Origin of the sequence: Paratractidigestivibacter sp. (genome assembly GCF_963660155.1) — a bacterium.
Classification (GTDB): domain Bacteria; phylum Actinomycetota; class Coriobacteriia; order Coriobacteriales; family Atopobiaceae; genus Paratractidigestivibacter.
Map to the genome: position 1 here is coordinate 115,344 of NZ_CAVKWG010000017.1, position 206,474 is coordinate 321,817.

Here is a 206,474-nt window from a genome sequence, read left to right on the forward strand (position 1 = left end):
TCGTCCGCTCGGTCCTCGTTTATCCCGCTGAGAAGCCGTTCTGGCAGGGGACGCGCAAGCGTATCCCTGACGTCGAGCACCTGTCGCTCGAGGAGTGGACCGCTCTCGTTAAGGAGCGACCCGATTACGGGCACATCATCTGCCGCTGCCGCAGGGTCACCGAGGGCCAGATCGTCGACGCAGTCCGCTCGCCGCTCAAGCCCCGAAGCCTCGACGCCGTCAAGCGACGGGTCGAGGCGGGGATGGGCCGCTGCCAAGGCGGGTTCTGCTCGCCGAAGGTCATGGAGATCATCGCGCGGGAAGCGCCGGATATGGTCATGGGGGACGTGACCAAGATGGGCCCGGGTTCCGAACTGGTCTTCGGCCATACACGCCCGCAGACGGGGGGTGAGGCGCGATGAGCGAACAGAACCTGAATGCGCCGCAGGTAGACTATGACGTCGTCGTTATCGGCGGAGGCCCGGCCGGGCTCTCGGCGGCCGCGTCGGCCAAGGAGTCGGGCGCCGCGCGCGTGCTCGTGGTCGAGCGCGACGACGAGCTCGGCGGCATCCTCAACCAGTGCATCCACAACGGTTTCGGCCTCATCACCTACAACGAGGAGCTTACGGGTCCCGAGTACGCCGCGCGAGCCGAGGAGCACGCGCGGGCCGCGGGCGCCGAGTTTCGCCTCGGCGCGATGGTCGTCGACGTCTCCCAGGACCGCGTAGTCACCTTCGTGAGCGAGGAGCACGGCCTCGAGCAGGTGCGCGCCGGCGCCGTCGTCCTTGCCATGGGTTGCCGCGAGCGCCCGGCGGGAGCCCTCGCCACCCCGGGTTTCCGGCCCGCCGGCGTCTACACCGCTGGCACGGCCCAGCGCCTCGTGAACATCGAGGGCCTCATGCCGGGCCGCGAGGTCGTCATCCTCGGCTCCGGCGACATCGGCCTTATCATGGCGCGCCGCATGACGCTCGAGGGCGCGCACGTGGCCTGCGTGGCCGAGCTCATGCCGTACTCCGGCGGCCTCAAGCGAAACATCGTGCAGTGCCTCGAAGACTTCGGCATTCCGCTGCTGCTCAGCCACACCGTGACGCGCATCGAGGGCGAGAAGCGCGTGGAGGCGGTCACCCTCGCCGAGGTGGGGGAGGACGGCCGCCCGATTCCCGGCACCGAGGTGACCTATCCCTGCGACACGCTGCTGCTCTCGGTGGGCCTTCTCCCCGAGAACGAGCTCTCGCGCGCCGCAGGCGTCGACCTCTCGCCCGTGACCCGCGGCGCCGTCGTGGACGACGCGCTGCAGACGAGTGTGCCCGGGGTTTTCGCATGCGGAAACGTCCTGCACGTCCACGACCTCGTCGACTACGTGAGCCAAGAAGCAGAGCTCGCGGGCCTAAACGCCGCAAGCTTTGCACAAGGGTTGCAGCAAGTACGTTCCGCAACGATCGCTGTGCGGGCCAAGGGCGGCGTGCGCTACACCGTCCCGCAGTTCATCTCGCCGACCTATATGGCCGAGAGCATCACGCTCCGCTTCCGCGTGGCCGGCGTCTTCGAGGACCGCTACATCAACGTATGGGCGAACGACAAGCTCCTTGTCCATAAACGCCACCCGATCCTCGTGCCCGGCGAGATGGAGTCGGTCGTCATAAAGAAGGAGATGCTCGAGGGGCTCGATGACCTCGAGGAAATCGTCGTCTGCCTCGAGGAGGTGCGTTGATGGAGAATAAACAGCAGGTACTTACCTGCATCCGCTGCCCCCGCGGTTGCCAGGTCACCGTGTCACTCGCACTCGGCGCTGATGGAGCCGTCGTTTCAGTCGTGGGCAACTCCTGCAAGCGGGGAGAGGCCTATGCGCGCGCCGAGGTGACGAACCCCGTGAGGACCGTTACCACGACCGTGCCCGTATCCGGCGGCGCGACCGAGAAGATGGTCTCGGTCAAGACCTCGCGCGAGGTTCCCAAGGACAAGGTCTTCGACGTTATGGCCGCCGTCATGGGCCTCTCGGCAGTGTCCCCGGTCCGAATCGGCGACGTCATTTGCGAGAACATCGCGGGCACGGGCGCCGACCTTATCGCTACCAAGGACGCGTAGGCGAGCGATCAGTCAGAACATCTTTACGCATAAAACAAGGCCCCGGACCTTCTATCCGGGGCCTTGTTGCATGCGATGGTTAAATAACCTTTAGAGCAGCTTCTTGAACGCGTCGGTGACGTTCTGGACCTTCGAGGTGCCGAGAATGACGTGCAGGCCGTTCTTCTCGTCCTCGGGCTTGACCACGCCGAGCGCGCCTGCGTTCATGCAGGCGGCGTAGTCGACCTTCGCCGGGTCCTTGAGCTTGAGGCGCAGGCGCGTGGCGCAGTTCGTCGCGGCCTTGACGTTGTCGGCGCCGCCGACGGCGTTGAGGATGTTGACGGCTGAAGCGGACGCGAGGACCGCCTCCTTGACCGTGTCGTCGTCGTTGGACTTGAACGCGTCGCTGATGCGCTCGAAAATGCTTGCCATAGCCAACCTCCATTGACGTGGTCGCAAATATTGAAAGCATCATATGCGCTTATGGACCTAAACGTTTGCAAAACATTGACGAGCGGCTAGGAAGCCAGATCAAAAGAACTTGGAATTCACGCTTGCAATCCAAATCGGATGCTGGTAGATTACTTTCTTGCGCGAAGGCGCGATGCATAACGGGTGGTGGCGCAGTTTGGTAGCGCACTTGACTGGGGGTCAAGGGGTCGCTGGTTCGAATCCAGTCCACCCGACCAGAATTTTAGAATCCTCGGGTTCAGGCCCGGGGATTTTTTCTTTAATCGGAGGCGACGATGGCGAGCGATTCGTTCTTTGCCCGCGCACACGACATGGTGCGCCAGATCCCTGAGGGGCGCGTGGCGACCTATGGGCAGATCGCCCGCATGATGGGGGAGCCGAGAAAGGCGCGTTTCGTGGGGTATGTCATGCACGCAAGCCCGGGCATCGCGGGAGGCGTGCCGTGCCATCGCGTCGTCTTCAAGGACGGCAGCCTCGCCCCCGGTTTCGCCTTCGGCGGGCCGGACGCGCAGCGCGAGCTGCTGGAGGCGGAGGGCGTCGGTTTTCTTCCCGACGGCCGCGTCGACATGTGCCGCTTCTCCTGGGAAGCCTGAGATAAGACAGGGGACAGCGGACAGAGGGGCCGCGGACAGAGGGGACAGTCCCTTTGTCCGCGGCCCCCTCTGTCCGCGGTCCCGGCGCCCCGGCCTTATCAGTAGGAGACCTGGCAGGGGATGCCGAGGGCGCGCACGCGGGCGGCGATGGCGTCGAGCGCCTCGGCGGGCGCCTTCTGGAGGCCGGATGCCGGCGTCTCGCGGGCGATGGTGTAGATGGTCGCGGCCTGCGGCTTGATCCGCTCGAGCGCGGCCAGCCACGGCCCCACGTACTGCTCGCCCGTGTTGTCGCAGCTTGTGCCCTCGTACTCGCCGCAAAGGAAGATGGTCTGCACGATGACGTGGCCCTCGAACGCCGCGAACGCCTCGATCTGGCGCTCGACGTCGTAGGGGCCGACCGGGCGGTCCAGCAGCTGGATGAACCCCGCGTCGACCGTGTCCAGCTTCAGGATGTTGTCGTCCACGAGCATGAGGGCGTCGTGAACCTCAGGCCGCGCCGCGTAGGTGCCGTTGGAGAGAACCGCGATCTTGGCCTTAGGGGCCAGCTCGTCGCGCAGGGCGACCGCGCGGCGAATCGCCTCGGGGAACCCCGGCGCCGCCGTCGGCTCGCCATTGCCCGCGAAGGTAATCACGTCGGGAAGCTCGCCCGACGCGCCCATCTCGCGCAGCTTGGCCTCGAGCTCCGCGGCCACGAGCTCGGCGGAGTTGTGCTTCTTTCCGCAGACGCGCTCGGCGTTGAAGCCGTTTTCGCAGTACAGACAGTCGAACGAGCAGATCTTGCCCTCGGCGGGCATCATGTTCACGCCGAGCGACACGCCCAGGCGGCGGCTGCGGACCGGTCCGAAGATGGGGCTTGCGTTAAGGAAGGTCGACACGATTTCTCTCCTCTCGGTTTCAAGAAACCATAACGCATAAGCCGCACGTGTAAGATGTTTTGCTAATACCGAAACCAAACGCAAGGAGCAAGCATGTCCCGCGTCTACAACTTCTCCGCCGGCCCCGCCGTCCTTCCCGAGGAGGTGCTCCGCCAGGCAGCCGACTCGATGCTCGACTACAACGGCTGCGGCATGTCCGTCATGGAGATGAGCCACCGCTCGCCCGTCTTCCAGGGCATCATCGACGAGGCTGAGGCCGACCTCCGCGAGCTCATGGGCATCCCCGACGACTACGCCGTTCTCTTCCTCCAGGGCGGCGACTCCCTGCTTTTCTCCAGCGTCTTCATGAACCTCGCCCAAAACGGCAAGGCCGACTACGTCGTCTCCGGCAACTGGTCCAAGAAGGCTTTCGCCGAGGCCGAGATCCTGGGCGACGCCAAGCTCCTCGCCACCTCGGCCGATAAGAACTTCTCCTACGTGCCGGACGTCTCCGACCTGCCCATCCGCGACGACGCGAGCTTCGTCTACATCTGCCAGAACGAGACCATCACGGGCACCCGCTACCCCGAGCTGCCCGACACCAAGGGGCACATCCTGGTGGCCGACCAGTCCTCGATGTTCCTCTCCGAGCCCGTCGACGTGGCCCGCTACGGACTTATCCACGCGGGCGTCCAGAAGAACGTCGGCCCCGCCGGCGTGCAGGTCGTCATCGTGCGCCGCGACCTCATCGCGGGCGACCTCGCCGACGTCCCCACGATGCTTCGCTTCAAGACGCATGCCGACGCCGGCTCCCTCTACGACACGCCGAACTGCTGGGGCATCTACGTCTGCGGCCTCGTCTTCAAGTGGCTGAAGAACCTGGGCGGGCTCAAGGCCATGGCGGAGCGCAACCGCGCCAAGGCCGCGGTGCTCTACGACTTCCTCGACGCCTCCGAGCTCTTCTCGTCGACCGTGGCGCCGCGCGACCGCTCCCTCATGAACGTGCCCTTCGTCACCGGCGATGTCGAGCTCGACCGGAAGTTCGTGGCCGAGGCGGCCGCGGCGGGCCTCGTCAACCTCAAGGGTCATCGCTTGGTCGGCGGCATGCGCGCCTCGATCTACAACGCGATGCCCCCTGAGGGCGTCTCCGCGCTCGTCGACTTCATGGCGCGCTTCGAGAAGGAGAACCGCTAGGCGAAAGACGCGCCGAAATCTCGCTTCTTACCCTTAGAAAACGGGCCGCATCCGATAAATGGATGCGGCTCGTTTTGCGCGACCACGTTCGCTGACGGTAGGAAAACCTATTCGATGCCCTCGATGAGCTCCTCGAACTTCTTGGCGACGGCGTCCCACGTGTCGTCGTCCTCGATGTCGCCCATCGAGAAGGAGCCGTCCTCGTTCTCCTCGTACACATAGAAATAAACGCCCTCGTCGTCGGTCTCGGGGGCCAGCGCGATGTACTCGCCGCCCTCGTAGTCGAAGACGCCGAGGATCTCGCAGCGCTCCGAGCCGCCGTCGGTGAAGTCCACGGTGATGAACTCGGGCGCCTCCTCACCATCGGCCATCCGGGCCTCGTCGTTGGTCATATTCGCCTCGGACATGGATTCCTCCTTGTGTCGTGTTTGTAGCGCGCCCGCCCAAAACGTGGCGCGATCCGTTGCGTCAAGTCTACCCTTAAGCCCTGCAAAGAAACCCGCGCTCCCAAAGAGCCGATGCCGAACGGAGTAACAATGGCCGAGAAGCTCGACGTCTACCGGCACTATTCCTGCGAGGACGACTACGCGGACCTCGATATGGGCGCCGCCTGCGAGCGGCTCGCCCACGCGCTTGCCTGCAAGACGGTCTACACGACGCCCAAGGATACGGACTTCTCCGAGTTCGAGCGCTTGCAGGCCCACCTCAAGCAGAGCTTTCCCCGCATCATGGCGGCCGGCACCTTCGAGCTCGTGGGGCACTCGGTCCTCATTACCGTCCCCGGCACCGAACCCGCGCTCGACGCCGTGCAGCTCATCGCGCACCAGGACGTTGTGCCGGTCGTCCCCGGCACCGAGGACCAGTGGGAGCACGACGCCTTCGCCGGCCACATAGACGACGAGTGGGTCTGGGGAAGGGGCGCCCTCGACATCAAGGACATGCTGATGGCCGAGCTCGAGGCGACCGAGTACCTGCTGGCTCGCGGCGAGAAGCCCCGCCGAACCATCTACCTTGCCTTCGGCGAGGACGAGGAGGTCACGAGCAAGGGCGCGACAGCCCTTGCGGCCGAGATGGCCCGGCGCGGCATGCGCTCGGCGTTTCTCGTCGACGAGGGCACGACCACGATGTTCGACGGCGCGGCCTACGGGGCCCCGGGCGCCGTGGTCTCCGATATCTGCCTTTCGCAGAAAGGCTATCTCAACCTCAGGCTCACCGCGCGCGGCCAGGGCGGCCACTCGTCGAACCCCTTCGGCGGCACATCGCTCGAGCGCCTTTGCCGCGCCGTGGCGCTTCTTGCCGAAAACAAGCCTGCGCCGACCCTTACCCCGCTCGTGGCGGGCACGTTCAAGGAGCTCGCGCCCCAGATCAGCGAAGAGCCGTTCGCCTCCCTCGTCGCGGATGTCGACGCCAACGCGCAGGAAATCGCGGATGCGGCGGCGCAGGTCCGCGAGCTTTACCCGTTCGTCTGCACGACCGTGGCCGTCGACCAGGTCATCGGCTCGAGCGCCGCGGCAAACGTCATGCCCGGTGACGTGAGCGCCGTCGTCAACTTCCGCCTACTCCCGGGCGTACATGCGATGGATGTGCAGCATGAGGTAGCGGATCTTCTCGCCGGCCTGGGCATCGAGGTCACCATCGACCACAGCACGCCCGCGGGCCGCATGGACACTGTGGAGGGTGCCGGCTACGCGGAGCTCAAGGAGGCCCTGGAGCATTTTCACCCGGGCGTCACCTGGGTCCCGTCCTTCGTCTGCGGCGGCACCGATTCGGTGCGCTATGAGGACGTCTGCGGCTCGATCATGCGCGTCTGCCCCTTTCGCCCGGCACCCGAGGAGGAAGCCCGCGGCGTCCACGGTGTCAACGAGCGGATTTCCCGCCGCACTTATGCGCAGGGCATCCGCGTCCTTATCCGTCTGCTCGAGCGAACCGCCTTCTCCGAATTATTTTGATGTGGGCCTCGGGGGGAAGCGTAAACACGGCGATTGTCGGGGTATTCTAAATAGGTTTGTAGAGAACAAAAAACGAGAGGTCTTCCGTGACTGAGAGACTCGACCAGCTCAAGGCCTTCATCAAGAAGGTCGCCGACTCCGACGCCGCTGAGCACCAGGCGAAGGGTATCGCGACCGACCCTGTGGGTACTTCGGGAAATCCTTCCCAGCAGATCCTCACCCCCGCCAACGTCATTACATTCTGCAGGCTCCTGCTCACCATCGCTTTTCTCGTCATCTTCTGCAGCGGAGGCAACCGCTACGTCGCGTTGGCGTGCTATGCCGTCGCGGCCTGCACTGACTTTCTCGACGGCCAGGTCGCGCGGCGCACGCGGACCGTGAGCTGGCTCGGCAAGATCATGGACCCCGTCATGGACCGCGTGCTGCTCTTCACCGGCGTCCTCGGCCTGCTCGTCGCGGGCGAGCTGCCGCTCTGGGTGCCCATCTTCGTCATCGGCCGCGACGTCTACCTCGCCATCGGCGCGAGCATCCTGCAGAAGTACCGTACCCGGCCCGTCGATGTCGTGTTCATCGGCAAGGTCACGACGGCGCTGCTCATGTTCGGTTTCTGCCTCTGCCTGCTCGGTGTGCCGGACGTGGCTGGCGCGGGCATCGTAGGCGTCTCTTGGTTGCCGGGCCTGAACAACCAGAGCGGCTGCCTCGGCATTTTCTTCGTCTACGCGGGCGTCGTCTGCTCGGCGATAACCGCCGCTATCTACACCGCGCAGGGCATCAAGGTGCGCGGCGAGGCCGTCAAGAGGGAGGGCAGGTAAGGTGTCCGAGTCCCAAATCGCCCGCATGGGCACCCTTTACCACGAGCACGTCCTTCTCGGGGCTACCTTCTCGCCCTCAAGCGAGGGCGACGTCATGCGCGCCGAGTCCTACCCTGGTGAGACCGGCGCCCACGAGAATGGCCGCGCCTACCTTGCCGACCTCACCGGCTCTACGTACAAGCTCTTGAGCGGCGACAGCGCCCAGGCGCTCATGGAGGCGGCGTTCTGCGGCAAAAAGCTCAAGGTGGGGGAATGCGCCTGGGAGTGCGCCCTCACCGCCGAGGGCGCCGCCACCTCGGTGGCGCTCGTTGCTCGCACGGGCGACAACGAGTACGTGCTCGCCGACCCCACGCAGCGAGGCGATGTCGTGAGCGCCTGGCTCGGCTTCTTGTCTTCCATCGAGCAGAACGGCTACGCGCCCTACGTCGGCACCTCCATCGAGGACGCCGACGGCATGCTGACCCCGTTGCTGCTCGCCGGGGACGCCGCCCGCGCGGTGCTCTCCGATTACGTGGGCCACGTGCGAGACCTGCCCGCTCCCGGAGAAGTCAGGGGGCTTCACTTGGACAAGATCTCGGCAGTCGTGGCCGGCGTGCCCGTGCCCGGCCAATCGTTGCCGGTATTCTTGATTCTCGTTCCTCCCGCGCGCGCCGTCACGCTGTGGCGCAGCTTCCTGTCGTTTACCGAGACGGCGCCCATGGGGTCGGCCGCCCTCGTCGATGCCATGCGCTCGCTTCTTCCTTGGGGAGAGGAACTCTCCGTCATGGACCAGGTCAAGCCTGGCGGCCAAAAACTCGCATACTGGGGACTTTTGCGCGAAAAGACCGATTTCGTCGGGGCCCGTGGTCTCTAGGCGTTCGCGCAGCCAAATATCGACCATTCCATGCTTTTAATTTCCATCAATCGTTAAGAACGGATCCGCACATGCAATACGACTTCACAGCCCGCGTCAACCGCCGAGGCGTCGGCGCCTTCAAGTGGGACGAGATGCTTTCCGAGAACCCTTCGGTTCCCGAGGGCGTCGTGCCCCTGTCCGTCGCCGATATGGAGCTCGAGAACCCGCCCGAGGTACGCCGGGCCCTCCATGACCTCATCGACGCCGGCCCGCTCGGCTACACCGGCGCCACCGACCGCTTTACCTCGGCCTGCATCGACTGGCAGGTGCGCCGTCACGGCTGGCGCCCCGAGGCCGACTGGATTGTGACCACGCCGGGCGTCGTGCCCGCAGTCTTCTGCGCCGTCTCCCAGCTCACCGAGCCCGGCGACGCCGTGATCATCCAGCCGCCCGTGTACTACCCGTTCAAGCGCGCCGTCGAGTCCGCCGGCCGGGGGCTTATCGAGAACCCGCTCAAGGAGGTCGGCGGCCGCTACGAGATGGACTTCGACGACCTCGCCGAGAAGGCGGCGAGGCCCGAGGCCAAGATGCTCATTCTCTGCAGCCCCCACAACCCCGTGGGCCGCGTCTGGGAGATCTCCGAGCTCCGACGCCTCATCGAGATCTGCGTCGCCAACGGTGTGACGATCGTCTCCGACGAGATCCATAACGACCTCATCATGCCCGGCAACGCGCACACGACCATCGCGAGCGTCATGTCTCCCGAGGAGATGAAGAGCCTCGTCGTCTGCACCGCTCCCTCCAAGACCTTCAACCTCGCCGGCATCCAGGCCTCGGTCATCTACGTTCCCGACGCCGAGTTTCGCGCACGCTTCAAAGCCGGCTTCGAGAAGCTCTCGCTCGGCGGCCTCAACGCCTTCGCCTACACGGCGACGACAGCCGCCTATGAGCAATGCGAGGGCTGGCTTTCCCAGCTCATCGACCTTGTTTGGACGAACTTCTCCAGGCTCGTCGACTGGGTGGCGCAGTCCCACCCCGAGCTTGACGTGGCGGAGCTCCAGGGCACTTACCTCGCGTGGGTCGATTTCCGCTCCTGGGACCTCAGGGACGAGGAGCTCAAGGCATTCATGCGCGAGGAGGCGCTGCTCTGGCTCGACGAGGGCGACCTGTTCGGCGAGGAAGGGTCCGGCTTCGAGCGCTTCAACCTCGCTTGCCCGACGGACGTGCTCGAAGCCGCCCTCGCCCGTCTGGATGAGGCCGCCCCGCGCCGCGGCTTCGGCAAAAACTGCTAGGGGAGAGCCGTGAAGTACTCAGTCAACGCCAAGTCCTGCCCCGACGCGCTCGGCGCCGCATCCAAGGGTACGACCGCCGGGCGGCTCGTGTTCGTCTCTGCACAGCTGCCGGTAGACGAGAACGGCGCGCTGGTCGCGGGCGGTATCTGCGAGCAAGCAGCGCTCGTGCTCGACCACGTCGAGGCGATTCTTTCCGAGGTCGGGCTCGACCTTTCGGATGTGGCCAAGACAACTGTCTACCTTGCCGACCTCAATGATCTCGAGGCCTTCGACGACGTCTACGGCGGCAGGATCGAGCTGCCGAGGCCCGCCCGCACCGTCGTGGGAGACCGCGACCTGCCGCTCGGCGCCCTCGTTCAAATGGATGCCGTCGCTTGCAGATAAAACGGTATAAAATAATCTGGCTTATGTGAGCAAGCTTGGTCAGAAGGCCCAAGGAGAGAACCTATGGATAACGAGAACACGCCCGTGAGCAGCGGCGCGACCGAGATTTTCCGCATGCCGTCCGCCGATGCGACCGTGCCCGACATCATAGCCGTCTCCAAGCCCGTCCAGCCGACCCTCACTATCGTCAAGGGCCCCCAGGTCGGCGAGACCTTCGAACTCAACGCCGCGATCATCACCGTCGGCCGCGGCCCGAACAACTCCGTCTTCCTCAACGACATGACGGTCTCTCGCCACCATGCGAACCTCGATCTCACCAATGTCGCCGCGGGCTACGCCACGGTCAAGGACCTCGGTAGCCTCAACGGCACCTGGGTCGACGGCGCCATCGTCAACGAGGCGACGCTCAAAGATGGCTCCACCATCCAGATCGGCACTTTCCGCATGGTGTTCCACACCAACGGCCGTAAGGCCCGCATCGCCACCGAGCTCTAAGCCCGTCATGCCCGACGCCGGTTATCTCACCATCGGTAAGGTCGTGAAGCGCCTCCAGGCGCAATATCCCGACCTCACCATATCCAAGGTGCGCTACCTCGAGAACGAGGGGCTCGTCAGCCCCTCTCGCACCCCGAGCGGCTACCGGCTTTATTCCCAGCGCGACATCACCAGGCTCGAGAAGGTCCTCTATCTGCAGAAGAACCGCTTCATGCCCTTGAGCGTCATCAAAGGCGCGCTCGACGGCGAGGAGGGCAACCGCGCCGCCGAGAACGCGGCGCCCATGACGGTCGTTCCGCAGCGCGATGACGAAGAAACCGCCGGCAAGCTCCACCCCATCGACCGCATGCCGAAGCTCTGCGGCACCCAGGTCTCGTTTGTGCGCCAGCTCTCGGAAGCTGGGATTGTCGAGCTCAAGAGATCCCCGCACGGCCGCGACCTCGTCGATGGGCGCGATTTGCCGCTCATTCGCCTGTGCGACGAGCTCAGGCGCTTCGGTTTCGGGGCCAAGAACCTCCGCCAGTACGTCATCGCGGCGAACCGCGAGTCTGCCACCTTCGAGCAAGCGCTCATGGTCTATGCCAAGAAGGGCGGCGGCGTCGAGCCGGAGCGCACCGACGAGTCAAGGAGGCAGTTCGACGAGGCTTTCTCGCGCATGCTCGGGCTCACCAATGCAGTGCGAACCGAGCTCGTCACTCGGCGCGTCAAAGAAGCGTTCAAGGATATGGACACGTAGCGGCACATCCACAGAAAGGTCAGATCATGTCCGATTTTGATTTCGAGAGCAGAATCGTCAGCATCCCCGATTACCCCGAACCGGGCGTGATTTTCAAGGACATCACGCCGCTGATCTCCGACCCCGAGGGTTACCGTGCCGTCGTCGACAGCATCGCCGGCCACTTCCGCGGCCTCGGCATTACCAAGGTCGTGGGTACCGAGGCGCGCGGCTTCTTCGTGGGCGGGCCCGTTGCCATCGAGCTCGGTGTCGGCTTCGTCCCCGTGCGCAAGCCCGGTAAGCTTCCCCGCGCCGTCTACAAGCAGGAATACGAGCTCGAGTACGGCGCCAACACTCTCGAGATGCATAAGGACGCCTTGAGTTCCGACGACCGTGTCCTCGTCGTCGATGACCTTATCGCCACCGGCGGTTCCGCCGTCGCGACCGCCCTGCTCTGCGAGAAATGCGGCGCCAAGGTCGCCGGCTTCGGCTTCATCATGGAGCTTGCGTTCCTTAACCCCCGCGAGGTTATGGATAAGGACTACCCCGGCATCGACGTTCTGTCGCTGGTTAAGGTCAACTAGAGCCCATATACCAAGGCTTAGTTGGGATATTGCGGCGGCCGCTCATAGCCGCCGTTTTTTCATTTAATATGTATGTAAACCTTTGACTGTCTCAAACTTTTAATTTCCATCTCTTGGAGATGTTGATGAAGTACCGCAACCGCATCACCGTCGCCGGCATCGCCGTGGCGCTCGCCGGCGCAACCTTTCTCGGTGCCGCAACCCCGGCTTATGCCGTCAACCAGTCCGACGTCGATGCCGCCGCCTCCAAGCTCTCCGAGCTCGGCACGCAGCTTTCGCAGATTCAGTCCGAGCTCGATGACGCATCTGAGGATCTTGCCCAGACCTCGATCGACCTCGCAGAAAAGCAGGATCAAGTCGCCGCTACGCAAGAGGAGCTCTCCGCCAAGCGCAAAGAGCTCAGCGGTCTTATGCGCTCCAACTACAAGCTCGGCACCAATTCTCTGCTCGATTTCATCCTCGGCTCCACGAGCATCGACGACCTTGTGAGCCGTGTCTTCTACATGGACAAGATTTCCGAGCGGCGTGTCCAGGTCATCGTGTTCGTCAAGACCATGGAGGAGAAGCTCAAGACCGAGAAGGCCGAGCTAGAGAGCAAGCAGGCCGAGCAGACCGAGAAGGTCGCCAGCCTCCAGAGCCAGGCGAACGACTACGGTGCCCGCGTGGGCGAGGCGAGCTCTTACTACAACTCCCTTGATGCTGAGCTCCAGGCCCAGCTGGCCGCCGCGGCCACGACAGAGCAGAGCGCAGCCGCCACTGCGGTTGCCGCGGTTCAGCAGGCCGCTGAGCAGCAGCAAGCTGCCCAGACCGCGGCTGCCAGCGTGTCTGAGGAGACCGAGCAGAAGCTCAAGAAGCAGGAGGAGTCCGAGGTCCCCACCACTACGACGACGACCTCGACTGCCGCCGAGTCCAAGATCGATGCCAAAGACGATTCTGCGAGCAACGACGCTTCCAGCAGCTTGAACTCCAGCAGCTACGGCGGGGGCGGCGTCTCCACGGCCCTCGCGCAGCAGGGCAAGCCCTACGTCTACGGCGCGGCCGGCCCGGGCGGCTTTGATTGTTCTGGCCTGGTCTGCTACAGCTATGGCTACTCCCGCGGCCGCACGACCTATGACATGATCTCCTCCCTGCAGGCCTCTGGCAGCTGGAAGACCGATATCTCGCAGCTCAGCTACGGCGACCTTGTCTTTACGAGTGAGGGGCACGTCGGCATCTACCTTGGCAGCAACACCATGGTCCATGCCCCGAAGCCCGGCTCGTCCGTTTGCACGACCACCCTTTGGAGCTTCTACGGCGGCGGTTCTTACTAAGGACTTTGCACCAAGAAAGACGAAACATTGAGCAGCTCTGACCCCCAAAACGCCTCGGCCGCTGTATCGAGGCGTTTTTCTCGCAGATTTCAGATAGACCTCGTGATCGAGGGCGCCCTCGTCGGCTTATTCGGCGGGGGAGTGGTGACGCTCTATAGACTCTCGCTCTCGGGAGCCGAGGAGCTCCTTCGCCAAGTCACCGGAAGCATCGCGGGGAACTTGCTGTATATGGCGCTCTGGTTCTTATTCCTCGCCGTGCTGCTCCTGCTCGTCGGAAAGCTGATGACCTGGGAGCCGGCGACCGCGGGTTCCGGCATCCCGCAGGTGGATGCAGAGGTGATCGGGCATATGGACGCTCCGTGGCACCGCGTCATCCTAGCCAAGTTCATCGAAGGGTCGGCCGTTGCCCTGGCGGGCCTGTCGATGGGACGCGAGGGCCCCAGCGTCCAGCTCGGCGGCATGTCCGGCAAAGCGGTTTCCCGCCTCTTCGGCCGCAAGAGGGGAGAGGAGCGCCTTCTCGTCACGTGCGGGGCCGCTGCCGGCATGTCCGCGGCATTTCACGCCCCTCTGACAGGCGTTTTGTTCGCCATCGAGGAGATTCATCGCGAGTTCACGGCTTCGCTCATCATCTCTGTCATGGCATCGTCGCTCACCGCAGACTACCTTGTCTCAGGCGTGCTCGGGGTGGCCCCGGTCATGAGCCTCGACTTCCTACGCGACCTCCCGCACGCCGACTACCCGTACGTCGTCGCGCTCGGTATCGTGTGCGGAATCTTGGGCGCGCTGCATAATCGCGGCATGTTCGCCTGTCAATCTGCATATAAACATATATCAAAAGGAACGCCCTACATGCGCTTAGTTATACCTTTTGCGTTAGCAGGAGTCGCTGCGTTCGCATGGCCCGAACTAATGTGCGGGGGTGACGCGGTCTTCGAGGCGATCACCAGCCCGACCATGATGGGGCTGGCGCCGCTCATAGTGCTGCTTCTTGGGAAATACGCTTTTACCACGGTCTCGTTCGGTTCTGGAGCCCCTGGCGGCACTCTGTTTCCGCTGGTAGTTATGGGTGCGCTCGTCGGCTGCTGCTTCAGCAGGGCAGCAGGCATCGTGTCGGGTTTCGACCTTGCTTATTACCCGAACTTCATGGCTTTGGGAATCGCGGGGCTCTTTGCCGCTGTGGTGAGGGCGCCTGTGACGGGCTGTGTGCTCGTGTTCGAGCTCACAGGCTCGCTCGATGCGATGTTGTCGGTATCCTTGGTGTCGATTCTCGCGTACATCGTCGCCAATCTGACCAAGACCGATCCGTTCTACGAGCATCTTCTTGCGGCGCAGCTGGACGTGAGCGAGGACAGCGTGGAGGTGACGGGGTTAACCGGCGAGAAGGTCCTGAAGACATTCCACGTGGGTGCCGGATGCCGCATCGAGGGCATGACGGTAGCGGAAGTCCCGTGGCCCGACGCTACGCGCGTGATCCTGATTAACCGCGCATCAGCGGAGCTGATTCCCATCGGCACGACTCGAATCGAAGCGCTTGACGACCTTCTCATGATCATGGACACCGATGCCGAAGAGGACGTCACCATGAAACTCGAAGTGATGACGAGGCCCGCGGTCAAGAGGTGAGGGCCGCGGGAGATCACGACAAATGCAAGCAGGCTTCTACTTTACATAAGATATATTATCGCGTTTTTACCATTTGAGCCATCGACTGTCATTTGGAGACAGGCGTCTTTTCGCATACGAACCATCGTGTCGACAAATTAGGCCAAAGATTCGACAACCGGATCGAAGCCGCAATGCGTGTGCGAATAGGTGCCTGTCCCTATATAGCAGTCAAATCCCCGATATTTTACGAGAGGGCCTCAGAGCCGTTCTAAGCCCCGTCTCTCTCTTTTGCGAATACGTACTAGAGCCGATGGCTTAAATCGGCTGAGAAAGGCTCTCAGAGATTCGACTTTCCAAAATCTCCGAGAGCCTTTTGAATTTACTTGAATCTAGACGGTTTAGACGCCGCTTGAGCCGAAACCGCCTTCTCCGCGGTCCGTCTCGTCGAGCTCGTCGACCTCAACGAGTGTGACCACAGGAACCCTCTGGATAACCAGCTGGGCTATGCGCTCGCCGCGCGTGATGTGGATAGGGTTCGTGGGGTCAAGGTTGACGGCGCAAATTTTGAGTTCGCCGCGGTAATGCGCGTCGATGAGCCCGGGAGTGTTCGCCATGCTGAGCCCCTCGCGTAGAGCAAGCCCGCTGCGAGGCTGGACGAAGCCTGCGTAGCCGTCGGGAATCGCGATGGCAAGGCCCGTGGAAATCAGGCGCCGCTCGAAAGGCTCGAGCACCACGTCTTCGCTGGATCGAAGGTCCAGGCCGGCATCCCCGGCATACGCATAGGACGGAAGCTCGACCTCGGGATCAAGCCTTTTAATTGGAAGGCTGATCTTCTCATCACTCATTGGCCAAGCTCCTCAGTTCCTCGCTGAACTCGTCCACATCCTTGAACTCGCGGTAAACGGATGCGAAGCGAATGTAGGCGACCTTGTCGATCTTGACGAGCTTACGGAGCACCATGCTACCGAGGTCGATCGAAGAGATCTCGGTAATACCGCCGTCACGGAGCTCGCTTTCGATATCGTCGATAAGTCCGGTCAACGTTTCCGCAGGTACATTACGTTTTACCGTTGCGGCGAATAGGCCGCGCATGAGCTTTTGGCGCTCGAAGGTCTCTTTGCGCCCGTCGCGCTTGATAACGATGAGCGGCATTTCCTCGCACCGCTCATAGGTGGTGTACCTGAAACCGCAGGCGGTGCACTCGCGCCTCCTGCGAATAGCGTCGTTGTTCTCCGACGAACGGGAGTCGACGACCTTGGACTCGTCTGTGCCGCATTTGGGACAGCGCATGTGACCTCCTCATAGAAGACCTACGCGCTCTACCGTATCACAGGTTGGGGTCACAGGTTGGCAGAAGTCGGCACAATAAGCTCTTGACCTGCGAAGATATTTGACGATTCAAGCTGATTGCGGTCGCGGATCCAGTCGACGATGGACTGCGTCGAGCACCCATCGACACCGTGCTGAGAGGCGATGGACCACAGAGAATCGCCGCTCATGACGCGAACGTTGGTGGTGGCCGCCTCGTTCAGAGTCAGCGACTCGGAAGCGGCTATGGAGGACTCGACGCCGAACGCGAGCGTTGCGAGCACAACGGCAAAAACGACGGCCATGGCGCAGGCGAACAGCGAGTTCGTTCGGTTCGAGATAGCCTTCTTCGCGTCGTCGCCATTCGTCGCGGCGCCCTTGCCGCCTTCAATAAGGACGAGAATCGGGTGCTCCTCGGGGGCCAGGGCGCTCGAGCCGTCGGTGGCTAGCATGAGGGTGTTGCGGCAGGTGGTCATTGGTATTCCTCTCCTTCTCGGTCTTGTCGTTTCTATTTATACCGAGAGGACCGGACAACAATTAGATTGCGAACAGCTGTACCTAAATACGTTTGTTCGAATTATGCAAAGAACTACTGTCCTTGTCAACCTCCGTCGAACGGCTGTTTGTGCAAAACAAATGTTTTGGTATACTTCGATGCAAAGGATAAAAGGAGGAGCCATGGCCAAGGGAAAGATCGGCAAGCGTCAGCAAGCCATCTACGAGTACATTCTCAACTACACAAGGGAACACAGCTACCCCCCGTCGGTCCGCGAGATCGGCGCCGCGGTGGGCCTGGCCTCTCCTTCTACCGTTCACATGCACCTCAAGGCGCTCGAGAACAACGGCTACATCAAGCGCGACCCGAAGAAGCCTAGGACCATCGAGGTCACCCCTGAGCCCAGCTCCGACGACGGCACGAAGCTCGCCGAGGTCAAGCAGGATTTCGAGCGCAACGCCATTTCTCTGCCGCTCGTGGGTCGCGTCGCCGCCGGCACGCCCATTCTCGCCGAGCAGAACGTCGAGGAGAGCCTGGTGCTTCCCATGAGCATAGTCGGGGACGCGAGCTCCTTCGTCCTTCGCGTCCGCGGCGAGTCGATGATCAACGCCGGCATCTTCGATGGCGACTACATCGTCGTAAAAGAACAGCAGACTGCCCATAACGGCGAGATCGTCGTCGCGCTCATCGACGACTCGGCCACGGTGAAGACCTTCTACAAGGAGAAGGACCGTGTGCGTCTCCAGCCTGAGAACGACACCATGGAGCCGATTTATGCTGATAACCCCACGATTCTCGGCAAAGTCACCGCTCTTATCCGCTCCATTTAGAGTACGTCGCTTTGAGTAATCAGGACGCAACCGTCAGTAACGCACAGCCCGGAAACGGATCGAGGATTCGTGTCTTCGATGCCCTTCGCGGGCTGTGCGTGCTTTCGATGATCGCTTTTCACTTCTGCTACGACCTCGTCTACCTGCGCGGCGTTGAGGTTACCTGGTTCTACCCGCCTTTCGTGGATATCTGGCGGGCGAGCATCTCGTGGGTATTCCTCGCCCTTGCCGGCGTCATGTGCTCGTTCTCGAGGAACAACCTCAAGCGTGCGGCGAAGTACGGCCTCGTCGCGTTCGCGGTCTGGGCGGCGACGACCATAGCCGCGGTCGACGACTCCATATCGTTCGGGATCATATTCTGTATGGCGGCGTCCACGCTCGTCTATGCGCTGCTGCAAAAATTGAATGCCGCCCCCAAAGGCTTTTTCGCGGCCTTTGTCCTGTTCGCTGCTTTTCTTTTGACTATGGGGCTTCCGAACGGGCACCTCTCGCTGCCGGGGTACACCCTCGAGATTCCGAAAACGCTGTATTCCACAGAATGGCTGAGCTGGCTCGGTTTCCCTGGCCCTAAATTCGTCTCGGGGGACTACTATCCCCTACTCCCCTACGGCCTCATGTACCTCGTAGGCGCCTCATTGGGCCCATGGCTTAAGCAAAACCTGCCGAGTCGGGTGAGGTCTCTTGGATTCGCGCCGCTCGAGTTCATCGGCCGCCATGCGCTCGAGGTCTACATCGCGCACCAGCCGCTGCTCCTGCTCGTGTTAGGCCTCGTCTGAGCTTTCGGCCGCTCCCTCATCCTCCACGCGATACGGATCGAGGGTAGAGCGCATGCGCTCGGAAGCCTTCACCGTGGCAAGAAGCCCGCCGTCGACGTGGCGCTCTCGCATCACCTGGCAACGCTCGTGGACCATCTTGAGGAGCAGCCCCTTCTCGTAAGGCACGAGGACGGTCAGGCTCTCGTCGCCCTCGGACGCCTCCTTGCCGATGCGGTAGAGCAGCGTGTCGATGCCTCTGCCCTCCTGCGCCGAGATCACGACGGCCTCGGGGTTCTCGAGCGCAAGAGCCCTGCGGTCCTCGGCCGTGAGACGGTCGGACTTGTTGATGACGAGCACGCGTCGGATAGAATCCGCCTCGATGTCCTTCAGGATGGCCACCACGGCGTCCATCTCGTCTCGCCAACGGGCGTCGGACGCGTCGACGATGAGGAGCACCAGATCGGCCGCGCGGACCTCGGCGAGCGTCGATTTGAACGCCTCGATGAGGGTCGTGGGAAGTTTCTGGATGAAGCCTACCGTGTCCGTCAGGGTTATCTTGCGCCCCTCCTCGAGCACGAGCGAACGGGTCGTGGGGTCGAGCGTGGCGAACAGCTCATCTTTGGCATAGACGTCGGAGCCGGTGAGGCGGTTCAGGAGCGTCGACTTCCCGGCGTTGGTGTAGCCGACGAGCGCCACGCGATAAACGCCGGAGTCCCAACGCGCCTTGCTCTGCACGCCCCGGCGCTTCTCGAGCGTCTGGAGCTCCCGCCTCAGGGTGGAGATGCGATCGCGGATGAGGCGCCGGTCGACCTCGAGCTGGCTCTCGCCCTGGCCGAATCGCCCGCCGATGCCGCCGCGCGTCTGCTCGCCTACGAGGTGGCTCCACATGCCGCGCAGACGCGGGAGAACGTACTGGAGTTGGGCCAGCTGGACCTGCAGCCGCCCTTCGCGAGTCTTGGCGTGCTCGCCGAAGATATCGAGGATAAGGGCCGTGCGGTCGATGATCTTGACCGGCTCGCCGACGGCGCGCTCAAGGTTCGCTTGCTGAGACGGCGTGAGCTCATCGTCGAAGATGACGACGTCGACATCGAGGTTTCGCACATAGCTCACGAGCTCCTCGACCTTACCTTTGCCGATGAAGGTCTTCGGGATGGGTCTATCAAGCCGCTGCGTCATGGTGAGAAGAACCTCGGCGCCGTCGGTCTTGGCCAGGCGAGCGAGCTCGGCGAGCGAGTCCTCGCAGTTCCATGTGCCTGACCCACGATCGACACCGACGAGAATGGCGCGCTCGGGCACAGGAGCCGTTGAGAACGGCTTGAAACGCCCCATCAAGCCTCACCGCCCGTGCGCCCAGCGAGGTCAGCGAGCACGATATCGCGGGCCTCCTCGACGCTCATCTTATCGAGGTCGAGCCACCTGACGCGCCCGTCGTTTTTGAACCAGGAAATCTGACGCTTGGCGTAACGGCGCGTCCGCGTCTTTATGGCCGAGACCGCCTCGTCGAGGGTGCAGTCGCCGTCCAAGTAGTCGAGAATTTCTTTGTATCCGATGGCTTGACCTGCGGTTGATTCGCGGTTAAGACCGGCGTCCATAAGGCTGCGGACCTCGTCGAGCAAACCCTCGGCCATCATCTGGTCGACACGCTGTTCGATGCGCGCATACAGGCGCGCGCGGTCCATGTTAAGGCCCCAGATGCGAGCTTCGTAATGCGGAGCGCGTTTCCTCAAGCCCTTATTGTGCTCGGCATAGCTCTTGCCCTCATCGAGCATCTCGAGTGCGCGGACAACTCGGCGCACGTTGTTCGGGTGGATAAGCGCAGCGCTCGCGGGGTCACGCTCCTCAAGGAGCGCATGGAGCCCATCGGCTCCGAGACCCTCGGCCATCGCCTCATAGGCAGAGCGCTGTTTATCGCCCTTCTCGCCGGAAGGAAAAACCATTTCGTCTATGACTGCGTTGAGATAGAGGCCTGTGCCCCCGCATAGGACCGGTGTGAGGCCGCGGTCGAGCTCCTCGTCAACGATACCTCTGCATTCTTGTTGATAGAGCTGAACCGAGTAGTCCATATCCACATCGCAAACATCGATCATGCGAAGCGCGACCTTGCGCTCCTCGGCCGGCGTCTTCGCGGTTCCGATGTCCATGCCACGGTACACCTGCATAGCGTCCACGGAGACGACATCGCCGTCGAGCTCGAGGGCCACAAGGTCGGCCAAGGTGCTCTTACCCGAGGCGGTCGGCCCAACGATGGCGATAGCCGGTCCGGGCAGCGTCATCGAGGGTCGCCAACGACGGTGCCGCGAAGATACCAGGTGCGGGCCTCGTCAACCTTGACGTCACAGATCTTGCCGACGACGTCATCGGCCGTGAGACCCTCGGGAAGCCCGAAGTGAACCGTGCGCATCTTCTCGGAGTGTCCGACCATAACGGCGTCGTCGCGCTTGGACGACCCCTCCACGAGGACCGAGACGGTTTTGCCGAGGTCGGCCTGGTTGGCGTCATGCGCTTGCTCCGCAACCAAAGCGGCCAAGCGGTCGAAGCGATCCTGTATGACCTCGCGCGGTGTGTCGTCGACCATCTTGGCGGCCGGGGTGCCGGGGCGCGGCGAGTAGATGAACGTATAGGCGCTCGAGAACGCGGCCTCCTTGACCATGGAGAGGGTGTCCTCGAAGTCTCTTTGCGTCTCGCCGGGGAAGCCGACGATGATGTCCGTGGAGAGAGCGAGGCCCGGCATGGCGGAGCGCAGGCGCCCGACGAGGTCGAGGTACTGCTCGCGCGTGTACTTGCGGTTCATGGCCTTGAGCACGCGCGAAGAGCCGCTCTGGACCGCAAGATGGAGATGCGGCATGACGCACGGCGTCTCGGCCATGGCCTGGATCGTCTCGTTGACGAGGTCGTGCGGATTCGAAGAGGTGAAGCGGACGCGCTCGATGCCCGTCTTGCCGACCTCGCGCAGGAGCTGGGCGAAGCGAGGCTCGCCGTAGATGTTGCGCCCGTAGGAGTTGACGTTTTGGCCGAGCAGCGTGATCTCGCGAACGCCGTCGGAGACAAGCTTCTCACACTCGGCGACGACCGCCTCGATAGTGCGGCTCTTCTCGCGACCTCGGACGTACGGCACAATGCAGTAGGTGCAGAAGTTGTTGCATCCGGTCATGATGGGCACCCAGGCGTGGAAGCTTTGGGCGCGGCGGCTCGGAAGCTCGCAGGAGAAGCCGCGGCCCTCTTCGACCGTATCGACCTCGACCTTCTTGCCGTCGTCGTCGAAAGCCTCGAGAAGGAGCTCGGGCAAGCTCGCCAGCGCGCTCGTGCCGAAGACGACGTCGGCGACTGGGATGTGCTCACGAATTTTCTCGCCGTCGCGCTGCGCGATGCAACCTCCGATGGCGACTACGCGCTTGCCGCAGGGAGGTTTGGGAGCGCTGACCATTGCCGATGCCTGGCCATAAAGGCGCTGGTCGGCGTTGTCGCGCACGCAGCAGGTCATAAAGACGACGATGTCGGCTTCTTCAGGCTCGGCAACATTGATGCAACCGTTCTGCTCAAGAAGACCCTCCACGCGCTCAGCATCGTGGAGGTTCATCTGGCAACCGAACGTCTTGACGAAGTAGGTCTTACCTACAAGTGAGCTCATTGAACCAACTTTCGTTTAGCAAGCGATCTCGTCGGAAAGAGAGGGCGGGGAGGGGGGCTGGATGCGGTGCACGTAAATAGCTAGGCGAATCGCCGTGCGACTCTCGCCGCCGATGGAGATGTCGGAGAATGCGGGCGAGCAGGAGATATCGAGCCCCGCAGGAATCAGGAAGCCGCGCGCGATGGCGACGGCTTTGATGGCCTGATTGACGGCGCCGGCACCGACGCACTGGATGTTGACCGGCTTGCCGTCCTTGACGAGGCCGGCGATGGCGCCCGCGACCGACGCGGGAGATGACTTGCTGGAGACCTTTAAGTAGTCCATGTGGATCGCTCCTGGGGCGTTTGTGCTTGGAAGTGATACGTGTTCAGGGCGTTTAACTGCGGGAATTCTACCAATTTGACCCAATTTTGAAAAGACCTGAAGGCAACTATTCGGCCTGTTCAATCTGGAAGGTGACCGTAATCTTCCCCTTCCCTATCCGGATCTTCGGCTCGTCGGTCAAAGTGAGGTAGTAACGGTCGGCGAGCATCTGGAAACAACGCTCCATCTCACGGGAGAAATCGCGGGAATCCTCGTGAGAGAGCTTGAGGCCGCGATGGTCACGGGACAGATCGACCTCGGGTTTCGAGGCCTTGCCTCTGCTTCGGCGGGTGAGGCTCGCGACGATGCTGCGCTGGGGCTTGATTTGCCCGCTCACGATGCGGTGGGCCGTCCTTTCGCTCATGTCGAGTCCAAGGGATGTGGCGACGCGATGCAGCTCGGAGGCATCGGAGGCAGCGCGCAGGCGCTCAAGGATTGGAAGCTCCGATATGTCGTCGATGAACATCAGCTCTGACGCCTCGACGGTCCTAGGAGCCCTTGCGCGCGCGGTCGCGGCGATCTCGGAGGGCGAGCCGAAATAAACCTCGCAGGTCGCGCGCTCCTCGATGGCGAACTCGCAGCAGGTGCGCACGATGTTGTGAGGGCCCCTCTCGCAGATAAGACCCCCGCTCTCGTCGATGCCCGTCGTGGGCCACGTGGATTGGTCCGCGCGCTCGGGGAGCCTTGAGGCGTCGGTGACCACGCGTATAGAGGAGCCTCTCCCAGGGGCGCTCGAAACCACCTCAGCGGACTCGGCATTCTCCTTGACAGAGTAAAGCGCCATGCCTCGCCCGTGCACTCCCCAACGGTCCATATGAACGCTCTCGAGCTTAGAGGTCACGCGCGCCTCGAAAACGCGGTCTTGCATATCGGCGGGAATGCCCGAGCCGTCGTCGAGGATCGTGATAGTCCTCAGGTCGCCTTCGCGAGCGGTAGCCACATAGATGTGCTTGGCCCCAGCGTCGCGCGAGTTGCGCAGCATCTCGATGACGATGTCCTCGGCACAACGAATGTCGTGCTTGGCCTGGCGACGCTCGGCCTCGGCTACACGAAGGCGAACGTAGCCCTCGCCGAGGTTCTCCTCGACGCGAAGGTTACGCTCGCCCCCCATTGAGGCGACGAAGCCAAGAAGGCCACTGCCGCTTATTGTCATATGCGCTTACTTGGCGACGTCGACGGCACGGGACTCGCGGATGACGACGACGCGGACCTGTCCGGGGTACTCCATCTCGTCCTCGATCTGCTTGGCGATGTCGTGGGCGAGGACAGTGGCCTCGGCGTCGGAGATCTTCTCGGGCTCGACCATGACATGGAGCTCGCGGCCGGCCTGCATGGCATAGGTGCGCTCCACGCCGTCGTGAGCGTTGGAGATCTCCTCGAGCTTCTCGAGGCGCTTGATGTAGTTCTCGGCAGACTCCCGGCGCGCGCCCGGGCGGGCGGCGGAGATGGCGTCGGCGGCCTGAACAAGAACATCGAGGACGGTATCGGGGTCGACGTCCGCGTGGTGGGCCTCGATGGCGTGGACGATCTCGGGGCGCTCGCCGTAGCGGCGGGCAAGATCGGCGCCGATAACGGCGTGAGGACCCTCGACCTCGTGGTCGATGGCCTTGCCGAGGTCGTGGAGAAGGCCCGCGCGCTTGGCGGGAGTCTCATCGATGCCGAGCTCCGAGGCCATGATGCCGCAGAGCGCAGAGACCTGGATGGAATGCGTGAGCACGTTCTGGCCGAACGAGGTGCGGTAGCGGAGGGCGCCCAAGGTCTTCACAAGCTCGGGGTGCAGGTCGTGGATGCCGGCGTCAAAGGCGGCCTGCTCGCCGGCCTCACGGACGCGCTCGTTGACGAGGGTTTCGGCCTTCTTGTAAAGCTCCTCGATACGCGCCGGGTGGATGCGGCCGTCAGCGATGAGGTTCTCGAGCGCGACGCGGGCGGTTTCGCGGCGTACGGGGTCGAAGCTCGAGAGGATGACCGTCTCGGGCGTGTCGTCGATGACAAGGGAAACGCCGGACACCTGCTCGAAGGTGCGGATGTTGCGGCCCTCACGGCCGATGATGCGGCCCTTGAGGTCGTCGGAGGGGATGTGGACGGACGTTACCGTGATCTCGCCGGCCTGATCGGCGGCACAGCGCTGAATAGCGGTCGAGATGATCTCGCGGGCGGTCTTGTCAGCCTGGGCGCGGACGTTCTGCTCGGACTCACGCAGGATCTGGGCCTCCTCGCGCACGGACTCGGCGCGAACGCGCTCGAGCAGCTCGGTGTGGGCCTCATCGCTGGAGAGTCCGGCGATGCGCTCGAGCTCGGAGGTGTGCCTGGCCTCGAGGTCGTCAAGGTCGTTCTTGCGCTTGTCGAGCTGTCCCTGGAGGCTTGAGAGTTGGTGGTCACGGCGATCGAGCGCATCGTTGCGGCGGTCGAGGGATTCCTCGCGCTGCAAGATGCGGCTCTCCATCGACTGGAGCTCGGCCTTGCGCTTCTTCTCCTCGGCCTGTTGGGCCTGCTTGAGGGCGAGTGCCTCCTCCTTGGCCTCGAGGACGGCCTCCTTCTTGGAGTTCTCGGCCTGGCGGGCGGCCTCCGTGGTGATGCGGTTTGCCTCGGCTTGCGCGGACTGGACCTGCGCCTCTGCGGCCTTTACCTTGGAGTTCGCTTGGCCGGCTAAAACAAAATAGACGACCAAGGCGCCTATTGCTAAACCGACTACAGCGGCAATAACAAGTTCCATTTGTGCTCCTCTAATGACAAAAAATCACGAAATCAGGTTAGGAAACTGGATTTAAAACCAACGTTTCCGCCATCAGAGGCGCAATCATCGAGTCCTGGTCTGATTATGTCCCTTAAACAGCAAACGACAGTTACAGAATATGGAAACGGGGATAACCCCGGCGAGAAGAATGCCCCTTGACGGTCTGTCTATCGTAGGCCGTCAAGGGGCAAATTGTCAAACCGACCAACCCCCGTCGGAAGCGGAATCCAGCGCCGTCTTCGCCGCGTCATAGGCAATGCTCATAGAGTAGCCCTTGCTGAGGAGATGGCGGACGATCTTCTGGAAATCGTTCTTGCCGGTAAGCCTTCGGCGCCGCGCCAGCTCCAGGGCCCTCTCGGCCTCGTCGCTCTCGGAGATATAGTGCTCGGGCCAACCAGGGAGTTGGTTGCAGTCGATGCCCTTGCGCGCGAGCTCGCGCTCGATCTTGCGACGCCCCCAGCCTGCGAAACTCTTCGAGCGGATATAGACCTCTGCGAACCGATCGTCGTTGACGAGACCGTTGTTCTCCGCCCTGGAAACGAGCTCCTCGGACACCTCTTGAGAATACCCGTCTTGTAAGAGCTTCTCGAGCAGCTCCTTCGAAGAATAATCGCGCTTATTGACGAGCCACTCGACCTTCGAGGTACCGCTCAGAAGCGACACCTCCTTGACCTTCTGGGCGAGCTCCGAGCGCGTCATCGGATCGATGCCGGAGGTTTTTCTCAACTTCTCGAGCCGTCGCCCGACAGGCTTGGGTATGTCCCAGGTCTCCCTGGTTCCCCCGGACTCCAAATGGACGCGCGCCTTGTTCCTGAACGCGGCGTAGGGATTGGTTGTGGCATCCGGAAGCTCGACGGACCAGCTAAATGATTCGCAGTTCATAGATATAGGAGTGAGACGCTAGGCCTCGTCGGAGCCGTCTTCGCCGTCGACCTCGTCATTGAGGTTTTCGAGGTCCTCGTCGAGGACCTCGTCGTCGAAGTCGACGGGCTCGCCGACCCGCTCGTCTCCAAGCTCGAGCCCACACTTGATGCGGACGCGGTGGCACAGCTCTTCGCAAAGCTCGGGGTGGCTCGCGAGGAACTTCTTGGCGGCCTCCTTGCCCTGACCCAGGCGCTCCTCGCCGTAGGAGTACCATGCGCCGGCCTTTTTCACGATCTTGAGGTCGGAGGCCATGTCGAGGATGCAGCCCTCCTTGGAGATGCCCTCACCGTACATGATGTCGAAGAAGGCCTCCTTGAAGGGAGGGGCCACCTTGTTCTTGACCACCTTGACGCGAACTCGGTTGCCGATGATATCCTTGTCGTCCTTGATGGCCTCGATGCGGCGGATGTCCATGCGCACGGTGGAGAAGAACTTGAGGGCGCGGCCGCCTGGGGTCGTCTCGGGGTTGCCGAACATGACGCCGATCTTCTCGCGCAGCTGGTTGATGAAGATACAGGTGGTATTGGACTTGGAGAGCGAGCCTGCGAGCTTGCGGAGGGCCTGGCTCATTAGTCGCGCCTGGAGGCCGACGGTAGAGTCGCCGATCTCGCCCTCGATCTCGGCGCGCGGGGTGAGTGCAGCGACCGAGTCGATGACCACGACGTCGATGGCGCCGGAACGGACCAGCATGTCGCAGATCTCGAGCGCCTGCTCGCCGGTGTCCGGCTGGGAGATGAGAACCTCGTCGATATCGACGCCGATGCGGGCGGCGTAGCCGGGGTCGAGCGCGTGCTCGGCGTCGATGAAGGCGACGACGCCGCCGAGCGCCTGGGCCTCGGCCAGGATCTGAAGCGAGAGGGTCGTCTTGCCGGAAGACTCGGGGCCGTAGATCTCGATGATGCGGCCGCGCGGGACGCCGCCGATGCCGAGCGCGCAGTCGAGCGAGAGCGCGCCGGTGGGAATAGCCTCGACCTCGAAATCAGGGCCGTCGTCCCCGAACTTCATAATGGCACCCTGGCCGAACTTCTCGACGATCTCCTTGGTGGTCTCTTCAATGACCTTGGTCCTCTCCTCACCTTCGGTGCGGGGGCGGATTTCCTTGGTCAGCGGGCCTTTTGCCTTTGCCATGTTCGTTCTCCCTCTTTCGACAGGAATTTATAATACCCGAACAGCCGTTCTTGGTCAACGGCCTTGGGAGAAATCTAGCAGGCGTTTCTTACCGCAGTCTTACCGCAATCTTCCCGAATTCTTATCGGATACTTACGGTCGCGAGGGTAGTTTTCAACAATCCCCTGCCCTCGGGGCGGCGGTAAGAATCCGATCGTCGGCGGTAAGAAACCAAAAGCGGCCCTATTTGGCCGAAGGCTCCATCAATGCTTCACGCAAAAGGCCCAGGGCGACGTGGCAGGCCTGCCTGCGGACGTCGGCGCGATCGCCTTCGAGCAAATGCATCACGGTACGCGAGGAGGGCGCCGTATCGATGCCGAACCAAACGGTGCCGACGGGCTTGCCGGGCTCCTCGCCGCCAGGGCCCGCGATCCCCGTGACGGAGACGCAGGCGTCGCAACTGAGGACTTTGCGGGCGCCCATCGCCATAGCAGCCGCGCACTCGGATGAAACCGCACCAAGCTGAGGTACGTCGAGTAATCCGTCGTAGGGGACGCCGAGCACGTCGTGCTTGACGGGGATCGCGTAGCTCACCACGCCCCCGCGCACCGCGGCGGAGGATCCGGGAGCCGAGGTGAGGCACGCGCTCACGAGGCCGCCCGTGCACGACTCGGCGCAGCCCACCGTGAGGCCCGCGGCGCTCGCCAGGCGAACGACCTCGGCCGCCTCGTCATAAAGGGCGTCGTCCTGCTCGAGAATCGCCTTGTCAGCGGCCACGGCTAATCCTCCTCGGCCAGGTACTGCCAACCCTTAAGGAAGTAATCGATGCCCGACCAGGCCGTGAGGACGACGGCAGCGGCCATGAGCACGTCGCAGATCGTCTTGAGCCAGCCAACGGAACCCGCCGGCATGGCGGCCACGAACAAAAGGCCGCAGATGGCCACCATCGTCGTTGCAGTCTTCCACTTTCCCAGGTTGCTCGCCGCAACGACGACGCCCTTGGACGCGACCACCATGCGCAAGCCGGACACGAGAAACTCTCGCGCGACGACGACGAGCAGAACCCAGGTGGAGCACATGCTGTGCTCGAGCAGGAAGCACAGCGCGACGATGACGATGAGCTTATCGGCGATTGGGTCGAGGAACTTGCCGAAGGTGGTCACCTCTCCCCTGCTGCGGGCGAGGTAGCCGTCAAGCTTGTCGGTCAGCGAGAGCACGACGTAAAAGGCGAACACGGCGATGCCTCCCCACGAGACCTCGGTGCCGCGCGTGCCCCCGACCGCCTCGGCAAAGGCGAGCCACAGCGGCATCAGCACGACGCGCGAGCAGGTCACGATATTCGCGGGGGTCCAGATACCCTTAGCCTTGGCCATCTGCTACTCCTCGTCTTCCGAGACGATCTTGCCGACCATCTCGTAGCAGAACGAATCGACGAGGTCGACCGTTACGACGTCGCCCACGGCCGCCTCGCCGCTCTGGATGTGTACGGCGCCGTCGCAGTCGGGCGCCTGGAACCACGCGTGCCCGATGAGCTCGACGCCGCCCTCGCCCTCCTCGACGCCGTCGATGATGACGCGCGTGCGCTCGCCGACGTGCTTGGCCGTGGCCGAGAAGCCGAGCTCCTCGACGAGGTCGATCAGGCGCTGCGTGCGCTCGAGCTTGGTGTCCTCGTCGACCTGCCCCTCCATCTCGGCGGCGGCGGTGCCGTCCTCCTGGGAGTACGCGAAGACGGAGGTGTAGTCGAACTCCTCGGCTTCGATGAAGTCGTAGAGCTCATCGGCCTCCTCGTCCGTCTCGCCGGGAAAACCTGCCATGCCGGTCGTGCGCAGGACCATGCCGGGGATCTCCTCGCGCAAGCGGCGGAAAAGGTCATGGAGCTGCTGCGGGTCGCCGGAGCGGTTCATGGCAGAGAGGACGCGCTCGGAGCAGTGCTGGATGGGGATGTCGATGTAGGGCAGTACCTCGGGGGTGTCGCGGATCGCGGCGATAAGCTCGTCGGTCATGCCCTCGGGCTGAAGGTAGAGCACGCGGACCCAGCCGTCATAGGGCCTTACGACCTCGGCCACGCGGGTGAGCAGCTTGGCCAGCGTCTCATCGCCCTTAAGGTCGCTGCCCCAGATGCCCGTGTCCTGGCCGATGAGCACTATTTCGCGGACGCCGCCGGCAAGAAGCGCCTCGACCTCGGAGCAGATCTCCTCCGCGCTCCGGCTGTAGTAGCGGCCGCGGATGTAGGGGATGGCGCAGAAGGTGCAGAAACGGTCGCAGCCCTCGGAGATCTTGACGAAGGCCGACGCCCCCTCCACTGTGCGCAGGGCCGAACCGCCCCCCTGAGCGCTAGCCTCTACGCCCAGTACTACAGATACGACGCTTACGATGTCGTCCTCGTCCTCGGCCTTGACGAAGGCCGCCACCTCGGGAAGCTGCTCGGGCAGCTCGTCGCCGTAGCGGGAAGGCACGCAGCCGCACATGACGATGGGCAGCTCGCGCACGCCCTCGGCGCGGCCTTCCGCGAGCTCGAGGGTAGCCTCGAGCGACTCCTCGGTGGCGGACGCCAAGAAGGAGCAAGTGTTCACGATGGCTATGTCGGCGTCGTCGACGTCGAGCGTCTCGCCGAACCCGGCGGCGTTGAGCAGCGCGCGCATGCGGTCGGTGTCGACCTCGTTCTTCGCACAGCCGAGGGTGACGTAGAGGACCTTGCGGCCCGAAGCGTTCTGAGGCATCTGAAAAGGTCCTATCGATAGTTCGTGTACTGTAGCGGCTGGCCGTAGTCGGACTGCTTAAGCTGGGCGATGACCTGTTGCAGGACGTCGCGGGAAGCCGATGAGACGCGCAGCTTGTCCCCCTCGACGGTCGGCTTGCACTTGAGCTTGAGGTCGCGGATGTCCTTGGCGATCTTCTTGGCGGTGTCCTGGTCGATGCCCTGGATGATGCGGCCCGACTGGCGTACGGTCATGCCGCTCGCGGCCTCTACCTTATCCCAGCGGACGGCGGAGAGGTCGATGCCGCGCTTGGCGAGCTTGGAGCCGAGGACATCGCGGACCTGGCCCGCGACGAACTCGGAGGGGGCCTCCAGCTTAAAGGAGCCGTCCTTCTTGGAGAGCTCCAGCGTTGCGCCCGTGCCCTTGAGGTCGTAGCGCTGCGTGAGCTCGCGGGCGGCTTGCTGGTAAGCGTTGTCGACTTCCTGCATCTCGACGGTGGAAACGACGTCGAAGCTGCATTCCTTGGCCATGGTGATACCCTCTCTCTGCGGCCGCGCCCCAAGCGCCGGCCTTACCCTTCGATTAATGGATGGCTTAGTAGCCCTCGGAATATGACTCGTCTGCGGATTGATCGTCGCCGGAGTCGGACTTGGAACCGTCGGCTGAGCCGTTCTCGCTCTGCTCGGTCGTCGTCTTAGGGGGCTTGGTCCCCTTGATGGAGAGCGAGCCCAAACCGGAGGCTTTCGAGGTGAACGAGACGGAGGCGCCGTTGTTCGTGACGCTCACCGAGGACGGGTCGCCGGCCTGGACGGTGATGCTGTCGGAAACCGTGTACTCGCGCTCCCACGGGCCCGTGATGGACTCGGCGATGTCGCTCACTCCGTCGCTTGTGATCTCGAGCCAGGTGTACGCGCCGGAGGCGACGCTCACCTTGACGACCGTCGGCGTGTAGGTCGAGGCGGAGGTGCCGGACGCCGAGGTGTCCGAGGAGGTCGTGGAGCTTGCGGAACCCGAAGACGACGTGCTCTTCGAAGTGTCCGAGGAGCCGGGCCCGTTCGAAGACGTGGGCACCGAGCTCGAGGTCGTCGTCGTCGAACCGCTGTTGGCGTCTGTCACCGAGACGGACTTTGCCACCGGGCTGTTGTTCGCGCGGGAGCTCACCGCGAACACAAGGATCGGGGTGATGACCACGGCGAGGATGAGGACGATGCCGAAGACAGCCCGCCGGGGATCAGAGAAGAAGCCTGCGCCCCGCCTGCGGCGAGAATCGCTCTGCCTGCCCTGCTGCCGGCCGCCGCGCGATGCGCTGCGGCCGGAGGAGCCGTTGCGGCGCGCGCTGGGCCGCTCCATGTTCGCGATGTTTCGGGACGACCTGCGCTCCGAGATGGTGCTCGAGCGCCCATAGAGGTTTGTCGTCTCGTCTAAGCGCATATCGTCGGTGTACTCTCGCGAAACGATGTTGCGGGCGCTCACGTCGTCGTGGCGGTACGTGCCGCGCCTCTCTTTGAACGTGCGGTCGGCGGCGCTCCCGTCCCGGCCGCGGCGCTGCTGCATATCGCGCCTGCGCCGGCGATCGGGCCGCGAGTCGCGGGAACCCTGATCGCGGCCGCGCCCCGCAGAGTCGCCGTTATAAGGGCGGCGCTGACGCATGCCGGAACGCGAGGCCGAGCCAAACGTCTTGTTTTCGTAGGCGCCGGCCGCCGACGGGCCGCTACCCGCGAGCGGCATGGAGTGCCTAGGGCGCGCGCTCGTGGTCGTGGCGAACGCGCCCATGTCTCCGGCCGGGCCGCCTGAGTCGGGGAGGAGCGCGTGGTACTCGCCATAGGCCTTCGGCTTGGAGCCCGGCTCGTTTGCCGCCTCATAGCCGCTCGCGACGCGGCCTGACTGCGCGTCGCGAGTACGGCGGCGCAGCTCATGCGAGCCGGAGCCGTTCACGTGCTCGTGGAGCTCTTCCTGGAAAAGGTCGGTGACCTGCCGCGGGTTGAGACCGAGGTAGCGCGCATAGGAGGAGAGCATGCCCTGGGCGTAGCCGCTCTGAGGCATCTTCTCGAAGTCGCCCTTCTCAAAGGCGATGAGGACGTCCTCGCGAAGCCTCAGGATTCTCGATGCTTGGGACGTCGTGAGGCCGAGCTGTTGCCTCCGGGTAAAGAGCATCTCGCTGAAACGCGGTCGCCTCATCTTCGCTAGACCTCCCTGTACTGCGCGTCTGCCAACTTAAGGTCCTCGAGGCCTTCCTTGTCGAGGAGCACCTCGCGGGGCTTGGAGCCGTTCGCGGGGCCCACGACGCCCTTGGCCTCGAGCATATCCATGATCCTGCCTGCTCTGGCATACCCAACGGAAAGGGCGCGCTGAAGGCTCGAGGTGCTTCCGAGCTGAGAATCCACGATGATTTTCGCCGCCTCCCAAACGAGCGGGTCGTCGTCCTTGGGCGCCTCGACGGCTCCGGCGGCACCGGGGGCGTTGGGCACGACTGCCGTGAGGATGTCCTCGTGGTAATCGGCCGTGACCTGCTCTTTGATGAACTTGACGGTCTCTTCGATCTCGGCGTCCGAGACCCAGCAGCCCTGGGCTCGGTTCGGCTTCTTGCCGCGGAGCTTGACGAGCATGTCGCCCTTGCCGAGCAGCTGCTCGGCGCCCTTCTGGTCGAGGATGATGCGGGAGTTCAGCGAGTTGTCGACCGAGAGCGCCACGCGGTTATCGATGTTCGCCCGGATGAGGCCCGTGACGACGTCGGCCGACGGGCGCTGCGTTGCCACGATGAGGTGGATGCCGGCGGCGCGTCCCAGCTGGGCGATACGTACGATGGAGCTCTCGACGTCCTTGCCCGCGACCATCATGAGGTCGGCCAACTCGTCGATGACGATAACGAAGTAGGGCATGTGCTTGGGCGGGTTCTCCATGCTGACGTACTTGTCGCCGTCCACGTTGCCGTTGTAGGTCTTGATGTCGCGCACTTTGTAGTGTTCGAAGACCTTGAGGCGGCGCTCCATCTCGGTCACACCCCACTGCAGGGCGCTCGCGGCCTGGCGCGGCTCGGTGACGACGGGAACGTAGAGGTGCGGCAGGCCTGCGTAGCCGGTGAACTCGACGCGCTTCGGGTCGACCATGATCAGTCGCACCTGCTCGGGCGTGGCACGCATGAGCATGCTCATGACGATGGCGTTTAGCAGCACGGACTTGCCCGAGCCTGTGGTGCCAGCGACCAGCAGGTGTGGCAGGCCCGCGAGGTCGACGACGATGGGCTTGCCCTCGGAGTCGCGGCCAAAGGCACACTCGAGCGGCCCGCCCGTGGCGTAGGGCAGGACGTCGGAGAGATAAACCGCCTGGGGCTTGTCGTTGGGGATCTCGATGCCGACGAGCGAGGTGCCGGGGATCGGCGCGAAGATGCGGACCGACTTAGCTGCGAGCGAAAGGGCGATGTCGTCTTCGAGGTTCACAATCTTGCTGACGCGCTCGCCCTCCCCCATCGAGATCTTGAAGGTAGTGACGGAGGGGCCGGCGATCCAGCCCTCGACGCGCGAGCTTAGGCCGAACTCCCTGAGCGTGCCCTGGAGCTTCTGGGCGGTGCCAGCGAGGTCGGAGTCGTCGGCATAGCTGACCGAGAAGGATGTGTTCTCTTTGAGAATAGAGAGGGGCGGCAGCTCATAGGACTCGTTGCCGTCGCCGGGCCGGCTGATCTCGGCCGGGGGCACCGGAATGGACGCCGCAGGCTGGCTAGCCTTGGCGGGGGCCTTCGAGCCGCCAGCGCCGGCCGCGGACGCGGACGCGAGGAAGTCGTGGAAGGCGCTGGCGGTCTTGTCGCCATCCCCCGCGGCCTGCACGACCTTCGACTTCTGGTTGCGGCGGGTCACCTTGCGGGTACGGGACTCGAGCAGAGTCTCGGCGGCGTGCTCCACATCGGAGAGGTCGTCGGCCTGCGCGAAATCGTCGGCGATACTGTTCGTCGAGGATTTGCGGGCAGAGACCCCGCGCTTGAGCACAGTGGTCTTGCGGTCGCCGAGAAACGCGGTCTTGCCCTCCCCTGTTTCGTCGAAGAGCGAGGGCTGAGCGGACTGCAAGGCCTTGGCCGCGGCCTTGGATGCGCGCTCGCTGGCGCGCTGCGTGGCGGCGAGCTGACGGCTCTTGGCTCGCTCGGCCAAGCGCTCCTGGCGGCGGGCCGCCACATCCTCGCGGGCGTCGTTCACGCGCTCGCCGACGCGCGAGACGGCGTCGGAGATCGAGAAACCGCAGATGACGACTCCCGCGGCGATGAGGCCGACAAGAAGCACGTTGCCGACGATGACGCCCACGAGCTTGGCCATCCAAAGGGCAACGAAACCGCCCACATAGCCTCCGGCATCCTCGACGATATAAGCCGAGAGCGCAAGCTCAGGGGCATCGCCGATGCCCGGTTGGTTGAGCGAGAGCATGGCGAGCACGGCCAGCACGATGAGCGCGAGACCAGCGGCGACGTGCCCCGAGAACGGCCCGTCCTTGCCCACGAAGAAGGTCGTGGAGAAGAGAAAAAGCGCCACGGGCACGAGGATAGCGCCTGCACCGAAGGAGACCTTGAGGGCATGGCCGACCGCGCTCGTCACGACGGCGCCCGAGGGCACGACGACCGAGATGAACATGGCGACGGCGATTACCGCCAAGACCACGCCGGCGATGTCGCGCTCGACGTCGGTGAGGGCCAACGCGGGTTGCTTGGACTGCGCCTGCTTGGACAAACGTCCCTTGCTGGGCTTTTTAGCTGCGTTTTTGCTGCGATTGGAGGGCATTCGCTAAACCTCCAGCACGACCGGGATGACCATCGGACGGGAATGGGTCTTGTTCCAGAGAAGGTTCGAGATCTGGTTGCGGACGTTTCTGCGGACGGCGTCGATGTTCACGCCCTCGGCGTGGGTGAGCTTCTCGACCTGCTGGCGGACGAGCGCCTGAGCCTCCTCGACGATAGCCGGGTCGCTCGCGAACGAGACGCCGCGGGCGTTGATCTCGATGGCCTTGACGGTGCCCTTACGGCCGGTTAGGGCAATCGTGCAGGTAACGACGCCCTCGTCGGCGAGCTTCTTTCGGTCTCGGATGACGACGGGGTCGGCCTCGGTCACGGTGCCGCCGTCGACGTAGACGACGCCGGATTCGACGGCGCGGCCGCGGCGGACGCGGTGGTCCACCATCTCGAGCGAGTCGCCGTTGTCGAGGATGAAGACGTTCTCCTCGTTCATGCCGAGGTCAAGGGCGAGCTTGGCATGGGCGCGCAGATGCTGGGCCTCGCCGTGGACAGGCATGAAGTAGCGCGGCTTGGCCATGGAGAGCATGAGCTTGAGCTCCTCCTGCGATCCGTGGCCCGAGACGTGGACGAGCGTCTGGCTCTTGTCGTAGATGGCGCACCCGATCTTGGAGAGCGAGTTGATGATTGCCTGGACGCTCTTCTCGTTGCCGGGAACGGGCGTGGCGGAGATGATCACGGTGTCCGAGGCGTTGATGGAGAGCGACTTGTGCTCGCCGTTGGCCATGCGGGCGAGCGCCGAGAGCGGCTCGCCCTGGGAGCCCGTGCACAGGACGACGACCTGGTCGGTGTCGAGCTTGTTGATGTCGAAGGCGTCGAGGATGTCGTCCTCGGCGATTTTGAGATAGCCGAGCTCGCGGGCGACCTTCGTGTTCGTCACCATGGAGCGGCCGGTCACGACGACCTTGCGGCCCACGGCCACGGCGGCGTCGCAGACCTGCTGCAGTCGGTGGATGTGGGAGGAGAAGCTCGCCACGAAAACGCGCCCGGGGGCGTTCTTGATGATGTGGCGCAGGTTCGGGCCGACAGCGGCCTCAGAGGGCGTGTAGCCAGGGCGGGTGGCGTTGGTGGAGTCGGAGAGCAGAAGGTCGATGCCGCTGCCGCCGAACTTGTTGATCGCCTGGTAGTTGGGATGGACGCCGTCGATAGGCGTGTTGTCGAGCTTGAAGTCGCCCGTGTGCATGACGGTGCCCGCGGGGGTCTGCATATAGACGCCCAGCGCGCCCGGGATGGAGTGCGTCATCGAGAAGAATGTGAGGTTGATGAGGCCGAGGTTGACGTTGGAGCCGTCGGTGACTTCGCGAAACTTCGGGCTCTTGATCTTGTGCTCGGCGAGCTTGCCCTCGATGAAGCCCAAGGTGAGCTTGCTCGAGTAGATGGGCACCTTCTTGGCGAGGTCCATGAGGAGATACGGCAGGGCGCCGGTGTGGTCCTCGTGGCCGTGGGTGACCACGATGCCGCGGAGTTTGTGCTCGTTTTCGAGAACGTAGGTGTAGTCCGGCAGGATGAGGTCGATACCGGGCATGTTGTCGTCGGGGAACATGAGGCCGGCGTCGATCAAGACCATGTCGTCGCCGTACTCGAAGGCGGTCATGTTCTTGCCGATGCCGTCCAGACCACCCAGCGGGATGATCTTGAGGGCAGTGTCCTTTTTGGCCATGTGCGGAAACAAATCCTTTCGTTTGGGTCTTTGTGCGGACGTGCAGTTCTATTTATGAGACGGCTGCGGGCTACCGCCAGCCGAACAATCCTAACCGTGCGCCGAAAACGCAGATTTCAATTGTAACCAGAATGTGGGCGGACTGCCAGAACAGCTCCGACATACATAAAAAGAGACCCCGCTTTCGCAGGGCCTCTCACATGGCGTTTATTCGCTTGTGCGACTAGGCATCGTGATGACGGCGCGGCTGGCGCTTCTCACCGCCGTTGTCGCCGGGGCGACGGCGGCGGCCGCGGCGCTCGCCGTCCGCGTGCCGACGACCTTCGTCCTCTCCGGAGAGCTTGCCGGAGCCGGCGGGAGCCTCGGGTTTGTCGATGCGGTCAAGGCTGATCTTGCCCTTCTCGTCGACCTCGAGGACGCGGACCTTGACCTCGTCGCCGATGTTCAGGACGTCCTCGACCTTGTCGACGCGGCCCTGGGCAACGCGGGAGATGTGAAGCAGGCCGTCCTTGCCGGGTAGGAGCTCGACGAAGGCGCCGAAGGGCTGGATGCCGACGACGCGGCCGGTGTACTCCTCGCCCACCTCGGGAACCTTGACGATGGCCTTGATGCGCTCGGCCGCGGCGTCGCCCGCACCGTTCACGCCGGCGATGAAGACGGTGCCGTCCTCCTGGATGTCGATGGTGGCGCCGGTGTCCTCCTGGATGCCACGGATGACCTTGCCGCCAGAGCCGATGACCTCGCGGATCTTGTCCGTGGGGATCTGCAGGCTGATGATCTGGGGCGCGCAGTCCTTGGGAGACTCGCGCGGGGCGCTGATCTGCTCGAGCATGGCGTCGAGGATGAACATGCGACCCTCGTGGGCCTGCATGAGGGCGGAGCGCAGGATCTCGGGCGTGAGGCCGGTGGCCTTATTGTCCATCTGCATGGCGGTGATGCCCTTGGTGGTGCCGGTCACCTTGAAGTCCATGTCGCCGAGGAAGTCCTCGAGGCCCTGGATGTCGGTGAGCACGACGGTCTTGCCATTCTCCTGGATGAGGCCCATGGCCACGCCGGAGACCGGGCGCTTAAGGGGCACGCCGGCATCCATAAGGGCCAGCGTGGAGCCGCAGGTGGAGCCCATGGAGGAGGAGCCGTTGGACTCCATGACCTCGGAGACCACGCGGACGGTGTAGGGGAAGTCCTCCTCGGAGGGGATCACCGGGAGAAGGGCACGCTCGGCGAGGTTGCCGTGGCCGATCTCACGACGCTTCGGGGAGCCCATGCGGCCGGTCTCGCCGGTGCAGAAGGGCGGGAAGTTGTAGTGGTGGATGTAGCGCTTGCCATCGACGGGCTCGATGGTGTCAAGGCGCTGCCACTCGTTGAGCATGCCCAGGGTGCAGATGGACAGCACCTGGGTCTGGCCGCGCTGGAACAGGCCGGAGCCGTGAACGCGGGGCAGGTAGTCGGGCTTGATCATCAGCGGGCGGACCTCGTTGGCGGCACGGCCGTCAACGCGCTCGCCGGTCTCGACGACCATGAGGCGCATGGCGTGCTTCTCGAGGGCCTTGAGCTCGACGGGGATCTCGCGGCCGTACTTGGCCTGCTCCTCCTCGGTGAACTCGTCCTTGATGGAGGCCTTGAGGGCCTCGACCTTGGCGATGCGGGAGAGCTTATCGGCGTCCTTGAGGGCGGAGTCCATCTCGTCGAAGTGGGCGAAGACGCGCTCGTGGACCTCGGGCGTGGGCTCGTCGAGAACGTACTCGCGCTGCTGGATGGGGCCGTTGACCTCCTCGACCTTGGCGAAGAACTTCTTCTGCTCCTCGCAGAAGGCGGCGATGGCTTCCTGGCCGAAGGCCATGGCGGCGAGCATGTCCTCCTCGGAGATCTCCTCGGCGCCGGCCTCGAGCATGGAGATGAAGCCCTCGGCGCCACCGAGCTCGAGGTCGAGGTCGGAGTTGTCGCGCTCCTCGTAGGTGGGGTTGACGATGAACTCGTGGGTGTTGCGGTCACGGCCGATTCGCACGCAGGCCAGCGGGCCCTCGAAGGGCACGCCGCCGACGGTCAGGGCGCTGGAGGCGGCCATGATGCAAATCGTGTCGACGGGGTTGATCTGGTCGGCCACAAGCGTGGTGGCGACGACCTGGACCTCGTTGCGGAAACCGGCCGGGAAGGACGGGCGCAGCGGGCGGTCGATCATGCGGGCGGTGAGGGTCGCCTTCTCGGAAGGACGGGCCTCACGCTTGAGGTAGCCGCCGGGGATGCGGCCCACGGCGTACATCTTCTCGATGAAGTCGACCGTCAGCGGGAAGAAGTCGTAGTCCTTGCGCTCCTTGGAGACCACGGCGGTCAGAAGCACCGTGGACTCGCCGCACTTGACGAGGCAGGCGCCGGTGGCCTGCTTGGCCAGCTCGCCGGTCTCGAGGATGTAGTGCTTGCCGTAGAGGTCGAACTCGTGAGTAACCTTTGCCATTTCTATTTCCCTTATCTCCGCCTGCCCCATTGCAGGCGGGCCATCTTGCGGGGCCAACCCCCGCGGTGTTTGCCGGGCCTGTCCCGGAAAACACAACAAGGGGCGCCCGTGGGCGCCCCCGTTTTTGCGTGTGTGTGACTTACTGGATGTTGTCGCGGATGCCGAGGCTCTTGATGAGGCTACGGTAGTTCTCGATGTCGTTCTTCTTGATGTAGGAAAGAAGACGACGACGCTTGCCGACGAGCATCAGCAGGCCACGACGGGTGTGGAAGTCCTTCTTGTGGGACTTCATGTGCTCGGTGAGCTCCTTGATGCGGGCGGTGAGAATGGCGACCTGAACCTCGGCGGAACCGGTGTCTGCCTCGTTCTTGCCGTACTTCTTGACGAGCTCGGCCTTCTGCTCCCTGGTGATCATACTTGATCCACCTTTCTGTGAATTCGCCCCGGACTGGGTTCGTCGCCGGTGGGTGGCGTGCGTCCAAGTGAGGGGTACCAACAAACCTTCGCTAGATTACCACATGTTGTTCACGGTTCACGGGAGGGACATAAACTCAACCGTTTGTAACCGAGCTGTTCGTGCCCCTCGCCTTATCTGCTCAGCGCTCGCTCCGCTCGCTCGCTTACGCGAAATCGCCGATAAGGCGAGGGACGCGAACAGCTCGGTTACAACGTTGGGGTAAAGCTGCTCGACCTGAATCGTGGCGACGGAGCCTGGGGTTGGGGCGGAGCCTTTCTCGACGGGCGATTTCGCGCAGCGAGCGAGCGAAGCGAGCGCTTGGCCCGTGAGGAAGGCGCAGCCCCAAACCCGGGATTTTGTTGCTGTGTTCCTCTCCCCTACTTTTACGAGAACGGTTTTGTGACGGAAAGGAGGTTTTGAGGGTAATGAAGAGCAAATAAGAAGAACTCTTGCTCAGCTTGCGGGTTTCGGGAGCCTGTGTCGGGGCCGGACCTGAGGTGGAGACGGAAATGTTTCCTCAAATCGAGGGTTTTGCGACGGTCGGTTTGGGGACGGAGCGCAAAACCCTCGAAAGCAGGAGGAAATCAGCCTGGTTTCGAGGGTTTTGCGTTCTGGGACTCGAGTAGAGGGCGCATAACCCTCAGTTTGAGGAGAATGACTGGTAGATGTGCTTAGGCACCGGAGCCGAGCTGCTGCTTGCAGGCGGCGAGGTCGGCCTTCTGGTCGTAGGGCATCTCGGGATTGTGCGGGTCGATTTTCTCGAGGACGGAGACGATGGCCTCGTAGGCCAGTTAGCGGGCAAACCACTTCTGGTCGGCGGGGATCACGTACCAGGGGGCGTGCTTTGACGTGGTGCCGCCGATGGCCTTCTCATAGGCCTTCTGGTAGTCGTCCCAAAGCTCGCGCTCTTTCATGTCGGAGGCGTAGAACTTCCAGTTCTTGGACTCGTCGATGCCGACCAGGAAGCGCTTGGCCTGCTCGTAGCGCTTCTTGAAGAAGTAGTCGGAATCCATGTCGATGCGGCGGGAGGGCATGTCGTAGCCCTTTTCTGCAGGTCGTGGACGCGCACGACGAGGACATCCTCGTAGTAGGAGCGGTTGAAGACGCCGAGGTGGCCGCGATTCGGCATGTGCATCATGACGCGCCACATGAAGCTGTGGCAGAGCTCCTCGTGGGAGGGTTGCTTGAAGCTGTGGACCATGCAGCCCTGCGGATTCACGCCGTTCGTGACGTGCTTAATCGTGGAGTCCTTGCCGACCTTGGCAGGCGTCGGGTAATCCGCGATTTTGAACTTTTCGTCGCCCGAGTACACGCAATCCTTAAGCTTCGTCTCTTTCTCTTTACCTTTGGAGTCAAAAAGCGGCTAGACCTCATCAACGCCCTATCCTTCCCGCCTGAAGCAAGCCACCGGTTCTGGCTCCGCCAAATCGAGAGTAAAGTTTGTGGGGCCGACGAAAGGACCACTCCGATCTGTTCATCCGTGATTTCGCGTAAGCGAGCTCTGAGCGAACGAGCGGGTCGGAGGGGTCCTTTCGTGGCGATGAGGCCGCCGCTAGTTAAATTTGACGACCTTTTGGGCGATTTTGTAGCCGCCGATGGTGATCTTTTCGCCGAGCTTACCAGGGAGGTTCGTGGCAAGGCCGATGACGCCGTGCTTGGCGCGACGGTACATGCGCGCGTCGTAGGCCTTGAGCTCGTCCCAGAGCTTCTGCAGCTCGTCCATGCCGTCCTCGCGGTCGCTCATCTTGGAGAAGACCGAGCAGATGGCCATGATGATGGTGAAGTAGTTCATCATGTAGCCGCGGAGCTGGACGCAGTCGATGTCGTCATAGACGTGATAAGCCTGCATCATGATCCGGGCGACGCGCCAGTAGTGGTCGACGCGGCTGGTCAGGACCTTCTCGTTGACGGACTGGTCCTCGCGGCCGATGTAGTAGCGATAGAGGTCGACGTCCAGGTAATACAGACTGTGGCACTTGGGGAACGGCACGTAGGCATAGATGTTGTCCACGTAGAAGGTGTGGGGCGGCATCTGGAGGTTGGCCGAGCGCAGGGTTTCGGTGCGATAGGTCAGGGCATGCATGAGCAGGTACTGGCTCACCTTGAAGTGACCCATCTCGGCCCACGCGAAGACGCGGCCAACCGGGAGCACCTTGCGGTAGTCCACAATGTTTCGGGTGTTGTCCTCGACGTGCTCGTACACGTAGTTAGTGAGGACCAGGTCGACCTTCTCGTCAATCTCGATGAAACGGCGCAGCTGAGCGAGAAGTGCCTTGAGCGCGTCGGCATCGGCCCAGTCGTCGGAGTCGATGTTCTTAAAGTAAACGCCGTCGGCGTTGGCCACGGCCTTCATGACGGCGACGCCGTGGCCGCCGTTCTCCTGGTGGACGGCCTTGATGTTGTTGGGGTAGCGCGCCTGCCATTCATCGGCCTTGGCCGGGGTCTCGTCCTTGGTGCTGCCGTCGTCTACGATGACGATCTGCACGTCATCTGCATAATCGGAACCCTCGAGGATGGACAGGATGCACTTGTCCATGTACTCGGCGGAGTTGTAGCACGGGATGCCGAACGAGATGGTTTTCTTTGCGCTGCTCACGTGTTTTCACGTCCTTATCGAGAAAAAGGGCGGGCCGCGACTCACGGCCCGCCCACTAGCGTGCGATTTTAATTAGTTGCGCTGGGCGATAAGCTCGTCGGAGAGGTCGAGGGCACTCGCCACGACGCCGTCCATGTCGTAGTAGCGGTACTCGGCGAGACGGCCGACGCAGTGGAAGTTGAGGGCGCCGGCGACGCGCTCGCGGTACTTCTTGTAGAGCTCGAGGTTCTGGTCCTCGAGAATGGCATAGTAAGGGGTCTCGCCGGAGCCGGGGGTGTAGGCCTTGGAGAACTCCTTCATGATGGTCGTCTTGCCGGGCACGACCTGGCCGGTCATGTTCTTGAACTCGGTGATACGGGTGAAGTCCTCGCTCGTGGTGTAGTTGACGGTGCCCACGGGCTGGAACTGATCCTCATCGAGGGTCTCGAAGACCATATCGAGCGTGCGGTACGGCAGCGCGCCCAGGTCGAGGCCAAAGAGCTCGTCGAGCGGGCCGGTGTAGATGACTTCACCGGCGTAGGGCTTGTTGCCCACCATGACGGCGCCGGAGGCCACCTTGAGGACGTCGCGCGCGTCGACCTCGGTGAAGACAGAGATCAGGTCGTGGTCGAGCATGTGCTCGAAGAGCTTGGTGTAGCCCTCGGCCGGCATGCCCTGGAACGGGGCGCCCGGGAAGTAGCGCTCGTCGTCGCCCACGAAGACCGGCACGCGGCCCGTGATGGAGGGGTCGATTTGGTCAGGCGTCTGGCCCCACTGCTTCATCGTGTAGTAAAGGAAGACGTTCTCGAAGACGTAATCGGCCACCTCGACGAGCTCGGGGTCGTTCTTCTCGCGAAGCTCCATAATGGGGACCTTCTTGTTCTCGCCGAAGGTCGCCACGAGCTTCTGGTAGAGGCGCTCGCCCTTCTCGTCGCCGAAGGCGAGCTTCAGGGACTTGTGGTTGAAGGGGACGGGCATGAGGGTGCCGTGGATGTTGGCGAGCACCTTGTGCTGGTAATCGGTCCAGTCGGTGAAGCGAGAGAGGAAGGAGTTCACCCGCTCGTTCACGGTGTGGTAGATGTGCGGGCCATACTTGTGGATAAGGATGCCGGCCTCGTCCTCATAGTCGTAAGCGTTGCCAGCGATGTGGTCGCGGCGCTCGAGGATGGCGACCTTGCAGCCGCACGACTCGGCGAGACGACGGGCGCAGACGCAGCCGGCATAGCCGCAGCCGACGACGAGGACATCGTAGGATTCGGGGTTGAAGCTCGCTCCCAGACCGCTCTGGATGTTCATGTGGTTCCTCTCAGGATGGTTGCAAAAGAGGCCGAAAGGCCGACGGCAAGAATACACTCACCTCTTGACATAATGTCCGGAAGATTTTAGCACCACAAATCTATAATGGGTGCCGCTTGGGCCTCGCTACCCGTTAACGAGCACAAATTGCGGGGTCAAGCGACGTAATGTAGAGCAGATTTTATGGAGGTAGAATCATGAGCGATTTTCTCGCCCGCATGAAGAAAGCCGCTAAGGCCGACAAGAAGACCATCGTCCTGCCCGAGGGCGAGGACCCGCGCACTATCGAGGCGGCGAAGAAGATCATCGAAGAGGACCTCGCGAACCTTGTCATCCTCGGCGACCCTGCCCAGATCGACGTTGCCGGCGCCACCGTCATCGATCCTGCCACCTCCGACAAGAAGGCAGCCTACGCAGAGAAGTTCGCCGAGCTTCGTGCCAAGAAAGGCGTGACCCTCGAGCAGGCCACCGAGCAGATGAACGATGCCACTTACTTTGGCACCATGATGGTCAAGATGGGCGACGCTGACGGCCTTGTCTCCGGCGCCTGCCACTCCACCGCAAACACCCTGCGCCCGGCCCTGCAGATCCTGAAGACCGCCCCGGGCACCAAGCTCGTCTCCGCGTTCTTCATCATGTGCACCAAGACCCCCGAGTTCGGCGAGGACGGCACGCTGATCTTTGCCGACAGCGGCCTGAACATCGATCCCACCGCCGAGGAGATGGCTGAGATCGCCATTTCCAGCGCCGCTTCCTTCAAGAACCTCGTTGGCGGCGAGCCGCGCGTGGCCATGCTGTCCTACTCTACCAAGGGCTCTGCCGGCGGCGACTCCGCCGCAAAGTCAAAGCAGGCCGCCGAGCTGGCCAAGCAGAGGGACCCCGAGATGGCCGTCGACGGCGAGCTTCAGCTTGACGCCGCCATCGTGCCTGAGGTCGCGGCCTCCAAGGCACCCGGCTCCGACGTTGCCGGCAAGGCCAACATCCTGATGTTCCCCGACCTCGCTGCCGGCAACATCGGCTATAAGCTGGTTCAGCGCTTTGGCGGCGCCGAGGCCTACGGCCCGCTGCTGCAAGGCATTGCCAAGCCCGTCAACGATCTCTCTCGCGGCTGCTCCGCCGACGACATCGTGGGCGTGGTTGCCATCACCGCCGCTCAGTGCCAGATCGCCGAGTAATAGGTGACATAGCGCCAGCTAGCAAAATCGCAGAGCAGGACAGAAAAGGGAGGCGCCCCGCAAGGGGGCGCCTCCCTTCTTGTGAATCTTGGCAAGAGACCTACGTGGTGGTGATGGTGCACACCGTGAAACCAAGTGTGCGTCGCAGGTAGTCAAGAATGCTCGTCAGGGCCGTCCGAACATTGGAGATACGGCCGGTGATGATGAGCGTGCCGCTAAAGCGGTCGATGAAACCCATGTCAACCTTGGCGGCCTTGTCCGCAACGTCGGCAGCGATGACAGCAATCTCTGAGGGGGTCATGGAGAGGATGCCGATGGCTGCTTGCTCGTAGTCGACGGTGGGGTCAAGGCCAAGCTTGGTGAAGATCACCTCGCTGGGGCTTGCCAGGATGTGGGCAAGCGTCACCTGCTTGCCGGGGACGTACTCCTGGATGACGCGAAGCTTGCCATCCTGCATGACGCCAATCTGATCGAGGTTTAGGTCCATGTCGCTGTGCTCCTATCCGAGCTAGACGAGCTTCTTCAGAATCTCGACGACCTGCTCCTCGGAAATCGGGCGCGGGTTCGTGGAGGTGGTGGGGTCGACAACGGCCTTAGCGGCAAGCTCGGGGATGCTTACACGGGCCTCGGCGGAATCGACGCCACACTGACGAAGTGTAGCAGGCTCGCCAACGGTGCGACAGAGCCGATCGACCTCGCGGATCATGTTAGAGGCGCCGATGCGAATGCTCGCGGAGCTGAATCCAAGGACCTTGGCCAGGTGGGCGTACTTCTGGGCGGCAACGGAGTACTCGCCGTTGCGGACGTTGCCGAGATCGGCGTTGAAGGCCATGACCGGCGCAAGTAACAGCTGGCAGGCGCGGCCGTGAGGCAGGTGGAAACGCGCGCCGACGGCGTGGGCGATGCCGTGGTTGACGCCCAGACCAGCGATGTTGAATGCAAGGCCGGCAAGCGTGGCGGCGTTGCTCATCTTCTCGCGGGCCTTGACGGCCTCGGGGGTGTCGCCGCCCCTGAAGGCGCTCGGCAGGTACTCGAAGATGAGCTGCACGGCCTTCTCGCACCAGGCGTCGGTGAAGTCACCGGCACCGGTGGAGACGTAGGCCTCGATGGCGTGGGTGAGGGCGTCCAGGCCCGTGTCGGCAGTGATCGCAGGCGGGACGGAAAGCGTCAGCTCGGGGTCGAGGATGGCCTCGGAGGCAAGCAGGTGGTCGCCGGAGAGTGGGTACTTGGCGCCCTTCTCCGGATTGGAGATGACGGCGTAGTTGGTGACCTCGGAGCCGGTGCCGGAGGTGGTGGGAATGGCCACCAGCGGGATGTCAGAGGCTTTGCTGCCCACGCTCTCCTGCGCAATGGTACGGATGGCCTTGGCGGAGTCGATCGAGGAGCCGCCACCAAGGGCAACGATGAACTCGGTGCCAAACTCGTGCAGGCACTTGACACCCTCGGAGACAACGTTGATCGGCGGGTCGGGAACGACCTTGTCGAAGATCTTCACCTCGCAATTGGTGAGGTGAGAGGCAACTTTGTCTGCGGTGCCGGAAGTTGTCATGAAGCTGTCCGTGACGACAAGGACGCGCTTGTTGGAAATGCTTGCAAGACGGTCCAGAGCGCCCTGGCCATAGTAAACGTCTGTCTTTACGCTCCAGCTCTGCATCGGATCACTCCTTGACGATTGAAGCAAGCGTACACATCTTGCTGGTATTTTCGTCTTATCCCCCAAGGGGTTGTGAGCACTACCTTGTTTGCTCAATGCACTTTTTGGGCAACCGATGACCCAAAAACAGCTAGAGGGCACGCGCGTCGAGAAGGACGACGGATCCGTCCTCAAGACGAGCCTCGCATGCATAGCCGAAGCAGGGGGCGACGTGCCAGGAGTAATAGTCACGCGAGGGACGTGCGAAGGCGCCCATCAAAGACATGATGGTCCCCCCGTGGGCAACTATGACCACCTGCCTCTCCCCCGCCTCCCGGGCGTCTCTAAGAACGTCTTCGAATGCCTCGCAGGTACGAATGGAAAACTGAGCCTTGGACTCCCCGTTAGGACAGGCGGGCTCGCACTGGGCGTCGACCCAGGCGCGGTAGGCAACATCACGCTCCATGTCGGCCGCGCTTCTGTTCTCAAAGTCGCCGAAGTCCATCTCGCGCAGGCCCTCGACATCCACAAGACGAGCATTGCCAAAGAGAAGCCCCGCGGTCTGGCGCGCGCGGATCATGGGGCTGGTGTAGACAACCTCTGGCATCGAGAGGCCCGCCGATTCCATGCGCACCTCAAGCGCGCCCGCGCGAGCCCGCGCCTCGGCAATCCCCTGGGCGCAAAGAGGCTGGTCCGTCCTTCCGCCAACGTAGGCATGACGAAGGTTTCCCTCACAAAAGGAGTGTCTGAGCAGCGCGACTTTCATCTCAACGGCCACGGCAGGGCTCGCCTTTGAGCCAGGTGGGGATGCCACACACCATGCGAACAACGGCGTCCGCGCTGGCGGCAAGCTCGCAGCACATCCGGCCGCACGTCTCTCGCCACACGCGCTCGCAGGGGTCGATCGGAACAACGCCGGAGCCCATCTCGACGAAGGTCACAACGTCCTTCTCGGCAAGTTGGCAGACGAGCTTACTCAGGGACTGCGGGTCGTTTGCGCCGCGGACAAGCTCCTGGGCATCGGCTACGACGGGCCTTTGGTCAACGAAGGCGTCGGTAATGTCAGAGTCGGCATAGCCCAACGAGCGCACGAAGGTCCGCTTTCCGCTGGCCAGCCCACCAATCACCAAGATCACCAGAGCGTCACCCCCATCTGCGACAGGTGCGCTGAAAGCACGAGGCAACCAAGCATGAGAAGCTCTGCCACCTGCAAAAACCAGCCGGCAAGGTCGCCGCTCATGCCACCGAACTGCTCAAATGACAGTCGCCACAGGGCCATGAAGGTCAAAAGAGCCGAGAAGGCCATGAAGACTCCTGCCAGGGCGTTGAACCACAGCAGAAGGGCAATCGACACAAGCAGCACGACGACAAGGACGCCGATGGCGCGCCCCTTGCTGTCCGAGGAGCCCTCCATCGAGAGCATGCCCTTCGAGGAGCTTTTGGGAAAGGACAAGGTAGACAGGCCCGAAAGGCAGCGAGAGATCACCGGCACCAGGACGATGGGCACCGCCATTGAAACCGTAAGGCCACTCGTTAGCCCCACCTGCGCAAGGTCGCACGCAAGGCCAAAGTAGACCAGCAGATAGGTGACCACGCCGATGACGGCGAAGGCGCCCACATGGGGGTCCTTGAGAATCTCGCGCTTGCGCTCGGCCTCGGCGTGGCTGGAGAGCGCGTCATGGACGTCACAGTAGCCGTCAAGGTGGATGCCGCCCGTCACGATCACCGGCAGGGCCAGAAGACCCGCCGCCACAAGGGGCGCCGTCAGCCCAAGGGCGTGCGCCATCTGGGCCCACAGACACAGAAGCGCGCCCTCAACCGCACCTACCAGAGGGAAGAAGCACATGAGGTAGCGCATGCTGTTCTCCTCCCATCTAACCTGCGGCATCGGAATCTTGGAAAACAGAGAGAAAGACATGACCATGGAGCGAAGCACGCTCATTAAAGCTCCCATGCGAAGGTCCCTTCCGGCCTCTTGAGGGCCACCGGGCATCCGACCACAACCTCATAGACCACGTCAAAGCAGGCGGCAAGACGGCAGTTGACGGCGCCAAGCGCACGCATGTAGACGTTCGTCTCGCAGGGATAGGATATGCCGTCGGAGCCTATCTCGTTTGCCACGACCACGGCATTTGCGCATTGCAGCGAGAGCGCCTCGATGCCCGAGAAGACGGCATCGGCAAGCTCGCCAACGGTTTCGGGGAGCGTCTCGCCCTTCTCGCCGGAGCCAAACTGGACGTTTGCCACGACGTTTCCCACGCACTCGACGAGCAGCGTGCCGTCAGAGACAGAAACGCCCGCTGCAGCCGCGAGGTCAAGCGCTTCGTAGCCCCCGTAGCACTCCACGGTGAGAAAGTCGCGCTCGCGGCGAAGCTCGCGATGGCGCGCAATGCGTCTCTCGCCGTCCTCGCCAAAGGGTTGCATCGTTGCAAAGTAGATATGCGGCTTTGAGAGTGAACATGCGACCTTCTCGGCAAACGCGGACTTTCCGCTGGAAGATCCCCCTGTGACAAGAATTTTCACACGAGTTCCTCGTCGTAGGCGTCCATGCCAGTCGCGTCAAAGGTGGTGCCCCGGTAGAGCATGAGCGTCATGTCAAGAAGCGGCAGCAGACAGACGGCGCCCGTTCCCTCACCTAGCCTCATTCCGGCATAGATCACAGGATCCAAGCCAAGCTCGTCCATGGCCATGCGAGACGCGGGCTCGGCAGAAAGGTGGCTTGCCAACATAAACTGATGACTGGCGGGGCACAGCCTTGTGGCGACAAGTGCCGCTACCTGGCTCACAAAGCCGTCGACGACAACGGGTACACCCTCGAGGGCGCCCCCGATGAATGTGCCGGCCATGCCGGCGATGTCGAGCCCGCCGACCTTTGACAAAACGTCTAGCACGTCAGACGCATCAGGTCGGTTGACCTGGATGGCCTGGCGAATTGCCTTGACCTTGCGTGAGAGGCCCTCGTCCGAAAGTCCTGCTCCCTTGCCGGTTACGACCTGTGGATCTACACCCATGAGCACGGAGGCGATGGCCGATGAGGACGTCGTGTTGCCGATGCCCATCTCGCCGGTGAGGATGATTTTGTAGCCCTGGCCAACAAGGTCATGAACGACGTCGATTCCAGCTTGGATGGCGGCTCGCGCCTGATCGAGCGACATCGCGGGCCCCTTGGTCATGTCATTGGTGCCTCGCATGACATTCTTATCGAGAATACCCTTCACAGGAGAGGCGATGCCAACATCAACCGGCACGACGTCGGCGCGAGCGGGCTTTGCCATCTGGCAGACGCTTGAGCGGTTGCGCACCATGTTGGCCGCGACAAACCCCGTGACCTCCTGGCCCGTTTGGGTTACGCCCTGGGCGACAACGCCGTTGTCGGCGCACATCGCGACGACGGCTCTGCGAGAGATGTCGATGTCCTCAGAGCCGGTGATGCCGGCGATCCTCACGACATCGTCCTCAAGGACGCCGAGGCTGCCGATGGGCTTGGCAATGGAGTTCCACTGGGCCACGGCACGTTGCGCCGCAGCCTCGTCGTAGGGCTTGATTCGTTGGTTGAGATCGCAGAAGTCCATGCCCTTCTCCCCTAGTAAGCGCTTCCCGAAAACTCTACTCATCCTAAACCACCCAATGTGGCCTTGGGTATAAATCCTTGTCGCGTGCGGTCACATGGGGCCCAACGAATAGCGGCCCTCCCACCCGGAAGGGCCGTCCCATACGAGCGCTAAGTCGCGAGAAGATCCTAGAGGGTCTTGCCGCTGGCGATGGCCACGACGTCGTTGACGATCATGAGCTCCTCGTTGGTGGGGATGACCATGACCTGGACGCGGGAGCCGGGCTTGGAGATGACGGTATCCTTGCCGCGGGCACCGGCGTTGACCTCGGAGTCAAAGTCCACACCGAGAAACTCGAGGCCCTTGCAGGCCGCCTCGCGAACACGACCGTCGTTCTCGCCGACGCCGGCGGTGAAGACGATGGCGTCGACGCCACCCATGGCAGCGGCGTAAGCACCGATGAGCTTCTTGACGCCATATGCGAACATGTCCAGGGCAAGCTGACAGTCGGCGTTGCCCCTGTCGGCCTCGGCCTCGATGTCGCGGAAGTCGCTGGAGACGCCGGAGACGGCAAGCACGCCGGACTTCTTGTTGAGGATGGAGTTGGCGTCGGAGGCGGACAGGTTGTGCTTGTTCATCAGGTGGGTGACGATGAACGGATCGATGTCGCCGCAGCGGGTGCCCATGGGAAGGCCAGCGCCGGGGGTGAAACCCATGGAGGTGTCCACGGACTTGCCGCCGTCGACGGCGGTGACGGAGGAGCCGTTGCCAAGGTGGCAGGTGACGATCTTGAGATCGGAGAGCGGTTTGCCCATCATCTCGGCGGCACGGGCGGCCACGAAGCGGTGAGAGGTGCCGTGGAAGCCGTAACGACGGATGCGGTCGTTCTTGACGTACTCGGCGGGCACGGCGTAGGAGTAGGCCTCGGCCGGCATGGTCTGGTGGAAAGAGGTGTCAAATGCGGCGACCTGCGGCTTGTCGGCACCCATGAGCTCCTGACAGATCTTGATGCAGGTGACCTCGGGGCCGTTGTGCAGCGGGGCAAGCTCGATGAGGCTCTCTATCTCGGCCATGGTCTCGTCGGTCACGAGGACAGAGGACTTGAAGGAGCCGCCGTGGGCCACACGGTGACCACAGGCATCGATTCTGGCGAGGCTGGAGACGACACCCTCTTCAGGAGAGGTGAGGCTGGCGAAGGCGGCCTCGATGGCTTCCTTGTGGGTAGGCATGGGTGCCTCGTGGTAATAGGTGTCGCCGCCACGCTTGGCAATGAGGTGACCGTCGATTCCGATGCGCTCGCACAGGCCCTTGGCAAGAACCTCAGTGGTATCGGAGTCGATGAGCTGGTACTTAAGCGAAGAGCTGCCTGCGTTAACGGCAAGAACCTTCATTGGCGTCTCTTTCTAAACTTTAGACAATACTTGTGAACTATCAAAAGGCGACGCTAGTCCCCATTGAACTCACGCGCCGCCTTATCAGCATGATACTTAGCCCAGCTGTATCTGTTGGCCTCGGCGCCCACCTTGTTGACCTCACCATATTTATCGGACTTCACGAGCCTGGGAGCCTCGGCGGCCTCCTCGGTCTCCCAAGGAAGGACGTCGCCTGGCTCCTTGAGGTACTCGAGGAGCTGCCACAAGCCCTCGCCGGTGTAGGAGCTAACGGGAAAGATCCTGTATACGCCGGCCACCTTGAGCCATTCGGTCGCACGGACGACGTTTGCATCTGGCGAGTCAGTCTTTGTGACGATGCCGATGACCGGTCGGTTGCACATGGTGGCCACGCCAGGACGGAAGCGATAGGTCTGCTCGGTGGCGCTCATGACCAGGCCGACGACCTCAGCCTCGTAGGTGTAAAGCGACATGGCCTTCGAAAGGGCCCTCTCGCTCCACTCCCCCGGCGTGTCAATGACAACGTCCTCGTGATAGGCATACTGGGTCTTCCTGTAATCGATGACCCCACCACGAAGGGCCTGGATGAGGGTGGTCTTTCCAGACTCGCTACGCCCCATGAGCGCGATCTTCTTCACGAGTTGCATCTCCAAGCAAAACGAAGGTTCACATGACAAGAGCGCACAACGTCCGCGCCCCCTCAAAATAGCCGGCTATACGCTGACCTAGGCCTTCTCGTCAGATTCTTCATCTGAGCCAGCGCCGGCCTCGGCATCCTTGCGCGCGTGTTCTTCGGTCCAGCTGTACCTGCGCGCACCAGCGCCCACTTTACCGATCTCTCCGTACTTGTCCGAGAGGACAAGGCGCGGTCTGTTGGCCTCCTCCTCGTTCTTAAAGGGAAGCACGTCGCCGGGTTCCTTCAGATAGTTGAGAACTTGCCAGATGCCCTGACCAGAGTAGGCGCTCACCGGGAAAATCTCCTTGCAGCCAGCGAGCTCCAGCCAGTGGGTGCAGCGAGGCACGTTGGCATCAGGAGAGTCAATCTTTGTGATAATGCCAATGACCGGGCGGTTGCAGGCGCTGGTGACAGCCGGCGGATACAACGAGAAAGGCTCGGTTGCATTGATCAGAAGGCCAACACAGTCGGCCTCGTACGTGTAAAGAGCAAGGGCGCGGGCAAGCGTGCTGGTCTCCGCGTATTCGCCAGGAGAATCGATGACGACGTTTCCGTAGCCCATGTACTGGGTCTTCTTGTAGTCAAGGACGCCACCATTAAGAGCCTGGGTGAGCGTTGTCTTGCCTGCTTCGCTACGCCCAACAAGCAAAATCTTCTTCATCTACACCGCGACCCGTCTATTTAGGTACGGGTGATCTCGCACACCGTGAAGCCAAGGCGCGTCTGGAGGTAGATGAGGATGCTCTTGATGGCGGACTGGACGTTGGAGATGCGACCAGTGATGATGAGCGTGCCGCTGAAGCGGTCGATAAAACCCATCTCGATCTTGGAGGACTTGTTGGCAACGTCTGCGGCGATGACGGCAATCTCGGAAGGCGTCATGGAAAGGATGCCGATGGCGGCCTGGTCGTAGTCCACCGTGGGGTCAAGGCCCAGCTTGTTGAAGATAATCTCATCGGGACTGGCGATGACATGGGCAAGGGTAACCTGCTTGCCCGGGACGGACTCCTGGATGATGCGGAGCTTGCCGTCCTGCATCACGCCAATGTCGTTGAGGTTGAGGCCCTCAGACATAAAAACCCTCCTTAACTAGCGGCTAAATTAAACGATAGGTTCAAAGGACTGCAAAAATTTATCGTATATGTGCCACTAAATCGGGATGCGGAGTCGCGATAGCACACGTGCTCATGATCAGCTTGGGGTCATCGCACTTGGCAATGCAAGCGGCGATGGCGGTGTTGACGGCGGCAATCTCACCCGTGAAGTTCACGTAGCCCTTGCCGCCGATCCCCTGTGCAATTCGGATGCTCATGAGGTCGATGCGGCCGGCTTTGACGAGATGGTCCGCGATGAGAATCGCACCAAGGCCAGTGCGGGTCTCGACGCAGCCAAGAGACTTAACCTTGACGTCACGAGAAGCCTGCTTGAGTGCGTCGGCGACGGAGTCAGCGAGGTGGTTGATGGCACGGCACAAAATGGCCTTCTTGGAGGCGGTGCGCTCGGCAGCGGCGCAGGCGGTTGCCACCGATCCGACGTTACCTGCGATAACAACAAGATACTTGCCGGGACATGAGGGCGCTGCGCGGAGAAGTTCAACGTTGGCGGCCTTGAGCATGGCATCGACGGTCTCGTAACCGACGGGGATGCTGGTGAGCTCGATCAGGCCAATTGAAACGCTCATGGTAGATGCCCTTCATTGGAAATGGACGACCGGTGGGCAAGCCCATCGGTCGCCCATAAGCGCTTGCTGGTAAGGACTAGCCGACGATGATACCGCCGAGAGGGGCGCCAAGGGCGGCACCGATGAGGTGCACGATGCAGGCGAGAATCCAGATGGTGGTCGCAGGCGGGTCGATGTGAGAGTCGACCTTGGTGTTGAGGGTGCAAGCGGCAAAGTCGCCAACGAGGGCGGCAATGACGGCGAACAGGGTGCCGAAGCAGATGCCGCCGACGGTGCCGAAAGCGGTCACGCCGATGACAGAGGCGTAGGCGCCGATGAGCGTCATGTGGTGCGTGGAGGGCACGGCGAAGCCGGTCTGGGTGAAGACCAGGGTCACGGCAGAGAAGCCGAAGCAGATGAACGGCCACATGCTCAGAGCGGTGATGTTACCAGCCTCGTAGAAGATGGCGGCAAAGGCGGAGACGGCGATGCCGACGCCAAGGCCAAGCATGAGGTTGGTTGTGAAGGCGCCACCCTGGGAGACGTAGTTGTGCTTCTCGCCCTCGAAGGCGCCGGTCAGGCCGGACTTGCCAAAGACGAGACGGCAGAACACGCCGATGATAAAGACGCAGGTGCCAGGCCCATCGGTGATGGTGCCGAAGACGGGAATCATGCCGATGATCTGGAGAAGCAGAGCGCCCACGAGGCCGAAGATGCCGCCGACGAGGATGACGTCGGCGGAGCCGAGGCCAAACAGGGCGGCGCAGATGTCAGCGCCGGAGTCGAGTTTCTTCTTGCTGCCTGCGTAAGCAGCAGCGGCGACGCCACCAGCGAAGGCGGTGTGCGGACCGATAAAGGAAGCAAAAGCGATCTGGAGCAGGGAGACATCAGCGCTGACGCCAGCAGCCTGCAGTATGCCACCGATCAGGGCGAAGAGGCCCGTCATGATGAAGGCAGGCAGAGCGCCCATGTAGGCACCCAGCACGCCGCCACCGAAGCCGGCGATGATAGGAAGAATTTCCATTTCTTTCTCCGTATCTTAGTTGAACAAATACAACAGTGCTTTTAGCGGACGTCCAGGCCGCCTACGAGTACGCACTTACGCTTACGGCAGAAGGACTTAGCGGAAGTAAGGCCCTCGCCGGTGGGGCCAGCGATGGTAAAGGTGGCAATACCCATGCCACCGGCGCCTAGGCCAGCATAGGAAGGACCGTTCTTGACGAAGATGGTCGTCTGGATGAGCTTGGCCATCTTTGAGAGTTTGTCGACGTTCTTGGAGTGCATCATAGCGGAGTGGCGGTTACCGTGCTCGACGCGTACGGCCATGTCAATGGCCTCGTCGACGTTGGCCACGCGCACGACGGGCAGGATCGGCATCATGAGCTCAATCTGGACGAACGGGTGGTCCTCGGTGGTCTCAATGAGAATGCAGCGGACGTCGTCATCAATCTGAACGCCGATCTTCTCGAAGATGTACTTGGCGGATTTGCCGACGAACTCGGTGACGGGCTTGCCGTTCTTGGTAACGAGGTTGACCAGGTTCTCGATGGTCTGCTGGTTCTTGACCAGGTAGGCACCGTTCTTCTTCATGTTGTGAATCAGCATGTCGGCAACAGAGTCAACGACGATGACCTCCTTCTCGGCGATGCAGGGAAGGTTATTGTCGAATGTGTGGCCGTTGATGATGTCGCGGGCGGCCTGCTCGAGGTCGGCGGTCTCGTCGACGACGGCGGGCGGGTTGCCGGGGCCAGCGCCGATGGCCTTCTTGCCGCTGGACAGAACGGCGTTGACGATGCCGGGGCCACCGGTGGCCACGAGCATGCGCACCTTCGGGTGGCTCATCATGGCGTTGGTAGCCTCGATGGAGGGCTCGCGCACCATGGAGACGAGGTTAGCGGGGGCTCCGAGGTTGACGAGGGTTCGGTTGATCAGCTGCACCATCTCGACGGAGAGCTTCTTGGCACGAGGGTGCGGGGAGAAGACCACGGTGTCGCCTGCAGCGAGCATGCCAATGGAGTTGCAGATGATGGTCTCTGAGGGGTTGGTGGTCGGGGTGATGGCACCGATGACACCAAACGGCGAGTACTCGATGAGGGTCAGGCCGTCATCGCCGGAGAGAGCCTCGGTGGTGAGGTCCTCGACGCCCGGGGACTTGAGGGCGGCAAGACGGTTCTTGGTGATCTTGTCCTCAATCTTGCCCATGCCGGACTGACGCACGGCCTCGACGGAGAGGTGCTCGAGCATCTCGGGATCGGTGAAGATCTCGCGGATGGCGGTGACGTATTTGTCGCGGTCAGCCATGGAATGGCTGAGGTACTCGTGCCAAGCCCTGTCGGAGGCCTCGATGGCAGCGTCCATGGTCTCGAAGACGCCCCAGTCACCGCAGTCGGCGGCAGCGGGTGCGGGAGCGACATCGGCGGCGTTAATCTGGCTCAGTACCCGCCCCACGATCTGCTCGATGGTCTTGGAATCAACGTGCATCCAAATTCCCCTTTCTTACATCCCCTACGCCATGGCGTAGCGTGCAATCTCCATATCCTGCTCGGCGGTGCCACCGGAAACACCGATACCACCGACGACCTTGCCATCGACAACGAACGGGAAGCCGCCACCAAACAAGACGAACTTGCCGGGTTTGCTGTTCTCAAGCCCATAGAACGGCTGACCAGGCTGGCAAAGCTTGCCGACCTCGTCAGTGGGCATCTTCATGGACATGGCAGTGAAGGCCTTACCCTGGGCCACGTCCATGCTGATGAGAAGCGAGCCCTCCATGCGCTGAAAGAGCACCAGGTTGCCTCCGTCGTCGACGGCAGCAAAAACGCAAGGCACGCCAAGCTCGCGGGCCTTCTCCTGCGCCCTCAGGGCCATGCCCTGGAGAGTCTCGAGGTTGAACTGCTTGTTGGAATCACTCATGCCAAGGGTCTCCTTAACGGCCGCGATAACTCGTTCGCAAAGCTCTTCGCGAGCAGGCATCTCCTCCTCATAGCGAGCAAGCGCAAAGACGAGGTCGGAGAGCCTGTTGAGGTACTTCTGTACGACGGGTCGGACCTCCTCGGTGGAGGAAAGCTCCACCACCCTGCGCTCGGCCTTGCGCACGATGGTGCGTGCGACATGAAGAGCGCCGCTGGAGGCGTTGACGCCGGGAACGACAAACTCGTGTTGCTTGCCGACGAGGGAGGTGATCTTGTCGACGACGCCCTCGAGGTAGGCGATGTCTTTCTCGGTGACGGGTACGAAGGAGAGCTCATCCTCAGAGCCGGTGGGCTTGAGACCCATGAGCTTCTTAAGGCCCTTCTCGTCTGCAGCAAGCTCGGCGCCCACGGCAAACAGGCGGGTCTCGACCTTGTGGATCATCTCACCGACAAACTCGGAGCTGGTCTGGGTGCGGGCAAAGCCAAGGGCGCTGATGGCCTCGTCAACCGTGCCGTAGCACTCTACCTTGAGATCGGACTTGGCAACGCGCGATCCGCCAACCAGGGCGGTCGTCCCCTTGTCGCCAGTCTTTGTATAGAGATTGGCCATCTCTACCCCACCTCGACGGAGTCCACGATTCCGATGATTGCGGCGTCAATCGGGGTCGAGTCGGGCTTCTCGGGTTGGAAGAGGTGACGTGCGGAGGAGCCGTCTACGACAAAGACGATCTCGCCGTTGCCGGCGCCTACGGCGTCGACGGCGATCTCGGCCTGCCCGTTGCGCTGCAGGTGCTCGTCGAGGGGCTCAACGATAAGAAGTTTGAAGCCGATAAGCTGCTCGCATTTGCTCGTGGAGACGATGTTTCCGATGACTCTACCAAGATGCATGTCAGTCGGCCTGCCTTCCCAATGAAATAAGAGTGATGTTGTTGGTGCGAGCAAGGTCGCGTGCAAGCGGCGAGACGAGCGTACCCTCGGGAACGCTCACCACGGTGCCCGCCGCAAGAGTTCGAACGAATGTGGCGCTAAGAACGTTTCCACCCTCATAGACGACCGAGCCAGAAGGCGCGGTCGCCGCCGACGCCGCCTTGGCGCAGGCCGAAGCGGAAGAAGGCGCCGCGGAGGCTTCGGCCAGGCCAAGGGCGGCCCTAAGGGCCTGCTCCTGAACGGAGAGCACTTTGTCCGCAAGCTTTGAGGCCGGGGTGAAGGCAGCGCCATAGTCGCGCACGGCGTCACGGTTGTCGCGCATGCGCTGGGCCATGGCCTCGGTGAACTTGAAGCCTTCCTCGGCGCGAAGCGGGTTGTCCGGGCAGCAGCCATCGACGGCACAGATCACGGACTTTCCAAGCATCAGGCTCTCGGTTATGCAGGCCTGGGCAGGGGTGTCGGTGAGGATGTTGGCCACGTGCGAGCAAGAGCTTGCAGAGAGCGTTGGGACGACGATCGTGTCAGCCTCACGGGCAAGCTGCTCGGCGTGGACTGGGGGCTGTCCCACCCAGATATTCTGAGGTAGAAGCGCCTGGTCGATGGACTCGATGTCAAGGATGGAGGCAGCCTTCTCACTCATCAGCACATTGAATGCATAGCCCTTGTCCCTAAGGGTCGAAAGAGAAGCAACAGCATCGGCGCAACCAAGCTTGGCGCCAGTGAAGACAACAAGCACATTGAGCTGACGAGCGCGAATAGCCTCGATATAGCTACGAATGACGGTGCGCACCGCGTTCTCAATTGTCTCGTTGAGATTCTCGTGCATGTGCTCTATTACCTCCCTCGATGCCGATCAGAAGAACGGGCGATAAAACAAGTGTTTAGTTACCACAGCCAAAGGCAATGCCGAGAGGCGTCACGAGAAGCGGGGCATGGGGCTTGACAACCGGAATGTCGATGAACTTCTCAAAGGTAGCCTCGAAGTCGTCAAAGCTGCAGGCTCCGCCAACAACGTAGATGATGTCGACAGGTTTCTGGTCAACGTACTTCTTGACGATTGCGGCCATCTTCTCGACCGTGGGCTTGACCACAGCAAAGACCTCGCGCTGCTGTGCAGGGTCGCGTTTCATGATTTCGGCCTCGTCGGAATCGATGCCTAGGGCCCCGGAAAGAACCAGGGTCATATGGCCGCCACCAGTGGGCTCATCGGCAGTAAAGGTGACTTTACCGTCATGAAGCACACTGATGCCGGTCGTACCACCACCGACATCGACGACGGCTCCGTTGTCGATGCCAAGAACGAGTGCCGCAGCAGACGGTTCGTCCAGAATGCCGGCCAGTTTGAAGCCGGCACCCTCCACAACGTTGCCGAGGGCCTTAGTGCTGCCCTCGGCAACGCCTGGGGGAATAGCACAGGCGCCGGTTTCAAGCTCGACACCCAGTGCTTGCTCAAGCTGAGCCTTGAGGCGGGTAACAACGCGAACTGCGCCGACGTAGTCAATAACAACGCCGTCACGCACAACCTTGGACGGACAGGACGCGCCAGCGATCGGTGTGTTGTTCTCGTCCACGACGGCAAGAACGATGTTTGCGGTGCCAAGGTCGACGCCACAGCGGAGCCGGCCAGAGTACTCGCGGGTCTCCCCCGTCTCTACCAGATGCTCGAACTCCTTGAGGATTTTGTTGGCCTGAGCCAGCTCGTCACCCATCTTGCCTATGCCTCACAATTCGAATCAAGAACCTCGACGTAGTCGCCAGTGGCGATGCCAAGGCCGTTAGCCTCGTCCACGTCAATGTGCATCTCAAGTGCGTACTTGGGGCTGACGCGAATCACGACGTTGTCAAGAACTCCGCCACGGTCTCCGCCCACCTTCACCTTAACAATCTGTCCGTTCTTGACGCCAAAGCGCTTGGCATCGTCCGTGTGCATGTGAATGTGACGAAGCGCGACGATGACGCCCTCCTCGAGGACGACTGAACCCTTGGGTCCGATGACCTCGATGCCGGGAGTGCCCTCAAGCTGGCCGGATTCACGGACGGGGGGCTTGACGCCAACGGCAAAGCCGTCGGTAACGCAAATCTCGACCTGAGTCTGGGCACGAAGGGGACCGAGGACGCGAACGCGCTTGAGCTCGCCACGGGAACCCCTCAGAGTGACAGTCTCCTCAGCTGCAAACTGGCCAGGCTGGCCCAGCTTCTTTTTGGGGCGCAGCTCACTGTCCTTGCCAAACAGCACGTCCATCGCGGTACGGTCTAAGTGGATGTGGCGGTTTGAAACGCCAACCTTGACCTTGCGCGAAGGCTGCTCGTACTTGGCAAGCTCGTCCATGACAAGCTTGGTCACGTACGCAGCCAGCGTGCTGTTATCGGATGTAGTCAGGTCCATCGGAAATACCCCTTAGTGCTTAGACGGTCTTGGGGACGATCTTCTCAATGTCCGTGTGGGGACGCGGGATGACGTGTTCGGAGACGACCTGGCCGACCTGGGATGCGCCGGCAGCGCCGGCGTCGACGGCGGCCTTGACAGCACCCACGTCGCCGCGGACCATGACGGTCACGAGGCCGGAGCCGATCTTCTCGTATCCGGCAAGCTGCACGTTGGCAGACTTGGTCATGGCATCGGCGGCCTCGTCGGCGCCATCGAGGCCCTTGGTCTCAATCATGCCGAGAGCTTCGTTCATGTCTTACCTCGTTTCTCAGAGATAGGAAGGACGTTACTTCTTGCTAGGACCACCCTCGGAGCCGTCGCCCTTGGGCCCCGGCTTCTCAGGACCCGAGGCATGCTTGGGGGCCGGCTTTATCTCTGCCTTAGGCGCAGACTCGGCCTTGGGCTCAGGCTTTGGGGCAGGCTTGGGCTCCGCCTTGGGCTCCGCCTTGGGCTCCGCCTTGGGCGCAGGCTCGGGCTTGGGCTTGGCGACAGGCTTCGCCTCAGCCATGGGCGCGGGGGGGACGTAGGAAGCGGAGAGCGGAGAGTTGCCCTTGACGTCAGCACGAGCGCCAGGCATGGATCCGAGGGTGCGCTTGTTGAAGACAAGACCGGCGAGGTTCTCGGCGGGGCGGGGGATGACATGTGCACTGGCGACCTGACCAACCTTGCTGGCGGCAGCCTTCGCGGAGTCGACCGCGGCCTTAACTGCACCCACGTCGCCCGAGATCTTGATGGTCGTCATGCCGTCGCCCATGGCCAGCTCATAGCCGATTAAGGTAACGTTGGCAGACTTCACGGCGGCATCAGCCGCCTCGATTCCGGCGCAAAGGCCGTAGGTCTCAATAAGTCCCAGACTCTGTTTCATCTCAAATCACCTCCACGAATAATTTCATCTTTGAGAAGAGATCACATCTTGAAAGGCATGCGCTTGACAAGTCTTGCGGCATTTGCTCCTAGGTCCCGAACCTTCTCGTTACCAGCAGAAACAGGAACAACAAACAGCGGTTTATCAGCTTTTAGCTTAGCGAAGCCCAAAACGACATTCTTGTCGTCGACCCCTACTCCAACGTCCAATCTGGACTCCTCAGAGGCCTCCCAGGCAAGCGCCATAGCATCTATTTGTGCTTCCTCAGCTAGGTGGAAGGGAATCCCCTCCTCCTCCATGCCAAGAAGAATCGTGCGGAGCACGTCTGCGGAATGATTGGGAGAGCACTTGACGCAGATGTCAGGCTTAACGGGGTTGAGGACAGGCATGTCTTAAACACCTCCGCCTGCGGTCATGGAAAGGACCAGACCGGTAGCGACGGCATTGCGCGGGCCCTCGGTGCCCCTGATGTTGCCTCGACCAGCGACGATCTTGTAGTGGGAAAGAGCGTCGGTGATCATGGTGGGAACCTCGAAGTCAAGAGAAGAGCCGCCGACCATGACGACAAAGCCGATGTCGCGGACCTCACCGGTGGGACTAACTCGCTTGAGGGCGCGTAGAGCATCGGTGACGAACACCTTGCGCTTTGCATCCTGGCGGATGATGCGGACCCGCTCCATCGTGAGGTTGGTGTCGATGGGCACAAGATCTCCGTCCTTAAGGACGACGACCTTAGCGAAGACGGAGGGGTCAAGCGGCTCGGTGAAGAACTCGACCGTGCCGTTCTCGTGGCGAATGTGGAAGAGGCTTTCCACCTTTGCCAGAGGATACTTCTTGACATCCTCGGCAACATCGAAGCTGTCAAGGCCCATCTCGGACTGGATGAGCATGGTGACCATGTTACCGGCGCCAGCAAGGTGAATGAAGTGAATCTCACCCTGATTGTTGACGATGGAGGCGTCGGTGGAGCCGGCTCCCATATCCAGAATTGCGATGGGCTTGGTGGTGCCGGGCGTCGTGAGGGCGCCACGGATTGCCATGTCTGCCTCTACGCCGCCAACGCGCACGGGAATCTCGACCTGGCGGGCGAAGTCGTCGGCGATGGACTGCATGGCGAGCCTGTCGGCCTGGACCATGGCGGCAACGCCTACTGCGTTCTCCTGGGAGAACTCGTTTGCAAGGCCACCCTTGACCTCCTGCGGCGTGAACGTGTCCACGGCGAGAAGATCTTGGATCTTGATGTCTTTGGGGTGCTTGTTGGTGAGCTTGGACATGACGAGGCGAACGTTCTCGAGCATACCGCCGGCGTTGGTGCCGGGCTCGCCTCGAACGTCGACGATCTCGCCACACTTGCCCTCTGAGGCCATGATCTTTTCGGCGCCGGCGTCGACATCGATACGCTCGATGTGGCCGTTAGAGCTCTCGAACTCGATCTTGCCAGCCGGAATCCTACGCTCCTTGACATCTCCCTCGGGAGTCTTGATGACTACCGCGGAACGGTTGCCGATAAGGGCACGGGAGATGGGCACGACCTGCTTCACCTCTTCAGAGTCAAGGCCGAAGACCGTGGCGATGCCGAAGGGGTTGGACAGCGTCTGAACAACGTCGCCAACACCTGCGACTTCAACGGCACAACGCATGCCCAGAGGGACCTTCTCAATGAGCCTGACCTCGTCCACGATGGGAATCTTGTGGTTGAGACGGTTGTTGATGAGGACGCCGTCGTCCTTCTTGACGATGGCAGCGGTGACGCTCTTGCCTGCAGCATCGGCCTCATTGATGAGGCGAGCCGCCTTCTCGAAGTCAACGCTCGGGGCAATGACCGCGATGTAGTCCTTTCCTGCAGGAGCGGCAATGAGCTCCTCGATGTCTATCGTCTCGCCCACGCCGACACCCTGGCCGCCAGGTGTGGCGGGGTTGTGGCCGATCATGGTCGACTCAGTGATGATGGTCTCTGTGACCGTCTCCATGGCGACGTCACCAATGACGGGGGCCGCTTCGTTCAGCAGGATCTCCTGGACGTCAGAGACTTCCAGACCGGCCTTCTGGGTGGCAATCGTAAGGGAGTGGAAGATGCCATTGATGTTTTGAAGGGTGCCCTTGATGCCCGTGGTGGGCACAGTGGCACTAGACAAAAACTGGGCCTCGCCCGCATCAGAGATGCGGGCGAGGGCAGTCTCTGTCGTGGCATTTCCGATGTCAATACCAGCAATAAGTTTCATCGGTCTTCCCTTGACAGAAAGAATTGAATTACTTCTTGAGACGGTCGCGCTTCTCGTAGATGTCGGCGGCGTCACGAACAAGCTTGCCGCAGACCTTGGCGTCGTACTTGGTCTCGAGCTCGGTGGCGATGTCGAGAAGCTCCTGCTTGGTGGAGCGGTACGGACGCAGAGCGTTGTACATCTCGAGGAGGCGCTCATCGGGGATGGGGATGAGCTCGCCGGCGCGACGCATGTTGCCCGCGAACGGGTCACGACGCACGGACTCGGCGACCTGGGCCTGAAGCTCAAGGGTCTCGCGGGTGATGCCGAAGTCCTTGAAGTTGAGCTTACCGCTGATGACATCCTCGTACTTGATGTCGGTCAGAGGAATAGCGGTCGGGGTCTTGATCTGCTCGGGGATGTGCTCGCCAAGCGGGTACTGAGCAGAGGTGACCTTGGTGCCAGAGGTCTGGCAAGAGGTGGTGGTGGAGGAGGTGGTGTTGCCCATGGCCTGAAGCACCTGAGCGACGACCTCCTTCATGAGGGTATCCTGATCCATTATTTTCCTCCTCCCCTACGCGAAATTGACGTCGACGGACTGCGGCTTGCGATTGCGGTCGGTGTGCTCGGTCTCCTTGATGTGGAGAAGAGCGGACACGGCCTGGAAGGCAGGACGGGCCATCTGGTCGTTCTTCATCGGAACGGGCGTGGGGCTCTCTCCCTTGGCGTACATAGCGGCGTTCTTGCCGATCTGACGGTAGGTCTCAAGATCGATAAGCGGGCACTGCGGAAAAAGCTCAAGGTTGTTCAGGGGCGGCAGGTCCTTCTGGTGAATGACCGTGGTGCCCTTGGATTGGATGCCGATGCCGATGCCGGAGCCGGACCACTCGGCGGCGTCGTGGGCGACGAAGGAGACGTCGGAGGTGCGATAGACGCGCACAACGCGCCACTTGCAGCCCTCCTCCTCGATGCCGGCGAGAACCTCACGAAGGATCTGGGTGTGAGGTACGTGCACGATGTTCTCGTGCTGATACTTGCCGAAAGCGGCGGCGATGCCGACGACGACCTCGTTGGCATCGGTACCCTTGGGAGCCTCACCAGTCTCGGTGAGGGTCATCCCCTCCTGGGTGCCGGTGGTGGCGGTGGCGGTACCGGGAACCTGGGCGAAACCGCCCTCCTTGCTCTTGGTCACCTCGCCAGCAGGAGCAGCTTGTTCACCGGCGACGACGTCGGCGACGACCTTTTCGACGATGGCGCGCAGCGTTGCCTCATCAATGTTCACTGTGAGTACCCCCTCTCTTAGATGGTCTTGGGATCGACGGCCCAAGGAATGGCCTTGATCTCGTTCCAGCGCTCCTCAGACATCTGATAGCCGGTCTGCGGGCCCTGATAGGTGTTGGGCTTGTTGACGGCGGACTCGACCTTCCAATCCTTGGTGACAAGGGAGGAAGTGTGGAGATAGTCACCGGAGATGCGCTGCTTCATCATGCCGAAAATGGCCTCGGCGACGGGCTGGTAGCCAGCCTTGTCAAGAGCGCGGATGAGGTCGACGGCGTTGGTGCCGCGGTTCATCATATCCTCGACGGCCTTGAGGTCCTCGTTGATGTTGCGCTGCGGCATGTCGTTTGAGCCATCGGCGTAGGTTGCGGCCTCGACCTCCTCGTCGGTGATCGGCGGGAGACCAAGCTCACGGAACAGGCCCTGGAGGGCTCGGGCAGCGTAGTTACGAGCTTTGACGACCTCCTCCTCCTTGGCCGGGCGCAAGCCAGCGTCGACCTTCATGTCGCGCTGAATGACGCACCAGTCGTCGAAGTCGTGAGCATCCCAGTTGGAGCCGGCGAACATGTTGTCGTAGTTCGGCTCGTTGGCGTAACCGGAGCAGATGAAGTCGGTGCCCGGGAGGAACTGGGGCATGGAGCGGACCGAACGACGCAGATCAGAGTGGGTGAAGGTCTGGTCGTTGGAGGTGGTGGACTCGAGGTCGAGCATCATGGACAGCAGGTTCTCGGCCGCAACGGTGCGAAGGCCGCCGGGGACGGCAGCAGGGACGCCGATGCAGGAGACGGAGCCGTTCTGGGTGCCTTGAACGCCCGCGCCCTTGGTGATGGCGAGGCAGCGAGCCTCGAGATAGAGCATAGACTTGCCTTCGGCGAAGCCCATCTGGACCTCAGAACCGGTGCCGGATGTAAAGCGCATCTTCATGCCGCGGGAAGCGTAGCAGGAGGCGAGGAAGGCTTTGGAGTAAGGCGTGTCGTCGCCGTCCATGAAGACGTTCTCAGTGCCGTAGACGGAGATGGTCTCGGCGTAAGCGGTGAAGCCACGCATGCCCATCTGAAGCTCGGTGGCCTCCTCGAGGGAGCACTGAGTCAGGATGCCCGGGCGAGCGGACTGGGTGCCAACGAGAATGGCGATGGCGTTGAACGGGGCGTAGCGGGTAACCGCGACGGTGGTCTCCTGCTCGTCAAAGCCGCGAAGGGCGCCCTCAGCCGCGTCGGCGGCAAGAAGGACGGGGTTGTCGCGGACGTTGGTGGTGTGGCACTGGTTGGAAGGATACGCACGGCAGCGCATCTTCTGGATGGCCATCATGATCTCAACGATGTTGAGCTGGTTGGTGATCTCGGTCAGCTTGGCCGGGGTGCAGGACAGGGTGTAGTCCAGGACCTGGTCGCGAGAGACGTTGATATCAACCATCATGCGGGCGATGTCGAGAGACGGGGTAGCCATGGCCTTTTCGGCGTTGTCCAGACGGATGGCGGTGTCGGCGATAAAGACGTCGATCATGTCGAACTGATCGCGGGTCTTGCCGTCCATCTCGACGACGATACCGTTCTGGACCTTGATGGAGGGAACGGGGTCGTTGGGGCTCTCGGTGGCAACGAAGCCGACCTCAGGCCACTCGGTAACGAAGCCGTCCTTGTGGATCGGGCGCTCGTTGAGGACCTCAAAGCGCTTGGACTTAGGCATTGTCTACGACTCCTTCCTAGATGATGTACGGAGTCGTGGTGGACTTGAGCTCCTCGGAGGGCTCCATGGATCCGAGGACCTGCATACCAACCTCGCGCGCGGCGATGATGGCCTGCTTGACAGCGCCAGAGTCGCCGGTGAAGGTGGTGATGACCTCGTTGGAGAAGCTGGTGCCATTGGCGGGGCTGGAGACGTCGATGACGTCGACGGTGGCAGCCTTGACGGCGGTATCGCCGAGCAGGACGCCGATGGCGGCGGGGCCGCCGACGGTCAGGCCGAAGGCCTTGCCCACGGGAGCGCCCCAGGCCTTGTTGCAGGCGTAGGAAGCGCGGGCGGTATACTGGAACTCAAGGTGACCGGCGGAGTTGCCGTAGACGTCGCCGAAGTGGGTCTCGGTTTCGGCGAGGGTGACCTCGACAGCACGACGGGCGTCGGAGACGTCCTCGGCGCCGAAGACGATTAGACAGCCGTGACCAGCGCCGCCCTCGGTGTCACGAGGGGTCTCGATCTTGAGGATCTCGGTGTTGGTAGCCTTGACGGCTTCGTCGGCGGCGAAGATCTGGGGGCCGGCGCCGGTACGGTCGCCGACGATGCCGATGGAGCGATACTTCTCGTCCAGGCCGAACTTCTCGCGCATCTGACGGTCCACGTTGGCGATGACCAGGCCGATGGTGTGGCCGATGGCGGTACCGACGTACTCGGTGAGGTTGCAGCCGGTGTTGGGGGTGACGTGGGTCGCGGCAACGGTGGAGCTGCTAGCGGTGTTGACGCCAAGGGTCTTGGCGACCTCTGCCATTACCTTGTTGACCAGTTCATCATTCATGATGAATCCCTTCTTTACTACTTAAACGAACGCGGACAGCGTTTTCGTCAGTCGAGGCCGTGGGGGATGATCTTCTCCACGTCGGTGTGAGGACGCGGGATGACGTGAACTGAGACGACCTGGCCGACCTTCTCTGCGGAAGCGGCGCCGGCGTCAACAGACGCCTTGACGGCGCCCACGTCGCCACGGACCATGACGGTCACGAGGCCGGAGCCAATCTTCTCGTAGCCGACCAGCGAGACGTTGGCGGACTTGACCATAGCGTCAGCCGCCTCGATGGCACCGACGAGACCCTTGGTCTCAACCATGCCCAAAGCTTCGCTCTGCATGTGCTTACCTCCTTGTTGTATGGCACACACCAAAACGGTTCCCAGGCGCCACCTTGGCGCATGGGTCTTTCACGAAAAAGTATGAGATTGTGCAATCGGGGTTTTTTGATTTGCAGGTGCTAGATTTCGTCCCCGTGAACCATTTCTTGTCACCGACACATTCCTGGGCGCCGAACCGCGCTCGTAAAAGCTATTCGACCGTCCGCAAAAGTTCTGCTTGACCTCACAGGTTCGAGTGACTTATTAAAAAAGATTAATTCTAGCATCTAAAAGGGCAAATCGACTGCAAACAAAACCCAACCGCCTTGCTATTTTGACAAAACAAGGCGGGTGGGTAAAAAATGACGGCGGTTTTCTACCCCTCGTTGCTGACGGCCGCAACGGCCGCGCCGCTTTGCTCCCTGTACTCCGTTGGCGTAAGGCCCATGCGCTTCTTGAAGGTCTTGCTGAAGTAGTTGGCTCCGTTGTATGCAAGCTCGTTGGCGATCTGGATGATTGACATGTCGCTTTCAAGCAGCATGAGGCAGGCGTACTCCATCTTGCTGTCCGTGACGTAGCTGACGAAGTTGTGGCCGGTCTCGCGTTTGAAGTACTTGGAGAAGTAGCTAGGCGACATGCTGGCGAACTTGGCCATGTCCTGAAGCGTGAGCTCCTGGCGGACGTTTCTGTCGATGTGCGTGACGATGCGCTGAATGGCGCTGACGTCTTGCACGCCCTCGCGGTCCCTGAGGTCAAACAGGCGACTCACGAGCTTCTCGTAGAGCATGTAGGCGTCAAAGCGGGTGCTGGAGCGCTCGAGCTTGACGCGAAGCTGACCCAGGAAGTTCTCAGCATTGCTACGGCCCGAGGAGCCATAGCCGCCGGAGAAGGAAACCGCAGACTCAGCAAAGGTAACCAGCGCCCGCCCGATCTCAGTGGAGCTCTCGAGCGAGTCATACAGCGAGTCCACGTACTCGCGCGTGACCTGCACGCATTCTTTGAACTTGTACTGCTGCAGATACTCTCCGAGCCTTTTTAAGTAGCTCTTCCGACGCCAGTCGAGCTTTAGCGACTGGGCCTCGTCAGAGGAGCTCAGAAGGACATGCACGGCAGACACGAGCCAGTTGGGCCTGAAGGGCTTGAGCAGGTAGTCCGTCACTCCCAGGCGCCACACGTTGCTGGAGACCTCAGCGTTGGAGGCCGTGGAGACCACAAGGATCGGCGAGCCGCCCATGTTGGCATGTGCGCGCGAGAGAAACGAGGTGTAGGCGTAGGAGAAGCGAGGAACGTTTGCGATGAGAAGGTCGCAGGCTCCGGGCTTTACGAGGTCCAGGGCGTCCTTGAAGTTCGAGACCGCGACGACCTCGTGGTCGGCGAAGTTCTCGCGCAGAAGTGCGCAGGCGGACTCGCGCTCGCGCTCGGTCTGTTCAAGCAAGATGATCTGGCTCATGTTATCCCCTAGCCGAACGCGTCCGGCTTGTGTCGTTCAAGGGCAAGACGAAGCGCGCGAGGCAGCCTGCCTTGCCGTCGGAGCGAGGCTCGACCAGGATGCCGGGGTTGCCCTCCTCCATGGCGCCAAGGTGGCGGCTGGCGTCGCGGATCGTAAATGACGAACCGTCACCATGCTCCGTGGCGGCCTCTCTCATCTGACCGAGGGAAAGGCAGGTCTGAGAGACGATGACGTCAAGGTGGCCTGGGGACTCCTCAACGCAGATGTTGAGCTCGCAGCCTCCCTCGGGGGCTTCTCCCCAGGGGTCCTGAAGCGATGCGAGAATAATCGGACGAAGCGTCATGAACGGGCAGGCGGTGCTGTAGAGTCGCTCGGGCACCTTGACCGTAGACTTGATGGCATCGGGGTAGCGCGCGGAAAGTACCCGTAGTAAGGCGTAGGCATGCGAGACCTCCTCGCCAAGCGAGACGATGCGACAGTCGGTCTCCATGATGTAGCGGGAGACGTCGACGAAGTCGAGGACGAGGTTGTCGGTCTGGTCGGCCTTCTCGGAGCTTGCCAGCGAGTGGAGCTCGTTCATGACTGGGAAGAAGCAGCGGAAGACCTCCTCGAGGCGACGGGCCTGCTGCCTTGCCTTGTGCTGCTCGCGCTGCTGCTCATCAAGGGCGGCCTGCATGACCACAAGCTCGGAATCGCGGTCCTTGATGGCCTGCGTAAGGCGTTCGGGGTCGCCGACGGAACCTCCGACGATGTTGCCCATGAGCTGGCGCACCGTCTCGGCAGCAGCTTTGAGCCTGTCGTAGCTGATCGGGGCGATGCTGTCGCGGGCCGTGAGCATCTCAGGCGAGGAGACGATGGAGGTGCCCTTAGGCACGACGTCTTCGAGAGCGGGCGCACCCTCCTTGAGCTTGACCTGGCCGCCGAGAACGGCTCCCAGGTAGTTGCCGTCGACGACAAGAGGAACCGCAAAGTCGACGAGCCCCGCATGGCAGCGGTAGATGCACGGCTCGCCACTTGTGGCGGCGCGAATGCCTCCGAAGGCATCGCAACGCTCGCACATGAGGGCGAGGTCCTTGTTCTCTCGAGAGAGGGTGCAGTGGCGTGTGAAACCACTCATCTTGGTTATGGGCACGCCCCTGTAGTCGGCGATGATGAGGGCAACTCCCAAGGCCCTAGAGGCGACGTCTTGAATTTCCTGGAGCCTGTCGATATCAATGTAATCGGCGATGCCCTTGGTGCCACCAGTTGCCTGCTTGTCATCCCCCATGCCTTAGCTTATTCCCCTATGCGCAACGCCCCGTAAAGCCACGAGGCGCATCCAATATGTATGTCATAGCCGGCGACAAAGGGTAAAGTTTTGCTCTGCTGCCTGTTAAGTCACCTTCTGGACATAATTTTACCCTTGGGTTGGGTCCTAAGGCCGAGAAGTTGCCGCGTATCGGTCGAACGGTAGCTTGGCTTGATTTCCAAGGGCCATTTGAATCGTGATGCCACTCTCTGACGCAAAATCGAGCAGCTTTGCGTTTGCGCTGTTAAGAGTTGCAAAATCGCTTACGCAGCAGACCAGGGTGTCGCATTGGGCAAGAAGCTCGCGCGCTTGGGCAAGCGATGCCTCTGAAATTGGCTCAAAGGCACGCTCGACGACGCAGCATGCGGCAAGATCGGCCGCAAGGACGGCGTCGACGTCACCTTGGTGCAAAACGCCGGTAAAGAATGGAACGCCCTCGCGAGCCAATCGGCGAAAGATCGTTGCACCCGTGCCGCCACCGGCGATGACAAAGGTATGGGGCTGTCCCTCGGGACGGCCGAGCTCGACGTTTCCGAACGTGGCGTTGAAAGAGCCGTCCTCAAGACCATAAAGTGACGAAACGTTGCTTGTGGTAAGGACCTCTTCGGGGGCACCGTGCAAAAAGACGTCGCCGTCCTTGATGCACATGACGGAGTCGGCCGCCTTGAGGGCAAGCTCCACCTCGTGAAGAGATGCCACTATGGCCACTCCCCTGCTCTTGGCAAGCCTGCGCAAGATCTTGAGAAGGTCGAGCTGGTACTTCATGTCAAGGTATGCCGTGGGCTCATCGAGCACCAGGAGCTTGGGCTCCTGTGCGATGGCGCGGGCGAGAAGGACGCGTTGGCGTTGGCCGTCACTGATGTGCATGAAGTCGTTCTCGGCAAGCTCGCTGACATGAGCGATGGCCATGGCCTCGTCAACTTGGGCATGGTCGTCCTCGGACAAGATCCCCAAGCGCCCCGTAAAGGGCAGACGGCCGGTCTCCACGATATCTCTGCAGGTCAGAAGCTCGGTCGCAGGCCTTGCGGTAAGCATAACGGCGAGGTAGCGGGCAAGCTCTGGTCTTGACCATTGCCTGAGGGCGCGCCCGCTGATTTGGATGGTGCCACCAAGGGGTGCGAGTTCACCGCAGATTGTCTTGAGCAAGGTCGACTTGCCGGAGCCGTTTGAGCCCACGAGCGCGAGGAGCTCCCCGGCGTGCACGTCAAGGCTGATATCGCCCGCGACCACACGCTCGCCGTAGCCGATGGTTAGGTCCTTGATCGAAAGCGGGATGACCTTGGAGTCGGCCAGCACCTTGTTCTGGGTATTGATCTTCTCCATCTACCTTGCCCGTTTTCTCAGCATGAGTGCGATGACCACGGGGGCGCCAAAGAATGCGGTGACCGAGCTCAACGTGAGCTCGGTTGGGGCAAACGCCATGCGTGCGATGAGGTCGCACCCCACGCAGAAGACGGCGCCGCCCACAAAGCACGCCGGAATCACGCGCAACGGCTTCGACGACTTTATCGCCGAGCGTATGAGGTGCGGCACGGCGATTCCCACAAAGGATATTGGGCCAGCAAAGGCGGCGACGCTTGCCGAAAGCAAGCTGGCGAGAAACACAAGCACCACACGAAAACGCTGGACGTTGACGCCTACGCTCTGGGCGTAGGCCTCGCCGAGCTGGAAGGCGGAAAGCGGCTTTGAGATGGCGAAGGTAGCAATGGCCGCGGACAGCACGACCGCAGCGGTGATGTCCACGTCGTCCCAGTTGGAGCCAGAGAAGCTACCCTGGGACCAGTTGTGCAGGTTGACGATGGACTGGTCATCGGCAAAGGCGATTATGAAGTTCGTGGCCGCAGAGCAGATGTATCCCACCATGACGCCGGCCACGATGAGCATGGACATCGAGCCTACCCGGCGCGCGATGACGAGCACGAAGCCGATGGTCAGAAGCGAGCCGGCAAAGGCGGCCACGACCATCATGGAAGACGACATCGTCTGGCTGGCACCGAGAAGCACGACCATCACCAGGGCAAGCACGAACTTGGCGCCCGACGAGACGCCCAAGATGAAGGGGTCTGCGATGGGGTTGTTGAAGAAGGTCTGCAGCAGATAGCCGGAAAGCGCGAGCGCGCCGCCGAGAAGGGCGGCCTCAAGGAGCCTGGGCAGGCGGATCGACCAGATAATCTCGGCGCTGGTCGAGCTTGTGCCTCCCGTGCCCGAAAGGGCCCCCAAGATGTCTCCCGCAGGGATGCTGACGCTGCCGAGGCAAAGGCTCGCGACGCACAGCGCGAGGAGGGCCACAAGCAGGGCGGCCGTCACGACGACCGCACGCGAGGCACGGCCCGTCTCGCCGTATGTCATGGAGAGGCGGCTGCGCATGGGCACTTCTCCCCCTTTGCTAGTTGAGCTTGGTAAGCTGCGTGAAGCCCTGCCCGTCGCTGCCTTCGATGGCCTGGGAGAGCTCGGAGATGACCTCGGCGCTGGAGGTCATCTGCTGGTAGATGTTGGTTCCCGTGGACCAGACGTTTCCGGACTGCACGGCCTTGAACTGTGACAGCAGGTTGTTCTTTGCAACAAGGTCGTCAATTGAGTGCACGGAGTCGTCGATTGAGGAGCTGTAGATGATGACGTCAGCGTCACGCGCCAGCAAGAAGAACTGCTCCATCTCGAGGGCGACAGAAGACGTGGAGCCCGAGCCCTCCTGGGTGTCGTCGAGCGCGTAGGTGCCGCCGGCGAGGCGCACCATCTGGGCCACGTAGTCTCCCGATCGGCGAGTGACCGCAGCGCCGTTGGAGTTGATGTAGAAGTACGCCACCTTGATCGAGGAGTCCTTTGAGGCGTTCTTCTGGGCCACCGCCTCGATGGAGGCACGCTGAGCCTCGAAGACCTGCTCGGCCTTGTCCTCGGAGCCGAACAGCACACCGTAGAGTTTGACCCACTCCAGTCGTCCGAGGACCGTGCCCTCGAGGCTCGACTGCTCGGTCAGGACGGTGAGCCCCAGGCTGATGAGCTTCTCCTTGACGTCGGGATTGTGGTTGATCATGTTGTTCTCGATGGCAAGGGTGATGCCCTCGGAGGCGATTCGCTCGTAGTCGGGGGCGCTGTACTTGCCGCCGTAGACCATGGCGCCGGACTGAAGGGCCTGGGCAAAGCCCGCCACGGAGCAGTCCTCGGCCTTGGTGGCGCTCATCTTGATGTTGTCTATGGCGCCGATGGCGTCGATAAGGCACATAGTGCTTGACGAGACAAGATAGGTCCTGTTTGCCGGGAGGCAGATGGCGGAGATGTCGGAGCTCAGGCCGTCGGGCACCTCTCCGCCCTCGGGAACCATGAGGAAGCGCTCGCCGTTGGACACACAGATGAGCTTGTAGCCGCCCTCGAAGGCGTCGATGGTGAAATGAGTAGCGTAGGCGAGCTCCACCGTGCCCGTGGGCTGCCACCCGCAGCCGATGTCCGTGTTGTGGAAGTCGCCGACTTGCGTAGAGGCCGCCTGGGACTTGGCGGCATCCGAGTCGGGGGAAGAGTTTCCGGCATCGGATGCCGCCACGAGCGTCGTGGAGTCGAAGCGAAGCACGTACTCGATGGTGTGGGCCTCGCTCATGGCTGTGGTCTCGGCCTGAATTGCCATGTCGCAGTCAAGCTTGATGGGAATCTCGAAGGTGGAGCCGGGGTCTGTCGTGGTGGGCACGTAGTCCTTGCCGTCAATCGTCATCTTGTCATAGCTTGAGCTCGACCAGACGAGCGTTGCGACATAGGAGTCGCCGTCCTTGACGACCGTGCACGGGGAGCTGACGCTTGCGCGCCCCGACCCGCCAGAGAGTTGAACATCAACGACGTAGTTCTCCTGCGCGGACGCGGCAGAGGTCACAGACGTGCCGCCACAGCCGGCGAGCACAATGGCCACGCAGGCAAGAAGCGTGCAGAGAAGGGTGGCCGTATGGCCCTTTGCGCGCGTCCGCAGGAAGCTCATGCTACTTCAGCGCTCCGGAAGGCAGGCTGGAGGACTCGAAGACGAGCACGCGGTCGTACCACTGCTCCTTCTTGATGCTCCAGGCGGCGCAGTCAGTGTCGGCGTCGAGGGCCTCCACGGGAAAGGTGTAGGTGTACTTGCCCTCGGCGTCCTCGACGAAGGGGATATAGTCGGCCTCGGTGGCGGCGGCGGCCTGCTCGCCGGTGCCCATGAAGAGCTTGCCGTAGCCGGTACCGGAAAGCGTGAGGACGCAGCTCATGGAGCCGTCGGCAACGGTGAGCTCGGCCTTGACGACCTTGAACATCTTGGAGCTGGAGGTGACGTCGATGTCGTAGGTGCCATCGTTGAGCTTGTCGGCCGAGATGGGACTAGAGGCCTTCTCGGTGTCGGCGGAGTCGGAGCCGGAGCTCTGCTCCTGCGTGGATGCGGAGCTGTCCTGGGCAGAGCCGGACTGCTGGGAGCCGGAGCAGCCGGCAAAGGTCGTCAACGCAAGCGCGCAGGTGACGGCCACGGCAAGGATGTTCTTCTTCACTGGAACCTCTCCAATCAAAAAAATGGAGCACGCGAGCGGTCGCCCACGTGCACCATCTAGAGTGTTACTAAAAACTAGGCAAGCTGAGAGATGCAGTCGGCGACGTGCTGGACGTAAATGTCGTCGATGGTGTCGTACTGACCAAGGCCAGCCAGGACGCACTTGACCTCGAAGCCGGCAGCGGTGAACTGGGAGGCCCAGGACTCGGGGTCCTCGAGATCAGCCATGTCGTTGTTGGCGTGGTCGCCGGCGACGACCATGAACGGGGCCAGGACGGCCTTGGTGTAGCCAGCGGCCTGGGCGGCGGCGATGACATCGGCGCAGGTGGGGCTGGCCTCGACGGTACCAACGAAGTAGTTGGTCATGCCCTTGGCGGTGAACTTTTCCTGCATGGTGGTGTAGTCCTGGTTGGAGTCGGCCTCGGTGCCGTGGCCCATGAGGCAGATGGCGGAGCCCTCGTAGTCGGCCATGGCGGCGCCGATGGCGTCGGCAACCTTGTCGTAGTCGCCGTCCGAGCTCAGCAGGGGCTCACCGAGGACGACCTTGTCGAACTTGTCGGCGTACTTCTCGAGCTCGTCCTTGACGTCGGCGTACTCGAGGCCGGCCATGAGGTGGGTCGGCTGGACGAGGACCTTCTTGACGCCGTCGGCGACGCAGCGGTCGAGGGCCTCGGTGACGTTGTCGATGGTGATGCCGTCACGGCTCTTGAGCTTGTCGATGATGATCTGGGCGGTGAAGGCGCGGCGGACGTCGTAGTCCTGGCCGTACTTCTCGCGGATAGCATCCTCGATGGCACCGATGGTGATGTGACGAGAGTCGTTGTAGCTGGTGCCGAAGCTGGTGACGAGAATGACCGGTTTGACCTCGGCGGCACCGGTCTCGGTGGTGGTGCTGGAGGAGCTGTTGGAGGCGGAGCAGCCGGCCAGAGCGGTGGCGGCGACGGCGGCGGCGCCGGCGATGAAGTTCCTGCGGCTAACCTTGTTGTCCATTATTGGTTTCCTTCCCTTGTTACGTAGGCACCCAGCCTCTGTGATGCCATTTTTCGCAATAGCACCTGCGCAATTAGGTCCAAAATGCGCAGGTACTATTTCGCCCTAAGTCCAAGGCGCTAATTAACAATATAGTGCTGAAATTGTTCTGTAATAGACATTATTTTGCCGTTGGGCTTCAGAATATGGACAATTTTATGCCCCCACGGGTATGCTGACACCCCGGCATGCCTCAAAGGCCTTCTCAAGTGAGACCCCGCGCTCGGACTTGTCCGGGCGCGAGATCAAAATGACGCCGCAAGCGGCCTCGCGGGCGGCCTCCAGCTTCTGGGGAAGGCCTCCGGCAGAGCCCGTGTCCTTGGTGAGAAGCCAAGACGCACCAACCTGCTTGAGCATGGCGACGTTGAGCTCCCTGGAAAACGGCCCCTGCATGCAAACGACGTTCTTGGCAGCAAAGCCAAGCTCGAGCGCATGCGACAAAGACTCCAGAGACGGCAGGACCCGCACCACAAGCCTTTCAGCAAAGCCGTCAAGGCTGGTGTAGGTGGCAAGGTCCTTGCTGCCCGTGGTCACGAGCACGCGTCCCTCAAGCCTGGCGAGAAGCTCGCAAGCGGCCTCGGCGGTGTCGACGACCTCGACGCGAGCGGCGTCTGCGCCCGAGCCCAGATTCGCATCTGGACCATTTGCACCCAAGTCGCTAGGCCTAAGAAGCCTCAGGTAGCGCACGCCCAGCTCGTCGGTGGCGGCCCTCAAGTTGGCGCTGACCTCCACGGCGTAGGGATGCGTGGCGTCCACGACAAGGCTGACGCCTGCGAGCTCGGCTGCCATGGCAGGGGCGTCGAGCCTTCCTCGCCTTATCTCGATGCCGCTCAGCCCCTCGACGAGGCGCTCCCCGTATTCGGTTGCCACATAGCAGGTGGCGGCGATGCCGGCCCTGGCCAGGCGACAGCAGAGCTCATGGCCCTCTTGCGTGCCCGCGAAGACCGCAATCTGTGCCGTCAAGCCCTTGCCCCCGAGCCCTCGGAGGTACGCGTGATGCCATAGAGCAGGGCGTTCATGATAGCCGCGGCCACGGTGGAGCCGCCCTTGCGCCCACGGGCGACAATAGCGGGGATGCTCGTCTCGAGCAGCGCTTCCTTGGCCTCGACGACGTTCACGAAGCCCACCGGAACACCCACAACCAAAAGCGGGTCAAAGCGCCCCTGTTCCACGAGCTCCTTGATACGGAAGAGCGCGGTGGGGGCGTTGCCGATGGCAAACATGATGGGGCCCTCGATGGAGCAGGCCTTGTCGATGCAGGCGACGGCTCGCGTGGTGCCGTTGGCGCGGGCTGCGGCGGCCACGTCCTCGTCTGCCATGTAGCACGCGCACGAGCAGCCAAGCTTGGCCAAGGCGGGGCGAGAGATGCCGGAGCGCGCCATGTTGGTATCGGTCACGATGGTGACCCCACCTGCGGCAAGCGCCTGCTTGGCCTGGTCGCAGATCTCGGGGCCGGGCGCGAAGGTAAGGGTGTCCGCAAACGAGAAGTCGGCGGTCGTGTGGATGACGCGCTTGACGACGGAAAGCGTCTTAGGGTCGATCCGGTCGATCTTCTCGCCAAGCTCGGCCGTGATGGTTGCCATGGACTTGGTCTCGATGTCGCCGGGCTTGCCCGCGACGGTGCTTCTGAGGTCTGCTGTGCTGTTGGTATCGCTCATGTTCTCCTCGATCGTCTAGAACTCGATGCCGCGACGGGCCGGGACCCCTTGCTGGAACGGGTGGCGCTCGCAGCGCATCTGGGTGATGTAGTCTGCCGCCGCGACAACGAACTCGGGCGGGTTGCGGCCCGTGAGCACGAGCTCGTTGCCCTCGCGCACGCCGGCTGCAAGCCCAAGCGCCTCGCGCATGAGATCGGCGTCGAGCATGCCCGTGTTGAGCGACGAGATTGCCTCATCGAGAATCACGAGCTGGGCTGAGCCGTTGCGCAGGGCCGCAATGCACCGGCGGAGGTGCTCGTCATGCTCGGTGCGGGCGCAGGCACGCTCGTCTTCGTTCATGCGGAAGCTGAACTTGACGGGGGGCGTGTCGTGCAGGACCGTGACGTTGTCGTAGGCGGCAAGCATGCGCACCTCGCCGCTGGATCCGTCCTTCAGAAACTGGCAGACGATGATGCCCAGGCCATCCGCCGCCGCACGAAGGGCCAGCCCCATCGCAGCCGTGGTCTTGCCCTTGCCGTCCCCGTGATAGAGATGAATCATGCTCCTGCCTCCAAGATCTCGTAGACCTTCTGTATGTCGAGGGCCTGGCGCAGCCCCTCGGCGAGAAGGTCGTATTGCCTCTGGCGATAGGCCTCACGCGGCTCTGCCTGAACGGGCGCATAGGCAAGGCCGCGCCTTTCCATGAGCAGCCGCACGAAGGCCTCCACGATGCCCGGTGCGTCAAAGAAGCCATGCAGGTAGGTGCCCAGCACATTGCCGCTCACGTGGCCCACGACGCGACCGTCGGAGGTGGTAACACGGCCCTGGTCGGTTGCACCCGCACAGAGCTCCGTCGCGCCCATGTGGATCTCGTAGCCTATGAGGTCAAGGCCATCGATGGAGCAGCAGTCGCCCCCGGCATCAATACTCAGTCGGCCGGAGCCGGCAACCAGGGACTTCTCGTCGGCAAACGTCGTTGTGGTGGGAAGAAGGCCGAGGCCTGCCGCCTCTCCCCCGCCCTCGACGCCCGCCGGGTCGTAAAGGCGCTCGCCGAGCATCTGGTAGCCGCCGCAGACGCCCATGACGAGGGTGCCCTGCTCGGCCAGGCGACGGATGCAGACGTCAAGGCCCTGCTGCCTGAGAAACGAAAGATCGGCCATGGTGGACTTGGTGCCGGGAATAATCACGAGGTCAGGTCGGCCGAGCTCGGCGGCCTCGCGCACGTAGCGCACGCCCACGAGCGGGTGACGGTCGAGCTCGTTGAAGTCGGTGAAGTTGGAGAGGCGCGGAAGGCGGATGACAGCGACGTCGAGGGTGCCCGCGCCCTGGCCGCGCGCGGCCAGGCGGCTTGACAGCGAGTCCTCGTCGTCGAGGTCCATGTGCATCATGGGCACGACGCCCAGGACCGGCATGCCGCAGAGCCTCTCCAGCTGCGTGATGCCGGGCATCAGGATGTTCACGTCGCCGCGGAACTTGTTGACAATCATGGCCTTGACCATGGAGCGGTCGGCCTTATCGAAGAGCTGCAGGGTGCCGTAGAGCTGCGCAAAGACGCCACCGGGGTCAACGTCGCCGGCAAGAATCACCGGCGCCCCAACCATGTGGGCCATGCCCATGTTGACAAAGTCGTCATGGCGCAAGTTGATCTCGGCGGGGCTTCCCGCACCCTCGATGACGATGATGTCGGACTCGGCCGCAAGCTCGTCGTAGCAGGCACGCACCTCGTCCACGAGCTCGTGCTTGAAGGCAAAGTAGTCGGTTGCCTGCATCGTGGCGCGGGGAAGGCCGCGCACGATGACCTGGCTCCCTCGGTCGGTCTCGGGCTTGAGCAGCACGGGGTTCATGCGCACGTCAGCGGCAACACCGGCGGCCTCGGCCTGCATTGCCTGGGCGCGTCCGAGCTCGCGTCCGTCAGCGGTCACGGCGCTGTTGAGTGCCATGTTCTGGCTCTTGAAGGGCCTCACGCGGTAGCCATCCTGCGCAAAGATGCGGCACAGGCCCGCGCACAGGATGCTCTTTCCGACGTTTGACATGGTGCCCTGCACCATGATGGGGCGCGCTGTCATAGCTCTCCTCCCTTGTCGGCGGCGTCTGACAGCACGTCGCCGATCGTCTCGATGAGAAGGTCGTTTTCCTGGTGGCGACGGACGGCCACACGGACGAATCCGGGGCCAAGGCCATGGTAGTTGGAACAGTCCCTCACAAGGACGCCGCGCTCGGCGAGAAGCTCGTAGAGGTTCTCGACGCGGCTTCTGAGCAACAGGTAGTTTGCCTGGCCGCACCAGACCTCGAGGCCCAGACACTCAAGCGCGGACATCAGCCTCTCGCGCTCTAAGCCTACGACGCAGCGGGTTCGCTCGACAAAGTCGGCGTCGGCAAGGGCCGCCACGCCCGCGGCCTGAGCGACGCACGAGACGGGCCAGGACTGCCCCACGGCCGCGACCCTGTGCGTGAGCTCGGCGTCCGAGCACATGAGATAGCCCAGGCGAAGGCCGGCCATGCCGTAGAGCTTGGTGAACGCCGCAAGGATCACAAGGTGCGGGTTTGAAGCCGCAAGGCTTCGGACCGAGGATCCCTTGGGATCGGGCAGAAACCCGTTGAAGCACTCGTCCACCACAAGTCGTGCGCCAACCTGGCGGCACCGCTCGAGGAGGCGGACAAGAAGCGGGCGGCCCATGCAAAGGCCCGTGGGGTTGTTGGGCTCGCAGACAAAGACGACGTCAATGCCGGGCACAACGTCATCAAGCAGCCGGTCGGTGGGAACCAGGTCCTCCTGCAACAACAGCTCGTGGCGCACGACCTCACAGCCCGCCTGACAAAGCGCGTCCTCGTACTCGGAGAACGTGGGCGCAAGGACGAGGGCACGCCTTGGTGCCATGGCCGCGGCAAGACGGCAGATGAGGTCTGCCGCCCCGTTGCCAACGACCACGCACGACTCGGGAACGCCGTCGTGGGCCGCAATGGCGCCCACCAGACGGCGGCTGTTGGGGTCGGGATAGAAGACGGCCTGGTCCACGGCGGCGATGGCTGCCTGACGTGCGGCAGGAGACATCCCAAGCGGGTTGACGTTTGCCGAGAAGTCCTGCGGCAGGCACCCGAAGCGCTCGAGGTAGTCCTCGCGCGCACCTCCATGGCGCGTCTTGGGCATCCGGGCGTCGCCCATCAGATCACCCCCGAGCCCGCGCAAATGGCCGCTCGAAGGGCACAGCCGAGGACAAGCATGGCCACGCTCGCGGCAACCATCAGGCGGTTGGCGCGGCGAATGTCCTCGGTCTCGATCTGGCGGGTGTCGTCCCCCATGGCCGGCTTGTGGACGAGCTTGCCGAAGTAGTAGGCATCGCCCAGAAGGCGAAGCCCGAGGGCGCCCGCGCAGGCCGCCTCGGTCTGGCCGGAGTTTGGGCTCGTGCTGAGGGACCAGTCGCGGCGCCAGATGCGCCAAGCGCCCGCCGCGTCAAAGCCCAAAGCCGGGCAGACGGCAACCATGAGCAGGGCCGCCAGGCGAGAGGGCACCCAGTTGCAGACGTCGTCGAGGCGGGCGGCCACGCGTCCGAAGTCAAGGTAACGCTCGTTTTTGTAGCCGATCATGGAGTCCATGGTGTTCACGGCCTTGTAGGCAAGCGCAAGCGGGCCCCCGCCCAGCGCCATGAAGAACAGCGGGGCGATCACGCCGTCGGAGGCGTTTTCTGCCACGGTTTCCACGGCGGCACGGGTAACGCCGGCGGCATCAAGCGACGCCGTGTCACGTCCGACGACCATCGAGACGGCCTTGCGGGCGTCGGAAAGGTCGCCCTCGTCCAGACGCCTCCCGACCACGACGGTCTGTCGCCAGAGCTCGCGGGTGGCAAGCGCCTGGTAGCACATGATCGTCTCGAGCGCCGTCTGCAGGGGCAGCCAGGCAAGGCCAGCCAGCCACAGCACGACATCTGCCAGCACAAGCGTTGAGACGGGAAGCGCGAAGGCAAGGACGGCGCCAGCGCGGCGACGTCCCTCGGCGGTGTCTGGAAAGCTCGCCCTCAGGCGCTTCTCGGCAGCGGAGATGGTGCGGCCCATGCCGACGACCGGGTGCGGCAGCCAGCGCGGGTCGCCCAGGAGAAGGTCGAGCAGAAAGCCCAGGAGCATGGCAAGCATGTGCGTCACTCGGCCTCACCCACCTTGGCCGCCCATGCGGCGGCGGCGCGAATGAAGCGCTCGGCAGGCGTGGCGTCGCCCGGCCAGTACAGGTGCGGGTAGCCGGCGTAGAGCGTGGGCGTGTGGAAGGCGGCCTTCCAGCTTGCCCTGCGGCCAGGCTTGGTGACGTCAAAGGCCTCGCCCTCGTCCTGCGAGTGCCAATAGTGGAACTCATGAGCGCGCAGCTCGTGGTAGGCGCTGGCGAGAAGCCCGTCGCTTTGCGAGCACAGCTCAACGTAACCGAAATGGCGAAGCTTTCCCTCGTTGGCAGCGCTGCCCGGAAGGACGCCCGCCATGGGGAACGCGTGGCCCGACTCGTCTTCGATGGAGCTCTGCAGGTACATGAAGCCGCCGCACTCGGCCACGCACGGAAGGCCGGACTTAACGGCCTTGCGCACGCAGCAAAGCATGCCCGAGTTGGCCGAGAGCTCGGCCGCATGGACCTCGGGGTAGCCGCCGCCCAGATACAGGCCGCACGTGGCCTTAGGCAAGGCGCGATCCGCAAGCGGGCTGAACTCCACGAGCTCGGCCCCTAGCTGCTCCAGAAGCCGGAGGTTCTCGGTGTAGTAGAACGAGAAGGCCCTGTCGTGGGCCACGGCGATGCGCGGGCGCAGCTCGGTTACGGGCTCCACGTGCAGGGGCGTGGCGTCAAGCGGGTCGGCGTCGTACGCAAGCGCGAGCAGGCCCTCGACGTCAAGCGACTCGGCAAGGCAGGAGGAGATTTTCTCGAGACGAGCGTCGAGGTCCGTGACCTCGTTTGCGTCCACGAGGCCCAAGTGGCGGCTCTCGAGGGTATAGGCGGGGTCAGCGGGAACGTAGCCATAGCCACGAAGGTCGCACTCGCGCTCGATCTGCGGGGCGAGCATCTGGTAGAGCCCCTTGGAGCACCTGTTCAGGATAAAGCCCCTGACCTGCGAGTCGCGACGGAAGTTGGCAAAGCCCGCAATCTGCGCGGCAAGTGAGAGTGAGGCTCCCCGTGCGTTTATCACAAGTACCGCGGGCGTGGCCGTTGCGCGCGCGACGTCATAGCTTGACGCGCGAGTGCCCTGGCCCAGGATGCCGTCGTAGTAGCCCATGACGCCTTCCAGGATGCTGACGTCACACCCCTGGGCCCCGCCCACCAGAAGCGACCTCACGCGGTCCTCGTCGCAGAAGAACAGGTCGAGGTTGCCCGTGCTGGCGCCCGTCATTCGACGGTGGAAGGTGGGGTCGAGGTAGTCGGGCCCAACCTTGAAGGCACCACAGGTTAGCCCGCGCTTTCCAAGCAGGCGAAGAAGTCCGCAGACGATCGTGGTCTTTCCGCTTCCGGACGAGGCGGCGGCAAGCATGAACCTGGGCACGCGAGCCATTAGGCACGCCCCCTCGCGCTGACGAGAAACACGGGATTTTGCGCGCGCATCAGGTGGTAGCCTGCAACGACGTCCGCACGAGACGCCTGCACCTGCGAGACCTCCAGGCCCTCCCATCCGTCCTGCGCGAGAAGCTGCGTTGCGCTCGTGAGCGTCTCGACCGTGATGGCGCTCACGCAGACGCGCACGGCGGGGTTTGCCGCCCGCACGACCTCGAGCACCTGGGCCAGCGTGCCGGCAGATCCGCCAACGAAGACGGCGTCAGGCGCCGGCAGGCCATGAAGCGCGTCAGGCGCCAGGCCCTCCACGACCTCGACGTTGGAAAGTCCGAAGCGCCGGGCGTTCTCGCGCACGAGCTTGACGGCCTCGGCCTTGCGCTCGATGGCAAAGACCCTGCCCAGCTTGGCGAGAAGGGCGCACTCGATGGAGACCGAGCCCGTGCCCGCGCCCACGTCCCAGACTACGTCTGTGGTGGCAACGCGAAGCTTGGCGAGCGAGGCCGCGCGGACCTCCTGCTTGGTCATGGGAACGCGAGAGCGCATAAAGAGCTCGTCGGGTATGCCGGGGGTGGCCCAGGGCCACGCGACCTCGGGCTTCTCGCCGTCGGCGCCTGCGCCTTGGAATGCCTCGACGAGCATGACGCTCAGCTGCTCGAACTGCTGGCCCGCAAGGTCTTCGGCCGTGCCCGCGACCACGCGCTGCTCGGGGTAGCCCAGGCGCTCGCCGACGCTCACGCGGGCCTGGCCGAGTCCGGCCTCCACGAGCCTCTCGCACAGCACGGGCACGGTGTTCTGCCCGCCGGTGACAAGAAACAGCTCGTCGTGGGCGCGCGCCTCGGCGACAAGGTCGCAGTCCACGCCATGCGCGGAGATGAAGCGCCAGTCCTGCCAGGGCCGCTCGAGGGCCGCGGCCAGGCACTGCATGGAGCTGATACCGGGCACGGTTGCGACCTCGACGTCGCCCAGCTGCGCCCGCACGCGCGCGGCAAGGCCGCGGGCCCCGCTGAACATTCCGACGTCGCCGGACAGGGCCACGACGGCACGGTCCCACTCGCCGTTATCGAGGGCGGCAAGGACGTCCTTGCCGGCGACGGCCGCCACCTTTGTGGCCCCGCAGTCAGGCAGCGAGTCAAGCAGGCGGCGGGCTCCCACCACGAGCTGGGCCTGGGACAGGGCCTGGATTGCCGCATGCGTTATGAGAGCCGAGTCTCCCGGCCCCATGCCCACGATGCTGACCTTGCGTGCCATGTGAACGCTCCCCTACTGCTCAATCTGACGGTAGCCGCGCGGCGTGACCACCTTGCCGCGGACCACGCGCGTGCGCTCGTTTCCGATGTAGATGGTGGTGAACATGTCCGCCTCGAAGGTCTTGAGGCCCTCAAGGGTGGTAAGGCCGCTTTCCTGGCCCTCGCGACCGATGTTTCTAACCCAGCCGCAGACGGTCTGTGGGGGCTTACCGGCCTCGATCATGATCTGGGCGGCCTTGGCAAGGTGGTCGGCGCGGCGCTTGCTGCGCGGGTTGTAGAGGGCCACGCAGAAGTCTGCCGAGGCCACGGCCGCAAGGCGGCGCTCGATGAGCTCCCAGGGGGTGAGCAGGTCGGAGAGGCTCACGCAGGCAAAGTCATGGCTGAGGGCGGCTCCCAGCACGGCGCTTCCGCTCTGCGCCGCGGTGACGCCTGCCACAACCTCCACCTCGACCTCGGGGAAGTTCTCGGCAAGCTCCAGGATGGGGCTCGCCATGCCATAGACGCCCGCGTCTCCCGAGCACACCATCACGACGTCGGAGCCCGCGTCGGCGCGCTCGAGGGCCTGCTGGCAGCGCTCCACCTCGCGCATCATGGGCGTGGCCAGGGTCTCGGTGTCCGGAAACATCGGGCCGATGAGCTCGATGTAGGCGGTGTAGCCCACGATGAGGTCGGCTCGCTCGCACGCTGCATGCGCCTCAAGGGTCATGTTCTCCTTGCCACCGGGGCCCATTCCAACCACGGTCAGTCGCTTCATCTTGTCCTCCCATCCGGGCGCTTGCCCGCAAAACAACACCTGATCATACCTATTGCTGATCGGTCTTGAACGAGATCGGCTCGGCTCGCACGACCACGCTGACGGTGACGCCGTCGTAGGCGTGCTTGGGCCAAACCACGGTGCCGCCGCCCAGAAGGGCCGCGCGCTCGCAGACGTTGTCCACGCCCGTCACCCGCTCCACGAGCTCGGACGGCTCCGAGACGCAACCCTCCACCTGCGCCAACTCCTGCATCGAGAAGGTCTCGAGCTCCCAGCCATGGTTGCGACAGAAGGCGAGAAGCCCCAGCTCGTTGGCCTTGAGGTCGATGGAGCGCACCGTGGCCACGGCCCGCTCGTCAACCCCGCGGCCCGTGCGCGAGAGGCTTGCGCAAGTCTTCTTCCAAGCGGTCTGGATGGCGCCCTCGCCCTTTCCGCGGCGACATCCCAGCCCAACGCTGAGGCAGCGGGGGATCAGCCACAGCGCGTCGGGCGAGGCCGCGCGCAGCCTCCAGGGCGAGAGCACCACGTCGGCCGAGGCCACGTCATCGGTGAGCTCGAGGCCCTCTGGAGGCTCGTCTGCCAGCGGCACGTCCGAGTAGAGCCTGACGGTGCGTCCGGCCAGCATCTTTCCGCTGACCAGGCGCACAGCGCTGGCGTCGTCGATGAGAAGGCCGTGGTCGCAGGCCCAGGTGTCAACAGACCACATGCCACGGCTGTCCGTGGCCGTGGTGAGCACGCACTGGGCACCGATGATCTGCGAGACCCTGCGGGCCAGGCGGTTTGCTCCCCCAATGTGGCCGGAGAGCAGGGGGATGCACCAGTGTCCGCCCTCGTCCACCACGATGACGGCGGGGTCGGAGGTCTTTGACGTGACGTGGGGCGCGATGGCGCGCACGGCGATGCCGCAAGAGCCCACGACGATAAGGGCGTCATCGCCGGCAAAGTGCTCGGCGGCCCAGGGGGCAAGCATCATGCGCCAGGGGCCGAAGCCCTGGGCCACGTCGCACACCCACTCGGGGAAGCCCATGTCCGTAAGCGACAGCTCGTCAGCTATGCGCCGGGCAAGCGTAAGGCCATTTTCGGTGAAGGCGATGCAGCCGAGCCTCTTGGGCGTGGGCACGTCCTTCTTGCCGGCGTTTTGTCCGAGGGCGGACGTCATGCGCGCACCACCAGGGTGGTGAAGTAGCCGCCCTGCTCCGGGGCGTCGTCAAGGTTGACGGCCACGACCTCGGTGGGCATGCCGCAGTCCTGGACGAGCGAGGTCTTCTCGTAGACGCCGGCCTCGCGAAGCTCCTCGCGAAGACGTGGCAGCGACTTTCCGGCCTTCATGATGACCTTGGTGCCGGGGAGCGCAAGGGCCTCGCCAAGCTCGCCATAGCCGGAGGGGACGACGGTGAAAGGCGAGGTCATGGAAGGCGTGAGCGTGGTCTTGAGGCGCGCTGCGATGGCGCAGAAGCTCGGGATGCCCGGGATCATCTGAACGTCGTAGCCGTCCTTCTCGAGGATCTCCATCATGTACTTGAACGTGGAGAAGATGCTGACGTCTCCCAGGTTGGGCATGGCGACGTCGTGGCCGGCGTCGAGCTCGGCGGCAAGGGTGGCCGCGGCCTCGCGGTGCGTGCGCTCCAGCTCGTCGGGGTCCTTGGTCATGACGAACTTGAGCTTGAGCACCTTCTTGTCGGAGACGTCCACGCGCTCCGCGGCGATGTCGAGGGCCGTGGTAGCGCCGCCGTTGTTGACAGGCACGGCCCAAACGGCGCTCCTCTCGAGGACCTGAACGGCCTTGAGGGTCATGAGGTCGGGGTCGCCGGGACCCACGCCAACGCCGTAGAGGGTGCCTTTGGTGCTGTCGCTTGCGTTTTCCATGGTCTACCTATCGCTGGAGGAAGTAACGGGTTCGAGCCCGCAGGCACGGCGCATGCGGGCGATGAGGTCGCACGCATGCCCGGTGCGACCAAGCTCGCCGTGCTGCTTGCTGAACATGATGGCCTCGACCTCAAAGGCGCCGGCGGCCCTTCTCGACAGGTGCTCTGCGATGGCGCCTATGAGCGAGGTGCACACCGCGCCCAGAAGGCCCTCGCGGCTAAGGACGTCAAGGCAGGCGTCCGTGGTCGAGCAGGACATGAGCTCGCGGCAGACAGCCGTGTTGGCGCCGGCGCAGGCCGCGTGAGCGCAGATGATTTCGCAGCGGCAGTCGGCCGTGCGGGAGTGGGTGTCCATGATTCCGCCGGCCACCTTGGCGAGCTTGCCGGAATGCCCCACCACGAGCACGCGCTCGAAGCCTTCGGCGGCGGCCGCGTCCAGGGCCTCGCCAAGGTAGTTGGCGTACTCGACGTGCGGCAGGCCGACGAGCTCGGGGGTCGTGTCAAAGAAGGCCTTGCCGTAGTTTCCGGGCATCAGCACGAGGCCTCGGTGGCCAAGGGCAGCGTTCTGGCGAATCTCAAGCTTGATTGAGTCGATCAGCGCCGCCACGGAGCGCGGCCAGACGATCCCCGTGGTGCCCAGGATGGAGATGCCGCCCTCGATGCCCATATGCGGGTTGAAGGTTCTGGCGCCGATGCGTTCGCCCTCGGGGGCAAAGACGGTGACAGAAAGGGCGCACCTCTCGCCCGCGGCGTTGCGTGCGCAGGTCACCTGCTCGGCGATCATCGAGCGCGGCGTCGAGTTGATGGCAGCGTTGCCGACCGGCTGGTCGAGGCCGGGCTTTGTCACCCTGCCGACTCCCGGGCCGCCATCGACCAGAACCGTGGCGTCAGGGGCGTCTGCGCGACGGACCTCGGCAAAGACGAGCATGCCGTCGGTAGCGTCCACGTCGTCGCCGCCGTCCTTGCGAATGGCGGCCACGGCGCGGGCGCCCCCATCGAGAAGCTCCGCCTGCAAGACGTCGGCCTCCACGCAGATGCCGGCCGGCGTCTTGATGCGGGCGCGGTCGGGAAACTCGCCGGTAAGAAGGGCGGTCGTGGCGGCCCCCGCGGCCATGGCAGCGCAGCTGCCCGTGGTGTATCCGCAGCGCAAGCGCTTGGTTCCCGTCATGACATAGTGCTCAAACGCCACAGCTACTCCCCCTGCGGCCGAGCGTCGCGGGAGTGTGCGGCATACAGCTGGCGCACAGCGGCAAGCTCGCCAAGTCCGCGCAGGCAGACGTCAACGTCGTAGCCCGCCGCGATAAGGCGACTGGCCCAGCTGTCCGGGTCGGGACCAATCATGTCGTTCTTGGCGTGGTCGCCGGCCGCGAGCCTCAGCGGGCTCAGGCGCACGCGGCGATGGCCGCCCTTGGCGAGAAGCGCCATCACCTCGTCGAAGGTGGGATCGCCTACGCGAACCCTTTCGAAAAGCGAGGCGCAGCTACGGATTTCGCAAAGCGGCTTATCGTTATCGCCACCGGCATCCGACACAAGCTGGTCGCAGACGGTGTCAAGGCACGAGGTCTGGGTGTCTGCGTGGCTCCCGCCGTTGCTCGAAAAGAGGATTCCCTGCATGATCTGCCTCTTTCGCTAGGAGCGGGAGGCCTGACGGAACAGGGTCACGTACGTGGGGTCGTAGAGCTTCGAGCGGTCGTAGGGGCCTGCGAGCACGCTGCCCACAACGACGAGCGCCGTAAGGTGGATGTCGTTCTCCTCGCCGGTCTGGGCAAGCGTGCCCACGGTGCAGCGCATGACGCGCTCGTCAGGCCAGGTGGCCTTGTAGACGATGGCAGCAGGCGTGTCCTCGGTGTAGGCGCCGCCCGCGAGAAGCTCCCTCTGGAGGTCTGCCAGCATGCCGGCGGACAGGAACACGACCATCGTGGCACCGTGTGCGGCAAGGTCTCTGGTGGCCTCGCCGGCGGGCTTGGGGGTACGGCCCTCGAGGCGCGTGAGGATGACCGACTGGCTGACGGCGGGAAGGGTGAGCTCGGCGCGAAGGGCCGCAGCGGCACCGCAGAAGCTGGAGACGCCCGGGCACACCTCGTAGCCGATGCCGCGCTCGTCAAGGGCGTCCATCTGCTCGCGGATGGCGCCGTAGATGGAGGGGTCACCGGTGTGCAGGCGCACGACCTCAAGGCCCTGGGACTCGGCGTCCACCATAACGTCGATGACCTCCTCGAGGGTCATCTTGGCGGAGTCGTGGATCTGGCAGCCAGGTTTGCAATTGTCGAGAAGGGCGGGGTTCACGAGGCTGCCCGCCCAGATGACCACGTCTGCCTGCGAAAGCAGGCGCTGGCCACGAACGGTGATGAGGTCCTCGGCGCCAGAGCCGGCTCCGACGAAGTTGACCATCTTGGTCCTCCAGATCAGACTATTCAATCAAATTTTGCAGGCTCCAAGAGCCGTAATTTGCACTTCTAAGGCCATTCTAACAACTTGCTTGTTTGCTTCGTTCACGGGGTCTTGCCCCAGATAGGTACTTTTTTGACCCTTGGCGCGTCGCGAGGGTAAGGCCACGAGTCGCGAAGGACCACCTAAGCTATGCCATAATTTCCGGCGTCAAGTCTCGGCCCGGGAAACGGGTCCGACGCGAGAGGGGACACGCTATGCAGCTCGAGCCGTTTTGCGCCATCTGTCCCGCAGACGCCGCCGCGGCAGGACGGCTGGCAAAGCTCGACTGGCCTGGCTCCAGCAAAGCAGACGACCTGCGTCAAAGGCTGCGAGACCTCAGCTCGCAGGGAGCCCTTCGAACGTCCGATGGCCCCGCGCTTCTTGCCTACCGGGTGCGTCGTGTTGGCCACAGGGATGCCTGGGGGCTGATTGGCAGCGTCGCTGCCTGCGAGTACGCCGATGGAATGCTTGCCCATGAGCAGACCCTTGAGAAGACCGTGCGCATCCGGACGGAGTATCTTGCGGACACCGGCCTGCAAACCGGCCCCGTCCTTCTCGCCGGCGCGGATGAGGCTACGCACGATGCCATCCAGCTAGCAAAAGGTGCCGTAGGTGACGTATCGCCACTTATCGAGCTTCAAGATGCCGAGCGCTCCGACACCCTATGGGTGCTCGACGGAGCCGCGGCAACGAGCGTGCAGGCCCTCCTAGCGAAAGCCGAGGAGCCCCTGATAGCCGACGGCCACCACAGGGCCAAGGCCACCGCATCGTGCTGCAAGAGCATGCTTGTGGCGCTGTTTGCCGACAAGGACTTCTCCGTGGGCGCCTGCGAGCGAGTGGTGTCACTAGTGGTCGACCGAGACGGCCTTGCCGAGAGGATCGCCGAGGGCGGTCTTGTCACGCGAGCCTCCGACGGCGTTGCAGGCCCTCGCCTGGCACAACTGTGGGACGCAAGCCAGTGGCACTCGATTTTGCTGGGCGACGCCGACAATCTGACAAGCGACGCGCGCCTTCTTCAGGACCGCGTGCTGGAGCCGTTTCTCGACATTTCAGACCCCGCAAGAGACGAACGACTCTTCTGTCTTCCCGCCTGTAAAACGACCGCAGATGCCGCAGGTCTTGCAGGTCCGCGCGACGTCGTGTTTCGCATTGCGCCTACGGGCATCGGGCCTGTTCGCGACATGGCGTCACACGGTATCCTCATGCCACCCAAGACCACCTGGTTTGAGCCCAAACCGCTGCCCGGCATTGTCGTCAGGGACTTCAGGAGCTAAGCAGATATGAAGCCGAGCGTCCTTCATCGGGTCTGCCGTGCCCGACGGGAGTTTCTCTCGGGGCAAGTCGCACAGCGAACGAAGTGAGCGCCGAGCCCAGGGAGAGACTCCCGTCGGACTCGACGCTCGCAAGCCTTACGTTGTGACCTGAAGCCTACCCCAGCGGGTGCGGGCCGGCGGCGCGGACCTCGTCGGACATGGACTGAAGGCGCTTATCGGCGTTCTCGACGAACATGCGAGCGAGCTTCTCGGCGGTCTCGTCGTAGGCGTCCTTGTCGGCCCAGGTGCTCCTGGGGTCGAGAAGCTCGGCGGGCACATCCGGGCAGCCCGTGGGCACCTCGAGGTTGAAGCGCTCGTCGTGGACGAACTCGCAGTCGTCGATGATGCCGGACTGGGCGGCCTCGACCATCTTGCGGGTGTACTTGAGCTTGATGCGCTCGCCGGTGCCGTAGGAGCCGCCGGTCCAGCCGGTGTTGATCAGGTAGACGCGGGTGCCGCCGTGCTCGATCTTTTCGCCGAGCATCTGGCCGTAGACCATGGGGTCGAGCGGCATGAAAGGCTCGCCGAAGAGGCTCGAGAAGGTGGGCTGGGGCTCCTTGATGCCGCGCTCGGTACCGGCGACCTTAGAGGTGAAGCCGGTCATGAAGTGGTACATGGCGGCGTTCTTGTCGAGCTTGGAGATCGGGGGCAGCACGCCGAACGCGTCGGCCGTGAGGAAGATGACGACGTCGGGCGTGCGCTTGGCCTTGCCGGCGAGCACGGCGTTGTCGATGAACTCGACCGGGTAGGCCACGCGGCCGTTCTCGGTGAGCGAGGTGTCGAAGTAGTCGGCCTTGCGGCTCCACTTGTCGATGACGACGTTCTCGCAGATGGAGCCGAACTTGATGGCGTGCCAGATCTGCGGCTCGGTCTCCTCGGTGATGTTGATGGTCTTGGCGTAGCAGCCGCCCTCGATGTTGAAAACGGAGTTCTCGGCCCAGCCGTGCTCGTCGTCACCGATGAGCTTTCGGTTCTCGGCGGCCGAGAGGGTCGTCTTGCCGGTACCGGAAAGGCCGAAGAAGACCGTCGTGCCGTGCGAGGTCGGGTTCATGTTGCAGGAGCAGTGCATGGGAAGCACGTGGTCCTCGACAGGAAGAAGGTAGTTCATCGTCGAGAAGATGGCCTTCTTGATCTCGCCGGAGTACTGGGTGCCGACGACCAGGATGACCTTCTCGGTGAAGTTAAGGATGACGGCGGCCTCGGAGTGGGTGTGGTGGACCTCGGGGTCGAGCTTCAGCTTAGGCGCGGCCATGACGACGAAGTCGGCGAGGCCGTAGTTGGCGAGCTCCTCGTCGGTGGGACGCACGAGCATCTGGTGCGCGAAGAGCGCCTGGCTGGCGAGCTCGGTGATGACGCAGAACTTGCGCGAATAGCGGCGATCGGCGCCGGCGATGCCGTGTACCACAAAGAGGCGGCGCTCGGAGAAGTGAGCGATGACCTCGGCCTTGATGCGGGCGTAATCCTCCTTGGAGATGGGCACGTTGACCTCGCCCCAGGCGATCGTGTCGTGGACCTCAGGGGTGTCGACGACGAAGCGGTCCTTGGGCGAGCGGCCGGTGTACTGGCCGGTTTCGACGCACAGGGCGCCATTGGAAGCCAAGGTGCCCTCGCCGCGGTCGACGGCCTTCTCGATAAGGACCGCGGGCGAGCAGTCGATCCAGGTCATGTCGTCGGTGTGGGCAATACCGTAGTGGGCGAGCTCTTCGATGATCATAGGGACAAAGCCTCCTTTAAAACGGCCTTATGGGCCGGCTAATAAACCGTTATGCCGCTCGCCGCCCAAAGGGTACGAATCGGCACTCACAAACGCCATTTTGCCCCGAATGCGTGTTGCCTAAAGGTAAAGTTCTACAGGTGGTAACTATTTTTTCGAGAAGGGAATCTCGGATGACTTGCACGACGATTTGCGCTAAGGGCCTATCGGCCACGATCGACTCCATGGGCGCCCAGCTCATGAGCCTAAAGGTCGGCGACGCCGAGTATCTGTGGCAGGGCGACCCCGAGTTTTGGGCGCGCCGTGCCCCCGTCCTCTTCCCCATCGTCGGCTGCCTGCGCGGCGACGAGTCTGTGAGCGAGCGGGGCCCCGTGCACCTCAAGCGCCACGGCATCGCGCGCCTCTATGACCACAGGCTCGTCGACTCCGGCGAGAGCAGTGTGACCTACGAGCTCACCTCAAACAACGAGACCCGCGCCGCCTTCCCCTTCGATTTCAAGCTGAACATGACCTACTCCGTCGACGGAACGTCGCTCGCCCAGGCCTTCAAGGTGACGAACACCGGCGACGTCGACCTGCCTTTCACGCTTGGCGGCCACCCTGCTTTCAACGTGCCCGTGCCCGGCGCCGAGGGCGAGACCTTCGACGACTACAAGCTCGTCTTCCCCGAAGCCTGGACCGCCCGCATCCCCGCCATCGACGAGGCCGGCATCCATGACTTCGGCAACATGACGACGCTCTTCGAGGACCAGCGCGAGTTCGACCTCAGCCATGAGCTCATCGCTGAGCACCTGACGATCGTGCTCTGCGACGTGCCGGGCAACCGCGTGAGCCTCGTCGGCAAGAAGAGCGGCCACGGCGTCGAGCTCGAGTTCCCGGGCTTCGACTACTTCGGCGTGTGGTCGGCCAGCGAGACGGCGCCCTTCGTCGCCCTTGAACCCTGGCACGGCTGTGCCTCGGCCTACGATGAGCCCGAGGCCTTCGAGGCCAAGCGATCTACCATGGTGCTCGCCCCCGGCGAATCGACCGAGCTCGCGTTCACAGTAACGCCGTTCTAGAAAACCGCTCCTAACGCACGGATGGCCCCGGGCCTTCTCTCCCCTTAACGCTCAGCGCTCGCTATGCTCGCTCTCTGCGCGAAATCGCTTTTAAGGGAAGAGAAGGCCCGGGGCCATCCTTCGTTCTCGCCACAGAAAGAAGCCGAGAGACGCGCCCGTCCCTCAGAGCCATTTCGCGCCAGCCAGCGAGCGAAGCGAGCGCTGAGCAATGAGGGAAGGGCGCGCCTCTCGGCACCTCACGTGTGGATAAGCGCGGTTAGTTTGTGCGCGCGGCCTCGCGCCGCAAAGAAAGCGCGGCCGCTTGGTGCACGCGGGGTGATTTTGCAGAGAAAACGCGTCGAGTTGGTCCAGTTGTGGCCAAGTGAAGGCGTTTTCTTTGCAAACATACCAACTCGGGCCGTTTTCTTTGCAAGCGGGCCTCAACAGACCAACCCGGGCCGTTTTCTTCGCGTGCCGCGCAGCCGGCGACGAGGACCCGCCGCCGAAGCTACCTGCAGGCGTCTACGAACGCTTTCCATAGCGCGAAGTCGGCGTCGCAGCTATACCACGTGTACTCAGGGTGCCATTGGACTCCGAGGACGAAACGCTTGTTTGGCATCTCGATGCCCTCGGGGACACCGTCGTCGGAGCGGGCGTTCGAGATAAGCCCTCGCCCCAAGCGCTCCACGCAGCAGTGATGGGCGGAGTTCACGGCGTAGCGCTCCTCTCCCCCGCACGCCCGCTGAAGAATCGTCCCCTCCTCGATGAGGACATCGTGCGTGGCCGTCTTGATCAGGTTCGCGTGCACGTGCGGGGTGGAGCCCGGCTTCCTCGGCAGGCTGGGGACGTCCATGCATAAGGTCCCGCCGAAGGCGACGTTCAGCATCTGCGTGCCGCGGCAAATGGTGAAGAGCGGCTTGTCAGCCGCGACGCAGGCGCGAATCAAAGGCAGCTCAAAGGCATCGCGCTCGGGGCAAAACGTGCAGCCGGGGTGCTCGGACGCATCCCCCCAAAGGCGCGGCGAGACGTCCGGGCCGCCGGGCAGGCAGATGCCGTCGGCGCGGCGCACGTACTCCTCGATGAGCGTGTCGTCCTCGGGGATGTTCATCATGACAGGCAGGCCGCCTGCTTCGAAGATGGCGTCGACGTAGCACTTGGTCGTGGCCTCGTTGGGAGAGAGCTGCTCGTCGCCGTACATGCGGCCGGGCTCGAAGCGCGGCGAGACGAAGATGAGCGGACGAGTCGACGGGGACCCGCCGCGCACGGGGCAGGCGGGGTTGCAGGTATCGCAAGAAACGCAGGTCGCCATTTGGATTAGTGCCCCTTGATGGAGTTGAGGAAGTCGCGGGCGCGCTCGGTCTTGGGGTTGTCGAAGAACTCATCGGGCGTGCCCGTCTCCACGATTGCGCCGTCGGCCATGAAGATGACGCGGTCGGCGACGCGCCGTGCGAAGTTCATCTCGTGGGTGACGACGATCATCGTCATGCCGCCGCGCGCGAGGTTGACCATGACGTCGAGGACCTCGTTGATCATCTCGGGGTCAAGGGCGCTCGTGGGCTCGTCGAAGAGCATCGCCTTCGGGTTCATGGCGAGCGAGCGGGCGATGGCGACGCGCTGCTGCTGGCCACCCGAGAGCTGGGCCGGCACCTTGTTCGCCTGCTCGGCCACGCCGACGCGCGCGAGCAGGTCCATGGCGGCCTTCTCGGCCTCCTCCTTCTTCATGCCGAGGACCTGGATGGGGCCCAAGGTCACGTTCTGGAGAATGGTGAGATGCGCGAAGAGGTTGAAGCTCTGGAAAACCATGCCCAGCTCAGCACGCATGTTCGTGAGCTCTCGGCCCTCTTGGGGCATCGGTTTGCCCTCGATGAGAATCTCGCCGGAGTCGATCGTCTCGAGGCGGTTAATGGTGCGGCACATGGTCGACTTGCCGGAACCGGAGGGGCCGATGACGACCACGACCTCACCTCGGCCGATCGAGAGGTTGATGTCCTTGAGGACATGCAGGTCGCCGTAGTGCTTGTCGACGTGGCGGAGCTCGATGATGGGGGCCGCGCCCTGGGTTTCTTGGCTCATGTCTCTCCTTCGTTCTTCGAGCCCGTTAGCGGATGATCTTCGCGCCGGTGCGGCGCGAGACGTAGACGGCGGCTTTGTTGATGAGGTAGTTGATGAGGATGTAGATGACGGCCACGACGAGGAACGTGGACACCATGGCGTCGTAGTTCGTGCGCAGGACCTGGGCATTCTGCATGAGGTCGGGGTAGCTCACCACATAAGCGAGCGCCGTGTCCTTGACGACGACCACGAGCTGGCTGATGAGCGAGGGGATGACGAAGCGGATCGCCTGCGGGAGCACGATCTTGGTCTTGACCTTCCACGGCGAGAGGCCGATGGAGAGACCGGCCTCGGTCTGGCCGCGCGGCACGGCGTTGACGCCTGCTCGGAAGACCTCGGCGAGGACGCCCGAGGCGGCCAGGCTCACGGGCAGGCAGAGCATCCAGAACGCCGGCATCTTGAGCCCGAAGGACGGCACGATAAAGAAGAAGCCGTAGATGAAGAGCAGGCTCGGGACGCCGCGCAGGAAGTTGACGACGACGGCGCAGACGCCGCGGAGCACCTTGCTCGAGCTGATGCGCCCGAGCATGAGCAGCAAGCCGAGGACGATGGAGATCGCCGCAGCACAAAGCGCGACCTCGAAGGTACCCAGAAGGCCGATGCTGAGGTAGCGCCACGTCGAGTGCCAGCTGAAGAGCTCCCAATAGCGCATCGAGAGTTGGCCCGTGACCCAGAAACGGTAGACGACCCAGGCCGCGAGCGCCGCCACGGCAATAAGCGACACGACGGTGCCGACGAGCATCTTCTTGCGGGTCTTGGGGCCGGGCGCCTCGTAGAGGGCGTCGCGCATGGAAGTCTGTGCGTTCATCGGATCACCCGCACCTTCTCGTCGAGCTTATTGCCGGCGAGGCCAACGACGAGAGCCGTGGCGATGTAGCCGCAGGCCGAGAGGGCGAAGGTGACGATGCCCGCGGACTCGCGCGTGTTGATGTAGCTCACGATGCCGGTGAGCTCCTGGGGGCTCATGGGGACCTGCGAGCCCAAGGCCGTGGTCAGCATAACGGCGATGAGCAGGTTCGTCATGGGCAGGACCGTGGAGCGAAGGGCCTGCGGGATCACGATGTGGCGCAGGATTTGCGTGAACGAGAGGCCGATCGAGCGCGCGGCCTCGATCTGGCCGACGCCGATGGTGTTGATGCCCGTCATGAAGTTCTCGGAACCGAAGGCGGTGCCCAGAAGGACCGTGCAGACGACGACCGCCGGCTCGTAGTCGAGGACGACCTTAAGGTACGGCAGCGCATATACTATGATGAGGATGAGGACCGCGCCCGGGATGTTCCGGAAGATCTGGACATAGAGGTCGCCCAGGACCCGCAGCGGCTTGAACGGGCACACGCGAAGGACCGTGACCATCACCGAGAAAACCATGACCAGCACAAACGAGAACGCCGTGATGCGCCAAGTGGTGAGAAGGGCCGTGAGGTACTCCGGCCCGTATGCGGATAGAAGCTCCGCGAACCCCATGTCTACCCCCTAATCTTGGGAAAAGGGGCCTCCGGCCCGTTGCGGCGGGAGGCCCCTGCGTGACGTGCGTATTAGGCGTGCGCCTGATTACGCGCCGATTGCGGGCGGCTCGGGAGTGGTGGAGAGGCCGCAGCGGTCGGCGATGGCAATCTTGTAGAGCTTGGCCCAGGTGCCGTCCTCCTCGAACCTCTTGAGGAAGGCATTGACGAACTCGACGCCGTCGGAGCCCTTCTTGATGCCGATGCCGTAATTGTCCTCGGGACCGAAAGCGTCGCCGGCGAGGCGGTACTTGCCAGGGTTCTTCACGATGTTGCCCATGTGGAGGGTCTGGTCGACCACATAGGCGTCGACGCGGCCCTGCTCAAGGGCAGTGCGGCACTCGTCGTCCTTGGTGAACTCCTGGGCCACGGCCTCAGGCGCGTACTCAGCGAGGACGGTCGGGCCGGTGGAGCCGGACTGGACGGCGACCTTCTTGCCGGCGAGGTCGGCGAGCGAGTTGATGTCGGTGTTGCTCGCGGCGACGAGGATGCCCTGTTGCGTGGAGAAGTACGGGCCGGCGAAGTCGATGACCTCCTTGCGCTTGTCCGTGATGGAGTAGGTGGCGAAGACGGCGTCCACGGTGTCGTTCTGCAGGACCGACTCACGGGTATCGGAGGTCACCTGCGTGTACTCGTAGGCGGTCTCGGAACCGAGGATGTAGCGGATGAGCGACAGATAGATGCCCGCGTCAAAGCCGCGCGTGACGTTGTCCTGCTCGTTGAGCTGAGAGAAGAGCACGGAGGTGCGGGTGGCGCCGAGGTTGAAGGAGCCGCGCTCTTTGATGGCCTTGGCCCATGCATTGGCCTCGATGGTGGCGTCGTCGGCCTGCGCAACGGAGGCGATGAGCTTGTCGAAAGCGTCCTTGTCGATCTCGACGACGCTGGACTCCTCGGTCGTCGAGGAGCTGGAAGAGCTGCTGGAGCTGGTAGAACCGGAATCGGACGGGCCCTCGGAGCAAGCGGCGAGGCCGAGCGCTGCGAAGGCGAAGGCGCCGAGGCCGAGGGCCTGGCGACGATCGAACATGAGCTTCTTCATTGGATTTCCTCCCCTATCTCGGTGTCCCCTGAACAAATCTCTGGTCGGGACGTAACGAGCACTATACCCGACTAAAGAGTCCTTAAATCCTACCCCCTAGGTATACTTTCGGCACGTAACCGCGATGTAACAAACAAGCGGCGCCTGTCGCGGCACGGCTGCAGTTTGGGGACAGGCACCTTTTCGCACGATTGTCGCGGTTGTGAGTAGGTCGCCGAATCCTCGGGTCAATTCGCTGATACCGAGGTTCGTGTGCGAAAAGGTGTCTGCCCCCAAACCGCTGCCGGACCCCCACGAAAAAGCGCCCCGGCCGAAGAGGCCGGGGTGCGAAATTAAGGGCTTTTGAGCAGGAATTACTTGCTCAGCAGCTCGGCCACGTCGAGAGCGATCATGTACTCCTCGTTGGTGGGGACCACGAGCACCTTGATCGCGGAGTCGTCCGTGGAGATGACGCGGGGCTCGTCGGAGCGCACGGCGTTCTTGGCGGGGTCGATCTTGATGCCGAGCCAGGCAAGGCGATCCATGACGCCCTGGCGCATCACGTCGGAGTTCTCGCCGATGCCGGCGGTGAAGACCATAGTGTCGACGCCCTCCATGGAGCAGACCATCTCGGCGGTGAGCTGGGCGGTGCGGTAATAGAACATGTCGAGGGCCATCTGGCACTTCTCGTCGCCTTCAGCGGCGCCATCCTCGATGTCGCGGGAGTCGTTGGACTTGGCGGAGACGGCGAGCAGGCCGGACTGCTTGTTCATCATGGTGTCGATCTCATCGATGGAGTAGCCGCCCTCGCGCGAGAGGAAGAAGACGGTGGCCGGGTCGACGGTGCCGCAGCGGGTGCCCATGATCAGGCCGTCAAGCGGGGTGAGGCCCATGGTGGTGTCCTTGCACCGGCCGTCCTCGATGGCGCACAGGGAGGCGCCGGAGCCGAGGTGGAGGCTCACGAGCTTGTGGACGTCGTCGCCCAGGAACTGTTTGGTCGCGCGCCAGATGTAGCGGTGAGAGGTGCCGTGGGCGCCGTACTTGCGGATGTGGAGCTTATCGCAGACGTCGCGCGGCAGAGCGTAGCGCCAGGCGTACTCGGGCATGTTGTAGTGGAACGCGGTGTCCGGGACGATGACGTTGCCGAGCTCGGGGAACTTGTTGCGGCAGATCTCGACGACGTCGGCCTCGGCGTAGTTGTGCAGCGGGGCGAGCGGGGCGACCTCGCGGACCTTGGCGAGAACGTCCTCGTCGACGATGGCGGACTCGGGGAAGTACCAGCCGCCCTGGACGACGCGGTGACCGATGCCGTCGACCTTCTGGGGAACGTTCTCGAGGATCTCGAAGACGTGGTCGATGGCGGTCTTGTGGTCGGGAAGCGCGACCTCGAGCTTCTGCTTGCCGGAGCCGTTCTCCTCGTGGCCGATGAAGGAGCCCTCGATGCCGATGCGCTCGCAGTTGCCCTTGGCATAGACCTCGCGGGTGTCGACGTCTAGCAGCTGGTACTTAAGCGAAGAGCTGCCGGCATTGATGACCAGGACGTTCATGAATCTCCTCTCGCGCGGGTGCGGCCCCGCTACCTAAATTTCCGCATAGCATCGAAATAATAAACCCTTGGATTGTGTTCGCGCACAGCAAGATGTTTTCAAAACAGAATCTGCCCATCGCGAGATGTTCGCAACGGGCAGACGTGCGGGATGCGCAAAGGGCGACCCTACTCGGAGAACACGACCTCCTCGAGGATGCGGGCAGCGTTCTCGATGCACTTCGGGCAGCTGCACAGGACCTCGCCCGTGTCGATGCCCTTGAGGTCGCGGCAGCGCGTGGCGCCGCAGGCCTCCGCAAAGCGCGAGACGAGCTCTCGGGACACCTTGTACGTGGCGCCCTTGGTGGTCGGGTTCTCGAGGTCCGCGCCGGACTTAGCGAGGCCGCAGATGATGCAGGCGCCGTTGAGAGCGCCGCAGGTGCCCTCCATGCCGCCCATGCCGAGGCCGAGCCCCTCGGTCGCGGCGAAAAGCGTCTGCTTGTCGGCGCCCACGAGATCGGCGTACGCGCAGGCGATAGCTTGTGCGCAGTTGTAACCCTTGGCGTGAAGGGCGGCGCAATCGGAGATGCGGGATTCCATGTTCCTCTAAGCCTCCTTAGGCAGCAGGCCCTCGCCCAGCTTAACGCCGCCGAGGACGTGCATGTGCAGGTGCATGACGGTCTGGCCGGCATCGGCGCCGGTGTTCATGATGCTGCGGAAGCCGGTCTTGTCGACGCCGGTCTGCTCGGCGACCGCCTTGGCGGCCGCGGCCATGGAAGCGAGCGTATCGGCGGGAACGCCGTCGATGATGTTGTCGTGGTGAGCCTTCGGGACAACGAGCACGTGGACGGGGGCCTGCGGATTCAGGTCCTTGAAGGCGACGACGTTCTCGTCCTCATACAGAAAGTCGCTCGGGATCTCGCCGTTGGCGATCTTGCAAAAAATGCAGTCGGACATGGTGTTTCCTCTCCTTTGGCGGGCGGGCGCCCGAGTCATTGCTTACTCGTCGATATAAGCGGTGGCCGGGGCCGACTGGGTATCGGTCACGGGTGCGGCGTCGGTGGCATCGAGAAGGACGCGCACCTTCTGCTCGGCGTCGTTCAGGCGGGCGCGGAGGCTCTTCAGCAGCTCTACCCCCCTTCCGTAGCGCTCGAGCGACTCCTCGAGCTCGAGGTCCCCGGCCTCGAGCGAGCGAACGATCTTCTCGAGCTCGATGGAAGCCTCCTTGAAGGTCATCTCCTCGATGTTCTTATCGGCCATTTCGGCCTCCTTTCACGGGCGCGGCGAATAAACCGCGCACAGATTGTATTACCCCTCAACCCCGACGACCTGGGCACGCAGGGACCCTTTGCCCAACTGGACGCCGATGACGTCGCCCACGCCCGTGTCCGAGGCGGACTTGAGCACATGGCCCTCATCGTCGCGGGCGATGGCGTAGCCGCGGCCGAGGACCTTGAGCGGGCTCAGCGCGTCGAGCGTGGCCGCGAGCCTGGCGACGTCGGACTCGGGCTTGCGAAGAACCCTCGGGGCCGCATCGACGAGCCGCTCGGCCTCGCGCTCGCAGCCCTCGCGCAGACGCGCGAGATTTCGCGGCACGGCGGCGTGCAGGCGCTCTGCCGTCTGCTCGATCTCGCTTGCGCTCGAGCGCAGGCCAGCGGCCGGATCCGTCAGGCAAGGCCTTGTGGCATAGGCCTCGACCGCCGCGCGCTTGGACGAGAGGATGGAGGCCATCGCGTTTCCGGCAAGCCGGTCGAGCGCATCGACCGAGTCGACGGAACGCTCCAGAAGCGAGGTCATGGCATGACCGAGCCTCGCGCGCCGCTGGACCATCTGCCGCTCGACCTCGTCGATGGCAGGCGCCACGGACTCTGCGGCCGCGGTCGGCGTGGAGCAGCGGCGATCGGCCACCATGTCGGCAATAGAGGTGTCCGGCTCGTGCCCGATGCCGGTGACAACGGGCACGGGGCATGCCGCGACGGCCCGCGCGACCTGCTCGTCGTTGAAGCACATGAGGTCCTCGAAGGAGCCTCCGCCCCGCACCAGCAGCACGGCGTCGGGTGCGGTCGCGCCCGCGACCTCGAGCGCCCGCACGATGGTGGCGGGGGCTGTCGCGCCCTGCACGCTGCACCCCACGACGTCGATGGCCACGAGCGGGTTGCGGCGTTTGAGCGTGCGCTTGACGTCCTCGATGACGGAACCGGAGAGCGACGTGCACACGCAGATGCGCGAGCAGAACGCGGGGATGCGGCGCTTGCGGTCGGCGTCCATGAGGCCCTCGCGCTCGAGCTTGCGCGCGAGCTCGGCCACCTGCTGGCGAAGGACGCCCTCGCCGGCCACCTCAAGCCTGCTCGCCACGAAGGAGAACTTACCCGAGGCCTGGTAGATGTCGAATTTGCCGGTGAGCTGCACCTGCAGCCCGTCGCGCAGCTCGAAGCCCGCCTTGGCGTAGGTGCCGCGCCACACGATGACGCTCATGGCGGCGCCGTCGTCCTTGACCTCGAAGTAGCAGTGGCCGCTTCGGGCGTTGGGGCCCCGGAACCCGGAGACCTCGCCCGTGACGGTAAGCGCGGGCCAAGCGGCGACGTTGCCCTTGGCGAGCCCCACCGCCTCGGATACGCTGAGCGGCTCTTCCTTGCTCGCGGCCACGATTAGTCCCTGTTCCTTCCGCCATAGCGGCTGAGGTAATAGAGCAGCTGCAAGATGGAGATGAGGGCGGAGGCAACGTAGGTGAGCGCCGCCGCGGTGAGCACCTGCTTGGCGCCCTTCTCGTCGACGCCGGCCCCGTAGGTGCGCAGATACGCGACGGCGCGGCGGGAGGCGTCGATCTCGACGGGCAGCGTGACGAGCGAGAACACGACCGTCGCGGCAAAAAGCCAGATGGCGGCGGTGACGAGCCCGGCCACGTTCATAAAGATGCCGAGCATGAGCACAAGCCACCAGAAGTTGGAGGCCAGGCTCACCACCGGGACGAGCGACGTGCGCAGCCGATACATCGAGAAGCCCTTCGCGGCCTGAACGGCGTGGCCCGCCTCATGGCACGCCACGGCGACCGAGGCCACCGACGCCCCCGAGAAGTTCTCCTCAGAGAGGTGCAGGCAGGCGTCCTGCGGGTTGAAGTTGTCGGTCAGCTCGCCGCCGATGCGGTCGATGGCGATGTTTCCCGCGCCGCCCTCGTTGAGCATGCGCCGCGCCACCTCGGCCCCCGTGCCGGGAATAGATGCCGGGACAGCCGACCACTTCGCATAGGCATGCTTGATGTAGGCCTGCGTGGCGAGGCCGAGGACGAGCGACGCGACGACGAGGACGATGTAGAACGGGTCCATACCGTAGAACCCGTACCCGTAATATCCAATACCCACCATGAACCTCCCTGATAAACGAATCTGAGCGGCTTATACCCGTGTCCGGGCGAATCACCGAAAAGATATCCCGCGCACGGGACAACAATTAAACCGCTCACATGCAGAGCAGCTACAGGATCTCGATCCTGCCGTCCTTGATGGTGAGGCCGAGCTCACCTGCGAGCAGGCGCTCGAGCGTGCGGCCCGCGACCTCGTGGCGCCATCCGAGGAGCAGTCTCGAGCCCTCAGAACCCGCGAGAAGGTCGGCGAGGTCATCTTTGCTGGCGATGACCTGCGGCGCAAGCCCAGCGCGATCGGCCACGACGCGCAGCACGGCGTACATGAGGTCGAGCGCGCCGTCTTTGTCTGGAGACACCGAGCGGGCACGCTGCTTGATGGCCGCGGGGAAATCCCCGGGGGCGCACTTGAGGCCGCGCTCGATGGCGGCGATGACCTGGCGGCAATCACCCTCGGGCGACTTCTCGAGCCCGCGGATGCGGCGAAGGCGCGGCAGCGACGTCGGCGTGCGACGGCAGAGCTCGACGATGACCTCGTCGGAGAGCAGCCATTTGCGAGGCACATCGCGAGTGGCTGCCGTCTCCTCTCGCCACCGGCAGACTTCTCGGGCAACCGCGAGCTGGCGGCGCGTCAGTGAGGCGGCGCGCTTTAGGCGCAGGTAGGCATCGGCGGGGTCCTTCTGGTAGCGGGCGGGATCGCTCACCTCGGCCATCTCGGGAAGCACCCACGCCAAGCGGTCGCGCTCGATAAGCTCGGAAACCATGGATTCATAGATGTCCGGCAGGTAGCGGACGTCGTCCTCGGCGTAAACCAGTTGCTCGGGGTCGAGCGGCCGGCGCGACCAGTCGGTCAGCGCCTCGGCCTTGGCAAGGCTCACGCCGGTGTACGCCTCGACGAGCGCGCCGTAGCCGATCTGCTGCCTGTGCCCCAAAAAAGCGGCCGCGACCTGCGTGTCGAAGACGTTATTGCAGGTACAGCCCATGCCGTCGAAGATGACCTCGAGGTCCTGCGAGCAGGCGTGGAAGACCTTGACGACGTCTGCGTCCTCGAAGATCGACGCGAGGGGAGTGAGGTCCTCGATGAGGATGGGGTCGATGGCGGCGATGGCACCGCCGGCGTTGACCTGGATGAGGCACAAGCGCGGGAAATAGGTCTTCTCGCGCAGGAACTCGGTATCGACGGCTATGACGCGGCAGGCGCGCGCCTGCTCGCAATAAGCGTCGAGCTCGTCTTGGGTGGATATGTACAAGAGCGCTCGATTCTCGGCGGGTACGGGTAAGATTCTGGATTGGCGGCACGCGATGCCGCTTGAACCATCATACGTAAGATGTGCCGGCGCGAAAGGTGGAAGCCGTGCGTACCCTCATAGTCCATAACCCGAGGTCGGGATTCGGCTCCGATGCCATCTTCCAGTTCCAGCGAGCGCTGGTCAAGGCGGGCGACGAATGCGTATTCCGCATGCTCGCCCACGATTTCGACCCCAAAGACGCCGTCCGCGACGCCGACGGCTTCGACGTAGTCGTGGTCTCCGGAGGAGACGGCACCGTGGCGAGCGTGCTCCACGCGCTGGCGCACACGGGCGTCCCCGTATGCGCCTTCCCGTCCGGGACGGCCAACCTGTACTGCGCGAACCTCGGTAACACGATGGAGCCGCAGGCCCTCGCGCGCGCCTGCCGCGTCGGCGCGACGGCAAACCTCGACCTTGGAAGAATATCTTGGGTCGATGGCGAGGGCGCTACTGAGAAGCGCGGCTTCGCCCTCATGTCCGGCATGGGCTACGACGCCCAGCTCATGGCGGCAGCGTTGCCGAACAAGAAGGCGCTCGGAGAGGCGGCCTATTACGCGGCCGCCCTCGAGAACCCGCACCCAAAGATCTGCGACTTCAAGATAACCGTCGACGGCGATGTCCACGAGCGCCGCGGCATCATGTGCCTCGTCGCGAACAACGCCATGATCCAAAACGACATCAGCATAGTCGCGGGCTGCCGTATGGATGACGGCAAGCTGGATGTCATCGTCGTCGAGATCGAGAACGCGGCGCAGCTCGTGAGGCCTATCCTCCACGGCATTTTTGACCGCGAGGGCGCTAAGACGGGGCGCCCCCACATCGAGAGCTTCTCGGGGGCGAGCATCCGCGTCGAGGCAAGCGAGCCCATGCCCGTCGAGGTCGACGGTGAGGTCTGCGAAGGCCTCACCACCTGCTTCGAAGCGAAGGCCGACCCCGGCGCGGCCCGCTTAATCGTCGACCCGATGAGCGGCTACGGCAAGCAAGAGGCGCCTGAGCCCAAGTTCGGGGAGGTCGAGGATACCGCGTTTCCCAAATAAAGCGCAGCTCGCCGCCTACTCGAGGTCGGCCGGGAAAACGACGCCCATCTGACGGCGCGCCTCGTCCATGACGGCGAGGGTGGCCAAGGTTATGTCGCGGAAGCGCTTCTCGGCGCCAGAGCCGCCGATGGCCGCCACAAAGTCCTCGATCTCGCAGACCATGTCGTTCTCGGGCGTCGAGGACGGGACCTCGCGGCACTCGCCGGATACGGCCCTATACACCATGCCTTTGTCGATGTGGTCGTAAATCCGCAGGTTAGACGGGCAAGAGACCTCGTCGAAAACGAGGGTCGCCTGCTCACCTTGCACCTGGCACGCGATGTGGTCGTCCGAGAGCTTGCCATAGGTGAGGCTCACGCTCTTGTCGGCATAGCCGAGCGCGATGACGCCGGAGAGGTCGATCTTCGCGCAAGGGTCGCCTTCCTCCGAGTCGGGGACCTCGCCTGTGCACCCCACAGCCGCCACGCGCTCGGGCGCGCCGAAGAGGGCCACTGCCGGCGCCACGCAGTAGATGCCGATATCCATGAGGGCGCCCGCGGCCATCCTCGGGTCGAAGATGTTCACGCGCTCGCCCGCGCGGAACTTGGCGATGCGCGAGGTCACCTTTGAGAAGCAGAAATCGGCGAGACGAACCTGGCCGAGCTCCGTCATCGCCCGCTCCACCGCGCAGAACCCCGGTGTGTGCAGATTGCGCATGGCCTCCATGGCGACGACGCAGCGCTTCTCAGCTGCGCCGAACACGCCTCTGGCCTCGGCCTCATTCGATGCGAAGGCCTTCTCGACGAGCACATGCTTGCTGCCTTCGACCATGGCCATTGCCTGCACGGCATGAAGCGAGTTCGGCGAGGCGATGTAGACCGCGTCCACCGCGTCGCTCGCGGCGAGCTCATTGAGGTCATCGAAGAAGACCTCGGCCCCGCGAGGCTCCCCGAACGCCTTTGCTTTCTCGGCGCTGCGCGAATAACAACCCACGAGCTCCGCACCCTCGACCTGCACCAATGCGTCGCAGAATCGCTCACAGATGCCGCTCGTGCCGATGGTCGCGAACCTGACCTTCCCCATGGCCCCTCCTAATCAGTTGATTTGCGAGTGCCGGCGTATCCCCGTCGCAGCCCCGCCGTCTTTCCCTGATAATACAAGAGACAACACACTAGGAGGCCCCATGTACTCATTCGAGAGCCGCGTCCGCTACAGCGAATGCGACGAGAACGGACGGCTCGGCGTCGTTCCCATGATCAACTACCTTCAGGACTGCTCGACGTTTCACTGTGAGGACCGCGGCGAGGGCATCCGCGAGCTCGGCCGCAAGGGCTTCGGCTGGATCCTCGCCGCCTGGCAGATCGAGGTGAGGCGCCTGCCCGAATACGGCGAGAACATCGCCATCTCGACCTGGTGCTACGAGATGAAGCGCCTGCACGCCTTGCGCAATTTTAAGATAACCGATGAAAACGGCGAGGCGCTCGTCCGCGCTGACTCGCAGTGGTTCATCTACGAACTGAATGAGAACAAGGTCGCCCGCATCCCCGAGACGCAGGATTTTTATCTCGAGGACACCCCGCGCCTCGATATGCCCAAGCTCGCCCGCAAGCTCAAGTGCGGGGGCAAGGGCACAGCGTGCTCCCCCACCCTCGTGAGCGCCCAGCACCTCGATACGAACCAGCACGTGAACAACGCCCAGTACGTCCTCATGGCTATCGACGCTCTCTCCGAGCTCGGGATCGAGGCACCCCTTGCCCGCCTGAGCGTGCAATACCGAAGCATGGCGCGCCTCGGCGACACCGTAGCCCCCGTCGTATACGCCTGCGAGGGCGGCCACGACGTCTCGCTCAACGACCCCGACGGCAACGCCTACGCCGTCGTCCGACTCCAGGAAAGGTAGACGAATGAACACCATCCGTGTGGCTTGCGCCATCATCCAAAACAATAACAAGGAGGTACTCGCCGCCAAGCGCGCCGACGTGAGCGACGGTCCCGCGTGGGAGTTCCCCGGCGGCAAGGTCGAGGACGGCGAGTCTGCCGAGGACGCCCTTCGCCGAGAGATCGACGAGGAGCTGGGCTGCAAGCTGCAGCTCGTCCTCCCCTTCGACGCGGTCGAGCACGACTATCCCGACTTCCACCTCTCGATGGAGGCCTTCGTCTGCACGCTGGCGCCAAGCGTCACACCCGAGCCGCGCGAGCACTCAGAGCTCAAATGGGTCAATAAAGACCAGCTCACGTGCGTGGATTGGTTGCCCGCCGACCATGAGCTCGCGCTTAAGCTCGGCATGTTCTGGGACATGTTCTTTGCAGAGGAGCACCTCTAATGAGCAAAGCCGACCAGATCTTCTGCGCCATGTGCGAGGACATCATCCAGAACGGCACCACGACCGAAGGCCAGAAGGTCCGCCCCAAATGGGAGGACGGGACCCCCGCCTACACCATCAAGCAGTTCGGCGTCTGCAACCGCTACGACCTTCGCGAGGAGTTCCCCGCGCTCACGCTGCGCCGCACCGCCCTCAAGAGCTGCATGGACGAGGTCCTGTGGATCTACCAGAAGAAGTCTAACAACATCCATGACCTCAAGAGCCACATCTGGGACGAGTGGGCAGACGAGTCCGGTTCCATCGGCAAGGCCTATGGCTACCAGATCGGCGTGAAGTCTCATTACCCCCAGGGTGACTTCGACCAGATGGACAAGGTGCTCTACGACCTGCGCGAGACGCCCTATTCCCGCCGCATCATGACGAACACCTACGTGTTCAGCGACCTCAGCGAGATGAACCTCTACCCGTGCGCCTACTCGGTGACCTACAACGTGACCCGGCGCGCAGGCGACGACAGGCCCACGCTCAACATGCTGCTCAACCAGCGCAGCCAGGACATCCTCGCCGCCAACAACTGGAACGTCTGCCAGTACGCGATACTGCTCATGATGATCGCGCAGTCCGTGGGCATGATTGCCGGCGAGCTCGTGCACATGATCGCTGACGCCCACATCTACGACCGCCATGTCGATGTGATCCGCGAGCTTATCGGCCGCCCGCAGTACGACGCGCCGAAGGTCAGCCTCAACCCCAAGGTCGATGACTTCTACGCCTTCACGACCGAAGACTTGATCGTAGAGGGTTATACCTTCGGTCAGCAGGTCAAGAACATCCCTATTGCCGTTTAACGCCACAGACGCAAAGGAGGCTCCATGAGCGCAAATAAACCGCAGGTAACTCCCCTGCCCAACCTCAAGGCCATCGTCGCCGTTTGCGATAACTGGGGCATCGGGCTCAAGGGCGACATGCTGGTGAAGAATCCCGTCGACATGAAGTCGTTCGTCGCCCATACCACAGGTCACACCGTGCTCATGGGCCGAAAGACCCTCGAGAGCTTCCCTGGCTCCAAGCCCCTTAAGGACCGCCGCAACGTTGTCGTCTCGCACGACGAGTCGTACAACCCCGAGGGCGTCGAGATGGCGCGCAGCATCGAGGAGGCGCTCGAGCTCGTGAAAGGCGACGACGAGGTCTGGGTCATCGGCGGCGGGCAGGTCTATGAGGCGCTGGTCCCGCTTTGCAGCGAAGCTTATGTGACCAAGAACCACTGCAAGCGCAAGGCCGACACGTTCTTCCCCGACTTGGACGAGGACGACTCGTGGTTCACGCGCCAGTGTGAGCATGGCGGACAAACAGAGAACGGCATCAACTTCGATTTCATTACGTACGCGCGGCTGCTTTAGCGCATCTACGTGAGGGTGGAGAGAATCCCCCCAACTGGCCTGCTCGGCTCAACGCTCGCTTCGTTCGCTCGCTGCGCGAAATCGCCGAGAAGGCCAGTTGGGGGATTCTCTCTGTCGCGTCGAAGGTTCAAGCTGTGAGAAATCGAAGTTGCTGCACTGGGCAGGGATATTCAAATAGAGTGCCCTCGGGTAGTGGCCACTACCCGAGGGCCCATCGTACAAACAGTTGACTAGCTCAAGGCGGAGGCGAGGCCTTCGAGGACGTTGGAGCCGCCGTAGAGGGCGTTGTAGAAGGCGACATTGCCGGTTTTGTCGAAGGTCCAGTCACCGTTATCGTTCTTAGAGAGGGTGAGTGTCACCTCAGTCGTCACGGTGTCGTCGGACTGGAGGTGGGCATAGAGCAGATCGAAGAGGTGCGCGAGGAGGGCCTTGTGGCCGTTCTCGGCATAGGCGCTTGCGGCCTCGTCTGAGTTGGCGTATGAGGCGTAATCGGAGGAGGCGTTCTTGGCTGCAGAGGCCAGACTCACGTTGGTAATCTTAGCCGGGACCGTGGCGGACATGCCGTCGTCGGAGACCGACGCGTCACCGAGTTCGTAACTGAAGCGGGCGAAGCAGAGCTCGTGGAGCTTGTTCATGTCCACTCCATAGGCGGTAAGGACCGAGGCGGTCTCGGAGTCGCCGTAGTCTGGGTCGGTGACCTCGCCCTTCTTGTCGTCTTCAGTCGCATGCGCGTACGACTCGAGTGCCGGGCGTAGGGCTTCTTTCACCTTGTCGGACTCGGACTTACAGCCGGCTAGGCTGAATACCAACACAAACGCAGCGAGGATGCAGCAGAGTGTATATAGGTGGCGCTTCATACTCAATACTCCAAACATACGAAAGGAGGGCCGGACAGTTGTTGCCCGGCCCTCCCTATAGTAAAGCTAAATGAAGCTCTTACTCGTAGTCGTTCGTCGCCTCGACGAAGCTCTTGAGCATCTCCTCGGAGTCCTTGCGGCCACGGGCCAGCTCGGCAGCGGCGACGACGGGCACCCAGTACATAATCTTTTGCTTGGGCATGTCGGCCTTCTCGGAGTAAAGGTCGAGATAAGCCTCAGCCAGCTCGGCATGGTACATCTTGAAGAGGATGTAGGTCATCGCAGCGTCGGCCTCAGGCAGGCCGCGGGTAACGTGCGCCCAGTCGCACACGTAGGCACAACCGTCCTCACCGAGGATGACGTTGGACGGGTTGAAGTCGCCGTGGCAGATGTACTTGTGGCCACGCATGCGCTCGGCGCGCATCTCGAGCTCGTAACGGGAGCTGGGGTCGATGTCCTTGACCTTGGCAATCATGGTCTTGAACTTAGCGCGCTGACTGGTGAGAAGTGCGGGTGCCTGAGTGTTCTGGACCTGGACCTGCAGGTCGACGAACTTGGCCAGAATCTCGGCCTTCTTGTCTCCCTCGGCCTCGTCCATGAGCTTGCGGACGGTGGTGCCGGGGACGAACTCGGTGGCGAGAGCCCAGCCGCCGTCGGCAGTTGGGGAAACCTCGAGGACCTTCGGGGCGGCGACGCCGGCCTCGGCGATGCGGGCGAGGTTCAGAGCCTCGTTGAGAACGTCGGAAGCGGGCTTGGCGGCCTTGAAGGACTTGACGACGCGGTCGCCGTCCTGGTAAACGACCTTCTCGGCGCGCTCGACGAGAATGGTCTTGTTGTCGGAGATAACCATGTGGAACTGCCTCCTTATATGGGCAACGTTTGGAACCGATTTTAGGAATGCAGCGCGAGGAAGCCAGGACGAAGGCGGCAATCGGCCGCCTTCGTCCATTGAGCGGTCTTAATCCTCGTAGGTGGAAGCCTCGCGGCCGTAGTATGCGTCGAGATAGAGCTCGCGGATCTCGGAAATCAGCGGGTAGCGCGGGTTGGCGCCGGTGCACTGGTCGTTGAAGGCGTTCTCGGACATTTCATCGAGGGTCTCGAGGAAGTAGTTCTCGTCGACACCGAACTCGGCGATGGTCTTCTTGACGCCCACGCCCTCCTTGAGCTCCTCGATCTTCTGGCAGAACTTGTCGAAGACCTCCTGGTCGGTCTTGCCAGTGACGCCGCAGAAGCGGGCTGCCTCGGCGTAACGGGCCAGCGTCTTGGGGTGGTCGTACTGCGGGAAGGTGCCCATCTTGGCCGGGCGCTCAGCGGAGTTGTAGCGCATGACGCGGGTAAGGATGACGGCGTTGGCCCAGCCGTGCGGGATGTGGTGGTAAGCGCCGAGCTTGTGGGCCATGGAGTGGTTGACGCCCAGGAACGCGTTGGCGAAGGCGATGCCGGCCATGCAGGAGGCGTTGGCCATGTGGTCGCGGGCCTCGACGTCGTTGGGGTTGTCGTAGGCGCGCTGGAGGTAGGTGAAGACGAGCTTCATAGCGCGAAGGGCGAGGCCGTCGGTGTAGTCGGAGGCCATGACTGAGACGTAAGCCTCGAGGGCGTGGGTGAGCACGTCGATACCGGAGGCAGAGGTCAGGCCCTTGGGCTGGGTCATCATGTTGTCGGTGTCGACGATGGCCATGTTGGGCATGAGCTCGTAGTCGGCCAGCGGCCACTTGGTGCCGGTCTCCGCATCGGTGATGATGGAGAACGGGGTGACCTCGGAGCCGGTACCAGAGGAGGTCGGGATGGCGACGAAGAAGCACTTCTCGCCGCTCTTGGGGTACTTGTAGACGCGCTTGCGGATGTCCATGAAGTTCATGGCCATGTCCTCGAACTTCTCCTCCGGGTGCTCGAACATGGTCCACATGATCTTGCCGGCATCCATAGCAGAGCCGCCGCCGATGGCGATGATGCAGTCGGGGTCGAAGGCGCGAACCTGCTCGAGGCCCTTCAGGCAGTCCTGCAGCTTCGGGTCGGGCGAGATGCTCCAGAACGAGGTGTAAGTGATGCCCTGTTCGTCAAGGGAGGCCTCGATCTTCTTGGTGAAGCCGGAGGTGTAGAGGAAGGAGTCGGTAACGATGAACGCGCGCTTCTTGCCGTAGACCTCGGAGAGCTCCTGCAGGGCCACGGGCATGCAGCCCTTCTTGAAGAAGATCTTCTCGGGGGTACGGAACCAAAGCATGTTCTCACGCCTCTCCGCGACGGACTTGTAGTTGAGGAGGTGCTGCGGGCCGACGTTGCCCGAGACGGAGTTGCCGCCCCAGGAGCCGCAGCCAAGGGTGAGGGACGGCGCCATCTTGAAGTTGTAGAGGTCGCCGATGCCGCCCTGCGAGGACGGGGTGTTGATGAGCACGCGGCAGGTCTTCATGGCCTCGTAGTGCTTCTGGATCTTCTCGGTCTCGTTGACATTGACGTAGAGCGAGGAGGTGTGGCCGTAGCCGCCGTCGGCGACCAGGCGCTCGGCTTTGGAGATGGCCTCGTCGAAGGTCTTGGCCTTGTACATGCCGAGGACCGGGGAGAGCTTCTCGTGGGCCATGGCCTCGGAGGGCTCGACGGAGGTGGCCTCGCCGATCAGGACCTTGGTGGACTTGGGGACCTCGACGCCGGCAATCTGGGCGATCTTGTAGGCGCTCTGGCCGACGATCTTGGCGTTGACGGAGCCGTTGATGATGACGGTCTCGCGGACCTTATCGAGCTCGGCGCCCTTGAGGAAGTAGCATCCGCGGGCCATAAACTCGGCCTTGACCTCGTCGTAGATGTCGGCGAGGACGGTCACGGACTGCTCGGAGGCGCAGATCATGCCGTTGTCGAAGGTCTTGGAGTGGATGATCGAGTTGACGGCGAGCTTGACGTCGGCCGTGGAGTCGATGATGACCGGGGTGTTGCCGGGGCCGACGCCCAGGGCAGGGGTGCCGGATGAGTACGCGGCGTTGACCATACCCGGGCCACCGGTGGCCAGGATGATGTCGGCGTCGTGCATAAGGGTGGCGGTCATGTCGAGGGTCGGCACGGCGATCCAGTCGATGAGGCCCTTGGGGGCGCCGGCGGCCTCGGCGGCGTCGCGCACGATGCGGGCGGCCTCGGCGGTGCAGGCCTTGGCGCGGGGGTGCGGCGAGATGAGGATGGCGTTGCGGGTCTTTAGGGCCAGCAGGCACTTGAAGATGGCGGTGGAGGTGGGGTTGGTGGTCGGGATGACGGCGGCCACGATGCCCATGGGCTCGGCGACCTTCTTGTAGCCGAAGGCCTTGTCGTCCTCGATGACGCCGCAGGTCTTCATGTCCTTGTACTTGTTGTAGATGTACTCGGACGCGTAGTGGTTCTTGATGACCTTGTCCTCGACGATGCCCATGCCCGTCTCCTCGACGGCCATCTTGGCCAGCGGGATACGCTGCTTGTTGGCGGCCATAGCGGCCTCGTAGAAGATCTTGTCCACCTGCTCCTGGGTGAACTTGGCGTACTCGGCCTGCGCTTCGCGCATAGACTTCATGCGCTCCTGCAGCGCCTCGACGCTGTCGATGACGGTTACGGTCTTCTTTGCCATGCTTCCTCCAATTCCTCAGGCCGGCGCCGGTCGGCGTCGGTCCAACAGAAGACGAGCGAACAGTGCGACTGGCTCCTTTTGCCCGATACACACCAAATCAAGTATATCTAGGTACCGTTCGCGGGCGATTAGGAACCCTTCGCCAATTACAAGTTTGAGACAGTTGCACAAAACAGTCCAGTGAAATGCGGTTCTTTTGGAGTGAAACCAATTGCTCTAAGGCCCTGATAAGGGGCTGAAAACAATTGAAGCGCTTCGATTGCCGCGAGGAATAGGACAGAGGGACAGTTCTTTCCCTATATGCGGACAGAGGGGGCAGTCCAGTCTGTCCGCAAAGGGACTGCCCCTTCGTCTTATTCCGGCGGGGCGCAGGACGGTTCAGGGCCCCGCCGGCGTTATGTTACGAAAGGACGCTCAGGACCCAGTCGATGTCGTCGGTGGTCTTCATCTTCTGAAGGACCTCCTCGTCCTCCAGGATGCGGCAGATGTTGGCCAGGACCTCGAGGTGCTCCTCGCCCTTGCCGGCGATGCCGAAGACGAGCTGGGCGCTCTCGCCGTCGTAGTCGACGCCCGCGGGGTACTGCTGCAGGACGACGCCCGTGCGCATGACGCTCTCCTTGGCGTCGTTCGTGCCGTGCGGGATGGCGATGCCCATGCCGATGTAAACGCTGGTGAGGCGGTCGCGCTCGACCATGGCGTCGACGTAGGGGGCCTCGACGTAGCCGCGCGAGACGAGCAGGGCGCCGGAGTCGCGGATAGACTTCTCGCGGTCGACGCTGCCGCAGCCGAGCTGGATGTCGTCGCGGGAGATGGAGAGCGAGGGCTTGTCCTCGGCGGGCGCGACGGACGCGGCCGTGACAGCCGGTTCCTTGAGCTCGGAGGCTCGGGAAAGCCTGGTCAGCGAGTCGTAGAGAGAGTCGAGCGCGGGGTCGTCCAGGAAGTTGTCGATGGTCACGATCTGAGCGTTGGGAGCGCTCCTGCGAGCACGCTCGGAAAGGACGCGCTGGCAGACGACGATGGCGGCCTCTGCAGGCACGGTGTCGACGCTCGAGTGCTTGACGGTGAGATCGGGGCGCTCGGCCTTGATGCGGTTGCGGAAACGGGTGGCGCCCATGGCGGAGGAGCCCATGCCGGCATCGCAGGCGAAGACGATGAGGCCACCCTTCGTGTCGGAGACGACGGCCGCCTCGGCAGAGCCCTTCATCTGGCGCATCTTCTCGCTCGCGGAGTCGAGATCGGCGGCCTGGGCGGAGCGAACGATCGGCGTCGCGATGATGAACGAGACCGCGCAGGCGAGCACGACGCCGATGATGACCTGGACCATGCAGTCGGCCGGCGCCATGGAGAGCACGGCGATGATCGAGCCGGGGGAAGCCGCGGAGGTGAGGCCGGCACCCGTGAACGAGAACCAGGCGATGGCGGCCATGTTGCCCACGATGGGAGCAATGATGACCTTGGGGTTCATGAGCACGTACGGGAAGTAGATCTCGTGGATGCCGCCGAGGAAGTGGATGATCACGGCGCCGGGGGCGGACTGGCGGGTTTTGGCGTCCTTGCAAAAGAAGCAGTAGGCAAGAAGCACACCGAGGCCGGGGCCGGGGTTGGCCTCGAGCAGGTACATGATGGAGCGTCCGGTCTCCTGGGCCTGCGTGATGCCGATCGGGGTAAAGATGCCGTGGTTAATGGCGTTGTTGAGGAAAAGCACCTTGGCGGGCTCGATAAAAATGGCAAGCAGCGGCATCAGGCTGTACTGGACCAGGACATCCACGCCGGCCATGAGGACGGCAAGGATGGCGTTCATCACGGGGCCGATGATCAGGTAGCCGAGCATGGCGAGCAGCATGCCTAGGATGCCGACGGAGAAGTTGTCGATGAGCATCTCGAAGCCCGCGGGCGTGCGGCCGTCCATGAGCTCATCGAACTTCTTGATGAGCCAGCCGGCCGCGGGGCCCATTACCATGGCGCCCATGAGCATGGTAGTGTCGGGGGCGCCGGCGATGCAGCCGATAACCGCGATGGCGCCGACGATGCGGCCGCGGTCGCCGCCGACGAGGTAGCCGCCCTGAGCGGCGATGAGCACGGGGATCAGGTAGGTGAGCATGGGGCTCGCGACGCTGGCGAAGCCCTCGTTGGGGATCCAGCCGGTCGAAATGAAGAGCGCGGTGAGGAAACCCCAGGCGATGAAGGCGCCGATGTTGGGCATCACCATGCCGCTCAGGAACTTACCGAACCGAGAGAGACCGTCTCGAACAGATGACATGGCCTTTCCCTTCCTAACTATGGTCGCCGACGTGCGGCGATCCTCTCCTTTACTAGTATGCGCCGGGGCGCGTGACTTTCGCTTCGCTGACAACAAACAATAACGACTTTCGTTTCAACAGTCTTCTAAATAGATTGAAATAGCTGCGGACGGTGGCTGTTAAGCGGTAAACGGTCGAAATTGACCATCATTTCAAAAGTTCAGACACTTTCTTGACAACAGTTTTGTATGCGTTAATATCTGTTTTGACTTTCGCCGCAACAACTATTCGATGTCGTCACGAAAGGAGAGGCAATGCTGCACACCGTCACGCTCAACCCCGCGCTTGATAAAACGGCAACCGTGGGCGGCTTCGCGATCGACGCGGTGAACCGTATCACCGAGCTCCGCGAGGACGCGGGCGGCAAGGGCATCAACGTGAGCAAAGTCTGCGCGAAGCTGGGGACCGCCTCACTCGCCCATATGCTTCTCGCGGGCCAGACCGGCAAGAAGATCGAGCAGGCGATCCAGGCCATGGGTATCGAGGCCCGCGCCTTCGAGGTGGCCGGTGAGACTCGCACGAACCTCAAGATCGTCGACCCGCGAAACCACACGAACACGGACGTGAACGAGCCGGGTCCACAGGTCTCGGCGACTGAGCTCGCGGCCTTCGCGAAACACCTCACCGATGGGGTCTCGCAAGGCGACGTTGTCGTCCTTGCGGGCAGCCTTCCCAAGGGGGCGAGCGAGGACACCTATGCTCTGCTGGTCCAGAGCCTGCGCTCGCTCGGCGCGAAGGTCTTCCTCGACGCCGACGGCGAGCCGCTGCGCCGCGCCCTGAAGGCCCGCCCCTACCTCATCAAACCGAACGACCACGAGCTCGCAGGGCTCGTAGGGCATGAGCTGAAGAACGTGGGCGAGATCGTCGACGCGGCCAAGGAGCTCGTTGGGTCCGGCATCGAGCGGGTCGTCGTCTCCATGGGCGGCGAGGGCGCCCTCTTCGTTACGGCCGCGCGTGTCCTCTTTGCCCACGCGCCGAAGGTCAAGGTCGGCTCCACGGTCGGCGCGGGCGACTCCGTCGTCGCAGCGCTTGCCCATGCAGAAGGCCTCGGCATGCCCCTTGAGGAGGCGGCGCGCCTCGCCGTGGCGACGGGGTCGGCCAACGTCATGTGCTCCGGCACGCAGGCGGCCGAGCTCGAGGCCGTCCAAGGCCTCATCGACCAGGTAACCATCGAGGAGCTCGCCTAACAAAAAAACAACCGTGGCCACTCCCCCACCAATCCGAAAGGTTTCATCATGAAAGCCAAAGCAGTACGCCTTCACGGCGCGAACGACCTGCGCATGGATGACTTCGAGCTCCCGCAGATAGCCGACGACGAGGTCCTCGTCAAGGTCGTGAGCGACTCCATCTGCATGTCCACTTACAAGTGCGCGACCCTCGGCACCGACCACAAGCGCGTCCACGAGGACGTGGCCGATCACCCCGCCATCATGGGCCACGAGTTCGCGGGCGACATCGTCGAGGTCGGCGCCAAGTGGGCCGACCGCTTCAAGCCCGGCCAGAAGTTCACCATCCAGCCTGCCCTCAACTACAAGGGCACCATGTGGAGCCCCGGCTACTCCTATGAGTTCTGCGGCGGAGACGCGACCTACTGCATCCTGCCCGCCGAGGTCATGGAGTGCGACTGCCTGCTCGCCTACACCGGCGAGGCCTACTACCAGGCATCGCTCGCCGAGCCGATGAGTTGCTCGATCGGAGCCTTCCACGCGGCCTACCACACCCAGATGGGCGTCTACACCCACGAGATGGGCATTCGTGAGGGCGGCAAGCTCGCCATCGTCGCGGGCGCGGGCCCCATGGGCCTGGGCGCGCTCACCTATGCGCTGCATTGCGACCGCAAGCCCGGCCTCGTCGTCGTGGCCGACATCAACCAGGAGCGCCTGGACCGCGCGGCGTCCCTCTTCCCGCCCGAGAAGATCAAGGAGGAGTGCGGCATCGACCTCGTCTTTGCCAATAACGGCCAGATGGAGGACCCTGTGGCCGGCCTGCGCGAGATCTCTGGCGGCACCGGCTTCGACGACGTGCTCTGCTACGCGCCCGTGGCGCCCGTGGTCACGCTCTCGGCCGACCTCCTCGGCCGCGACGGCTGCCTGAACTTCTTCGCCGGCCCCACCGACAAGAAGTTCTCGGCCCCGATGAACTTCTATGAGGTCCACTACGGCTCCACGCACGTCATGGGCACGACGGGCGGCAACACCGCCGACGAGATCGAGTCGCTCGAGCTCACGGCCGCTGGCCGCATCGACCCCGCCGTCATGGTCACGCATGTGGGCGGCCTCGACGCCGCGGCCGAGACGACGCTCAACCTGCCCAAGATCCCGGGCGGCAAGAAGCTCATCTACACGCATGTCTCGATGCCGCTGACCGCCCTCACCGACCTTCGCGAGAAGGCCGCCGACGACGAGCGCTACGCCGGTCTCGCCGACATCGTCGAGGGCAACAACGGCCTGTGGTGCCCCGAGGCGGAGCGCTATCTGCTCGCCAATTTCGACGCCATCGACTAATCGCGGAAACGCCAGCTTTCGAAATAAAACCGCAAGGGGCCCCGAGGCGACGATGCTTCGGGGCCTTGCTAGAATGGGCGAAGCAGATTACTGAGCCCGAAAGATGGGCAAGACCGAATCGAGGCATACGTGTCACAGAACATGAACGAGCGCCGCGACGCTATCGTCGAGCTGGTCAATTCGCTCGGCACGGTTACATTTGCGCAGGTAAAAGCAAACTTCTCGGAAGTGTCCGATATGACGCTGCGCACGGATCTAAAGACGCTCGACGCCGAGCGGCGCATCGTACGCACCCACGGCGGCGCCCGCTCGGTCGAGTACGTCGTAGGCACCGACGACCTGCTGCTCAACAGGCAGGCAAGAAACACCGAGGCAAAGGCCGTTATCGCAAAAAAAGCCGCGGGCCTCGTTCGCCCGAACACGACCTTCTTCCTCGACTCGGGCACGACCACCACAGAGCTCGCCCGCTCGATCGAGGACACGCGGGCCATCGCCTTCACCAACAGCCTGAGCTGCACCGCCGAGCTCGCGCGCCTGGGAGAGCTCAAGACCATCGTCGTCGGCGGAACGCTCAACCGCTACTCCATGAGCCTGAACGGCGGCAAGGCAATCGAGGGGATCTCGGGCCTCTCGTTCGACGTGCTCTTCCTTGGCGTGACGTCCTATGCATCGGCGACGGGCTTCGCCTGCGGGTCCGACGACGAGGCGGCCCTCAAGCGCGCGCTCATCGCCCGCGCCGAGAAGACCGTCGTCCTCATGGACTCGACGAAGCTCGGCCAGAAGAGCACCTTCAGGATCTGCCGTCTCGAGGACGTCGACGTGGTCGTGTCCGACGGGAAGCTCTCGGAGCACTTTCTCAAGAGCTGCGAGGAAGCCGACGTCGAGATACTCTGATAAGACAGGGGGACAGCCCCTTTGTTGACAAGTGGGACAGCCCGTTGTTGACAAAGGAACTATCCCTTCGTCTTATTTGCTGAGGATGCGCTCGAGGTCGAGGACTTGGTCCTTGACGTCCTCAGCGGTCGCGTCAAGGACGAACCACTGCGATCCGAGTCGCAGCCATACATAAGGCCCGAAGCCTCCGCGCAGGGTGCACGACGCCTCGTGATAGCTCGCGTCGCTAGTGAGACCCGGGTAGCGGACCTCGGCCACCTTAGGGTGGCAGCGCAGGTAGTTGGCGATGACCTGGGCCGCGTCGGAGCGCATACGCCACTCCCCCGCCCCCATCTGCTCCTGCATGCAAAGAAGGACCCCGAGATCGGGGCCCTTCTCGTCTGTCTTCTTGAGTTCCACGGCCCTGAAGCCTAGCGGCGCTCGGCGATCTCGGCCTTGAGCTGCTCGACGAAGGCGTCGACGTCCATGGGGACGGTCTCATTCGTGCGGTCGCGCACGGAGATGTTTCCGGCCTCGACCTCCTTCTCGCCGAGGATGAGCATGTAGGGCACGCGGTCGATGGAGCGCGCCTCGCGGATCTTGTAGCCGATCTTCTCGTCGCGCTCGTCGAGCTTCACGCGGATGCCGGCGGCGTCGAGCTTCTCGGCCACGCCGCGCGCATACTCGCGGCTCTTCTCGGAGACGGGCAGGACGTCGACCTGCACGGGCGCGAGCCACGTGGGGAACTTGCCGGCGAAGTGCTCGATCAGGATGCCGATGAAGCGCTCGATGGAGCCGAAGCACACGCGGTGGAGCATGATGGGGCGTTTCTTCTCGCCGTCGGCATCCACGTAATCAAGGTCGAAGTTGATTGGCATCTGGAAGTCGAGCTGCACGGTGCCGCACTGCCAGGTGCGGCCGAGCGAGTCCTCAAGGTGGAAGTCGATCTTGGGGCCGTAGAAGGCGCCGTCGCCCTCGTTGAGCTCATAGTCCATGCCCAGCTGCTCAAGGGCAGTCTTGAGGCCCTGCTCGGCGCGCTCCCAGTCCTCGTCGGAGCCCATGGAGTCCTCGGGGCGGGTGGAGAGCTCGACGTGGTACTTGAAGCCGAACTTCTGGTAGACGGAATCGATCAGGTTGACGACGCCCACAATCTCGTCGGTAAGCTGGTCGGGGCGCACGAACAGGTGCGCATCGTCCTGGTTGAAGCAGCGCACGCGGAAGAGGCCGTGCAGGGCGCCTCGCATCTCGTGGCGGTGCACAAGGCCAATCTCACCGGCACGGATGGGCAGCTCACGGTAGGAGTGGGGCTTGGCCGCATAGACCAGAACGCCGCCCGGGCAGTTCATGGGCTTAACGCAGTACTCCTCGTCGTCGATGATCGTGGAGTACATGTTGTCCTTGTAGTGGTCCCAGTGACCGGAGGTCTTCCACAGCTGCTTGTTCATGATCATCGGAGTGGAAATCTCGACGTAGCCGGCATCGTGGTGAATCTCGCGCCAGTAGTCGAGAAGGGTGTTCTTGAGGACCATGCCGTTGGGCAGGAAGAACGGGAAACCGGGGGCCTCGTCGCGCATCATGAAGAGGTCCATCTCGCGGCCGATCTTGCGGTGGTCGCGCTTCTTGGCCTCCTCGATGAGGCGCAGGTGCTCGTCGAGCTCGTCTTTGGTGGCGAAGGCGGTGCCGTTGATGCGGGTGAGCATCTTGTTGCTCTTATCGCCCTTCCAGTAAGCGCCGGAAACGCCCGTGAGCTTAAAGGCCTTGAGCGCCTTGGTGTAGCAGATGTGGGGGCCGACGCACATGTCGATGTAGGCGCCCTGCTGGTAGAAGGTGATGCGGGCATCGTCGGCGAGGTCGCCGATGTGCTCGACCTTGTACTTCTCGCCGCGCTCCTTCATGAGCTTGACGGCCTCGTCGCGGGTCAGCTCGAAGGTCGTGAACTTAAGGTTCTCCTTCACGATCTTCTTCATCTCGGCCTCGATGGCAGCAAAATCATCCTCGCTCACCTTGACGCCCTCGGGCAGGTCGACGTCATAATAGAAGCCATTGTCAGTCGCGGGGCCGTAGGCGAAGTCGGCGCCGGGGTACAGGCGCGCGATGGCCTGGGCCATGATGTGTGCAGCGGAGTGACGGACGACGTGAGTGACCTCGTCCTCGGGGCACTCGATGACCTGACCGTCGTTTTGCAGGATCTTCATTTGAAAAACTCTCCCTCGAATACGTGACGCGGGTGCTCAGCACGAAAAACGCCCGTCGGCGCCTTGCGGCATCGGGGGCGATATGTGGCGCCTGCCACACGGCTTCGCTGGCCGCGGGTGTGGGGCAGGTGCCTAGATAGTGTTAGTTCGCGCGACGAGCGCGGGAATGTTCAACATGCTGCAGGACCTTTCGTTGCTCAACATGTATAGGTTTACCACAAATAATCGCTGCTAGAAACCCACGCAACAAAAGAACCCCTGCCGAAGCAGGGGCTTGTTCGTCACGTTGGGCTACTGGATCCGAGTGCGGCAGTAGGGACAAACCTTCCAGTCGGCGTTGAGCGGACGGTGGCAGGTCGGGCAGACGTTGCGCACCTGCGTGTTGCAGATCGGGCAGACGACGAAGTCGCGGTCGATGGGCGCCGCGCACTTGGGGCAGATGCCGTAGTGCGAGAGCTGGTGCTCGCGAAGCGCGATGTCGAGGTCCTGCTCCTCGCGGTCGATGATGTAGGAGCTTGGGCGCAGGATGACGTAGGCGAGCAGGCCGACGATGGGGATGGCCGAGATGATGGCCCACATCCACCAAGGCTCGGCGCCGCGGCGCTGGGCGTCGCGCACGACGTAGACGATGGACAGGATGTAAAGCATGACGACGCAAACAACCATCAGGTAGAGGACCATGCGGACCTCAGGCGTAAGGATTTGGTCGATCAGTTCCGACATAAGTGGGACCCCTTCGTTATCTATATCAACGCACGTTGCCGGGACACCTGGCAAGCACAAACGACTGTATTGTAGCAGAGCTTATGCGAACTCGGCGGCGACCTCTCCCGCAAGAGTTATGGAACCGCATACAATGAGCGGTTCTTCACAGAGTGCGGACAAAGCGGAGGGCACGTCGGCGTACTCCCCCACGATCTCGGAGCCAGCGTCGCGGAAGAGTTCGGCCAGCTCGCGGACGGCGAGCGCGCGCGGCGAGGAGGTCTGGGTGCAGGCAACCTTTGGGAAGCGCGGGCTAAGTTGCTCAACGATGCCTTTAACGTCCTTGTCGGCGAGAACGGCACACAGAAGGAGAGGCTCAGAGCCGTCGACGAAGGTGATCTCGGAAAGGCTCGCGAGGAATGCCTGGACGCTCTGGGGGTTGTGGCAGGCGTCGATGAGCAGCGGCGGCTCGGGGCGCAGCAGCTGGAAGCGGCCGGGGGTCGGGCAGGCGATGACGCTCTGGTAGAGCTTCTCGGCATCGAGTGCGCGGCCGAGGTGGTCCTCGCAGAGCGCGACGGCGCAGGCGATGTTGGCGGCCTGATAGCTGGGCTTCAGCGCCGCGAGCTCGTGATAGTCGGCGCGCGAGGTCGTGACGTCGAGCTCGAGCGGGGCACCGAGGCGGGAGGGGCGCTTGGTCACGCGGAAGGCCGCGCGAGGGAGGGCCGCGTCGGCCGGGGCCTGGGCGTCGTCGGCCGGGGTCTGGGCGTCGTCGGCCGGGGTCTCGAGCACCAGCGTCGGAGTCACGCCGGCGCTGGCGCACTGCTCAAGGAAAACGGCCTCGACCGAGGGGGCCTCGGCGCAGCCGCTGCCCAACACGCAGGTGCGCCCCGGCTTGATGATGGCGGCCTTCTCGCCGGCGATGGCCTCGAGCGTGTCGCCGAGGACGCGAATGTGGTCGAGCCCGATGCCGGTCACGGCCACCGACCTGATGGACTTGGCGGCGGAGGTCGCATCCCAGCGGCCGCCCATGCCGCACTCGAGCACGCAGACGTCGACGCCCGCGCGCGCGAAGACGACCATGGCGGCCACAGTCAGGGTATCGAACTCGGTGATGTCATAGGGGCGCTCGCCGGCTGCGGCCCGGCGCGCGTTGACGCGGCGGCCCGCCTCGGCGGCCGCCGAGATGCCGTAGGCGAAATCGGCCTCGGACACCGGGGTGCCCGCGACCTCCATCCGCTCGGTGTAGCTCACGAGCTCGGGCGAGGTGTAGAGCGCGCACCTCTTGCCCTCGCCGGCGAGGATGGCCGCCGTGTAGCGCGAGGTCGAGGTCTTGCCGTTCGTCCCGGCAATCTGCACGCAATCGAAGGCGAGGTCGGGGTCGGCGAGCTCGGCGAGCATGTCCTCGACCGTCTCGAGCATGGGGCAGATGCCGAAGCGCAGGGCCGAGTGCAGCTCTGCGAGCGACCCCTCGTAGTCGAGGGCCTCGAACTCGAACGGAACCTGGTACATAGAATCTCCTCGGGGGGCGTCAGCGGCCTTGAATGAGGCGCATGGCCTCCTGCCTGGTCTTTATTTCACGCAAACAGCCGCGCACGGCGGAGGTCGCGGTGACGGCGCCGGCCGAGCGAATGCCCCGCATGGTCATGCAGGTGTGCTCGGCCTCAAGAACGACGAGGACGCCGAGCGGGTTCAGCTCGCGGACGACGGCGTCGGCGATCTGGCCCGTAAGGCGCTCCTGCAGCTGCGGGCGATGCGCATAGCCGCTCACGCACCGGCCGATCTTGGAGAGGCCGGTCACGTGGCCGTCGCGCGGGATGTAGCAGACGTGCGCCTTGCCGACGAAGGGCAGCAGGTGGTGCTCGCACATAGAGGAGAAGGGGATGTCGCGCACGACGACCATCTCCTCGTTACCGGGCTCATGGAACTGCTTTCGCAGGTAGGCGCCTGGGTCCTCCTGCAGGCCGCCGAAGACCTCCTCGCAGGCGCGCGCAACGCGGTCAGGCGTGCCGAGAAGCCCCTCGCGGTCGGGGTCCTCGCCGATGCCGATGAGGAACTCGCGGACCGCGGCCTCGATGCGGGGCTTGTCGATGGGGCGGGAGTGACCAAGCTTGACCTGCACGGTCGCACTGGTGTGGCCTTCAGCGTTGAGCTGCTCGGACATGCGCCTACTCCTTTCCCCTCTTGCGTCCGTAGACAAACCAGTAGGCGGCACCGAGCGCAGCGCCGCCGGCGGCGTTGCCGAGGATGGCGGCCGAGAGGTTCATTGCGCATCCGCCGAGCGTGACCGCGCCGGCCACGCCTGTGGCCTGCAGCATCAGTGCGTACGGCAAGAAGAACATGTTGGCCACGCAGTGCTCGAAGCCCGCGCCCATGAAGGCCATGACGGGCAGCAGCGCGGCGAAGAACTTATCCGCGACGTTCGTGGAGGCGTGGCCGCACCAGACGGCCAGGCAAACGAGCACGTTGCAGAGGATCGCGCGGAAAAACACCGTGAGCCAGGGCAGCGACGTCTTGGCCGTGGCGACCGAGATGGCCGCCTGCGCGAAGGCGCCACCGTTGGCAGAAGCCGCGTCGGCCCCGATGAGCAGGGCCGCGGCGAGCACGGAACCCACGAGGTTGCCGACGATGACGACGAGCCAGCTCTTGAGCAGGCCGCCCCAGCCGAAGCGGCCTGAGAGCGGCCCCATGACCATGAGGCAGTTGCCCGTGAAGAGCTCGGCTCCCGCGGCCAGGATCAGGAAGAGACCGAGGGTAAAGGAGAAGCCGCCGAGGAGCTGCGTGGCGGCGAAGGGCAGCGTGCCGTCGCACTTGACGACGAGCATGAAGGTGGCGCCCATGGCGACGAAGAGGCCCGCAAGGATGGCGAGCGCGAAGGCAGGCGCGGGCTCGGTGGCGGCCTTTGTGGCGGCGACGCGCTCGGCCTTGAGCTCGATCGACGCGGGCGTCATCGCGCCGCTGTAGGACGAGGAGGGTTTCTCGCTCAGTTTCATGAGAGGGTCCTTTCTGCTGCTTCCACCAGGTGTTTGGCAAGAACCGCCGTGGTCACGGAGCCGACGCCGCGCGGCACCGGGGTAATGGCACGGACATTGGGCTCGGCCGCGTCGAAGTCGACGTCGCCCACAAGCTTACCTGTGGCCTCGTCCCAGTTGATCCCCACGTCCACGACGACCTGGCCCTCGCGGACGGCATCGGCGCCCACGGTGCGGGCATGGCCGGCGGCCGCCACCACGACGTCGGAGGCGGCGCAGGCTGCAGCGAGATCGAGGGTGTGCGTGTGGCACATGGTCACGGTGGCGTTTCTTGCCTGCAGCATCATCGATACGGGCTTGCCGATGACGAGCGAGCGCCCGATGACGGTCACGTTCGCGCCGTCGAGCTCCACACCGTAGAAATCCAGGAGCTCTACCACTGCCTCGGCCGTGCAGGGCGCGAAGCCCGCGCCGCGGCCCGAGAGCGTGGTGAGAAGCGACGTCGGGGTCATGCAGTCGAGGTCCTTTTCCGGCGCGAGCGCGGCGCAGACAGCGGCCTCGTCGATCGACTTCGGCAGCGGGCGGAACATGAGGACGCCATGGACGTCGCCGCGGGCGTTCAGGTCCTCAAGCGCAGAGACCATCGACTCGGTCGTGGCTTCGTCGGCACAAACCTCGATGACCTCCGCCTCGATGCCCAGCGCGGCGCAGCGCTTAAGGGCGCCGCGCTCGTAGGAGAGGTCGTCCTCTCGCGCGCCGACGCGAACAATGGCCAGCTTAGGTATGGTACCGACGGCCTTCAAGGCCTCGATGCGCGGGGCCAGGCGCTCGTTGATCGCCTTGGCGACGGGCAGGCCGAGCATGAGTTCAGCCACGTTAGTCCTCCTTAACAAAGCTCGCGGCCACAGCCGCGCCGAGGGCGTCTGCGTGGTCGGCCGCCTCGAGCAGGGAAGCGACCTCGGAATCGACCTCGGCGGCATAGGCGCGGTCGGCGAGCGAACGGGTGTTCACGGAGACGTTCATCGCGGCGCAGCGCAGGGCGGCCGCGGCGAGATAAGCGCCGCAGCCAACGTCGGAGCGCAGCATCTTTGAGCCTTTCTCGCCGAGGACCTCGAGCTCGTCGACGAGCAAGGCGATCTCGCGCGCCATCTTGAGAGGCGGCAGGAGGGCCGAGCGGGTGGCCTCATCGAGCGCCTCCTCGCGCCCCTCGGCGCCCTTCGGTATGCCATAGGCCCGGCTCAGCGGCTCGAACGCCTCGGCGTCCTCACCCACGAGCGAGATAAGCGCGGCGCGCGAGGCCTCCGACGCGGCGAGCGCGGCCTGGATCTCGGGCTCGTAGGCGGCGTAGGCCTTCTTGCCGCTCGTGTAGTTGCCCACCATGCCGGCGAGGGACGCGGCGAGCGCACCTGCGAGGGCCGCCGCGCCGCCGCCGCCCGGCACCGGCTCCTTTGAGAAGAGCTTCTTGCTAAACGCGTCGCAGCTCAGATCAGTTAAAGACATATCAAACTCCTAATAAGACGAGGAATTGTCCCCTTGTCTTATTTAGAACAGGCCGACGATTCTGCCGTCGGCGGTCACGTCGATCTTCTCGGCGGCGGGGACCTTCGGGAGGCCGGGCATCGTCATGATCGAGCCGGTGAGCACGACCACGAAGCCGGCGCCCGCGGACACGCGCACGTCGCGCACGGTGATGGTGAAGCCCTCGGGCGCGCCGAGCCTGGTCTGGTCGTCGGTGAAGCTGTACTGGGTCTTGGCCATGCAGATCGGCAGGCCGCCGAAGCCCTGCTCCTCGAGCTGTTTCAGCATGCGGGAGGCCTTGGGCTCGAAGACGACGCCGTCGGCATGGTAGACCTTCTTGGCGATGGCCTCGATCTTTGCCTTGAGGGGCTGGTCGAGTTCGTAGGCGAAGGCGAAGTCGTTGGACTGCTCGCAGAGGCGCACGACCTCCTCGGCCAACGCCCGACCGCCCTCGCCTCCCTTTGCCCAGACCTCGGAGAGCGCCACGTTGACGCCGAGCTCGTGACACTCCTCTTCAACGAGGGCCAGCTCAGCGGCCGTATCGGTCGGGAAGGCGTTGATGGCCACGACGACTGGCAGGCCCCAGACGTCCTTGATGTTGGACACGTGGCGCAGAAGGTTCGGGATGCCGGCCTCGAGCGCCTCAAGGTTCTCGGAGGTGAGCTCGGTTTTCGGCACGCCGCCGTTGTACTTGAGGGCACGCACGGTGGCCACGAGCACGACCGCGGAGGGCGTGAGCTCACCCGCGCGGCAGACGATGTCGAGGAACTTCTCGGCACCGAGGTCGGCGCCGAATCCGGCCTCGGTAACGGCGTAGTCGGCGAGCTTCAGGGCGCAATCGGTCGCCTCGAGCGAGTTGCAGCCGTGGGCGATGTTGGCGAAGGGCCCGCCGTGGACGAAGGCGGGGTTGCCCTCGAGGGTCTGCACGAGGTTCGGCTTGATAGCGTCCTTGAGCAGCGCGGCCATGGCGCCCTGCGCATTGATGTCGGCCACCGTGACGGGCTCGCGGTCGTAGGTGTAGGCGATGACCATGCGGCCCAGGCGGTCGCGAAGGTCCATGAGGTCGGAGGCGAGGCAGAAGGCCGCCATGACCTCGGAGGCCACGGTGATGTCGAAGCCGTCCTCGCGCGGCATGCCGTTGGCGATGCCGCCGAGACCGTCGACGACCTGCCTGAGCTGGCGGTCGTTCATGTCGACGACGCGCTTCCACACGATGCGGCGCGGGTCGATGCCCAGTGCGTTGCCCTGCTTGATGTGGTTATCGAGCATGGCGGCGCAAAGGTTGTTGGCCGCGCCGATGGCGTGGAAGTCGCCGGTGAAGTGCAGGTTGATGTCCTCCATGGGGACGACCTGGGCATAGCCGCCGCCCGCGGCGCCGCCCTTGATGCCGAAGACGGGGCCGAGCGAAGGCTCGCGGAGGCAGAGCATCGCCTGCTTGCCCATGGCGTTCAGGGCGTCCGCGAGGCCGACCGAGGTGGTCGTCTTGCCCTCGCCGGCGGGCGTCGGGTTAATGGCCGTGACCAGCACGAGCTTACCGCGGCGGGGCCTATCGGACAGCGCATGGATATCGACCTTGGCCTTGGTCTTGCCGTAGTGCTCGAGCATGTCCTCGCTAAGCCCTACCTTGGCGGCGACCTCGGAGATGGGGAGCATACGGGCTTCCTGGGCAATCTCGATGTCGGACTTGTATTCGGCCATGGGCCCTCCTTTTCTTGGTCACTCAAAACCATAACTATACGGCACGTGCGTTTCCGTCGTGTACCATCTTTGGCGGCACCACAAAGGAAAGAGGGATATGGGCGAGCAGCAGAAGACCGAGACGACCACCGACCGCCTCAAGTTGATCTTGGGCGAGGAGGGCCTCATGCGCCTCGCGGGCGCGACTGTCATGGTAATCGGCCTCGGGGGCGTGGGTTCCAACTGCGTCGAGGCGCTCGCCCGCGGCGGCGTCGGGCACTTCGTGCTGCTGGACCGAGACGTCGTGGCCCCCTCGAACGTGAACCGCCAAGCCATCGCCTTTACCAGCACCATCGGCCAGGTCAAGGCCGAGGTGACGGACGCGATGGTCAAGGACATCAACCCTGAGGCCGAGGTCTGCGCCGTCCACGCCTTCCTCGAGAAGGACCGCATCGCCGAGCAGCTGGGCGAGCTTCCCCGGCCTGATTACGTCGTCGACGCCATCGACACCGTCGCGCAGAAGCTGCGCCTCGCCGAGTGGTGCCAGGCGCAGGGCATCCGAGAGATCTCGGCCATGGGCGGCGGCAATAAGCTCGACCCCTGCCGCCTCAAGTTCTCGACCATCGAGGACACTGTCAACTGCCCGCTTGCCCGCATCATGCGCAAGGAGTGCCGCCGACGCGGCATCCGCGGCCTTCAGGTCCTCTACTCCGATGAGCAGCCCGTCAAGATGGAGGCCATCTCCGACGAGCAGTGGATGGAGTCCGGCAGCCTCCTCGGGACGATGAGCTACTTCCCGCCCATCATGGGCCAGATGATCGCGAGCCGCGTGATCCGCGACCTTCTCGGCTGGAAATAGAACATGGCGCGAGCAAGCGAAACGAGCACCAGCTCGGAAAGGCTGCTGAGCGAAGAGCCGCTTGCCGCCATCGTCGGTTTCGCCGTGCCGATGGCCCTTTCGAGCCTGCTCGAGCAGCTCTACAACATGGTGGACTCCATCGTTGCCGGCAACTTCCTCGGCGAGACGGCGGTGGCTGCCGTGGGCGCGTCCTTCTCGCTGTGCAACGTGCTCGTGTACGCGGCCATCGGCTGCGGCATCGGCGCGGGTGTGCTCGCCGCGAGGCGCTACGGCGAGGGGTCGCGCGCCGGTGCGGCGAGGGTCATCTGGACCTCGGTCGCGCTTTTCTCGGCCGTGGGTCTGGTGCTTGCCGTGGCGGGGCTGCCGCTGGCTGACCTCGTGCTCGAGGCGCTGGGGACGCCTGCCGAGGCGCTTGCCGACTCCGTGGCCTACATGGCCGTCTATTTCTTCGGCCTGCCGGCGCTCTTCTCACTGAACGCGACCTCGGCCATGTTCAACGCCGTGGGGGACTCGAGGACGCCGCTCGCGCTCCTCGCGGTATCGGCGCTCATCAACGTGGCGGGCGACGTCGCCTCGACGGCGTTTCTCGGCATGGGGGTCGCGGGCATCGCGGTCTCGACCGTGGCCGCGGAGTACGTCGTCGCCGTCCTCGGCGCGCTCATCCTCTGGAATCGAACCCGCCGCTGGTCAGATGGCAAGTCGATGTTGGACAAAAGCCTTGTCTTCCCCATCGAGCGCCTGGCCGTCCCCTCAGTCCTGCAGCAATCGACCATCGCCATCGGCCTCATGCTCGTGCAGTCGGTTGTCAACGGCTTCGGAGCATCGTACCTCGCGGGCTTCTCGGCCGCTATGCGCGTTGAGAACGTGGCCACAGTCCCGACGATCGCGCTGGGAAGCGCCCTTTCGTCCTTTGCGTCGCAGAACGTGGGCGCGGGCCAAGATGAGCGTGCCGATGAGGGGTATCGCGTCTCCCAACGCCTGGTCGCGGTCACGGCCATCACCATTTTTGCTGTCTACCAGCTCTTCTGCGAACAGATCATTGCCGCATTCCTTGGGTCGGACGCAACGCCTGCGGCCATGCAGGTCGGCGTCGACTACATGCGCTTCGTCGGTTGGTGCTATGCCCTTATCGGGCTCAAGAACGTGGCCGACGGGATGCTTCGCGGCCTCGGTGATACGCGTATCTTTACCTGGGCGAACATCATCAACCTCGGGCTTCGTGTGGGACTTGCGCACCTGCTCGCGCCGAGCCTCGGCGTCGCCGTGACCTGGTGGGTCGTGCCGCTCGGGTGGTTCGTCAACTTCGCGATCTCCCACGCCGGCGTCGTCGCGTGGAGAAAAAATCTGCGCCAAGCCGCAAACGGCGCTTAAGCGGATTTAAGGCCACGGGCGTCCCGCATAAGGTTGCCTTTTTGCGGCGCAGAGCCTAATTTGCAGGGTCCGCAGAGAAACCGTTCGCACAAAATCAGGGATGGCGGCAGTTTTCCGCGGTCCGTCCGAGTAGCCGAAATTTACGCAGCCTTCCTACCTGCGGTTTTGTTAGGCTCAACGCACGGGATACTCGGAAGGCCCGCGGAAAACTGCCGCCATCCCTGATTATTTGCAGCCGGGCGGCGCGTAAGCGGTTTTGTGCGGGCGATTGCGGGCCTAAACGGATGAAGTTACGCCCGCGGGCGCGCCTTCGCTACGGACGAGCGCTCGACGAGCTCGCAGGAAAGTCGCACCGTCTGCGCCCCCCTGCCCTCATCGAGCCCCGCGAGAACAGACTCGAAGGCGATCCTCCCCACGCCGCCGAGGTCGAAGCGCACCGTGGTCAGCGAGTTGTTCGGCACCGTGCCCGTCAGCGAGTCGTCGACGCCGATGACGCTCACGTCCTCAGGGACGCGCAGGCCGGCGTCGCGAAGCGCCTCGATGACGCCCAGGGCCATCGAGTCGTTGGCCGCGTACACCGCCGTCATCGAGCGGTCGGCAGCGAGCCGCGCGCCGATCTCGTAGCCCGAATCAGCGCCCCAGTCGCCGGTAAGCGGGTCTGCCGGCGCGACGCCCATGGCCTCGAGTCCCTCTCGCCAGCCAGCCTCGCGATACTGTGAGTCGATGGCGTCCGCGGGCCCCGAGACGAAGCGGATCTGCCTGTGGCCGTATGCCGCGAGATGCTCGAGCGCGAGCGTCGAGCAGGCGTACTGGTCGCTCTCGACCGTGGTGCAGCGGGGATGCGAGTACATGGAGAGAAGCACGGTCGAGACATCGGGGGCAGGCTCGAACTCGTAGAAATCGTCGGGCATCGAGGCCACGCGGACGATCAATCCGTCGATGGGCAGCGTCGCCATGCGGCGTGCGACCTTGGAAAGCGAAGTCCCCTCCCCCTCCTCGAGGGTAAGGAGCGTGATGGCATAGCCGTTCTCGCGCGCGGCGGCCGAGATGCCCTCGAGGGTCTGGAGGTTGCCCGCCTGCGAAAGATCGTAGACGCACAGGCCGACCGTCTTGTACCTGCCGGTCCGAAGCGAGCGACCCGCGAAATTGGGGCGGAAACCGAGCTCGGCGATGGCGCGCTCGACTTTTTCCGCGGTGGCCTCGCTCACGTTGGGCACATGGTTCACGACGCGCGAGACGGTCTGCTGCGAGACGCCGACAAGCGCGGCGACGTCCGCCATCGAGACGGGGCGGCCGCTTTGGGCCGGGCTTCTTCTCGCCATTCGCAGATACCCTTTTCTGATCGTCGTGGACACGTGATGGAGTATAGCGAAATTCTCACTGGTAAACGGCTATGAGTACGTTAACATTGCAGCAACGTCAAACTTACAGGAAGGCGACCTATGGCATCAACCGATAAAGCATTGCGGCTCTTCGAGGATTCGTACGGCACGGGCACCGCCCGGAAACTGCTGAGCGTCCACGCGCCGGGTCGATCGGAGATCGCCGGCAACCACACCGACCACGAGGGCGGCCATGTGATCGCGGGCGCGCTCGACGTCGCCATCGACGGCGTGGCCGCGGCCAACGGCACCGCCTCCACCGTCCGCGTCGCGAGCGAGGGCCACGGGTCCTTCGAGATCGACTTGTCGAGCACCGCCCCCGTTGAGGCCGAGAAGGTGAGCACCGCGGCCCTCGTGCGCGGCATGGCGGATGCCCTCACCAAGGCCGGCAAGCCCGTCTCGGGCTTCGACGTGGCCTTTACCAGCACCGTCCCTTCCGGCGGCGGCCTTTCGAGCTCGGCCGCCATGGAGGCCGCGCTCGGGCGCGCCATGGAGGCGCTTTGGGAGGGCGACGTCGCGCCCGTCTCGCCCATTGGGCTCGCGAAGATGAGCCAGAGAACCGAGAACGAGTGGTTCGGCAAGCCGTGCGGCCTCATGGACCAGGCGAGCGTCTGCTTGGGCGGGCTTGCCCACATGGGTTTCGCCGACGCCGAGAACCCGACCGCCGAGAAGCTCGCGCTCGACTTCGAGGACTTCGGCTACTCGCTTTGCCTCGTGGACGTCGGGTGCGACCACGCGCCCTTCACCGCCGACTATGCGGCCGTCCCGGTCGAGATGCAGCAGGTCGCGGCCGAGTTCGGCAAGAAGCGCCTCTGCGAGGTTGACGAGGCCGCCTTCGACGAGGCCCTGCCCGCGCTGCGCGAGAAGCTCGGCGACCGCGCCTGCCTGCGCGCCGTCCACTACTACTACGAGGACGACCTCGTGGAGCGCCGCTGGGCCGCCCTCCGAGCCGGCGACATCGACTCTTTCCTCGCCCTTACGCGCGCGTCCGGCGCGAGCTCGGCCATGTACCTGCAGAACGTTTCCACCGCAGGCGCCTTCCAGCCCGCTATGTACGCGCTGGGCCTCGCCGAGAGGATCCTTTGCGGCAAGGGCGCCGTCCGTATACACGGCGGCGGTTTCGGGGGGTCAATCCAGGCCTTCGTTCCCACCGACATGGTCGAGACGTTCGCCGGCCGCATGAACGGCTGGCTGGGCGACGGCTCGGCCCGCAAGTACCAGATCTGCGAGGAAGGGGCGTGCGCGACATGGCTCTAAACGAGACGATCCAGCAGCTCGTCGGCTACTGCGAGAATCGCGGCCTCATCGAGGCCGAGGACCGCGCCTGGGCCTACAACACCGTGCTCGACTGCATCTGGGCAAAAGGCCCGGCACCGGATGAGCCCTGGCTGCTGGCCGACGCCGCAGCCGAGCCCGAGGGCTTCGACCTCGATGCCGCGCTTCTCACCCTCGGGGACGCATCCGTGGAAAACGGCGCCGAGGACGACACCGCGAGCGGTCGCGACCGAATCGCCATGCGGGTGATGGGCGCCCTCATGCCGAGGACCTCCGAGGTATGCCGCCGCTTCGGCGAGAGCATCGCCGAGGGCAACGCGCGCAAGGCCACCGACGACTTCTATCGCACGTGCTGCGACGCCGGCTACGTGCGCCGCGCCGCGATCTCCCGCAACGTCAAGTGGGAGACCGCGACCGAATGGGGCGACCTGGAGATCACGATCAACCTCTCAAAGCCCGAGAAGGACCCCCGCGAGATCGCAGCCGCAGGCGCCGCCAAAAACGACAGCGAGAAATACCCGGCCTGTCAGCTGTGCATCCAGAACGAGGGGTACCCCGGGCGCGCCGCAGCGGCCGATGGGGGCGCGCACCCGGCTCGCCAGAACCTGCGCATAGTCCCCATCGAGCTCGCCGGCGAGCGCTGGGGCCTGCAGTACTCCCCTTACGCCTACTTCAACGAGCACTGCATCGCCATGAGCGCGACCCACCGACCGATGCACATCGACCGCGACGCCCTGGAGCATCTTCTCGATTTCGTTGAGCTGCTCCCCCACTACTTCATCGGGTCCAACGCAGACCTGCCCATCGTGGGCGGCTCCATCCTCTCGCACGACCACTACCAGGGCGGCGACCACGAGTTCCCCATGATGCGCGCCGAGGTCGCGGACACCTTCTGTATGGAGGGGTTCCCGAGCGTTTCCTGCGAGGTCCTGAGGTGGCCGCTGAGCGTGCTTCGCTTGGCGTCCTGTGACCGAGACCAGCTGCTCGAGGCAGCCGTTCACGTCATCGACGCCTGGCGCGCCTGGACCGACGAGTCCGTGGGCGTGCGAGCGTTTGAGGCGGACGGCTTGCCGCACAACACCGTGACGCCGGTCGTGCGCCGCCGGGGCGAGGCCTTCGAGTGCTACCTCGCCCTACGCTGCAACGTGACGAGCGAAGAGAACCCTTTGGGCGACTTCCACCCCCACGCGCAGTGGCACCACATCAAGCGAGAGAACATCGGCCTCATCGAGGTCATGGGCCTGGCGATCCTCCCGGCGCGTCTCGTGTCCGAGCTCGACGCCGTCGCCGAGCACTTGCTCGACCACAGCCTCGAGGCGCTCGACGACGACCCCGCGAGCGCTCCTCACGCCGCCTGGGCCCGCAGCGTCGCGTCCGCTCACCCCGAGCTGGACCAGAACAACGCCACCGGAATCCTCCACGAGGAAGTCGGCAAGGTGTTCGGCCACGTCCTCGAGGACGCCGGCGTCTTCAAGTGGGACAAGGCCGGCCGCGCCGCCCAGAAACGCTTCACCGACTCCCTCTAGCCACCCCAACCTGGCCCGTCGCCACGCCCGGCCCCGGTCTGCATCTTTTTGCAGGCCGGGGTTATTCTTCGCCATGCTGTCACGCAAGCATAAACCCCCGCCCGTTGTGCTCGGGCGAGGGGCGGGGGCCAAGCCGATCAAAGAGGGTCGAGACCAGGGAAAGACGTGCAGGGGTAACCGACCCGGCCCGTCCTTGTCGCCGGCCCGAGCTGGGGTAAGGGACCGGGCCGGCGACTCGGTGTTTACTTTTTCTGCACGTACTTAAGGCAGTCGAGCGTGACTGCGAGCAGGATGATGATGCCGGAGAAGACGAACTGGAGGTTCGTGTCGATGCCGAGGATGGTGAGCGAGTACGTCAGGGCGGTAAAGATCAAGACGCCGATGGCGACGCCAGAAATCTTGCCGATCCCGCCGGTGAAGGACACGCCGCCGACGACGCAAGCCGCAATGGCGTCGGTCTCCCAGCCCTGGCCGTACGCCGCGGAGCCAGAGCCGACCATGCGCAGGCTCTCGAGCCAGGCGCCGAAGCCGTAGAGAATGCCGGCAAGGATGAAGACGCCGATGGAGACGGCGAAGACGTTGATGCCGGAGACGGTCGCCGCCTCTGTGTTGCCGCCCACGGCGTACATGTTCTTTCCGAAGGTAGTCTTGTTCCAGATGAACCAAACGATGATGATGGCGGCGAGGGCCCACAGGATAATCGTCGGGAAGCCGCCGATCTTCGGGATGAACATAGCCGGAATCGAGGGTTCGATGGCGCCGAACGAAACGCCCTTGGTCGCGTAGGTCACAATACCGAAGATCGCGAGCATGTTGGCCATCGTTGAGATGAACCAGTGCATCTTGAACTTGGCGGTAAAGAAGCCGGCGATCGCCGAGAAGAAGGTGCAGAGGATGATGCAGACGGCGAGCGCGAGGAAGGCGCGAGCGACCACCGGCAGCCCGGTGAAGTCGAAGACGATGCCGAAGAACGTGCCGGTGTTCACGCCCTGGTGCATGATGATCGTCGAGGCGACCATGCCCATGCCGACCTGGCGACCGATGGAGAGGTCGGTGCCGGACTGCAGGATAAGGCCAGCGACGCCGAGCGCGAGGAACATGCGAGGCGATGCCTGCTGCAGGATGTTCAGCACGTTGGAGGCCGTGAGAAGCTGGGAGCCCTTGACGACCGGCGTGATGATGCACAAGGCTATGAAGATGAGGAGAATAGCGAGGTAAAGGCCGTTGTTCAGCAAGAAGGTACGCGCGTTGAAGGTGTACTTGTAGTTCTCCCAGCGCTGTGCGAGATTTTCCTGGAACGTGAACTTGGACATCGTCAGCTGGTCGATGATGCGATACTGGAAGCTGAAGGCGTCGTGGCCGCGGTCCCTGATGCGCTGCAACTCATTTTGGTAGTTGACCTTGGCGTCGAACTGGCGGTTTTTGTAGACGATCTTCTCGTCCTTGATTTCGGCCGAGTCGGCAAGCCCCGCGAGCAGGTCCTCGTGTTCCTTTGCGAGCTTGGCGAGCGCCGCGTCGTGGTTGTCTTTCGCCACAATCTTCTCGGCGGCACAGGAAGCGCGGACCTTGGAGAGGTAGTCTGCCTCGTAGTGGTCCTTAAGGTAGGCGCGTGCCTCAACGATGAGGGTGTCCACCTGGGACTTGTTCGCCGCCTCGACGGACTTGGCGACCTCAAGCTCCTTGGTATAGCCCGCCACGAGTTCGGCCGCCTCCTGCTTAGAGATCGAGCGGTCCCGCTTGACCGATTCAATCTCGCTCGAGAGGGCGATTACCTTGTCGGTGCCCTCGAGCCGCAACGCGTCGATCTTGTCCTGGATGGCGTCGATGTATGCGTCGATAGGCTTGAGCAGCGCCGCTTCCGCGTCCGCGGAGAGAATCGCCGTCTTGTTTGCTGGCATACTAATCAATCCCCCCTTTGTTTAGAGATACTTGACACTGAGGCGAAGCAGCTCTTCCTGATTCGTCTCTTTGGTGTTGACGATTCCGGAGAGCCGGTGGTTCGACATGACGCCGATGCGATTCGTGATGCCGAGAATCTCGGGCATCTCGGAAGAAACGACGATGACGGTCGTGCCGTTCTTCGCCATGTCGATGATGAGCTCGTAGATCTCGTACTTGGCGCCGACGTCGATGCCACGCGTCGGCTCGTCCATAAGGAAGACCTGCGGGTAGCGCTCAAGCCATTTGCCGAAGATGACCTTCTGCTGGTTGCCGCCCGAAAGCGACGCGATCGGGTCGTCGGGCCCCATGCATTTGGTGTTCATGGTCTTGATCTGCCTGGTCGTCGCCTTGCGCATCAATTGGGTGTCGAGCATCGCGCCGTTCTTGTAATGCTCAAGGTTGGCGATCGTCGTGTTGAAGACGAGGTCGCCCTTGATGAACAAGCCGTTGGCCTTACGCTCCTCGGTGATGAGCGCGAAACCTGCTTCCATGGCGTCATGGGCGCTCGAGAAGTTCATGAGGTGCCCGTTCAGGTAGATGCGCCCCGCGGCGCGGGTACGGATGCCAAAAATCGTCTCGAGCAGCTCGGTGCGCCCGGCCCCGACCAGGCCGTAGAGGCCGAAGATCTCGCCTTTGCGCACGTCGAACGAGACGTCTTGCAGGTGCGGGGCATACTTCGTCGAGATGTGGTCGATCGCGAGGAACGACTTGCCGGGTTCGTTGTCAACCTCCGGGTAGCGGTTGTCGAGCGAGCGGCCGACCATAACCGAGATAAGCTCGTTCATGCTCGTCTCGGCGACGGGCTTGGACATGACGAGGTTGCCGTCACGCAGGACGGAGACCTCGTCACAGATCTCGAAGATCTCGTCCATCTTATGTGAGATGTAGACTAGCGCGATTCCCTGCTCCCTCAGCATGCGCATCATCTGGAAGAGCTTCTCGACCTCCTGCGCCATGAGCGAGGAGGTGGGCTCGTCGAGGACGATGACGCGGGCGTTGTAGGAGATGGCCTTCGCGATCTCGCACATCTGCCGCTGAGAGACGCTCATGGTCTTCATTGGCGCGGTGAGCGAGACGGTCATGCCGAGCTTGCGGAAGAGGTCGGAGGCCTCCTTCTTCATCCTGGCTTCATCGACGACGCCGCCCTTCACGGGGTAGCGGCCGAGGAAGAGGTTGTCGACGACGTTGCGCTCGAGGCACTGGTTGAGCTCCTGGTGCACCATCGCCACGCCGTTCTCGAGCGCCTCTTTGGGCCCAGAGAAGCTGACCTCCTCGCCGTCGAGGTAAATCCTGCCCTCATCCTTCTGGTAGGTGCCAAAGAGGCACTTCATCATGGTCGACTTGCCGGCACCATTCTCGCCCATGAGACCCATGACGCTGCCGCGCCTCACGTTGAGATCGATGTGGTCGAGAACGCGGTTGCGCCCGAACGACTTGGACATGCCCTTGATCTGCAAGACATAGTCCTCGGTCCCGTCAGCCATTGTTATCACCCCTCAATCCATCTAAGTCGATGCGCGCCGAGGCACGCAGGACCGTTCTCAGTTCCTGAACTGAGCCGCCAAATAAGCCAGTTAGGCGGGAGAAGACCTCCCTCCTACCTGGCTCTGATTACGGTACAGAGGCTATGCAGCGTTCGTCATGCCGGGCTTAGGAAAGAAGCGCGGTGTAGGACGCGGCGTTGTCCGTCTTGACCATGTTGATGGCGAAGGCGTCGTACTCGTCAGGGTTGCCGAGTCGGTTGGTGATGTTGGACTCGGTCTGGCCGTCGCCGCCGATGTACTCAACGTCGAGGTTAAGCAGGTCGTCGTACTTCTGGAGCAGCGGCTGATAGGTGGAGGAGAGGAAGTTGTCGGCCGCGTTGTAGATGTTCAGCCAAACCTTCTTCCTCGGGCTCGTTGCCTCCTCGAGCTGAGCCTGAGCCGTCTCGTACATGGCGGTGGCGTCGGCGAACTTGTCGGCGTTCTCGGCAGTGACGGCGAGGTTCATCGCGTAGTAGGAGCGGTCGGCCTCGGAGTACTTGTAGTCGTCGGCGGAGATCACGTTGCCGGCGTCATCGGCAGTCGCGATGCCAGTGTTGATGTCCACGCCGTCGAGCGTGTTGCGAAGCAGGCGAAGGGTGAGGTAGGCCTGGACGGCGGGGTTCTGGGAAATGGTTCCCGCGTAGCCCTCGGCGATGGCGGCGACGGCGTCGGAGTTCGCGTCGTAGCCGAAGGTCGGGACGTTGTTCTCCTTGGACCAGGCGTTAAACATGGCCATGCCCATGCCGTCGTTGTTGGAGACGATGACGTCAATCTGATCGCCGAAGGAAGAAGCCCAGGAGCCCAGGGCGTTGCCCGCGGTCGCGGCGTCCCAGGTAGCACCGGCGGAGTTCTTCATCTCCTGCGAGGCAATCTCGCGGACGATATAGGACTTGCCGTTGACCTCGAGGGTGCCGTCCTGGACGACGGTGGAGGAGCCGTCGAGGTTCGTGCCGGCGGCGTCGGAGACGATGGCGCCGTCCTTCTCGACAGCGGTACCGAGGGCTTTGCGGCAGCCGCGAGTACGGGCGATGGAGTCGTTGTGGCCCACGTCACCGATGGCGAGGATGTAGCCGATGATGCCGTCGCCGTTGCGGTCGATGGTGTCGATGTGCGCCTTGATGTAGTCGGCGATCATCGTGCCCTCGAGCTCGCCGCCCTGGTTGGCGTCGAAGCCGACGTAGTAAGTGTCCTTGTTCCAGTTAAGCGAGGTCATGTCGAGATCGCCGGTGGTGGAGTTGGACGGCTGGCGGTTCCAGAAGACGACCGGCTTGTCCTTGTTCGCGACGGCATCCCCTGTGTCGGCGCCGGAGTCACCACCGGCATCGCTGCCCGCGGAGCCGTTGCAGCCGACGAGGCCGAGCCCGGCCACCGTGGCGGCAGTGCCACCGAAAAACTGCAGGAACGTACGACGTGACATTTCCATGATACGCTTCCTTTCCTTCCTGCCCAGGCTATGTACAAGCTCTCGGGCGTTTCCTTGCGGGTACGATAACATCGCCGTTTATCGTGTCTTGTAACCTACTCACGTTATCCGTTAAACGGTTGGACACGAAACGCGAACGGTTTCCACGCGCAACGGAAAACCGGGGAGTAAACATCACCGTTGAAACCGATACCCAACGGTGATGTTTTGATCGACCCAAGGTAGCCAAGGTAAAAGTTCTGCAAACGTCGGCAAGAAGACCTGGCTATGCCGGCAAGCGTGCAACGAAACGCGCCTTAACAGCCAAAGGCGGGCGAAAACCCCAGGGCCCGGCCCGCTCGTTCTCCTTGTAGACGCTCACCTCACAGGAGTACGCGCGCCAGCAGAAGCCGGGAGTCCAGGGGCACCGACCCGACATCCCCTCCGCTGCAGGTGAAGGAGCGCACGACGCACTCGATTCACTCCCCCGGACTCGAGTGAGCCGATCCGCGTCGAGGAAGAGGTCCTGGTCATAGTCGTGATGCGGTGTGAAGGGCAACAATCCCCCGTCACGGTAGAACCCGAGCCGAGATCCTGGGCTCCTCCTCAGTTCTGTCCCTGCGCAAGCTCGCTCGGGATGCGTCCCGGCACAAGGGCGCCTCCTCGCCCAGCCCGGCGATCGCGAGATCTTCCTCGAGGCTGCGCTCTTCTTCATAAAAGGCGTCCCAGCTCGACTGCGACCAGTTGCGCGCGACCCCCAGCCACGTGACCCCCCGTCCGGCATGAGCTCAAATTCCCCAGGCTCAACCTTGCCGAAGAACGCCCGCGGCCCCGCATGGCGATGGCCTCCCTTGGTTCGGCGGCTTGGCCGTACTCGCCCGTCTGGTAGTCGAGCACCGAGAAACACTCGCCCTCCTACGACTTCGGGAGGGGAAACCCATGCTCGTCAGCGCCGCCTCGGCGGCCGGCGTCTGCGCCCGCGACCCAGCTCGCCTCAGGGGCAATGATCCCAAGATCGGCCTGTTTACCCGAGCCTCAGCCTCGTTTGCAAGGTTCGCGGTGCTCGAGACGCGCTCCAACAGCTCGAAATACGCGCTGAAAAAAGCCTCCTCACCGAACTCCTTGCCTTCGCCCAAGAAACCCTGCGAAACCTCGACCATGTCAGCCTCCCCCACCGCGCGCCTCGAGGCAAACGATTCGTCTGGAAGGATTGGCAGCATAGCGGGTTGTGCGCTCAGCCCGCCGCATGCGGGTATGCGCCGGGCCGGGGGCCAAACCGCCGTAGACGACATCGGGGCGCAGCTTGCCCCGACAGCGCGCAGCAGGACAACAGGTTCTTCGAGGTGCGGGCGCGATCGCCCCCGGCTCCGTCTCGGTACGTTATTGTGGAAACCGCCTCGAGGCGGCGTGCGGCTTTGACGTCCCACCGGCCTCGCTTCTGCGGCGAGAAGCCCGCAGGCACCCCCTCGCGGGCTTTCCCTGGGCGACCTTAGCAAGTGCGCTCTTAGTGCCGAGGGCTGGGCAGAAGAAAACCCCACGAGGGAGCGCCCTTCCAGTTGAGCCTAGCTGAAGTCCGCGATCTGAGCCTTGAGCTGCGCGATCGTGGCGGTGAGCTCTACTTGCTGGGAGCGCTTCTTCTCGATGACCGCAGGCGCCGCCTTGGCGACGAACCCATCGTTGCCAAGGGTCCGCTCGACGCCGGCAAGCTCCTTCTCTGCCTTCGCGAGCTCCTTCTTGAGGCGGGAAACTTCTGCAGAGATATCTATCACGCCAGAAAGCTCGATGCTGACTTCAAGCCCACCATCAATAATGGTAGTAGATCCAATAGGCTTGGGGCAGTTAACGGTAATAGAGGTCAAGACACCAACCGACCGAATAAACGAAGAGAGACCATATAGAGCCTTCTCGTCATTGTTATCGCAGCGCACGGCCACGGCAAGCTCGGCCTTGGGCGAGAGGCGATACCGGGCGCGGGTGGAGCGCACGCAAGAGATGACGCGCTTGGCAAGCTCGAAGTCGCCCTCGGCAGCCTCGTTGACAAAGCCGGCGAGATCTTCGGGCTCGGGCCACTTGGCGACCATCAGGAACTGCGCGTCGTGGGCGTCAAGGCCGGAGGCCGGCAGCGCGTCCCAGACACTCTCGGTCACAAACGGCATCACGGGGTGCAGCAGGCGCATGGAGACGTCAAGCACGTAGACGAGGTTGCGCTGAACCTGGAGCTTCTCGTCTGCCGTGCCGTCAAGCAGGCGGCCCTTGCACAGCTCGATGTACCAGTCACAGACGTCGCCCCAGAAGAAGCTCTGGATGTTACGGGCGTAGTCGCCGAAGTTGTAGGTCTCCAGTTGCTCGGTGGCCTCGGCCACGGTGCGGGCAAGGCGGCTGAGCATCCAGGCGTCCTCGGCGGTCTTTGCCACGGGCGCGCCGGGCACGTAGCCGTCCAGGTTCATCTGGACGAAGCGGCTGGCGTTCCAGATCTTGGTCACAAAGCTGCGGGCCTGCTCGGTGCGCGGGCTGTCGATGAGCTTCTTGGTCTTCTTGTCGATGTTGGCATCGAACTTGACGTCTTGGTTGTTGGTGATGAGCGTCAGCAGGTTGTAGCGCATGGCGTCGGCGCCGTACTTGTCCATGAGCTCCATGGGGTCAACGCCGTTGCCCTTGGACTTGGACATGCGGCTGCCGTCCTTGGCAAGGATGGTGGCGTAGATGTAGACGTCCTCGAAGGGGATCTCGTCGGTGCAGTACAGCGAGCTCATGATCATGCGGGCAACCCACAGGGCGATGATGTCGCGGGCGGTGACCAGGACCTTCGTGGGGTGGTGCTCGGCCAACTCCGAGGTGTCGTCAGGCCAGCCCTGCGTGGCGAAGGTCCACAGCTGGGAGCTGAACCAGGTGTCCAGGACGTCCTCCTCCTGGTGCACGTGGTGGCCGCACTTGGGACAGGTGTCCACGTCCTCCATGAGGGCGTCCTCCCACCCGCACTCGTCGCAGTGGAAGACCGGGATGCGGTGGCCCCACCACAGCTGGCGAGAAATGCACCAGTCCTTGAGGTTGTCCATCCAGGTGAGGTAGGTATCGGTCCAGCGGGCCGGGTGGAACTTGATCTGCCCGTCGCGGACCACCTGGGTAGCACGCTGTTTAAGCTTGTCCACGGCGACGAACCACTGCTCAGAGAGCCAAGGCTCGAGCGCGGAGTCGCAGCGGTAGCAGTGCATGACGGAGTGGTCGAGCTCCTCGATGTGGTCGAGAAGGCCGTGCCCCTCAAACCAGGCCACGATGGCCTCGCGGGCCTGGTCGCGGTCCATGCCGGTGAACTCGCCGTAGCCCTCGACGACGACGGCGTGCTCGTCGAAGACGTTGATCTGCGGCAGGTCGTGGGTCTGGCCCATGGCGTAGTCGTTGGGGTCGTGGGCCGGGGTCACCTTGACGAAGCCCGTGCCGAAGTTGGCGTCGACGTGCCAGTCGGAGAAGATAGGGATCTCGCGGTTGACGATGGGTAGCATGACGTGCGCGCCCACGAGCTTGGCCTTCTCGGGATCGGAGGGGGAAACGGCGATGCCGGTGTCTCCGAGCATGGTCTCCGGGCGCGTGGTGGCAACGGTCACGTACTCCACGCCGTCCACCGGCTCCACCAGCGGGTAGCGGAGGAACCACAGGTGGCCCTTCTCGTCGTGGTACTCGGCCTCGTCGTCAGAGATGGCGGTGCAGCAGTTGGGGCACCAGTTGACGATGCGCTTGCCGCGATAGATCAGCCCCTCGTGGTACCAGTCGCAGAAGACGCGGCGCACGGCGCGGCTGAACTCGGGGCTCATGGTGAACTTCTCGTCGTTGAAGTCAACGGAGCAGCCCATGCGCTTGATCTGGCTGACGATGGTGCCGCCGTACTCGTGGGTCCAGTCCCAGCAGGCGTCCAGGAACTTCTCGCGGCCGATCTCGAGGCGAGAGATGCCCTCGCTCTTGAGCTTCTTGTCAACCTTGGTCTGGGTGGCGATGCCGGCGTGGTCGGTGCCCAGGATCCAACGGGTGGAGCGGCCGCGCATGCGGTTGTAGCGGATGAAGGTGTCCTGGATGGAGTCGTCCATGGCGTGGCCCATGTGCAGGATGCCGGTGACGTTGGGCGGCGGGATGACGACGGTGCAGTCGCCCACGCCCTTGTTGCGCTGGTAGCAGCCGGCGTCGATCCACTTCTGGATGAGCTCGGGCTCCTGGGTTTGCGGGTCGTAGGTCTTGGGCATCTCTTCCACGGTGTATCTCCTCGCGTTGCGCTGTGGCAAACATCTTTGAATGCAGGTATAACAACCTATGAGAATACCACGGCCCGCATGGAAAGGATGCGCAGCATGGAGGCCTTGCGCTACTTCGACGCACATGTCCACATGAGCTGGTACGCCGACCCCGCGTCCGCCATGACCGACGCTGCCAGCTTGGGCCTCGGCGGCATCTGCTGCACCGTAGACGCCGAGAACCTGGCAAACTGTCCTGCGCCCGACGCGGACGGCGCCTGGGCCCTCGCCGCGGGGCTGCACCCCTGGTGGGCGGACGGCGCCGACCTCGAGGCCGCCGTCGCCGCCGCCGAGAGCTCCCGCTTTGTCGGCGAGATCGGCCTCGACCTCGGAAAGAAGCACGCGCAGACGGCCGAGGCGCAGACCCGCGCCTTCACGGCCATGTGCGAGGCCGCCCAGCCGGGCGCCGTCCTCTCCATCCACAGCGTGGGCGCAGGCCACAAGGTGCTGGACATCCTCGAGGCCACGGGCGCCTCCGGGCGCTGCAGCTGCGTCTTCCACTGGTTCTCCGGTGCCTCCGACGAGCTCAGCCGCGCCGTGCGTGCCGGTTGCAGGTTCTCCCTCGGCGAGAGGAGCCTCGCTACCCGCCGAGGCCGCGAGTACGCCCGGCAGATCCCGGCGGGCCGCCTTCTTACCGAGACGGACCTGCCAAAAGAGCCGGGCACCTGCGTCGACGCCGCCGCGCACCTCGCCTCCGTGCAGCGCGCCGTCGCCGGAATCGCCGCCGCACGCGGCGTCGACACCGAGGAGGTCAGAGCCCTTGTCCTGGCCAACTCACGCGAGCTCATCTGTTAGCTTGTGGGGCTTCAGGCAAACCCGGCTTCCAAGGTACCCGCTGGTGGTAAAGTCAAGGTTTGTATAACAGCCAGAAAGCAAAGGTTCGGCCAGTTGATCAAGCACCTCAGAATGCCTGCCCGCAAGGCGCAGACGGCCTGCGCGCCGCTCTCGCACACCATGCTCGCCACGTCGTCGGCGGAGCTCGACCTGCCCCTCGAGGACGTGGTCGTCGTCTTCGCGTGCAGCGAGAACTTCGTGCCTTATCTCTCGGTCGCCACGCAGTCTATCGTAGACAACGCGAGCAGCGACCGCCGCTACGACATCATCGTCCTCACGCGCGACCTCTCGCCGACGAGCATGATCACCCTCTCGCGCCAGACCAAGGGCGTAAACGTCGGCATCGGTTTTCTCGACGTCGACGCCGCCCTCGGCGACATCAAGCTCCCCCATCACGGGCATTTCCGCCCCGAGACGTACTTCCGCCTCCTCGCCCCTCAGCTGCTCCCCAACGTAGACAAGGCTATCTATCTCGACTCCGACCTCATCGTCAATGCCGACATAGCCGAGCTCTATGACTACGACGTGGAGGGCTACAAGATCGGCGCGACCCGCGACGCCGACACCATCGGCCAGATCGACGGCTACGACGAGACCGTTGGGCCGTATCTGCACGACGAGCTCGGCATGGACGACCCCCACGACTACTTCCAGGCGGGCGTCCTGCTCATGAACCTCGCTGAGCTGCGCCGTACCATCACCCCGGAAGAGTTTCTGCGCATCAGCACCGAGCGCATGTGGCGCTGGCTCGACCAGGACGTCCTGAACAAGGTGGTCAATGGCGAGTATGCACGAATCCCCATGAACTGGAACTACCTCATGGATTGGCAGCACCTGCGCCGCACGCACATCATCGCGAACGCGCCCGCCGATGTGCGCGACGAGTACGAGGCCGCTCGCAATGACCCGAAGATCGTTCACTTCGCCGGTCCCGACAACCGCCCCTGGCTCTACCCCGACGCCGACGGCGCCGACCTGTTCTGGAGCTACGCCAAGCGCTCCCCTTACCTCGAGGAGATCCGCGCGCAGCTCGAGGATTCGCGGGCAACTGCCAAGGGTCTGGCCAAGCGTTTGCAGGTCATCGTGCTGTACAAGGGCATCATGCCCGCTTTCGACAAGACCTGTCCCGGCGGCACGAAGCGCCGCAGGGTCATCATCAAGGGCTACGGGGCGCTTGGCGGGCACAACCTGTAGACCAGAAGCCTTTAGGAGTCTTCACCGAGAAGCGCCGAGACAGCATAAGCCGCAAAACAACCGGGCTCCGAGGAAATGACCTCGGAGCCCGGTCGCTGTTCGTTGGTCGCCGCCGCTACAGCGCGTTCGCCGCCTCGTATGCCGTGCGGATGGCGCTCGCGATGTCGGCAGTACGCTCGCCGGAGCAGTCGCCCACGAGCGTCACGGGGACCTTCGCGCCATCGACGTCGAACGGCACGGCCTTGGAACCCACGGCCATGACAACGTGGTCGCATGGGATCCTCACGGCATCGTCGCCGCAGGTTGCCTCGACGCCCTCGTCGGTGATTGCGACGAGCTTGGTGTTGACGTGCTCCTCGACGCCCTTCTCAGCAAACTCGGCCATGATCCTCGGCAGGATGGTGGAGGACTCCCCTGCCGCGATTTTGTCCAACATCTCGACGATGGTGACCTCGCAGCCCCCGCGAAGCAGATACTCGGCGGTCTCCGTGCCCACAAGGCCGCCGCCGATCACGGCCACCCTACCGGACACCTTGGCGGCGTCGGACAGCACATCCCAGGAGGAGACGACCTTCTCGGAGTCAGCGCCCGGCACAGGCAGCGAGAAATCGCGCGCGCCCACGGCCACGATGGCGGCATCTGCGGCGTTGACCTCCTCGAGCCCCGCCTTGTGGCCGAGCTCGACCTTGACGCCGAGGCGCGGCAGGACCTTCTCGTAGTACTCGGTGGCGCGCAGGATCTCGGACTTGCGCGGAGGCGCCGCCGCGAGGTTGACCTGGCCGCCGAGCTTGTCAGCGGCTTCGTAAACGGTCACGTCGTACCCGCGCAGAGCGCAGACGCGCGCAGCCTCCAGACCCGCGATTCCGCCGCCCACGACGGCGACCCTCTTGGGGCCCTCGCCGGGCTTCACGGACATCGTGGCCTCGTCGCCGTTCTCGGCGTTGAGGACGCAGGAGACATTACGGCGGTTCTGGATAGCGTCCACGCAGCCCTTGTTGCAATTCAGGCACTCGCGGATAGGCTCGCCAGAAGCGGCTTTGAGGGCAATGTCGGGGTCGGTCAGAAGCGAGCGGCCGTAGCCGATGACGTCGGCCTTGCCCTCGGCCAGGATCTTCTCCCCGGCCTCGACGGTGACGACGCGCCCCACGGTGGCGATCGGGATGCCGACCAGTGCCTTCACGCGCTCAGCCACGGGAAGCGTCCAGTTGTAGGGCACCGTGCCCATGGGCGGGATGGTGTCCCCCATGTTGCCGGTGTGGTTGGCCTGGGCCACCTGGATCATATCCACGCCCGCGATCTCGAGGAGCTTCGCAAGCTCGCAGGCTTCGTCAGGCGCAAGGCCACCCTTGCCTCGCGACATCCCGTCCGCGTTCCGCGTGACGACGGGCAGCTTGTACTCGAGCATGAGATCTGGCGCCGCGGCCTTGATAGCAGCGACGACCTCGAGGGCGTAGCGCACGCGGTTATCGAAGGAGCCGCCGTACTCATCGGTGCGGTGGTTGAGAACCACCGAGCACAGCGACCCCACGATCCGGTCACCGTGGACCTCGATAGCATCGATGCCAGCCTTGCTCGCGCGGCCCGCGGCCGCGGCGATGGCGTCACGAATCTGGTGAAGCTGCTCGACCGAGGCCTCGGAGACGAAGTGCTGCATGTCGTGGTGGAGCTTGGCGTAGGCATCGGTGCGGATCCGGCTGGACTCGGCCATCTTAGCCTCGAAGGTCGCCATGTCGCCTGCGGCCTTGGCCTCCTGGGCGGCACGGGCGGCGGCGCCGGAGAGCATGACCATGCGGCCGACTCCGGGCACGTCGTACTCGGGGTGGAAGAGTTGCAGCGCAACCTTGGCGCCGTGGGCATGCAAGGTCTCGGCGAGCTTGGTGAAAGCCGGTATCTGCTCGTCGGAGGCGAGCCTTGGCGTGGGGCTCGCGGTCATGACGGGGGCAACGTCGCCGATGACGATGTAGCCGACGCCTCCTTTGGCCAGGCGCTCGTAGAACGCGAGACTGCGGGGGCCTATGGAGCCGTCGCGCTCCTCGTAGCCGGTGGTCAGCGGCGGGAACATGATGCGGTTCTTGAGTTCGATGGGGCCTACCTTGATGGGCTCCAAAAGCAGCTTAGCGGGTTTGGCCATGAGAATCCTCTCCTTTAGGGGCCGCAGCGCGGCCGTTCGAATTTCCCCCCATGACGAAAGTCTACTTGCGCCATGGGGTAAACCGGAGGAACTTCTCGCCATTCGACCGCACACAAGGTTCGAAAAGGCCTACATGGCAACAAACCCCTCATCTCCTCGCAGGGGATGAGGGGCGATTCAGATCAAAAATACGAAGCGACGGAAAAATTAGTGCATCTTGCGAATTATGCGGGGAGACTCAGCGCCGCCGACGGACTCCTTGGTCACGACGACCTTGGTGACGTCGAGGTCGGAGGGCACGTCGAACATCGCATCCTGCAGCGTCGCCTCGCAAATGGCTCGCAGGCCGCGGGCGCCCGTCTTGCGGGCAAGGGCCTGCTCGGCGACCTCGGCCAGGGCATCCTGCTCGAACTCAAGCTCCACACCCTCAAGCTCGAAGATGCGCTTGTACTGCTTGACGAGCGCGTTCTTGGGCTCGACGAGAATGCGTACGAGGTCGTCGACGGTCAAGGCCTTCGTTGAGGTAATCACCGGCAGGCGGCCGATGAACTCGGGGATCATGCCGAAGGTGTGCAGGTCCTGGGGCATGACCTCGGAGAGCAGGTCGATGTCGGCCTCGTTCACCTTGGTGATGGGCTCGGAGTTGAAGCCGATGCCCTTCTTGCCGATGCGGTCGGCCACGATCTTGTCGAGGCCGACGAACGCGCCTCCGCAGATGAACAAGATGTTCGTGGTATCGATTTTGATGAGCTCCTGCTGCGGGTGCTTACGGCCGCCCTGGGGCGGGACGCTCGCCACCGTGCCCTCGAGGATCTTGAGCAGCGACTGCTGGACACCCTCGCCCGAGACGTCGCGGGTGATGGAGAGGTTCTCGGCCTTGCAGGCGATCTTGTCCACCTCGTCGACGTAGACGATGCCGCGCTCGGCGCGCGCGACGTCGCCGTCGGCGGCGGTGATCAGCTTGAGCAGGATGTTCTCAACATCCTCGCCGACGTAGCCGGACTCGGTGAGCGACGTGGCGTCCGCGATGGCGAACGGGACCTCAAGGAAGCGCGCGAGGGTCTGGGCGAGCAGTGTCTTGCCGGTGCCCGTGGGGCCGAGCAGCAAGATGTTGCTCTTCGCGATCTCGACATCCTCGCCGTCGGCGGAGGTGCCGTCGTTGCCGGAAAGAATGCGGCGATAGTGGTTGTACACGGCCACGGACATGGCGCGTTTGGCCTGCTCCTGGCCCATCACGTACTGCGAGAGCTCCTCGTAGATGCGGTGCGGGGTCGGCAGCTCGCCGCCCGCGAGCGCATCAGCGGCGGGCGCGTCGTAGTCGAAGGGGTCGCCCATGGCGCCGCCGTCGATCATGTCGCGGCACATCTCGACGCACTCGTCGCATATGCACACGCCGTCCTGGCCAGCGATGAGCTTGTTGACCTGCGAGCGCGTCTTGTGGCAGAAGGAGCAGCACATCTCGCCGGTGCCCTCGTCGCCGAACTCGAAGCCGCCGTAGCCGCCGCCGTAATATCCTCCGTTGTTGGATGCCATCGACTACTCCTGGGTCGCCGGGTCGTTGCGGGACGCGATGACGCGGTCAACGAGGCCGTACTCGCAGGCCTCGGCCGCGCGCATGTAATTGTCGCGCTCGGTGTCGGCGTTGATGCGCTCGATGGGCTGACCGGTGGCGTCGGCAAGCATCTGGTTGAGCTTCTCGCGAATCCAGCGGGTCTCGTCGGCGACGATCTGGATGTCGGTCTGCTGGCCGGAGACGCCCGAGCTAGGCTGGTGGATAAGCACCATGGAGTTCGGCAGCGAGAGGCGCTTGCCCTTGGCGCCGCATGCGAGGATGGCTGCGCCCATGGAGGCCGCCATGCCAACACAGATGGTCGAGACATCGGGCTTGATGAAGTTCATCGTGTCGATGATGCCGAGACCGGCGTACACGTCGCCTCCGGGCGAATTGATGTAGAGCGAGATGTCCTTATCGGGATCCTGGCTCTCGAGGAAGAGGAGCTGGGCGATGACGAGGTTCGCGGAGTCGCGCGTGACCTCCTCGCCGAGGAACACGATGCGGTCGTTGAGCAGGCGAGAGTAGATGTCGAAGCTGCGCTCGCCGCGTGGCGTCTGCTCGACGACGTAGGGGATCAGCGGGATGTTCGTGGGGTTGTGCATGGTTTCTCCTTGCGCGTACACGACGCCCCGAGCGGGCTGATCTGCTCGCTCGGGGCGTGAGAATGCATAGATACGGGACGCTTAGCTTGGCGCTTACTCGGCGTCCTCGGCCTTCTCGGCCTCGGCGAGACGCTCGGCGACCTCGTCCTTGACGGTCACCTTGGCGTTCTCGACCAGCCAGTCGAGGGCCTTGGTGCGCTTGATGGAGTCGCGGATGGCGGGCAGTCGCCCCTCCTTCTTCCACTGGGCGACGGTGGACTTGACGTCCTCGATGCCGGCGCGGGCGAACTCGTTGTCCACGTCCTCGTCGGTGGCCTCCAGGCCAAGCTTGGCGGCAACGGCGTCGAGGGCGAGGGACTGGCGAGCGCGCTCGTCGGCCTGCTCGTGTAGATCGGCAATGAAGTCATCGGACTTCACGCCTCGGGCGCGCAGATACATGTCGAGGGACACGTTCTGGCGCTGGAGCTGAGCGAGGAACTCCTGCGCAAGCTCGTTGAAAATCTCGTTCTTATAGTCCTCGGGAACCTCATCGAGCTTGACCTGCTTGCCGATGGCCTCGACGACGCGGTCCTCCTTGAGGTCGGGCAGGGTGTGCTTCTTGTCGGCCTCAATCTCCTCCTTGACGGCGGCCTTGAAGGCGGCGGCGTCGTCGTAGCCGAAGGAGTTCTTGACGAACTCGTCGGTGAGCTCGGGGGTCACGGCCTGCTTGATGGCATTGAGGGTGACCTTGACCTTGAAGTCGTGGGAGAGGGTCTCGCCGTCGTGCTCGTGGCTCTGGGTCCACTCGACGTCCTTGGTCTCGCCCTTCTTCATGCCCTCGATGCCGGCCTGGAGCTCAGCGGGGACCTGCTGGCCGTTAAGGAAAAGGGTGCGGTTCTCGGCGGCGAGGTGGGAAGCGCCCTCGACGTTCCCGATGGTCACGTTGACGACGTCGCCCTCGGCCGCGGGGGCCTCGGAGTCGGTATCCTCATAGGAGGTCTGGTAAGAGAGGAGCTGCTTGACCTGCCACTCCACCTCGGCGTCGGTGGCCTCCTCAGGGGGCATGTTGACCTCGGGGGCGTCGTAGGACTCGAGCTCCACCTGCGGACGGACGCCGACCTCGACGTTGGCCTCGTACTCGGAGCCCTCGACGAGAAGCGCCGGCTCGTCGCCGAAGGAGAGACGGCCGACCGGGGTGATGCTGAGCTCCTCGAGCACGGCAGGCTCGAGGTCGTTCAGCAGCTCGTTAGTGGCCTGGGCGAGGACGCCCTCCTTGCCCATCATGGCATCGATGACGGGGCGCGGGGCCTTGCCGCGACGGAAGCCCTGGAAGTTGTACTTGCCGGCGATGTCCCTGTAGGTCTTCTTGATGGCGGCGTTGACGTCCTTGGCGTCGACGACGACCTTGGCGCAGACCTTGTTGTCCTTAGGCTGCTCAGCGGTAACGGTGATGTTCAACGTTCCTCCAGTGTCTCGTGCTTCGGCGGGCCTTCCCCGTCGATTCGATTGCGTATGGGTGCGCGATGGTGCGGGCGAAAGGACTCGAACCTTCACGAGGTCTCCCCCACTGGAACCTAAATCCAGCGCGTCTACCAGTTCCGCCACGCCCGCATGGGTCGCACAGCCTTTAAATAATACCAGAAAAGGACGGATAGCCCAAATGACATGGAAGAATCACAGGGGCAACGGCGGGCTCGACTCTCGAATGATCGGTTCAGTGCTCGGGTGCTGGAGCGGAATTGCCCTACGGGGGGCGCCCGCGCGCCTCTTGCCCCTGTCTGGCTCAGCGCTCGCTTCGCTCGCTCGCTGGCGCGAAATCGCCTGACAGGGGCAAGAGGCGCGCGGGCGGCGGTTGTGGGGCATCTGAGCGTGGAGGGCGGGATTATTTGCGGCGGGTGCTGGGAAGGGAGGGAAATGTGTGCGTCCGCTGCGCGGGCGCGACATAGTTTGGCGGGGGGCGCTCGGCTGCGCCGAGGCGGCCCCCGCGGGAGGTTTGGGTAACGAGAGCCCTGGAGTTGCGTTATCCAGTAATGGGGGCGGAGTTCTTGCCCCGGAATTGCGGTATCCAGTAACGGAATACGGGGAAATGCCCCGGGATTGCGGAATCTAGCAGCGGTGGATTGCTGGATGGCGGGGGTTGAGGGCTAGGATGCAAGGGAGGCGGCCCGTCTTTCGACGAGGGCCGCCTCTTGGTTGATGATGAGCGCGTCTGTTAGTAGGAGATGTCCTGGAGGGCGTAGACGTCCAGGGGACCTTGGCGCAAGGAGCCGATGGCTTGGACGAGGGCTACGGCGCCGGACATGGTGGTGGCCATGTCGATGCCGCGGCTCACGGCCTCGGAGCGAAGGATCGCGCCGTCGCCGCGGGAGCTATGGCCCTTGGGCGTGTTGATCATGAAGCTGATCTTGCCCTCGGCGATCATGTCGCCGATGTTCGGGGTGCCCTCGGAGATGCGCTTGACGACCTCACAGGTGATGCCCGCGGCCTTGAGCGTCTTGGCGGTGCCGCTCGTGGCGACGAGGTCGTAGCCCAGGGTGCGAAGTGCCAGGGCCACGGTGGCCACGGAGCGCTTGTCGCGGTCGCAGACCGAGAGGAACACGGTGCCGGACTGGGGCACGTCGTAGTCGATGGCCTCGCGGGTCTTGGCGTAGGCCTTGGGGAAGGTGACGTCGAGGCCCATGACCTCGCCGGTGGACTTCATCTCGGGTCCAAGCGTGACGTCTGCGCCCGGGAAGCGGCTCCACGGCATGACGGCCTCCTTGACGGCGTAGTAGCCGCGGTCGGAGTCCTCGGGGGGAAGTCCGAGGTCGCAGATCTTCTCGCCGCTCATGACGCGCACGGCGTACTTGGCGAGGCTCACGCCCGTGGCCTTCGACGAGAAAGGCACGGTGCGCGACGCGCGCGGGTTCAGCTCGATGACGAAGACCTGCTCGTCGCGAACGGCGTACTGGACGTTCAGCAGGCCGCGGATGTTGCAGGAAAGGGCGAGCTTGCGGGTGATGTCGCGGACCTTGGCCACAATCGCGTCGGAAAGCGAGAACGGCGGGAAGCAGCAGGCGGAGTCGCCGGAGTGGATGCCGCACTCCTCGATGTGCTCCAGGACAGCGCCCACGTAGCACTCCTCGGTGTCGCACAGGGCGTCCACGTCGAGCTCGATGGCGTCCTCGAGGAAGGCGTCCAGGTAGACCGGGTGGTCCGGGGAGACCTTAGTCGCCTCCTCCATGTAGGTCACGAGGTCGGCGTCGTCGTAGACGATGCCCATGCCGCGGCCGCCGAGCACGTAGCTCGGCCGTACGAGCAGCGGGTAGCCGACGCGGCGGGCGACGGCCTTGGCGTCGGTCACGGTCTCGGCGGTCTCGGAGGGCGGATAGGCGATCTCGAGGCGGTCGAGCAGGCTGGCGAAACGGTCGCGGTCCTCGGCCAGGTCGATGGCCTCGGGCTGGGTGCCCATGATGGGGACGCCCGCGGCCTTCAGGCGCTTGGCGAGGTTGATCGGGGTCTGGCCGCCGAGTGTCACGATGACGCCCTCGGGCTTCTCGACGTCGATGATGTTCATGACGTCCTCGAAGGTGAGCGGCTCGAAGTAGAGGCGGTCGGAGGTGTCGTAGTCGGTCGAGACGGTCTCGGGGTTGCAGTTGACCATGATGGTCTCGTAGCCCTTGGCGTGCAAGGCATAGGCCGCGTGGCAGCAGCAGTAGTCGAACTCGATGCCCTGGCCGATGCGATTGGGGCCGGCCGAGAGGATGATCGCGCGGGGCTTGTCGGCCTCATGGAACTCGGTGGCGCCGCCCTTCTCGTATGTGAAGTAGTGGTAGCTCGTGCGGCTCGCGAACTCGCCTGCGCAGGTGTCGACGGTCTTGACGAGCGGCCGGACGCCCAAGACCTCGCGGATGGCGCGGACGGTGTCCTCGCGCTGGCCGGTGAGATGGGCGATCTGCACGTCGGAGAAGCCCATCTGCTTCGCGGCGAGCATGTGCTCGGCGTCGAGGCCGCCGAGCCCGAGCCCGGCGATGGCCTTCTCAGCCTTGACGATGTCGTTGATGCGGTGGAGGAACCACTGGTCGATCTTGGTGGCGGCGAAGACCTGCTCCACCGACCAGCCGCGGCGCAGCGCCTCAGCGACGTAGAGGATGCGCTCGGGCGTCGGCGTGGAGACCTTCTCGGCGAAGTTCTCCTCGTCGAAGTCGTCCTTGCCGTCAGCGCCGAGGCCGGCGTGGCCCTGCTCCAGCGAGCGCATGGCCTTCTGCATGGCCTCCTCGAAGGTAGAGCCGATGGCCATGACCTCGCCGACGGCCTTCATGCGCGTGGAGAGGCGGTCGGACGCACCCTTGAACTTCTCGAAGGCGAAGCGAGGGACCTTGACCACGCAGTAGTCGATGGACGGCTCGAAGCAGGCCGGCGTGGAGTGGGTGATGTCGTTCTGGATCTCGTCGAGGGTGTAGCCCACGGAGAGGAGCGCCGCCATCTTGGCGATGGGGAAGCCGGTGGCCTTGGAGGCAAGTGCCGAGGAGCGAGAGACGCGCGGGTTCATCTCGATGACGATGACGCGGCCGTCTTCGGGGTTCACGGCGAACTGAACGTTGGAGCCGCCGCAGGCGACGCCGACGCGCTCGAGGATAGCGATGGAGTAGTCGCGCAGGCGCTGGAGCTCGAAGTCGTTCAGGGTCTGGCAGGGAGCCACGGTGATGGAGTCGCCGGTGTGGACGCCCATGGGGTCGAGGTTCTCGATGGAGCAAACGATGACGCCGTTGCCGGCGACGTCGCGCATGACCTCCATCTCGATCTCTTTCCAGCCCTCGATGGACTGCTCGACCAAGACCTCGGTCTCGGGCGAGAGAGCCAGGCCCTGCTCGCAAATACGCAGCAGGTCGTCGTGGTCGTAGGCGATGCCGCCGCCCGCGCCGCCGAGGGTGAAGGACGGGCGGATGACCACGGGGTAGCCGCCGACCGCGTCGACCGCGCCCTCGCACTCCTCGATGGTGTGAGCGATCTCGGACTTAGCGACGTCGATGCCGATGTCCTTCATAGCCGCAGCGAAAAGCTCGCGGTCCTCGCCCGTCTCGATAGAGTCGACGTCGCAGCCGATGACCTCGACGCCGTACTTGTCGAGCACGCCGGCGTGGGCGAGGGCGACGGCGCAGTTAAGGCCCGTCTGGCCGCCCATGTTGGGCAAAAGGGCGTCCGGGCGTTCCTTCTCGATGACCTTGGCCACGGAGTTTGCGGTAATGGGTTCGATGTAGGTGCGATCGGCCGTCTCGGGGTCGGTCATGATGGTGGCCGGGTTGGAGTTGACGAGAACGACCTCGTAGCCCTCCTGGCGAAGCGCTTTGCAGGCCTGGGTGCCGGAATAATCGAACTCGCAGGCCTGGCCGATGACGATGGGGCCGGAACCGATGATGAGGATCTTCTTGATATCGGTGCGCTTGGGCATTAGAAGCGCCTCCCTTCGCGGACGTCGATGGCAAGGTAATCGGGCTCGCCGTCCATGAGGCGCGCGAACGCGGCGAAGGCGTAGGTCGAGTCGTTGGGGCCGGGCTTGGCCTCGGGGTGGTACTGCATGGAGAAGGCGGGCACGTCAAGGAACTGGATGCCCTCGGGCGTGCCGTCGTTGAGGTTGACGTGGGTAAGGCGGATGCGGCCGTAGCGTTCGGTCTCGACGACCGGGGCGATGTGCCTCTCGCTCCAGAAGCGCAGGTCGTCGACGTGGTCGGAGTAGCCGCCGGAGAGCTCGGGGACAAGCGGGCCGAACGTCTTGAAGATGGGGCCGTAGTTGTGGTTCTGCGCCGTGATCTCAACCTTGCCGGTGAGCAGGTTCATCACGGGCTCGTTGCCGCCGTGGTGGCCGTACGGGAGCTTCTCGATCTGGCCGCCGGCCGCCATGGAGATGACCTGGTTGCCGAGGCAGATGCCGAAAACGGGGAGCTTACCAAGACACGCCTTGACGGCGTCGACAACGGGCGGAACGGTCTCGGGGTCCCCGGGACCATTGGAGAAGAAGACGCCGTCGGGGTCCATGGTGAGGACCTTCTCGGCAGGCGTGTCCCACGGCACGACGGTGACCTCGCAGCCCACGGCGGCCAGGCGCTTGGCGATGCCGGCCTTCTCGCCGCAGTCGTAGGCGACAACCTTGTGCTTGCGCTCACCCTTTGCGGGGACCACATAGGTGTCGTCGGTCGAGACGTCGGCGACGTAGTTGTGCTGCGAGATGGGCTCGGAAGCCTTGACGCGGGCGACGAGGCTTTCCGGGTTAAGGTCCACGGTGGAGATGCAGCCCTTGCAGGCGCCGTGCTCGCGGATCTTGAGCGTCAGGGCGCGGGTGTCAACGTCCTCGATGGCAACGACGCCGCGCTCGGCCAGAAACTCGGGCAGCGAGGTGACGGACTGCCAGTTGCTGGGCTCGTAGCACATGTCGTGCACGATGAGGCCGGAAAGGTGCAGGTCGCGCGCCTGCATGTCGACCTCGTTCACGCCGTAGTTGCCGATCTGGGGGTACGTCAACGTAACGAGCTGGCCCGCGTAGGAGGGATCGGAGACGATCTCCTGATAGCCCACCATGGAGGTGTTGAAGACCACCTCGCCAAAGGCCTCGCCCTCGGCGCCAGCGCAGCGCCCGAAGAAATAACTGCCGTCCTCAAGCGCCAGGAGCGCCTTAGAGGTGTTGCCGCCGTCGACCAGAAGGTTCAACGCGCCACCGTCCTTTCCGTCTGCGCCCAAGGGGCTTCGCGCATGGCAGATGGCCCGCCTCAAAAAACGGAGCCACGCCAAAGGGCGCTACTCCGAGAAGGCTGTGCGCGAATACGTTGTGGACGCCTTTTCGGTCTCTCGTACCGTCTTAAAGGTCGATGACTAGTATAGCGACCAACAGTTAGGAATAATCGATGATTGAGGGACTTTACATATAAGAAACTGCAGGTCAGAGAATTAATCTGTGTTTGGAAGCCTAACAATTTGTAAGGTGTTGCAGCCCGATACGCATGCATTCGAATTATGCACCGCAATTTGAGGGCCATAGCCCATGGCCATCCGCTCAACGCCGACGACTTGCGGCACGAAACCCTCATCCGCGGGGCCCGTCGCGGCCACGTGCACACAAAATCCGGGATGGCGGCAGTTTTTCGCGGACCGTCCGAGTAGCCGAATTTTAGACAGCTCGTCTACCTGCGGTTTTATTGCGCGTAAAGCGCAGGAAACTCACAGGGTCCGCGAAAAACTGCCGCCATCCCGGATTTTCTTCGGCGACCGACGCATAACGCTCAGATCGAGGGCTCAATCCCCCTGTCCATAAGGGTTTTACGCCCTGCAGCGCATCAAAACGATGCAGATCAACGAGATCAGAGGGCAATCGCAGGTTCCCAGGGATTCGAGTGTTCCGAAGAATAACAGAAGCCCGGAAGCTTGCGCACTTGGACACGCGAGCCTCCGGGCCCCAAACAAGATTCGTTGCTAGAAACCCTGTTTAGCAGACGCCCTGGGCAAGCATGGCGTCGGCGACCTTCTCGAAACCGGCGATGTTGGCGCCGAGGACGAAGTTGCCCTCGCTGCCGTACTTCTTGGCGGTGTCGTCGACGTTGTGGAACATGCCGCGCATGAGCTGCTCAAGCTTGCCGTCGACCTCCTCAAAGGTCCAGGAGAGGTGCTCGGCGTTCTGGCTCATCTCAAGGCCGGAGACGAGCACGCCGCCGGCGTTCGCGGCCTTGCCGGGCATGAAGGCGACGCCGTTGGCCTGGAAGTACTCGGTCGCGTCGATGGTGGTGGGCATGTTGGCGCCCTCGCCGACCACCTTGCAGCCGTTGGCCACGAGAGCCTTGGCGTCCTCGAGCAGCAGGGTGTTCTCGCGGGCGCAGGGAAGCGCGATGTCGCAGGCCAGCTGCCAGCAGCCGCGGCCCTCGCCCTCGTGCCAGACGGCGTTCGGCTTCTCGTCGACGTACATAGCAAGCGAGACGCCCTTGTCGTTGCCGGAGCGCTTCTTGTTGTAGATGTGCTCGAGCACCTGGTAGTCGATGCCCTCCTGGTCCTCGACCCAGCCCTTGGTGTCGGAGCAGGCGATGACCTTGCCGCCGAGCTGGGAGACCTTCTGGATGGCGTAGATGGCAACATTACCGGACCCGTGGACCACGACGTTCTTACCCTCGAAGGAGTCGCCGTTGGACTTGAGGTACTCGTCCACAAAGTAGACCAGGCCGTAGCCGGTGGCCTCGGTGCGGGCAAGCGAGCCGCCAAAGGAGAGGCCCTTGCCGGTCAGCACGCCGGTCCACTCGTTGCGGATACGCTTGTACTGGCCGAACATGTAGGCGACCTCACGGCCGCCGACGCCCAAGTCGCCGGCGGGGACGTCGGTGTTGGGGCCGATGTGGCGGCACAGCTCGGTCATGAAGGACTGGCAGAAGTGCATGATCTCGTTGTTGGACTTGCCCTTGGGGTCGAAGTCGGAGCCGCCCTTGCCGCCGCCCATGGGAAGCGTGGTGAGCGAGTTCTTCAGGATCTGCTCGAGGCCGAGGAACTTCAGCATGCCGAGGGTGACCGTGGGGTTGAAGCGCAGGCCGCCCTTGTAGGGCCCGATGGCGGAGTTGAACTCGACGCGATAGCCGCGGTTGACCTGGACCTTGCCGGAGTCGTCGACCCAGGGCACGCGGAACATGACCACGCGCTCGGGCTCGACGAGGCGCTCGAGGATGGCGGCCTGCTCATACTCGGGGTGGGCGTCGAGGGACGGCTGAAGGGTGCTCAGGATCTCGGTGGCAGCCTGGATGAACTCCTTCTGCTCGGGATAGCGGGCCTTGAGGTCGGCCAGAACGTTCTCGCAATACGTCATGTTCTCTCCTATCGTCTGGGTCCGCCGGCGGTGTGCCGGCGCGGCCGTAATTCCAAGAAGACAGGTTACGCACGTCGTGTTTCGCGTTATGTTTCGTCCGCGAAGTCGTAACTTTATCGCGCGATTTGAGAAACATTGCGTACATAAGGCCCGCTCAGACGCGTGTTGTTTAACGTCTTTCGGGTGTGGGGGGCCGGTGAACGGTCATATGGCGCCGCTAAACGGCGAGCAAATAACAACGGCTCAGCCTTATTGCAAGGCTTGCCGCAATAAGGCTGAGCGGGACCACAATCCGGCAACAGAAAACGAACCGACGCTCGAGGGCACCGATCCGTTGTCATTTACTGGAGCGGGTGACGGGAGTCGAACCCGCGTCATTAGCTTGGAAGGCTAAGGTTCTACCGTTGAACCACACCCGCATATAATGGTCGGGGCGACTGGATTCGAACCAGCGACCCTCTGCTCCCAAAGCAGATGCGCTACCAAGCTGCGCCACGCCCCGGAACCGAATAACCACTATACGCGAGATGCCTTCCCAGGGCAAGCGATGAGTATAGAATGGCTGGTATACGACACGCTTCAGAAAGGCCGAAGATGCCTCGCTCCCCTCTTGGAAAGGCGTTGATTATCGCCAACCCGGCCGCCCAGAGCGGCGAGGGCGAGAGGGGCGCCCGGTTCGCGGAGTCGTTTCTCAGCACCTTCGAGTCAGCCACAAACAGCTTTAAGGTCGTCCGCACCGCGGCCCAGGGCGACGCGACGGGAATTGCCGCGAACGCCGCCGCCTACGACACCGTGATCGCACTCGGAGGCGACGGCGTCATCCATGAGGTCGTCAACGGCCTCATGCAAATCAAGGGCCTCGACCGCCCGCAGCTCGGCATCGTTCCCATGGGCTCCGGCAACGACTTCGCACGCACCCTCGGCATCAAGAAAAACAACGTGGCCGCGGCGCTTGCGCAGCTCGTCCGTGGAGAGGCGCGCAGCTGTGAGCTCGGCCGCGTCAACGGCAGCTACTACATGCAGACGCTCTCGTTCGGCCTCGACGCCGCCATTGCCCTCGACGCCACCAATAAGCGAGCCGAAGGCACGACGCAAAAAGGCGAGGAGCTCTTTGCGCGCTCCGCCCTGAGCATCCTCTCGAAGGCGGGCGACGGCTATACCTGTAAGGCGAGCTTCGACGACGAGGACCCCGTCGACCTCAAGAGCATAATCTTCGCCGTGCAGGTCGGACCGACCTACGGCGGAGGATTCAAGATCTGCCCCGATGCAGACCCGACCGATGGCCTTCTCGACGTCTGCTACAACATCAAGAAGCCCTCGCTCCCGAAGCTGCTTGCCCTGCTCGGGCTTGCGCGCGCGGGAAAGCACACGGTGTCGAAGGCCGTCGAGTCGCGCCGAATCACCCGGGCCGAGCTCCGCTTCGAGACCGAGCCACCATGCCAGGTCGACGGCGAGAAGCTCGAGGGGACCGAGTTCTCCATCGAGGTCGTACCCCACGCCCTCGAAGTGATCTTCCCCAAGAAGGCGGCGAGGCACAACGTATGAAGCGCGACAAAAAAGGGCCCCGAGCGAACTCGAGGCCCTTCGTTGAGCGCTAAAGCACGGAACTTACTTGGCGGAAGCTTGCAACATAGCCTTGACCTCGGCAGCCGTCTTGAGCTGCATGACCTTATCGGTAAGAGCGTCGGCCTCGGCCTTGCTCCACTCGGAGATGATACGCCGGGTGCGCAGGATGGACGGGGCGGAGACGGAGAACTCGCCCAGGCCGAAGGAGAGCAGGACGGGGATCAGCAGCGGATCGGCCGCGGCCTCGCCGCACATGCCGACCATGATGCCGGCCTTGTCGCCCTCCTCGATGATGCGCTTGAGGGAGCGGAGAACGGCGGGCTGGTAAACCTCGTAGAGGTAACCGACCTTGTCGTTGCCGCGGTCGGCGCACATGGTGTAGCCGATGAGGTCGTTGGTGCCGATGGAGAAGAAGTCGCACTCGGCTGCCAGGTCGTCGGCGATGAGGGAAGCCGCGGGGGTCTCGATCATGGTGCCGACCTCGATGTCCTTGTTGTAGGACACGCCGCGGGCGTCAAGATCGGCCATGCACTCCTTGACGAGGGCCTTGACCTGGCGAATCTCGTCGATGTTGGTCACGAGCGGGACCATGATCTTGATGTCGCCGAAGGCGGAGGCGCGCAGAAGAGCCGTGAGCTGGACCTTGTACTGCTCGGGGTTGGCCAGGCAGTAACGGACGGCGCGGTAGCCGAGGAAGGGGTTCTCTTCCTTGGTGAGGTCGAGGTACGGGATCTCCTTGTCGCCGCCCACGTCGAGGGTGCGGATGATGACCGGCTGGTTCTTCATGCGCAGGGCGACCTTCTGGTAAGCAGCGAACTGCTCGTCCTCGGAGGGGAGCTCCTTGGCGTCCATGAAGAGGAACTCGGAGCGGAACAGGCCGACGCCCTCGCAGTCGTGCTCGGCGGCGACGTTTGCGTCGTCGGGGTTTCCGATGTTGGCGACGAGCAGCTTCTCCTCGCCGTCGGCGGTCACGGTCTTCTTGCCGCGATAAGCCTCGAGGGCGGCCTTCTCCTCGGCGTACAGCTTGGCCTTGCCGCGGTAGTGCTCGAGATCGCTGTCGCTGGGCTTGGCGACGACCTTGCCGTTGGTGCCGTCGACGACGACCATGTCACCGGTCCTGATGTTGGTGCAGGCGTCAGCCACGGAAAGGACCGCGGGAATCTCGAGAGCACGGGCGATGATGGCGGAGTGGGAGGTGCGACCACCGGTCTCGGTCACGATAGCGGCTACGTTGTCCTTGTCGATATCGGCCGTCATGGACGGGGTGAGCTCGTGCACGACGACGATGGAGTTCTCCGGCAGCGTGGAGAGATCGACAAGCTCCTGGCCAAGGAGGTCGGCGAGAAGGCCGGTCTTAACGTCGGCGACGTCGGCGGCGCGCTCGCGGAACAGCTCGTCCTCCATGTTTGAGAACATGTTGTAGTACATGTCGTAAGCCTCGGAAACGGCCTGCTCAGCGCACATGCCGCTCTCGATGGAACCGTTGACCATCTCCTTGATGCCCTCATCCTCGGCGAACTCGATGTGGGCGCCCATGATGGCCGCGGCCTCGGGGCCGACGGTTGCGGTCATACGCTCGATCTGGGCATTGGTTTGGTCGATGAACTTGGCGACGGCGACCTCGTAGCGCTGCTTCTCGGCCGCGGCGTCCTCGGGCGCGTGCGGCGTGAAGCTGAGGTCAGGCTCGACGGCGACGCGAGCGACGCCGATACCGATGCCGTCAGATGCGTTGACTCCCTCGTACATGTAATCCCCCTACGTGTCTGCCGCTTTCGCGGCACTTCCCTTATATGCCCACGCGGCCTTGCGACCGGCCGCGCAAAGAGCCGAACCTAATTCTCCCCCGCCGTGCCGGCCGACGCCTTGAACTCCTTGGCAGCCTGCGACTGGCTCTCCTCGACGGCGCGCGCGGCCGCGGCGTCCTTGGCGTTCTGCATATCGTTGGCGATGATGCCGGGCAGCGCGCGGCCCATCTTCTTGTAGAGCGCGGTCACGACGCGGTCGATCTTGTCGCGCCTCGCGATGCCCTTGGAGGCGGCAGTGGCGGTGCCGCAGGCGGAGGCGAAGACAAGGGCGGTATCGTAATCGGCGCCGCGGGTGACCATCGACAGGAAGCCGCCGACCATGGAGTCGCCGGCGCCGGTGGCGTTGACAAGGCGGATACGGGCCGTCGGCACGATGTGCTCGGCGCCGTTCTCGTCCAGAAGCAGCGAGCCGTGGCCACCGCAGGAGATGATGACATTGCGCGCGCCCTCGTCCTGGAGCTTATGCGCATAAGGCATGCACTCCTCGGGCTCCTCGATGTTCACGCCGTAGATGCGCCCGACCTCATGGTTATTGGGCTTGATGAGGAACGGGTGAGAGGACAGCGAGTCCATGAGTAGCTGGCCGGGGGCGTCGACGACGAACTGGATACCGCGGCCGGCAAAGCGCTTCATGATCTGGTTGTAGATGTCGGTAGGTAGGCAGCTCGGGATGGAACCGGTGAGGACGAGCGTGTCGCCCGTTCCGATGACATCCATGCGATCGAGCAACTCCTCGATCTTCTTGTCCGAGATCTTGGGGCCCATGCCGTTGCACATCGTCATGACGATGCCGTTGAGCTTGACGTTGATGCGGGTATAGCCCTTATCGAGGCACACGAAGTTGGACGAGATACCCTTTTCCTGGAGGCGGTGAAGAAGGTAGTCCCCCGTGAACCCGGCCGCGATGCCCATGGCGATGCTCGGGGTTCCGACCTCTTTGAGCAGGGTCGAGATATTAATACCGTTACCGCCACAGTGCAGCTCCTCGCTCGAGGACCTGTTCGTGTAGCCCATATCGAGCGTCAGCGGGTGCATGACGTAATCGAGGGCAGGGTTCAACGTCATCGTGTAAATCACGCGTTCTCCTTCCGACAGGATGCGACAAGCTAAAGTATGCCGCAAACCCCATGCCTCAATCACAAGAAAATGAACTCATGCGCATCTCATTTTGGTTTGTAGTCACAATCCACAACACATCAGTTCGGCGAGCGGGCGAGCGGCGAGACAACGCAAGCGAGCCGGCTCACAAATTGCCGCGAATAGACACGGGCCGCCATGCCTAACCTGTCGCCCGCAAAAAACGGTTCGAGTTGGTCCATCGGTGTTCCGCCCGCAAAGAAAACCGCTCGACTTGGTCCGCCTGTGGTCCACTTGCAAATAAAACCGCTCGAGTTGGTCCGTTTGCAAAGAAAATGCCTCGAGTTGGCCCCAATCGGACCAAGTGGGCGCGAATTCTTTGCGGCTGAGTCCCCATCGGACCAAGCGGGCGCGATTTCTTTGCAACTAGGACCCGACTCGCGGCGGCCCCGGCCGCTCGCTAGGGACGCTCCGCGCCCCCTTTACGCTCACGCCCTCGCGGGTTCGAGTCCCTCAGGGCGCCGGGCGGCGGCCCGCCCGTCAAAAGCAAGGGCCCCGTCGCCGGGGCCCGCGTCAAAGCGTAATGGTGCGCCCTGAGGGATTCGAACCCCCGACCTTCGGATTAGAAGTCCGCGGCTCTATCCAACTGAGCTAAGGGCGCGCGTAAGTCGGTATTCTAGCATCTATCGAGGACGACTTTGGCCGCGAGAAGCCCGGCGACCGTCTTTCCGTCCTTTATGAGGCCCGCGAGAACGCAATCCACCGCGTCATCCAAGGGGATCCACAAAGCCGAGATGAACTCGCCCTCGTCGGGATCGGCCTCGCCGGCCACGAGGTCGCGGGCGAGAAACACCTCCGTATGCTCGTCAGTAAACCCGATGGAGCCGCAGTCGCTCACCAGGTGCTCGAGCCTCCCCGCGTGAAGGCCGGTCTCCTCCGCGAGCTCGCGCGCCGCGCAGATCTCGGCCCCCTCGCTCGCGTCGAGCTTGCCCGCGGGAATCTCGACCGTCATCCGGCCGGCGGCCACGCGATACTGGCGGACGAGGCAGACGCGCCCCTCGTCGTCAACGGCAACGACCCCTGCGCCGCCGCAATGACGCACAATTTCGCGTTTGCCGAGCGAGCCGTCGCTCAAAGCGACATCGAGTAGGTGCGCCGAGAAGATGTTTCCCTGCCATGTAAGGTCATCGGCGACAACATCCTCATAAAAGCGCTGGTCAGGCTCGAGCGCAGCTCGTATCGCCGTAAGGCTCTCTTCCCTCATCTCTCCCCTATTCTGAGTAGAACTTGCCGGTCGCGCAGCCGATCGAGTGCCCGTTGGCCGCGTTGTGCACCTCGACCTCGAGGCCGATTTTGCCATCCAACGACTTCATGTCGGCGATCGCGCCGCGGTATACGAGCTCGTCGCCCTCGTAGACGGGGGCCGCAGAGTTCCACATCGTCCCCTCGTGGTGCTACGCGAGATAGCCATGCGCGACGTTCCCGCAGTACGCCATGCCGCCGTCCTGGTTCTAATTGTCGCCGGTATTTTGGCAGCGCACCCCGTGATGATGTTCTCGATGCGCTCGGCGGCGTCGGCGTCGTCCTCAGCGCCCGCCGAGGCGGGGTCCTCGTCGGCTCCATTGAAGGACGAGCTGCCGGTATACGAAGAAGCGCCTTCGCCCGGATTCGAGGCCGCGGCGCCCTGGCCGTCGTCGGCCCCTTGCTGCGCCTGGTCCGACGACGCGCTGCCGACCTGGTCGAGAAAGCGTGAGAGAGCCCCGGGTCGACGACGATCGCCGCCGCTATGGCAAGGACGATAAAGCCCCCGCCGCGCCGCATCTTCTCCATTAAGACCTCCTTCTTGACTCAACTATAGCGGTAGAAAGAAGGATGTACGCACCGCCCGGCAACAAAAAACGGACGCCCAAAGGCGCCCGCCTGCACTCTATGGTGGATCGTCAGGGGTTCGAACCCTGGACCTTGGGATTAAGAGTCCCCTGCTCTACCAGCTGAGCTAACGATCCATATTCAATTGAATGGGGTGGGTGAAGGGTCTCGAACCCTCGACCTACGGAGCCACGGTCCGTCGCTCTACCAACTGAGCTACACCCACCATTCGCTTCCCTCTTCAGGCAGCTCGTATATTATGCAAAGACCGGCGGCGCGATGCAAGGACTTTTTTGACAAAACTCAAAAAAGTTGCGGGTCCTAGGCACGGCGCGGCTAATTACCCCCGAGAAGCGCGAGGATATCGTCACGCGTGAGCAGCGCGGACTTGACCTCCTCGCCCGACAGCACGCTCTCGGCGAGCCCGCGCTTGGACTCCTGCATCTGAAGGATGCGCTCCTCGATGGTATCCTTCGCAATCAACTTGAAAACCGTGACGTCTCGGCGCTGGCCGATGCGGTGCGCGCGGTCGGTGGCCTGGTCCTGCGCGGCGGTGTTCCACCATGGGTCGTAGTGGATGACGACGTCCGCCGCCGTGAGGTTGAGGCCAACGCCGCCCGCCTTGAGCGAGATGAGGAACACGTCGGCCCCGCCCGCCTGGAAACGCTTGACGAGGCGCTCGCGCTCCTCTTTGCTCGTGGACCCGGTGAGCTGGAAATGCGAGACGCCCTCGGCGGCCAGGCGCTCGGAGATGATCGCCAGCATGCTCGTGAACTGCGAGAACAAGAGCACCTTGTGGCCGGAATCGATGGCCTGCGCCACGAGCTCCATGCAGGTCTCGAGCTTAGCCGAGCCTCCGTCGTAGTCCTCGAAATAAAGGCTCGGATCGCAGCAGACCTGGCGCAGCTTAGTGAGCTCGGCGAGCACCTTGAGCTTGTCTTTCTTGATTTCCTGGTCGCCGGCGTGCTGGATTTGCAGGGCGAGGCGGTCCTGGCAGGCGAGGTAGAGCTTCCTCTGCTTGGCCTCCATCTGGGCGTAGACGACGCTCTCGGTCTTCTCGGGAAGGTCGGCCAGCACCTCCGACTTGAGGCGGCGCAGCACAAAGGGGCCGATGGCGCAGCGAAGAAGGGTTGCCGACCCGTGCTCCCTCGCCTCGACCGGGCCCTCGTAGAGCTTGGCGAAGCGGTCGCGGCTCCCGAGGTAGCCGGGCATGAGGAACTCGAAGATGCTCCAGAGCTCCTGCAGGCGGTTCTCGATGGGCGTGCCGGTAAGGGCGAGGCGGACTTCGGAGTCGAGGCACTTGACGGCCTTGGTGACCTGCGCCTTCGGATTCTTGATGTACTGGGCCTCGTCGAGCACGACGCGGGCGAAGCGATGCTTCGCGTAGGTCTCGACGTCTCGGCGCAAAAGGTCGTAGGAGGTCACGAGCACGTCATGGGCGTCCGCGCCGCCGATGAGCGCCGTACGGGCTGTCTTTGTGCCGATGACCGCGGCGGCGTCGAGGCCCGGGGCGAAGCGCTCGAGCTCCGAGACCCAGTTGTACACGAGGGAAGCCGGGCATACAACAAGGGTTGTGCCAAGCGCGCCGGCCTCCTTTTGCGCAAGGATATGGGCAATTACCTGCAGTGTCTTTCCAAGGCCCATGTCGTCTGCGAGGATGCCGCCGAAACCGAAGCGCTCGAGCGTGCCGAGCCAGCGCATGCCGTCCTCCTGGTAGCCGCGCAAGGTGGCGTTGAGGCCGGCGGGCACCTCTATGTCTGCGTCCGCGTAGGTGTCGAAGTCGCGGACGATGGCGCGGAAACCGGCGTTGCGAGAGAGGCGGATGCCGTCCGCGCGGTCGAGCAGCGCGTCGATGAGGAGCGAGCGGCTTGACGGCAGCCCGGCGTCGCCCAATACGAGCTTCTCGACGTCCACGCCGAGGCCCGCCGCGAGCTCGTCGGCCTTGTGGAGGTTGCCGCCGATGCGGACGATGTCGCCCGAGGAGAGGCGCACATACTTCTGCTTGCGCTTCCAGCCGTCGAGGTACTCGAGCAGCTCGCGCTGGGTCATGCCGCTCGCGCCGAGCTCGACGTCGAGGAGGTTGCTCTTGACGGTGGCGCGCACCGAGAGGTTCGGCGACTGACGCACGTTGATGCCGCTCAGGCGCTCGGAGAGGAGGACCTCGCCGAGCCCGGAGAGCTCGGGCAAGCCCTCGGTGAGAAGGCGATAGAGCAGCTCCTCGTCCGCCTCATCGAACACGTAAAGCCCGCCAACGAGCGGGAAATAGTCCTCGAGGACGTCCATGACGTGGTACTCGGCCGCCATGTCGCGCGCAGGCTCGCCGGGCAGGCCCTCGCGAAGGCCGAGGTTGATGGCCCAGTCCCCGTACGCGACGCGCGGCTCGCAGGTGAGCTCGCCATCGTCGAGGCCGATGGTGAAAGAAAAGGCGGGCTCCGGCGGCTCGACGGAGGCAAGCGACTCGGGAACCCGCACGTCGGTCCAGGCGCGCAGCACCGGCAGCACCGATCGGCAGAACTCGGGGGCGTCCTTGGAGCTCACGTGGGCGGTGCCGTACGCGTCAAGAAGCGCCGAGAAAACCGGGGCGGCCTCTCTCGCGAACTCCTCAGAGGTACGCAGGAGCCGGGAGCCATACGTGGCGTAGCAGTGATCCCCTTGATAAATAAGTCGCAGGTCAGATGGCAAATTGATGTCGTAGCCGCCGTTCTTTGCCTCGAGGATCTCGCACTCGATCGCAGGCTCCCCCACCCCGACCGCAAACTCGCGGGCCTTCTTCTTCGATACCCGGTAGCCCCAGCGGTCGTAGCCCGAGCCCTCGTCGACGCCAAGCTGGACGCAGGAGCCCTGCATGAGGTCCAGCACCTCGCAGATGTCGGCCGGCGAGAGGGGCAGCTCCTTGACCTCGGTGCCGCGCCCGCCGTCGGCGTAGTCCCAGCGCGAGAGATAGAAGGCCTGCTGCGTGTCGACGACGCGCGCGAGCAGGTCGAGCAGGGCGCAAGAGCGCTCGTCGAACGCCGCGCGGGCGCACGCGAACCTGAGCTTCTTGCCGAAATCCATCGTAGCGCCGGCGCGCCAGGCACTAACAAGGTCGGCCACGTTCTTGACGATGTACTTCGTGGTCCCGCGGTGCACGGTGAGCTTCAGGGCGAGGCAGCCGGCGTCGGCCGTCCTCGCAGGCGTGACGAACGCGGCAGAGAGACGCGCTTTCTCGGCAACGGCGGGCTCGGGCGCCAAGACGCGCGCACGGCGCTCGGTAGCATCGCGCAGCCGGCGGTCCGCGGCCCCTCTGAGCAGGCCGGATATGGAGCTACTCGTAGGAAGCTCGGGGGCCTTGCGGGGCGCTGGCGCGGCGTATCGGCCTGCCACCTCACCGTCCTCGTAGGGGCCCATGAACGCAAGGGCGAGGGCGATCTCGTGCTTACACATGCCCCGGTAGCTGTAGGCGGCGGGGCAGGTGCAGGTGTAGTCGAGGACTTCGTCGCCGGCAAGGTCAAGGTCGACGGTCACGTTGTAGAAGCCGCCGTGGGAAGCGTCGACCTTGCCGCCGATGCGGACCGTGGAGCCGATGCTCCCCTCTCGCCGGCTCACATCGAATACGGCGAAGTTGCATGCGAGCCTCTTGCCCGTATCGAATGTGCTGCTAAGAGCGGCCTCGCGCTTGAGGCTCGTCACGAGTTGCTTGCTGGCCATTCGTCACCGCCCGCCGCAAGCCTAGAGGATACCCTCGAGGTCGCCGCGGTTTCGGGCCTCCTCGAGAAGGTGCTTGAAGACGACGTCGCCGTGCAGGCCGTCGTGCTCGAACTCGTTCGTGACCCACGCGTGGCTGCGGCCCACGCGGCTCAGCGTGTCGAGCTGCAGACCGGAGTCGACATATAGGTCGTCGAAGTAAACGGCGCACTGGAGCGGCACCTCGTTTGAAACAAGCTGCTCCGTGTCGTAGAGCTTGCCGAAGCGCGTGTCCTCCATAAGCACGTCCATCGCCGCGGCGAAGGGCTGAAGCGCCGGGTCCTCGGCGAACATCCAGGGAAACATCGCCTCGCCGAACATCATGAGCGGACGGGCGTCGGGCGAGAACTCCGGGCGCGATGCCGCCTCGCGGGCAGCAGCCCAGCGGATCGGCCGGTCGAGCTCGCCGTCGGCGTAGATGAACTCCTGGAGCGTCCAGTAGAGCGGGTTCGAGGAAGACCCCGTGTTTGCGAGGACGGCCTCGGCGAAGCCGCGGTTCACGTTGACGCGCGAGGCGTCGCCGTCAGCAGCCGCGAGCGCGGAGCCGGCTGAGCCGTCGCCCTCTGAGAAGGCGAGGTCGAGCATATTGTGCAGGCGCTCAGGGGCGGGCTTCATGCCGAGGCCGCCGCCGATGAGCTGCATGCGCCGGACACTGAAGGGGCTGCCGTCGGGCAGCGCCACGTCACCGGCGGACAGACGATCGGCAAGAAGCGTGACGCGTTCCCGGTCAACCGGATAACGCTTGTACCAGGCGTTTGTTTTTGCCACCATGCGCGGGAAGGTGTGCGCGTAGACGTCGTCCGCCGAAGCAGGCACGTGCGGGATGCCGCCGCCGACGAAGGACGCGGCGACGCCCTCGGGGAAGGTCGAGAGGTTGCAAAGGGTGAGGAACCCGCCGTAGCTCTGGCCGAGCGTGACCCAGCGCGCGGCCCCGAACTCGGAGAGGCGCAGGTACTCGAAATCGCGAACGATGGAGTCGGCAAGGAAGCGCTTGAGGTATTCGGCCTGGTAGGTTGCCTCATCAAGGCCAAGGTCGCACGCCTCGGCGGCAACGAGCCCCATGCGGCGCCCGTCGACTGCCGAGGAGCGGCCGGTGCCGCGCTGGTCGGGCAGCACGATGCGGAAATGCTTGAGCGCCTCCTCGATCCAACCGTCGGACGAGGCGTTGAGCACGCGCGGTCCGGCGCCGCCGGGACCGCCCTGCAAATACACAATAAGCGGCAGGTCACGGCCCTTGTTCTCGGGCAAACAAATGGTCCGATAGAAGAGACTGAGCTTTTTGTCGGCAAAGGCCGGGTCAGGCTTTAGCACCGCGGACTCTGACGCGAGGCGCGAGCAGGCCGTCGCCCCCGTTATCGCGAGCTCCGCCGGCGAGGTCCCCCGCCAATCCAGCGGCACCTCAACCGAATGATCCTCCACATACATCCCCGGCAAGTAATAACTGCTCAAAAGCCCCATGTCTTCTCCAACCATACGCAGATTTCACGCTCACGAGTATCGCACACCCTCCACCCGCCACGCCTCCGCACCTCTCTCCAAGAGTTCGGAAGGCTTCCAAACTTTCTAAACGTTTAGATGAAGAGTCGATATGCTTATCTATCTGCGGTTATATAATTTTCAACCAAAGTTCGGAAGGCTTCTAAAGTTTGAAACCTTCCGAACTTCAAAGGAGTTGTTTGGATGGCGGAAGGTGGTGATGGGGATTAGATGAGGAAATTTTCGATTGGTAATTCTTACATAGAGTCCGTATCTGCGCTTTGATGAAAACCGGGAAGAATTCTGTAAGACTGCGGTAAGAATTCTTGCAAACGCGCATGGAACAATCTTCGCCACCCGATAAAGGAGGCGATATGTCCCATCAATCGACCATGATTATCTGCGGAAACTCCGCGCTCGACTACCATCGCGTGTCCAACGGCGCCCAGTTCCCCGGCTACGAGGAAATCCTTGTCCGATCCATGCGAACGATACGCAAACACGACCAACACTTTAAGCGGGTGGTCGAGGTCCTCGACCAGCTAGATCTTCCCGCCCCGCTTCATTTGCTCAGCACCGGGCCGGGCGATCGCAAGAACTCAGTTCTTGCCAAATACCACTACTATGCGCAGCAACCACAGGTTGGCGACCTCATAAAGCTTGATGAGAACATCTATGTCTGCGCCCCGGAGCTTGCGCTCGCTCAAGCTTCGGTGCGAGCCGGAATTGCGGCAATCGATCTGCTAATCCTCGAGTTCTGTGGGACATACCTTCTCTCACCGCGCTCAGACTCGGGATTCATCGGAACAAGTGCGCCGCTTCTCACGCTAACGCAGATTGAACAGGCCTTTAAGGATAAGAAACGGGTGCCGGGGTATGCCATGCAGCCGCGCCTGCAAGCGCTCGAAGTCGCCGCGGAAAACTCGAATTCGCCGGCGGAGTCCGCGGTTCACGCGATACTGAGTCTTCCGGTGGGCTATGGCGGATATGGCATCAGCGGCATTGAGCTGAACAGAAAAATTCCCCTTGATTCGAAGGCCGCTCGCATGGTTGGCGTCGACGCAATCCGCCCCGATTTCTTCATCGGGAAAGCAAACACAGTTGGCGAGTACAAAAGCCTCATGTATCACCCCGAGGGAACCTGGACAAACGACGACAGGAGAATAGACGCGTTCGAATCTATGGGTTAGCACACGTTCACCCTGAATAACGAACGGGTAAGAAACTTGCCCGACCTCACCACAATCGCCCAAAGCATCCAAACCCGTCCGGCGAGCTGATGATCCAGCCTTCCGGGGAAGACCTCATGAGAAGGCTCGATCTTCACCGTCGCCTATTTCATGCCCCGACGCAAACCCCTCGCAGCAGCAATTATCCCCCAAAGTTCGGAAGGCTTCCGAACTCTATGGACTTTTAGTTAGGTCTTTTATTTATCCATCTACCTGCGGATATAGATAGCTAAACAAAAGTTCGGAAGGCATCCGAAGTTTGGAAGCCTTCCGAACTTTAAGGGGTAAGTTGAGAGTGGTGGGTGTTAGGGCGGCATTAGACCAGGTACTCGGCGATCTGGACGGCGTTGGTGGCGGCGCCCTTACGGATCTGGTCGCCGCAGCACCAGAAGGTGAGCGCGTTAACGCCGTCGGGAGCCGAGAGGTCGCGACGGATACGGCCGACGTAAACGAGGTCCTGGTCAGAGGTGTCGAGCGGCATCGGGTACTGCAGCTGCTCAGGGTCGTCCACGACCTTGACGCCAGGGGCGGACGCCAGGATCTCGCGGGCCTCGTCCGGCGTGATCGGGCGCTCGAACTCGGCGGTGATGGACTCGGAGTGCGAGCGCATGACGGGCACGCGCACGCAGGTGCAGTTAACGCGGACCTCGGGCAGGTGCATGATCTTGCGGCCCTCGTTCTGCATCTTGAGTTCCTCGGACGTGTACATCTCGTCCTTGAAGCCGCCGATCTGTGGGATCAGGTTATAGGCCAGCTGGTAGGTGAACGGCTTGGTCTCGCCGATCTCGCCGCCCTCCGCCAGCACGCGGCTCTCGCGCTCGAGCTCCTTCAGGCCCGGCATGCCGGCGCCGGAGGCAGCCTGGTAAGTGGAGACGATCAGGCGCTTGAGGCCGGCCTTCTGGTGCAGCGGCCACACCGGCACGAGGCCGATGATCGTGGCGCAGTTGGGGTTCGCGATGATGTTGCGCGGGTGGTCGGCGATGTCGGCGGAGTTGATCTCCGGCACGACCAGGGGCACGTCCTCGTCCAGGCGGAAGGCATGCGAGTTGTCAACGCACACGGCCCCGCGCTTGGCGGCCTCGGGGAGAAGCTCCTTGGCAGTGGCGTCGCCCGCGGCGCCGAGCACGATGTCGACGCCCTCGAAGGCCTCGGGGCACGCGAGCTGAACCTCGACCTCCTCGCCGCGGAACGCGACCTTCTTGCCAACGGAGCGCTCGGAGGCGAGCGGCACGAGCTTCTCGACGGGGAAATCGCGCTCCTCGAGGCACTCGAGCATCTGGGTTCCGACGACGCCAGTGGCGCCGAGAATTGCTACGGTCTTACCTGCCATGATTCAAATACCTCCCTGGTAGATGACTTGTTTAAGGTGCGCAGACGCATATGCGCGGAAGTTCAGGCTTCGGGGGGGCCGTCCTACTTCTCGTTAGGCTCGATAACCTCGTCGCGCACGAAGCGGTCGTAGATGACCTTGATGGCGCGGTCGAAGTCCTCGTTGTTCACGCCCATGATGATGCTGATCTCCTGCGAGCTCTGAGTGATCATGCGAATGTTGATGCCGGCCTCGCCGAGGGCGCCGAAGATCTTGCCGGAAGTGCCGGAGCGCTTGGACATGTTGCGGCCGACGACGGAGAGAAGCGCCAGCTTATCGACCATGGTGATGTCGTCGGGGGCGATCTCCTTGCGTATGTCGGAGACGATGGAGTAGATGGAGTCGCGCACGTCGTCGTGGTTGACCACGACGCCGAAGGAGTCGACGCCCGTGGGGATGTGCTCGACGGAGACGCCATAGCGTTCGAAGATGGCGAGTGTCTTGCGCACAAGACCAACCTCGTTGGACATGTGGGCCTTCTTGATATGGACGCTCACGAAGTCCTTCTTGCCGGCGATGCCGGTAATGAGGTGCTCGTCCTCGCCCGCCTCGGCGTTCTCGCGAATGATCGTACCCTCGTCAGCCGGGCGATTGGTGTTCTTAATCTGGATGGGGATATTGACCTCGCGGACCGGGAAGATGGCCTCTTCCTGCAGGACGGAGGCGCCCATATAGGAGAGCTCGCGCATCTCGTCGAATGTGATGCGGCGGATGGAGCGCGGGTGGTCGACGACGCGGGGGTCGGCCGAGAGGAAGCCCGAGACATCGGTCCAGTTCTCGTAGAGGTTCGCGTCGACGCAGCGCGCGAGGATGGCGCCCGTGATGTCGCCGCCGCCGCGCTGGAAGAGCTTGATCTGCCCGTCGACCGTGGCGCCGTAGAAGCCGGGGAGCACGAAGCTGCCCTTGCGGACCATGACGTCCTTGAGGCGGGCGGCGGTGCGCTCCATGTCGACGGAGCCGTCGTGGTGGAACACGACGACGTCGGCGGCGTCCACGAAGGGCATGCCGAGGTACTCGGCCATGAGGTTGGCGGTGAACCACTCGCCGCGCGAGACCACGTACTCGGGAGAGTGCTTCTTGATGTTCTTGCGGAAAGCCTCGAACTTCTCGGCGAGCGGCCACTTGAGGCCGAGCTCGTCGACGATGTCCTGGTAGCGGGCCTCGATGTCGCCGAGCAGGCTCGTGCAGTCGACGCCGTAGGTGATGTGTGCGTTGACGAGCAGGAGCAGGTCGGTGATCTTGTTGTCGCCCGAGAAGCGCTTGCCAGAGGCGGAGACGACGACGAACTTGCGGTCAGGGTCGGACTCGACGATGCCCTTGACCTTCTTGAACTGCTCGGCGGAAGCGACGGAGGAGCCGCCGAACTTGGCGATCTTGATCATAGTGGGGATTTTCCGTTCCTAGACGAGGGCTGCCATGAAGCTGGTGGGGTCGGACTCGAGGGCGGCATCGAGAGCCTCGCGGGCCTCGACCGCGGTGATGCCTCGGACGAGCCAGGCGCCGTCAGCGTACGGCTCGGAGCCCGCAGGCGCCTCGGCGCAGCGGAACACGTAGTCGCCGGTGAGAAGCGCCGGGTCGTACTCTAGGCCGCGGCTGAAATCGTAGACGGGACGGCGGGCGCCGCTCTCGCAGTCGAGCACGTCCTGCACGATGGCGTTGCCGGTAGGCAGGCTGCCCGCGCCCTGGCCGTAGAACTTGAGCTCGCCGACGGTCGCGCCGTCGAGGCTTACCAGGTTGAAGTTGGAGGGGACGTTGGCCTCGAGGGACTCGAGCTCGCAGGCAACGGGCTCGACCGCCACGGCGTAGCGGCCGTCCTTCTGGACGCCGCGGCCGAGGAGCTTGACCGTAAGGCCGCGCTCGCCGAAGAGGTCAAGGTCGGCCTTGGTGAGGTTGCGAATGCCGGAAACGGGCAGGTCGTGCACGCAAGCAACGTCGAAGGCGACCGACGCCGTGATGAGGGTCTTGTTCTTGACGTCGATGCCGTCGATGTCGGCCGAGGGGTCGCGCTCGGCGTAGCCGAGCTTCTGGGCCTCGGCGAGGACGTCGCCGAACTCGGCGTCCTCCTTGAGCATCGAGTAGACGATGTAGTTTGTGGTGCCGTTCATGATGCCCTTGAACGACGAGATCTCGTCGATGCGGCGGGCCTTCTCGATGCCGGCGATCCAGGGGATGCCGCCGCCGACGGAAGCCTCGATGAAGAGGCCCACGTTGTGCGCCGAGGCGCAGGCGGCGAACTCGTCGAAGCAGGCCGCGACCACAGCTTTGTTCGAGGTGACCACGTGCTTTCCGGCCTCGAGCGCGCCCATGATATAGGTGTGGGCCGGCTCGACGCCGCCCATGCACTCGACGACGAGCTCGATCTGGTCGTCGGAGAGAATCGCGGCGTAATCCGAGGTCATGCGGGGGTCGCTCAGGCGATCGGGGAGCTCGAGGATGCGGGCCACCTCGACGGAGCCGACGCGATCGGAAATGATCTGGTCGACGCCGCGTCCGACGGTGCCGTAGCCGAGAAGGGCGATCTTCATGGGCAGGTTGTCCAATCTTTCAAGTCTGTGTCCACAGGGGCCGGGCTCCGGGCCTCGCGGTTATCATGTTTTGCATCCATCCGTGGTATACGACTGGACGCAAGGAGCCAACAGTGAATTCGTTCTACCACAGCACGCGAAGCAATTCCGATTCCGTAACAAGTAAGCAAGCTATTCTCCGCGGCATCGCTCCCGACGGCGGCCTCTACGTCGCCGACTGGCTCGGCGAGAAGAAGCTCAACCTCGCCCGTGTCTGCGGACAGGGCTTCCAGCAGACGGCAGAGCTCGTCTTGGGCGCGCTTCTCCCCGACTTCACGGCCGACGAGATCTCGGCCTGCGTGGCCGCGGCCTACGGCGAGCAATGGGACACGCCCGCTTGCTGCCCCGTGACCAAGCTCGGCGACGACTGGCTGCTCGAGCTCTATCACGGCCCCACGAGCGCCTTCAAGGACGTCGCGCTGCAGATGCTCCCGCAGCTCATGGGCGTCGCGAGCAAGGACGGCGAGGCCGGCGGCAAGAACATCATGATCGTGACCGCCACCTCCGGCGACACCGGCAAGGCGGCGCTTGACGGCTTCGCGGGCGTCGACGGCTGCGGCGTCACCGTCTTCTACCCCGAGGGCAAGGTCTCCGACATCCAGTACCTGCAGATGGCCACGCAGGCGGGGGCCAACGTGGCCGTCTCGGCCGTGCGCGGCAACTTCGACGACTGCCAGACCACGGTCAAGCAGATCTTCGCCGACCGCGAGCTGGCCGAGCGCCTTGCCGAGAAGGGCTGCGTCCTGTCGAGCGCGAACTCCATCAACGTCGGCCGCCTGGCCCCGCAGGTCACCTATTACTTCGACTCCTACGCGCAGCTCGTGCGCGCGGGCGCCATCGAGCTCGGCGACGAGGTCACCTACTGCGTGCCCACCGGCAACTTCGGCGACGTGCTCGCCGGCTACTACGCCAAGCTCCTCGGCCTGCCCGTGAGAAAGCTCATCGTGGCGTCCAACTCCAACGACGTCCTCACCGACTTCCTCACCACCGGCACCTACAACCGCCTGCGCCCCTTCAACAAGACGATCAGCCCCTCCATGGACATCCTCGTCTCGTCGAACCTCGAGCGCATGCTGTACTACTTCTGCGACGGCGACTGCGAGCTCGTGGCGAGCCTCATGGCGGACCTCGCCGAGAAGGGCTCCTACACCGTGCCGCCCACGGTCCTCGAACGAATCCGGTCCGTCTTCGCCTGCGGCCGCGCGGACGACGACGACACGCGCGCCCAGATCAGCGGGACATGGGACAAGCTCGGCGTCCTCATCGACCCGCACACCGCCGTTGCCAAGAAGGTCCTGGACGAGACGGCCGCCGACGGATCGGCGCGCGTCGTCCTCTCGACTGCCTCGCCCTATAAGTTCAGCGCCGACGTGCTGGCCGCCCTCGACGAGGACATCGACGGCATGAACGGCTTCGCGTGCATGGATGCGCTTGCCGCCAAGACCAGTACCGTTGCGCCCGCGCAGCTCTCCGGCCTGCGCGACGCCGCAGTGCTCCACACCGACGTGAACGACCGTGAGGGCATGGGCGCCTTCGTCGAGGCGGCCTGCGCGAGGGTCTTCCAGTGATCGGCGCCGACGGTCAGACGTGCCCTATTGCCATCGTCCGCGTGCCCGCTACCTCGGCAAACGTCGGCGTCGGGTTCGACTGCCTGGGCATCGCGCTCGACCTCACGGCGACGTTCCTCATGACGCCCTCCGACGAGCTCGTCATCGAGGGCTGCGAGGAGCGCTTCCGCGGCGAGGCCAACCTCGTGTGGCAGAGCTACCTCACGGCCTGCGGCGAGCTCGACGTCGAGCCGCAGAAGCTGCGCATCACCATCCTCTCCCCCATCCCGCTCTCGGGAGGACTGGGGTCGAGCTCCACGTGCGTCATCGCCGGCGTGGCGGCGGCGCAGATTCTCGGCCTCGGGGCATATGACGCCGAGCAGTGCCTCGTGCTCTCCACGCGCATCGAGGGCCACCCCGACAACGTGGCGCCCGCCATCATGGGCGGCCTCGTAAGCTCCTTCGTGGACGGGGACCAGACCACCTCTACGCGCATGGATATTGCCGATAACCTGCGCTTCGTTGCCATCGCGCCGCCGTATGAGGTGCGCACCGCCGACGCGCGCCGCGTGCTTCCGACCGAGGTCCCCGCCTCCACCGCCGTGTGGCAGATGGGCCGCTGCGTCGCCGTCGTGCGCGCGCTCGAGCTGGGCGACGCGGAGCTTCTTTCCAAGGCGAACAACGACAAGCTCCACGAGCCGTACCGCAGCAAGCTCATCCCCGACTACGAGCCGCTTAAGGCTTGCGCGCTCGAGGCCGGTGCCTGCGCGTTCATGATCTCCGGCTCCGGTTCCACCATGCTCGCCGTGGCCGACGGCGAGAAGACCGCCGCCGCCGTTGAAGCGGCGCTGCGCGATGCCCGCCCCGATTTCTGGGTGCGCAACCTGCCGGCGAACAGTTTGGGCACCACCGTTGAGCTCAACTAGCCAAACCGCTTGTCCCCTCAAAACCTGCAAAAGGGACTGTCCCTTTTGCAGGTGGCAGCAAAAACCGCGCCCCGTCTGGTTCGGACGGGGCGCGGTTATTCTTGCGGGTGAGCACGCGGGAAGCGAGCTATCCGCCGAGGTATGCCTTGCGGACGTCGTCGTCAACGAGCAGCTCGGCGCCGGTGCCGGTCTTCATAATGGTGCCGATCTCGAGCACGTAGGCGCGATCGGCGATGGAGAGCGCCATGTTGGCGTTCTGCTCGACCAGAAGGATAGTCGTGCCGGCGGCGTTGAGCTCCTTGATGATGTCGAAGATCTCCTGCACGAGAATCGGGGCGAGGCCCATGGAGGGCTCGTCGAGCATGAGCAGGTCGGGCTTGCTCATGAGCGCGCGGCCCATGGCGAGCATCTGCTGCTCGCCGCCGGAAAGGGTGCCCGCCATCTGGCCCATGCGCTCCTTCAGGCGCGGGAAGTGGTCGTAGACGACCTCGAGCGTCTCCTTGTTCTCGGCATCGGTGCGGGTGAAGCCGCCCATGTCGAGGTTCTCGGCGACGGACATGTTCTGGAACACGCGGCGCCCCTCGGGGCACAGCGCGAGGCCGCGCTCGACGATTCGGTGGGCCTTGAGGCCGACGATCGACTCGTCCTTGAACTCAACGGTGCCCTGGTCGGGCTTGAGCAGGCCGGAGATGGTGTTCAGCGTGGTCGACTTGCCGGCGCCGTTCGCGCCGATCAAGGTGACGATCTCGCCGCGGTTGATCTCGAACGTGATGCCGCGGACGGCCTTGATGGCGCCGTAGCTCACGTGGATGTCCTCAACGGAAAGAAGGGTATCGGCCACGTTAGTTCACCCCCTGCTTGCCAAGGTACGCCTCGATGACCTTGGGGTTGTTCTGGATATCCTCAGGCGAGCCCTTGGCGATGATGCGGCCATAGTCGAGGACGGCCACGACCTCGCAGACGCCCATGACGAGCGACATATCGTGCTCGATGAGCAAAACGGCGATGCCGAACTCGTCGCGGATGCGCTGGATGTTCTCCATGAGCTCCTCGGTCTCGGCGGGGTTCATGCCGGCCGCGGGCTCGTCGAGCAGCAGGACCTTCGGGTTCGTTGCCAAGGCGCGCAGGATCTCGAGCCTGCGCTGGGCGCCGTACGGGAGGTTACCCGCCTGGGTCGACGCGAACTTGCGCATATCGAAGATGTCGAGCAGCTCGAGTGCCTTGTCGTGGAACTCGGCCTCCTGCTTCCAGTGGCTGGGAAGGCGCAAAAGGTCCTCGATCAGCTTGGTCCTCATGTTGCTGCCGTAGCCGACCAGGATGTTCTCCTCGACCGTCATCTGCGAGAAGAGGCGAATGTTCTGGAAGGTACGGGCAATGCCCATGCGGTTGACGTCGGTCACGGACTTGCCGGCCGTGTCGACGCCGTCGAGCAGAATCGTGCCGCGCGTGGGCTGATAAACGTTGGTCAGCAGGTTGAACACGGTCGTCTTGCCGGCGCCGTTCGGGCCGATGAGACCGGCGATCTCGGTGCGACCGAGCGCGATGTTGAAGTTGTCGACGGCGGTGAGGCCGCCGAAGTCGATGCCGAGACTCTTGGCCTCCAGCACTGGGGGCTTGTCGACGTCTCGCTCGGTCATGAGGTTCGGCGACTTGGGTTCAACCAGCTTGACGTCGCCGCGGATGGACTTACTCATCGCTGCCCACCTCCTTTGCGATCTCGGCAGGCACGGGTTTCTTCTTCCACGGGAAGTCGCGGTTGAGGACTCGCTCGATCACGCGGGAGAGCGAGAAGTCGTAGCTGCCGAGAAGGCCCTGCGGGCGGAAGATCATGACGATGATGAGGACGACGGCGTAGACGACCATGCGGTACTCAGAGAAGGCGCGCAGCGCCTCGGGCAGGATCGTGAGGACGGTGGCCGAAACGACGGAGCCGAGCATGGAGCCCATGCCGCCGAGGACGACCATGACCAGGATCTCGACGGACTTCATGAAGCCGAACTTGGAGGGGTCCATGACGCCGATGCAGCCGGCATAGAGGGCGCCGCCGACGCCCGCGAAGAACGCGGAGGCCACGAAGGCGAGCGTCTTGTAGTAGGTCGTGTTGACGCCGGAGGCCTCGGCCGCGATCTCGTTATCGCGGATGGCGAGGATAGCGCGGCCGTGGCGCGACTTCATCATGGTGTGGATGAGGAAGATGACGATGGCCACGACGAGGAAGACGTTCAGGAAGTTCGTGTACCCGGGGATGCCCGAGAGGCCCTTGGCACCGCCGGTCAAGTCGAAGCCGATCACGCCGTCGATGTTGTTGATGACGACGCGGATGATCTCGGCGAAGCCCAGCGTGATGATGGCCAGGTAGTCGCCCTTGAGGCGCAGGGCGGGGATGCCGATGATGACGCCGCAGATGGCGGCGCAGATGCCTCCGAAGATGACGCCGCAGGCGAACAGCGCGATGGCCGCGGGGTCCGCGTAGGAGGCCATGGCCTTCGTGCTCACGCCGAAGACGGGCATCATGTGGATGATGAAGAGGGCACCCGCGTAGCCGCCGACGCTCATGAAGCCGGCGTGGCCGAGCGGCAGCTGGCCCAGGTAGCCCGTGGCGATGTTCAGCGAGACGGCCATGATGATGTAGATGCCGACCTGCTCGAGGACGCCGGACTGGTAGCGGTTGACCACGCCGCCCGAGATCATCGCCTCGCCGATGATGAGGAACAGGAGCACGAGCACGGCGTTGATGGCGTAGCGCACGGGCATGGAGAGGCTCTTGTACTTAGCAGAGGCAGCGGCCGTGGCGGTGAGCACCGGGCGCTCCTCACCCTTGTTGTAGTAATCCTTCATGTGTGCAGCACCTCCTTAGACCTTCTCCGTCATGGGACGGCCCATGAGGCCCGTCGGCTTGAAGACGAGAACGATGATAAGCAGCAGGAAGACCACGGCGTCCTGCCACACAGACAGGCCGATGGCCGAGACGAACACCTCGGCGAAGCCGACAATGAGGCCGCCGATGACGGCGCCGGGGATCGACCCGATGCCGCCCAGGACGGCGGCGACGAAGGCCTTGGTGCCGAGCATGATGCCCATGGTGGGCGTGACCTGCGTGTAAGCCATGCAGTAGAGCACCGAGCCGATGCCGGCGAGCGCGGAGCCCACGGCGAAGGTGAACGAGATGGTGTTGTTCACGTTGATGCCCATGAGGCGGGCGGCGCCCATGTCCTCGGAGACGGCGCGCATGGCCTTGCCGAGCTTGGTCTTCTGGACAAGGAAGGTGAGGACGGCCGTAGCCGCGGCGGTGACGAGGACCGTGAGGATAGCGCGGCCGGAAAGGTTGGCGTCGGCGATGCTCACGTTGCCGAAGTCGCCGAAGGACGGCACGACCTTGGCCGCGGCGCCGAACACGAGCTGGCCGCCGTTCTCAAGGAAGTAGGAGACGCCGATGGCCGTGATCAGAATCGAGAGGCGCGGGGCGTCGCGCAGGGGCGCGTAGGCAATCTTGTCGATGACGACGCCGAGCAGCATGCAGCCGGCGACCGAAAGGATGGCCGCGATGGCGGGGTGCAGCCCGAGGACGCTCATGGAAATCCAGGCGATGTAGCCGCCGACCATGATGATGTCGCCATGGGCGAAGTTCAGAAGCAGGATGATGCCGTACACCATGGTGTAGCCGAGCGCGACGAGCGCGTAGATGCTGCCAAGCGAGAGACCGTTGAGCAGCTGGGTGATAAACGTCACGGCAAGCACTTCCCTTCCGATTGTGGGGTTCCGATATTGCAAAGAAGGGCACCGGGAGGCGAAGAGCCTCTCTCGGTGCCCTTTTGGTAACGCGGGCTCGAGCGCTTGTGTTTAAGCCTCGATGGTGGTCGCGATCTCCTCAACGCCGCTCTTGAAGGTGATGATGAGCGTGGACTTCTGCGGGTCGCCGGTGCCGGCGTAGGAGATGGTGCCGGTTACGCCCTCGACCTTGCCGGAGGCGATGCCCTCGATCACGGCCTTCTTGTAGTCGTCGGAGCCGGGGGTGCCGCCCTTCTCCTCGGCGGCCTTGATGCCGGCGCAGACGATGGCGGCGGCGTCATAGCCCAAGGCGTTGAAGTTGGTGGGAGCGGAGCCGTACTCGTCCGTGAAGTCGGAGATGAACTTCTGGACGGCGGTATCGGGGTTGGAGGCCACGAAGGAGGAGCAGTAGAAGCAGCCCTCGAGGTCAGTGGCGGAGGCGTAGTCCTGGTCGCCGCCAATGACGCCGGACCAACCGTCGGCGCCAAGGAAGACGCCCTCGTAACCGAGGCGACGGGCCTGGGTGACGATCATGCCGTCGTCCTGGTAGTAGTTGGAAGAGAGAATGGCGTCGGGGTTGGTGGCGATGATGGAGGTCAGCTGGGCGTTGAAGTCGGTGGCGCCGGAGGCGTAGCCCTGCTCGGAGCTGACGGTGAGGCCCTTGGAGGTCGCCTCGGCCTTGAAGGCCTCGGCGACGCCGGAAGCGTAGTCGTCGCCGGAGTCGAAGATGGTGGCGACGGTCTTGTAGCCCTGCTGAGCGGCGAAGTCGGCCATGACCTTGCCCTGGAACGGGTCGGTCACGCAGGCGCGGAAGTAGTTGTCACCGTAGGTGATGACGTCGGCGGTGGTAGCAGAGGGGGTCACGCAGGGCATGCCGTCCTCAGCGGACTTCTGGGCCACGGCGATGGTCGGCTTGGAGGTGACATCGCCGATAATCGCGGTCACGCCCTCCTCGACGAGCTTGTTGTAGACGGTGACGGCCTCGGTAGCGTCGCCCTTCTCGTCCTGGACGTCGGTTTCTACCTGCTTGCCGTTGATGCCGCCGTCAGCGTTGAGCTGCTTGATGTAGAGCAGCGCGCCGTCACGGCAGGCGGTGCCGTACTGGGCAACGGAGCCGGAAAGCGGGCCCATGACGCCGACTTTGATGGAGCCGTCGGAGCTGCCGGAGCCGGAGCCGCCGCAGCCGACGAGGCCGAGGCCAGCGGCGACGAGGCCGGAGACCTCGAGGAACTGACGACGGGAAACGTTGTTGATCATAATCTTCTCCTCCCCTATGGGTAAACGCGCTCATTGAACACATAGGAGGATAAAAGCCGCAGCTCACAAAGCCCACAGGATTCAGGCTAGGTTAAATACAGCGAAACATAAATAAATGATTTTGTAATATATAGCCGCTTAGCGGACTGAATCAGGCCTTTCGCCGAAGTTTGACGACAACTGTCGCAATAATCATTCCGGTTGCGTACCCCGTAAGGTCGATGCAGACGTCGCGCACGGCGCCCGAGCGTCCGGGAACGAAGAGTTGCAGGGTCTCGTCGGCCACGGGCACGAGCGCGAAGGCAAATAGGATGCGCAGCAGTGCGCCGGCGGTCGCCCTCCCCTCCCGGTAAAGCGACTTGGCGAAGTTGAGCACGCCCGCGCCAAGAATCGCGTACTCGGAGAAATGCGCCGTCTTGCGAATGATGAACGTGCAGATATCGCCATCGGCGAGACCAAGAGAATCGAACAGGGGGCGGAGAAGGCTGTAGACGAAACCGCTTTCCGACGACGACTGAGGTCCCTGGATAAGCGAATGCCCCCAGATGAAGCAGCACCACAGAGCGAGGAAAACTCCCCAGCGAAACGCCGGGGACCCGAGTCGAGCGCACAAGTTGTGTCGTGAGCAAACCGTCATCCGCCTCTATGCCTCCATGGCGAGCTCGGTCTTGGCGAAGTTCTTGGGCTTATGGCCCTGCCCTGAGGGGGAAGCTTGGTGCGAGAGAGAAAGGGCACCGATCCTCGAGGAGCTCGTACCACCCCCAGGCAGGCGCAGGAAGCGGCAGGCGGCCTTTCTCATCGCCGTTGAGGAATTGTGACTGAACTTCTCGTTGATAAGATAGCCGACATGGGTCTCGGTGTCCATGACCTCGGGGTGGCCGGCAAGGGTCCTGAACGGGAGGAACGGCAACCGCGAGACCAGCAATGCCTGCGAACGCAGCCGGGCCTTCCTCTTGCCCATGCACCGGGCACCTCCGCAACATCTGCGGCGAACACGATTGAGCCCTAAAACTACCTGCCTTGAATATCTCCAGATGGAGCCCTTACGAGAGGGCAAATGGAAAAGTCAAGCTGCTATGGTTGGGTTCGTTTTAAATATGTTTGCCGCTACAACGATAAGTTTATGCGTTTACTATACCGCAGCTATCAAATCGCAGGACATACATCACGGTGCATCTCTGCAAAGACCTAAAAGACGGCAGGCCGCTGGTCCTCTCATGCGTCTTGCGACCCACCGTCCGTTAGACCATTGAAGACGCCTACGGCCTACGAGATGTATTCGGCCTGCTGCGCCTTCTTTGCGCTCTTGATAAGAAACTCGCGGTTATCGTTTGTTCCCTTAAGGCCCTTAACCAGCGCGTTCGCGGCGCGCTCGACGTTGTTCATGTTGGCGAGCACACGACGAATGCCCCAAACAAAAGGCTGGTAATCGGGCGAGATGAGCAGGTCCTCGTTGCGGGTACCCGACGAGACGGGGTCGATGGCCGGGAAGATGCGGCGGTCGGCGAGGTCGCGGTCGAGCTTGAGCTCCATGTTGCCGGTGCCCTTGAACTCCTCGAAGATGACCTCGTCCATCTTGGAGCCGGTGTCGACGAGGGCAGATGCGATGATGGTGAGCGATCCGCCGTTCTCGATGTTTCGCGCAGCGCCCAGGAACTTCTTGGGCGGGTAGAGCGCGGCGGAGTCCACGCCGCCGGAGAGGATACGGCCACTGGCCGGGATGGCCAGGTTGTAGGCGCGAGCTAGACGGGTGATGGAGTCGAGGACCACCACGACGTCCTCACCCATCTCAACCAAGCGTTTCGCGCGCTCGATCACGAGTTCCGAGACGTGGGTGTGGTTGCTCGCCGGCATGTCGAAGGTGGAAGCCACGACCTCGCCCTTGATGGAGCGCTCCATGTCGGTGACCTCCTCGGGACGCTCGTCGACGAGCAGGCAGAAGAGGTGCACCTCGGGGTTGTTGCGAGCAATAGACTGGCAGATCTTCTTGAGGACGGTGGTCTTGCCGGCCTTGGGCGGGCTGACGATAAGGCCGCGCTGGCCCTTGCCGATGGGGCTCACCAGGTCGATGGCGCGGCCGGTGATGGAATCCTTGCCGCACTCCATGGTCAGGCGCTCGTTGGGGAAGACCGGGGTGAGGTCACGGAAACGCGGGCGCGCCTTCGCCTCCTCAGGCGAGCGGCCGTTGACGGTCTCGACCTTGATGAGCGGCGGGTACTTGGCGTTGTTGCGGTTGGGGCCGACGGTGCCCTCCACACGGTCACCGAGGCGCAGGCCGTTGTTGCGGATCATAGCAATGTGGACGAAGCAGTCGTCGTCACCCGCCATATAGTTGCCGGTGCGCAGCCACCCCGAGCCGTCGTTGCCGATCTCGAGGATGCCGTTAACCGGGCGGAAACCCTCGGCTCGGGCCGCGGCGGCATAGACGGCCTCGACGAGCTCCGGCTTGCGGAGGCCGACGTACGCGATCTGGAGCTCGGCGGCCCGCGCGCGCAAATCGGCAACCTTCATGGCCGCGATGTCTTCCCTCGAGAGGCTGGGCTCAGCGTTGAAATTGCGCTTGTTGCGCTTGTTGCGCTTGCCGTTGCCGTTCTGGTTGTTGTCCTGTTTCTGGTCACCGTCGCGGTCGGGGTCGAACTTGTTGCGACGGTTGCGGCGACCGCGCCGGGAGCCCCGCTCGCCGTCAGCCGCGTCGGCATCGCGCTTACCGTCGGATTGGGGCTCGTCAGGCTGGGGTTCGTCGGCCGAGGACTGGGAAGCGGCCTTGGGCTGGTCGGCGGAAACGTCCTGCGCGGCGACCTTAGCCTGCGCGTCAGCCTCGGCGATAGCCACGGCGGGCAGGGGCATAGATTCGGAGCCCGCCTGGGTGGCCTCCTTCGTCACGTGAATCATGGCGTCGGCGACGGTCGCGGTCTTCTCTTCGGCCCCTGCATCGGGCTTTGCCTTGCGGGGGCGGCCGGAGCGACGCTTGGGCTTCTCGGCAGCGGGGGCCTCGGCAACAGGTTCGTAGTTCGCCTCGAGCGACGTAGCGGGAGCAGATGCCACCGCGCTCTCGGCTACAACGCCCTCATCGGCCTTGGCCTTGCGGGGGCGGCCGGGGCGGCGCTTGGGCTTCTCGGCGGCGGGGGCCTCGGCAGCGTCAACGGTGGCCTCACCAGCTGCGGCTTCGTCGGCCTTGGCCTTGCGCGGGCGGCCGGGGCGGCGCTTGGGCTTCTCGGCGGCGGGGGCCTCGGCAGCGTCAACGGTGGCCTCACCAGCTGCGGCTTCGTCGGCCTTGGCCTTGCGCGGGCGGCCGGGGCGGCGCTTGGGCTTCTCGGCGGCGGGGGCCTCGGCAGCGTCAACGGCCTCGGCGGCAGAGACGATTGCTTCAGCGGTCTTCTTCTTGGATGTCTTGCGCGTGCGCTTCTTCGGCCCGGCCTCGGGCTCCGTGGCCTCGGGCTCCGTGGCCACGGTAGCTACCTTGACTTCTTCGTCATTGGGCATAGGTTACATACCTCTCTGGAAAAGAGCGGCCATTAAGGCAGGCCACACAGCCATATATGCAAATAGGATTCGGCAAACACCTGTGACGCGAGCTTTGATTTAAGAAAGGGAAATTCAATGCAGCGTGAGGTTCACGCCTGCCAAAACCAAGGCAACTATATCAGTACCTGCACATTTCCGCAAACAGCCGATATGACCAATGACCAATCGCATGAATGCTTGCGAATATATTCGCTAAGTATGCAAACAAAATCGTGAATGACGGGTATACGGCGGGCAGTAATTAAAAAACCGCAGGTAGGAGAGGTTTCCGATCTTGAGCTACCGATCAAACGGCAGTTTGTTTGCATACTTAGCAAAAAACCGCCGCCCGCGGGGCGCGGACGGGGTTCTCTAGCGAGCGGTTTTGTTCAAAAGCAGCTGCTTAGTCGCGGGGCTTACGGAGCTTTCGGCGAACCACGACGTCCTCGATGATGCCGGAGAGCTCCTCGGCGCGCTTCAGGCCCGCCGGAGCAAGGCGGACGCTCGTGGTGTGCTGCCCCGCGGCGTCGCGAGATCGTTCGACGAGCCCGAGGTCCGCCAGCGAGGAGACGCTCATAGAGACGGTGGGCTGCAGAAGGCCCAGCGCGTCGACCAGCTGCATGATGCTCAGCGAGTCGGAATCGTCTGCGTAAACACCGAGAAGCACCAAGTCGCCGGCCTTGCAGAACACGGAACCCATAGCGTCGACGTACTTGCAGATGCGCTCCGGCGACGTGCGGGAAAGGGCCGCACCGGACGGAATCTGGGCGCGCGTCAGCGTCGAGAGCTCGGCTACGGCTTCGCGGCCCGCATCGGAAATGCTGCAGACGACGTTGCGGCGATCCTTCTCGCCCTCGCCGCGCACGATATAGGCGAGACCCGCGAGGTGGTTCGTGCGATGGGTCATGGTCGGGCGAAGCGCGCTCTGGTACTCGGCGATCGCGGAGGTCTTGACGGGCTCGTTGGCCGCATCGAGCCTGCAGAGAATCGCGAACTCCTCGAACGTCAGCCTCTTCTTGGAATCAATCGACTGGCGAACGATGTTGTACGCCCTTCTCACCGACATGTACTCGCGAAGATCCATTGTGGTACCCCATTTGATAAAACAATTTGCCATGCGCCCGCGGCCCTGCGCGCAAGGTCGCCAACGGCACGGAATTATACGGAACGTGCGCGGGAAATATGACTTTCCCACGCACGGTACATAAAATAGAAATATAAATCTCTATATCAAGCCAAAAACAGGTAGGTGAAGCCCCGATACCCTACATGGCCTGCGGCGCATTGACTCCGATAAGACGCAGCGTGAGGGCAAGAGCGCGGCGCGTCGCGTCTACCACGGCAAGACGGGCATGGCTTAAGCCGGCGTCGAGCGGCCGACCCTCGCTGGGCAGCACCTGGCAAGCCGCGTAGAACGAGTGGAAGTGGCCGGCCAGCTCCTCGGCGTAGTGCGTGAGGCGGAACGGCGCTCGGTCGCGGGCGCAGGACTCCACGAGGCTCGGCAGCTCGGCGAGTTTACGGGCGAGCGCGGCCTCGGAGGCGTCGGTAAGAAGCCCGAGGTCGTAATCGGAACCCACGGCGCGCTCCGCCACGGCGTCCATGCCGAGCTCGGCGGCCTCCTTGACGCTCACTCCGGCGGCGCGGCGCAGAATCGAGCAGATGCGGGCATGCGCGTACTGCACGTAGTAGACGGGGTTAGTGTTATCTTGGCGCTTAACGGCCTCGATGTCGAAGTCGATCATCTGGTTGTTCGACTTGGCCACGAGGGTGTAGCGGGTGGCGTCGGGGCCGACCTCCGCCAAGAGCTCGTCGAAGGCGACCATGGTGCCCTTGCGCTTGGACATGCGCACCGGCACGCCGTCACGCAGGAGATTGACGAGCTGGCCCAGGACGACCTCGAACTGCTCGGGGTAGCCGAGCGCCTCGCAGACGGACTGGATGCGCTTGATGTAGCCGTGGTGGTCGGCGCCCCACAGGTCGATGACGTGGTCGACGCGCTGGAACTTGTTCCAGTGATAGGCGACGTCGGAGGCGAAGTAGGTGTACTCGCCGTTCGTCTTGATAAGGACGCGGTCCTTGTCGTCGCCGAAGTCGGTGGAGCGGAACCACAGGGCGCCCGCTTCGTCGCGAAAGAGGTACCCCAGCTCATCGAGCTTGGCCAGCGCGCGGTCGACGGCCGAGGTGCCGTCCTCGCCCTTCTCGTAGAGGCTGCGCTCGGAGAACCACACGTCGAAGTCGCAGCGGGCGGTATGGCAGGTCTCGCGGATGGACTCGAGCATCATCTTGTAGCCGCGCTCGCGGAAAGAGGCGCAGCGCTCGTCCTCGGAGGCCGCGGCCAAGCCGTCGCCGTCGATCCCCACGAAGCGGGCAGCGAGGTCGACGATGTAGTCGCCGGCATAGGCGTTGCCGCCGAGGGCCTCGTTGAAGGCATCGGTGTAGGGGTGGCTCTCGGGGCGCTCGTCCTCCTCATCGGCCACGTAGGCCTCGCGGTCGGCAAGAAGCACCGCCACGGCGTCCTCGCGCGTCTTGCCCTCCCCCATCAGCTCAACGAGCTGCAGGTAGCGCTTGGAGATGGAGTGCCCGAAGACGTCCATCTGGGAGCCGTGGTCGTTGATGTAGTACTCGCGCTCGACGTCGAAGCCGGCGAGCTCCATCACGTTGCAGAGCGAGTCGCCCAGGGCCGCCCAGCGGCCGTGGCCGATGTGCAGCGGTCCCACGGGGTTAGCGGAGACGTACTCGACCTGGACCTTCTGGCCGGCGCCCATGTTCGAGCGGGCGAAGTCGTCGCCCTGCTCGCGAACCTGGCGGAAGATGTCGTTGGCCGAAGCGGTGTTGAGATAGAAGTTGATGAAGCCGGGGCCCGCCACCTCGACCTTGGCGAGGCAGGGATCGGCCGGGATGTTGGCCTGGATGGCGGCAGCGATCTTTGCGGGGGCGCAGTGCGCGAGGCGCGCAGAGCGCATGGCGACGGTGGAGGACCAGTCGCCGTTCGCAGAGTCGGCCGGGCGCTCGAAGCCCATGTCGGCGACGTCGAATTCGGGCAGGTCGCCGGCGGCCTGGGCGGCGGCGAGGGCGGCGCGGACGAGTTCCTCGAGCTTATCGGGCATGTGTTTCTCCAAACGTAGGGCGAATCAAAAACTTGGCAATTCTACCAGATGGCGGGCGGGGCATCGGTGGGCGCGCAGGACCGGGGCGCGGGGCCTTGGCCCGCGACCTAGATGACGGCCTTGCCGGAGCTGCGGCGCTCCTCGGCCGAGAGGTCCTGGCGAAGCTTCGCGAGACCGAGCTCGAGGCCCACGGGGTAGGTCTGCGGGTTAAGAAAGCGCGTGATGGCAGGGTCGAGGTGCATGATGGCCGTTTTGCAGCGCTCGCGGGCCTCCTCGATGGTCGAGGTCGCGGCCGCCTGGCCGTGGTATACCACGCGCACGAGCAGCTCCTTGGGCTCACCGGTAAGGTCGTAGGACTGGAAGGTGTCCAGAATGTCGATCATCTCGTCGGTCTGGGGCTCGATGCCCTCCTGGCAGATCATGTCGCCCGCGGGGCAGCCGACCTCGTCATAGAAGCGCAGCACGTGCTGGACGCCGGGGATGGTGCGCTTATAGGCCTGCTCGGAGAGCTTGATGACCGGGCGCCACTCCTCGTCGGCCGAGGCGCGGATGGCCGAGAGCTTGTACACGCCGCCCAGGCTCGGCTGCTGGTCGCAGGTGGCGAGCTTGGTGCCCACGCCGAAGGAGTCGATGGGCGCACCCTGGGCGAAGAGCGACTGGATGGTGTACTCGTCAAGGTCGTTGGAGACGGAGATCTTCACGTACGGCAGGCCCGCCTCGTCGAACGCCTTGCGAGCGTCCTTGGAGAGCCGAGCGAGGTCGCCGGAGTCGATACGGACGGCCGAGAGGCGCTCGCCGGCCTTCTCCATCTCCTTGGCGCAGGCGATGGCGTTCTGGATGCCCTGGTGCACGTCGTAGGTGTCGAGCAGAAGGCAGCAGTTCTTGGGACTGGACTTGGCGAAGGCGCAAAACGCCTCGAGCTCGGTGGGGAACGCCATGACCCACGAGTGGGCATGCGTGCCGAACACGGGAATGCCGTAGATCTTGCCGGCGAGGACGTTGGAGGTCGAGGAGGCGCCGGCGATGTAGGAGGCGCGGGCCACGGCGAGGCCGCCGTCGGGGCCCTGGGCGCGGCGAAGGCCGAAGTCGGAGACGGGGTGCCCCTCGGCGGACTTGACCACGCGGGCGCACTTGGTGGCCACGAGCGTCTGGAAGTTCACCAAGTTGAGCAGGGCCGTCTCGATGAGCTGGCAGTCGATCACGGGTCCCATGACGCGCACCATGGGCTCGCGCGGGAAGACGACCTCGCCCTCGGGAACGGCGTCGATAGTGAGGTCAAGGCGGTGTCCGCGCAGGTACTCAAGGAAGTCTGGCTTGAAAAGCGGGCCGCCGCCAGGGGCCACGATACCGCTCAAGTACTCGATGTCCTCGTCGGTAAAGACGAAGTTCTCGACGAGGTCGGCGATCTGGCCCGTGCCGCAAGCGATACCGTAGCCGCCGCCGAACGGGTTCTCGCGGAAGAAGGCGTTGAAGCAGGCCTCCGACGAGCCGAGGCCCGTCTCCCAGAAACCCTGGGCCATGGTGAGCTCGTAGAGGTCGGTGTTCAGGCTTACGTCGGTGGGCTTGGTGCGGTCGGTGAGCGACATTGCGAATCCCCTATCCCTTGTTGGGTGCGGGCCGCGAACAGACGCGCGGCCCGGCGCGATTGCGTTAGCGGAAAATGGCGAGGAGCAGGAACACGGCGGCAACGACAACGACGCCGAGGATGACGACCTTTTGGCCAACGGGCATCTTGAGGTCGTCCTCGTCAGGTTCCATGAGCTTACGGGCGCGCTCGAGATCGGCGGCGTCCTGGGCCGCCTGTGCCTGGGCGCACTGCTTTGCGGCGGTCGCCTTCGCAGCGTCGGCCTTCTCGGCGCGCAGGGCCTCGAGCTCGGCGCGCTCGGCCGCCTGGGCCTTGGCGGCCTCGCGAGCGGCCTTCTCGGCGCGGAGCTGCTCGAGCTCGGCGCGCTCGGCCTCGGTGAGGCCCTCGTTGTCTGCCATAGATCCTCCGCGTCAAAACGGTTGTTTGTCATCTGACAAGTCTATACCCAAGCGACCCCTCGCGGGGACCGCGCTGACCTGCAATGGGGACAGTCCCTTTTGCAGGTTGAGGACACCTGCAAAAGGGACTGTCCCCATTGCAGGTCAGCGGACGCCGGTGAGGTCGAAGCCAGGCACGAAGCTCTCCGAGACCGTGCCGCCCTCTTGCCACCAGATCCGCTCGAAGCCGAGGTCGTCAGCGCGGCACAGGGCAATCTCGTACTCGTCCTCGGAAACAGCGCGGGCAAGGTCACCGCCGGCCTCGCGGCAGCGGGCATTGGGCGTGTACTGATTCATGAGCGAGAGATCGGCGTCGTTGCCGGCGATATCCCACACCCGGCCGAGAACCTCACAGGTGTCGTCCACGTGACCCGGGAGCAGCAGGTGGCGCACGATGACGCCGCGCTTCATGAGGCCGGTTCGTTCGTCGACGAGGCGCCCACCGGCAGCACGTATCTGGTCGACCATCTGCGCGAGCGCCGCAGCGGCGATGTCAGGATAGTCGGGCGCCGCGGAGAGCTCGCCTGCGAGCGCGCCGTCCGCATACTTGAAATCCGGCAGCCAGACGTCCACAACATCGGCCATGGCCCGCACGGTCTCGACCGTCTCGTAGCCGCCTGTATTGCAAACCACAGGCAGGTGAAGGCCCTGTTCTCGAGCAAGAAGCACCGCATTGCGCACCGTCGGCGCGAAGTGGAGGGCGGTTACGAGATTGATGTTCGCCGCGCCCTGCTCCTCAAGCTCGAGCATCATCTGCGCCACGCGCTCGGGCTTGACAGTGAGGCCGAATCCGCCCGTCGAGATCTCGTGGTTCTGGCAAAATACGCACTTGAGCGTGCAGCCCGAGAAGAACACGGCGCCGCTTCCGCACTCGCCGGAAATCGGCGGCTCTTCCCAGAAGTGGAGGGCGGAGCGCGCGGCTCGCGGAGCCGACGTCATGCCGCAGACGCCCGTCTTGCCGTGGGTGCGGTCGGTGCCGCAACGGCGAGGGCAGATGGCGCAGGCGCCGTAGGGGTCCTCACCAAAGGACGATTCGGGCGCGACGTTTGCCGCAGATGGCTGGCTAACCTGCTCGGACACTACTTGTCGCGCTCCCGCCAGTGCTGCTCGGAGCGTTTTACGGCCTCGGCCTCAAAGTCCTCGTCGGCCGGGGTGATGAGCTCATCCTCGCCAGTGCGCGGGTTGTAGTGATGCAGCAACACGGGCTCGAACAGGTGCAGGTGCTTGGCGAAGAGGAACGAGACCACGGCGAGCGCGGCGAAGATGACGACGCGCGGCCAGGTTCCGACCTGCGTCATAACGACGGAGCCGAAGCACAAAAGCAGCGTCCAGCCGTACATGACGAGCACAGCCTGTCGCTGGTCGAAGCCCTCGTCGAGCAGGCGGTGATGGATGTGGCCGCGGTCGGGCTGGCCTATGCTCACGTGCGCACGGGTTCTGCGGACAATGGCAGAGAAAGTGTCAAGGATGGGCACCGCGGCGATGACGATGGGCACGATGATGGTAGTGAGGCCCGCGAAGCGCGTCACCGATAGCAGCGACGCGCAGCCAAGCGCGAAACCTAAGGTGAGCGAGCCGGAATCACCCATAAAAATGGACGCAGGGTGAAAGTTATAGCGCAAAAAGCCCAACGAGGAGCCCGTGACGACGATGCAGAGTGCCGCCGCGTCAAGGCGCCCGGCCATGACCGAAAGCACAAACATGGTGAAGCTCGCGATGCCGGAGATGCCGGCGGCAAGCCCGTCGAGACCGTCGATGAGGTTGATGATGTTCACGTAGGCGACGAGGTAGATCACTGTGATGGGGTACGCGAGCCAGCCGAGGCTGACGAACCCCGGGCCAAAGGGGTTCGAGATGTCGCCGATGACGAGGCCGCCCGCGACGGCGATAATGGCCGCGAGGAGCTGACCCGCGAACTTGATCTTGGGCTTGAGCGAAAACTTGTCGTCGAGCAGGCCCGTGGCGAAGATGACGCAGAAAGCCTCGACGAGCATCCAGTAGTTGACGTTGAGCTTGGGCGAGGGCACCAGGACGACAGGCCAGCCCCAGCTCATGGTCCCGATGTACTGGAGCGCGAAGGCGGCGGCGATGCCCGAGAAGATGGCGATGCCGCCCATGCGCGGGATGGGGACCTTGTTGACGCGTCGGCCGGTCGGCTTGTCGATGGCTCCGAGGGCGACGGCGATCTTTCGGGCGACAGGGGTCATGAGGAGCGACGCGGCAAGAGACGCGAGAAAAAGGCAGGAGAAGGGGATCCAGTCAGGAACGTGGTAGCTCAATTGCCTCTCCCCTCTTTGCTCGTCGGTCGGTCATTGCGTCAGCGCGGACCTCCTCGCCTGTGCACAGCATATTTCAGTTTACAGGACTGCGCGAGTTCGTGGGAGCGCGAGACGTTCGCCGTCGTTGTCGCTCCACATGACGGAAAGAAGGCAAAAGTCAAGGCTTTACCTGCGGAATAGCTGGACTATATTGAAGGTGTCGTCGCCCCGCGCCTAAACTGGGTGAACCGACAAGCACGACTAGGGAGTCCTAAATCTCGTGTTCAGTACGGGGATTCTCCGTTGACGAGAAAGCCGGAACGCGCGATGCGGACACCCACCTGATGAAGGTGGGTTCATTATTGGCGCGGGACGGCGATTTTTCTGTGCGGTGGAAAGGCTTCGCGGGCGCCGGGCGCGCATGGGTGTTTGAAATTTCGGACAGTCCTCTTCGCACGAACGTGACATTAAGTCACGTTCGGCTCATGCGGTACTCATTTCAAACCCCCAAGCGCGCCCGGCGCCCGCGAAGCCTCACGCAACTTGAGAAAACATCGCCGTGCAAGGGGCGACGCCTCAAGCACGTGGCGGGCGGGAATGCGCTTCGCTATTCCCGCCTTTCTAGCTGCGGCTCATTGCGAGGCTGTCACGTTTACGAACATGAGAGGGCGCCCGCGCGTTAATTGGCCTCGCGGAAGGAAGGGAGCTCGGGGTTGAATCCGGCTTCGGAGAGGGCGTCAATAATCTCCTGGCGGTGCTCGGGGCCGTAGGCCTCGATGGTCACGCGCAGCTCGACGGCGGCGTTGCGGTTGGTGGTCACGAACTGGTTGTGCTTGAGCTTAATGACGTTGCCATTATGCTCGGCGATAACGCTGGCCACGCGCACGAGGGAGCCGGGGCGATCGGGCAGAAGGACGCTCACGGTAAAGACGCGGCTGCGCTGGATAAGGCCGTACTGGACAACGGAGCTCATGGTGATGACGTCCATGTTGCCGCCGGAGAGGACGCAGGCGACGCGGCGGCCGTCGGCGGGCAACTGCTTGGCCGCGGCCACGCTGAGCAGGCCGGAGTTCTCGACGATCATCTTGTGGTTCTCGACCATGTCGAGGAAGCTCACGACGAGCTCGTCGTCCTCGACGAGAAGCACGTCGTCGAGGTTCTCCTTGAGGTACGGGAGGACCTTGTCGCCAACCTCGAGGACTGCAGTGCCGTCGGCGATGGTGTTTGCGGACGGCAGCTTGACCGCGTGGCCGGCCTCAAGGGCGGCCGTCAGGCTCGGAGCGCCCGCGGGCTCGACGCCGATGACGCGAATCTTGGGGTTGTAGAGCTTGGCGAAGGTGGCGATGCCGCAGGAGAGTCCGCCGCCGCCCACAGGCACGAGAATGGTATCGACGAGCGGGAGCTCCTGCACGATTTCCATGCCGATGGTGCCCTGGCCCGTGGCCACGGTCTCGTCGTTGAAGGGCGGGATATAGGTAAGACCCTGCTCCTCGGCGAGCTTCTGGGCGTACTCCCCCGCCTCGTCGAAGACGTCGCCGTGAAGGATGACCTCGGCGCCGTAGCCCTTGGTGCGCTCGACCTTGATGAGCGGCGTCGTGGTGGGCATGACGACGATGGAGCGCGCGCCCGCGTGGGTGGCCGCGTAGGCGACGCCCTGTGCGTGGTTGCCGGCGCTTGCGGTGATGACGCCGCGGTCGAGCTCGTCTTGGCTGAGCTTCGAGATCTTGTAATAGGCGCCGCGGAGCTTGTAGGCGCCCGTGCGCTGCATGTTCTCGGGCTTGAGCCACACACGGTTGCCGGTAGCGGCGCAAAGATAGGGGCTCTCGACGAGCTTGGTCTCGAGCGTAACCTCCTTAACCTTCTCGGAGGCCTCCTCGAACGCCTCGAGCGTGAGCATGTCCGCCATGACGGCTCCTTTCGGTTTCGCGGCGCGTCCGCGGCCGGCGCGCGCAAAGAAAAAACCCGAACGTCGTTTGACGTCCGGGCCTGCTAATTCCTGGTGGAGATGAAGGGATTCGAACCCTCGGCCTCTGCCTTGCGAAGGCAGCGCTCTCCCAGCTGAGCTACATCCCCAGGCGCTCTTGCGCGTTGGTAATTTTAGGCAGTAGTGCCCGCGCGTGTCAAGCAAGAATTGCCGCCTTCGGGTTACTTCATGCCATACCAGGCGATGCCCTCGTCCATCCAGCCGGCGTCGACGACGGTCTTGATTTCGGAGGCGTCGGCGGTGTAGTGGTGCGTGCCGGTGGCGGCATAGGGGTTGTACGCGCGGTAGACGGCCGCGCCCTCGGCGTCGTCGGAGTACCAGCCGACACCCTCGTAGGTCCAGCCGGCGGCCTTGCAGGCCTCGACCTCTTTCTCGTCGGCAGTGTAGTGGTGGTCGCCACCGGGGACGTAGCTGTTGTAGAGGCGATAGACCGGCCTCGAGGATCTCGACGGGGCGACCCAGGCTCCACCCTCGTCCTTCCAGCCGGTGGCCACGCAGCTCTCGACCTCGCCCTTGTCCGCGGTGTAGAAGTGCTCACCGGTGTAGGGGTTGTACAGGCGCATCATCTGAATTTGATTGAGTATCGAAAAATGGGCGCTGGCGTAACCCGAGTAATTGCCGACGCAAGAAGCCAACACGTCCTCCCCGGCCTCGTCATTTGGATCGACCCCGCTGATTGTTACCGACGCCGTACCCGGCCGGATGTTGTCCGAATAGGTTACTTTATAGTCGGCATCTTGCTTTAAAGTCTTATTGCCAAGCATAACGACGACTTCTGGCCTCTGCGCCGCGCCGTTGTAATAGAACGTCGTCAGAGAAAGCGAGATCTTTGCGCTCGTCAGCGGCAATCGCCCGATAGCAAATGTTGCGACCTTAAAGGAGCCCGCGTAGACGCCCAGGCCCGCTATCCTGACGCTCGCCGTCCCCGCGTTCACATTGTTTGAATAGGTCAGTTCATAGTCCACGCCCTCGAGCAGCGCGTCCCCATTCAATGTAACAACAACCGCCGGCTCCACCTCGGAACCCGTGTAGATGTTGCCACCGGCAACGACAACGTTAGCATTGGCAAAAGCGCCAACCGCATCTAGCGCTTCGTCGACAACGGCAGGTTTTGCAACGGCGAAAACGACATTGGCGGCGCAGGAACAAAGCGACGCGACAACAGCGCAAATCGCAATAACTAGCATATATTCAGGACTGTCGAGCCGCCGAAGGTTCGCTTTCATGCAAGAAAAACCTTTGATCCTAGTTCTTGCCAACAGACTGGCGGCGCTCAAGATCGATGAGAAGCGTATCCGCATCAATCGCGGGCAGGAGAATCTTCGGCGTAGGCGACAGCGATGATAGCTCCGCTAGCTTTGCTGAGGCGAAACCATGGGCCGCCTTTATGGCCTCGAGCAGAAGCGAGCGGGACATCTTGTCGTCGCGCCGCGCCTCAGGGTCATCGCCCCCAGCCATGTGCCGAGCAGCGCCAGCAGTGCTCTCCATGGCCGCCACACTCGTCACGACGCCCAAAGTTATCCCAAATACAAGTGCCGGATCGGAATCGGGCTTACCGGCATTTTCGCCAGCCTCGAGCCTAATGGTAACCACAGCCCGAAGAACAGTCCTCTTGTTCTCTGCGTCAAAATCAAAAACGCTCTCGGGATTGTCGATGGACATGGCAATTCCAGATGCCTGGCTCATGGGCTTCACGGCCTTGAAAGCCTGTTCAAGCAGCGTTATGTCATCAACCCTAATTGCAAGCGTGATATCAGTGTCGCCCAAGAAATCCTCCTAAGAAGAGAAAAAAGATTTGCTACGTGAGTTCCAATTTGCTTGTACGAGCATCAAGAACCGTTTTGCAGATGTAGTCAACATCGTCGATAGGTAAATCAGCATACATCGGGAGAGTGAGCACCCGTGCGGCCGCATGGGCCGCAATGGGAGTTGCAGACGAATCGTATTCTTCTCTATAGCAAGCAAAATCGCTGACCAACGGATAGAAATACTTGCGAGCAAATATCGTCTCACGCTTGAGCGCGGCAAGCACATCGTCGCGAGTTGCGCCGAAATCATCCTCGAACACCACAGGAAGATAAGCGTAGTTTGCCTTGACACCCTGCGTCGGCAGGCAGACCTTGATGCCCTTCTCGCCGTCGAGGTTCTCCCAATAACGCTCTGCCACGATCTTGCGCTTAGCGATTTCCTCATCGAGATGCCGGAGGTTACAGATACCCATAGCAGCGCAAAACTCGTTCATTTTCGCGTTGCCGCCAACGTACTCGACATCTTCAGGGCTCGTAATACCAAAGTTCTTCCATTGATTGAGCAAATCAAGGAGCGCGGGATCGCTAAAGCAGACCGCACCGCCCTCGATGGTGTTGAACACCTTGGTGGCGTGAAAGCTAAACATTGAGGCATCGCCGAAAGTAGCAGCGGAGACCCCGTTCTTCTCCACGCCAAAGGCATGAGCAGCGTCGTATATAACCTTCAGGCCATGCTTGTCGGCAATAGCCTGAATGGCCTCGTTGTCGCAAAGATTGCCATAGACGTGAACGGGAACGATGGCGCACGTGTTCTCGTCGATCGCCTCCTCGATAAGGTCGGGGTCGAGCGTGTAGTCAGACTCCTTGATATCGACGAAACGGGGCTCAAGGCCCTTACGCACAATGGCGTGCGTCGTAGAGGCGAAGGTATAGGGCGTAGTAACAACATTGCCCGTAAGGCCCATAGCCTCGATCACACACTCAAGTGCATTGTGCCCGTTTGTGAACAAGGCGATGTTATCGACGCCGAGATAAGACTTGAGATCACGCTCGAGCCGATGGTGCTTGTCGCCCATATTGGTGAGCCAATGAGTCTCCCAAAGAGACCTGATCTCCTCAACGTACTCATCAAAAGGGGGCATCGACGAGCGGGTCACGAGAATCGGTTCGTTAGCCATCTATCACTCCTATCCGTGAGATACATCGGCAAATTATAAGTCCGACCTACTTGCGTAGTTTGGCGAGCATATCCAACAGATAGGTCATCTCCTCGATCTTGAGCATGTACGCGAGAAGAAGGTACGCAACCGTCATCACGACGGACTGAAGAACGATGGAGGTAAATACGGGAAGGTTGAGCGGCACCACCAGGCAGGAAACGGCACCGGCGGCCACGGCCAGAATAAAAGCCGGGCAGATGTCGCGAATCTGCTCGAGGTAGGAATAACCGATAACGCGCTTGTTGGGGTGTGCATTAACAAAGGTACAGATAATGCTAGAGAGCACATAGCCGAAGACAATCGCAGTGAGGTCCCGGAACACGAAAACGGTCACGCAAAGGATCGACACTCCGATGATTTTCTTTATGACCTCAAGCCTCAGATAAAGATCGCTGCGACCCACGCCATTGAGCACCTGAAGATTGGTCGTGTGTACTGGTAGCAGCGCATATACGAAGCAGTACATGCGCAGATACGGCACGCAGGCTAGCCACTTCTCTCCGAGTAGAAGCAGCACGATAGGTTTAGACACAAAGGCGAATAGGACCATAGACGGCGCGATAAGAAACGTGCTCGTCTTAAGGGCACGGCGAGCAAGGCGCTTAACGTTCTCCTTGTTGTCCTGTACGCGCGCCACAGCCGACAGCATGACAGGCTGGATAGCCCCGTCAAGCATGAGGCCGAGCGCCTGCGGGTACTTCTTGCCCTGCGAGACGAAGCCGAGGCTGCTTGAATCGAACACCTTGCCGATCATCAAATCCGACAGGCTTTGGTAGCCCTGCTCAAGCAAACCTGAGACAAGGAGCTTCCAACTGAACGAGAAGAGGAGCCTCGCGCGACCCGCATCGAACAAAAACCGCGGCTTCCAGGGAATCTGCACGGCTAAAACAATGGACTTGACTACCTGAAACAAGAGCTGTTGGACAACAAGCGCCCAGATGCCTGTGCCGGCCACCGCCGAGATAATGCCCAAAGCGCCCGAGGTCACGCCGGCGATCACGGTAGCTCGGGCCGTCTTGTTGAACTCGAGCGCGCGAGCAACGACCGCCTCTTGGATTGAGTTATACGCATTCACTATGAGAATCAAGACAAGCGCGCGCAGCGGGGCGACGATCGAGGGCATCACGTAATAGGCGGCGATTGCTGGTGCAGCAGCGAAAACGATTACGTATAGAACAAGCGAGACAACAAAGGACATCCAGAACACCGTAGAGTAGTCTCGCTCAGTAACATCTGGCCCCTGGATTATCGCCGTATTGAGACCCGACTGGACAATGACGTTGCCGACGTTGACGAACACGAGCATAATCGCGAGCATGCCGAACTCGTCCGGCGCCAAAAGGCGTGCCATGACGATTTGCACAACGAGACTTACGAAGGAGGACGCGGACTGCTCGAACAACTTCCAGATCAGCGAGGATACCGTCTTTTTCTTAAGGTCATCGTTTGAGGACATGCATGCGCTCCGAACCTAGTAGTACATCGAAAAGATGACGCGATGCAGCGGCTTCGCGTACGCGTATAGGCAGATGTCGAGCTTGGCCGGGAGGCTCTCGCGACTAAACATCTTGGGCCAACGACGCCGAAGCGTGCTTGCGTCGCGGAGGTCCTTGTAATACAGGTATTCCATACGCTCAATGCCCGCAGCAACCTGATCATGGTAGGCTCCGTCAGACATCTCGTCGGCAGCACGAAGCAGCTCACAGCGCAGTTCGCGCTTCTTCGCAGCGATATGTGCATGCTCCTCGCTCATAAACATTGAGCGGTTGGTCGAATTCTTGGCCATGAAGCGATAGGCGCTCATGATGCGGTCGAGGTAATAGATCCCCCCGTTAAGGGCAAAGCACACCAGCATCTTCTGGTCACCGTCGCACTTTAGGCTGTAAAGCCTGGAGCCGCAGTAATCTTTTAGAGAACTCATGCGAATCAGCAGGCTGTTCGTCGAGTAGCATTGTGTGTTTGAGAGCGCGTCGGCAACATCAATCAGGCAATCATGATCGGCGTAGCGCATGACCGATAGCCTCTTCTCGGAGTCAGCCTGAACATTCTCGTTTGCGTGCACACAGGCGGCGATTTGGGGCATATTGCGCATGATGTGAAGCTGGATACGGAGCTTGTCGGGGTCCGTCCAGTAGTCGTCGCCCTCACACATGGCGCCAAACTCGCCGCGACTATTGGGGACGACGAAATCGCCCATCGAACTCTTCCCTTTTGAGTACTGGTTCTCCTCGTGGGTAATTACGCGCATAACCTCGGGGTACCTTGCTTGGTAATCAAGAAGCACCTGAGTGGTCCCATCGGTAGAACAATCGTCGTTCACAACAATCTCGTAAGGCTCATCGATATTTTGTGCAAGAAAGCTGTCGAGTGCCTTTCCGATATAGTCAACTTGGTTGAAAGTAATGCACTGAACGCTGATAACGGGGTCTTTGACAAGCTTGTCGTTGTCTTGGACTATCAACATGAACGAATCCCTCGAATCGCTGTACGGGAGCTAGAGCTCGATCTCATAAAGGCGCATATCACCGTCGCAAAGCAGTGATTTAAATCCCGGGGTGTCGTCACGAATAGTGTCGACGCCCGTCCATTCGTCAGAATTGTATCCAAGGGTATAGAAGGTGCCCTGCAAGTTTAGACCGGCATCGTTTCGGTCGCCCTGGTCCAGCAAAAGAACGTACTTTATTCCCAACCGGTCGACAGCATCCCGAACAGATGCGTCGCTGGCAATGTTGCAGAGATTGGCCATAAGATACGACTCGTCACTGCCCTCGCTTAAGAATCCAAAACGAGGAAAGACGACGTTTAGGCCGTCCATCGCGTAGCTGAAGACGCTACCGTCATACGGCTGGTTAATAACAAGGGAATCACCGACGATTTCCCTTGCCTTCTTAACGAAGTTGCTTTCCTTATTTGTATAGAATTTAATTTTTTTATTGGTGGCACAGTCATGAGTTTCCCAAGCAATCGTATCGAATCCCCATGAAGCAAACCGAGGGATATCGAACAAGGGAAAATAATTGAATCCCGCAAATAGCACCAAACACACAGCTTGCAGAATCAAGGCGGCGCGATGGCACACGGCCTTCGGCAAATAAACGGACATGCGCTGGAGACCTCGAGTCACAAGGGTCAAAGCGGTATCCAGCCCAGCTGCAACCAAAGGCACCGCGACGATGCAAACGCAAGATGCAGTGCGACTGCAGTCGTTATAGCAAAAACCGGATATATAACCGCGAAGCGCACCATCCATGGCGACCGATGCCAAGTAGACGATAGCGACCGCGGCATAAGAGAAAGTAAGCCATCGGCTCTCCCCCTCTGTCAGAACACGCACGGCGCCAATGAACAGGGCAACGAATAGGAGATACTGGGGCCGCCAGATGATGAACTGGAAAGTCAAAAGCTTTGGAAGCGCCTGCGCCAAAGTGAATCGTTTCTCCTGCTCGTAGCTCACGAGGCTCTGCATGAAGGGAAGCCGCATCACCGCAACCCAAGCGACGACGCAAAGGACGAGAAACAGGAACTCGCAGAAAATTCCGACCGGCACCGATGCCTTGTTCTTTATGGCCCCAGAAACACTCTTGCGGACCTCTCTCATAAGGAACGGTATCGTAAAGATCGCCGAAAAGAACAGCGCGTTGGGCTGAGAAAGAACCAGCGCAGCACAGGCGCTTATAAACATGGCGACGCAAACGACTCGATCGCGGGTACCGGCATTCTTGCTGAAAAGCCTCAGAAACACGGCAAGAGAGGCAGGCATGAGCGCAAAAGACGCCAGGTTAGGGTAAAGCGGGCCAGAAATCAGGATCTTCCAGGGAAAGAACCAGGCGCACAGGCAGAAAAGAGAGCCCAAAAGAACTCTACGTGGCTTATCCGGGAACAAGGTGGCCAAAAAGCAGAACATCCCGAGCGGAAAAGCGCACAAAACAAAGGAGAGGGCAGACGCTTGGGCGGCAATCGTTGTGACACAACCGGTCGTAGACATAATCAACGCGCTGAAGCAGTGCCACGCCGAAGGGTAGAAGCCGCCTGATAGCGACGAGTAGTTCGCAGATTCAACAAAAGCGCGAAGTCTCGTTAAATGAAAGGCGTTGTCGTAAATGGGCAGCAACTCATCCGGACTCCCCAACGGCGAGAGATAGAAAACTACAGTGAGGAACAGAGAAAATGCAAAACTACCGATGATACAAAGCCCCGTCCAAGAGAGGTGAGGGTGCCCAAGCGGCTTATTAGCAAAACATTCGTGTAAAGATAAAGGCTCACGGATCCGCGCTCCACTACGAATCAAAGCGAGACGCAACGCAAGCAGAAAGGCCATCGGCACAAGCACCAACGAGAGCAACGCGCACGGAACGCCAAAGAATCCGTAAGCCACCGAGAGCACAGCATAAAGAGCTGTAGATGCAACAGGTGCAAATGCCGCAGAAAAGGCGCGGTCAGCCCCAAAAATTCTCCCGATAAGAAAGCCGGGAGCAATTAGCAGGGATATGCCTAGCAGCAAACACGATGCAAATAAAAGCCAAGTCAAGAAGCCAACACCTCCAAAACTTAACAAATAATAATTTCAAAAACTAACAATAGTATGAGGACAACTCGCAGCTATTCACCAAAAAGGCACCGGCCTTTTCTCGTGTCGAATTATCACCCAACTCAGTGTTAAGCTAACAATCATGTCGATACGTAGGAGAATCCAGTGAAAGTCTTAGCAGTCATCCCGGCCTTCAACGAGGAAGAGTGCATCGAGGCCACCGTCGCCGAGCTCAAGGCAACATGCCCCAGCATTAATTACCTCGTGGTCAATGACGGATCAAGGGATTCCACCGAGGCCATTTGCAAGAGCAAGGGCATCACGATCGCAAGCCTCCCAATCAACACTGGGCTTGCCTCGGGATTTAGAACAGGCATGAAGTACGCCTGGCGCCATGATTTCGATGCTGTTATCCAATTCGACGCCGACGGCCAGCATAAACCTGATTTTATTCCGGCAATGATCAAAGAGATGCAGGAATCTAACGCCGATATCGTGATTGCCTCGAGATATCTCGACGGCAAGAAACCTGAAGGCGCTCGCGGTGTCGGATCACGTCTTATATCCAGCCTTATAAAGCTCACGACCGGTACGACAATCACTGACCCAACGAGCGGTATGCGCCTGTTTAACAGGAAGATGATTGAACATTTTGTCCATGATTTTGATATCTCGCCTGAACCAGACACTGTTGCCCTTATGGCTCGGAAGGGCTTAAAAATCACTGAGATCTCCGCCGAGATGAGGGACCGCCAGGGAGGCGAGAGTTACTTCGACATTCCTCACATTGTGGGTTACATGTCTCGTATGTGCGCCTCAATTGTCTTGTTCCAATGGTTTAGGTAGGAAATAATGTCTATTTCACTCAGGATCCTGCTTATCGCCGGTGCCATTTTTGCATCCGCGTTTATCGGAAACAGAATTCATAAATCAAAGATTCTCATGGGGGACGCCATTTTCTGGGTGTTGCTCTCTTTGCTGCTCATTATTCTGGCGTTATTTCCTGGTATCGCGATATTCTTTTCAGGGCTCTTGGGCATCAGCTCTCCCGCGAATTTCGTTTTCATGGCAATTCTCGTTCTGCTCATGGCAAAGATGTTCGCGAATTCCTCCGAAATTAGCATGCTGAAGCATCGAGTCAACGAACTCGCTCAAGAAAACGCGCTTCTCGAGAAGCGCCTACGAGATGCGCACGGAGAATAGTCAAATAGTGACCCTAAAGCAGGCTTATTAGGCGCGGTCGATGGAAAGAAACGCCAACAAGGTTCCCGCATTACGCAAGGCGCCTTTTCGCCAAACGCCAGCACGCGTAAGGAGCCCGATACGCCCAATGCGCGACGAGGCGCGAATCTTCAAAAAAGCCTCGGCCTGAGCAGCCTGCGTTTTGTTAAGCTCGGCGCCAAAAGCACGAGCAAACTCTGCAGCTTGATCGATAGCAGCATTCTCTGTGGCGATTTTATCGCCAATGGCGGCAAGTGCGCGCGTAACAGAGAAACGCTCTGCTCCAACAGAGTTATCGCCGTGTTGCCTATAGCTGATGGTTGCCTTGTCGAGATGAACGACCTCGCCGAAAGCCGCCGCAATAAGTGACGCCCACCAGTCGTGCATGATAATGGCATCCTCGTCAACAGGCCTCTGCAAGAGCTCCAACAATGGCCTGTTCACCATCATCGTGCAGCCGGTAACCAAACAAGAAGCCAAAAAATAACCGAAGTCGCGACAACCTGCATCCATGCCGGAATACGCGAGGAACGAAGGAGAGATGACATTCAAGTCCTTATCCACGACGCGCAGGTCGGTACAAACAAGAAGCGGATTGAACGACTTCGACTCGAGGCGTCTCATGGCCGCAAGCGTAAAGTCAATTTTGTCCCTGTCCCACACATCATCCTGGTCGCACGTCATCACGTAAGGAGCGTCCGCAAGGCGCAACAGAGCCATGAAGTGTTGCTTGGCACCTCCGTACCGCTTGCCATTAAGAACGCGTTTTATACGAGAATCGCGGCCGCAGTACTCATTGATAATCGCCAGGGAGTCATCGCTGGAAACATCGTCGGAAACAAGGAGTTGCCAGTCCTCAAATGTTTGAGAAAGTAGGGAGTCGAGCTGTTCTCGAAGATATTCACCGCCGTTATAAACAGCCATAAGGATTTGAACTTCGGCCATGATTACCCAATCAATCCATAGCATTTCAAGGCCGCAACAAACGCCTTAGGATGTTTTGCAAAGAGAAATACAGCAAGCCGGTTTGCCATGGCGTCTCCCGTAGGGTGGGCAGGCTTTGCATAACTGTCATTTCGCCAAGAAGGCACGTTCATGTCAAGCCATCCAATGTAATGCTGAAGATTGTTATGCGACGTGCTCCACCCGTCGCCTTTACGGGTAAATAGCAAAAACCAGGCAACAAGCCGAACAAAATAGTGCAGGAGAATGGGCGTGAATGAAATGCCTTTCTCCCCCATTAAAGAAAGCAATGCATCGAGCGTCTGCTCAAATTGAAGCCCTTCGCTCGTGCGTTGATTGGTATTTGAGACGCTTTGTGTATTCCAAAACCAGTTGTACCCGCAATAGCGAATGACCTCAACCTTGTTAGCGAGCTCAACAGCAGGGAGCGAGAAATACAGGTCTTCCAGAATATTGGTGCTTAAAAACTCAATATGATTATCTCGAATAAAGTCAGTGCGATATAACTTGGCCCACGCCGCCTCGGCAACATAAGGCCCCCATTCATCATCGGGTCTCGGCTTGGCCTCGAGAACAATCTTGCCGCTCTCATCGGGCCTACGATATCCGCTGCACACAACATCGGCGCCAGAAGATAGGGCCGCTTCGAGCAACTCCCCAACGAAATCAGCATCAAGCCAATCGTCATTATCCGCAAATGTCAAATACTTACCGCAGGCAAGCGCGACTCCGTTGTTTCTTGCGGCGGCGGCACCAGCATTAACTTGATGCACGACGATGACACGAGCCGGGTCTTGGACGGAGTAGCGATCGAGAATGGCCGCAGAATCATCCGAAGAGCCGTCATCGACACAAATGACTTCTATATTGGGATACGTCTGCCCCAGTATGCTATCCAAGCAGCGACAAATGTACTTCTCGCTATTGTAGACGGGCACCACAACGGAAACCAATGGATGACTGTCGCTAGAGCTCATTGCTCTTTGTCCCCCTTGAATAGACGTGCTCGATCAAGGCGGCCACAGGATTCGGCCAGAATTTCTGGAGCATCTCCAGGTCCTCCTCATCTCGCTTACGGGATGTGATCAGCTCAGAGGTAGTGGACTCAGGGTGGATGCGATGACGCATAAGAATGTGATCTTTGTCGTACAAGAAAGAGCCATCGAGCCGCGAAAGCACCTCCCACGTAGCCCAGTCTAGATTGGACTTCATGCCGACGACGAAAGGTGGATTCGGGCAGTTCTTTGCATTAAAGGTGACGGCGGGGCAGCAAATAGCCGAGCCGAAACGGAGCGCCGAGCGCTTAGCGTTGCGCTTAGCCGCGTTCGCAGGATTCGCGAGGCGCCTGAGCAGGCGACGCTTTACAGTAAGAAAATCTGAATCGTCGACACTCAGGCCGCAACGAAGCTCGCCATAGTCGCAAAAATAAATCAGTGAAGCGACATCGGACGAGAGTGCGTCGACGGCGGCTCGAGCATAGTCGGGAAGATAGACGTCGTCCTGATGGGCAATCGTCACAAATTGACTGCTTGCCTGCAGGTAGGCAAAATTCCAATCCTCACCGATACCGCTCTTTCCGGTGTTCACGTAAACGGGGAGGCCATACTCGGAAGCAATGTCGTCGAGCCACTCGCTCGGGGTCGAAGTTGCTATGAACACTTCGCTTTCAGGGCCCCGCTGGGCACGAAGCGAGTCGAGACATTCACGAAGATACGGGCTCTTACCGTATGCACAGACAGCGAATGTATGTTGAGCGGTCGAAGCCATCTACGCGCGAAGTTCCTTAAGATACTCGGCCAGTTCGTCTTCCCAGTCACGCGGCGAGAAGCCCGTGGACTCGAGCTTGGAGAGGTCGAGCGCGGAGAAGTGCGGGCGCGGGGCGATCGGGCCC

Annotated in this window: 186 protein-coding genes, 8 tRNA genes and 2 pseudogenes (1 of these 196 only partly in view); 41 read left to right on the forward strand and 155 right to left on the reverse strand. The window is 63.0% G+C overall.

The features are described from left to right. The 3 genes in view from U5709_RS02800 to U5709_RS02810 are tightly spaced (each overlapping or abutting the next) and all read left to right on the forward strand, a layout consistent with a single transcriptional unit that may run on beyond the window. On the forward strand, window positions 1–401 hold the 3' portion of the coding sequence (locus U5709_RS02800; RefSeq protein WP_321972709.1) for an NAD(P)/FAD-dependent oxidoreductase. Its footprint begins 1,078 nt before the window's first position; the window shows 401 of its 1,479 coding nt (coding positions 1,079–1,479); its start codon lies off the left edge, out of view; the stop codon is at window positions 399–401. After that, window positions 398–1,690, forward strand: a complete 1,293-nt coding sequence (locus U5709_RS02805; protein ID WP_321972710.1) for an NAD(P)/FAD-dependent oxidoreductase — start codon at window positions 398–400, stop codon at window positions 1,688–1,690. The genes U5709_RS02800 and U5709_RS02805 overlap by 4 nt, the downstream gene beginning before the upstream one ends. Beyond that, window positions 1,690–2,064 carry a DUF1667 domain-containing protein gene (locus U5709_RS02810; protein WP_321972711.1) on the forward strand — a complete coding sequence of 125 codons (375 nt, stop codon included), beginning with the start codon at window positions 1,690–1,692 and terminating at the stop codon, window positions 2,062–2,064. Before U5709_RS02805 ends, U5709_RS02810 begins: the two co-directional genes overlap by 1 nt. A gap of 90 nt (window positions 2,065–2,154) precedes the next feature. Here U5709_RS02810 and U5709_RS02815 read toward each other — a convergent pair whose 3' ends face one another. Next, on the reverse strand, window positions 2,155–2,475 hold the full coding sequence (locus U5709_RS02815) for a PTS glucose/sucrose transporter subunit IIB (protein ID WP_321972020.1): 321 nt from the start codon (window positions 2,473–2,475) through the stop codon (window positions 2,155–2,157). Window positions 2,476–2,655: 180 nt separating this feature from the next. Here U5709_RS02815 and U5709_RS02820 point away from each other — a divergent pair. Both U5709_RS02820 and U5709_RS02825 read left to right on the forward strand, forming a co-directional pair. Further along, window positions 2,656–2,732: transfer RNA gene (locus tag U5709_RS02820), tRNA-Pro, on the forward strand. A gap of 57 nt (window positions 2,733–2,789) precedes the next feature. Continuing rightward, entirely contained in the window at window positions 2,790–3,107 is a 318-nt protein-coding gene (locus U5709_RS02825) for an MGMT family protein (protein ID WP_321972712.1), read from the forward strand. Window positions 3,108–3,205: 98 nt separating this feature from the next. On the opposite strand, the gene U5709_RS02830 is transcribed toward U5709_RS02825, so the two are convergent. Beyond that, a complete protein-coding gene (locus U5709_RS02830; protein WP_321972022.1) occupies window positions 3,206–3,982 on the reverse strand; it encodes a radical SAM protein in 777 nt (258 codons plus the stop codon). A gap of 93 nt (window positions 3,983–4,075) precedes the next feature. On the opposite strand from U5709_RS02830, the gene serC reads away from it, so the two are divergent. Beyond that, window positions 4,076–5,155: a 3-phosphoserine/phosphohydroxythreonine transaminase gene (gene serC, locus U5709_RS02835; protein WP_321972023.1), complete on the forward strand. Its 1,080-nt coding sequence runs from the start codon at window positions 4,076–4,078 to the stop codon at window positions 5,153–5,155. Between the two features lie 107 nt (window positions 5,156–5,262). Here serC and U5709_RS02840 read toward each other — a convergent pair whose 3' ends face one another. Continuing rightward, complete coding sequence (locus tag U5709_RS02840) at window positions 5,263–5,562, reverse strand: DUF1292 domain-containing protein (RefSeq protein WP_321972024.1); 300 nt, start codon at window positions 5,560–5,562, stop codon at window positions 5,263–5,265. Window positions 5,563–5,691: 129 nt separating this feature from the next. Here U5709_RS02840 and U5709_RS02845 point away from each other — a divergent pair, with 129 nt between their 5' ends. The 10 genes from U5709_RS02845 (at window position 5,692) to U5709_RS02890 (ending at window position 15,154) form a co-directional block, all read left to right on the forward strand. Then, window positions 5,692–7,104 (forward strand): M20/M25/M40 family metallo-hydrolase, encoded by a 1,413-nt coding sequence (locus U5709_RS02845; protein ID WP_321972025.1) that lies wholly within the window; start codon window positions 5,692–5,694, stop codon window positions 7,102–7,104. Between the two features lie 86 nt (window positions 7,105–7,190). Then, the gene (locus U5709_RS02850) at window positions 7,191–7,916 is read left to right on the forward strand and encodes a CDP-alcohol phosphatidyltransferase family protein (protein WP_321972026.1); all 726 of its coding nucleotides are present in this window, start codon (window positions 7,191–7,193) and stop codon (window positions 7,914–7,916) included. A gap of 1 nt (window position 7,917) precedes the next feature. Then, window positions 7,918–8,769 carry an aminomethyl transferase family protein gene (locus U5709_RS02855; RefSeq protein ID WP_321972027.1) on the forward strand — a complete coding sequence of 284 codons (852 nt, stop codon included), beginning with the start codon at window positions 7,918–7,920 and terminating at the stop codon, window positions 8,767–8,769. A gap of 71 nt (window positions 8,770–8,840) precedes the next feature. Further along, a complete protein-coding gene (locus U5709_RS02860) occupies window positions 8,841–10,043 on the forward strand; it encodes a MalY/PatB family protein (RefSeq protein ID WP_321972028.1) in 1,203 nt (400 codons plus the stop codon). A 9-nt stretch (window positions 10,044–10,052) separates the two neighbouring features. Continuing rightward, the gene (locus U5709_RS02865; RefSeq protein ID WP_321972029.1) at window positions 10,053–10,427 is read left to right on the forward strand and encodes a RidA family protein; all 375 of its coding nucleotides are present in this window, start codon (window positions 10,053–10,055) and stop codon (window positions 10,425–10,427) included. A gap of 63 nt (window positions 10,428–10,490) precedes the next feature. Next, window positions 10,491–10,922 carry an FHA domain-containing protein gene (locus U5709_RS02870; RefSeq protein ID WP_321972030.1) on the forward strand — a complete coding sequence of 144 codons (432 nt, stop codon included), beginning with the start codon at window positions 10,491–10,493 and terminating at the stop codon, window positions 10,920–10,922. 7 nt (window positions 10,923–10,929) lie between these two features. Then, window positions 10,930–11,658: a MerR family transcriptional regulator gene (locus tag U5709_RS02875; RefSeq protein WP_321972031.1), complete on the forward strand. Its 729-nt coding sequence runs from the start codon at window positions 10,930–10,932 to the stop codon at window positions 11,656–11,658. Window positions 11,659–11,684: 26 nt separating this feature from the next. Then, window positions 11,685–12,221 (forward strand): adenine phosphoribosyltransferase, encoded by a 537-nt coding sequence (locus tag U5709_RS02880; RefSeq protein WP_321972032.1) that lies wholly within the window; start codon window positions 11,685–11,687, stop codon window positions 12,219–12,221. Between the two features lie 125 nt (window positions 12,222–12,346). Continuing rightward, entirely contained in the window at window positions 12,347–13,531 is a 1,185-nt protein-coding gene (locus U5709_RS02885) for an NlpC/P60 family protein (RefSeq protein WP_321972713.1), read from the forward strand. 144 nt (window positions 13,532–13,675) lie between these two features. Further along, window positions 13,676–15,154 (forward strand): ClC family H(+)/Cl(-) exchange transporter, encoded by a 1,479-nt coding sequence (locus U5709_RS02890; protein ID WP_321972714.1) that lies wholly within the window; start codon window positions 13,676–13,678, stop codon window positions 15,152–15,154. A 380-nt stretch (window positions 15,155–15,534) separates the two neighbouring features. On the opposite strand, the gene dut is transcribed toward U5709_RS02890, so the two are convergent. From dut to U5709_RS02905, 3 genes are read right to left on the reverse strand one after another with little or no spacing between them, the layout of a single operon-like run. Beyond that, window positions 15,535–15,981 (reverse strand): dUTP diphosphatase, encoded by a 447-nt coding sequence (gene dut, locus U5709_RS02895; protein ID WP_321972715.1) that lies wholly within the window; start codon window positions 15,979–15,981, stop codon window positions 15,535–15,537. After that, window positions 15,974–16,426, reverse strand: a complete 453-nt coding sequence (gene nrdR, locus U5709_RS02900) for a transcriptional regulator NrdR (protein ID WP_321970714.1) — start codon at window positions 16,424–16,426, stop codon at window positions 15,974–15,976. Before nrdR ends, dut begins: the two co-directional genes overlap by 8 nt. 50 nt (window positions 16,427–16,476) lie before the next feature. Further along, window positions 16,477–16,920 (reverse strand): LysM peptidoglycan-binding domain-containing protein, encoded by a 444-nt coding sequence (locus U5709_RS02905; protein WP_321972716.1) that lies wholly within the window; start codon window positions 16,918–16,920, stop codon window positions 16,477–16,479. A gap of 202 nt (window positions 16,921–17,122) precedes the next feature. Between U5709_RS02905 and lexA the strand changes: the two genes are divergently transcribed. Continuing rightward, window positions 17,123–17,770 carry a transcriptional repressor LexA gene (gene lexA / locus U5709_RS02910; RefSeq protein WP_321972717.1) on the forward strand — a complete coding sequence of 216 codons (648 nt, stop codon included), beginning with the start codon at window positions 17,123–17,125 and terminating at the stop codon, window positions 17,768–17,770. A gap of 11 nt (window positions 17,771–17,781) precedes the next feature. Beyond that, on the forward strand, window positions 17,782–18,546 hold the full coding sequence (locus U5709_RS02915) for a heparan-alpha-glucosaminide N-acetyltransferase (RefSeq protein WP_321972718.1): 765 nt from the start codon (window positions 17,782–17,784) through the stop codon (window positions 18,544–18,546). Here the strand turns inward: U5709_RS02915 and hflX are convergent. The 21 genes and pseudogenes from hflX to glf form a co-directional block, all read right to left on the reverse strand. Continuing rightward, window positions 18,532–19,854: a GTPase HflX gene (gene hflX, locus U5709_RS02920; RefSeq protein ID WP_321970718.1), complete on the reverse strand. Its 1,323-nt coding sequence runs from the start codon at window positions 19,852–19,854 to the stop codon at window positions 18,532–18,534. The two genes, U5709_RS02915 and hflX, sit on opposite strands and share 15 nt — an antisense overlap. After that, complete coding sequence (miaA, locus tag U5709_RS02925; protein ID WP_321970719.1) at window positions 19,854–20,798, reverse strand: tRNA (adenosine(37)-N6)-dimethylallyltransferase MiaA; 945 nt, start codon at window positions 20,796–20,798, stop codon at window positions 19,854–19,856. The genes hflX and miaA overlap by 1 nt, the downstream gene beginning before the upstream one ends. Continuing rightward, window positions 20,795–22,153, reverse strand: a complete 1,359-nt coding sequence (gene miaB, locus U5709_RS02930) for a tRNA (N6-isopentenyl adenosine(37)-C2)-methylthiotransferase MiaB (protein ID WP_321970720.1) — start codon at window positions 22,151–22,153, stop codon at window positions 20,795–20,797. Before miaB ends, miaA begins: the two co-directional genes overlap by 4 nt. Before the next feature lie 15 nt (window positions 22,154–22,168). Continuing rightward, a complete protein-coding gene (locus U5709_RS02935; RefSeq protein WP_321970721.1) occupies window positions 22,169–22,477 on the reverse strand; it encodes a stage V sporulation protein S in 309 nt (102 codons plus the stop codon). A 106-nt stretch (window positions 22,478–22,583) separates the two neighbouring features. Beyond that, window positions 22,584–23,669 (reverse strand): ATP-binding protein, encoded by a 1,086-nt coding sequence (locus U5709_RS02940; protein WP_321972719.1) that lies wholly within the window; start codon window positions 23,667–23,669, stop codon window positions 22,584–22,586. A 6-nt stretch (window positions 23,670–23,675) separates the two neighbouring features. After that, entirely contained in the window at window positions 23,676–25,229 is a 1,554-nt protein-coding gene (gene rny / locus U5709_RS02945) for a ribonuclease Y (RefSeq protein ID WP_321970723.1), read from the reverse strand. A gap of 216 nt (window positions 25,230–25,445) precedes the next feature. Continuing rightward, a complete protein-coding gene (locus tag U5709_RS02950; RefSeq protein WP_321972720.1) occupies window positions 25,446–26,042 on the reverse strand; it encodes a regulatory protein RecX in 597 nt (198 codons plus the stop codon). A 108-nt stretch (window positions 26,043–26,150) separates the two neighbouring features. Further along, the gene (recA, locus tag U5709_RS02955; protein WP_321972721.1) at window positions 26,151–27,302 is read right to left on the reverse strand and encodes a recombinase RecA; all 1,152 of its coding nucleotides are present in this window, start codon (window positions 27,300–27,302) and stop codon (window positions 26,151–26,153) included. 222 nt (window positions 27,303–27,524) lie between these two features. After that, the gene (locus tag U5709_RS02960; protein WP_321972722.1) at window positions 27,525–28,058 is read right to left on the reverse strand and encodes a CinA family protein; all 534 of its coding nucleotides are present in this window, start codon (window positions 28,056–28,058) and stop codon (window positions 27,525–27,527) included. Between the two features lie 2 nt (window positions 28,059–28,060). Next, window positions 28,061–28,654 (reverse strand): CDP-diacylglycerol--glycerol-3-phosphate 3-phosphatidyltransferase, encoded by a 594-nt coding sequence (gene pgsA / locus U5709_RS02965; RefSeq protein WP_321970727.1) that lies wholly within the window; start codon window positions 28,652–28,654, stop codon window positions 28,061–28,063. A gap of 3 nt (window positions 28,655–28,657) precedes the next feature. Then, on the reverse strand, window positions 28,658–30,001 hold the full coding sequence (rimO, locus tag U5709_RS02970) for a 30S ribosomal protein S12 methylthiotransferase RimO (RefSeq protein WP_321970728.1): 1,344 nt from the start codon (window positions 29,999–30,001) through the stop codon (window positions 28,658–28,660). Between the two features lie 11 nt (window positions 30,002–30,012). Continuing rightward, window positions 30,013–30,510 (reverse strand): YajQ family cyclic di-GMP-binding protein, encoded by a 498-nt coding sequence (locus U5709_RS02975; protein WP_321970729.1) that lies wholly within the window; start codon window positions 30,508–30,510, stop codon window positions 30,013–30,015. Window positions 30,511–30,574: 64 nt separating this feature from the next. Further along, window positions 30,575–32,158 (reverse strand): helix-turn-helix transcriptional regulator, encoded by a 1,584-nt coding sequence (locus U5709_RS02980; protein WP_321970730.1) that lies wholly within the window; start codon window positions 32,156–32,158, stop codon window positions 30,575–30,577. Window positions 32,159–32,163: 5 nt separating this feature from the next. After that, complete coding sequence (locus tag U5709_RS02985; RefSeq protein WP_321970731.1) at window positions 32,164–34,740, reverse strand: DNA translocase FtsK; 2,577 nt, start codon at window positions 34,738–34,740, stop codon at window positions 32,164–32,166. 3 nt (window positions 34,741–34,743) lie between these two features. Beyond that, window positions 34,744–36,408, reverse strand: coding sequence for a ribonuclease J (locus U5709_RS02990; RefSeq protein WP_321970732.1), 1,665 nt, complete (start codon window positions 36,406–36,408; stop codon window positions 34,744–34,746). A gap of 223 nt (window positions 36,409–36,631) precedes the next feature. Next, window positions 36,632–38,860 (reverse strand): polyribonucleotide nucleotidyltransferase, encoded by a 2,229-nt coding sequence (locus tag U5709_RS02995; protein ID WP_321972723.1) that lies wholly within the window; start codon window positions 38,858–38,860, stop codon window positions 36,632–36,634. 139 nt (window positions 38,861–38,999) lie between these two features. Continuing rightward, complete coding sequence (gene rpsO, locus U5709_RS03000) at window positions 39,000–39,275, reverse strand: 30S ribosomal protein S15 (protein ID WP_321970734.1); 276 nt, start codon at window positions 39,273–39,275, stop codon at window positions 39,000–39,002. 833 nt (window positions 39,276–40,108) lie between these two features. Then, on the reverse strand, window positions 40,109–40,351 hold the full coding sequence (locus U5709_RS03005; RefSeq protein WP_321972724.1) for a hypothetical protein: 243 nt from the start codon (window positions 40,349–40,351) through the stop codon (window positions 40,109–40,111). Window positions 40,352–40,371: 20 nt separating this feature from the next. Then, window positions 40,372–40,629, reverse strand: a pseudogene (locus tag U5709_RS10650) (hypothetical protein); the annotation flags it as partial. Window positions 40,630–40,869: 240 nt separating this feature from the next. Then, window positions 40,870–41,913: a glycosyltransferase family 2 protein gene (locus tag U5709_RS03010; protein WP_321972725.1), complete on the reverse strand. Its 1,044-nt coding sequence runs from the start codon at window positions 41,911–41,913 to the stop codon at window positions 40,870–40,872. Between the two features lie 72 nt (window positions 41,914–41,985). After that, a complete protein-coding gene (gene glf / locus U5709_RS03015; RefSeq protein WP_321970738.1) occupies window positions 41,986–43,188 on the reverse strand; it encodes a UDP-galactopyranose mutase in 1,203 nt (400 codons plus the stop codon). Window positions 43,189–43,385: 197 nt separating this feature from the next. Between glf and pta the strand changes: the two genes are divergently transcribed. Continuing rightward, on the forward strand, window positions 43,386–44,363 hold the full coding sequence (gene pta / locus U5709_RS03020; protein WP_321972726.1) for a phosphate acetyltransferase: 978 nt from the start codon (window positions 43,386–43,388) through the stop codon (window positions 44,361–44,363). Between the two features lie 100 nt (window positions 44,364–44,463). On the opposite strand, the gene U5709_RS03025 is transcribed toward pta, so the two are convergent. The 49 genes and pseudogenes from U5709_RS03025 to cobM form a co-directional block, all read right to left on the reverse strand. After that, complete coding sequence (locus tag U5709_RS03025; protein ID WP_415860345.1) at window positions 44,464–44,820, reverse strand: BMC domain-containing protein; 357 nt, start codon at window positions 44,818–44,820, stop codon at window positions 44,464–44,466. A gap of 51 nt (window positions 44,821–44,871) precedes the next feature. Beyond that, the gene (locus U5709_RS03030; RefSeq protein WP_321972728.1) at window positions 44,872–46,017 is read right to left on the reverse strand and encodes a 1-propanol dehydrogenase PduQ; all 1,146 of its coding nucleotides are present in this window, start codon (window positions 46,015–46,017) and stop codon (window positions 44,872–44,874) included. Window positions 46,018–46,147: 130 nt separating this feature from the next. Further along, window positions 46,148–46,762 carry a histidine phosphatase family protein gene (locus tag U5709_RS03035; RefSeq protein WP_321972816.1) on the reverse strand — a complete coding sequence of 205 codons (615 nt, stop codon included), beginning with the start codon at window positions 46,760–46,762 and terminating at the stop codon, window positions 46,148–46,150. A 1-nt stretch (window position 46,763) separates the two neighbouring features. Beyond that, window positions 46,764–47,132, reverse strand: a complete 369-nt coding sequence (locus tag U5709_RS03040) for a bifunctional adenosylcobinamide kinase/adenosylcobinamide-phosphate guanylyltransferase (protein ID WP_321972729.1) — start codon at window positions 47,130–47,132, stop codon at window positions 46,764–46,766. Then, window positions 47,129–47,950, reverse strand: a complete 822-nt coding sequence (locus U5709_RS03045; RefSeq protein ID WP_321972730.1) for an adenosylcobinamide-GDP ribazoletransferase — start codon at window positions 47,948–47,950, stop codon at window positions 47,129–47,131. Before U5709_RS03045 ends, U5709_RS03040 begins: the two co-directional genes overlap by 4 nt. Beyond that, a complete protein-coding gene (locus tag U5709_RS03050) occupies window positions 47,938–48,519 on the reverse strand; it encodes a bifunctional adenosylcobinamide kinase/adenosylcobinamide-phosphate guanylyltransferase (RefSeq protein ID WP_321972731.1) in 582 nt (193 codons plus the stop codon). The genes U5709_RS03045 and U5709_RS03050 overlap by 13 nt, the downstream gene beginning before the upstream one ends. Next, entirely contained in the window at window positions 48,516–49,568 is a 1,053-nt protein-coding gene (cobT, locus tag U5709_RS03055; protein WP_321972732.1) for a nicotinate-nucleotide--dimethylbenzimidazole phosphoribosyltransferase, read from the reverse strand. The genes U5709_RS03050 and cobT overlap by 4 nt, the downstream gene beginning before the upstream one ends. A gap of 167 nt (window positions 49,569–49,735) precedes the next feature. Next, complete coding sequence (locus U5709_RS03060) at window positions 49,736–50,938, reverse strand: acetate kinase (RefSeq protein ID WP_321972733.1); 1,203 nt, start codon at window positions 50,936–50,938, stop codon at window positions 49,736–49,738. Window positions 50,939–50,991: 53 nt separating this feature from the next. Then, a complete protein-coding gene (locus tag U5709_RS03065; RefSeq protein WP_321972734.1) occupies window positions 50,992–51,585 on the reverse strand; it encodes a EutP/PduV family microcompartment system protein in 594 nt (197 codons plus the stop codon). Window positions 51,586–51,663: 78 nt separating this feature from the next. Beyond that, complete coding sequence (locus tag U5709_RS03070) at window positions 51,664–52,275, reverse strand: EutP/PduV family microcompartment system protein (RefSeq protein ID WP_321972735.1); 612 nt, start codon at window positions 52,273–52,275, stop codon at window positions 51,664–51,666. Between the two features lie 20 nt (window positions 52,276–52,295). Then, on the reverse strand, window positions 52,296–52,652 hold the full coding sequence (locus U5709_RS03075; RefSeq protein ID WP_415860346.1) for a BMC domain-containing protein: 357 nt from the start codon (window positions 52,650–52,652) through the stop codon (window positions 52,296–52,298). Window positions 52,653–52,746: 94 nt separating this feature from the next. Then, complete coding sequence (locus U5709_RS03080) at window positions 52,747–53,295, reverse strand: BMC domain-containing protein (protein ID WP_321972737.1); 549 nt, start codon at window positions 53,293–53,295, stop codon at window positions 52,747–52,749. A gap of 76 nt (window positions 53,296–53,371) precedes the next feature. Next, window positions 53,372–54,298, reverse strand: a complete 927-nt coding sequence (locus U5709_RS03085; RefSeq protein WP_321972738.1) for a hypothetical protein — start codon at window positions 54,296–54,298, stop codon at window positions 53,372–53,374. A gap of 41 nt (window positions 54,299–54,339) precedes the next feature. After that, window positions 54,340–55,755, reverse strand: a complete 1,416-nt coding sequence (locus tag U5709_RS03090; protein ID WP_321972739.1) for an aldehyde dehydrogenase family protein — start codon at window positions 55,753–55,755, stop codon at window positions 54,340–54,342. 24 nt (window positions 55,756–55,779) lie between these two features. Beyond that, window positions 55,780–56,796: a cob(I)yrinic acid a,c-diamide adenosyltransferase gene (locus U5709_RS03095; RefSeq protein ID WP_321972740.1), complete on the reverse strand. Its 1,017-nt coding sequence runs from the start codon at window positions 56,794–56,796 to the stop codon at window positions 55,780–55,782. A 2-nt stretch (window positions 56,797–56,798) separates the two neighbouring features. Further along, window positions 56,799–57,074, reverse strand: coding sequence for a EutN/CcmL family microcompartment protein (locus U5709_RS03100; RefSeq protein WP_321972741.1), 276 nt, complete (start codon window positions 57,072–57,074; stop codon window positions 56,799–56,801). Window position 57,075: 1 nt separating this feature from the next. Continuing rightward, window positions 57,076–57,939 (reverse strand): flavoprotein, encoded by an 864-nt coding sequence (locus tag U5709_RS03105; protein ID WP_321972742.1) that lies wholly within the window; start codon window positions 57,937–57,939, stop codon window positions 57,076–57,078. 55 nt (window positions 57,940–57,994) lie between these two features. Then, window positions 57,995–58,822, reverse strand: coding sequence for an ethanolamine utilization protein EutJ (gene eutJ / locus U5709_RS03110; RefSeq protein WP_321972743.1), 828 nt, complete (start codon window positions 58,820–58,822; stop codon window positions 57,995–57,997). A gap of 5 nt (window positions 58,823–58,827) precedes the next feature. Continuing rightward, window positions 58,828–59,499: a phosphate propanoyltransferase gene (pduL, locus tag U5709_RS03115; protein ID WP_321972744.1), complete on the reverse strand. Its 672-nt coding sequence runs from the start codon at window positions 59,497–59,499 to the stop codon at window positions 58,828–58,830. A 19-nt stretch (window positions 59,500–59,518) separates the two neighbouring features. Continuing rightward, the gene (locus U5709_RS03120; protein WP_321972745.1) at window positions 59,519–59,794 is read right to left on the reverse strand and encodes a BMC domain-containing protein; all 276 of its coding nucleotides are present in this window, start codon (window positions 59,792–59,794) and stop codon (window positions 59,519–59,521) included. A gap of 360 nt (window positions 59,795–60,154) precedes the next feature. Then, window positions 60,155–60,406, reverse strand: a pseudogene (locus tag U5709_RS10655) (BMC domain-containing protein); the annotation flags it as partial. 41 nt (window positions 60,407–60,447) lie between these two features. Continuing rightward, complete coding sequence (locus U5709_RS03130; RefSeq protein ID WP_321972747.1) at window positions 60,448–60,795, reverse strand: glycerol dehydratase reactivase beta/small subunit family protein; 348 nt, start codon at window positions 60,793–60,795, stop codon at window positions 60,448–60,450. Between the two features lie 3 nt (window positions 60,796–60,798). Then, window positions 60,799–62,628: a diol dehydratase reactivase subunit alpha gene (locus U5709_RS03135; protein ID WP_321972748.1), complete on the reverse strand. Its 1,830-nt coding sequence runs from the start codon at window positions 62,626–62,628 to the stop codon at window positions 60,799–60,801. A gap of 28 nt (window positions 62,629–62,656) precedes the next feature. Continuing rightward, a complete protein-coding gene (locus U5709_RS03140) occupies window positions 62,657–63,166 on the reverse strand; it encodes a diol dehydratase small subunit (RefSeq protein WP_321972749.1) in 510 nt (169 codons plus the stop codon). Between the two features lie 15 nt (window positions 63,167–63,181). Beyond that, entirely contained in the window at window positions 63,182–63,889 is a 708-nt protein-coding gene (locus U5709_RS03145; protein ID WP_321972750.1) for a propanediol/glycerol family dehydratase medium subunit, read from the reverse strand. Window positions 63,890–63,906: 17 nt separating this feature from the next. After that, on the reverse strand, window positions 63,907–65,571 hold the full coding sequence (locus U5709_RS03150; protein ID WP_321972751.1) for a propanediol/glycerol family dehydratase large subunit: 1,665 nt from the start codon (window positions 65,569–65,571) through the stop codon (window positions 63,907–63,909). Window positions 65,572–65,587: 16 nt separating this feature from the next. Then, window positions 65,588–66,394, reverse strand: a complete 807-nt coding sequence (gene pduB, locus U5709_RS03155; protein ID WP_321972752.1) for a propanediol utilization microcompartment protein PduB — start codon at window positions 66,392–66,394, stop codon at window positions 65,588–65,590. Between the two features lie 47 nt (window positions 66,395–66,441). Further along, the gene (gene pduA / locus U5709_RS03160) at window positions 66,442–66,723 is read right to left on the reverse strand and encodes a propanediol utilization microcompartment protein PduA (protein ID WP_321972753.1); all 282 of its coding nucleotides are present in this window, start codon (window positions 66,721–66,723) and stop codon (window positions 66,442–66,444) included. Window positions 66,724–67,078: 355 nt separating this feature from the next. After that, complete coding sequence (locus tag U5709_RS03165; protein WP_321972754.1) at window positions 67,079–68,152, reverse strand: DNA-binding response regulator; 1,074 nt, start codon at window positions 68,150–68,152, stop codon at window positions 67,079–67,081. A gap of 1 nt (window position 68,153) precedes the next feature. Then, on the reverse strand, window positions 68,154–69,419 hold the full coding sequence (locus U5709_RS03170) for a PocR ligand-binding domain-containing protein (protein WP_321972755.1): 1,266 nt from the start codon (window positions 69,417–69,419) through the stop codon (window positions 68,154–68,156). Between the two features lie 147 nt (window positions 69,420–69,566). Next, the gene (locus U5709_RS03175) at window positions 69,567–70,763 is read right to left on the reverse strand and encodes an ATP-binding cassette domain-containing protein (protein ID WP_321972756.1); all 1,197 of its coding nucleotides are present in this window, start codon (window positions 70,761–70,763) and stop codon (window positions 69,567–69,569) included. Then, complete coding sequence (locus tag U5709_RS03180) at window positions 70,764–71,807, reverse strand: iron ABC transporter permease (protein ID WP_321972817.1); 1,044 nt, start codon at window positions 71,805–71,807, stop codon at window positions 70,764–70,766. Window positions 71,808–71,826: 19 nt separating this feature from the next. Next, complete coding sequence (locus tag U5709_RS03185) at window positions 71,827–73,398, reverse strand: ABC transporter substrate-binding protein (protein WP_321972757.1); 1,572 nt, start codon at window positions 73,396–73,398, stop codon at window positions 71,827–71,829. Between the two features lies 1 nt (window position 73,399). After that, a complete protein-coding gene (locus U5709_RS03190) occupies window positions 73,400–73,930 on the reverse strand; it encodes a hypothetical protein (RefSeq protein ID WP_321972758.1) in 531 nt (176 codons plus the stop codon). Between the two features lie 74 nt (window positions 73,931–74,004). Next, on the reverse strand, window positions 74,005–74,919 hold the full coding sequence (locus tag U5709_RS03195; protein WP_321972759.1) for a sirohydrochlorin cobaltochelatase: 915 nt from the start codon (window positions 74,917–74,919) through the stop codon (window positions 74,005–74,007). A gap of 195 nt (window positions 74,920–75,114) precedes the next feature. Next, window positions 75,115–75,921 (reverse strand): precorrin-6A reductase, encoded by an 807-nt coding sequence (cobK, locus tag U5709_RS03200; RefSeq protein WP_321972760.1) that lies wholly within the window; start codon window positions 75,919–75,921, stop codon window positions 75,115–75,117. Next, window positions 75,918–76,616, reverse strand: coding sequence for a precorrin-8X methylmutase (locus U5709_RS03205; RefSeq protein WP_321972761.1), 699 nt, complete (start codon window positions 76,614–76,616; stop codon window positions 75,918–75,920). Before U5709_RS03205 ends, cobK begins: the two co-directional genes overlap by 4 nt. Before the next feature lie 15 nt (window positions 76,617–76,631). Then, window positions 76,632–77,156 carry a cob(I)yrinic acid a,c-diamide adenosyltransferase gene (locus tag U5709_RS03210; protein ID WP_321972762.1) on the reverse strand — a complete coding sequence of 175 codons (525 nt, stop codon included), beginning with the start codon at window positions 77,154–77,156 and terminating at the stop codon, window positions 76,632–76,634. Next, window positions 77,153–78,661, reverse strand: a complete 1,509-nt coding sequence (locus U5709_RS03215; RefSeq protein ID WP_321972763.1) for a cobyric acid synthase — start codon at window positions 78,659–78,661, stop codon at window positions 77,153–77,155. The genes U5709_RS03210 and U5709_RS03215 overlap by 4 nt, the downstream gene beginning before the upstream one ends. Further along, a complete protein-coding gene (locus U5709_RS03220) occupies window positions 78,658–79,758 on the reverse strand; it encodes a threonine-phosphate decarboxylase (RefSeq protein ID WP_321972764.1) in 1,101 nt (366 codons plus the stop codon). Before U5709_RS03220 ends, U5709_RS03215 begins: the two co-directional genes overlap by 4 nt. After that, window positions 79,758–80,723, reverse strand: a complete 966-nt coding sequence (gene cbiB, locus U5709_RS03225) for an adenosylcobinamide-phosphate synthase CbiB (RefSeq protein WP_321972818.1) — start codon at window positions 80,721–80,723, stop codon at window positions 79,758–79,760. Before cbiB ends, U5709_RS03220 begins: the two co-directional genes overlap by 1 nt. Before the next feature lie 5 nt (window positions 80,724–80,728). Then, window positions 80,729–82,111: a cobyrinate a,c-diamide synthase gene (locus tag U5709_RS03230; RefSeq protein ID WP_321972765.1), complete on the reverse strand. Its 1,383-nt coding sequence runs from the start codon at window positions 82,109–82,111 to the stop codon at window positions 80,729–80,731. After that, the gene (gene cbiE, locus U5709_RS03235) at window positions 82,111–83,358 is read right to left on the reverse strand and encodes a precorrin-6y C5,15-methyltransferase (decarboxylating) subunit CbiE (protein WP_321972766.1); all 1,248 of its coding nucleotides are present in this window, start codon (window positions 83,356–83,358) and stop codon (window positions 82,111–82,113) included. The genes U5709_RS03230 and cbiE overlap by 1 nt, the downstream gene beginning before the upstream one ends. A 12-nt stretch (window positions 83,359–83,370) precedes the next feature. Further along, on the reverse strand, window positions 83,371–84,111 hold the full coding sequence (gene cobJ, locus U5709_RS03240) for a precorrin-3B C(17)-methyltransferase (RefSeq protein WP_321972767.1): 741 nt from the start codon (window positions 84,109–84,111) through the stop codon (window positions 83,371–83,373). A gap of 49 nt (window positions 84,112–84,160) precedes the next feature. After that, window positions 84,161–85,270: a cobalt-precorrin 5A hydrolase gene (locus U5709_RS03245; protein ID WP_321972768.1), complete on the reverse strand. Its 1,110-nt coding sequence runs from the start codon at window positions 85,268–85,270 to the stop codon at window positions 84,161–84,163. Next, window positions 85,267–85,977 carry a precorrin-2 C(20)-methyltransferase gene (cobI, locus tag U5709_RS03250; RefSeq protein WP_321972769.1) on the reverse strand — a complete coding sequence of 237 codons (711 nt, stop codon included), beginning with the start codon at window positions 85,975–85,977 and terminating at the stop codon, window positions 85,267–85,269. The genes U5709_RS03245 and cobI overlap by 4 nt, the downstream gene beginning before the upstream one ends. Before the next feature lie 3 nt (window positions 85,978–85,980). Continuing rightward, the gene (cbiD, locus tag U5709_RS03255) at window positions 85,981–87,165 is read right to left on the reverse strand and encodes a cobalt-precorrin-5B (C(1))-methyltransferase CbiD (RefSeq protein WP_321972770.1); all 1,185 of its coding nucleotides are present in this window, start codon (window positions 87,163–87,165) and stop codon (window positions 85,981–85,983) included. A gap of 2 nt (window positions 87,166–87,167) precedes the next feature. Continuing rightward, window positions 87,168–87,590, reverse strand: a complete 423-nt coding sequence (locus U5709_RS03260; protein WP_321972771.1) for a sirohydrochlorin cobaltochelatase — start codon at window positions 87,588–87,590, stop codon at window positions 87,168–87,170. Window positions 87,591–87,605: 15 nt separating this feature from the next. Continuing rightward, window positions 87,606–88,367: a precorrin-4 C(11)-methyltransferase gene (gene cobM / locus U5709_RS03265; protein ID WP_321972772.1), complete on the reverse strand. Its 762-nt coding sequence runs from the start codon at window positions 88,365–88,367 to the stop codon at window positions 87,606–87,608. Window positions 88,368–88,621: 254 nt separating this feature from the next. On the opposite strand from cobM, the gene U5709_RS03270 reads away from it, so the two are divergent. Then, a complete protein-coding gene (locus U5709_RS03270; RefSeq protein ID WP_321972773.1) occupies window positions 88,622–89,680 on the forward strand; it encodes a DUF1015 family protein in 1,059 nt (352 codons plus the stop codon). Between the two features lie 154 nt (window positions 89,681–89,834). Here U5709_RS03270 and pckA read toward each other — a convergent pair whose 3' ends face one another. Continuing rightward, window positions 89,835–91,433, reverse strand: a complete 1,599-nt coding sequence (gene pckA / locus U5709_RS03275) for a phosphoenolpyruvate carboxykinase (ATP) (protein ID WP_321972774.1) — start codon at window positions 91,431–91,433, stop codon at window positions 89,835–89,837. Between the two features lie 173 nt (window positions 91,434–91,606). Here pckA and U5709_RS03280 point away from each other — a divergent pair, with 173 nt between their 5' ends. After that, the gene (locus tag U5709_RS03280) at window positions 91,607–92,491 is read left to right on the forward strand and encodes an aldose 1-epimerase family protein (RefSeq protein ID WP_321970745.1); all 885 of its coding nucleotides are present in this window, start codon (window positions 91,607–91,609) and stop codon (window positions 92,489–92,491) included. Window positions 92,492–92,978: 487 nt separating this feature from the next. Here U5709_RS03280 and U5709_RS03285 read toward each other — a convergent pair whose 3' ends face one another. The 12 genes from U5709_RS03285 to rnd all read right to left on the reverse strand — a co-directional run bounded on the left by U5709_RS03285 (window position 92,979) and on the right by rnd (window position 103,232). Then, window positions 92,979–93,779 carry a gamma-glutamyl-gamma-aminobutyrate hydrolase family protein gene (locus tag U5709_RS03285; RefSeq protein ID WP_321972775.1) on the reverse strand — a complete coding sequence of 267 codons (801 nt, stop codon included), beginning with the start codon at window positions 93,777–93,779 and terminating at the stop codon, window positions 92,979–92,981. A gap of 5 nt (window positions 93,780–93,784) precedes the next feature. Continuing rightward, window positions 93,785–94,543 (reverse strand): amino acid ABC transporter ATP-binding protein, encoded by a 759-nt coding sequence (locus tag U5709_RS03290; protein ID WP_321970747.1) that lies wholly within the window; start codon window positions 94,541–94,543, stop codon window positions 93,785–93,787. Between the two features lie 25 nt (window positions 94,544–94,568). Next, on the reverse strand, window positions 94,569–95,390 hold the full coding sequence (locus tag U5709_RS03295) for an amino acid ABC transporter permease (RefSeq protein WP_321970748.1): 822 nt from the start codon (window positions 95,388–95,390) through the stop codon (window positions 94,569–94,571). Continuing rightward, entirely contained in the window at window positions 95,387–96,046 is a 660-nt protein-coding gene (locus tag U5709_RS03300; protein ID WP_321972776.1) for an ABC transporter permease subunit, read from the reverse strand. Before U5709_RS03300 ends, U5709_RS03295 begins: the two co-directional genes overlap by 4 nt. An 87-nt stretch (window positions 96,047–96,133) precedes the next feature. Then, window positions 96,134–97,120 carry a glutamate ABC transporter substrate-binding protein gene (locus U5709_RS03305; protein ID WP_321970750.1) on the reverse strand — a complete coding sequence of 329 codons (987 nt, stop codon included), beginning with the start codon at window positions 97,118–97,120 and terminating at the stop codon, window positions 96,134–96,136. Window positions 97,121–97,473: 353 nt separating this feature from the next. Further along, on the reverse strand, window positions 97,474–98,646 hold the full coding sequence (locus U5709_RS03310; RefSeq protein ID WP_321970751.1) for an acetate kinase: 1,173 nt from the start codon (window positions 98,644–98,646) through the stop codon (window positions 97,474–97,476). Between the two features lie 167 nt (window positions 98,647–98,813). Then, window positions 98,814–99,224, reverse strand: coding sequence for a C-GCAxxG-C-C family protein (locus U5709_RS03315; RefSeq protein WP_321970752.1), 411 nt, complete (start codon window positions 99,222–99,224; stop codon window positions 98,814–98,816). A 6-nt stretch (window positions 99,225–99,230) separates the two neighbouring features. Beyond that, window positions 99,231–99,581: a histidine triad nucleotide-binding protein gene (locus U5709_RS03320; RefSeq protein ID WP_321972777.1), complete on the reverse strand. Its 351-nt coding sequence runs from the start codon at window positions 99,579–99,581 to the stop codon at window positions 99,231–99,233. A gap of 42 nt (window positions 99,582–99,623) precedes the next feature. After that, a complete protein-coding gene (gene xseB / locus U5709_RS03325; RefSeq protein WP_321970754.1) occupies window positions 99,624–99,884 on the reverse strand; it encodes an exodeoxyribonuclease VII small subunit in 261 nt (86 codons plus the stop codon). A gap of 48 nt (window positions 99,885–99,932) precedes the next feature. After that, window positions 99,933–101,270 (reverse strand): exodeoxyribonuclease VII large subunit, encoded by a 1,338-nt coding sequence (gene xseA, locus U5709_RS03330; RefSeq protein ID WP_321972778.1) that lies wholly within the window; start codon window positions 101,268–101,270, stop codon window positions 99,933–99,935. A 2-nt stretch (window positions 101,271–101,272) separates the two neighbouring features. Beyond that, on the reverse strand, window positions 101,273–101,986 hold the full coding sequence (locus tag U5709_RS03335; protein WP_321970756.1) for a zinc metallopeptidase: 714 nt from the start codon (window positions 101,984–101,986) through the stop codon (window positions 101,273–101,275). Window positions 101,987–102,095: 109 nt separating this feature from the next. Next, window positions 102,096–103,232 (reverse strand): ribonuclease D, encoded by a 1,137-nt coding sequence (rnd, locus tag U5709_RS03340; RefSeq protein ID WP_321972779.1) that lies wholly within the window; start codon window positions 103,230–103,232, stop codon window positions 102,096–102,098. Window positions 103,233–103,336: 104 nt separating this feature from the next. Here rnd and U5709_RS03345 point away from each other — a divergent pair, with 104 nt between their 5' ends. Then, complete coding sequence (locus U5709_RS03345; RefSeq protein ID WP_321970758.1) at window positions 103,337–104,308, forward strand: diacylglycerol/lipid kinase family protein; 972 nt, start codon at window positions 103,337–103,339, stop codon at window positions 104,306–104,308. A gap of 15 nt (window positions 104,309–104,323) precedes the next feature. On the opposite strand, the gene U5709_RS03350 is transcribed toward U5709_RS03345, so the two are convergent. Then, window positions 104,324–105,370, reverse strand: a complete 1,047-nt coding sequence (locus U5709_RS03350) for a Gfo/Idh/MocA family oxidoreductase (protein WP_321970759.1) — start codon at window positions 105,368–105,370, stop codon at window positions 104,324–104,326. 100 nt (window positions 105,371–105,470) lie between these two features. Here U5709_RS03350 and U5709_RS03355 point away from each other — a divergent pair, with 100 nt between their 5' ends. Genes U5709_RS03355 through U5709_RS03370 form a run of 4 tightly spaced genes read left to right on the forward strand, consistent with a single transcriptional unit; the run spans window position 105,471 to window position 108,011 of the window. Further along, window positions 105,471–106,187, forward strand: a complete 717-nt coding sequence (locus U5709_RS03355; protein WP_321972780.1) for an acyl-[acyl-carrier-protein] thioesterase — start codon at window positions 105,471–105,473, stop codon at window positions 106,185–106,187. 4 nt (window positions 106,188–106,191) lie between these two features. After that, window positions 106,192–106,611 carry a (deoxy)nucleoside triphosphate pyrophosphohydrolase gene (locus U5709_RS03360; protein ID WP_321970761.1) on the forward strand — a complete coding sequence of 140 codons (420 nt, stop codon included), beginning with the start codon at window positions 106,192–106,194 and terminating at the stop codon, window positions 106,609–106,611. Beyond that, a complete protein-coding gene (gene thyA / locus U5709_RS03365) occupies window positions 106,611–107,459 on the forward strand; it encodes a thymidylate synthase (protein WP_321970762.1) in 849 nt (282 codons plus the stop codon). The genes U5709_RS03360 and thyA overlap by 1 nt, the downstream gene beginning before the upstream one ends. A gap of 24 nt (window positions 107,460–107,483) precedes the next feature. Beyond that, window positions 107,484–108,011 carry a dihydrofolate reductase gene (locus U5709_RS03370; RefSeq protein WP_321970763.1) on the forward strand — a complete coding sequence of 176 codons (528 nt, stop codon included), beginning with the start codon at window positions 107,484–107,486 and terminating at the stop codon, window positions 108,009–108,011. A gap of 230 nt (window positions 108,012–108,241) precedes the next feature. Here U5709_RS03370 and U5709_RS03375 read toward each other — a convergent pair whose 3' ends face one another. The 4 genes from U5709_RS03375 to U5709_RS03390 form a co-directional block, all read right to left on the reverse strand. Continuing rightward, window positions 108,242–108,868: a hypothetical protein gene (locus U5709_RS03375; protein WP_321970764.1), complete on the reverse strand. Its 627-nt coding sequence runs from the start codon at window positions 108,866–108,868 to the stop codon at window positions 108,242–108,244. Window positions 108,869–108,947: 79 nt separating this feature from the next. After that, the gene (locus tag U5709_RS03380) at window positions 108,948–109,718 is read right to left on the reverse strand and encodes an aminoglycoside phosphotransferase family protein (RefSeq protein ID WP_321970765.1); all 771 of its coding nucleotides are present in this window, start codon (window positions 109,716–109,718) and stop codon (window positions 108,948–108,950) included. Between the two features lie 108 nt (window positions 109,719–109,826). Next, window positions 109,827–112,448 (reverse strand): bifunctional acetaldehyde-CoA/alcohol dehydrogenase, encoded by a 2,622-nt coding sequence (adhE, locus tag U5709_RS03385; protein ID WP_321972781.1) that lies wholly within the window; start codon window positions 112,446–112,448, stop codon window positions 109,827–109,829. A gap of 400 nt (window positions 112,449–112,848) precedes the next feature. Further along, on the reverse strand, window positions 112,849–114,708 hold the full coding sequence (locus tag U5709_RS03390) for a PTS mannitol transporter subunit IICBA (protein WP_321972782.1): 1,860 nt from the start codon (window positions 114,706–114,708) through the stop codon (window positions 112,849–112,851). 294 nt (window positions 114,709–115,002) lie between these two features. Here U5709_RS03390 and pfkB point away from each other — a divergent pair, with 294 nt between their 5' ends. From pfkB to U5709_RS03405, 3 genes are all read left to right on the forward strand, one after another. Further along, complete coding sequence (pfkB, locus tag U5709_RS03395; RefSeq protein WP_321970768.1) at window positions 115,003–115,935, forward strand: 1-phosphofructokinase; 933 nt, start codon at window positions 115,003–115,005, stop codon at window positions 115,933–115,935. A 48-nt stretch (window positions 115,936–115,983) separates the two neighbouring features. Next, window positions 115,984–117,252, forward strand: a complete 1,269-nt coding sequence (locus U5709_RS03400) for a zinc-binding dehydrogenase (protein WP_321970769.1) — start codon at window positions 115,984–115,986, stop codon at window positions 117,250–117,252. Between the two features lie 129 nt (window positions 117,253–117,381). Then, window positions 117,382–118,146: a DeoR/GlpR family DNA-binding transcription regulator gene (locus tag U5709_RS03405; protein WP_321972783.1), complete on the forward strand. Its 765-nt coding sequence runs from the start codon at window positions 117,382–117,384 to the stop codon at window positions 118,144–118,146. 72 nt (window positions 118,147–118,218) lie between these two features. On the opposite strand, the gene U5709_RS03410 is transcribed toward U5709_RS03405, so the two are convergent. From U5709_RS03410 to U5709_RS03450, 9 genes are all read right to left on the reverse strand, one after another. Further along, window positions 118,219–118,545: a hypothetical protein gene (locus U5709_RS03410; protein WP_321972784.1), complete on the reverse strand. Its 327-nt coding sequence runs from the start codon at window positions 118,543–118,545 to the stop codon at window positions 118,219–118,221. An 11-nt stretch (window positions 118,546–118,556) separates the two neighbouring features. Further along, a complete protein-coding gene (gene thrS / locus U5709_RS03415; protein ID WP_321972785.1) occupies window positions 118,557–120,320 on the reverse strand; it encodes a threonine--tRNA ligase in 1,764 nt (587 codons plus the stop codon). A gap of 291 nt (window positions 120,321–120,611) precedes the next feature. Continuing rightward, window positions 120,612–121,043, reverse strand: coding sequence for a zinc ribbon domain-containing protein (locus U5709_RS03420; protein ID WP_321970773.1), 432 nt, complete (start codon window positions 121,041–121,043; stop codon window positions 120,612–120,614). An 81-nt stretch (window positions 121,044–121,124) separates the two neighbouring features. After that, window positions 121,125–122,531: a bifunctional folylpolyglutamate synthase/dihydrofolate synthase gene (locus tag U5709_RS03425; protein ID WP_321972786.1), complete on the reverse strand. Its 1,407-nt coding sequence runs from the start codon at window positions 122,529–122,531 to the stop codon at window positions 121,125–121,127. A gap of 19 nt (window positions 122,532–122,550) precedes the next feature. After that, entirely contained in the window at window positions 122,551–123,183 is a 633-nt protein-coding gene (folE, locus tag U5709_RS03430; RefSeq protein WP_321970775.1) for a GTP cyclohydrolase I FolE, read from the reverse strand. Window positions 123,184–123,187: 4 nt separating this feature from the next. Continuing rightward, window positions 123,188–124,012, reverse strand: a complete 825-nt coding sequence (locus U5709_RS03435) for a formate/nitrite transporter family protein (protein WP_321970776.1) — start codon at window positions 124,010–124,012, stop codon at window positions 123,188–123,190. Beyond that, window positions 124,009–124,866: a bifunctional 5,10-methylenetetrahydrofolate dehydrogenase/5,10-methenyltetrahydrofolate cyclohydrolase gene (locus U5709_RS03440; protein WP_321972787.1), complete on the reverse strand. Its 858-nt coding sequence runs from the start codon at window positions 124,864–124,866 to the stop codon at window positions 124,009–124,011. Before U5709_RS03440 ends, U5709_RS03435 begins: the two co-directional genes overlap by 4 nt. A gap of 1 nt (window position 124,867) precedes the next feature. Then, complete coding sequence (locus U5709_RS03445) at window positions 124,868–125,491, reverse strand: cyclodeaminase/cyclohydrolase family protein (RefSeq protein WP_321970778.1); 624 nt, start codon at window positions 125,489–125,491, stop codon at window positions 124,868–124,870. A 42-nt stretch (window positions 125,492–125,533) separates the two neighbouring features. Further along, a complete protein-coding gene (locus U5709_RS03450; RefSeq protein ID WP_321970779.1) occupies window positions 125,534–127,207 on the reverse strand; it encodes a formate--tetrahydrofolate ligase in 1,674 nt (557 codons plus the stop codon). 97 nt (window positions 127,208–127,304) lie between these two features. On the opposite strand from U5709_RS03450, the gene U5709_RS03455 reads away from it, so the two are divergent. Beyond that, window positions 127,305–128,045 (forward strand): tRNA threonylcarbamoyladenosine dehydratase, encoded by a 741-nt coding sequence (locus tag U5709_RS03455; protein ID WP_321970780.1) that lies wholly within the window; start codon window positions 127,305–127,307, stop codon window positions 128,043–128,045. Between the two features lie 3 nt (window positions 128,046–128,048). Next, window positions 128,049–129,416, forward strand: a complete 1,368-nt coding sequence (locus tag U5709_RS03460) for an MATE family efflux transporter (protein ID WP_321970781.1) — start codon at window positions 128,049–128,051, stop codon at window positions 129,414–129,416. Between the two features lie 290 nt (window positions 129,417–129,706). On the opposite strand, the gene U5709_RS03465 is transcribed toward U5709_RS03460, so the two are convergent. Further along, window positions 129,707–130,738, reverse strand: a complete 1,032-nt coding sequence (locus U5709_RS03465; RefSeq protein WP_321970782.1) for a LacI family DNA-binding transcriptional regulator — start codon at window positions 130,736–130,738, stop codon at window positions 129,707–129,709. A gap of 120 nt (window positions 130,739–130,858) precedes the next feature. On the opposite strand from U5709_RS03465, the gene U5709_RS03470 reads away from it, so the two are divergent. Together U5709_RS03470 and U5709_RS03475 are read left to right on the forward strand one after the other, a co-directional pair. After that, a complete protein-coding gene (locus U5709_RS03470; RefSeq protein WP_321972788.1) occupies window positions 130,859–132,055 on the forward strand; it encodes a galactokinase in 1,197 nt (398 codons plus the stop codon). Beyond that, window positions 132,046–133,599, forward strand: coding sequence for a UDP-glucose--hexose-1-phosphate uridylyltransferase (locus U5709_RS03475; RefSeq protein ID WP_321970784.1), 1,554 nt, complete (start codon window positions 132,046–132,048; stop codon window positions 133,597–133,599). The genes U5709_RS03470 and U5709_RS03475 overlap by 10 nt, the downstream gene beginning before the upstream one ends. 242 nt (window positions 133,600–133,841) lie before the next feature. Here U5709_RS03475 and U5709_RS03480 read toward each other — a convergent pair whose 3' ends face one another. The 4 genes from U5709_RS03480 to U5709_RS03495 all read right to left on the reverse strand — a co-directional run bounded on the left by U5709_RS03480 (window position 133,842) and on the right by U5709_RS03495 (window position 142,706). After that, complete coding sequence (locus U5709_RS03480; RefSeq protein ID WP_321972789.1) at window positions 133,842–135,497, reverse strand: ABC transporter permease subunit; 1,656 nt, start codon at window positions 135,495–135,497, stop codon at window positions 133,842–133,844. A gap of 21 nt (window positions 135,498–135,518) precedes the next feature. After that, a complete protein-coding gene (locus U5709_RS03485; protein ID WP_321970786.1) occupies window positions 135,519–137,024 on the reverse strand; it encodes a sugar ABC transporter ATP-binding protein in 1,506 nt (501 codons plus the stop codon). 166 nt (window positions 137,025–137,190) lie between these two features. Next, window positions 137,191–138,486: a substrate-binding domain-containing protein gene (locus U5709_RS03490; RefSeq protein ID WP_321970787.1), complete on the reverse strand. Its 1,296-nt coding sequence runs from the start codon at window positions 138,484–138,486 to the stop codon at window positions 137,191–137,193. 1,541 nt (window positions 138,487–140,027) lie between these two features. Continuing rightward, window positions 140,028–142,706, reverse strand: a complete 2,679-nt coding sequence (locus U5709_RS03495; protein ID WP_321970789.1) for a valine--tRNA ligase — start codon at window positions 142,704–142,706, stop codon at window positions 140,028–140,030. 96 nt (window positions 142,707–142,802) lie between these two features. Here U5709_RS03495 and U5709_RS03500 point away from each other — a divergent pair, with 96 nt between their 5' ends. Beyond that, complete coding sequence (locus tag U5709_RS03500; protein ID WP_321972790.1) at window positions 142,803–143,540, forward strand: TatD family hydrolase; 738 nt, start codon at window positions 142,803–142,805, stop codon at window positions 143,538–143,540. A gap of 111 nt (window positions 143,541–143,651) precedes the next feature. Beyond that, entirely contained in the window at window positions 143,652–144,773 is a 1,122-nt protein-coding gene (locus U5709_RS03505) for a glycosyltransferase family 8 protein (protein ID WP_321970791.1), read from the forward strand. 115 nt (window positions 144,774–144,888) lie between these two features. Here U5709_RS03505 and bilR read toward each other — a convergent pair whose 3' ends face one another. The 10 genes from bilR to U5709_RS03555 all read right to left on the reverse strand — a co-directional run bounded on the left by bilR (window position 144,889) and on the right by U5709_RS03555 (window position 158,354). Then, on the reverse strand, window positions 144,889–146,904 hold the full coding sequence (gene bilR, locus U5709_RS03510; RefSeq protein ID WP_321972791.1) for a bilirubin reductase, long form: 2,016 nt from the start codon (window positions 146,902–146,904) through the stop codon (window positions 144,889–144,891). Between the two features lie 207 nt (window positions 146,905–147,111). Further along, a complete protein-coding gene (gene clpX / locus U5709_RS03515; protein WP_321972819.1) occupies window positions 147,112–148,362 on the reverse strand; it encodes an ATP-dependent Clp protease ATP-binding subunit ClpX in 1,251 nt (416 codons plus the stop codon). Between the two features lie 78 nt (window positions 148,363–148,440). Continuing rightward, entirely contained in the window at window positions 148,441–149,061 is a 621-nt protein-coding gene (locus tag U5709_RS03520) for an ATP-dependent Clp protease proteolytic subunit (protein ID WP_321970793.1), read from the reverse strand. A gap of 93 nt (window positions 149,062–149,154) precedes the next feature. Continuing rightward, window positions 149,155–150,498: a trigger factor gene (gene tig / locus U5709_RS03525; RefSeq protein WP_321970794.1), complete on the reverse strand. Its 1,344-nt coding sequence runs from the start codon at window positions 150,496–150,498 to the stop codon at window positions 149,155–149,157. A 66-nt stretch (window positions 150,499–150,564) separates the two neighbouring features. Beyond that, window positions 150,565–150,651, reverse strand: a tRNA-Leu gene (locus tag U5709_RS03530). A gap of 601 nt (window positions 150,652–151,252) precedes the next feature. Then, window positions 151,253–154,471, reverse strand: a complete 3,219-nt coding sequence (gene carB / locus U5709_RS03535; protein ID WP_321970795.1) for a carbamoyl-phosphate synthase large subunit — start codon at window positions 154,469–154,471, stop codon at window positions 151,253–151,255. Beyond that, window positions 154,471–155,724 (reverse strand): glutamine-hydrolyzing carbamoyl-phosphate synthase small subunit, encoded by a 1,254-nt coding sequence (gene carA, locus U5709_RS03540; protein WP_321972792.1) that lies wholly within the window; start codon window positions 155,722–155,724, stop codon window positions 154,471–154,473. Before carA ends, carB begins: the two co-directional genes overlap by 1 nt. 772 nt (window positions 155,725–156,496) lie before the next feature. Next, complete coding sequence (gene gdhA, locus U5709_RS03545) at window positions 156,497–157,852, reverse strand: NADP-specific glutamate dehydrogenase (RefSeq protein ID WP_321970797.1); 1,356 nt, start codon at window positions 157,850–157,852, stop codon at window positions 156,497–156,499. A gap of 345 nt (window positions 157,853–158,197) precedes the next feature. Then, window positions 158,198–158,271 (reverse strand) — tRNA-Gly (locus U5709_RS03550). A 6-nt stretch (window positions 158,272–158,277) separates the two neighbouring features. Then, window positions 158,278–158,354 (reverse strand) — tRNA-Pro (locus tag U5709_RS03555). Window positions 158,355–158,473: 119 nt separating this feature from the next. Here U5709_RS03555 and U5709_RS03560 point away from each other — a divergent pair. Continuing rightward, on the forward strand, window positions 158,474–159,397 hold the full coding sequence (locus U5709_RS03560; RefSeq protein ID WP_321970798.1) for a diacylglycerol kinase family protein: 924 nt from the start codon (window positions 158,474–158,476) through the stop codon (window positions 159,395–159,397). A 63-nt stretch (window positions 159,398–159,460) separates the two neighbouring features. Here U5709_RS03560 and ptsP read toward each other — a convergent pair whose 3' ends face one another. The 9 genes from ptsP to U5709_RS03605 form a co-directional block, all read right to left on the reverse strand. After that, on the reverse strand, window positions 159,461–161,164 hold the full coding sequence (ptsP, locus tag U5709_RS03565) for a phosphoenolpyruvate--protein phosphotransferase (RefSeq protein ID WP_321970799.1): 1,704 nt from the start codon (window positions 161,162–161,164) through the stop codon (window positions 159,461–159,463). 86 nt (window positions 161,165–161,250) lie between these two features. Further along, window positions 161,251–162,300, reverse strand: a complete 1,050-nt coding sequence (locus U5709_RS03570; RefSeq protein ID WP_321970800.1) for a 1-phosphofructokinase — start codon at window positions 162,298–162,300, stop codon at window positions 161,251–161,253. Between the two features lie 584 nt (window positions 162,301–162,884). Continuing rightward, a tRNA-Arg gene (locus tag U5709_RS03575) sits at window positions 162,885–162,961 on the reverse strand. A gap of 15 nt (window positions 162,962–162,976) precedes the next feature. After that, window positions 162,977–163,564 (reverse strand): NUDIX hydrolase, encoded by a 588-nt coding sequence (locus U5709_RS03580; RefSeq protein ID WP_321970801.1) that lies wholly within the window; start codon window positions 163,562–163,564, stop codon window positions 162,977–162,979. 7 nt (window positions 163,565–163,571) lie between these two features. Continuing rightward, window positions 163,572–163,739, reverse strand: a complete 168-nt coding sequence (locus U5709_RS03585) for a hypothetical protein (protein WP_321972793.1) — start codon at window positions 163,737–163,739, stop codon at window positions 163,572–163,574. A gap of 491 nt (window positions 163,740–164,230) precedes the next feature. After that, a tRNA-Lys gene (locus U5709_RS03590) sits at window positions 164,231–164,306 on the reverse strand. 13 nt (window positions 164,307–164,319) lie between these two features. Beyond that, a tRNA-His gene (locus U5709_RS03595) sits at window positions 164,320–164,395 on the reverse strand. 110 nt (window positions 164,396–164,505) lie between these two features. Further along, window positions 164,506–167,856 carry a DEAD/DEAH box helicase gene (locus U5709_RS03600; protein ID WP_321972794.1) on the reverse strand — a complete coding sequence of 1,117 codons (3,351 nt, stop codon included), beginning with the start codon at window positions 167,854–167,856 and terminating at the stop codon, window positions 164,506–164,508. A 21-nt stretch (window positions 167,857–167,877) separates the two neighbouring features. Beyond that, window positions 167,878–169,350 (reverse strand): alpha/beta fold hydrolase, encoded by a 1,473-nt coding sequence (locus U5709_RS03605; protein ID WP_321972795.1) that lies wholly within the window; start codon window positions 169,348–169,350, stop codon window positions 167,878–167,880. 392 nt (window positions 169,351–169,742) lie between these two features. On the opposite strand from U5709_RS03605, the gene U5709_RS03610 reads away from it, so the two are divergent. Next, on the forward strand, window positions 169,743–170,558 hold the full coding sequence (locus U5709_RS03610) for a hypothetical protein (protein ID WP_321972796.1): 816 nt from the start codon (window positions 169,743–169,745) through the stop codon (window positions 170,556–170,558). Between the two features lie 355 nt (window positions 170,559–170,913). Here the strand turns inward: U5709_RS03610 and U5709_RS03615 are convergent, their stop codons facing one another. The 3 genes from U5709_RS03615 to U5709_RS03625 form a co-directional block, all read right to left on the reverse strand. Then, window positions 170,914–171,927 carry an aspartate-semialdehyde dehydrogenase gene (locus tag U5709_RS03615; protein ID WP_321972797.1) on the reverse strand — a complete coding sequence of 338 codons (1,014 nt, stop codon included), beginning with the start codon at window positions 171,925–171,927 and terminating at the stop codon, window positions 170,914–170,916. Window positions 171,928–172,010: 83 nt separating this feature from the next. Next, window positions 172,011–173,348, reverse strand: a complete 1,338-nt coding sequence (locus tag U5709_RS03620) for an aspartate kinase (protein WP_321971455.1) — start codon at window positions 173,346–173,348, stop codon at window positions 172,011–172,013. Window positions 173,349–173,366: 18 nt separating this feature from the next. After that, complete coding sequence (locus U5709_RS03625; RefSeq protein WP_321972798.1) at window positions 173,367–174,491, reverse strand: homoserine dehydrogenase; 1,125 nt, start codon at window positions 174,489–174,491, stop codon at window positions 173,367–173,369. Window positions 174,492–174,604: 113 nt separating this feature from the next. Here U5709_RS03625 and thrC point away from each other — a divergent pair, with 113 nt between their 5' ends. After that, on the forward strand, window positions 174,605–176,098 hold the full coding sequence (gene thrC, locus U5709_RS03630) for a threonine synthase (protein WP_321972799.1): 1,494 nt from the start codon (window positions 174,605–174,607) through the stop codon (window positions 176,096–176,098). Further along, the gene (thrB, locus tag U5709_RS03635) at window positions 176,095–177,003 is read left to right on the forward strand and encodes a homoserine kinase (protein WP_321972800.1); all 909 of its coding nucleotides are present in this window, start codon (window positions 176,095–176,097) and stop codon (window positions 177,001–177,003) included. Before thrC ends, thrB begins: the two co-directional genes overlap by 4 nt. Window positions 177,004–177,130: 127 nt before the next feature. Here the strand turns inward: thrB and U5709_RS03640 are convergent, their stop codons facing one another. The 22 genes from U5709_RS03640 to U5709_RS03745 all read right to left on the reverse strand — a co-directional run bounded on the left by U5709_RS03640 (window position 177,131) and on the right by U5709_RS03745 (window position 202,399). Continuing rightward, on the reverse strand, window positions 177,131–177,844 hold the full coding sequence (locus tag U5709_RS03640) for an ABC transporter ATP-binding protein (RefSeq protein WP_321972801.1): 714 nt from the start codon (window positions 177,842–177,844) through the stop codon (window positions 177,131–177,133). Window position 177,845: 1 nt separating this feature from the next. Further along, window positions 177,846–178,697 carry an ABC transporter ATP-binding protein gene (locus tag U5709_RS03645; protein WP_321971460.1) on the reverse strand — a complete coding sequence of 284 codons (852 nt, stop codon included), beginning with the start codon at window positions 178,695–178,697 and terminating at the stop codon, window positions 177,846–177,848. After that, a complete protein-coding gene (locus U5709_RS03650) occupies window positions 178,690–179,841 on the reverse strand; it encodes a branched-chain amino acid ABC transporter permease (protein ID WP_321971461.1) in 1,152 nt (383 codons plus the stop codon). The genes U5709_RS03645 and U5709_RS03650 overlap by 8 nt, the downstream gene beginning before the upstream one ends. A gap of 15 nt (window positions 179,842–179,856) precedes the next feature. Then, window positions 179,857–180,732, reverse strand: coding sequence for a branched-chain amino acid ABC transporter permease (locus U5709_RS03655; RefSeq protein WP_321971462.1), 876 nt, complete (start codon window positions 180,730–180,732; stop codon window positions 179,857–179,859). Between the two features lie 111 nt (window positions 180,733–180,843). Continuing rightward, window positions 180,844–182,028 carry an ABC transporter substrate-binding protein gene (locus U5709_RS03660; RefSeq protein ID WP_321972802.1) on the reverse strand — a complete coding sequence of 395 codons (1,185 nt, stop codon included), beginning with the start codon at window positions 182,026–182,028 and terminating at the stop codon, window positions 180,844–180,846. A 151-nt stretch (window positions 182,029–182,179) separates the two neighbouring features. Further along, window positions 182,180–182,641 (reverse strand): VanZ family protein, encoded by a 462-nt coding sequence (locus tag U5709_RS03665; RefSeq protein WP_321971464.1) that lies wholly within the window; start codon window positions 182,639–182,641, stop codon window positions 182,180–182,182. 30 nt (window positions 182,642–182,671) lie between these two features. Beyond that, window positions 182,672–182,989 carry a hypothetical protein gene (locus U5709_RS03670; protein WP_321972803.1) on the reverse strand — a complete coding sequence of 106 codons (318 nt, stop codon included), beginning with the start codon at window positions 182,987–182,989 and terminating at the stop codon, window positions 182,672–182,674. Between the two features lie 305 nt (window positions 182,990–183,294). Beyond that, entirely contained in the window at window positions 183,295–185,511 is a 2,217-nt protein-coding gene (gene rho, locus U5709_RS03675; protein ID WP_321972804.1) for a transcription termination factor Rho, read from the reverse strand. Window positions 185,512–185,935: 424 nt separating this feature from the next. Then, window positions 185,936–186,616: a MarR family transcriptional regulator gene (locus U5709_RS03680; RefSeq protein ID WP_321971467.1), complete on the reverse strand. Its 681-nt coding sequence runs from the start codon at window positions 186,614–186,616 to the stop codon at window positions 185,936–185,938. 181 nt (window positions 186,617–186,797) lie between these two features. Then, window positions 186,798–188,639, reverse strand: coding sequence for an arginine--tRNA ligase (gene argS / locus U5709_RS03685; RefSeq protein ID WP_321971468.1), 1,842 nt, complete (start codon window positions 188,637–188,639; stop codon window positions 186,798–186,800). A gap of 107 nt (window positions 188,640–188,746) precedes the next feature. Continuing rightward, complete coding sequence (locus U5709_RS03690; protein WP_321971469.1) at window positions 188,747–190,225, reverse strand: nicotinate phosphoribosyltransferase; 1,479 nt, start codon at window positions 190,223–190,225, stop codon at window positions 188,747–188,749. Window positions 190,226–190,289: 64 nt separating this feature from the next. Then, a complete protein-coding gene (locus tag U5709_RS03695) occupies window positions 190,290–190,622 on the reverse strand; it encodes a hypothetical protein (RefSeq protein ID WP_321971470.1) in 333 nt (110 codons plus the stop codon). Window positions 190,623–190,766: 144 nt separating this feature from the next. Beyond that, window positions 190,767–191,657 (reverse strand): radical SAM protein, encoded by an 891-nt coding sequence (locus tag U5709_RS03700; RefSeq protein WP_321971479.1) that lies wholly within the window; start codon window positions 191,655–191,657, stop codon window positions 190,767–190,769. Between the two features lie 83 nt (window positions 191,658–191,740). Continuing rightward, entirely contained in the window at window positions 191,741–192,940 is a 1,200-nt protein-coding gene (locus tag U5709_RS03705) for an MraY family glycosyltransferase (RefSeq protein ID WP_321971471.1), read from the reverse strand. Window positions 192,941–193,598: 658 nt separating this feature from the next. After that, window positions 193,599–194,825, reverse strand: a complete 1,227-nt coding sequence (ilvA, locus tag U5709_RS03710) for a threonine ammonia-lyase (protein ID WP_321971472.1) — start codon at window positions 194,823–194,825, stop codon at window positions 193,599–193,601. 91 nt (window positions 194,826–194,916) lie between these two features. After that, window positions 194,917–194,992 (reverse strand) — tRNA-Ala (locus U5709_RS03715). 72 nt (window positions 194,993–195,064) lie between these two features. Beyond that, window positions 195,065–196,129: a hypothetical protein gene (locus tag U5709_RS03720; protein ID WP_321972805.1), complete on the reverse strand. Its 1,065-nt coding sequence runs from the start codon at window positions 196,127–196,129 to the stop codon at window positions 195,065–195,067. A 19-nt stretch (window positions 196,130–196,148) separates the two neighbouring features. Further along, window positions 196,149–196,670: a hypothetical protein gene (locus U5709_RS03725; protein ID WP_321972806.1), complete on the reverse strand. Its 522-nt coding sequence runs from the start codon at window positions 196,668–196,670 to the stop codon at window positions 196,149–196,151. Between the two features lie 31 nt (window positions 196,671–196,701). Next, a complete protein-coding gene (locus U5709_RS03730) occupies window positions 196,702–197,829 on the reverse strand; it encodes a DegT/DnrJ/EryC1/StrS family aminotransferase (RefSeq protein ID WP_321971475.1) in 1,128 nt (375 codons plus the stop codon). Window positions 197,830–197,875: 46 nt separating this feature from the next. Further along, the gene (locus tag U5709_RS03735) at window positions 197,876–199,327 is read right to left on the reverse strand and encodes a lipopolysaccharide biosynthesis protein (protein WP_321972807.1); all 1,452 of its coding nucleotides are present in this window, start codon (window positions 199,325–199,327) and stop codon (window positions 197,876–197,878) included. 15 nt (window positions 199,328–199,342) lie between these two features. After that, window positions 199,343–200,335 carry a glycosyltransferase family 2 protein gene (locus U5709_RS03740; protein ID WP_321971477.1) on the reverse strand — a complete coding sequence of 331 codons (993 nt, stop codon included), beginning with the start codon at window positions 200,333–200,335 and terminating at the stop codon, window positions 199,343–199,345. A 30-nt stretch (window positions 200,336–200,365) separates the two neighbouring features. Beyond that, a complete protein-coding gene (locus tag U5709_RS03745; protein WP_321972808.1) occupies window positions 200,366–202,399 on the reverse strand; it encodes a DUF6541 family protein in 2,034 nt (677 codons plus the stop codon). A 165-nt stretch (window positions 202,400–202,564) separates the two neighbouring features. Here U5709_RS03745 and U5709_RS03750 point away from each other — a divergent pair, with 165 nt between their 5' ends. Together U5709_RS03750 and U5709_RS03755 are read left to right on the forward strand one after the other, a co-directional pair. Continuing rightward, on the forward strand, window positions 202,565–203,245 hold the full coding sequence (locus U5709_RS03750; protein WP_321972809.1) for a glycosyltransferase family 2 protein: 681 nt from the start codon (window positions 202,565–202,567) through the stop codon (window positions 203,243–203,245). Between the two features lie 6 nt (window positions 203,246–203,251). Then, entirely contained in the window at window positions 203,252–203,602 is a 351-nt protein-coding gene (locus U5709_RS03755; protein WP_321972810.1) for a DUF2304 domain-containing protein, read from the forward strand. Between the two features lie 27 nt (window positions 203,603–203,629). Here the strand turns inward: U5709_RS03755 and U5709_RS03760 are convergent, their stop codons facing one another. The 3 genes from U5709_RS03760 to U5709_RS03770 are packed head-to-tail and all read right to left on the reverse strand — an operon-like array spanning window position 203,630 to window position 206,350. Continuing rightward, window positions 203,630–204,565, reverse strand: a complete 936-nt coding sequence (locus U5709_RS03760; RefSeq protein WP_321972811.1) for a glycosyltransferase family 2 protein — start codon at window positions 204,563–204,565, stop codon at window positions 203,630–203,632. 2 nt (window positions 204,566–204,567) lie between these two features. Beyond that, entirely contained in the window at window positions 204,568–205,560 is a 993-nt protein-coding gene (locus tag U5709_RS03765) for a glycosyltransferase family A protein (RefSeq protein WP_321972812.1), read from the reverse strand. Continuing rightward, the gene (locus U5709_RS03770) at window positions 205,550–206,350 is read right to left on the reverse strand and encodes a glycosyltransferase (RefSeq protein WP_321972813.1); all 801 of its coding nucleotides are present in this window, start codon (window positions 206,348–206,350) and stop codon (window positions 205,550–205,552) included. The genes U5709_RS03765 and U5709_RS03770 overlap by 11 nt, the downstream gene beginning before the upstream one ends. Window positions 206,351–206,474 lie beyond the last annotated feature (124 nt).

What these genes read in the sequence shown, in the direction of transcription:
- U5709_RS02975 (WP_321970729.1), bottom strand. Translation starts at nt 30,510, where the DNA reads ATGGCCAAGGAATGCAGCTTCGACGTCGTTTCCACCGTCGAGATGCAG.
- U5709_RS03680 (WP_321971467.1), bottom strand. Translation starts at nt 186,616, where the DNA reads ATGGATCTTCGCGAGTACATGTCGGTGAGAAGGGCGTACAACATCGTT.
- pfkB (WP_321970768.1), top strand. Translation starts at nt 115,003, where the DNA reads ATGCTGCACACCGTCACGCTCAACCCCGCGCTTGATAAAACGGCAACC.
- U5709_RS02860 (WP_321972028.1), top strand. Translation starts at nt 8,841, where the DNA reads ATGCAATACGACTTCACAGCCCGCGTCAACCGCCGAGGCGTCGGCGCC.
- U5709_RS03620 (WP_321971455.1), bottom strand. Translation starts at nt 173,348, where the DNA reads ATGATCAAGATCGCCAAGTTCGGCGGCTCCTCCGTCGCTTCCGCCGAG.
- U5709_RS03180 (WP_321972817.1), bottom strand. Translation starts at nt 71,807, where the DNA reads ATGCGCAGCCGCCTCTCCATGACATACGGCGAGACGGGCCGTGCCTCG.
- nrdR (WP_321970714.1), bottom strand. Translation starts at nt 16,426, where the DNA reads ATGCGCTGTCCCAAATGCGGCACAGACGAGTCCAAGGTCGTCGACTCC.
- U5709_RS03720 (WP_321972805.1), bottom strand. Translation starts at nt 196,129, where the DNA reads ATGAAAGCGAACCTTCGGCGGCTCGACAGTCCTGAATATATGCTAGTT.
- miaB (WP_321970720.1), bottom strand. Translation starts at nt 22,153, where the DNA reads ATGAGCTCACTTGTAGGTAAGACCTACTTCGTCAAGACGTTCGGTTGC.
- U5709_RS03735 (WP_321972807.1), bottom strand. Translation starts at nt 199,327, where the DNA reads ATGTCCTCAAACGATGACCTTAAGAAAAAGACGGTATCCTCGCTGATC.
- U5709_RS03075 (WP_415860346.1), bottom strand. Translation starts at nt 52,652, where the DNA reads ATGCAGGACGGCAAGCTCCGCATCATCCAGGAGTCCGTCCCGGGCAAG.
- U5709_RS03215 (WP_321972763.1), bottom strand. Translation starts at nt 78,661, where the DNA reads ATGACAGCGCGCCCCATCATGGTGCAGGGCACCATGTCAAACGTCGGA.
- rho (WP_321972804.1), bottom strand. Translation starts at nt 185,511, where the DNA reads ATGCCCAATGACGAAGAAGTCAAGGTAGCTACCGTGGCCACGGAGCCC.
- U5709_RS02870 (WP_321972030.1), top strand. Translation starts at nt 10,491, where the DNA reads ATGGATAACGAGAACACGCCCGTGAGCAGCGGCGCGACCGAGATTTTC.
- cobM (WP_321972772.1), bottom strand. Translation starts at nt 88,367, where the DNA reads ATGGTCAACTTCGTCGGAGCCGGCTCTGGCGCCGAGGACCTCATCACC.
- eutJ (WP_321972743.1), bottom strand. Translation starts at nt 58,822, where the DNA reads ATGGGTGACGAGCTGGCTCAGGCCAACAAAATCCTCAAGGAGTTCGAG.
- U5709_RS02940 (WP_321972719.1), bottom strand. Translation starts at nt 23,669, where the DNA reads ATGACAATAAGCGGCAGTGGCCTTCTTGGCTTCGTCGCCTCAATGGGG.
- U5709_RS03315 (WP_321970752.1), bottom strand. Translation starts at nt 99,224, where the DNA reads ATGGAATCCCGCATCTCCGATTGCGCCGCCCTTCACGCCAAGGGTTAC.
- U5709_RS03030 (WP_321972728.1), bottom strand. Translation starts at nt 46,017, where the DNA reads ATGCAGAGCTGGAGCGTAAAGACAGACGTTTACTATGGCCAGGGCGCT.
- U5709_RS03765 (WP_321972812.1), bottom strand. Translation starts at nt 205,560, where the DNA reads ATGAGCTCTAGCGACAGTCATCCATTGGTTTCCGTTGTGGTGCCCGTC.
- U5709_RS03170 (WP_321972755.1), bottom strand. Translation starts at nt 69,419, where the DNA reads ATGGGGGATGACAAGCAGGCAACTGGTGGCACCAAGGGCATCGCCGAT.
- U5709_RS03660 (WP_321972802.1), bottom strand. Translation starts at nt 182,028, where the DNA reads ATGATCAACAACGTTTCCCGTCGTCAGTTCCTCGAGGTCTCCGGCCTC.
- U5709_RS03500 (WP_321972790.1), top strand. Translation starts at nt 142,803, where the DNA reads ATGGAGGCCTTGCGCTACTTCGACGCACATGTCCACATGAGCTGGTAC.
- U5709_RS03045 (WP_321972730.1), bottom strand. Translation starts at nt 47,950, where the DNA reads ATGGGAGCTTTAATGAGCGTGCTTCGCTCCATGGTCATGTCTTTCTCT.
- U5709_RS03195 (WP_321972759.1), bottom strand. Translation starts at nt 74,919, where the DNA reads ATGGACAACAAGGTTAGCCGCAGGAACTTCATCGCCGGCGCCGCCGCC.
- U5709_RS03485 (WP_321970786.1), bottom strand. Translation starts at nt 137,024, where the DNA reads ATGGCTGACGGGACCGAGGACTATGTCTTGCAGATCAAGGGCATGTCC.
- U5709_RS03460 (WP_321970781.1), top strand. Translation starts at nt 128,049, where the DNA reads ATGGCGCGAGCAAGCGAAACGAGCACCAGCTCGGAAAGGCTGCTGAGC.
- U5709_RS02935 (WP_321970721.1), bottom strand. Translation starts at nt 22,477, where the DNA reads ATGGACTACTTAAAGGTCTCCAGCAAGTCATCTCCCGCGTCGGTCGCG.
- U5709_RS03135 (WP_321972748.1), bottom strand. Translation starts at nt 62,628, where the DNA reads ATGAAACTTATTGCTGGTATTGACATCGGAAATGCCACGACAGAGACT.
- U5709_RS03150 (WP_321972751.1), bottom strand. Translation starts at nt 65,571, where the DNA reads ATGCCTAAGTCCAAGCGCTTTGAGGTCCTCAACGAGCGCCCGATCCAC.
- U5709_RS03480 (WP_321972789.1), bottom strand. Translation starts at nt 135,497, where the DNA reads ATGCCAGCAAACAAGACGGCGATTCTCTCCGCGGACGCGGAAGCGGCG.
- U5709_RS03470 (WP_321972788.1), top strand. Translation starts at nt 130,859, where the DNA reads ATGGCATCAACCGATAAAGCATTGCGGCTCTTCGAGGATTCGTACGGC.
- U5709_RS03520 (WP_321970793.1), bottom strand. Translation starts at nt 149,061, where the DNA reads ATGCACAACCCCACGAACATCCCGCTGATCCCCTACGTCGTCGAGCAG.
- U5709_RS03375 (WP_321970764.1), bottom strand. Translation starts at nt 108,868, where the DNA reads ATGAAGCGCCACCTATATACACTCTGCTGCATCCTCGCTGCGTTTGTG.
- U5709_RS03205 (WP_321972761.1), bottom strand. Translation starts at nt 76,616, where the DNA reads ATGAGCGATACCAACAGCACAGCAGACCTCAGAAGCACCGTCGCGGGC.
- U5709_RS03095 (WP_321972740.1), bottom strand. Translation starts at nt 56,796, where the DNA reads ATGGCCAATCTCTATACAAAGACTGGCGACAAGGGGACGACCGCCCTG.
- U5709_RS03670 (WP_321972803.1), bottom strand. Translation starts at nt 182,989, where the DNA reads ATGGGCAAGAGGAAGGCCCGGCTGCGTTCGCAGGCATTGCTGGTCTCG.
- U5709_RS03770 (WP_321972813.1), bottom strand. Translation starts at nt 206,350, where the DNA reads ATGGCTTCGACCGCTCAACATACATTCGCTGTCTGTGCATACGGTAAG.
- U5709_RS03350 (WP_321970759.1), bottom strand. Translation starts at nt 105,370, where the DNA reads ATGGGGAAGGTCAGGTTCGCGACCATCGGCACGAGCGGCATCTGTGAG.
- cobJ (WP_321972767.1), bottom strand. Translation starts at nt 84,111, where the DNA reads ATGAAGCGACTGACCGTGGTTGGAATGGGCCCCGGTGGCAAGGAGAAC.
- pduA (WP_321972753.1), bottom strand. Translation starts at nt 66,723, where the DNA reads ATGCAGAGCGAAGCTTTGGGCATGGTTGAGACCAAGGGTCTCGTCGGT.
- U5709_RS03100 (WP_321972741.1), bottom strand. Translation starts at nt 57,074, where the DNA reads ATGCATCTTGGTAGAGTCATCGGAAACATCGTCTCCACGAGCAAATGC.
- U5709_RS03300 (WP_321972776.1), bottom strand. Translation starts at nt 96,046, where the DNA reads ATGGGGTTCGCGGAGCTTCTATCCGCATACGGGCCGGAGTACCTCACG.
- U5709_RS03475 (WP_321970784.1), top strand. Translation starts at nt 132,046, where the DNA reads ATGGCTCTAAACGAGACGATCCAGCAGCTCGTCGGCTACTGCGAGAAT.
- U5709_RS03120 (WP_321972745.1), bottom strand. Translation starts at nt 59,794, where the DNA reads ATGAACGAAGCTCTCGGCATGATTGAGACCAAGGGCCTCGATGGCGCC.
- U5709_RS02875 (WP_321972031.1), top strand. Translation starts at nt 10,930, where the DNA reads ATGCCCGACGCCGGTTATCTCACCATCGGTAAGGTCGTGAAGCGCCTC.
- U5709_RS03220 (WP_321972764.1), bottom strand. Translation starts at nt 79,758, where the DNA reads ATGGGCGACGCCCGGATGCCCAAGACGCGCCATGGAGGTGCGCGCGAG.
- U5709_RS03740 (WP_321971477.1), bottom strand. Translation starts at nt 200,335, where the DNA reads ATGTTGATAGTCCAAGACAACGACAAGCTTGTCAAAGACCCCGTTATC.
- U5709_RS03505 (WP_321970791.1), top strand. Translation starts at nt 143,652, where the DNA reads ATGCCTGCCCGCAAGGCGCAGACGGCCTGCGCGCCGCTCTCGCACACC.
- U5709_RS03730 (WP_321971475.1), bottom strand. Translation starts at nt 197,829, where the DNA reads ATGGCTAACGAACCGATTCTCGTGACCCGCTCGTCGATGCCCCCTTTT.
- U5709_RS02805 (WP_321972710.1), top strand. Translation starts at nt 398, where the DNA reads ATGAGCGAACAGAACCTGAATGCGCCGCAGGTAGACTATGACGTCGTC.
- U5709_RS03320 (WP_321972777.1), bottom strand. Translation starts at nt 99,581, where the DNA reads ATGTCCGACTGCATTTTTTGCAAGATCGCCAACGGCGAGATCCCGAGC.
- carB (WP_321970795.1), bottom strand. Translation starts at nt 154,471, where the DNA reads ATGCCCAAGCGCACCGATATCAAGAAGATCCTCATCATCGGTTCCGGC.
- U5709_RS03140 (WP_321972749.1), bottom strand. Translation starts at nt 63,166, where the DNA reads ATGGATCAGGATACCCTCATGAAGGAGGTCGTCGCTCAGGTGCTTCAG.
- U5709_RS02880 (WP_321972032.1), top strand. Translation starts at nt 11,685, where the DNA reads ATGTCCGATTTTGATTTCGAGAGCAGAATCGTCAGCATCCCCGATTAC.
- U5709_RS03455 (WP_321970780.1), top strand. Translation starts at nt 127,305, where the DNA reads ATGGGCGAGCAGCAGAAGACCGAGACGACCACCGACCGCCTCAAGTTG.
- U5709_RS03335 (WP_321970756.1), bottom strand. Translation starts at nt 101,986, where the DNA reads ATGGTGGGTATTGGATATTACGGGTACGGGTTCTACGGTATGGACCCG.
- glf (WP_321970738.1), bottom strand. Translation starts at nt 43,188, where the DNA reads ATGAACATCCAGAGCGGTCTGGGAGCGAGCTTCAACCCCGAATCCTAC.
- U5709_RS03065 (WP_321972734.1), bottom strand. Translation starts at nt 51,585, where the DNA reads ATGCAACTCGTGAAGAAGATCGCGCTCATGGGGCGTAGCGAGTCTGGA.
- U5709_RS03355 (WP_321972780.1), top strand. Translation starts at nt 105,471, where the DNA reads ATGTACTCATTCGAGAGCCGCGTCCGCTACAGCGAATGCGACGAGAAC.
- bilR (WP_321972791.1), bottom strand. Translation starts at nt 146,904, where the DNA reads ATGGCCAAACCCGCTAAGCTGCTTTTGGAGCCCATCAAGGTAGGCCCC.
- U5709_RS03420 (WP_321970773.1), bottom strand. Translation starts at nt 121,043, where the DNA reads ATGTCGGAACTGATCGACCAAATCCTTACGCCTGAGGTCCGCATGGTC.
- serC (WP_321972023.1), top strand. Translation starts at nt 4,076, where the DNA reads ATGTCCCGCGTCTACAACTTCTCCGCCGGCCCCGCCGTCCTTCCCGAG.
- U5709_RS03130 (WP_321972747.1), bottom strand. Translation starts at nt 60,795, where the DNA reads ATGCCTGTCCTCAACCCCGTTAAGCCTGACATCTGCGTCAAGTGCTCT.
- U5709_RS03580 (WP_321970801.1), bottom strand. Translation starts at nt 163,564, where the DNA reads ATGAGGGAAGAGAGCCTTACGGCGATACGAGCTGCGCTCGAGCCTGAC.
- pduL (WP_321972744.1), bottom strand. Translation starts at nt 59,499, where the DNA reads ATGGACCTGACTACATCCGATAACAGCACGCTGGCTGCGTACGTGACC.
- U5709_RS03755 (WP_321972810.1), top strand. Translation starts at nt 203,252, where the DNA reads ATGTCTATTTCACTCAGGATCCTGCTTATCGCCGGTGCCATTTTTGCA.
- pgsA (WP_321970727.1), bottom strand. Translation starts at nt 28,654, where the DNA reads ATGGCCAAGGCTAAGGGTATCTGGACCCCCGCGAATATCGTGACCTGC.
- U5709_RS02810 (WP_321972711.1), top strand. Translation starts at nt 1,690, where the DNA reads ATGGAGAATAAACAGCAGGTACTTACCTGCATCCGCTGCCCCCGCGGT.
- U5709_RS03600 (WP_321972794.1), bottom strand. Translation starts at nt 167,856, where the DNA reads ATGGCCAGCAAGCAACTCGTGACGAGCCTCAAGCGCGAGGCCGCTCTT.
- U5709_RS03760 (WP_321972811.1), bottom strand. Translation starts at nt 204,565, where the DNA reads ATGGCCGAAGTTCAAATCCTTATGGCTGTTTATAACGGCGGTGAATAT.
- U5709_RS03615 (WP_321972797.1), bottom strand. Translation starts at nt 171,927, where the DNA reads ATGGCAGGTAAGACCGTAGCAATTCTCGGCGCCACTGGCGTCGTCGGA.
- U5709_RS03185 (WP_321972757.1), bottom strand. Translation starts at nt 73,398, where the DNA reads ATGAGCTTCCTGCGGACGCGCGCAAAGGGCCATACGGCCACCCTTCTC.
- U5709_RS03165 (WP_321972754.1), bottom strand. Translation starts at nt 68,152, where the DNA reads ATGAGCCAGATCATCTTGCTTGAACAGACCGAGCGCGAGCGCGAGTCC.
- U5709_RS03090 (WP_321972739.1), bottom strand. Translation starts at nt 55,755, where the DNA reads ATGCACGTTGATTCCAAGACCATCGAGCAGATCGTGGGGCGGGTACTG.
- U5709_RS03310 (WP_321970751.1), bottom strand. Translation starts at nt 98,646, where the DNA reads ATGAACGTCCTGGTCATCAATGCCGGCAGCTCTTCGCTTAAGTACCAG.
- cobI (WP_321972769.1), bottom strand. Translation starts at nt 85,977, where the DNA reads ATGGAAAACGCAAGCGACAGCACCAAAGGCACCCTCTACGGCGTTGGC.
- rimO (WP_321970728.1), bottom strand. Translation starts at nt 30,001, where the DNA reads ATGCCTCAGAACGCTTCGGGCCGCAAGGTCCTCTACGTCACCCTCGGC.
- U5709_RS03370 (WP_321970763.1), top strand. Translation starts at nt 107,484, where the DNA reads ATGAGCGCAAATAAACCGCAGGTAACTCCCCTGCCCAACCTCAAGGCC.
- U5709_RS03080 (WP_321972737.1), bottom strand. Translation starts at nt 53,295, where the DNA reads ATGAGCGTTTCAATTGGCCTGATCGAGCTCACCAGCATCCCCGTCGGT.
- U5709_RS03230 (WP_321972765.1), bottom strand. Translation starts at nt 82,111, where the DNA reads ATGGCTCGCGTGCCCAGGTTCATGCTTGCCGCCGCCTCGTCCGGAAGC.
- miaA (WP_321970719.1), bottom strand. Translation starts at nt 20,798, where the DNA reads ATGACGCTGCCCGGACCGGCTATCGCCATCGTTGGGCCGACCGCCTCG.
- U5709_RS03070 (WP_321972735.1), bottom strand. Translation starts at nt 52,275, where the DNA reads ATGAAGAAGATTTTGCTTGTTGGGCGTAGCGAAGCAGGCAAGACAACG.
- U5709_RS02845 (WP_321972025.1), top strand. Translation starts at nt 5,692, where the DNA reads ATGGCCGAGAAGCTCGACGTCTACCGGCACTATTCCTGCGAGGACGAC.
- rpsO (WP_321970734.1), bottom strand. Translation starts at nt 39,275, where the DNA reads ATGATCACCAGGGAGCAGAAGGCCGAGCTCGTCAAGAAGTACGGCAAG.
- cobT (WP_321972732.1), bottom strand. Translation starts at nt 49,568, where the DNA reads ATGGACTTCTGCGATCTCAACCAACGAATCAAGCCCTACGACGAGGCT.
- thyA (WP_321970762.1), top strand. Translation starts at nt 106,611, where the DNA reads ATGAGCAAAGCCGACCAGATCTTCTGCGCCATGTGCGAGGACATCATC.
- hflX (WP_321970718.1), bottom strand. Translation starts at nt 19,854, where the DNA reads ATGGGGCGTTTCAAGCCGTTCTCAACGGCTCCTGTGCCCGAGCGCGCC.
- U5709_RS03585 (WP_321972793.1), bottom strand. Translation starts at nt 163,739, where the DNA reads ATGTGGAACTCTGCGGCCCCCGTCTACGAGGGCGACGAGCTCGTATAC.
- U5709_RS03105 (WP_321972742.1), bottom strand. Translation starts at nt 57,939, where the DNA reads ATGCACGAGAATCTCAACGAGACAATTGAGAACGCGGTGCGCACCGTC.
- gdhA (WP_321970797.1), bottom strand. Translation starts at nt 157,852, where the DNA reads ATGACGTATTGCGAGAACGTTCTGGCCGACCTCAAGGCCCGCTATCCC.
- U5709_RS02980 (WP_321970730.1), bottom strand. Translation starts at nt 32,158, where the DNA reads ATGAGGCGACCGCGTTTCAGCGAGATGCTCTTTACCCGGAGGCAACAG.
- U5709_RS02885 (WP_321972713.1), top strand. Translation starts at nt 12,347, where the DNA reads ATGAAGTACCGCAACCGCATCACCGTCGCCGGCATCGCCGTGGCGCTC.
- U5709_RS02905 (WP_321972716.1), bottom strand. Translation starts at nt 16,920, where the DNA reads ATGACCACCTGCCGCAACACCCTCATGCTAGCCACCGACGGCTCGAGC.
- U5709_RS03245 (WP_321972768.1), bottom strand. Translation starts at nt 85,270, where the DNA reads ATGACGTCCGCCCTCGGACAAAACGCCGGCAAGAAGGACGTGCCCACG.
- U5709_RS03285 (WP_321972775.1), bottom strand. Translation starts at nt 93,779, where the DNA reads ATGGCGACCTGCGTTTCTTGCGATACCTGCAACCCCGCCTGCCCCGTG.
- U5709_RS03270 (WP_321972773.1), top strand. Translation starts at nt 88,622, where the DNA reads ATGCAGCTCGAGCCGTTTTGCGCCATCTGTCCCGCAGACGCCGCCGCG.
- U5709_RS03435 (WP_321970776.1), bottom strand. Translation starts at nt 124,012, where the DNA reads ATGAAACTGAGCGAGAAACCCTCCTCGTCCTACAGCGGCGCGATGACG.
- dut (WP_321972715.1), bottom strand. Translation starts at nt 15,981, where the DNA reads ATGAGTGATGAGAAGATCAGCCTTCCAATTAAAAGGCTTGATCCCGAG.
- U5709_RS03690 (WP_321971469.1), bottom strand. Translation starts at nt 190,225, where the DNA reads ATGTCGCTCACCGACCGCACCAAGCCCACCGACGTAAGCCTGAACACC.
- U5709_RS03295 (WP_321970748.1), bottom strand. Translation starts at nt 95,390, where the DNA reads ATGAACGCACAGACTTCCATGCGCGACGCCCTCTACGAGGCGCCCGGC.
- U5709_RS02995 (WP_321972723.1), bottom strand. Translation starts at nt 38,860, where the DNA reads ATGGCAAAGGTTACTCACGAGTTCGACCTCTACGGCAAGCACTACATC.
- U5709_RS03305 (WP_321970750.1), bottom strand. Translation starts at nt 97,120, where the DNA reads ATGAAGAAGCTCATGTTCGATCGTCGCCAGGCCCTCGGCCTCGGCGCC.
- lexA (WP_321972717.1), top strand. Translation starts at nt 17,123, where the DNA reads ATGGCCAAGGGAAAGATCGGCAAGCGTCAGCAAGCCATCTACGAGTAC.
- cbiE (WP_321972766.1), bottom strand. Translation starts at nt 83,358, where the DNA reads ATGGCACGCAAGGTCAGCATCGTGGGCATGGGGCCGGGAGACTCGGCT.
- U5709_RS03025 (WP_415860345.1), bottom strand. Translation starts at nt 44,820, where the DNA reads ATGCAGGATGGCAAGCTTCGCGTCATCCAGGAGTACGTCCCCGGCAAG.
- rny (WP_321970723.1), bottom strand. Translation starts at nt 25,229, where the DNA reads ATGGAACTTGTTATTGCCGCTGTAGTCGGTTTAGCAATAGGCGCCTTG.
- U5709_RS03610 (WP_321972796.1), top strand. Translation starts at nt 169,743, where the DNA reads ATGTCCCATCAATCGACCATGATTATCTGCGGAAACTCCGCGCTCGAC.
- pckA (WP_321972774.1), bottom strand. Translation starts at nt 91,433, where the DNA reads ATGATCATCGAAGAGCTCGCCCACTACGGTATTGCCCACACCGACGAC.
- U5709_RS03290 (WP_321970747.1), bottom strand. Translation starts at nt 94,543, where the DNA reads ATGAGCCAAGAAACCCAGGGCGCGGCCCCCATCATCGAGCTCCGCCAC.
- U5709_RS03360 (WP_321970761.1), top strand. Translation starts at nt 106,192, where the DNA reads ATGAACACCATCCGTGTGGCTTGCGCCATCATCCAAAACAATAACAAG.
- U5709_RS02990 (WP_321970732.1), bottom strand. Translation starts at nt 36,408, where the DNA reads ATGGCCAAAAAGGACACTGCCCTCAAGATCATCCCGCTGGGTGGTCTG.
- U5709_RS03005 (WP_321972724.1), bottom strand. Translation starts at nt 40,351, where the DNA reads ATGCCCTCCCGCCGCATCGACATGGATTCCGACTACTTCTTCAAGAAG.
- adhE (WP_321972781.1), bottom strand. Translation starts at nt 112,448, where the DNA reads ATGGCAAAGAAGACCGTAACCGTCATCGACAGCGTCGAGGCGCTGCAG.
- U5709_RS03280 (WP_321970745.1), top strand. Translation starts at nt 91,607, where the DNA reads ATGACTTGCACGACGATTTGCGCTAAGGGCCTATCGGCCACGATCGAC.
- U5709_RS03425 (WP_321972786.1), bottom strand. Translation starts at nt 122,531, where the DNA reads ATGTACCAGGTTCCGTTCGAGTTCGAGGCCCTCGACTACGAGGGGTCG.
- pduB (WP_321972752.1), bottom strand. Translation starts at nt 66,394, where the DNA reads ATGAATGATGAACTGGTCAACAAGGTAATGGCAGAGGTCGCCAAGACC.
- ptsP (WP_321970799.1), bottom strand. Translation starts at nt 161,164, where the DNA reads ATGTACGAGGGAGTCAACGCATCTGACGGCATCGGTATCGGCGTCGCT.
- xseB (WP_321970754.1), bottom strand. Translation starts at nt 99,884, where the DNA reads ATGGCCGATAAGAACATCGAGGAGATGACCTTCAAGGAGGCTTCCATC.
- clpX (WP_321972819.1), bottom strand. Translation starts at nt 148,362, where the DNA reads ATGTGCTGCTCCTTCTGCCACAAGACGCGCTCGCAGGTCAACAAGCTC.
- U5709_RS02815 (WP_321972020.1), bottom strand. Translation starts at nt 2,475, where the DNA reads ATGGCAAGCATTTTCGAGCGCATCAGCGACGCGTTCAAGTCCAACGAC.
- U5709_RS03625 (WP_321972798.1), bottom strand. Translation starts at nt 174,491, where the DNA reads ATGAAGATCGCCCTTCTCGGCTACGGCACCGTCGGACGCGGCGTCGAC.
- thrS (WP_321972785.1), bottom strand. Translation starts at nt 120,320, where the DNA reads ATGAAGATCCTGCAAAACGACGGTCAGGTCATCGAGTGCCCCGAGGAC.
- U5709_RS03085 (WP_321972738.1), bottom strand. Translation starts at nt 54,298, where the DNA reads ATGGAAATTCTTCCTATCATCGCCGGCTTCGGTGGCGGCGTGCTGGGT.
- U5709_RS03650 (WP_321971461.1), bottom strand. Translation starts at nt 179,841, where the DNA reads ATGAAGGATTACTACAACAAGGGTGAGGAGCGCCCGGTGCTCACCGCC.
- U5709_RS03380 (WP_321970765.1), bottom strand. Translation starts at nt 109,718, where the DNA reads ATGGTTATCTCCGACAACAAGACCATTCTCGTCGAGCGCGCCGAGAAG.
- U5709_RS03465 (WP_321970782.1), bottom strand. Translation starts at nt 130,738, where the DNA reads ATGGCGAGAAGAAGCCCGGCCCAAAGCGGCCGCCCCGTCTCGATGGCG.
- U5709_RS03605 (WP_321972795.1), bottom strand. Translation starts at nt 169,350, where the DNA reads ATGGGGCTTTTGAGCAGTTATTACTTGCCGGGGATGTATGTGGAGGAT.
- U5709_RS03175 (WP_321972756.1), bottom strand. Translation starts at nt 70,763, where the DNA reads ATGGAGAAGATCAATACCCAGAACAAGGTGCTGGCCGACTCCAAGGTC.
- U5709_RS02825 (WP_321972712.1), top strand. Translation starts at nt 2,790, where the DNA reads ATGGCGAGCGATTCGTTCTTTGCCCGCGCACACGACATGGTGCGCCAG.
- U5709_RS03695 (WP_321971470.1), bottom strand. Translation starts at nt 190,622, where the DNA reads ATGGCAGACAACGAGGGCCTCACCGAGGCCGAGCGCGCCGAGCTCGAG.
- cbiB (WP_321972818.1), bottom strand. Translation starts at nt 80,723, where the DNA reads ATGCTTGCCATGCTCCTGGGCTTTCTGCTCGACCTTCTCCTGGGCGAC.
- U5709_RS03490 (WP_321970787.1), bottom strand. Translation starts at nt 138,486, where the DNA reads ATGGAAATGTCACGTCGTACGTTCCTGCAGTTTTTCGGTGGCACTGCC.
- U5709_RS03260 (WP_321972771.1), bottom strand. Translation starts at nt 87,590, where the DNA reads ATGCAGGGAATCCTCTTTTCGAGCAACGGCGGGAGCCACGCAGACACC.
- argS (WP_321971468.1), bottom strand. Translation starts at nt 188,639, where the DNA reads ATGCCCGATAAGCTCGAGGAACTCGTCCGCGCCGCCCTCGCCGCCGCC.
- U5709_RS03210 (WP_321972762.1), bottom strand. Translation starts at nt 77,156, where the DNA reads ATGATTCATCTCTATCACGGGGACGGCAAGGGCAAGACCACGGCTGCG.
- pta (WP_321972726.1), top strand. Translation starts at nt 43,386, where the DNA reads ATGAGCGATTTTCTCGCCCGCATGAAGAAAGCCGCTAAGGCCGACAAG.
- U5709_RS02840 (WP_321972024.1), bottom strand. Translation starts at nt 5,562, where the DNA reads ATGTCCGAGGCGAATATGACCAACGACGAGGCCCGGATGGCCGATGGT.
- U5709_RS03060 (WP_321972733.1), bottom strand. Translation starts at nt 50,938, where the DNA reads ATGAAGGTTCTTGCCGTTAACGCAGGCAGCTCTTCGCTTAAGTACCAG.
- U5709_RS02985 (WP_321970731.1), bottom strand. Translation starts at nt 34,740, where the DNA reads ATGCCCTCCAATCGCAGCAAAAACGCAGCTAAAAAGCCCAGCAAGGGA.
- U5709_RS03645 (WP_321971460.1), bottom strand. Translation starts at nt 178,697, where the DNA reads ATGAGTAAGTCCATCCGCGGCGACGTCAAGCTGGTTGAACCCAAGTCG.
- ilvA (WP_321971472.1), bottom strand. Translation starts at nt 194,825, where the DNA reads ATGGCGGACATGCTCACGCTCGAGGCGTTCGAGGAGGCCTCCGAGAAG.
- recA (WP_321972721.1), bottom strand. Translation starts at nt 27,302, where the DNA reads ATGGCAAAGGCAAAAGGCCCGCTGACCAAGGAAATCCGCCCCCGCACC.
- U5709_RS03035 (WP_321972816.1), bottom strand. Translation starts at nt 46,762, where the DNA reads ATGAAAGTCGCGCTGCTCAGACACTCCTTTTGTGAGGGAAACCTTCGT.
- U5709_RS03450 (WP_321970779.1), bottom strand. Translation starts at nt 127,207, where the DNA reads ATGGCCGAATACAAGTCCGACATCGAGATTGCCCAGGAAGCCCGTATG.
- U5709_RS03400 (WP_321970769.1), top strand. Translation starts at nt 115,984, where the DNA reads ATGAAAGCCAAAGCAGTACGCCTTCACGGCGCGAACGACCTGCGCATG.
- folE (WP_321970775.1), bottom strand. Translation starts at nt 123,183, where the DNA reads ATGTCCGAGCAGCTCAACGCTGAAGGCCACACCAGTGCGACCGTGCAG.
- U5709_RS03390 (WP_321972782.1), bottom strand. Translation starts at nt 114,708, where the DNA reads ATGTCATCTGTTCGAGACGGTCTCTCTCGGTTCGGTAAGTTCCTGAGC.
- U5709_RS03445 (WP_321970778.1), bottom strand. Translation starts at nt 125,491, where the DNA reads ATGTCTTTAACTGATCTGAGCTGCGACGCGTTTAGCAAGAAGCTCTTC.